Below are 224,059 nucleotides of genomic sequence, written 5' to 3'. Positions count from 1 at the left end.
GTCGCTCGGCTGGTTCGTCGGCCAGGTGATGAAGGCGTCCGGCGGCAAGGCCAACCCGCAGAGCGTCAACGACCTCTTGAAGTCGAAGCTCGGCATCTGACGTCACACGTTCGAACGAGGTGACGGATACGCTTCGTCACCTCGTTTCCGGTTCGCGCTGCGACGCTCGCGCGCACCCTCGGCGGCAAACTCCATCCCGACCGACGGCGATGCGGCGGCCGAATCGCCGCCACGCGATTCGTGCAAAACGGCGGCTTCGACACGCGCTGACGAGCGCTTGCGCCGTTAAGCATGAAAATATTTTCGTTGCCAAAACTCGCGACTCAGAGTCCGCGAAGCGCCCTTGCGCGGCGATCGCGGGATCGACGATGCACATCATCGCATCGCGCATGCGCAATGCGCGCGTGCAGAAAAATACTTGCCATGTAGTGTTTTTCTGCAATCGCATCTCGCGCAAACATCGACGATGCGGGCACTCCCCGCGATCGCAAGCACGCGTCATGCAGTGCGCCCGCATCGCGCTCGCCAAGCGCAGGCGCGTTGTGCCGTCAACACTTCTTTAAGCGAGAAGCTGTTTTTTTCGTCGTGTTGGTGTATTCGGGATGAGTGTGCATTCGATCCCCGACTGCATGCAGCGATTACAGCCATCTCACACATCGGAGGGCAACATGGCCAAGAAAGCGAAGAAGGCGAAGAAGGCGAAGAAGGCGAAGAGCGCAGTGAAGAAGACTGCGAAGAAGACCCGCAAGGTCGCGAAGAAGAAGTAACTTCGCTTCTGAAGTTGCCGGCTCCTAGAGAGCCGGCACGTCATCAGCGCCTTCTAACAGGTTCTGGTCGGCGATAGAGGGTGTCGGCGAGACATCAGGCCAACGGTCGGATCGTTCTCTTTCGCGGGTTCGCTCGCCAAAGTACGGTCCGGCAGAAGAAACAAGTTTTCTTCGTTCGGTGCGGTTCTCCTTCTCAAGGGCTCCGCAATTTCACAAGCGGCCTTCGGGCCAACGTGGAATCTGGTCCTGACGTGTTCGCCGACGCCCTCGTTCTCTTGAGGCCGGGGTATTGCCGGCATTCCCTTTTCCCACATTGCTGATCTGACCGTGACGTGGCCGCGCTGCCTTGGGGCAGGCGAGGGCTGGGGCGAACTGTCGTTTGCCGCGACGTTCGCCGCGCAGGCGCAATGCGAGGCCGGCGCTCCGATTCCTAAAGTCGCGCGCTTCGCGCTGCGCGGCCTGCCGGCCACGGGGTGGCGCCGCCGCGCGAGGCGCCCGTGTGGCCTTGCCAGCGCGCCCCTCCCACAACGCGCCCCTCCCATGAATTGTAACCGCAGGGCGCGCGTCACCGCGCGCGATGGTTATCGTTCTCCCAAAATCCCAGGGTAAACCGAATCTAACGAATCGCAGAAGTGCCTGCAAAGCGGGGACTTCTTGCATTTGTCGCGCGCGCCCCGTGCGGGTGCGTTTACGTCTGCTTCATCGCGATACTTAAACTGCCATTCAAATTTGCCCGCCATCATCGCCTCCAACAAGCCGGCAAACGGCATGGGGATGAGTTGAACAGGTCTTTGGACGGGAGCCGCGCTCGGGGGAACGAGGCGGCAGAAAAAAAGGGGATGCGTTATGTTTCAGGGTACTTTCGATCTGGAGACGGCGACGCCGATCGACGCGAGCGCGCTGTCGGACGTGTTGTTCGAGCGCGGGATCTATTGGGCGAGCGGCCGCTCCGGCCTCGTCGACCTCGTCGCCGCACATAAATGGTTCAACCTCGCCGCGCTGAAGGGCCGCAAGGACGCCGTGGCGCTGCGCCAGGAAGTCGCCGGGCAGATGTCGGACGCCGAGATCTCGGCCGCGCAGCGCGAGGCGAGGGCGTGGGTCTCGGCTCACTGATCCGAGAATCGCATCCACACCCTTGTCTTCACGGGCAGCCCGATTGCGCTCAATCAAGTTCCTTCGTCGAGTCGCCGCATCGACCCGCGCGGCATGACCGAGCCGCCGCCCGACGATTCCGCTCTGGAACCCGGACGGCCGCACAAGACGGGCCTCTTGCCGGGGATATAGAGGTCTTGGGCCTGCCGTCCCGGCGCAGCTCCGGCGTCTGGTTCAATATCTGAGCCGGCGAGGTGGTGCTGAATGCGCCCTGGCAGCGGCGGATCCGGCAATCCCGTGGATGGATGCACACATATATAGAGAGCGCGAATCGGCTGCGCGTGCCGCGCTGATCCATGCGCCAGGCTTTCGCGGTCGTCCGGCGGTCGCTTTCAGGTGAAAGAACGCACAGACCTTGATTCTGCCGCTTGCGGCTCGCCGCCGTGTCGGGCATACCCGGCATATTGGAGACGTGGCCGAGTGGCTGAAGGCGGCGGTTTGCTAAACCGTTATAGGCTTGTAAAGGCCTATCGAGGGTTCGAATCCCTCCGTCTCCGCCAGCCGAGCTGTCCGCTCCGGTCTCAATCATCCCCACCATCGATAAAGAGCCTTCGCAGCGCGCCTTGAGCGTTGCGCGACCATGTCTGCGCCTGGTGGAGAGTCGCGGGAAGACCTGTGTGCCTTCTCCTTGAGTCTCCTTCTGATTCCACGATTCGTGCGCGTCAAAGCCTGTTCAGGCCGGAGTTCCGTCCACAACGCCTCAGGTGGGGAATTTTGACGGCAAACGGAACCGTCCTAGAAAAATAAGCAAAAACAATATGTTGCGAGAGCGCTTCGATCACATCTGCGTGTTATTTGTGCAACACCCTTCGGAAAACAAACGTCATGGGCTCGCTACGGAGCGTTCTCTTGTTGTGTGTGCAAAGACGTTCGGTAATTGTGACTGAGCGACGGAGGGGGGCATCCCGAGGTCGTCCCGTTTTAGGTGGTTCGCTTAAGTCCACCTTCACTACGAGGATGCGTTGATTTCCAACGTTTTTTTCGCGGGTAGTTCAACGGCTTTGTACGAGGAATTGTACGGGGCTTCAACTTGGAGGGTTAACATGAAGTTCAAGGGCCTTTTGCTCGGTTCTGCGGCGGCACTGCTCGCCGTCGGCGGGGCACAAGCGGCTGATCTTCCCGTAAAGGCCAAGGCGGTCGAATACGTGAGGATCTGCTCGCTCTACGGTGCGGGTTTCTACTACATCCCCGGCACTGACACCTGCATCAAGCTGGGTGGTTATCTGCGTGCTGAAGTCGCGATCAACGCTACCGATTTCAACGGTAACTTCAGCAGCGTTAACGGTTCTGCGAACCGTCTGACGAACTACTACGTCACTCGTGCCCGTGAAGACTTCAACGTCGACACGCGCACCGCGACCGAATACGGCGTGGTTCGTACCTTCGCCGACGTGGTGTTCTCGTGGACAACGGATAACTACACGGGCAGCGGCACCGGCGGCACGGTTTACTCGCAGCTCGGTGGCACGGGCGTTGGCGCCCCCAACAATGCCAACGCGGGCGCAATCGCTGGCGGTACGCTCGGTGTATACTACGCTTTCATCCAGTTCGCGGGCTTCACGATGGGTAAAGCTGTTGCCCAGTTCGACGCTCCCTGGACCAACTATCCCGGTAACAACTTCGACGGTCTGACCGGCGGCGGCGGCACGGTCACTGGTGTGAACCAGTTCACCTATACTGCCGACTTCGGTCAGGGCATCACTGCCGCGATTTCGGCGGTGGACCCGACGGCCTACTACCAGAGCAACCTGTACAACACCACCGCCGCTGCCGCCTTTACGGCCGCGAACTTCGGTAACGGTGCTTATGGCCTCAACGCCTTCGGCGGCACGCGGGCTCCTGACATCCAGGGTATGGTCCGTATTGACCAGGCTTGGGGTCTGTTCCAGTTGTCCGCAGCGGCGCATAACAACCACGTCGCATATTTCACCGGGGCGGGTGCGCTCATCGGATCGGAAGCGGCGGGCCATCCTGGCGACAAGTGGGGCTGGGCCGTTCAGGCGGCGTTGTCCATCAAGAACATTCCGACTGGTGCGGGCGACGTGATCAACGTCCAGGCGGTCTACACCGATGGTGCGACCCGCTACAACTTCCAGAGCTTGGCTGCGCAGAACTATGCAATGTTCGGCGGTACCAACCTGGCTGGTGCCTATCAGAGCGTTGGCCTTGCCGTCGCGGCTGATGGCGTGTTCGCCAACGGAACCGGCATCAACACGGTTACGAGCTGGGGTATGCGCGGCGCCTACACCCACAACTGGGATCCTTACTGGAACACCGCAATCTACGGTTCGTACGCTCAGCTGACGTACGGCGCCTCTGGTGCGGCTGCCATTTGCGGTGCTATCGCCAGCTTCGGCGCAGCGACCGCGGGCGTGACTACTTGCAACCCCAACTTCAACATCGGTACGGTCGGCTTGATCACCCGCTGGACCCCGGTGAAGAATTTGACCTTCTCGGCGGACGTGGCTTACACCATGCTCGACCAGAAGTACGCTGGTACGATCACGACGGGAGCCATTGCGTCAGCGGTGGCCAAGCCGGCTGCCACGTACGAGCTGAAGGATCAGAGCACGGTCAGCTTGCTCCTCCGCGCTCAGCGCAACTGGTAAGTTCGGTCTAACGACCTGACCTCCAAGGCCCTCGGTGGGAAACTGCCGAGGGTTTTGTTGTTTCTATCCGCAATCGCGTGGCTTGCACCTGTCGCTTTTTTTGAGGGGTGGGAGGCTGAGCGATCATGGTGCCCATGCCGCCCAAAGGGCACATTGAGGTATTCTGGGGGACTTTTACGTGGCCGTTGCGTCGCTTCAACGTCGGACCGCTCGTATGCGGATGGCCGCGCAGGTCGCTTCGAGCTGCCATTGTATCCAATGGCGCGCGGAGGGACGCTGATTGCTGACGATGGTTAGTGGCGCGCCCGGAACGAGGCGACCGATGCACGGCCTTCACATTGAAATATCAGCACAAATCAGCGTAGCTGCGCGTCTGTTCGTACCGCCCTTTGTGACCACTTGGAAGCATTATCGAACTACGCTGGCGAGGCCCACAAACGCTGTTCTTTTCGTGTGATAACATCCGTCACGAGGGCACGTTCCGGGGGCACAATGAGCTACGAGGTCTTGACCATTATTGTGGTGATAAACGCTATTGCCACGCTTTCGCTATGGCGGTCGGTGGCGAGCAAATCCCACCGAGGCCCTAGGCTAAAGAAGAAGGCAGCCGCCGCGCTCTGGCGCAGCGATCCCATCGTCCCGAAGCACGATCCGCCAAAAGCCGCCGGAGGCGATTTCCCGTCAATGGTTCGCGATGACGACCGGCTCTTCTTTGCTGACTTCATGGAGTTCGCGAACGTCGTAAACCGATGGCTGGCAGATGAGTTCGTCGCCAGCCGCTTTCGCCTGCAAGACTTGCCGGAGGGTTACGTCAGTCTGGGCGTTGATCACTCCGACGGTCCCACGTACGGGCGATGCTTCGCAATTTTCTTCAACCAGACCCGCGTCGGCAGGCTCGAAATTTCACCCCGCTCCAACTACACGGACGCACTCCCCGAAGTGCGCGCGAATGTGGAGATCGATTGGGCGCGCTTCTTGGGCTTCCCCGAACTTGCCGGATTTCTCTCAACCATCGCTTGGTATCTCACCACGGGCGACCCCAACAATGACGACTACAGGAATGCGCAGATGAGCATCAACTCCGCGCTAATGATGACGCTATGGGAAAACTATCGCGTTTCAGAGTTCGACGAAGCGCTTGACCGAACTGACGAATGGGGCGAGTTCAGTTTGGGTTTCAGCGGCACGGCTTCGTGTTATATTCATAGCAGGAACGCCACCGCGCGACGGAGGAGACAGACAGTCTCTGACAAAAACTAACGAGGGACCATGTGTGCGCATAGATACGCCACTTGGAGCCCCCGAAGACAGCACATGCTCCAGAAGACTGCCCCGCCTCTATGCCTGCGTTGCACGCAGCGTTGGAAAGAAAATGGATATGGGGGTCTCAACCGCATCAGGAGCTTCGAGCGCTCGCCTTATGTGGGAGGATATATCCGTTTGATATGTGCAGATGCGCGGCGCGAACGAATAGATATCCGACGTGTCGATGATAACGGTCCTCATCTGGTTGACGTCGAATGGTATCGTGTCGGCCTTCCGAACAATCTGTACGATAGGCAGTCGCATCATGTGGCGAATTGCCAGCTCATAGAAGACGTTTGGATTGTGATAGGACATATCGACAATTACTAGTCGGGCTTTGACCAGAAACTCCATAATCTGCTTCGTGATCATCCCCGGCTTATCTATCTGATCGGCACGCACCAGTGACAACCCAAATGACGCTACGGCTGGTTCGATGAGTGTGCCCATGAACAGGTCGGAGTGCTGGCGGTACTCACTGTCAGCCCCGCCGATAGGACTGATGTAGAAGCAAGTAGCTTCGAATTTGGCGTGGTCTGCTGTGATGATAGCGCCAGCCGCTGGCGGCATTATTGGGGGTGGATTGGATGACAAGGACGTTCCTAGCGTCGTCTGTCCTGCGGGCTGCTGAACAGCATCCACTGCAGCATCTTTCGAGACGAGACGCTCAGCACCGGACAGCATCGCCAACAGGCCAACATATCGCGCATTAAGGATGAATGTTTCAACGGCTTCCGGCGCGGCGTCTTTGCTTTCACCCAGCTCCATAGCCGTATCGATTAGAGCGGTTTTCGCTGGTAAGGACCGGCCCACAAATCGCGCATGGAGCTTCGCGAAAATCTCGATATCCTCTATCGCTAGCTTGATTTTTGCACGTAGCTGATCTCGTGCTGGTATCTGCGGGTCAACAGCACGTACACCGTCTTGCGTCAATTCGAGTGTTTCGCTTGTATAACTGCCTTTGATGAGACCGTACTTGTTCGCGTTGGTCACCAACATGCGGCTCGCGCCGCTGTCTGGCGACTTACCGATATGGTCGAACAGCGAGAGCCTGCGCACGGCTTCACCGCTTCCGAACTCGAACATACTCTTCACAAAATCGATGGCGTCCTCGAATGGAGCGGCCGGGAAGCTGCGAACGGTGCGCTTGCGCCGTGCGACCTCCTTCTCAATCTTGTCGTTTGCGGCTGCGATAGTCTCCGAAGTCGCCCCTGCCTTGCGTGCCATTCCTTGCCCCATATTTGCGGGTTCCCAGATAGCACTCGCGCAAATAGAGACGCAACCGCACTCGCGCCATTGGAGAAAGGTGTTGCATACGCCACAGAGCCTGCCCACGAACCGTCCGTTAGGGTCTACCCTTCCGAGACAGGCGGTTGAGACGCGAAATCTGTCTCAATAGGGTTGACTTCGAGGTTATGAGACGACACTGTCTCGTGGTCCAGAGGCAAACGAGACACCAGAGGCACACATGACCGTCATCGGCTACGCTCGCGTCTCCACCATCGATCAGGAGCTAACCATTCAAGAGACCGCGTTGCGCGCGGCAGGTTGCGACCTGATCCGCTCAGAGAAGCGAACAGGCACCACCACCCACGGCCGTGAGGAGCTGCGCACCGTGCTGGACTTCCTACGCTCCGGTGACGTGCTGATGGTGACACGCATCGACCGTCTCGCGCGCAGCATTGGTGATCTGCAGGACATTGTGCGCGCCGTGAAAGCCCGGGGTGCCTCCCTGCGGGCCACCGAGCAACCGATCGATACGAACACAGCCGCTGGCAAGTGCTTTCTGGATATGCTCGGTGTGTTCGCTGAGTTCGAAACCAACCTTCGCAAGGAGCGGCAGCTTGAGGGCATTGCGGATGCCAAGGCTCGCGGGGTTTACCAAGGTCGCAAGGCCTCTATCGACACCGCCAAAGTGAAGGCGCTCAAGGCTGAAGGCATGGGCGCGTCCGCTATCGCAAAGGCTCTCAAGATTGGCCGCGCGTCGGTCTACCGGGCTCTTCAGGAATGAGGCGGGGCGGCCGATGCTATGCCGTTCCCTCGTCGCAGGCGTCGCGGTCTCATTCGGGGGCATTCTGGCTAGCCGGGCAGGGCGGGTAAGGTCCGTTTCACGGGAGCCGGACGGCAAATGCTGAGTGTCAACAATCAATGCAGCTTCTGACGCAGCTTCCGTAGGATTTCTCGCAGGTCTTCCGCGTATTCCTCGATCATGCGCCGTGCCTCCTCCACCCGCGAAGGCTTGGGCTTGGGCGAAGGCGCATCGTCGGGCCGGTTCATGGTTGGATCGTGAAAGGGGCTGCACGCCGGCCGTTGAGCTAAATCAACAGGTCCGCAGCCGCCAATATGGTAGTAATATCAATTGCTTAGACGATTTACCAGATGGGATCGCGGGGCGCAAACCTTGGAAAAACAGGTAAAAATGAGCCTCCTTTTCACGCAGGGGATCCTTTTTGAATGCGACGCCCACCCCAGCTTCAAAATTCGCCGACTAAAGCGCCAACCGCTTTCAGACTGGCGACTGCAGCATACAAGTCATCCCAAAGGAGCCTCTGGTTTTGAGCCTCTGGCGCCCTACGTGCTTGAGCCTCCCGGGGACCGGAGTTCAGTTGGAGTTCCGCAGGTCCCGGACATGGCCTTAGGGCCACGGAGCTGCCTCCGCTCGGGTGCTAGGGACAGTAGCCCTGACCCTTGAAATCGCACCCAGCGGCGCCGCTGGCTCACCAAAGGGCCCGTTCGGCCTCTCTAGGCTCTCTGCAGACCATTTCTCCGTGTAGATATTAACTATGTGATTTACGTCACACAACGAGGTATGCCGTCGCCTACAAACATTTGTTCCCTGATATGGTAGGTATGTGCGCTGTGGTGACACAGGTCGAGTTGTCATAGTGGATAATCTATATATATATCATACACCTAGATACCTTTGGTATGGGATGAACCCCGTAATACTCAGAACGGCTCAAGCCTACCCACATCGAGCTTGGGCATCACCCCGGTGTGTGCTCGGAATTGTTGCTTGAGGACGTTTTTGGCCACCGCTTCCTTGCTCGCCTGCACAATCAAACTATCGTGGACCGGCATGCTCGGGATGCCCTTGGCCTTCAGCTCCTCCATGGCGCCTATGACAATCTCGCTCTCAACGAACATCAGGTCCGCCCAGTCTCGGACGCGGCCCCTGATTTCTCGACCCCAGCGCTCAAGCAGAGGATGGCGCTGCCAAACTCGCTCCTTGATCAGCCGCATCGGGTAGGCCTTGGGATCGAACGCCGCAGGCGGGATGCCCTTGCGATCCAAGCGGTCCTTGAGGTCCTCTGTCAGGTCCTTGTTCCAGCGGGTCAGCGGCCTACCATTGCCGAACGACACATTGATCCAGAACTTGGCCACCTCCCGGTCAACCTTGGTCGGGCCAAGAATGCCACCATAGGCGTCTGTCTCGGTGTCGAGTTGCTGGTCGCACCAAGCATAGAAAATGCTGAGATAGGACGACGAGATGTCAATCTCGACCACGTCTTCGCCGTCGATCCGCATCTCAAGCCGCGTCTCCTCGCCTAGGTGTTGGTAGCACGCGGTGTTCAGTGGGTAGGAATACAGGCGACCGCCTTTATTCCATCCGAAAGTTTGTAAATTGGTTGCTTGGTGGAATTTCCGCACCCAGCCGAGGTGTTTGATCACCGGGTGTGTGAGGGAGTGTCCGGCGAAGAACGCGTTCAGTTCAGCCATCTGCGTCCGGAGCCGCTGCACCTTTTCGGTGTTCGGTGTCTTGTGCGATGGCGAGGTGAGCTGCACCAGCTCCGATGGCATTACCTCCTCGAAATGGAAATGTTGCCGCACCGTTGCTGGCGTGATGCCGTGGGCCTCGCAGGTAGACAGGAGGGACGGTGTTGCCCTGAAGCGCGACAGCTTGCCATGCGAGGGGCCGGGGTTACCGAACCCGTAAGCACCCGGGTAACCAGGCTGGTGGTCCACTAGGCCCGCCTCGGTCAACGCTTGGCGGACGCCGTTGAACATATGCCACGTGATGTATTGGCCGGTGTAATCGTCCTTCTTCAGCGAACACCGTAGCCAGCCCTCACTGAAGCCTCTTTCAACTGCGTCCAGCAGATCGGCAATGAACGCGGCCATAGCGTTTGTGTAGTCTCTTTTCGTCTTCTTCCGTGCGTATGCCTTGCCCTTTGTGGTGTTCGGTCTCGGATAGCGTGTGGCTAGCTCACTTGCGAGCACATGAGCCTGTACGCTTGCCAATGTTGCGCGCAAGGTCGCCAAGGGCGCCCTATGCAGCACCTTCGCTTCCTCACGTGAAATGCTTGGTGACTGTTCATTAGTTTCCAGTGTTTCAGCTTGGTCAGTCACTTGCGGGTTCCTCTTGCGTAGTTTTGAAATCGGAGGAGCTCAATCGGCGCGAAAGGTGCCCAAGGCGCGGCGCCGCTATGCGTCCTGCAGCGGCTTTGACTTCTGCTCGGCAAGGGCGTCAATCCAGCCTGTATCGCGGGAACTTCTTGAGAGCTTCGGCAAGGTCCTCCGGGAGCGGTTTTGTGTATGCGCGCCCAGTTGATGCCGGTGAATGTCCTGTGATCGCATCGCTGTAAAGCTCTTCAATGCCAACGCGTGCTGCCATCGCCTTGAACGTATGTCGCCATGCGTGATTGGGGCTTATCTCACGGTCGGCAATGCCGAGCGAGCGGACCCAAGTGCCAACCTGAGACCGCATGCGCTCAGCGGGGGTGTGCCGAGGTCCACCCTCGACCTCTCCCTTTGGCGTAGGGTAAAAGAGCGGTCGGCCTTCGGCTCGCTCGACGAAATCGAGAAACCCTTGTGCTATGAGGTGCTCATGAAGCGGCACTGTCCGCGCCTTACGCGTTTTGATCTTACCTGCGGACGGTGTCAGCCTAGCGAAGTGCGATCCATTGCGCTGTTGAATGTCGGCCGCTCGTAGCTGCGTAATCTCGCCAGCTCGGGCACCACTATACGCGCAAACCCAAGGCACCCACCGAAACGCGCGCTCTCGGTACGACTTTGTGTCGTCGCATTTCAGGGCTGCTGCCAAGATAGTCTTAATCTCGTTTTCATCGAAGGCTTTCGTTTCCCGTTCGATGTTCCTTCGAGGGACGCTGATGCGCACCTCGGGAAATGGATTGTTATCGATCATCCTCTCTTGGACGGCCCAGCCAAAGACGGTCTTCAGCGCGGTGCGCCATGCAGCTGCAACGGTGCTGGCCGATCGGTCCTCGTTGACAAGCCCCTTCATCCACGCCCGGGCATTTTCGAAGCTGATGTTCCTGACATCCGGGAAATGTTGATCAGCTTCCTTGAACACGGCGGTCCAACGATAGACCGTTCCTTCCGCAGGTTGGACAGCTTTTGCCCAAGACTGGAACAGCTCCATCGCCTTCACCGGGGTGCTGCCCGTCGCTTCCTCAAACCGAGGGAACACCTGCTGATGGGCGTCTGGGGAGTAGTCACCACGCGCCATCGCTTCTAAACGCTGAAACGCTGGCAAGAGGTTGTCGCTGACTGCGTCGAGAAAGAGATTGGTCGCATCTGGGGTCAAGCTGAGCCCCTGTTCCAGAAGGAAAGCAGCTGTTCGCGCTTCAATAGCAATTGCGGGGCGAACCTCATCCCTGACGTCCGGGTGTACCTGCCAATCCCACCGGGGATCATCCCTCGGGCGCTCCTCGTATTCTTCCGTCGCATGTGGGCGGATCACGTTCCAGACCAAGGTATCGGCCAAGGCTCTCCAATGAGCTGGGGTGCAAAGGTCTTTTTCATGTTGCGCGATGAACCAAGCATACCAGCGACCAGAGAGCGCATAAGCGTTCTGTCGGGTAAGAGGTTGTGGCCCGTTCTTCTTCGCAGCTCTTAGGCTTCCGATGCGGGTCTCGATGTCGGCCAGCCATTCTCCATAGCGGGCTCGGGCTTCATGGGGTGAAGCTCCTCCGTTCAAACGGAACTTCTCTTCCCAAGCGTTGCCGTACTTAGCCGCGTAGGCGTCTCGGATGTCCTTGGGGATCGCCTTCCGGGCAGTGTAGGTCCCAGTCGAAGTCTTGCTCAGTCCAGCCATTAGCAGCGCCATTTTGTACGAAGCCTTGTAGTTACAGGCATCCAAATAGCGTTGGCAATCAGTAAGTTACTGATTTCTTTGGCTCTGGCTCACCGAACAGCCGGATCGCTTAAGTCCCTCGCGTTCAGCGGGTGTGTCCGAAGGCGCGAAGCGACTAAGCGGTGAGTTAAGGGACAAGGGAACCAACCTTAGGGTGTCGTCACCCAGCGGATCCGGAACCTTCCCTATAGAGCAAACTTGGAGGTTTAACATGAAGTTGGTTAAGAGCCTTTTGCTCGGTTCAGCGGCAGGTCTGATTGCCGTTGGCGGAGCACAGGCAGCCGATCTCCCCGTGAAGGCCAAAGCGGTCGAATACGTGAAGATCTGCTCCCTGTACGGTGCCGGATTCTACTACATCCCGGGCACTGACACCTGCATCAAGCTGGGTGGTTACCTGCGTGCTGAAGTCGCGATCAACGCTACCGATTTCAACGGTAACTTCAGCAGTGTTAACGGTTCTGCGAACCGTCTGACGAACTACTACGTCACTCGCGCCCGTGAAGACTTCAACGTCGACACGCGCACCGCGACCGAATACGGCGTGGTTCGTACCTTCGCCGACGTGGTGTTCTCGTGGACGACGGATAACTACTCGGGCAACGGCACCGGCAACGGCTCCACCGTTTACTCGCAGCTCGGCAGCACGGGCGTTGGCGGACCCAACAATGCCACCTCAGGCGCAATCGCCGGCGGTACGCTCGGCGTGTACTACGCCTTCATCCAGTTCGCGGGCTTCACGATGGGTAAAGCTGTTGCCCAGTTCGACGCTCCCTGGACCAACTATCCGGGTAACAACTTCGACGGTCTGACTGGCGGCGGCGGCACGGTCACTGGTGTGAACCAGTTCACCTATACTGCCGACTTCGGTCAGGGCATCACTGCCGCGATTTCGGCGGTGGATCCGACGGCCTACTATCAGAGCAACCTGTACAACACCAGCGCCGGCGTTTCGGTCGCGAATTTTGGTACCGGCGGCTACGGCATCAATGCCTTCGGCGGCACGCGGGCTCCTGACATCCAGGGTATGGTCCGTATTGACCAGGCTTGGGGTCTGTTCCAGTTGTCCGCAGCGGCGCACAACAACCACGTAGCGTACTACGCGACTCCGGGGCTTGTCGGAACCGAAGCGGCCGGTCATCCGGGCGACAAGTGGGGCTGGGCTGTCCAGGCGGCGTTGTCCATCAAGAACATTCCGACTGGTGCGGGCGACGTGATCAACGTCCAGGCGGTCTACACCGATGGTGCGACCCGCTACAACTTCCAGAGCTTGGCTTCGCAGAACTATGCAATGTTCGGCGGTACCAACCTGGCTGGTGCCTATCAGAGCATTGGCCTTGCCGGTGCGGCTGACGGTGTGTTCGCCAACGGAACCGGTATCAACACGGTTACGAGCTGGGGTATGCGCGGCGCCTACACCCACAACTGGGATCCGTACTGGAACACCGCGATCTACGGTTCGTACGCTCAGCTGACGTACAGCAACGGTGGTGCGACTCTCATTTGCAACCAACTCGCTACGTTGGGTGCCGCCACTGCGGGTATCACCTCTTGCAACCCGAACTTCAACCTCGGCACGATCGGTCTGATCACCCGCTGGACGCCGGTGAAGAACCTGACCTTCTCGGCGGACGTGGCTTACACCATGCTCGACCAGAAGTTCGCGGGCACGATCAGCACGCTCGCTGCTGGCCCTGCGGCAGTTGTCGCAAAGCCGGGTGCTGTGTACGAGCTGAAGGATCAGAACACGGTCAGCTTGCTGCTCCGCGCTCAGCGCAACTGGTAAGTTTGGTCTAACGACCTGACAGAGAGCCCCGGCGGGAAACCGCCGGGGCTTTTCTTTTGGCGGCATGGCTGTTCTAACGCCGCGGAATGCTGGCGGAGGGCTGGCGTTGCTCCCATGCTCCATCGTCCGTGACGATCTGGACGAGGCTGTTACGGAGGAGGGGCCTCTGCGCTGCGGGCATCTGCGCGCAATGTTTGCAACGGGCCGCCTGCCGTTGACCGGCATGGCCTTGCAAGCGCCCCACCGTCCTGACGCTGCAGCAGGCGGCGATCGACGCCTTCATGTTCGAGGACGTGGAACGGCGAGCTTGCCGATCGGACTACGACCAGGGAGCGCTCAGGGCTCAGCGTCGAGCAAGGGTCGCCTGAAGATCGCGCGCGAGCTTCAGCTCTTCTTCAGCGGCTCACATCCGGACGACCGACGGCGCTCGCCGCCGACGCTCTCGGCGGTCAATCGGGAGCGCACAGGAGGATGGCTCTATTCCACGCTGCCGGTGCCGCGGCGCAGGTCAGCCTCGATCTGCAACCGTGTGCCGCCGCCGAAGCGGGCGCGGTAGACCTGAAGATTCTCCATGATCCGCTGCACGTAGTTGCGCGTCTCGGAGAACGGAATCAGCTCGACCCAGTCGACCGCGTCGACCTTGGGATCGCGCGGGTCGCCGTAGCGGTCGACCCATTTCTTCACGCTGCCGCGGCCGGCATTGTAGGCGGCAAAGGTCATGATGTAGGAGCCGCGGTAGTCCTCGAGCAGTCCGCCGAGCTCGGCTGAGCCGAGCGTGGCGTTGTAGACCGAATCGTTCTTCAGCCGCCCCAGATCGTAGGTCGCGCCGTGCCGCTTGCAGACGTAACGCGCGGCGTCCGGCGTCACCTGCATCAGGCCGTAAGCCTGCGCCGGCGAGACCACGGAGGGGTTGAACGCGCTTTCCTGCCGCGCGATCGCATAGACGATGCTGCGCTCGACCTCGGGGCCGATCGGCGTGAACTGCGGAATGCCGTTGACGGGATAGGCGTAGAAGTCGAAGGGGAGGCCGCGGTTGAGCGCAGCCTTGCCGAGCAGCAGCATGCCGCGCGCGTCGCTGTAGCGCTGGGTGAGCTCGCCAAGGCCGGCAAGCGCCTCGGGATCGCCGTTCTCGCCCATGTCGGCGAGAACAGGTATCGCCATCTCCCGTTCGTCGAGCTCGTAGAGCAGGTGCGCGGCGCGCACGATCTCCAGCCGTTCGGCGCCACGGCCGCGCGGCTGGCTGTTGAGCTCGATCTGCGGCAGGCCGAGCTTTGCGCGCGCGAGCTGGCCGTAATAGCTGGTGGATTGCTCGGCCGCCCGCGCGTAGGCGTTGCGCGCCTCCTGCTGGCGGCCCGCCGCTTCGGCCGCGCGGCCCTGCCAATAGCCGGCGCGCGCCAGCGTGGTCGGATTGACGCTGCCGACGCCGATGCGGGCGAAATGCTGGGTGGCGGCGGCGGGGTCGTTGAGGAAGCGCAGCGCGATCCAGCCGGCGGTGAACTCCTGCTCGGTCTTGTAGATGTCGCGCGAGGGCAGGGCCGCGTCGCGCGCGATCAGATAGGCGCTGCGGAATTCCTCGGTGTCGATCATCTTGCGCGCCAGCAGGCGCCGCTCGATCCACCATTCATCGAGATTGTAGAGCCGGTTCGGATCCTTCGGCGCCGACAGCATCAGCTGGGCGGCTTCGGCAAACTTCTCCTCGCGGCGCAGGAGCTGGATCTTGCTGAAGATGAAGCCGGGATCGTTGTGCAGCTCGCGCGGCACGGCGTCGAGCAGCGCGCGCGCATTCGGCGCCTTCTTGACGGAGGCGATGCGGGCCTTGGCCAGCGCGACATAGCCGGCGCCGAGGCGTTTTGCGGCGCGGAGCGCGGCTTCGTTCTCGCTGCCGTAGAGCAAGGTGTCCATCCGCGCCTTCTGGTCGCCCGGCGTCAGCAGGGCGCCGAACTGGTCGAGCGCGTTGTTCTCGGTCTCCTCCGACATCGGATCACTGCGCCAGGCCTCGCGCACCAGCCGCTCGGCATTGGCGCGGTCGCCCCGCGCCAGCATCGCCTTGGCGAGCGTGAAGCGGCCCTTGGCGGACACAGGCGATTCATTCTCGAACCACGACCACGCGACCGAATCGTCGCGCCTGTCGTCCCACATCGCGGCCTCCAGGCGCCGGCGCAGGAAGGTCTGCGACGGCCAGCTCGGATTGGCGGAGAGGAAGGCGCGATAGCGTTCCACGGTCGCGCCATTGTCCTCGCTGCGCAGGATGATCCATTCGGCGAGCTTTCGTGCGACGGGATCCGAGATCGAGGAAGCGTAATTGGTGGCGTCGGCCGCCTTGCGCTTGCGCACGAGCTCGATGACGTTCTCGAGCGTGTCCTTGTCGGCTTGCGACGTCGAGGAGGTCGCAGCGACCGCGGCCGGCGTGACTGGCTTGCGCGGCGTGGCGTGCTGGCGGGTCGCCGGCGCAAGCAGAGGAGCTGCGACGGGTTTGGCGACAGGCGCCGGGGCGGCAGGCCTGACGGTAGCCGTCACGGCCGGCGCGGGTGCGGTCTTGGGGGGCGAGCCATTGGCGGCCGGCTGTGATTTTGGCGCGGCGGCTGCGGGCTTGGGCTTGTCCTTGGCGGGTTCCTTGCCGGCGCTCTTGCCTGCATCCTTGGCGGCGTCCTTGCCAGCATCCTTGCCGGGTTTCTTCGCGGCATCCTTGGCCGGGGCGCCAGCCGCTCCCTTGCTCGCGCCCTTCGGTGTTTCCTTGCCGGTTCCCTTCGTTGTTTCTTTGGCTGATCCCTTCGCGGCGTCCTTGGCCGCCGGCTTCGCGGTGTCCTTGGCGCCGTCCGCGGTTGTCTCATTGGACTTGGCCAGGGCGGCGCAGCCGACCGACAGCCCGGCCATGAGGCACACGGCCAGACCGGTGGATCGCCATGCGGAACGAGGAAAGGAGGTCACGGCGTTTGGTCGCCCCGAATCAGTCAGTTGGCTCAAGACCTAGCTGTATTCGCTTGAATATGCGGACAAAATACCAACAGCTGCTTACCTTTGCCCAGTTTGCACCACCACCGCGGCAAAATCGCGGCCTAAACGGTGCGTCACACGGAAGCGGGTCTTTTACCGGCGGGATAGACCCGATATGAATGCAGCTTGCTCAAGAGATAGCCGCGTACGGAGGAAGTCCATGGCAGCCAAGACGAAATTCCGGGGATCGTTCACCGCCTTGGTTACGCCGTTCAAGAACGGCTCGCTGGACGAGGCGGCGTTCCGCTCGCTGGTCAACTGGCAGATCTCGGAAGGCACCAACGGCCTGGTCCCGGTCGGCACCACCGGCGAGAGCCCGACACTCAGCCATGACGAGCACAAGAAGGTCGTCGAATGGTGCATCGCTGAAGCCAAGGGGCGCGTACCCGTGGTCGCGGGTGCCGGCTCCAATTCGACGAAAGAGGCGATCGAGCTCGCGCAGCACGCCGAGAAGGCCGGCGCGGACGCCGTGCTGGTTGTGACGCCCTATTACAACAAGCCGACCCAGGAAGGGATGTACCAGCACTTCAAGGCGATCAATGATGCGATCGGCATCCCGATCATCATCTACAACATTCCGCCGCGCTCGGTGATCGACATGTCGGTCGAGACCATGAAGCGGCTGTGGGAGCTGAAGAACATCGCCGGCGTCAAGGACGCCACCGCCAGCATGGTCCGCGTCTCGCAGCAGCGCGCGGCGATGGGCGAGGATTTCAACCAGCTCTCTGGCGAGGACGCGACCATCCTCGGCTACATGGCGCATGGCGGCCATGGCTGCATCTCGGTGACCTCGAACGTCGCGCCGCGCCTGTGCTCGGAATTCCAGGCCGCCTGGGCGAAGGGCGATACCAAGGCGGCGCTCGCAATCCACGACAAGCTGATGCCGCTGCACAACAACCTCTTCATCGAGAGCAATCCGGCGCCGATCAAGTACGCGATGTCGCTGCTCGGCAAGCTGGACGAGACGCTGCGCCTGCCGATGGTTCCGGTCACCGAGCCGACGCGCGTTGCCGTGCGCAGCGCGATGGTTCATGCTGGGCTGATCAACTGATTTAGCCAACCGGAGAGCCGTTCATGAGCGTCGACGAGAAGGGCAGGAAGATGCTCACGGAGTTCCGCGAGTTCGCCATGAAAGGCAACGTCGTCGACCTCGCCGTCGGCGTCATCATTGGTGCGGCCTTCGGCGCCATCGTCACGTCGCTGGTCGGTGACGTCATCATGCCGATCATCGGCGCCGCGACCGGCGGCCTCGACTTCTCGAACTACTTCGCCCCCTTGTCGAAGGCGGTGACCGCCACCAACTTAGCGGATGCGAAAAAGCAAGGTGCAGTACTTGCTTACGGCAGCTTCCTGACGCTGACGATCAACTTCATCATCGTCGCCTTCGTGTTGTTCCTGGTGATCCGCGCCATGAACACGCTGAAGCGCAAGGAGGAGGCGGCGCCTGCGGCTCCGGCAAAACCGTCGGCCGAGGTCGAACTGCTGACCGAGATCCGCGATCTCCTCAAGAAGTGACGCGCGCGCTTCATCCAAACTGTTAGCTTACGCGCGCATCTCGACCGGAATTGTCTGTTATGGCCGATAAGAACGAACGTCCTATCAAGGTCATGGCGGAAAATCGCAAGGCCCGCTTCAACTATGCGATCGAAGACACGATCGAGGCGGGCATTGCGCTCACCGGCACCGAGGTCAAATCGATCCGCAACGGCAAGAGCACGATCGCGGAGTCCTACGCCGATTCCAAGGACGGCGAGATTTGGCTGATCAACGCCACCATTCCCGAATATCTCCAGGGCAACCGCTTCAATCACGAGCCCAAGCGGCCGCGAAAGCTGCTTCTGCATCGCAAGCAGATCAACAAGCTGATGGGCGCGGTCGACCGCGAAGGCATGACGCTGATCCCGCTCAAGCTCTATTTCAACGAGCGCGGGCGGGCCAAGCTGCAGCTGGCGGTTGCAAAGGGTAAGAAGCTGCACGACAAGCGCGAGTCCGAGAAGAAGCGCGACTGGAGCCGGGAGAAGGGCCGACTGTTGCGGGCGAGGGGATAGCGGCAAGAGGTTGGCGGATGACTCAGAAGAACCTGCTCGAGGTCGATTGGAGCCAGATTCCCGCACCCGCCGACGACGGCGGCGCCGCGCATCTCAAGGGCATGACCTTGCCTCCGGTCAGCCTGCTCGCGACCGACGATACGTCGGTGAATCTGTCAGCGCTCTCCGGCCGGACCGTGGTGTTCGCCTATCCGCGCACCGGCGAGCCCGGCAAGATCGGGCTGGTCGACGATTGGGACATGATCCCGGGCGCGCGCGGTTGCACGCCGCAGACTTGCGCGTTTCGTGATCTGTTTGCCGAGCTGAAAGCTGCCGGCGCCGCGCAGGTGTACGGCCTCTCGACCCAGAGCAACGCGTACCAGACCGAGATGGCGTCGCGGCTGCACCTGCCGTTCCCCGTGCTGTCGGACGAGAAGCTGGCGCTGACGCGCGCCCTCAATCTGCCGACCATGGAGGTCGCTGGCCTGACCTTGATCAAGCGCCTTGCGCTGATCATCGACGACGCCAAGGTCACCCATGTGTTCTATCCGGTGTTTCCGCCCGATCGGAACGCCGGCGACGTCCTGGACTGGCTGAAGGCCAATCCAGCCGAGCCCTAGTCCAGGTCGGCCTTCACCTTCGCGAACACGCTGCGGAACATGTCCGTCGTCAGCACGCCGGTGTTCGTGTTGTAGCGCGAGCAATGATAGCTGTCGTAGAGCCTGAATGCGCCGGCCTGATGCACGGCGCCGTGGCCGAAGGGAGCTTGCGAGGCCTTCAGGTTCAGCGGCTTGAGCACCGTGTCGTGCGCAATCCGTCCGAGCGCGACGATCGCGCGCAGCTTCGGCATCGTCGCGAGGGTAGCCCCGAGGAACTGGCGGCAGGTGTTGATCTCGACCGGCAGCGGCTTGTTTTGTGGCGGAACGCAATGCACGGCATTGGCGATCCGGCAGTCGACCAGCTTCAGGCCGTCGTCGGGCCGCGCCTGATAGGTGCCCTTGGCGAAGCCGTATTCGAGCAGCGTGGCGTAGAGCAGGTCGCCGGCATAGTCGCCGGTGAAGGGGCGGCCGGTGCGGTTGGCGCCCTGCATGCCTGGTGCAAGGCCGACGATCAGCAGGCGCGCCTTGATGTCGCCGAAGGGGGGGACCGGCGCGTTGTGCCACAACGGCTCGCGCGCGCGGTTCGCCTCGCGAAAGGCGACCAGGCGCGGACAAAGCGGACAGTCACGGTCGGGAACGAGGGTGAGAGGCTGGCGGCTTGACCGGGCCGCCTCACTCCTCGAAGTCGTCATCGCCCCTCGGCGCCATCGTGGTCGCGCGCTGGAGGAACTGCGGGGCGTGATGGCGTCCCTCGCCACGCTCGCCGCGGTCACGCGGGGCGGGTCGTTCGGACGGGTCGCGGCCGAGCTTGGATTGCAGCTCGACTAGGTCGGTGAAGACGTCGGCCTGGCGGCGCAGCTCGTCGGCGATCATCGGCGGCTGGCTCGCGATGGTGGAGATCACGGTGACCCGGACACCGCGGCGCTGGACGGCTTCGACCAGGGAGCGGAAGTCGCCGTCACCCGAGAACAGCACCATCTGGTCGATGTGCTCGGCGAGCTCCATGGCGTCCACGGCGAGCTCGATGTCCATGTTGCCCTTGACCTTGCGGCGGCCGGAGGCGTCGATGAACTCCTTGGTCGCCTTGGTGACGACCGTGTAGCCGTTGTAGTCGAGCCAGTCGATCAGCGGGCGGATCGAGGAGTACTCCTGATCCTCGATGATCGCGGTGTAGTAGAACGCCCGCAACAGCGTCCCGCGGCTCTGAAACTCCTTCAGCAGGCGCTTGTAGTCGATGTCGAAGCCCAGAGTTTTCGCCGTCGCGTAGAGATTGGCCCCATCGATGAAGAGCGCGATCTTGTTAGTGGCAGAAGGTGACATTCAGTTTGCTCGCGTAGCGTTCGTGATTGATCGTTTATTGTTGGCGCGGCGACAGCAAGCCGCGCAGGTCTATGGTGCCGCCGAAGCCCGTCGAAACCGCAAATCCGGAGAAGTCGTGGCAATCAAGGTATAGTTATGGCGGACCTCCCGGTGCCACCCTCAATAGCAGCCCGGCAAACCACCCATCCCAGCCCCAATGTGGGGGTAGCAGAGCCGTTTGGCGAGGCCAAATCACAAATTGGCCTTGCGAAATCGCCCTGTCCCCTATAACTAGCCCCAATCATCCACATATTTCGTCCCACCCACAACGGAGCGACAGTCCATGGCTCGCGTCACCGTAGAAGATTGTATCGACAAGGTCGACAACCGGTTTGACCTGGTCCTGCTGGCCGCCCACCGGGCCCGCATGATTTCGTCCGGTTCACAACTAACGGTTGACCGCGATAACGACAAGAACCCCGTTGTGTCTTTACGCGAAATTGCGGACGAAACCATCTCGCCGGAGGACCTCCGCGAGGAGCTGGTCCACTCGCTCCAGAAATTCGTCGAGGTCGACGAGCCCGAGCCCGATACGGTCCCGCTGATCGGTTCCGCCGGTGCCAGCGTCGATGCCGACGATACCGAAGTTGCCGTTGAGCGCATGACCGAAGAGGAGCTCCTGAAGGGCCTCGAGGGCCTCGCGCCGCCGGAAGAACAGCCCGAGGAGGACGAGTAATCGTCCCGTCGCAGTCGTCGATTTCTTGTGATCTTATCAGAGGCCCGAACCCGTGTTCGGGCCTTTGCTTTTGTTGGCGTTTTCGTGGTTACCATAGCGTTGCCGCATCGCGTTGCTTGCCTGTCACCGAATTGATCGGACGCACGCGCGATCGGGGCTAAGATGTATGCAACGGGCAGCTCATGGTCCGTTTGAAGGCAGGATGGCATGGTGTATCGGCGCCGGAGACAAACGCAGATGCTGGCCGCAACCGAATCGGTTGCCGTGGCCCCGACTGCGCCGGTGGGGCGCCCGGCCAAGCCTCGCGCGCGCATGATGCGTCAATATGACCTCGTCGAGCGCGTCAGGTCCTACAATCCCAATACCAACGAAGACCTGCTGAACCGCGCCTATGTCTACGCCATGAAGGCGCACGGCTCGCAGACACGTGCCTCGGGCGATCCGTATTTCTCGCACCCGCTCGAAGTGGCGGCGATTCTCACCGATCTGAAGCTCGACGACGCCACCATCGTGGCTGCCCTGCTGCACGACACGATCGAGGACACCGAGGCGACGCGTGCCGAGATCGACCAGATCTTCGGGCCCGAGATCGGCGCGCTGGTCGAAGGCCTGACCAAGCTGAAGCGGCTGGAGCTGGTGTCGCGCGAGGCCAAGCAGGCCGAGAACCTGCGCAAATTGTTGCTGGCCATTGCCGACGATGTCCGCGTTCTGCTGGTCAAGCTCGCCGACCGCCTGCACAACATGCGTACGCTGGACTTCGTGCCGCCGGAGTCGCGACGGCGCATTGCCGAGGAGACGCTCGACATCTATGCGCCGCTGGCCGGGCGCATGGGCATGCAGGAAATGCGCGAGGAGCTGGAGGATTTGTCCTTCCGCACCCTCGATCCGGAAGCCTATTCGGTGGTGATGCAGCGGCTCGACGCGCTCGCCGAGCGCAACCGCAACCTGATCGGCGAGATCGAGGACCAGCTCTCCAACAATCTGCGCCACCGGGGGCTCGGCGCGCGGGTCTATGGCCGCCGCAAGAAGCCGTTCTCGATCTGGACCAAGATGGAACGCAAGTCGGTCGGCTTCGAGCAATTGTCCGACATCTTCGGCTTCCGCCTCGTAGTCAACGACATCGAGGCCTGCTATCGCGCGCTCGGCATCGTCCACACCAATTGGCCGGTCGTGCCCGGGCGTTTCAAGGACTACATCTCGACGCCGAAGCAGAACGACTACCGCTCGATCCACACCACCGTGATCGGCCCCGGCAACCAGCGCGTCGAGCTGCAGATCCGTACCGAGGCGATGGACCAGATCGCCGAGCGCGGCATCGCCGCACACGTGTTCTACAAGGAAGACGTGGGCTCGCCGACCGAGTTTCTCAAGCGCGAGTCCAATGCGTTCGCCTGGTTGCGCCACACCATCGGCATCCTCTCGGAGAGCGCCAACCCCGAGGAATTCCTCGAGCACACCAAGCTCGAGCTGTTCCACGACCAGGTGTTCTGCTTCACCCCGAAGGGCAAGCTGATCGCGCTGCCGCGCCATGCCAATGTGATCGACTTCGCCTATGCCGTGCACACCGACGTCGGCAACAGCGCCGTCGGCTGCAAGATCAACGGCCAGTTCGCGCCGCTCTCCTCGGAGCTCCAGAACGGCGACGAGGTCGAGGTGCTGACCTCGGAGGCCCAAGCGGCGCCGCCCTCGGCCTGGGAAACGCTCGCGGTCACCGGCAAGGCGCGCGCCGCGATCCGCCGCGCCACCAGGACCGCGGTGCGCGACCAATATGTCGGTCTCGGCCGGCGCATCGTCGAGCGCCTGTTCGAGCGCGCCAAGATCGAATATGCCGACGACAAGCTCAAGGGCGCGCTGCCGCGGCTGGCGCGCACCTCGATCGAGGACGTCATGGCGGCGGTCGGTCGCGGCGAGATCAAGGCCTCCCACGTCGCGCGTGCGATGTATCCCGACTACAAGGAGGAGCGCATCGCGCGCTACGGCGTCAAGAAGGGGCTCGCCGCCAAGCTCAGGGAGAAGTCGTCGGAGCCGCCGCGCAGCCCGGTCGCGATCCCGATCCGCGGCATCAATTCCGACCTGCCGGTGAAGTTCGCGCCAAACGGCGGCGCCGTGCCCGGGGACCGCATCGTCGGCATCGTCACGCCGGGCGAGGGGATAACGATCTACCCGATCCAGGCGCCGGCCCTGAAGGATTTCGAGGAGGAGCCGGAGCGCTGGCTCGACGTGCGCTGGGACATCGAGGATTCCGCGCCGCAGCGCTTCCCGGCCCGTATCAAGGTCGAGAACGTCAACGAGCCCGGCGCGCTGGCACAGATCGCGACCGTGATCGCCGAGCACGACGGTAACATCGACAACATCAGCATGCAGCGCCGCTCGCCCGATTTCACGGAGACGACGATCGACCTCGAGGTCTACGATCTCAAGCATCTGAGCGCGATCCTCGCCCAGTTGCGCGCCAAGGCGGTCGTGGCCCGTGTCGAACGTGTTAATGGATAGACGCCTCTCGCATGCGTCCGTCTCCCCGATTTCGTGAGTCCTGAAATGTCCGCTTCTCCGCTCCGCCTCGGCGTCAATATCGACCACGTCGCAACCGTGCGTAACGCGCGCGGCGGCCGCCATCCCGATCCGGTGCGTGCCGCGCTGCTGGCGATCGAGGCCGGCGCCGACGGCATCACCGCTCACTTGCGCGAGGATCGCCGGCACATCCGCGACGAGGACATGGCGCGGCTGAAGGCCGAGATCTCCAAGCCGCTCAATTTCGAGATGGCGGCGACCGACGACATGATGCGCATCTCGCTCGCCACGAAGCCGCACGCGGTGTGCCTCGTGCCCGAGCGCCGCCAGGAGGTGACGACCGAAGGCGGCCTCGACGTCGTCGGCCAGCACAATGCGCTCGCGCCGTACATCGCACGGCTGAACGATGCGGGCATCCGGGTCTCGCTGTTCATCGCCGCCGATCCCGCGCAGATCGAGATGGCGGCACGGCTGCGTGCGCCCGTGATCGAGATCCACACGGGGGCCTGGTGCGACGCCGTCGTCGACGGGCACACCGCGAAGGCCGAGGCGGAATGGCAGCGGATCGTGGCAGGGGTGAAGCTGGCCAAGGAAGCGGGGCTCGAGGTTCATGCGGGCCATGGGCTCGACTATGCGACGGCGGAGACGATAGCGGCCCTGCCGGAGATCATGGAGCTCAACATCGGCTACTACATGATCGGCGAGGCACTGTTCGTCGGGCTCGCCGAGACGGTACGCAGCATGCGCGCGGCGATGGACCGCGGCCGGAGCCGGGCATGATCATCGGCATCGGCTCCGACCTGATCGACATCACCCGCGTCGGCAAGGTGATCGAGCGCCATGGCGAACGTTTCCTCGACCGCATCTTCACCGCGGCCGAGCGGGCCAAGGCGGAGCGGCGCGCCAAGAGCGAGAAGATGGTGGTTGCAACCTACGCCAAGCGCTTCGCCGCCAAGGAGGCCTGCTCGAAGGCGCTAGGTACCGGCATCCGGAACGGTGTCTGGTGGCGCGACATGGGGGTGGTCAACCTGCCGGGAGGGCGGCCGACCATGCAGTTGACGGGCGGGGCGCTGGCCCGGCTCCAGGCCCTGACGCCCGAGGGGTTCGAGGCGAAAATCGACCTGTCGATCACCGACGACTGGCCGCTGGCGCAGGCCTTCGTCATCATTTCCGCGGTGCCGCTGGCCAAGCCCTGACCGTCGGCGGGCTGTTTTTATAATTCACATTAAAAATCAATGTCTTATGCAGTTTTGATGCGATCCTTGATTGCGTGGCACCCGACAACCGTCTAAAAGTCCGCGAACGCAAATCAGGCTGGGCGAATTCGGCTTTACGCCGGAATTGGCCCTCATTATCAGAATCAGGACAATCTCCTTGGGCCGCGAAGCGATGGGCTGTTCGCGGAAGGAGGGCGCTCTGTGACCGCCGGCCGGAATTGAGAGAGCAATGAGCGTGACTTCGGGAACGAAAACTGAAAGCGGCGTCGGCGAAACGATCCGCGTCGTGATCCACGCTCTCCTGATCGCGCTCGTGATCCGCACGTTCCTGTTCCAGCCGTTCAACATTCCGTCCGGCTCGATGAAGGCGACGCTGCTGGTCGGCGACTATCTGTTCGTCTCAAAATATTCCTACGGCTATAGCCACTACTCGATCCCGTTCTCGCCGCCGCTGTTCTCGGGGCGGATCTGGGGCTCGGACCCGAACCGCGGCGACATCGTCGTGTTCCGCCTGCCGAAGGACGACTCCACCGACTACATCAAGCGCGTCATCGGCCTTCCCGGCGACCGCATCCAGATGAAGGATGGGCTGCTCTACATCAACGACACTCCGGTCGAGCGGCAGCGCATGAGCGAATTTGTCGGCGAGGATCCCTGCGGCTCCGAGGGCGGGGGCATCTCGCGGGTGAAGCGCTGGAAGGAAACGCTGCCGAACGGCGTGTCCTATGAGACGCTGGACTGCGCCGACAACGGCTACATGGACAACACCAACGTCTACAACGTGCCGCCGGGCCATTTCTTCATGATGGGCGACAACCGTGACAACTCCACCGACAGCCGTTTCCTCGGCCAGGTCGGCTACGTGCCGCAGGAGAATTTGATCGGCCGCGCCCAGATGATCTTCTTCTCCATCGCCGAAGGCGAGCATGCCTGGATGTTCTGGCGCTGGCCTTGGGCGGTGCGCTGGAACCGTTTCTTCAAAATCGTCCGATGAAAGACGAAGCCAAGGACATCCCGATCCAATCGACCGAGCCCGCGGCGGGCGCCGACCGCGAAGCGGCGACCAAGACGCTTGCGACCAAGACGCCTGAAACCAAGACACCTGAAACCAAGACACCTGCAAAGAAGAAGCGGGTACGCAGCAGCAAGGCCAAGGCCTCGGATGCGAACGCGGCGCTCGAGGCGCGCATCGGCCACAGCTTTGCCGATCCGAATCTGCTGATGCAGGCGATCACGCATGTCTCGGCGCTGAAGTCGGGGCGCAAGCGCGGCGACAGCTATCAGCGGCTGGAATTCCTGGGCGACCATGTGCTGGGGCTCGTCGTCTCCGACATGCTCTATCACGCCTTCCCGAATGCTGATGAGGGCGAGCTGTCCAAGCGACTTGCCGAACTGGTGCGCAAGGAGAGCTGCGCCGACGTTGCCAAGTCGCTCGGTCTGCTCGACGACGTCAAGCTCGGTTCGGTCGGGCCGAGCGCCGATGCCCGCCTGCGCAAGAGCGTGCTCGGCGACATCTGCGAGGCCGTGATCGGCGCCGTCTTCCTCGACGGTGGCTACGCGGCGGCGGCGGAATTCGTCAGGCGCAACTGGACCGAACGCATGCACAAGCCGCGGCGTCCCTTGCGCGATCCCAAGACCGTGCTGCAGGAATGGGCGCAGGGGAAGGGGCTGCCGACGCCTGTCTACCGCGAGGTCGAGCGCACCGGCCCGCATCACGATCCGCAGTTCCGCGTCGCGGTGGATCTGCCGGGATTGGCGTCGGCCGAAGGCATCGGTGGCAGCAAGCGTGCAGCGGAGAAGGTGGCGGCCTCAGTGATGATCGAACGTGAAGGTGTTGGCGGCGGCAATGACGGCTGAAGCAAGCGGCGAGGCGCCCTCCGCAACGCGCTGCGGCTTCGTTGCGCTGATCGGCGCGCCGAATGTCGGAAAATCCACACTGGTCAATGCGCTGGTCGGGGCCAAGGTCACGATCGTCTCGCGCAAGGTGCAGACCACGCGCGCGCTGATCCGCGGCATCGTCATCGAGGACAACGCGCAGATCATCCTGGTCGACACGCCCGGCATCTTCCTGCCCAAGCGCAGGCTCGACCGCGCCATGGTCTCGACGGCCTGGAGCGGGGCGCACGACGCCGACCTCGTCTGCGTGCTGCTCGACGCCAAGGCCGGGATTGATGAAGAGGCCGAGGCGATCCTCACCAAGGTCGCCAGCGTCAAGCACGAGAAGATCCTGGTCATCAACAAGGTCGATCTGGTCCAGCGCGAGAAGCTGCTGGCGCTGGCGCAGGCCGCCAACGAGCGCATGGCCTTTGCAAAGACCTTCATGATCGCGGCGATCTCGGGCGACGGCGTCGACGACCTCAGGCATACGCTGGCCGAAATCGTGCCGCCGGGCCCGTTCCTCTACCCCGAAGACCAGATGTCGGACGCGCCGATGCGGCAGCTTGCGGCCGAGATCACGCGCGAGAAGATCTATCGCAAGCTGCACCAGGAATTGCCCTACCAATCCACGGTCGAGACCGACAAGTGGGAGGAGCGCAAGGACAAGTCGGTGCGCATCGAGCAGACGATCTTCGTCGAGCGCGAGAGCCAGCGCAAGATCGTGCTGGGCGCAGGCGGCGCCACCATCAAGTCGATCGGCGCGGACTCGCGCAAGGAGATCGGCGAGATCCTGGGCGTGCCGGTGCACCTGTTCCTGTTCGTCAAGGTGCGCGAAAACTGGGGCGACGATCCCGATCGCTATCGCGAGATGGGCCTGGAATTTCCCAAAGAATAACCAAGAAAAGATCGGTCACCGATGAGCGTACCCAGCAACGTCCGGCGCTTCGAAGCGCTGCTCTATGCGTCATTGATGCTGGATGCCCTGTCGGTCGCGGTGCAGGACCGCACGCCCAGTGCCGAGATGACCGAGCCGATGATCATGATGGCGACCATGCTCGCCGGCGGCATGATCCTGCTGCTGGTCTATTTCGTCTGGTTGGCTGCGCGTTGGCGCAAGAACTGGCCGCGCTGGGTGCTGGCGGCGGCCCTCGTGCTGTCCGTGATCTCGCTCGGCCAGATCATCGGCGAGAAGGGCCTGGAGCTCGACAGCGTCATCGAGATCGTCTCCTGCGTGCTGACCGCGATGGGGCTGTATTTCTCGTTCAGCGGCGACGCCCAGGGCTGGTTCAACGCCTAACGTCTTGCGCGATGCCGTAGGGTGGGCAAAGGCGCGCCCTTGCGCGCCGTGCCCAACCTAATCGTGCTGCGGATCAAATTGGTGGGCACGCTTCGCTTTGCCCGTCCTACACTCACCTGAAATGCGATAAGCTCCGTTCCATGGAATGGACCGACGAAGGCATCGTGCTGGGCGTGCGGCGGCATGGCGAGAGCAGCGCCATCGTCGAGCTGCTGACGCGTGCGCACGGCCGGCATCTCGGCCTCGTGCGCGGTGGCGCCGGTTCGCGGATGCGGCCGCTCTTGCAGCCCGGCAACAGCGTCAGTGTGGTGTGGCGGGCGCGGCTCGACGAGCATCTCGGCACCTATGCGATTGAGGGCCTCAAGCTGCGCGCGGCGACGCTGCTGGGATCCTCCCACGGCGTCTATGGCGTCACCCATCTCGCCTCGATTGCGCGGCTGCTGCCGGAGCGCGATCCGCACGAAGACATCTTCGCGATGCTCGAACATTCGCTCGATGATTTCGACGATATCGGCAGTGCCGCCGTGCACCTCATCCATTTCGAGCTGGCGATGCTCGCCGAGCTCGGCTTCGGGCTCGCGCTGGAAAACTGCGCGGTGACCGGCGAGACCGCGGACCTGATCTATGTCTCGCCGAAATCCGGCGGCGCGGTGTCGCGCGGGGCCGGCGAACCGTGGCGCGACCGGCTGTTGCGCCTGCCGCCGTTCCTGCGTCGTGGCGAGGCCGCGAGCGACCTCACCGACCAGGATCTCCAGGATGGCTTCCGGCTCACCGGCCTGTTCCTGCTGCGCCATGTGCTGGAGCCCCGCGGCCAGGGCCATTCCGACGCGCGCGCCGGCTTCATCAATGCGCTGACGCGGCAGCAGGCGAAGGCGGCTATTCCGGCGCCATGACCTGAGGGCGCCTCTGCCTTGCCCGCGGGCATGATATTTCCCCGGAACGAAATCCCCCTGGCTGAATTGGCCCTCGCAGGGTTCCACAACGGGGACAGCCAAAAATGTTGATCAAGGGATTCGCCGTGTCGGCGGCGTTGCTTGCGTTCGCGCCTGACGCCGTGGCTGGCGAGCCGCAACCGGGTGTCTTTCGCCGGGCATCCTGCACCGTGATCCGGTATTACGTGGCGAAATATTCCGCTGCGGCCGCAGAGAGTTGGGCGCGGTCCAAGGGGGCAACGGAGGCCGAAATCGAGGTCGCCCGGCGTTGCCTGACGAATGCGCCGGTCACCGCGCAAGCCAAGACCCAGCAGCCAGTGACCGCCGGCTGGGCAGGGCAATAGCCGCCCACAGGGAACCAATCGATCCTTGCCCGATTCGCTTCCACGGTTTAACCGGGCGGCATGGGAAAACGATTGATTCCGCCGGAGGAACCGGCCGAAATTCACGAGGTGCCGCTGCGTGAGGCGCTGGAAGAGCGCTATCTCGCCTATGCGCTCTCCACCATCATGCACCGTGCGCTGCCGGATGCGCGCGACGGTCTGAAGCCGGTGCACCGGCGCATCCTCTACGGCATGCGCCTGCTCCGGCTCGACCCCGGCACGGCGTTCAAGAAATCCGCCAAGATCGTCGGCGACGTGATGGGCTCGTTCCATCCGCATGGCGACCAGGCGATCTACGACGCCATGGTACGCCTCGCGCAGGATTTCTCCTCGCGCTACCCGCTGGTCGACGGCCAGGGCAATTTCGGCAATATCGACGGCGATAACCCGGCTGCCTACCGCTACACCGAAGCGCGCATGACCGACGTCGCGCGGCTTCTGCTCGAGGGCATCGACGAGGACGGCGTCGAGTTCCGGCCCAACTACGACGGCCAGTCGAAAGAGCCGGTCGTGCTGCCCGGCGGCTTTCCGAACCTGCTTGCCAACGGCGCGCAAGGCATCGCGGTCGGCATGGCGACGTCGATCCCGCCGCACAACGCGGCCGAGCTCTGCGACGCCGCGCTGCACCTGATCGAGAAGCCCGACGCGAAATCCAAGGTGTTGCTGAAGTGGGTGAAGGGCCCGGATTTCCCGACCGGCGGCATCTGCGTCGATTCCAAGCAGGCGATCGCTGAAGCCTATACGACGGGTCGCGGCTCGTTCCGTGTTCGCGCGCGATGGGAGCAGGAAGAGGGTACGCGCGGCACCTGGGTCGTCGTCGTCACCGAGATTCCCTTCCTAGTGCAGAAGTCGCGCCTGATCGAGAAGGTCGCCGAGCTGCTGGACCAGAAGAAGCTGCCGCTGGTCGGCGACATCAGGGACGAGTCGGCCGAAGACGTCCGCATCGTGATCGAGCCGAAGTCGAAGAACGTCGATCCCGCCCTGATGATGGAATCGTTGTTCCGGCTGACCGAGCTCGAAAACAAGATTCCGCTGAACCTCAACGTGCTGATCAAGGGCCGCATCCCCAAGGTGGTGGGGCTCGCGGAGTGCCTGCGCGAATGGCTCGACCATCTGCGCGACGTCCTGATCCGCCGGACCAACTTCCGCAAGGCGCAGATCGAAAACCGGCTTGAAGTTCTGGGCGGTTTGTTGATCGCGTACTTGAACCTCGACGAGGTGATCAGGATCATCCGCACCGTGGACGAGCCGAAGCCGGCGCTGATCAAGGCGTTCAAGCTTACCGAGGTGCAGGCCGAGGCCATCCTCAACATGCGCCTGCGCAGCTTGCGCAAGCTCGAGGAAATGGAGATCCGCACCGAGGAAAAGAACCTCCGCGCCGAGCTCAAGGGCATCAACGCGGTGCTCGCTTCGGAGCCGGAGCAGTGGAAGAAGGTCGGCGAGCAGGTCGGCAAGGTCCGCGACATGTTCGGACCGAAGACGCCGCTCGGCAAGCGCCGCACCACCTTTGCGGATGCGCCCGAGCACGACCTCGCCGCAATGGAAGAAGCCCTCGTCGAGCGCGAGCCGGTGACGGTCGTGGTCTCCGACAAGGGCTGGATCCGCACCATGAAGGGCCATGTCGAGGATCTCTCGGGGCTGGCCTTCAAGCAGGACGACAAGCTCGGTTTTGCCTTCTTCGCGGAGACGACCTCGAAGCTGCTGCTGTTCGCCACCAACGGCAAATTCTACTCGCTCGATGTCGCAAAGCTTCCGGGCGGTCGCGGCCACGGCGAGCCGATCCGTCTGTTCATCGACCTCGAGCAGGAGGCGGCCCCCGTCGCGCTGTTCGTCAACAAGGGCGGACGCAAATTCCTGATCGCGAGCCACGAGGGCCAGGGCTTCGTCGTCAACGAGGACGATTGCGTCGGCACGACCAAGAAGGGCAAGCAAGTCCTCAACGTCGACATGCCGAACGAGGCGCGCACGGTCACCGAGGTGATCGGCGACACCGTCGCGGTCATCGGCGAGAACCGCAAGATGCTGATCTTCCCGCTCGACCAGGTGCCGGAGATGGCCCGCGGTCGCGGCGTGCGGCTGCAGAAGTACAAGGACGGCGGCCTGTCCGACGTCGCCGTGTTCGAGGCCAAGGCGGGCCTGACCTGGAAGGACTCCGCCGGCCGCGAATTCTCCGCGACCATGAAGGAGCTTGCCGAGTGGCAAGGCACCCGTGCGGATGCCGGCCGCATGCCGCCGAAGGGTTTCCCGAAGTCGAACAAGTTCGGCAAGGTGATCGGGTAAGCAGGCTCGTGTCCCGGACGCGCTGCAGCGTGAAACGCTGCTGCGCAGAGCCGGGACCCACAACACAGGTGTCATGCCCCGGCTTGAACGGGGCATCCAGTACGCCGCGGCTTCTCGGTTTCATCACGCCCCTCTCTGGAATACTGGATCGCCCGCCTTCGCGGGCGATGACAGCGAGTGTGGCGCAAACGCTTGGCAGATAGGCGTGAGCGCATAAGTGCCTGCGTTGATCGGGCACGAACATTGCTTTTTCTTTGCCTGCAAATGAACTCTCAAGAAGAAGCAAAAGGCACAATGTTCAAACTGAAGGCTTTCATTCCGGCGCTGTTCGGCCTCGCGCTGGTCGCGGCGCCCGCGCATGCGGCGGGCAATCTCGTTGCGGTGCTCGAGGCGGAGATCGTCACGCTCGATCCGCATTTTTCCACGGCCTACATTTCGCGCACGTTTGGCTACATGGTGTTCGACACGCTCTTTGCGAAAGACTCCAAGGGCGACATCAAGCCGCAGATGGTGCAGGACTGGAAAGTCTCATCCGACGGATTGACCTATACGTTCACGCTGCGCGACGGCCTGAAATGGCATGACGGCCAGCCGGTCACGGCGGCCGATTGCGTGGCGTCGCTGCGCCGCTGGGGCACCCGCAGCGCGCTCGGCCGTCGCATCTTCGCGGTCACGGCCTCGCTCGAGCCGACGGATGCGAAAACCTTCGTGCTGACGCTGAAGGAGCCGTCCGGCCTCGTGATCGATGCGCTCGGCAATCCCGTCAGCCCGGTCGCTTTCATGATGCCCGAGCGCATCGCGAAAACACCCGGCGACCAGCGCATCACGGAGATCATCGGTTCCGGCCCGTTCGTCTACAGCAAGGCCGATCACCGCACCGGCGATCGCATGATCCTGAAGAAATTCGCCGACTATGTGCCGCGCCCCGAGCCCGCCGATTTCCTCGCCGGCGGCAAGCGCGTCGGCATCGACACGCTCGAGATCCGCGTCATCCCGGATGGTGCGACCGCCGCGTCTGCGCTGCAGGCGGGCGAGGTAGACTTCATGCAATTTGCGCCGTTCGATCTGTTGCCGCAGCTGGAAAAGAATTCCCGCGTCAAGCTGGTCAATTTCACCGGCGGCAACATGTTCGCCGGCGCCTATCGTCTCAACGCCGCATCGAAGCCGTTTGATGATCCGGAAATTCGCCGCGTGCTGTGGAAGCTGGTCGACCAGCGCGAGGTGCTGGATGCGCTCGGGCTCGATGCCAAATACGCGGCTCCCTGCGCGACGTTCTTCACCTGCGGCACCACCTATGAGAGCAAGGCGGGCACGGAAGCGGCCGCGAAGACGTCGATTGAAGCCGCGAAAGCCGCGTTGAAGGCGACCAAATATGCCGGCGAGCCCGTGGTCGTCATGGAAGCCAACGACCTCGAAGCCCCGCGCGTCTCGGCGCAGGTGCTGGCCGAGCGGCTGAAGCAGGCCGGGTTCAACGTCGATCTCCAGGTGATGGACTGGGCGAGCGTGCTGGCGCGCCGCGCCAAGAAAGAAGGCTGGAGCGTCTATGGCGTCCACGCCGGCGGTTTTGACCTGGGCTCGCCGCTGACCAACGTCATGGTCGCCTTCAACTGCGCCGACTTCACCGGCTGGCAATGCGATGCGCGCATCACGCCGCTGATGGAAGCCTTCGCCAAGGCACCTGCCGAGGAGGACCGCAAGAAAATCGCCGGCGAGATTCAGAGCGTCATGTACGATCAGGCGCCCGCGATCCCGTGGGGCCAGTTTGCGCAGCCGGCGGCCTATCGCGCCACCCTGCGTGGTCTGATACCGTCCGCCATCCCGGTGTTCTGGAACGTTGAGAAGTAACGCGATGTACGATGTCATTGTTGTCGGCGGCGGCTCTGCCGGCGCCGCTGTTGCGGCACGGCTTTCCGAGGATCCCGCACGGCGTGTCCTGCTGCTCGAGGCGGGGCTGGACTGGCGCGCCGACGAGGCGCCCTGGGAGGTGATGACGCCAAATCCCATCCCGATCATCCACAAGCGCGAGTACCAGGAGAAATGGCAGTGGCCCGATCTTCTGACGCGCCGGGTGGCCGGGCAGGAGCCGCGCTTCTATTGGCGCGGCAAGGGGCTTGGCGGCTCATCGATGATGAACGGCCAGATTGCCATCCGCGGCGTCGCTGACGCGTTCGACGAATGGGCCGCCGATGGCTGCACCGGCTGGTCGGCCAAGGACGTGATGCCACTGTTCTCGGTGATCGAGGATGATTTGGAATTTGGTGACGCCCCGGGCCATGGAAGCGGCGGACCGCTGCCGGTCTATCGCGCTCGGCCCGAGAAGTGGGGTCCGATCGATCGCGGCCTGCGCGATGCGGCGCTGGCGAGCGGCTATCCCTGGTGCGCCGACCTCAACGGTCCTGATGGCGAGGGCGTCGCCTGCTATCCCATCAACAGCCGCGACAGCCGCCGCATCACGACCAACGAGGGCTATCTCGAGCCGGCGCGCGGCCGTGCCAATCTCGAGATTCGCGGGCACGCGCTGGTCGATCGCGTGCTGATCAGCGACGGCCGGGCGACCGGCCTTCGGGTTCACATCGAAGGGCAGGGCACCCACGAGATCAGCGCGCGCCAGATCGTGCTGTGCGCCGGCGCCATCCACAGTCCGGCGATCCTGCTGCGTTCAGGCATCGGACCGGCGGATGAGCTGAAGGCGATCGGGATCGCGGTCGAGCGCGATCTGCCGGTCGGCCGCCACTTCTTCGACCACCCGCTGTTTCGCGCCACGATCCAGCTCCACGAAAACCTGCGGCCGACCGATCCGGACACCCGCCACACCAATTGCTGCGTGACCTATTCCTCCGGCCTCGCCGATGGCGGCAAGCGCGACATGATCCTGATCGCGTTCAACCACCGCGGCATCGGCGTGCCCGGAGCGATCGGCGCCGGCCTGTTCAACGCCTATTCGCGCGGCACGCTCAAGCTGGCTTCGACCGATCCGGCGATCGATCCCATCGTCGAGGAGAACATGCTCGCCGATCCCCGCGACATGCTGCGCATGATGGACGCGGTGAAACGGCTGGCCGTGATCACCTCGCAGCCGGCGCTTTCAGGCATTGCCGATTGGATCAGGCTGACCGACACCGATCTGACGCTTCCGCAAGCTGCGGCCTTGCCGGATCACGAGCTCGATGCGCTGCTGCGGCGAGAGACCGGAGACATCCAGCATGCCGCCGGCAGTTGCCGCATGAGTGGGGCCAACGACCCCGATGGCGTGGTCAACCCCGACGGCACCGTGAAGGGTATCTCGGGCCTACGCGTCGCGGACGCCTCGATCATGCCGTCCGACTGCCGCGCCAACACCCACTTCACGACGGTGGTGATCGGCGAGGCGATTGCACGGATGATGATGCGTTAGCGCTAGAAGTGATAGTTCACGCCTGCGGTCACGGCGTGAATGCGATCCTTCAGGCTGAAGATGTTGACGGTCGTGCCGGCCCCATTGCTCAGGAACGCGCTGTGGTCGCCGAAGTCGTAATAGTCGTATTCGAAAACCGCGGACCAATGCGGTGCGAACGCCCAGTCGACGCCGGTGCCGGCGGTCCAGCCGGTTCGGGTGCTGGCTCCGCTGGGATTGACGGGGACGCCACCAGCGGGCGTGAAGGCCTCGTCAAGCTTTTCACGCGTCCAGGCGCCGCCGCCTCGGACGAACACCAGCCAGCGATCAGCGAACGCGTAGCCGAGCCGCGCGGTGGCCGAGGCCAGGAAGTCGTTGCTCATCGTGAACTGGCTGGGGACGACGACGCCGGTCACGAGGTTTCTGACGGTGCCGGCGTGCGAGTTGCGGAGGCTGCTCCAGGCCGCACGGCCTTCGGCACCCACGACCCATCTGGTCGCAAATTGATAGTCGCAGCCGACCTGTCCGCCCCCAACGAAGCCTGTTGAACTGAAGGAGACAGAGTTTCCAAGCGAGTTGGTGGTCCGGTCGTCGCTGACGACACCGCCGACGTGTGCGCCGACATAGCAACCGGTCCAGGTGAAGGGGATGGGCGCGAGGGGAGGTGCCTTCACCGCCAGATCAGCCGCCAAGGCCGCGCTGGAAAATCCCAATGCCAAAAGCCCGCCCACCCAAGCGACCGCGAAACGCCCCATGTCAGTCCCCATTCCCGCCTGCGACAACTTGGCACATGTCTGCCAGAAATGCCGCTGCTCGGGAAAGTGCAATTCGCATGATGTGCACAATTTGGGGTAGAGCCGTGGCGCAAATGTCACGCTCGGATCCGATGCACGCGGCGAGCATGACGGCTCGTTGACGTCGATGCTGATTTTACCTGGTGCCATCGAAGGTGAACCACTTCACAGCGGTCACAGCGGGGTCGTGCTAGCATTCGACAGTGCTGGCTGACCCAGCACCATGGCCGGAGTTCGGCTCAAATTACGCCATGCCCGATAAGCGCTGGCGGTTCGCATTTTCAGACGCTGTTCCCGCAATGAAGGGAGGTCTGGCAATGAGCGACACTCCAAAACCCGTGCCCGCCGACGAGTCGGCTCAGGCGGACCTTGCAGATTCTGAAGCTCCGGCGCCCGCATCCGGATTCGCCAAACGGCTGGAATCGTTCTTCGAGGTGATTCCATTTCTTGGCGGCGTTTTCATCGTGGTCCTCAGCGTGGAGCCGCTCCGCAATTTCATCTGGGACTCACGCCAGGTGATCATCCCGATCGTGGTGTTCGCCGCTGTCGTCATCCCGACGATCTTGCTGATGCCGATCGGGCAGCGATGGCTGAGAGAGAGCAAGGCGTCCACACGTGCGGGGCTCTTCATATTCTTCATGCTGGTGCTGGTGTCGATCGTGGCCATTGTTGCCTCGCTCGGCAAATTCTACCAGTACACGGTGCTGCGCGGCGTGTTCCTGGCCGTGGTGTGCCTGCTGCCCGGCGCAATGTGGTATCTCTTCGTCGGAACGCGCAAGGCGAGCCTGCTGAACGAATACCTGGTCAATCTCGATCGTCTGGGGCTGTTGCGCCAGGTGCGGAACGAGGATGCGGCGATCCGGGGACGTCGCGTTCAGGGGTATCTTCAGAAGTTCGAAGCCATCTATGGCGAGCTTGCGCCGAACGTCTATGCGGATGTGCTGAGCGGCCGTCTCGGCAAATATTCAAGGGCGGATACCGGCGGCGTGACGACACTCTCGACTGCGACGGTCCCGGTCTTGCTCGCCACGGTGCTGATTTCGCTCGGCTGGTTTGTCACGCTGCCGCCGTATCAGGCCGACGTTGTCTTCACCGTGAGTCCGGGCGTGCAGGCGCTGACGCCGTCGGGCACGCCGGTCCAGCTCGCGTTCCTCGGCGCCTATTTCTTCTCGCTCCAGATGCTGTTTCGCCGCTACGTCCTGGAGGATCTCGGTGGCAGCGCCTATGTCGCGGTGTCGCTGCGCATCATTCTGGCCGTCATCGGGATCTGGACCTTCACGGCTGTGTCTAGCGCGAACGACCATCTGCTTCTGCTCGCCGGCTTCGTCTTCGGCGTATTCCCGCGCGTGCTCTGGCAGGTCGTGGAGCAGATGTTCAAGAAGGCGGCGGGCCTCATCTTGCCGAGCATGGTCTCGCAATTGCCGATCAGCGATCTCGATGGTCTCACCGTCTGGCACGAGGTCAGGCTCGAGGAGGAGGACATCGAGAACGTCCCGAATATGGCGACTGCCGACATCGTCGAGCTCCTGCTCAACACGCGCCTTCCGCCGGAGCGGATCATCGACTGGACCGACCAGGCCATCCTCTACACGCAGCTTGGGCCGCAGCCCAAGCCGAAGGAAGGAGGCAGCGCACGCGAAAAGCTACGCACGCACGGTATCCGCACGGCGAGCTCGCTGCTGTGGGCTTCGTGGCAGGCGCGACTCCAGGGAAGGTCCGAGGAGTTCGATCGGATTTTGCAGGGGGCCGATGGCGCCAGCGCGATGCCGGCGCTGGAGGACTCGCTCCGCACCAATTCGAATCTCGATCTGATCGAGCAGTGGCGCGGCACCTGCGATGCCGCGCAGCGTCCCTCGGCGCAGCCGGGCGCGGAGCAACCGTCGCGCCTGCTCGAGCCGCGCGACGGAGAGTTCGACCCCGGTCGTGCGGCTGCCGCGGCCTAGATCAGGCCCACCAGCCTTAGCACCACGCCCGCGGCGCAGCTGCCGGCGAGCACGGTGAGCATGCCGAGCTTGAAGCGGAAGATCGCGGTCGCGGCCGCGATCGACAGCAGCAGCGCCGGGACGTCAACGCTCGTCAGCACCGGCCTGTCGAAGGACAGCGGGAAGGCGTGCACCGGCACGGTCTCGCGGAACAGCGTGTGCAGCGCGAACCAGATCGAGAGGTTGAGGATCACGCCGACGACGGCGGCGGTGATCGCGCCGAGTGCGCCGGCGAGGCCCCTGTTGCCGCGCAGGCGCTCGATGTAGGGGGCGCCGACGAAGATCCAGAGGAAGCAGGGGGTGAACGTGACCCAGGTCGCAAGCAATCCGCCGAGCGTCGCTGCAAGCATCGGCGACAGGCCGCTTGGATCGCGATAGGCGGCCATGAAGCCAACGAACTGAAGCACCATGATCAACGGGCCTGGCGTGGTCTCGGCCATGCCGAGACCGTCGAGCATCTCGTGCGGCTTCAGCCAGTGATAATGCTCGACCGCCTGCTGCGCAACATACGCCAGCACCGCATAAGCGCCGCCGAACGTGACCAGCGCCATCTTCGAGAAGAACAGCGCGATCTGGCTGAACACGCTGGCTTGACCAAGAATCAAAAGCAGCGCGATCACCGGCACCAGCCAGAGCGCGAGCCATAGCGCACCGACGCGGATCGCGCGCGCGGTATTGGGGCGCACATGCTCGGGAACGGCTTCGCCGAGCATGCTGTCGATCACGGCGGTGCTGCCGCCGGGGCCGTGAGCCGCCGGGGCAAACTCGGGCCGGCCGGCCCGCGCGCCGACATATCCGATCACGCCGGCGGCGATGATGATGATCGGGAAGGGGACCGCGAAGAAGAAGATCGCGACGAAGGCGATTGCGGCGAGTGCAATCATGATGCGGTTCTTCAGCGCGCGCTTGCCGACGCGCACCACGGCTTCGAGGACAATGGTCAGCACGGCCGCCTTCAGCCCGAAGAACAGCGCCTCGACGAAGCTGACATTGCCGTAGGCGGCGTAGATGTAGCTCAGGCCCATGATCGCGATGATGCCGGGCAGGATGAAGAGCCCGCCCGCCATCAGGCCGCCGGCGGTGCGATGCATCAGCCAGCCGACATAGGTAGCCAGCTGCTGCGCCTCCGGTCCGGGCAGGAGCATGCAGTAGTTCAGCGCATGCAGGAATCGGCCTTCGGAGATCCAGTTCTTCTCCTCGACCAAGATGCGATGCATCACCGCGATCTGGCCCGCGGGGCCGCCAAAGCTCAGGCAGGCGACGCGGAGCCAGACGCGGAAGGCTTCACCGAAGCTGATGCCGTGACCGGCATCAGCCCCCGTTTGATTGGCGCGGATGTCCATCACGCCTTCACCTTGTTGGTCGGCCAGTTGTGGGTCTCGGCCGTCGCGTCGCGGCACCAGCGGTAGAAGGCATCGTAGAGCGTCATGCCGGCTTCGAGCTGTTCAAGATCGTCGTCGTACATCCGCGACAGCCCGAGCGAGGCCGCGAGCAGGCCGGGCGCTTCCGGCGCGAGGTCGGGCCGCGCGGTGTCGGCGCCGCGCACCAGCGTGGCGAGCCGCAGCAGCGGTGGCGTGGCAATTCCGAATTCCTCGATCATCACGTCGAAGGTGCAGAGCTCGCCGCGGTGACTCCAGAACACGTTCTCGATGTCGAAGGGCGCCGCGTTGAAACGCTCGCCCACGGCGACGACCTCGGACGGCGCGACATACAGGAACACCGCGTTGGGATCGACGAAGCGGCGGATCAGCCAGGGGCAGGCGATGCGATCGACCTTCGGCCGGGCCCGCGTCACCCAGACGGTGCGTCCCTTCGCGTCGCGTGGCGGCAGCTTGCGGGTGTCGAGCAGCGGCAGCTTTGCCGCCTTCCAGCCCTCGAACCCCCCCTCCAGCGTCTCGGCCGCCACGCCGAGCTGGCGAAGCCAGGCCGCCGTGCCCTGCGCGAGCTTTTCGCCCCGGAAGCACGAGACGATCGCGGAACGGCCCGCGAAGTCGCCGCCCCAGTCCGGAACATTCTCGTGGCTGAGCTTGATCGAACCGGGAATCAGCCGCCGGTCGGCGGCGAAATCCTCGTCCGTGCGCACGTCGATCAGGGCAGGGGCGTTCGCCGTGCCGATCAGCCGTGCCAATTTGTCAGCAGATATCGTTGTGTAGGAAGACATGATGCGCCCTCGTAAAGACAAACGGGACGCGATACTTGGGCTTGTCGCCTCGTGGGGAGATCGCTCAATCCCCATGAGCGTCATTACAACGAAACCGCGCCGGGCTGTCAATCGGCTCGTTGACTTGATTTTGCCCGGACATTCCGCAGGTCTATATTGCGGGTCAACGGACCGGACCTTTCGGAGACTTTTCGATGCATTCTCATTCGACCGAGCAATGGACCCATGACCACGTCTTTCTGGGCGAGAAGCACGATGAGAACGAGCGGCGCACCTGGCTCGTGGTCGTCCTGACGCTGGTGATGATGGTCGGCGAGATCGTCGCCGGCTCGCTGTTCGGCTCGATGGCGCTGCTTGCCGACGGCTGGCACATGGGCACGCATGCGGCCGCGCTTGGCATTGCTGCTTTCGCCTACCGTTTCGCGCGCCGGCACCTGGGGAATGCGCATTTCACCTTCGGCACGGGCAAGTTCGGCGACCTCGCCGCCTTCTCCAGCGCGATCATCCTGGGCCTGATCGCGGTCGAGATCGCCTATGAGAGCGTGCTGCGGCTGTTCACGCCGGTGCCGATCGTCTATGGCGAGGCCATCGCGGTCGCCGCCCTCGGCCTCTGCGTCAACCTCGCCAGCGCGTGGCTGCTGCGCGACAGCCATGATCACCATCATCACGGCCATGACCACGGCCATGACTACGGCCTTGGGCATGCGCATGATGATCACGACGATCACGGTCATCACCACCATCATCACGACAACAATCTTCGTGCGGCCTACGTCCACGTCATGGCCGATGCGGCGACCTCGGTGCTGGCGATCGCAGCGCTGGTGGTCGCGATGTATTCGGGATGGGTCTGGGCCGATCCGGCCGTCGGCCTGATCGGCAGCGCCGTGATCGCGAGCTGGGCGTTCGGCCTGGTCAAGTCCTCAGGCGCGGTGCTGCTCGACGTGCGCGCCGACGAGAAGCTCGAACGCACCATCCGCGCCCGCATGGAGGTCGGAGAGGACCGCGTCACCGACCTGCATCTCTGGCAGGTCGGGCCCGGCCATTGCGCCGTGCTGGTCTCGGTGGTGTCGGACAAGCCGAAGCAGCCGGCCGTCTACAAGAAGCGGCTCGCCGGGCTGAAGGGCCTGAGCCACGTCACGGTCGAGGTCGAGACCTGCCCGCATTGATGTGATCTGCCGAAACGGAATTCGGCGGCGCGGCCGGGGTTGATCCTCGGTCGCAGCCATACAGGGCGCCGCAAGAGGAACCAAGGATGATGCCCAGGATCAAGTTTGCTCTCGCCGTCGCCGCGCTGGCTCTGTCCGGCCACGCGGCCGTCGCGCAGTCCGAGAAATCGGGCGTCGAAAAGCTCTACGTCCTCAATTGCGGGGAGGGCACCGCCGGGGACATCTCGCGCTGGACGCCCGGCCTGAACGAGGGCGAGTCGATGGATTTCGTCGACAGCTGCTATCTCATCAAGCACAGCAGCAAGGGCTGGTTCCTGTGGGACACCGGCATCGCCGATGCTGTCGCCGCCATGCCGAATGGCCTTGTCCCCGCCGATCCCAAGGCCGTCACCTGGCGCCGGCCGAAGACGTTGGCCGCCCCGCTCGAACAGCTCGGCCTTAAGCCGGATGACGTCAAGGCGATGGCGGTGTCGCATACGCATCCGGACCACACCGGCAATGTCGAGCTGTTCCCGCAGGCCATGCTCTACGTGCAGAAGGCCGAATATGACTGGCCCGGCGCCAACAACGAACCGCGCTTCAAGCCCTCGCACCCGGTCGAGTTGCTCGCGGGTGACAAGGACGTGTTCGGCGACGGCAGCGTGACCATCCTGTCGACGCCCGGCCACACGCCGGGACACCAGTCGCTGCTGGTGAAACTGCCGAAAACCGGCGCGGTGGTGCTGTCGGGCGACGCCGTCCACTTCAAGGACAATTGGGATAACCGCCGCGTCCCCAGCATGAACGCCAACAAGGACCAGAGCGCGGCGTCGATGCAGAAGATCGCCGACACGCTGACCAAGGAGAAGGCGCAGCTCTGGATCAACCACGACAAGGCCCAGCGCGACAGCCAGAAGATGGCGCCTGAGTTTTACGACTAGCGTTTGCGCCGAGGCTGCTGCCATGGCGTTGGCAGCAGCAGCGTGCTACGGCCCGCGAAAGGCTCCGCAACAGGAGACGAGCGTGGGAGAGTGGGCCGGGGTCGCGATCGCGCTGGCGTCGAGCAGCCTCGGCGGCACCGCCGCGGCGATCACCCGCTATCTCGTCGGCGGCGCCGATCCGGTTCTGCTGGCGATCCTGCGCTGGGGGATCGGCTTTCTCTGCCTCCTGCCGTGTGCGCTCCTGCTTGGCGTGCGCTGGCCGCAGCGGCCCGACTGGCCGGCGGTGGCGCTGCTCGGCATCTGCTTCTTCGGCCTGTTCTTCATCCTCTACAATATCGCGGTGTCCTACACGACCGCCGCGCGCGCCAGTCTCGCGCTGGCGACGCTGCCGCTCCACACCATGGTGGTCGGTGCAATCCTCGGCGTCGAGCGTCTGACAGCGCGCAAGATCGTCGGCGTCGGCATCGCCGTGCTCGGTGTGGCAGCTGCGCTGGCCGCGGGGCTCGCCCAGAGCCCGCCCGGCGCCTGGCGCGGCGAGTTGATCATGACCGGTGCCGTATTCTGCATGGCGTTCTACAACGTGCTGTCGCGCCCGCTGATGCAGCGCTCCAGCGCGCTTGGCTTTCTCACCGTCGGCATGGGCGCGGGCGCCGCCGTGCTGGTGCTGGCGGGGTTCGTGAAGGGTAGCTTTGCGGCGCTCGATCACTTCACGACGGGGCAGTGGATTGCCGGCATCTATCTCGGCATCGGCGGCGGCGCGCTCGCCTTCATCCTCTGGGTGATGGCGCTGGCGCGGGCGACGTCGACCCGCGTTGCCAATACCATGACGGTCAATCCGATTGCCGCGACCTTGCTGGCGGCGCTGCTCATCGGCGAGCCGATCACGGCAAACCTTCTGATCGGGCTGGTTGCTGTGTTCGCCGGCATCTGGATCGCGACCAGCCAGGCGAAGCCGGCCTAGTTGCGCGGTGCCGTGACCGGGGGCGGGCTGGCGTCCGGTGTCTTCTTCGGCTTGAGCGTGCCGGCGTAGAACGAGAGCAGCCAGACCAGGATGATGGCGAGGAGATAGACGCCCCAGGCCTGTGGCGGCGTGGTTGCCCAGCGCAGCAGGCCTTTGAAGGTGCGGGGCGGGCTGTTGTCTTCGCTCATGGCCCGCTTGTGCGCGAAAGGGGCTGCGCGGTCAATCCGGGCGCCGTTCGGCGCGGATCAGGAACAGCGCGGCCAGCGCCGAGAGGCTGAGCGCGGAGGAGACGATCAGCACCTTGGCGCCCATGACGTCGATGAGCAGGCCGAAGGCCAGCGGCGCCACCGCTTGCGCCATCCGTGCCGGCGCGCCGATGATGCCGAGGCGGTAGCCGAAATCTTTCGGCCCGAAGATCGACAGCGGCAGCGTGCCGCGCGCGATCGTGAGAATGCCGTTGCCTGAGCCGTGGAGCAGTGCAAACGCGCTTGCGGCGGGGGCGCCGAAGATGGCGAGGATTGCGGCGCCGAGCGGGTGGGTGACGCAGGCAAGGCGCGTCGACCACAGCGGATGGAAGCGGCTCAGGAAGCCCGCTTCGAGAATGCGCGCGGCCACCTGTGCCGGGCCGATCAGCGCGCCGGCCGCGATGGCCTCGACATGCGTCGCACCTGTGGCCTCCAGCAGGCGCGGGAAATGGACGGCCATTGCGCCGGTGACGGTCCAGACCGCCGCGAACACGAAGGCGAGCAGCACCATGGTTCGGTCGAGCGGCAAATGCGGCTTCTCGGCCGTCGCCGCGGCCTGCCTGGCGCCCTTGATCGCCGGCAGCATGAAGAAGTTCAGGGGCAGGCCGATCAGGATGTTGGCGGCCGCCCAGGCGAAACAGGTCTCGCGCCAGCCGATATGGGACAGGCCCCAGGCGGTGAGGGGCCAGCCGACGGTGGAGGCGAAGCCTGCCATCAGCGTGATGCCGGTGATAGGCCTGCGCGCCTCGGTGCCGTAGATACGGCTGAGCGCGGCGAAGGCGGCATCGTACAGCCCCATCGCCATGCCGATGCCGAGCACGAGCCAGGCGAACGCCATCACCGCCAATGAGTGCGAGAGGCCGAGCAGGACGAGACCGGCGGCCATCGTCAGGTTCGAGACCGACAGCACCTGCCGGCCTCCGAACAGATCGATCTGCCGCCCGATGCGAGGGCCGAGCATCGCCGAGATCACGAGCGAGGCCGAGAACGCGCCAAAGATCCAGTTGGAGGAGACGCCGAGGTCGCGCGCCATGGGATCGGCGAGCAGCGCCGGCAGGTAGTAGCTGGAAGCCCAGGCCAGGGTCTGCGTGGTGCCGAGCGCCAGGATGATCGGAAGCTGGCGCTGGCTCATCTCGGTGCGATTCTGGTCTCGGTGTGCGGCGGTGTCATCGGTTGCATTTGCGGCCCGCGGCGAGAGTGCGTCAACAGCGTCCGCGACATATTCGATCTGCTGCGGACGGGAGCCTTGGTTGCGCACGGTTCGCGCGTGGCCTTTCGCTCGTCACGAATGCACGCCATAATGGCGCATGCAATTGACCTCGCGCCTCGCGCTGATGAACTGGCTGACCGGCCAAGGGCTGACGGGCTTGCCCGAAAACGAGCTGCTCCGCGGCTTCTGCGAGCGCTGCCGCGCCGAAGGGCTGGAACTCTCGCGCGGGCTCGTCGTGATCGACACGCTGCATCCGATCTATGAGGGCCGCGGCTTCCGCTGGAGCGACCGTCCCAGCAACGAGAGCGACGCATTCGAATACGGCTCGACTGCCGAGGGCGACGCGGCCAAGAGCTGGCGCCGCTCGGTGTTCTTCCACATGCTCGAGCACGGCAACGACGAGATGGTGATTGATCTCGCCGATGCGCCCTCAATGGATTTCTCACAGATCGGCGAGCTCGCGGAAAAAGGCCACAAGCACTATCTCGCCTTCGTGCATCGCTTCGGCGAGAACGGCGCGCTCGGCCTGATGGATTGCCTCTATTCCTGCTGGACCACGCGCCGCGACAGCGGCTTCTCCGAACCCGAGCTCGAAGCTCTGCGCGATCTCGTGCCGGTGCTGGGGCTCGCGATCAAGTCGGCGCAGCAGGTCGACATCGCGCGAACCCTCGGCCGCGTCTATCTCGGCCGCGATGCCTCCGCGCAGGTGCTGGGCGGGCGCATCACACGCGGCGTCACCGAGCGCATCAATGCCGTGCTGTGGTATTCGGATTTGCGCGGCTCGACCGGGATCAGCGAGAGCATCGGCCCCGACGAGATCATCCCGTTCCTCAACGACTATGCCCAGGCCGTGATCGACGCGATCCACGATGCCGGCGGCGACGTCCTGAAGCTGATCGGCGATGGCGTGCTCGCGATGTTCTGGGGGGAGGACATGTCGGACGCGCGGCGCGCTGCGCTACGCGCCGAGCATCTGTTCCGCAAGAAGGTCGCTGCGCTGAACAAGCGGCGGGAGGCCGATGGCCGTCCCACGACGTCGGCCTATATCGGCCTGCATGTCGGCGAGGTCTTTTACGGCAATATCGGCAGCGCGGACCGGCTCGACTTCACCGTCGTCGGCCCCACCGTCAACGAGGTCAGTCGCATCGCCTCGATGAGCCGCTCGGTCGACCGCGAGCTGCTGGCCTCGGCCGAGTTCTACAAGGGCCTGGACGCCACCGGCCGTCGCTACCTCGTCTCCACCGGACGCTACGCGCTGCGCGGCATCGGCCGCGCGCAGGACCTCTACACGCTCGATCCCGAGGTCGATACGAGCGAGCCGATGACCGGGAGCTACGAGCGGTATCTGGCGAATTAGCGGCGGATCGCAGGGGCCGAGACATTGGGCGTTTTCGTTCGATCCTTGGCGGGCCATTGTTCGGAAAGCGGCGGCATCGAAGTCTCCTTGCCGGTCATGCGCTCAATGGCGACGGCGTAGACGGTGATGATGTCGAGCCGCGGGAAGAACCCCTTCGGTCGCGTCGTATCCGGCTTGCCGTATTTGGCCATCAACGTTTCGCAGAACCGCTGCTTGATGCCCGTGTCGCCCACGACCCTGATGCGGCCGAACAGGCATATGCTTCGATAGGCGAGACCGGAATCGCATTCGAACCGGCCATAGTCGAAGACACCTTCGTGCTCATCGATCTCGATGCAGACGCGGGGATCTCGCTCGATGTTTGCGCGCAGATGTCCCCGGGCGGCTGTCGTGTGCAGATACACCTCACCGTCGAGCCAGAGATAGAGGAGCGGGATACAGTAGGGAAAGCCGTCCTCGCTGACTGTCGCAAGATGGCCAGCATATCCGCGTGCCAGCATCTCCAGGATCCGCTCCTGCGACATGGCGCGGTCCTCGCGACGGATTTGCGGTGAACTCATGGTGCAAGACGCTCCGCGCCGCCATCCGAATGAGCGGACATTTCAGGTTTCCTTGTTATCCGAAACAGGATAGAAAAATAGTGGTCTTGAGCAAAGGTCCACTTGGTCCCATTGCGGCATACCACTTCTCGACGTGCGGCTCACCCTGTCGGACGAGGACCCGTGAAGAGCAGGCAGGGCTGGGCAGAACTCTATTCCTTCAGCGTCGACCGTACGGCGGAGGCGCCGGTATTCCGCCAAATCTACCTCGAGCTACGATCGGCAATTCTGTCCGGAGCGCTTCGTCCGGCGGCCAAGTTGCCCTCGACGCGCGACCTTGCGGCGCAGCTCGGCGTCTCGCGTACCGCAGTTGTTTCGGCTTTCGAGCAGCTGCTGGCCGAAGGTTATGCCTTCGGCAGGAAGGGGGCGGGGACCTACGTTGCGTCCGATCTGCCTGAACCGTTTGCCGCGCCTCATGGCCGCAAGACGCGGGCGGCACCGGCCGCGGCAGGCGTGGCCTCCTTTCACGGCCTCGGCGATTTCGTCGATGTGACGACGCAGAATGACGAGCGTCCCTTCAACCTGGGGCGCACGCTGTTGGATGCACGTAGCGCCGAATTGTGGCGCAAACTCACCGCGCGCACGCTGCGATCGTTTGAGCGACATCATCTCGGCTATGGCGATCCGCGTGGCTTGCTGGAGCTGCGCAAGTCGGTTTGCGACTATCTTCGGGCCGCACGCGGCGTGCGCTGCGAGGTCGACCAGATCGTGATCACCGCCGGCACGCAGCAAGCCGTGGACATCGTCGCACGTGTCATGCCCGGGCCGGACAAGGAGGTCTGGATCGAAGACCCCGGCTATACCCTGACCCGTCTTACGCTCACTGCGTCAGGCGCGAAGGTTTGCGCCATCCCGGTTGACCAGCACGGCGTCAACGTCACGGAAGGGATCCGCCGCGCCCCGAAGGCGCGCGCAGTTTTCATAACGGCCTCGCACCAGTTTCCGACAGGCGTTCCCCTCTCGATGGCGCGCCGCCTCGAACTTCTCGCCTGGGCCCGCGAGTCCGGCGCCTGGATCATCGAGGACGATTACGCCAGCGAATTCCGCTACGGCGGCCGTCCGCTCGCTTCGCTTCAGGGCCTGGATGAGGCCGGCCGTGTCATTTACGTCGGAACTCTCAACAAGGCGCTCTTCCCCGGACTGCGGCTTGGCTACGCCGTGCTGCCACACCCGCTGGTGCGGAATTTCGTTGCCGCGCGCTATCTGATCGACCGTCAACCGTCGAGCCTCTGCCAGTCCGTTGCCGCGGCCTTCATGGAAGAGGGGCATTTCGCAACCCACATCCGCAGAATGCGGGAAGTGTACCGCCGCCAGCGCGATACCCTCGTTGCGGCACTGAGGCGGCGCCTGGGCGACCATTTGTCGGTCGAGCCGCCGGACCAGGGAATGCACCTGGTTGCCTACACGCGACGGGGACTTTCCGACGTGAAGATCGAACGGGCCGCTCGCGACCACGGCGTCACCGTTCGCGCGATGAGCCGCCACTATATCGAGGCGCCGGCGCAGTCGGCGCTGATGCTGGGCTTTAGCGGCTACCCGCAGCAGACCATTGCGCCGGCGGTTGCCCGATTGGCGCGGGCCATCGCCGCTGATTGAGTACCGGACTAGCACCGCGCCGGCACTTCGTCCCCCACCATGGCCGGCTGCCGATCCAGCGCCACGGCGGGAGAGAGCCAGATCACCAGCGCCTGAACGCCGAACACGGCGGCGGCGAGATACAGGCAGGCCTCCGCGCTCCAGAAGCCGCCGACGATCGCGCCCAGCGCCGAGCCGAGCGGGCGGGCGCCGTAGCTCATGATGTTGATGGCGGAGACGCGTCCGAGCAGGCGCGGCGGCGTCACGGACTGCCGCAGGGTCGTGGTCGAAATCACCCACAGGATCGGCCCGACGCCGAGCAGGAAGAAGCTCAAGGCCGCGAGCCAGGGCGAGGGGACCAGCACCGTCAGCGCCATCACTATAGCGGCGACGAAACCCGTGACCGGGCCAAGGCCGACCACCGTGCCGAAGGCGATGCGCTTCATCACGCGCGTGGCGAACAACGCACCGATCACCATGCCGACGCCGTACATCGTCAGCACGGTGCCGACGCCTGCGGCCGTCAGGCCGAGATGGCGCACGGCATAGGGCACGAACACGGCGATCTGGAGGAACCAGCCGGTGTTGAAGATGAACTGGGTGATGAACACCGGCCGCAGCAGTGGATGGTGGAACACGAAGGCCGCGCCCTCGCGGATGTCCTGGAACGGATGGCGCCGCGGCGAGGGCGTCCGGGTGGGCTCGTAGATGCCGGAGAGCAGCACGACGGCGATGGCCGAGAGCGCCGCGGCAAAGCCGAAGGCCGGGCTCGCGCCCCACCAGCCGACCAGTGCGCCGCCGACCGCAGGCCCGCTTGCAAAGGCGATGGTGCGGGCGAGCTCGATGCGGGCATTTGCCGACGGCAACAGCTCCGCGCTCACCAGCGAGGGCACCAGGGCCGGCGCTGCCACGCTGTAGACGACCGTGCCGCATACGGCGGCAAAGCCGAGCAGAGCCAGCAGCGGCAAATTGAGCGCGCCAAGTGTGAGCAGCAGCACGATGGCCGCCAGCGCGACCGCGCGCAGCGCTTCGGCACCCGCCATCAGCGAGCGGCGGGAGATGCGGTCGGCGAGCAGGCCGGCCGGAATGGCGAACAGGACGAAGGGCAGGGTGAGGGCGGTCTGGAGCAGGCCGGTCTGGCCTTCCGCAACACCCAGCGTGAGCACGGCGACGATGGGGGCCGCGGCCAGCGCGATCTGCTCGGCCGATTGCGCCGCCAGGTTGGACCAGGCGAGGCGGTTGAAAGTGTCAGGGAGGCGAAGCGGATTTGACATGGCGCATTTCCTGCAAAGTCGAGTTGGCGCCAGTATCCGCTCCCGAGGACGGCCAAACCCACCCGCTTCCCGACAGGGTGGCGAATAACCGCCGCGCCGGGAACTCATGCGGCTAGATGCAGTTGCAAATGAGTTGCAATAAGCTTCGACTTCGGTATTCTGCCGCTATGGATGCCCGCTCACCCGATTTGACCCAAGATGCCGCCGGCTGGCGCACTGATGCGCCGGCTACCAAGAGCCTCGCCGAGGTGAACGCCACGATCGCCATCCCCACGGCAGGGGTGTGGTGGCGGCGATTGCTCGCCTTTGTCGGCCCCGGCTACCTGGTCTCGGTCGGCTACATGGACCCCGGCAACTGGGCGACCGACCTCGCCGGCGGGTCGAAGTTCGGCTACACGCTGCTTTCGGTCATCCTGCTCTCGAATTTGATGGCGATCCTGCTCCAGTCGCTGGCGGCGCGGCTCGGCATCGTCACCGACCGCGACCTCGCGCAGGCCTGCCGCGCGACCTATTCGCCGGCGGTGAACTTCCTGCTCTGGCTCGCCTGCGAGGCGGCGATCATCGCCTGCGATCTCGCCGAAGTCATCGGCACAGCGATTGCGCTCAAACTGCTGTTCGGCATTCCCCTGATCGGCGGCGCGCTGCTTGCCGCGCTCGATGCGTTCCTGCTGCTGCTCCTGATGAACCGCGGCTTTCGCTTCCTCGAAGCGTTCGTCATCGCGATGCTTGTCGTGATCGCGGTCTGCTTCCTGGTCCAGATCGTGGCCGCGGCGCCGCCGATGGCGGAAGTCCTGCACGGCTTCATGCCGAAGACCGAGATCTTCACCAATCCGGAAATGCTCTACATCGCGATCGGCATCATCGGCGCGACCGTGATGCCGCATAATCTCTACCTGCACTCCTCGATCGTGCAGACGCGCGCCTATGAGCGCAACGACACCGGCCGGCGCGAGGCGATCAAATGGGCGACGACGGATTCGACCATCGCCCTGATGCTGGCACTGTTCATCAATGCCGCGATCCTCGTCGTGGCAGCCGCGACCTTCCACAAGAGCGGCCATTCCGACGTCGCCGAAATCGGCCAGGCCTTCGAGCTGTTGTCGCCGCTGCTCGGCCTCGGTATCGCCTCGACGCTGTTTGCGATTGCGCTGCTCGCCTCGGGCCTGAACTCGACGGTGACGGCGACGCTCGCCGGCCAGATCGTGATGGAGGGGTTTCTCGACCTGCGCCTGCCGAGCTGGGCGCGGCGATTGCTGACGCGCGGCATCGCCATCGTTCCGGTGATCGTCGTCACCGCGATCTATGGCGAGCGCGGCACGGCCGATCTGCTGGTGTTCAGCCAGGTCGTGCTGTCGATGCAGCTGCCCTTCGCCGTCATCCCGCTGGTCCGCTTCGTTTCGGATCGGCGCAAGATGGGGAAGTTCGCGATACCCACGTCAGTCGCCGCGCTCGCGTGGATCGTCGCGGGCGTGATCGTGGTTTTGAACGTGAAGTTGTTGGTGGATACACTGTTCGGGTGAGTGTTCGCCCAACACACCGCCGTCGTCGCCCGGCTTGACCGGGCGACCCTGTATTCCAGAGACGGTTGTGATTGAGCCGAGAAGCCGCGGCGTACTCGATGCCCCGGTCAAGCCGGGGCATGACAGCGAGCTAGTCCTGCGGCTCTGACGTCGCGTCACCTTGCGCATCGATGCGCAGCCAGCCTGAGGGTGCGAGGCGCTGCTGCGGCAGGAAGCGGGCCTTGTAGTCCATCTTCTTGGAGCCTTCGATCCAGTAGCCGAGGTAGACGTAGGGCAGGCCCTGACGTCGCGCCCGTGCGATATGGTCGAGGATCATGAAGGTCCCCATCGACCGGCTGACCTGGCTCGGCTCGAAGAACGAATAGACCATCGACAGGCCGTCGCTGAGCACGTCGGTCAGCGCCACCGCGATCAGCTCCTCGCCGCGGCCGGTGATGCCGCTGTCGGGGCCGCGCTTGCGGTACTCGATGATGCGGGTCTCGACATGGCTGTCCTCGACCATCATGGCGTAGTCCAGAACGGTCATGTCGGCCATGCCGCCATGGCGGTGGCGGGAGTCGAGATAGGCGCGGAACACCGAATATTGCTCGGAGGTCGGCACCGCACTGCGCTGCTCGCCGATGATGTCGGCGTTGCGCGCGATGACTTTCCGGAAGTTGCGGGAGGGGCGGAACTCGTTGGCGACCACCCTGACCGAGACGCAGGCGCGGCACTGGTCACAGGCCGGCCGGTAGGCGATCGACTGGCTGCGACGGAACCCGCCATGGGTCAGGAGGTCGTTGAGGTCGCCTGCGCGCTCCCCCACGAGGTGCGTAAACACCTTGCGCTCATGCCGGCCCGGCAGGTACGGGCATGGAGAGGGCGCCGTGAGGTAAAATTGGGGGGTGTCGCGCGAGTGCTGGGTCAAGGGACGTCGTGGGCCTCCAAAGTGGGCATGAGCATCGCGCTACGAAGGCCCTCGGTCAATCGGTCTACTCGGCAGATCAGATAAGGCAGTTTAGTCGGTCCTGGTTGATAGGTTCTTGACCATCAGGTTCTCAGTAGGTTCTTGCGGCCTGGGGCACGGGCGCGCGGACGGAATTGTTGATCACGACCGTTCCCAGCACGAAATCATGCAGCAGGCGCCGGCGGCCGTTGAACAGCCCAACCAGCACCACGAAAGGTGTCAGGAACGAGACCGTCACCCAGAACAGCACGGCATGGGTGGCGCCGAGCACGAAATAGCCGGGCGCGCCGTACCAGGTGCGCAGTTCGAGATCCATCAAGCGCATGCCGATCGTCGCGGACGACGGACCGCCGATGCAGGCACCATAATAGACGATGGCCCAAACAACGGAGGCCGGCCAGGCCAGCCAGAACAGCGCCCAGCCGATGCCGAGCGTGACGATGCCAAACAGCGCGATGAAGATGTAGCCGAGGATCACGGGAACGGAGATCACGACCATGTCGATCAGCAACGCGAACGCCCGCCGCGTCGCCACGCCGCGGAACAATTCCGGGTGCAGATAGGGATCGTAGGCGTGCGGTTGCATAGCGCCGTCATTGCGCCAGGCATTGCCCGAATCCGAATACGACATGGTCCGTTCTCCCAAGGGAAACTCCCGTGGCAGGACATGGGAGCAAGTCATCCCCGTGCCAAGGGCGTGCGGGCGTCAACAAGCCGAAATATTCCGGCAATTCGGGGGCGGGGCTGTTACCGCTGTCGTTCAGGGAGGGCGTCGTAGGGTAGGCAAAGGCGCGTTAGCGCCGTGCCCACCATCGTTCCGCGATCGCTAGCTGGCATTGTGGGCACGCTTCCGCCTTCGCTCTTCGAGCTACGGCGGACAAGCCGCTTGGCCCATCCCGCGATACCTTACGTCTGGCTCCGCAGCTTCTCCGCCACCCTCGGGGCAAAATAGCTGAGCACGCCGTCGGCGCCGGCGCGCTTGAACGCCAACAGGCTCTCCATCATCGCGCGCTCGCCGTCGAGCCAGCCATTGTTGGCGGCCGCGGCGATCATCGCGTATTCGCCGGAGACCTGGTAGGCGAAGGTCGGCATCGCAAAGGTGTCCTTCACGCGCCGGACCACATCGAGATAGGGCATGCCGGGCTTCACCATCACCATGTCGGCACCCTCGGAGATGTCGAGGTCGACTTCGCGCAGCGCCTCGTCGGTGTTGGCGCTGTCCATCTGGTAGGTGCGCTTGTCGCCGGTGAGCGTCTTGGCCGAACCGATGGCGTCGCGGAACGGGCCGTAGAAGGCGGAGGCGTACTTTGCCGCATAGGCCATGATCTGCACGTCGAGCAGGCCTGAGCGGTCAAGCCCCTCGCGGATCGCGGCGACGCGGCCGTCCATCATGTCGGAGGGCGCGATGATGTCGCAGCCGGCTTCGGCCTGGACCAGCGCCTGGCGCACCAGCACCGCGACCGTCTCGTCGTTCAAAATCTTGCCGTCGGAGATCAGGCCGTCATGGCCGTGGCTGGTGAAGGGATCGAGCGCGACGTCGCAGAGGATGCCGATGTCGGGAAACTCCTTCTTGATCGCGCGCACCGCCTGGCAGACCAGGTTGTTCGGATTGGTCGCCTCGGAGCCTTCCTCGTCGCGCAGGGACGGATCGGTGTAGGGAAACAGCGCGAGGCAGGGGATGGTGAGCTTCATGGCGCGCTCGGCCTCGCGCACGGCCTGGTCGACGCTGAGGCGGTCGACGCCCGGCATCGAGGCGATCTGCTCGCGCTTGTTGTCGCCGTCGATCAGGAACAGCGGCCAGATCAAATCGTCGGTGGTGAGCACGTTCTCGCGCACCATGCGCCGGGCCCATTCGGCCTTGCGGTTGCGGCGCGGGCGGACGGTCAGATCGAGGGCAGGGGAGGCACTGGCGCCATCCCGGCGCGAAACCTCGCGCAATTCGATCGGACGTCCGTATTTGATCGCCATCATTCTTCCTCCGGCTGGAATTATTCTTATACCAGCTCGCATGGTTCCCGCCACCGCGGCTTGACCTGCCGCAAGGCAAAATTGAGCTCACTCGGGCAGCCGATTGATTTTGCGGGGCGAAGCAGCCAGAAGGGGACCATGTCCGAAATCTCCACCCGCGATGCGGCCCGCGACGGCGCCAGTGCCAGGGACGCCGCCAGAGACAACGCCAGAGACAACGCGATGTCGGTGGCGGCGATCTCGTCGGAGCGCCCCGAGTCCGACGACAATGTCTGGACGCGCCGGCTCGTGCTGTTCCTGCGCGTGATGGCGCTGCTGTCGATTTTGAAGGGCCTCTATCACTGGGCCCAGGTCACCGGCTTCGTCGGCGGCGAGGACGAGGCATTCGAGAACCAGTCGATGGCCTGGCAGGCCGCCACCGTCTATTTCGCCGTGATCGAGCTCGTTGCCGCGGTCGGCCTCTGGCTCGCGACGCCGTGGGGCGCGGTGGTGTGGCTGACGACCGTCGTGTCGATGGCGGTGATCGAACTGATGTTCCCGGGCATCTACGGCGGCAGCCTGATCGTCGTCGGTGTCGAAGCCTTCATGCTCGCCGCCTATCTCGCGCTCGCCTGGATGGCCGCGCGCGAGCGGCCGCCGTAGCGCGCTTGCGATTTCAACGCACACTCTCTCGTGCCCCGGACGCAGCGCAGCACGCAGTGTTGCGCTGCTGAGCCGGGGCCCAGCTCTCCACGATCTCGGTTGCGGCTTCTGGGTCCCGGCTCTTCGCTCCGCTTCGCTGCGCTTGTCCGGGACACGAGAGCGGCATTTCCGAAGTCGTGGCTTGGTTGACCGATGGTTGCCTAAAATTCGAGGTAACTTTTCATTGACTCCGTGCATTCCGCCACAGCTCTTACGCGCCCGTTTCGAAACGGGGCGGCCCTGTACTGGAATGCGACAGAGGTGGCGGACGGAGGGTGAACAGGACCTTGCGAGGGTCAACAGACGGTTGCGAAAAGCCCTTGTGACACAGGCTTAATCCGCAATTCACTGTCTTAAATTCATGATCTCTTTATTCTCTTATTTAAGCCGATCTTCAAACGCCCCCCTTAAGTTGCACCTATCAGACGGAGCACAAGTTTCGTCGAATGAGTGTCGATAAAAACGACAACAGGGGAAGTGTCATGATGAAAGCCGTCGCAACTGCGGCAGATACCGCAGAGCGCGTCTCCGGCCAGCAGGGTTCGGTGCAGTCGCTCTATCTGGAAGCTTTGACTCTGGTGGAGCGGCTGCATCGCCGGCTCCTCGACGTCATCAAGGATGAATTCGATCGCCGCGGCCGTGCGGACATCAACTCGGTCCAGGCGCTCCTGCTCTACAACATCGGCGACAAGGAGCTGACCGCGGGCGAGCTGCGCACGCGCGGTTACTATCTCGGCTCCAACGTCTCCTACAATCTGAAGAAGCTCGTCGAGCTCGGCTTCCTCGATCATCAGCGCTCGCGCGTCGATCGCCGCTCGGTGCGCATCCGCCTGACCCCGCAGGGCCAGGAAGTCCGCCGCATCGTCGACTCCCTCTACCAGAAGCACGTCAAGACGGTGGAGCAGGTCGGCGGTATCTCGGGCGAGGAGTTCTCGACCCTCAACAAGTCGCTGCACCGCCTCGAGCGGTTCTGGACCGACCAGATCCTGTATCGTCTCTGAGTTCTTTGCGACGGGACTTGGCCAAGCCGGCCCATAACAAGACCGGCAAGCCTCCCGAACGTGCCTGACCTCCCCAAGCGCGCCGGCCCGGCTTTGCCCGGACCGGTGCGTTTTGTCGTTTCGCGACTGCGAAATAATGACCCGGCCGGGCGGAACCAGTTCCCCGCACCGCAGTTGTTACTGCGGATCGGAGGATGCGATGCTGGTCGAGCGCGGGCTTCAGGCAATGAACGTCGAACTCGTGAGCGACGCCTATGCCATCGCCGCGAATTACCTCCGCCGCTCCGGCGCGATTCCCGACACGCTGGTTACCAACGAAAGCCTGCTCGAGATCATCATCAAGCTGCTCCAGCACGGCGAATTGAACAAGATCAGGCTCGCCAACAAGGCCATTGGCCGGTTCGAGGCCCAGTCCGGGGCCCGCGCGGTTGCCTGATCAAAACTCCCAAAATTCGACAGAACCAGAGGGTGACATGGAAGCTGCCATCGACCGCATCATGCAGACCTATGACCTGCTCGCGAACCGCACGTCCGCGGCGAGCGCGGAGGCGCGGGCCAAGGTCACGAACTATCTCAATACGTTGATGGAAGCCGGCGAGAAGGACACCCACAGGTTGACGGTGTGCGGACTGACCTATCTGCGTCAGCTCGACGGCAGCGTCGATCCCGTGAAGGCTGGGTATACCGGGCTGTAGGGGCAGGTCCGGCCCGCACGGATTTTAAGGTCCAAATCGGACCCTTCAGGACTGATCGGGGCGGACGGTTCAAGGAGTCGTCCGCTCGCCCGGCCCCTTCAATCCCCACCATATCTTGCATAAATATCAGGCCCGACCCGCAAATACTTGGCCGGGGGCGGGTGATGTGGTAGATCGCGCTCGCCGCTTCCGATCGCCACACCAGACCGCCCGTAGCCCGCCAAAAGGCTGCGGCGGTGGAGATATTCGCAAGATGACCTCAGCCAGAACCGCCTCCGCGCCCGACTCGTTTTTCACCGCCTCGCTCGACCAGGCCGACCCGGAAATCGCCGCCGCCATCAAGGGCGAGCTCGGCCGGCAGCGCCATGAGGTCGAGCTGATCGCCTCCGAGAACATCGTCAGCCGTGCCGTGCTGGAAGCGCAGGGTTCGGTGATGACCAACAAGTACGCAGAGGGTTATCCGGGCGCGCGCTACTATGGCGGTTGTGAGTGGGTCGACGTCGCCGAGAACCTCGCGATCGATCGCGCCAAGAAGCTGTTCGGCGCCAACTTCGCCAACGTGCAGCCGAACTCCGGCAGCCAGATGAACCAGGCCGTGTTTCTGGCGCTGCTGCAGCCCGGCGACACCTTCATGGGCCTCGACCTCGCGGCCGGCGGCCATCTCACCCACGGCTCGCCCGTCAACATGAGCGGCAAGTGGTTCAAGGCCGCGCACTACACTGTGCGCCGCGAGGACCAGATCATCGACATGGACGCGGTCGCCAAGCAGGCCGAAGAGGTCAAGCCCAAGCTGATCGTCGCCGGCGGCTCGGCCTATTCGCGCGCCTGGGACTTCAAGCGTTTCCGCGAGATTGCGGACAGCGTCGGCGCCTACCTCCTGGTCGACATGGCGCACTTCGCCGGTCTCGTCGCCGGCGGCGTGCATGCCTCGCCCGTGCCGTATGCCCACGTCACCACCACCACCACGCACAAGTCGCTGCGCGGTCCGCGCGGTGGCCTGATCCTCTCGAACGACGAGGCGCTCGCCAAGAAGCTCAATTCGGCGATCTTCCCGGGCCTGCAGGGTGGGCCCCTGATGCATGTGATCGCGGCGAAGGCGGTCGCCTTCGGCGAGGCGCTGCGTCCGGACTTCAAGATCTATGCGAAGAACGTCGTCGAGAACGCCAAGGCGCTGGCCGAGGCGATGAAGAGCCACGGGTTCGATATTGTCTCCGGCGGCACCGATAACCATCTGATGCTGGTCGACCTCAGGCCGAAGGGCCTGAAGGGCAACGTCTCGGAGAAGGCGCTGGTCCGCGCCGCCATCACCTGCAACAAGAACGGCATTCCGTTCGACCCCGAAAAGCCCTTCGTCACCTCGGGCCTGCGTCTCGGCACCCCGGCGGCGACGACCCGCGGTTTCGGCGTCGCCGAATTCCAGCAGGTCGGCGGCATGATCGCCGAGGTCCTGAACGCGATCGCGCAGTCCGACGACGGCAAGGCGCCGCTGGTCGAAGCCGCGATCAAGGAACGGGTCAAGGCGCTCACCGATCGGTTCCCGATCTATCAGTAAAGCCTAGGGTAAACGGATGCGCTGCCCGAACTGCAACAGTCTCGATACGCAGGTAAAGGACTCGCGTCCGACTGAGGATTCTTCCGTGATCCGCAGGCGGCGCGTGTGTGTCGCCTGCAATTTCCGCTTCACCACTTTCGAGCGCGTGCAGTTGCGCGAGCTCACGGTGATCAAGCGCAACGGCCGCCGCGTGCCGTTCGACCGCGACAAGCTGATGCGCTCGGTGTCGATCTCCTTGCGCAAGCGGCAGGTCGAGCCGGAGCGCGTCGAGAAGATGGTCTCCACCATCGTCCGCGAGCTCGAGACCGGTGGCGAGGCCGAGATCTCCTCCGAGGTGATCGGCGAGACCGTGATGGAGCATCTGCGCACGCTCGACGACGTCGCCTATGTGCGCTTTGCCTCGGTCTATCGCAATTTCCGCGAGGCCAAGGATTTCGCCGACGTGCTCGGCGAGCTCTCCGGTGAGGAGGAAGCGCGGCTCGCCGCGATCCGCAAATGATCTTCCGGATCCTGGAGGATCAGTTCGCGCAGAAGGCCCGCGAGTCCAAGGACGCCGATCGCCGCTTCCTGCAGCTTGCGCTGGCGCTGGGCAAGCGCGGGCAGGGGCGCACCTGGCCCAATCCTGCCGTGGGCGCTGTCATCGTCAAAGACGGGGTCATCATCGGCCGTGGCTGGACGCAGCCAGGCGGGCGCCCGCACGGCGAGCCCGAAGCGCTGCGCCGGGCCGGCGAGGCCGCGCGAGGCGCTACGCTCTATGTCACGCTGGAGCCGTGCTCGCATTTCGGCAAGTCGCCGCCTTGCGCAGACACGGTGATTGCCGCCGGCATCACGCGGGTGGTCGCGGCGATCGAGGATCCCAATCCGGAAGTGGCGGGCCAGGGTCATGCGCGTTTGCGCGCCGCCGGCATCACGGTGGATGTGGGTCTGTGCGCGGCGGAGGCCGCGTTCGACCATGCCGGGCATTTCCGCCGCATCCGTGACAAGCGCCCGCACGTGATCCTGAAGCTCGCGGTCTCGCCTGACGGCAAGATCGGTGCGGCTGGCGGCAAGCCGCTTGCGATCACGGGCGAGGCCGTGCGCAATCGCGTGCATCTGCTCCGCGCACAGAGCGACGCCGTCCTGGTCGGCGTGGGCACGGTGCTGGCGGATGATCCGCAGCTCAACTGTCGCCTGCCGGGCATGGAAGCGCGTTCGCCCATACGCGTCGTGCTCGACCAGAATCTGCGCATTTCGGCCGCGAGCCAGCTTGGTCGTTCCGCGCGGGAGACGCCACTCTGGGTGATCGGCTCGGAGCTTGCGGAAGCCGCCGCCGCCACGCGGCTCGGAGCGGCCGGCGCTCAGATCATCCGCGTACCGCCGGGAAACGCTTCCGGGCTTGATCTTTCGGCCGTGTTGCATGTGCTGGCGGAGAAAGGCATCACGCGGCTGATGGTCGAGGGCGGCAGCCGCGTCGCGGCGTCCTTCGTCGCGGCCGACCTCGCCGACGAGATCTGGCTGTTCCGCGGAGCGGAAGAGGTCGGCCCGGGCGGCGTCGATGCGCTCGATGCATTGCCCCTGTCGAAAATCACGCGGTCGCAGGCCTATAAGGTTCATGCTAGCGAGACATTCGGCAAGGATACTCTCACCATCTACGAGCGCGCGTAATGTTCACTGGCATTGTCACCGATATCGGCGAGATCGTCGGCTTCACGCCCACAGCGCAGGGCCAGTTGCACAGGCTGCGCATCGCTTGCCGCTACGATCAGACCACGATCGCCGACGGCGCCTCGATCGCCTGCAACGGCGTCTGCCTGACGGTGGTTGCTTCCGGCGTCGAAGGCGGCAGAACCTGGTTCGACGTCGATGCCGCCGCCGAGACGCTGGCGCTGACGACTGCAAAGCACTGGAAGGTCGGCACGAGGCTCAATCTCGAGCGCGCGCTCAAGATCGGCGACGAGCTCGGCGGCCATATCGTCGCCGGCCATGCCGACGGTGTCGCCACCCTCGTCAGTCGCGAGGACCTGCCTGATATGGCGCGGTTCGAGCTCTCGACCACGCGGGAGCTCGCGCGCTTCATCGCCACCAAGGGCTCGATCACGCTCGACGGCGTCTCGCTGACGGTCAATACGGTGAGAGACGTGACCTTTTCGGTGCTGATCATCCCGCATACTCTGACGGTCACGACGATCGGCGGCTGGAAAGCGGGCGCCGAGGTCAATATCGAGGTCGACCTGATGGCCCGCTATGCCGCGCGGCTGACGGAAATGAAGTGACGGCGGAGCCGTCATTCCGGGATGGTCCGAAGGACCAGACCACAGGTGCGCAATTGCGCACCGGGGAATCTCGAGATTCCGGGCTCGATGCTTCGCATCGCCCCGGAATGACAGTGTCTTTGAACTTGGCTTACATGCGTCCGGCGACTACATAGCGCCGACCTCTGTAGAACGGATTTAGACGATGGCAGACGCGCGACGCGCACCCCTGAAGGACCAGACCGACATTTCCGGCGCACGCGCGCTGATTGTCGAGGCGCGGTTCTATGACGATCTCCAGGATGCGCTTCTGGACGGCGCGGTGACCGAGCTGAAGGCAGCCGGTCTGACGCATGACATCATCACGGTTCCCGGCGCGCTGGAAATCCCGGCGGCGGTCGCCATCGCGATCGATGCCGCGGCGGCGAACGGCAAGCCCTATGACGCGGTGATCGCGCTCGGCTGCGTGATCCGCGGCGATACCATCCATTTCGAGATCGTCTCGCAGGAATCCTCGCGCGCGCTGATGGATCTTGCGGTCTCGCGAAAGCTGCCGCTCGGCAACGGCATCCTCACCGTCAACACCGAGGCGCAGGCCTGGGCGCGGGCGCGCGCCAGCGAGCTCAACAAGGGCGGCGATGCCGCGCGCGCCGCGCTTGCGATGCTGCGCATCAAGCGCCGGCTGGCGCGGGCTTGATCATGGCCGATCACAGCAAAAAGCCGCCGGCTGGCACCGAGAAGAAAGCGAACCGGCGCGGTGCGGCGCGGCTCGCGGCCGTGCAGGCGCTGTATCAGATGGACATCGCCGGCGCCGGCATCAACGACATCTTTGCGGAGTTCGAGAGCCACTGGCTCGGCAACGAGGTCGAGGGCGATACTTACCTGCCGGCGGAAGCCGCGTTTTTCCGGGATGTCGTCTCCGGCGTCGTGCGCGACCAGAAGAAGCTGGATCCCCTGATCGACGAGGCGCTGTCGACGGGGTGGCCGTTGAAGCGCATCGAGGCCATCCTGCGCGCAGTGCTGCGGGCAGGGGCCTATGAGCTCCAGCACCGCAAGGACGTGCCGGGCCGCGTCGTCGTGTCCGAATATGTCGACGTCGCCAATGCCTTCGTCGACCGCGAGGAGACCGGCATGGTCAACGCCGTGCTAGACCAGATCGGCCGCCAGTTCCGCGGCGACGAGTTCGGGCGGGGGTAGTTATCCACGATGGCGGTGAAGAGATGCGATGCGGCTGCCCCATACTCCGCTGTCATCACCCGCGAAGGCGGGTGATCCAGTACGCCGCGGCGGTCGTAATTCATCACTGCCGTCTCGGCATACTGGATCGCCCGGTCAAGCCGGGCGATGACAGTATTGGGTGTGGCTAAGGCCGATGGCAGACTCTCAAAACCCCTCCGCCGAAGACTCCCTCATCGCGCGCTATTTCAAGCCGCTGGCGACCGATCCCGGCGCGTTCGGGCTGGTCGATGATGCCGCGGTCCTGTCCTCGTCCGGCGACGACATCGTCGTCACCACCGACGCCGTCGTCGAGGGCGTGCATTATCTTGCCACCGATCCGCCCGACACCATCGCGCGCAAGGCGCTGCGGGTGAACCTGTCCGATCTTGCCGCCAAGGGCGCGGCGCCCGCCGGCTTCGTGCTGACGCTGGCGTTGCGCAGCCGGGAGGATGCCTGGCTCAGACCGTTCGCGGACGCGCTCGGCGAGGACAGCAGGACCTTCGCGTGCCCGCTGCTCGGCGGCGACACGGTGTCGACGCCGGGGCCGCAGATGATCTCGATCACCGCCTTCGGCCGCGTGCCGAAGGGGCGGATGGTCGGCCGTACCGGCGCGCGGCCGGGCGACCGCATCCTGGTGACGGGAACGATCGGCGATGCCGTGCTCGGCCTCAGCGTGCTCACAGGCGGCGCCGCGGCCGGGGCGTTCGCGTCCGAACCGCAAGCGAGGGAAATGCTGGTCTCGCGCTATCGCATCCCGCAACCGCGCAATGTACTGGCGCAGGCCGTGCGTGACCACGCGACGGCCGCGATGGATGTCTCCGACGGGCTCGCCGGCGATCTGACGAAACTCTGTGCGGCGTCCGGCGTCTCGGCCACGGTGAACGTGGCGAGCATACCCCTGTCACCCGCGGCGGCCGGCCTGATCGCGCGCAACGCTATTTGCGTTGAGACGCTGCTCGCCGGGGGCGACGACTACGAGGTGCTGTGCACGGTGCCGCCGGCGCAAAGTGAGGCGCTGATTGCCGCAGGGCAGGCGGCGGGCGTGGCCGTCACGGCGATCGGCACGATCGTCGCGGGCCGCGAACGGCCGCGCTTTTTGGACGGTCAGGGCCAGGAACTGGCCTTGAAGCGCCTGTCCTACAGCCACTTCTGAATTCGACTCGCCTCAAGCCCGATCTGTCCGGATTTGCCGGTCGCCGCTTGCCGCAACCCCGACGAAAGCAAGTAGATGTATCCGAACCGCTGGTGCGAATGCAGCCAATGGATTTGATTCGATGACGGCGGCCGTTGCGGGTTTGAGCGAGGCGCAGATTGTTCCCGGGAGGGAGTGCGGAAGCTGCACGCTCTGTTGCAAGGTCTACAACGTGGTCGAGCTCGGCAAGACCGCTGGCAAATGGTGCTCGCATTGCAAGCCCGGCCGGGGTTGCACGATCCACGACAATCTGCCGGACGAGTGCGCCGCGTTCAATTGTCTCTGGAAAACCATGCCGTCGATGTCCATGCAATGGAAGCCGGATCAGTCGAAGATGGTGCTCACCTTGCATCCCGGGACTAACAACATCCATGTCGTGGTCGATCCCGGCCTGCCATCGGCCTGGACCCGGGAGCCTTATCACGGCCAGTTGCGCGGGTTGTCGAAGGCCAACATGGCGAAAGGCCATCTTGTCGTGGTGTTGGTCAATGAGCAGGCGACGCTCATCCTGCCCGACCAGGATGTGCCGCTCGGCGTCCTCAAGCCCGAGCAGGCCGTTTCGGTGACGCTGGAGGCTGGCCCCAATGGCAGCGTCTACGACGTCAAGATCTTCAACCGACGCACGACAGCCGACGGGCAGACCCTGGAAATGGCGTCAGCCTCTCGCCATCCCGTGAGGGCGATGGCCTAGGCGTGGCCCAGGCCAAGCCTCGCCCGGTTCTGAGGTCGCCTCCCGTTGCTGCGCCAGGCCGGCGGCCAAGCGCTCGGGATTAGGTCTAAATACTTGCCGAGATCGGCTTTTTCGACCTCATCCGGCGTTGCACCCTCAATTTGATTTTGGCAAGCTTGTGACCGACCAGGGCCACACCTTCGTGCAAGGGGCGGCCCTGTTCAACATAAGGGCGCCAACCGCATGACGGAAAAACAAAAGGCGCCGGGGGTACGTACATCAAGGATCTGAGGCAAAAATCACATGACAGCATTATGGTTGATAGTGCTCTGCGGAGTGCTTTCCATCGTCTACGCGATCTGGGCGACGTCTTCGGTGTTGAGTGCGGATGCGGGGTCACCGCGCATGCAGGAAATTGCAGGCGCAGTCGCTGAAGGCGCACAGGCGTATCTGCGGCGCCAGTATACGACGATCGGTATTGTCGGCGTCGTCATCTTCGTCCTGCTTGTCTATTTCCTTGGTCTCTACGTCGGCATCGGCTTCTTGATCGGCGCCGTCCTGTCGGGGGCGGCCGGCTTCATCGGCATGAACGTCTCGGTTCGCGCCAATGTGCGCACCGCCCAGGCAGCGACCACGTCGCTTGCCGGCGGCCTCGAGCTCGCCTTCAAGGCAGGCGCCATCACGGGCATGCTGGTGGCGGGTCTCGCGCTGCTCGGCGTGACCCTCTATTTCGGCTTCCTGGTGCACTCGCTGAAACTCGCGCCCGATAGCCGTCTCGTGGTCGACGCCCTGGTGGCGCTCGGCTTCGGTGCCTCGCTGATCTCGATCTTCGCCCGTCTCGGCGGCGGCATCTTCACCAAGGGTGCGGACGTCGGCGGCGACCTCGTCGGCAAGGTCGAGGCCGGCATCCCCGAGGACGATCCGCGCAACCCGGCCACCATTGCCGACAACGTCGGTGACAACGTGGGCGACTGCGCCGGCATGGCTGCCGACCTGTTCGAGACCTATGCGGTGACTGCGGTCGCCACCATGGTGCTCGCGGCGATCTTCTTCGCCAAGACGCCGATCCTCATGAACATGATGACGCTGCCGCTCGCCATCGGCGGCATCTGCATCATCACCTCGATCATCGGCACCTTCTTCGTGAAGCTCGGGCCGAGCCAATCGATCATGGGCGCGCTCTACAAGGGCCTGATCGCAACCGGCATCCTGTCGCTGATCGGCATCGCCGGCGTGATCTACTATCTGATCGGCTTCGGCAAGCTCGACGGCGTCGACTACACCGGCATGTCGCTGTTCCAATGCGGCATCGTCGGCCTCGTCGTCACCGCGCTGATCATCTGGATCACCGAATACTACACCGGCACCGACTATCGGCCGGTGAAGTCGATCGCCCAGGCGTCGGTGACCGGTCACGGCACCAACGTGATCCAGGGTCTCGCCGTCTCGATGGAAGCGACCGCGCTGCCCGCGATCGTCATCATCGCCGGCATCCTGGTCACCTACAGCCTGGCGGGCCTGTTCGGCATCGCGATCGCGACGGCCACCATGCTGGCGCTGGCCGGCATGGTCGTCGCCCTCGACGCCTTCGGCCCGGTCACCGACAACGCCGGCGGCATCGCCGAGATGGCGGGCCTGCCGAAGGAGGTGCGCAAGTCGACCGACGCGCTCGATGCGGTCGGCAACACCACCAAGGCGGTGACGAAGGGCTACGCGATCGGTTCCGCCGGTCTCGGTGCCCTCGTGCTGTTCGCGGCCTACAACCAGGACCTCAAGTTCTTCGTTGCGGACTCCGCGCACCATCCGTACTTCGCCGGCGTCAATCCGGACTTCTCGCTCAACAACCCCTACGTGGTTGTCGGCCTGCTGTTCGGCGGCCTCTTGCCGTATCTGTTCGGCGCGATGGGCATGACTGCGGTCGGTCGCGCGGCAAGCGCGATCGTCGAGGAGGTGCGCCGGCAGTTCCGCGAAAAGCCGGGCATCATGCAGGGCACCGACAAGCCGGATTACGGCAAGGCGGTCGACCTGCTGACCAAGGCGGCGATCAAGGAGATGATCATCCCCTCGCTGCTGCCGGTGCTGTCGCCGATCTTCGTCTACTTCGTGATCTATGCGATCGCGGGTGGCGGCCCGGCCGGCAAGTCGGCTGCGTTCTCCGCGGTGGGCGCGATGTTGCTCGGCGTGATCGTGACGGGCCTGTTCGTCGCGATCTCCATGACCTCGGGCGGCGGCGCCTGGGACAACGCCAAGAAGTACATCGAGGACGGTCACTTCGGCGGCAAGGGCAGTGATGCCCACAAGTCGGCCGTCACCGGCGACACCGTCGGCGATCCCTACAAGGATACGGCGGGACCGGCGGTGAACCCGATGATCAAGATCACGAACATCGTGGCCTTGCTGCTGCTGGCGATCCTCGCGCACTGAACGGCGCAAGCGACACACGACAAAACCCCGCGGCGCGAGCCGCGGGGTTTTTGTTTGATGGGCTGGAGGCTCTCACCACGTCATTGCGAGCGTAGCGAAGCAATCCAGAATCTTCCCGCGGCAAAAGTCTGGATTGCTTCGCTGCGCTCGCAATGACGGATGTGGTGCCTACTGCACGTCCATCTGCAGGCCTTCCTTCTGGATGATGCCGGCGAATTTCTTCGTCTCGGCGTCCACGAAATCGGCGAATTGCTGCGGCGTGCCGTAGTCGGCGCGGGCGCCCATGGCGGAGATGTTTTTCTTGATGTCGTCGCGCTCCAGCATCGCCTTGACCTGAAGATTGAGCGCTTCCAGCACGGCGGGCTGCACACCCTTGGGCAGGAACACCGAGAACCACGACGACACGTCGAAATTGGCCAGCTCCGGCGCGCTCTCGCGCATGGTCGGCAGGTTCGGCGCGAGGTCGCTGCGGTCGGTCGTGGTGACGCAGAGGCCGGTGAGGGTGCCGTTCTGCACCTGCGGAAGGCTCGGATAGAGATTGTCGAACAGGATCTGGATGTCGCCGGCCAGCGCGGCCTGGAGCGCGGGGCCCGCACCGCGGAACGGGATGTGCGTCATCTTCAGTCCGGTGAGCTGGAGGAACCAGGCGCCGGTGAGGTGAGGGCTCTGGCCGACGCCGGATGAGGCGTAGCTGAGCTTGTCCGGGTTGGTCTTCAGATATGCGATCAGCTCGGCGACCGACTTGATGCCGGTCTTCGGATGCGCCGAGACGATGTTCGGGATCCGGATCATGTTGGAGACCGGCTGGAGCTGGTCCGGCTTGTAGGTGAGGTTCTTGAAGATGCTGTAGGCGATCGCGTTCGGCCCGGGGTTGCCGATCAGGATGGTGTGGCCGTCAGGCTTGGCGCGGACGGCCTCGGCCGTGCCGATCGTACCGCCGCCGCCGGAGCGGTTCTCCACGACCGCCGACTGGCCCCAGGCGGTCTGCAGATGCGCGGCCAGCAGCCGGCCCATGACGTCGGTCGAGCCGCCGGCCGCAGCCGGCACGATGATGCGGACGTTTTCGGTGGGCTTCCAGTCCGCCAGGCTCGATCGCGGCAGGATCGCTGCGGCCGAGAGGCCGGCAGCACCGGCGAGCACGCGACGGCGGGACAACAAAGTCTTGGGCACGAATCCACTCCCTGCTTCTTGTTTTGCAGGGAGCGTATGGAACCGGGCGCGCAACGGCAAGCCGCACGCGACGGCAAGTGCCGCGCGGAGGGCGGCACGACGCCGCAGGCTGAAGGCTCAGTTAAAGCTGAGCAGGCTTAGTTAAAGCTGAGCAACTTGAAGATCGGCGTGAGGTAGTTCATCTCCTGACCCGACGTCGCCGTGGTCCGGCTGATGAAGTCGAAGATCTTGCCGTCCTGGAGGCCGTAATTCGCCAGCCGGCGCACGCGCCGGTTCTTGTCGAAATAGACCGCGATGACGCGCTGATCGACCACCCTCTGGTTCATGAAGGCGACCATCCGCTCCGAGCGCTGCGAGATGTAGTAAAACACCTCACCGTCGAGGGTTGCGACCGTGGAGGGCGTGCCCATCACGATCAGCACCTGATCCTGGCTCGCGCCGATCGGAATTTGCTCCAGCGCGCCGGGCGGCAGGATGTAACCCTTCTGGAACTGCTCGCCGGTGCAGCCGGCAAGGGCGGCGCCGACCAGGGCGACGGCCGCAAGCATGCGCAAACCGCGCCAGCGTGCATGAAGGCCGCGCGGCTTGTTGGCGCGCAGGCTGGTCTGGTTCGTTATCGTCATCGTGGAACTGATTCCGTCCCCTTGCGTCGCGCGAGGCGCTGAAGTACCGGGCGGAGACTGCAATTGCAACACGCGCACGCCCGCTTGCGGAACCCACAATGGTTTGGCCGTTCAATCACTTCAGGAAACCCCGGCAAGCCCCGCGCGGCACCATTGAAGCCATCTATGGCATGATCGTGACGCAGGCGCGAGAACCCATATTTTACCGCGACTTGGGCGTGCCCGATACGGTTAACGGGCGTTTCGACCTGTTGCTGCTGCATCTCTGGCTGCTGCTGCGACGCCTGCGCACGGTCCAGAGCGTCAACCAAGGCGCCAACCAGGGCCAAGGCGCCACGGAGCTTTCGCAGGCGCTGTTCGACCGTTTCTGCGAGGACATGGACGACAATCTGCGCGAGATGGGGATAGGCGACCAGACCGTGCCGAAGCGGATGCGGGCCTTCGGCGAGGCGTTTTACGGCCGCGTCCAGGCCTATGACCAGGCCATCGAAGGCGGCGGCGAGGCGCTGGCAGCCGCCATCTGCAAGAATATCCTGAATGGGACCGGCATGGACCAGGCTCGGCGGCTCGCGGCCTACGCCCGGGCCACAGAGGCCGATCTCGGCCGGACCGACGAGGCCACGCTGCTGCGCGCGTCTTTCAAGTATCCCCCAGCGCTCACTGAGGACATCACGCGATGAGCCGACCGAACGCCGAATCCAGACCCGATCCCTGGCGGTCCCCCGTCATCGTCGCGCAGATCCCCGACACCGGCCTGCACCGCAAGCTCGAGGCTTCAGCCGCCGAGCTGCAGGCCATCGCCGAGGTCGGCGGCTTGCGGGAGGTGCTCTCCGCCCAGGCTGCTTTCGACGTCGTGCCCAAGAGCGGCGGCCGGATCCAGGTTACGGGGCACGTCCGTGCCCGGATCGGCCAGATCTGCGTCGTCACCCTCGATCCGATCGAGAGCGAGATCGAGGAGGACGTCGATCTGGTGTTCGCCCCCGAAGCCGAGGTTCGGAAGATGGCCGACCTGATCGAGGAGGGGCAGGACGACGCGGAGCCGCCGGAGGTGATCGATCCGCCGGAGGCAATCGTGAACGGCATCATCGATCTCGGCCGGATTGCCACCGATGCGCTGTTCCTGGCGGTCGATCCCTATCCGCGCAAGCCGGGCGTCAAGTTCGAGGCCGAGGTCACCGCGCTGGACCCCGAGGACCATCCGTTCGCGGCGCTGAAGGCGCTCCAGGACAAGAAGAAGGGCAAATAGCTGGGCATTCCCGGTGAGGATCGCTTTGCGGGGTGCGTGAGCCGCTTGTCCGGATGCTTTGAAAGGAGCTTATATCTGTTTGATTTCAATGCGCTTATTGTGAATTTTCGCCGCCGCCCGCGGGTCGCCCCGAATGCAAAAGGCTGGGGGCAAGAGGTTGTTTCGGGATAACAAAACGCTATTGTCGCGCCCCGGTCCGGGCGCCGCGTGGCGCCTGACCGGTCGCCATGTCCATGGCGGACCCATTTTGCGGCACAGCTCGTTCAAGACCGCACCAGACCAGGTTTCCAGGACTTTTATGCCAAGCAAGGTTCGCATCGCGCTTGACGCCATGGGGGGCGACGTCGGCGCCGCCGTGGTCATTCCAGGCGCCGCCATCTCGCTTCACAGGCATCGCGAGATCGAATTCCTGCTGGTCGGGGACCGCGCCAAGATCGAGCCCGAGCTCGAGAAGCATCCCGCCCTCAAGGCCGCTTCGAAGATCATCCATACCGACGTCGCCGTCGCCATGCACGATAAGCCGAGCCAGGCGCTGCGGCGCGGCCGCAAGACCTCCTCGATGTGGCTCGCCATCGACGCGGTGAAGAAGGGCGAGGCGGATGTCGTGATCTCCGCCGGGAATACCGGCGCGCTGATGGCGATGTCGCGCTTCCACCTGCGCACGCTGCCGGGCATCGACCGCCCGGCGATTGCCGGGGTATGGCCGACCAAGCGCGGCGAATCGGTCGTGCTCGACCTCGGTGCCGCCATCGGTGGCGACGCACACCATCTGGTGTCGCTCGCCGTCATGGGCGCCGCGATGGCGAGCGTCCTGTTCGACAAGCCCCGGCCCACGGTCGGCCTGCTCAATATCGGGACCGAGGAGATCAAGGGGCACGAGGAGATCCGCGAGGCCGGGGACAGGCTGCGTGCGGTGAACCTGCCGGAGCTCGATTATCTCGGCTTCGTCGAGGGCGACGGCATCGGCAAGGGGCTGGCCGACGTCATCGTCACCGAAGGCTTCAGCGGCAATATCGCGCTCAAGGCCGCCGAGGGAACCGCACGGCAGATGGCGGAATTACTCCGCAACGAGATGCAGCGGAGCTGGCTGTCCAAGCTCGGCTACCTCTTGGCGCGCAGCGCCTTCAAGGCCCTGCGGGACAAGATGGACCCGAACAAGTCCAACGGCGGCGTGTTCCTTGGATTGAACGGGATCGTGGTCAAGAGCCATGGTGGAATCAGCTCCGAAGGCTTTGCCTATGCGATCGATGTTGGCTATGAGATGGCTCACTACGATCTCCTGAACAAGATCAATCAGATGCTCAACCGCGAGGGTGGTGCACTTAGTTCCGTGCAGACCGCGCAGGAGGCTGTTTCGTGACTCAAATTCGTTCGGTCGTGCTGGGCTGCGGCTCTTATTTGCCGGAGCAGGTGGTGACCAACGCCCAGCTGGCGGCGCGCATCGATACGTCCGACGAATGGATCGTGCAGCGCACCGGCATTCGCGAGCGGCATATCGCGGCCGAGGGCGAGTTCACCTCGCATCTGGCGATCAAGGCGGCGCAGGCTGCGCTCAGCGACGCCGGCGTGGACGCGCAGTCGATCGAGCTGATCGTGCTGGCGACCTCGACGCCTGACAACACCTTCCCCGCAACCGCGGTCGCGGTGCAGCACGCGCTCGGCATCAACCATGGCGCGGCGTTCGATCTCCAGGCGGTGTGCTCGGGCTTCGTGTTCGCGCTCGCCACCGCCGACAATTTCCTGCGCACCGGCGCCTTCAAGCGCGCGCTGGTGATCGGCGCCGAGACCTTCTCGCGCATCCTCGACTGGAACGATCGCGGCACCTGTGTGCTGTTCGGTGACGGTGCCGGCGCGGTGGTGCTGGAGGCACAGGAGCAGCCGGGCAACGCCGCGACCGACCGGGGCGTCGTGACCACTCACCTGCGCTCCGACGGCCGCCACAAGGCAAAGCTGTTCGTCGACGGCGGTCCGTCCTCGACCCAGACCGTCGGCCATCTGCGCATGGAGGGCCGCGAGGTCTTCAAGCACGCGGTCGGCATGATCACCGACGTGATCGTCGACGCCTTCCAGACCACCGGGCTCAATGCCGACAGCATCGACTGGTTTGTGCCGCACCAGGCCAACAAGCGAATCATCGACGCCTCCGCCCACAAGCTCCACATCGCGCCGGAGAAGGTGGTGCTGACGGTGGACCGCCACGGCAACACCTCGGCGGCCTCGATCCCGCTGGCGCTGTCGGTGGCGCGCAAGGACGGCCGCATCAAGCGCGGCGACCTGGTTTTGCTGGAGGCGATGGGCGGCGGGTTCACCTGGGGCTCCGCGCTGGTGCGCTGGTAGCGCCACATTCGATAAAATTTTGCCGGAATTAGCTGCCATTATCGATGCGCCTGCATTGATGAGCGCTGTTGACCGGCGTATCGTAACCTCATAATTTCAGACAACAATTGTTCGCCGTGATGTGGGGCAGGGCGATGACCGACCAAAGCAAAACCGTAACGCGTGTTGATCTCTGCGAGGCCGTCTACCAGAAGGTGGGCCTGTCGCGCACGGAATCGTCTGCGTTCGTGGAACTCGTCCTGAAGGAGATCACCGACTGCCTGGAGAAGGGCGAGACGGTGAAATTGTCCTCTTTCGGCTCCTTCATGGTCCGCAAGAAGGGTCAGCGTATCGGCCGTAACCCGAAGACTGGCACCGAGGTGCCGATCTCGCCGCGCCGCGTCATGGTGTTCAAGCCGTCGGCGATCCTGAAGCAGCGGATCAACACCCAGCATCGCGGCAATGGCGACGCCAGCAAGGCTCAACCCGAGGCGTAACCGCCTGCGCGAAGGATTAGGCATTTGGACAAGGCGCCGGATGCGTTCCGAACCATCAGCGAAGTAGCGCAGGAACTCGACATTCCGCAGCACGTGCTGCGGTTCTGGGAGACCCGATTCTCCCAGATCAAGCCGATGAAGCGCAGCGGCGGCCGCCGCTATTACCGCCCCGACGACGTCGATCTGCTCAAGGGCATCCGCCGCCTGCTCTACGGGGAGGGCTACACCATCCGCGGGGTGCAGCGGATCCTCAAGGAGCACGGCGTCAAGTCGGTGCAGGGCCTCGCCGACGGCGCGGCCGCGGTCTCGTTCGGGGCCATTGAGGATGCCATCGGCGCCAGCCTGATGGAGCCCGACGACGACGACGAGGCGCCCATCAAGGGCGTCACGGATGCCGACGAAGACGACTACCAGGGCGACGAGGAGGAAGGCATCGACTTCCGCTTCACGGAGGTCGACGACGAGGACATCCTCACCACCTTCCGCAAGGGCGGCACTCCCGCCGCACCTGCCGGGCCCAGCGCCATCGACCGGGAGCGGCTCGGACGGGTGCTCGCTGACCTCGTCGCGTGCCGGGAGATGCTGGATCAGGCGCTGAAGGACGGCTAGGGCGCTTTTCGCGAGCTTTGCCGGCAGTTCCGGGGCTGTGGGCACGGACGCCAAAATGCTGCGACCTCGCCTTGCGCAAAGCGGCGATCCTAGCTAATGGAACGACGTTCGGAGCGTGGCGCAGCCCGGTTAGCGCACTAGTCTGGGAGACTAGGGGTCGGAGGTTCAAATCCTCTCGCTCCGACCATTTTTTCCAACTCATCGGTGGATTGACCGTCGGCGTGGAGCCTGCTCCCGCTGCGTGACGCATGCGCGACGACCGGTAGCGGGCGGCTGCTTCTGGGGGCGGAAAATTAAAATGTCGAAAACAACCCCATGCACAGTAGCGAACCCATTGGCGAATTATGTTTTTCCGAATCGATTTGACGCGTCGGGCAAAACAGGAGCATGATGTCACCATGCCAGCCTGTGGGACGGGGGAATATTCACGACAGCTGCTTCAATGCATTGCGTCGCAGGGACTTGGGAGGCGCGACGTCCGGAGCGGAGTTGTCTTCTCCCCGCGCTATGATGTGTAACCTGTCCTGGCGGCAAGCAAGTAGCGTCCGCGCCGCGCGAGTTTCACGGTAGTCAACCTCCCGGTTGCGAAGGCGCTCGGCCTGGTGCTTCCAACGTCCGTTCTGAGCCGCGCAGACGAGGTGATTGAATGACATCTTGCTGATGAAGTTCACCAGACCTCATGTCTTGCGTCGGGGGTTGCTAGGATGGGTAGGTAGTCCGCTGCCCTTGGCGAGGTCGCGGACAGGTTTAAACGGTTTGGTAAGAATGGAGTCTTGATACTGGGACGGGCTTGGGGACTCACGGGGTCCCTTAGATGGAGCGTTCAGCGCGATCCAAACGAAAAGTAAGTCGAAAGCGCTGGGTTGTTTGTTACGGTAATTTTTCTATTGAATGTCGAGACGAAGATGGCGCGAAGAATTTGGCAGCCAAGCTCCGTAAGCGCCGATACCGTGTCACAGCCCGGACAGCCGATGGCGTCTCGCCTTCGTGGCGAGTAGAGCCAGACGAAATCGACGAGTGGATATCTTCACCCACGCGCCCTAGTCGTTCGCCGCGGGTTCGGCCTACGAAGAAACGATGATTTGCGAAACACTCGAGTTGGATCGCGGCTTCAGCACGTTGGTTTCGCCCGCGTCTAGTTCAACTTCGGACACACTCTAGCCCCGATTTGGCTGCTGGAATGCTGGCTCTCGCGACTCATCTGGAGTTGCAGCCAACTTGGGTCGAGATTGGTTCCGCAGGAGGAACGAGCGCTCCTGTAGCTATCCTGCGATCGGTCTTGCGTGTGATCCATCGCAAGGCCTGTGAAGGCCCCGGTCTTCCCCATTGGCTGGGGCCTTCCTTTTGCGCCAGATCACAAAAATATTGGCATCGCGGCGTCTGAGGAACGACTCTCCAAGGGAGAGATTGAAAAATCGGTCTGTGGCGAATCTGGACCTCCTCAAGGTCTCGCCATCCACCCGGAACGGCCCCACCGTCCGACGCGCGTTTGGCGATGGGCCGGTTTTCGTAGGTATTCACTCAACTCCCGCCGGCTCACAAAGTCGGCGGGGTTTTTGAGCTAGCCGTCTTGGCATCGGACTCCGAAGTTGTCGCAGGTGCGAGCGAAGGCATCTGTAGCATTTGCGTCTTCAAAGCAAAAAAGTGTGCCGACGTCGGCACGATCGATCCACCAGTCGACCTTGTTCGCCTTCGCAATGCGGGAAGCCTCTCCGCGCAGTAGGTCGAGCTGTCTTCCGGCGGCATGGACTATCAGGCAATTTTTCTTGGGCATATGTTTTGTCCTCAATAGGAAAGCTGAATTGATCGCCATCAAAAATGGAAAACTCATGGCCATGGGCTCGGCTCAATGCAGCCCGCAGATAAATCAACTGCTTAGCAGGATGCCCGCTCTCCCGCGTAGAGCGGGCATGAGGCGACGTTTTCGCAAACTACCTCAAATATCCCACCACCATCCGCGTTGTCTCGTCCACCAGCGTCCGCACCATCTTCTCCGAGAGCATCTCGGCCTGGTTCAGCACCGTGTTGTGCGCGACCGCCTCGATCGCACTGACGCAGATGAAGGTCGCCAGTCCCGGGTCGATCTTGCGCATCTCCTTGCGGCGGCTTTCGAGATAGGCGCGCACGAGGGTGTGGACCTCGCGGTTGAAGGCTTCGACGTCCTTGAGCTGGCCGGTGCGCGGGATCTGCTCGGCAAGCACCCGATGTAGTTTGGGATCGATACGGTGGGCTTCGATCGCGACGGTGACGAGGCGGCGCACGGCTTTGTCGATCGGCAGGTCGGCGACCTCGGTGAGGGCGGCACGGACGATGCCCATGATCTCCTCGTTGTGACGGTCGATCACGGCGGCGACGAGCGCCTCCTTGCTGGGAAAATACTGATAGAGCGAGCCGACGCTGACGCCGGCGATTTCGGCGATCCGGTTGGTGCTGGCTTTCTCAAAGCCTTCGCGGACCAGAATGCGAGCGGTTGCCTCGACCAGCGCGTCGACGGTGGCGCGCGATCGCGCTTGCAAGGCATTTTTCCGGGGTTTTGTCGGCGGTTTGCGCGCCATGGGCCTGCGATCCGAATGCGAGTAGGAAAAGCGAGCGAATGCTCGCATTATATCCGCATGTGGCGGCGGTCGACACAAGCCTTTTCGTCGCCCATACAGAGAGCCCGGTCTGGAGGAGACCTGACATGAGCGTTGCAAAGATCGCATCGGCCTTCCAGTTCTGTCCGGGCGGCCGGCTGTTGAGGATGCGGCCATCCGGCGATCCCGCGCCGAGCCTGCAGAGTCGTTGCTTCAACGCGCTGTTGCGGCAGCTTCCGTTCAAGAAGCACCTTGCCTCGGCCGAGGCCGTGCAGGCGCATGTGCAGAAACTCGCATTGCAGCCGGCCTCCTACGAGCCGACGGGTTTGGGCCGCGGCGTCGAGGTGACGTTGACCAAGATGGGCGGATGGCCGGTCTATTACACGGCGCCATCATCGGGCCATGAGGGCTGCAACCACGTCATGTTCCTGCACGGCGGTGGCTTCATCAACGAGATCGTGCCGGCGCATTGGCGCTTCGTCGGCCAGATGACGCGCAAGGCGCGCGTCGTCTGCGTCGTGCCGATCTATCCGCTTGCGCCGCATGCCACCGCCAAGGATCTCGTGCCGGCGACGGCCGAACTGTTGCGGATGCTGCTGGAGGATGTCGGGCCCGCAAAGGTCACGGCGGTCGGCAATTCCGCCGGCGCGGGACTGGCGCTCGCTGCCTGCCAGTGGCTGCGCGACCGCGGGCATCGGCAGCCGGGCCGGCTGATGCTGATCTCGCCGGCGGCCGATGCATCGGTCAGCCGTCCGGAGCAGGTCGAGATCGCAGGCCGCGATCCGATCCAGGACATTCCGGGGATCATTGAGGCGGGGCGGCTCTATGCCGGCGAGCTCGATGTCGGCCATCCCTTCGTCAGCCCGCTCAACGGCGCCTTCCGTTCGCTCGCGCCGATGACAATCTTCTCGGGCACGCGCGATCTGCTCTATCCCGATAGCGTCGATCTCGCGGAGCGCGCGAGGGCGGCGGGCGTGCCGGTCGAGCTGCATCTGCTCCGTGACCAGCCGCACAATTTCGCGCTGATGCCGACGCCGGAAGGGCGACAGGCGCGTGCGATCATTCTGCGTGCAGTGGCTTAAAGGGAAGGCGTGATCGTCGTCACAGGGGCGCGCCGCCGCAATGGGGTCTGGCGCTAGCGGTGCCCGCGCGGAGAGACCAGGCTACCTCCGGGGCGTTTCCTCATCCGTAGTCTTGCGGGGCCTTAGGCGTGGCCCTTGATCTCGTAGTGACCCGGCACGCATTTGTAGCGCTCGAGGCGCCAATTGGCGTGATAGATCGGATGCTCGCCCATCCATTTGGCAAGCGGGGCCTGTGCGCCGATCGCGCACTGCATCATCGACATCTCGGGCGTCATGTTGCTGTCGGTCACGATTTCCTCGATGCAACTGCCTGAGCTGGCTGCGCTCAGCCGGCAGAGCACGGCAACCACGGTCACGAACATTCCTGTCACCTCATCGGTAGTTTCAGACCACGAAGAGGATGCAAGCGGAGTGCCAGAGCCTGTGACACAAACAACACGCTGACCTAGCCGACTCGACCCAGCGTCCACCTCCATTTGGTGATTCGGATTGTAAAAAAATTGCCCCTAAACCGAAGCCGGGCAAATACGGGGAATCCCCAAGGAAAAGGGCGAGGAAGGATCGCAGGAATGAGCGATTGTGGGGGGCAGCGCCGCGTGAACCGCCCCTTCACAAGGCCTGCGCAGCCGATAGGCTCGAAAGCGGACGGATACTCGTCAGGAGAGCGGGACCGCCACAGGACCAAAGGAAACGCGAGGGCAGACCATGAAGGCACGACCGACCGGCGTGATCCCGCCGATGACGACGCCGTTCCGGAAGGACGGCGAGATCGACCTTGGGCTCGTGGCGCCCCAGGTCGACTGGATGATCGGCGCCGGCGCGCATGGCGTCGCGGCCGGCGGCTCGACCGGCGAGGGCCACACGCTCGATCACGAGGAATATCGCGACCTGATGGCCGCGACGGTCGAGGCGGTGAAGGGACGCATTCCCGTGATCGCCGGCATCATCGTGGACTCCACGCGCGATGCGATCCGTCGCGGCAAGCTCGTGCGCGACATGAATGTCGCAGCGCTCCAGGTCACGCCGGTGCACTATCTGTTCAAGCCCGACGACGAGGCGATGGTCGCGCACTTCCGCGCCATGGCTGATGAGACCGGCATGCCCATCATCATCTACAACGTGGTGCCGTGGTCCTATCTGTCGCCGGCGCTGCTGGTGCGGATCATGACCGAGGTGCCGCTGGTGGTCGGCGTCAAGCAGAGCGCGGGCGATCTCAAGCTGTTCGCGGATCTCATGATGATGGCGCCGGACAAGCTGATCTACAGCGCGGTCGATGCCCTCATGTATCCGTCCTACACGCTCGGCGCCCATGGCTCGATCGCCGCGATCCTGACCGCGGCGCCGCATGCCTCCGTCGCGCTGTGGGATGCGGTGAAGGCGGGCGACCATCCGCGCGCGCTCGACCTGCACAAGAAGCTGTTGACGCTGTGGAACGCTGTTATCGCCGATAATCTGCCGGCCTGCACGCGTTACGCCCAGACGCTCCAGGGCTTGCCCAGGACCTATCCGCGCGCACCGATGCCGGAGGCCTCGCCGGCGCAGCAGGCCGCCACCCGCAAGGCGCTGGAGGCACTCGGCGCGTTGAACGGGGTGCGTGTCGAAGCGGCCGAATAGTCCGCCGGCCGAAATTATCGATGTCGAATGGCAGCGCCGATCCGCTTTTACCTGCGGATGCGGCGCTGCTACATTTTGCGCGCGCCGCGATGCGCGGCGCCAGCTGTGAAGAAACATACCGACAAGGGGAGGGACCGAAGTCCCATGAAGGATTTTGCAGGAAAGATCGCCGTCATCACCGGCGGCGGCACGGGGATGGGACGCGAGCTCGCGCGGCAGCTCGTCGCCGAGGGCTGCAATGTCGCGATGTGCGACGTCTCGGAGGCCGCGATGGCCGAGACCAAGCGGCTTTGCGAGGTCGAGAAGCTGCCGCAGGGCCTGCGGGTCACGACCCATGTCGCCGACGTCTCGATCGAGGACCATCTCAAGCGGTTTCGCGATGAGCTCGCCGAGCAGCAGAAGACCGACCGGATCCATCTCCTGTTCAACAATGCCGGCATCGGTGGCGGCGGCAGCCTGTTCACCAACACGCGCGAGCAGTGGGAGCGTACCTTCAACATCTGCTGGGGCGGCGTCTATCTCGGCGTGCGCACCTTCCTGCCGATGCTGGTGGCGGCGGACGAGGCCCACATCGTCAACACCGCGAGCGTCAACGGCTTCTGGGCCTCTATCGGCATGAACCAGGCGCACACCGCCTACAGTTCGGCCAAGTTCGCGGTGAAAGGATTTACCGAAGCGCTGATCAACGACCTTCGCCTGCACGCGCCGCACGTCAAATGCTCGGTGGTGATGCCCGGCCATATCGGCACCTCGATCGTCTCCAATTCGCGCAAGGTGCAGAGCGCCGACGGGTCGGAGCGGCTCAATGCCGACGAGGTCGCGCTGACCCGCAAGCGCATGGTCGCGGCTGGCGTGCCGGATGCTGAAAAGATGTCGGACGAGGACATCCAGGCTGCGTTCGCCGAACGCGCCCGCAGCTTCCTCGAGGACGCACCGACGACGGCCGCGCAGGCCGCGAAGATCATCCTCGACGGGGTCAAGGCGGACCGGTGGCGCATTCTTGTGGGCGAAGACGCAAAGCGCCTTGACGAACGCGTGCGCGCAACGCCGGAGCAGGCCTATGACCGCGCCTTCTATGAAAGCTTTACGCAGGAAGTTGGCTGGCGGCTCGGTTGATTCGGTTTGGCTGAGACTGTCAACGAACGTCCGCGTATGTAGGTATGACGATCATCATGGCAAGAGGTGCGGACGTATTATTACACAGGTAATTTACATGTTACGCAGGTAACTTTACGTGCCACCTCTTGCCACTTTTCGACGCCTTATGACGATTTGGAATGTCACGCATGCGACATGCTCCGTCGTTCAAGCAATGTTCAAGCGATGGTGATGTGAAACGGGTCTCATTCGGCGCACGGCAGCTTGGTTGGTGAACCAAAATAGTTTAGTCGATCAGGGGTAACGCCATCATAAAGCGTAGCTCCGATGATACCCGCATGCCTCTCCGACGACTGGATCCTCTGCCCGGAGAGAGAGGATATTTCCGCTGAATTCACGCGGCTCCTCACCGCGGCGCAGGAGGGTGGCGCCACCATCGCAGAATGCCTGATGATCGCGCGGCAGCTCAAGCAGGGCGGCGAGCAGTCCTGGCACCGCGAATGGAAGCGGCTGGCGCAAGCCAACCGGCAGCGTGCCGAGGCGGCGTTCGCGGAAGGCCACATGGCGACCGCGCAGCGCAACTGGCTGCGGGCGATGAACTACTACGGCGCGGCCGCGATGCCGCTGGACCAGGCCGACGAGCGCCGCTGGGTCGCGGTGCTCGCCATGCAGGAATGCGCGCGCCGCTTCCTCACCGCGCGCGGTCCGGCTGGCGAGGTCGTCACGATTCCCTGGGCCGATGACGGACACGTTTTGCAAGGCTATTTCCTGCCTGCGTCCCCGGCCGGCAAGCGGGCTCCGACCGTGATCTGCATCGGCGAGCCCGGACACCGCAAGGAAGAATTCCTGTTCAAGCTCGCGCCGCATGCGCGCGAACGCGGACTGTCGATGCTCGCGCTGGACCTGCTCGGCGACCAGCGTGACGACTATACCGATACGCTCCTGCAGCGCCGCGACCTCGAGAGCTCGATTGCCAGCGTCATGGATTATCTGGAGACGCGCCGCGACGTCGATTTCGATCGCGTCGCCATCGTGGCCGACGGGTGGGGCTCTTCCTTCGTCGCGCGCGCGGTGTTGCAGGAGCCGAGGCTCGCCGCGGCCGTCTGCGACGGCGGTCTGTGGGACCTGCACGAACGATCCTTCTTCGCCAGCCGCTTTGCGATGAGCGACCTCAGCATCGTCCCGGTGCCGTCGGCGCCGTTGATGGCCTCGAGCGCCGACTGTCCGGTGCTGATCACACTCGGCGAGGACGGCTGGCTCAAGGCCGACCGGGCGCGCCAGATCGTGCAGAAGTCGCGACTCGGCAGCTCCGACATCGTGCTGAAGGTGTTCACCGCGCAGGAGACCGGCGCGGCACAGGCCCACGCGGACAATCCCAGCCTTGCCAACGAATACATCTTCGACTGGCTGGAATCGCAACTGGGCGCCACGGGGCGGCGGATCTGAACGCCGCCTGCTGTCCTAAAGCGCGATGAGATTGGGATGAATCGTCATCGCGCTTTAGGTTGTTGCTTGGGCATGATCTTTTCGGAAAACCGCTTCGCACTTTTCCGGATCATGCTTTAGTAGTCGAGGGATATCCTGACGCAGGCCTTTTCGAGCCGGGTCTTCAGCGTCGCGAGCTTGCCGGTGAATTCGGTCAGTTCGTTCTCGTCGAATTCCTGGAAGACGAATTCGCGGATCGTTTTGTACTGCTCGTTGAGGCTTGCGATGTGCTTCTGCGTCTTCTCGACCAGCGACAGCCGCACCACGCGGGCGTCGGTCGGCGAGGGCCGCCGCCGCAGCAGGCCCTTCTTCTCCAGCAGCTTGGACTGGGTGGTGACGAAGGACGGATCGACGTGGAGCAGCTTGGAGACCACGTTGACGGGCACGCCGTCGTCCTTGTCGAGGTCGGAGATCGCCATCAGGATCAGCCATTGCGGACCGCTGATGCCCAGCGTTCTCGCCCAGAACTGACGCAACTCCTCCAGATACATGTTGATCGACGAAATTTCCCAGGTGAAACGCCTGATGATATCGAGATTGCCGATGGAGCGGAGGCGCGCCCCTTCCTTCCTGGTCGCTGACACAGCGTCACTCCCGTGATCTGATTCTTTTCCGGCCGGTGTCTTGCACGGCCATAGTCCACGCAAGTCTGCCCTGACGCAAGTGCAGAGCAGGGTAATTTTGTCACTAAAACTACAAAGATGATCAGCTCAGCATATTCCCTCACTCGCGGTGTTGCGCGCGGGGCACAGGTTTAGTGAAACAACAAAGCTGACTAAATAAACTATTTTGATTAGCGGAACGGCGCAGGCATATTGGCCCGTGACGGTGGGGGGTACTCAATCGTCCCGTTGCAGGTGGTTCGCTCACGTCCCTCGCGTCGATGCGGGTGTGTCCAAAAGCGCGAAGCGGCCGAGCGGATTTGAAAAGACGGGGATCTGGGGGGCCTCACGGTCCGGTCTCCGTAAAATGAGCAACTTGGAGGTTTTATATGAAAGTGGTGAAGAGCCTTTTGCTCGGCACTGCGGCGGGTCTGATCGCCGTCGGCGGAGCACAAGCGGCCGATCTTCCGGTCAAGGCCAAGGCGGTCGAGTACGTCAAGATCTGCTCGCTCTACGGCGCGGGCTTCTACTACATCCCGGGCACCGACACCTGCATCAAGCTCGGCGGCTATCTGCGTGCTGAAGTCGCGCTCAATGCCGGCGGCAACTACAGCGCCGCCTACAACGGTGTTTCCGGCGCGAACAACCGCCTGTCGAACTACTATTTGGCGCGCGCTCGCGAGGACCTCAACATCGATACCCGTACCGCGACTGAGTACGGGGTGGTTCGCACTTACTTTGACGCGGTGTTCACCTGGACGACCGATAACTATACGGGAAGCGGCTCGGCAACAGGCGCGACCGTTTACTCGCAACTCGGAAGCACGGGCGTGTCTGCGCCGAACAACGCAAGCTCGGGCACGATCTCGGGTGGTACGCTCGGCGTCTACTATGCGTTCATCCAGTTCGCCGGCTTCACCATGGGTAAGTCCGTGTCGCAGTTCGACGCGCCCTGGACCAACTATCCCGGCAACAACTTCGACCAGCTCGTCGGTGGCAGCGGCTCCGTGAACGGCGTCGCCCAGTTCACCTACACGGCCGATTTCGGCCAGGGCGTGACCGCGACCGTTTCGGCGCAGGACCAGACCCAGTTCTTCACGACCAACATCTGGAACACCGCCGGCATGTCCACCAGCGGCGTCCTCGGCGGTGCTTACGGCTCGAACGATATCGGCGGCACTAGGTCGCCCGACATCGTCGGCATGGTTCGTGTCGACCAGGCCTGGGGCCTGTTCCAGGCGTCGGTGGCTGCGCACGACAACCACGTCGCCTACTACGGCGCGTCCGAAGTCACCGGTCATCCGGAAGACAAGTGGGGCTGGGCCGTTCAGCTAGCTCTGCAGATCAAGAACATCCCGACCGGTGCTGGCGACGTGATCAACATCTCGGGCGTCTATACCGACGGCGCGAGCCGCTACAACTTCCAGTCGCTGGCGGCGACCAGCTACTCGATGTTCGGCGGTTCGGGCAGCGCGTATCAGAGCATCGGCTTTGCCGGCGTGTCTGACGCGGTGTTCGGTCCCAACGGCCAGCTCGAGCTGACCAAGACCTACGGTTTCCGTGGTGCCTACACCCACAACTGGAACCCGTACTGGAATACGGCGCTCTACGGCGCGTGGGCTGCGGTCAACTACAGCGGCACGGCGAAGGGCCTGATCTGCGGCAGCGCTGCGTTCGCCTCGCTGACCGGCACCTGCAACCCGGACTTCAACATCGGCCAGATCGGCGTCATCACCCGCTGGACGCCGGTCAAGAACCTGACCTTCTCGGCTGACTTCGTCTACAGCCACCTCGACCAGAAGTACTCGGGCGTGATCACCACCCCGGCGCTGGCGTCGGTTGCCAAGCCTGCGGCAACCTACGAGCTGAAGGACCAGGACACCTACAGCCTGCTGCTGCGCGCCCAGCGCAACTGGTAAGCTGAAGACCGTTCCGATCTGATAGAGCCCCGGCGGGAAACCGCCGGGGCTTTTTCATGAAAGCGGCCTTCGGAAAATCCGGCAACACGTTGCAAACGACGAAGACGAGCTATGCGAATCGATCGCCCTCAAACTTATTTACTTACCTGAGTTGATCAGCTATCTTGTTTTCAGCCGATTACGAAAGTCACGGCTCTTAGCTTCATGCTAAGCCTCCAGAAACCTCCGGTGATGCCCCGCCGGAGGTTTTTCGTTTTGGGATTTTCCTTCAGCCGCGCATCACACGGGCGCGCGAGTTCGGCCGGTAGGCGAGGCGGCTGTGGCCGACGCAGTAGGACTGGCCGTCGGGCGCGGTATTGCCGCAGAAGCAGAAGTCGTCTGCGCCCGGCGTCGAGATCGGCCAGCGGCAGCGATTCTCGGCGAGCTCCAGCAGCGAGCAGCGGTTGGCATCGTCGATCGGACCCGCGACCACAGGTGTGTCGGTGTCGCCGTAGATCGTGGCGAGCATCTCATATTGCAGCCGCGGTACGGCTCTCGTCCCGCGCCGCGGCGCGAGGCTCCGCTCGAGCTTGCGCTCGTCGCTCGTCCTGCCGCGCGTGAGATTGAGCCGGGACAGCTTGCCGATCACCGCGTTGCGGCTGACGCCGATGTCGGCAGCGATCTCGCTGCAGGTGAGGCCGGCCTCGAAGTGCTGCTTCAGAAGCTCAATTCGTTCGTTGGTCCAAGTCGGTGAAGAAGCAGTCGGTGAAGAAGTTGGTGAGAGAACAGGCATTGTAACGGTCCCAGGTTGCAGATGTCGGCCATCCGCCTCTCGAGATCCGTCCGCCTCACGTCCGGCGCGCCCTCACGTTCTGCCGTTGTCGCGAATCGACAAAAGGCCGTCCTTGATGGCGAGACGGATGCCTTCCTCGATCAGAGTGCGTGCGACGCCGGGAACGCTGGTGCCGTGGGTGCCCTGTCTCACCAGTTTTTCCAGATAGGTGATGGTCGAGAGCGCCAAGGTTACGGGAATGCGGTCAGTCTCGGCTTTTTCGGTGGCCATGGCCGAACGCTAGCCTCTTACTCGGGTACATAAAAGTAACGATTAAGACTCTATTTAGGTTCAGGGGTGGGAGTCAAATCCGGGCGAGACCGGTGTTTCAGCTCATTGGAATCACTCGGGAAATCAGGCGCAGCGCCACGCGCCGCGCGGGATGCCGAGCGGCGGCGGAGTGGAGACGGGTCCGAGCAGGCGGGTGCGGCTAGCCGTGCACGATCGCCTTTTCGATCATGCAATGGATGCCCTTGCAGCCGTTGACGGTCTGCGTCACCCGCAGGTCGGCGGCTAGGCTGCACAGCGTGTAGGCGTCCTCGCGCGACAGGTTTCGCGTCTCGCCGAGCAGCACGATCATGTCGCGCAGCGCGCGCACCACGCACTGGTCGAGGTCGGGGTCCATGGCCATGGTCATGTAATGCGTCGCCGTCTCCGCGCGGGGATAGTCGAACCTGAGGTCCTTGCGCAGCGTCAGGCGGAAACGGCCCTGAAGCGCGGTCTCGATCGCGGTGACGCAGACCTCGCCGTCGCCCTGCACACCATGGCCGTCGCCGCAGGAGAACATCGCGCCCGGGACGAACACCGGCAAATAGAGCGTCGCACCGGCCCCGAGTTCCTTGTTGTCGAGATTGCCGCCCATTGCGCGCGGCACAAGCGAGGAGATGCGGCCCCAGGCCGATGGTGGCGAGACGCCCATCACGCCGAAGAACGGCTTGAGCGGCAGATCGAGGCCCCAGGGCATGCGGCCGACCATCCGCGACCGGTCGAGCGGGATGTTCAGGATGCGCGTTTCGTGGAAATCGTCGGGCAGGGTGCCGGACAGCGGCTTGATCATGTTCCAGCCCCAATCCTGCCGGAGCTGGACGTCGAGGATCTCGACCGCCAGCACGTCGCCGGGCTCGGCGCCCTCGACTGCGATCGGGCCGGTGAGGATGTGGCCGGGCAGCATGCGCTCGTTTTTGGCGTGAACCTCGAACATCTCCGGCGGAATGTGAAATTTGGTGCGGTCGGGCAGCATGTCGGGCCCGCCGCTGATGGTGTCGACCGTCACCTCATCGCCGCTTTTGACGGTGAGGACCGGTTTGAGCGCGGCTTCGAAGAAGCCCCAATGGCAGGTCTCGGGGCTTGAATGCAGGTGGTGATGGGTCATTGGCCGCGTCCAATCGGTTTCATCAGAACTCGTCATGAGAACCTGTTATGCCCGGGCTTGACCCGGCGATCGATCCTCTTTCAAGAAGATTTCTGAAGATGGACGGGCCGGTCAAGCCCGGCACGATCATTCCAGCGAGGCTCCCCTGTATTTCGTTCTTTCCAAGACCCTCGGCACCGCTCTGCTGCCGATCAATCTCCTGATCGAGCTCGGAATCCTGTCGCTGCTGCTGATGGCGACGCGGTTTGCTGCGGTCGGCCGCAAGCTTGCCGTGACTACGCTGGTGCTGCTTGCGCTGATCGCGTTCTCGCCGATCGGCAATCTTCTGCTCTATCCGCTGGAGTCGCGTTTCCCGGCGTGGGACCCGTCGCGGGGCGCCCCCGACGGCATCATCGTGCTCGGCGGCTCGATCGACACCGATCTGTCGGCGGCGCATCGCACGCCCGTGGTTGCGCACGCGGCCGATCGCATGCTGGCGCCGGCCGACCTCGCGCGGCGCTATCCGAACGCGCGTATCGTCTTCACCGGCGGCTCGGCGAACCTGGTCGCGACGGAGGCGAGGGAGGCCGACTACACCGCGCCGATCCTGGAAAGCCTGGGCATACCGAAGGAGCGCCTGATCCTCGAGCGCGACTCCCGCAACACCTGGGAGAACGCGATCTTCACAAAGCAGCTGGTGACGCCGAAGCCGGGCGAACGCTGGCTTCTGGTCACGTCGGCTTTCCACATGCCGCGCGCGATGGGCATCTTCCGCAAGGCCGGGTTCGATGTCGAAGCCTATCCGGTGGATTGGCGGATGGGCGGGCGCGACGGGCTCTTCGCCTTCACCCGCAATGGGGCCGATGGGCTCGGCAAGACCGATGTCGCCGTGCGCGAATGGATCGGCCTTTTGGCGTATCGCATCATGGGGCGGACCGGCGAGTTGCTTCCGGGACCGGGCAAGGACTAAAACGGGAGCCGCAAAACAAGAACAGAGTACCGGCGCGCGATCGTCGGTCGGGAGGACGCCATGCAACAGCAGAGCGCAGACAGGATCGATCTTGCCGGGCTCGTCGCCGACCTCAACAGCCTGCTGCGGCTGAAGACGACGGTGATCGGCATGAAGCTGTTCGCGCGTGCCGCCGACATGGAGGCGATCCCGAAAATCCGGCGGCCGAACGCGGTCCACACCACCGACCAGATCGTTAGCATGGCTGCACGTCTGGGCTGGACGGTCGGCATTACCGCCGACGATCTTGTCGGTGCGCAGTGTCGCGCCGTGATCGGGCTTGCGCCGCAGGACGAAAAATGGCTCGCCGGCGAAAACTATGTCGGGGTCTGGCACGGCACCGCCGAGGACGCGCGCAAGCGCCAGGAGGCGCTGGACGTGGTTCCATTCGGGCAGTATCAGGCGCTTGCGGTCAGTCCGCTCGCGAGCGGGCGGCTCGATCCGCCCGACATCTGCCTGGTCTATGCGACGCCGGGGCAGATGATCATCCTGATCAACGGGCTGCAATATACCGGCTACAAGAAGTTCGAATGGGGGGTGGTCGGTGAGACCGCCTGCGCGGATTCCTGGGGGCGGGCGCTGAAAACCGGCGAGCCCAGCCTGTCCTTGCCATGCTATGCCGAACGGCGCTATGGCGGCGTGCCGGACGAGGAGATGCTGATGGCCTTGAAGCCCTCGCATCTCGCCAAGGCGATCGAGGGCATGAAGGCGCTGGCCAAGAACGGCCTGCGCTATCCGATTCCGCCTTATGGGATTCAAAGCGACGTCCGCGCCGGCATGGGCGTGAGTTACGCGAAGAAGTAAAGGTCGACCATGAGCTCAGCGAAATTCGACATCGTCGTCTACGGTGCGACCGGTTTCACCGGCCAGCTCGTCGCCGAATATCTGACTCAGCATTACAAGGGCGACCACGCGCTCAAATGGGCGATGGCAGGCCGTAGCCTCGGCAAGCTCAAGTCAGTACGCGATGCGATCGGCGCGCCCGGGAATACGCCGCTGATTGTCGCGGATGCATCGGACGCGGCCTCGCTGAAGGCGATGGCGGAGCAGACGATGTCGGTGATCACCACCGTCGGCCCGTATCAGCTCTATGGCGAGGAGCTGTTAGCTGCCTGCGTTGCTACTGGCACCGATTATTTCGATCTCTGCGGCGAGCCGATCTGGATGCGGCAGATGATCGACAAGTACGAGGCGGCAGCGAAAGAGAGCGGTGCGCGTATCGTGTTTTCATGCGGTTTCGATTCCGTGCCGTTCGAGCTCGGTGCGTTTGTCGTGCAGGAAGAGGCCAAGCGCGTGTTCGGCGCTCCGGCTTCGCGTGTGAAAGGCCGCGTGCGCGACATGCGCGGCACGCTCTCGGGCGGCACCGCGGCGAGCGCGAAGGCGACCTTCGATGCGGTCGCAAAGGACATCAGCCTGATCGCGATCCTGAACGATCCGTTCGCGTTGACGCCAGGCTTCACCGGCCCGAAGCAGCCGAAGGGCAACAGGTCGCTGCTCGAGGAGGACCTGCAATCCTGGGCCGCGCCGTTCATGATGGCACTGATCAACACGCGCAATGTCCACCGCTCCAACATGCTGATGGGCTTTCCCTACGGCCAGGACTTCGTCTACGACGAGATGGTTCTGACGGGTCCCGGCGAGAAGGGCGAAGCCAACGCGCAGCGCGTGGTGGCAGCCAACGCCGAGAAGACCGGTCCGAACGCGCCGAAGCCGGGCGAGGGGCCGTCGAAGGAAGAGCGGGAGACCGGCCGCTTCGACCTGCTCTATGTCGCGATCGCGCCCGACGGCCGCATGGTTCGCGCCGGCGTCACCGGCGACCGCGATCCCGGCTACGGCTCGACCTCGAAGATGATCTCCGAATGCGCGATGTGCCTGTTGCGCGATGTGACAGACGTCCCGGCCGGATTCTGGACGCCGGGCGCGGCGATGCAGCACAAGCTGATCAAGCGGCTGCGGGACAATGCCGGGCTGACGTTCGGAGTGGAAGCATAAGGTCCACGGCTCCCAAGGAAGCGTGATCCGTGTCCACGAAGTTCGACATCGTCGTCTACGGCGCAACGGGATACACCGGCCAGCTCGTCGCCGAATATCTCGCTGCAAGCTACGCCGGTGACGGCGCGCCGACATGGGCGATGGCCGGGCGCAGCAGGGACAAGCTCGCCTCCGTTCGCGATGCGATCGGCGCACCCGCTGATACGCCGCTGATCGTGGCGGACGCAGCTGATCCTGCGTCGTTGCGCGCGATGGTCGATCAGGCGAAGCTGGTGGTCACAACGGTCGGTCCCTACCAGCTCTACGGCTCCGATCTGCTTGCCGCCTGCGTCGCGTCGGGCACCGACTATATGGATCTCTGCGGCGAGCCGATCTGGCTGAAGCAGATGATCGACAAGCATGAGACGGCAGCCAGGGCGAGCGGTGCGCGCATCATGTTCTCCTGCGGCTTCGATTCCATCCCGTTCGAGCTCGGTGCGTTCTTCGTGCAGGAGGAAGCCCGTCGCGTGTTCGGAGCGCCGGCGCCGCGCGTCAAGGGGCGCGTCCGCGACCTCAGCTGGAAGTTCTCCGGCGGCACCTCGGCGAGCGCGAGGGTCACCTTCGAAGCAGTCGCGCAGGATCTCAGCCTGGTGTCGATCCTCAAGGACCCCTTCGCATTCACGCCCGGCTTCGAGGGGCCGAAACAGCCGCGCGGCAACAAGCCCGTTTTCGAGGAAGACCTGCAATCCTGGTCCGCCCCGTTTGCTATGGCGACGCTGAACACGCGCAACGTCCATCGCTCCAACATGCTGATGGGATTCCCGTATGGCCGGGATTTCGTCTACGACGAGATGGTGCTGACGGGGACGGGGGACGAAGGGCAGGCCAACGCGAAGCTCGTCATGGCCGCCAATAGCGAAAAGACTGGCCCCAAAGCGCTCAAGCCCGGCGACGGGCCATCGAAGGAAGAGCGCGACAACGGTCATTACGACGTGCTCTATGTCGCGATCGCGCCCGACGGCCGTCAGGTTCGCGCGGCGGTGAAGGGCGATCTCGATCCCGGCTATGCCTCAACGGCGAAGATGGTTTCCGAATGCGCGATCTGCCTGTTGCGCGACACGCCTGATGTCCCGGCCGGTCTCTGGACGCCGGGCGCAGCGATGCAGCACAAGCTGATCAGGCGGCTGCGGGAGAATGCAGGGCTGAGGTTCGAGGTGGAGGGGTAGGCGGCTTTTGCGTGCTTAAATGACGGTGTCGTCGCCCGGCTTGACCGGGCGACCCAGTATTCCAGAGACAGTGTTGTTGAATCGAGAGGCGGCGGCGTACTGGATCGCCCGCCTTCGCGGGCGATGACAGTGAGATTGCCGCTACGCCGCCCGCGCATCATACGCGTACATGAACTCCATGCTCTTCGATCCCAGCGGCAACAGCCATTTCATCATCTGATTGCGGACCCATGCACCGGTGGCGCTGAACTCGCGCTTGCTGTTGCCGTTGCGGCGCGCCATCGCGACGATCTTTTCGGTGCGCGGGCGCCGCTCGGCCTCGAAGGCCTGGAAGGTGGCGCCGAGCTCCTGGCCCTCCTGCATCAGCCGCGCGAGCCGCATCGCATCCTCGAGTGCGAGCGAAGCGCCCTGGCCCGCGTGGGGGCTGGTCGCATGCGCGGCATCGCCGATCAGCAGCGAGCGCTTGCGCGACCAGGTCGGCAAGGTCGCGACGTCGAGCGTGTCGGTGACCACGATGTTCTCGGCCGCGTCGATGATGTCGGGGATCGGATCGTGCCAGCCGTGATGGAAGCCGCGCAGATGCTGTTTCAGCGTCGCGGGGTCGAGCGCGCGGAACATCGTCGCGTCCATGCCGTGCGCGGGCTGTGTGCTCCACCACATCACGCCGTCGTTCGGATCCGGGCTGCAATAGCCGTAACCGAAGAAGCCGCTCTTGCCGAACGTGGTCTCGACGTGCCGGCCGATCGGCCTTCCATCGAGGACGGCGTGCGGCACGAAGCCGCCGAACCCGATCAGCCCGGTGTCGAACGGTTGCGGACCGTCCGGCACGACCTGGCGGCGCACGACCGAGTGCACGCCGTCGGCGCCGATCAGGAAGTCGCCTTCTGCCGTGGTGCCGTCGGAGAAGTAGGCGATGATCGGCTGGTCGCCGCGGTCCTCGATCTTGATCAGGCGCTTCTCGAAATAGAGCGAGACGCAGGCGCACCAGGCCTTGTCGATCAGGATTTCGTTCAGCGTGGCGCGGCAGACGTTCACTGCCGGCTGGCCGAAGCGCCGCGCCATGTCACGGTTGATCGAGCCGAGCCGTTCGCCGCTCTGCGAATAGAAGTCGAAGGATTCGGCGATCGAGCCGCGGCTGATCAGCTCGTTCGCGAGCCCGATCTCGTCCAGCACATGCATGCCGTTCGGTGCGATCTGGAGGCCGCCGCCGATACCTTTCGAATAAGGCCAGGCCTCGTAGATCGCGGATTCGATGCCAGCGCGGCGCAGCAGGATCGCGGTGACGGGCCCGGCGATACCGGCGCCGATGATCAGGGCCTTGCGGGGACGGTTGGACATGGCTTGCTCCCGACGTTTCCGTGGTGCTAGGAGAAATTACGGTTGCTAAATCTCTTAGTAGCTAAGATATATATCGACTAAGATATGAGGTCGGCCTTGTCAAGGACGAAGGCGCGCGCGGCGCTGTTGCAGGAGCTCGAGGAGGCGATGCGGCGGTCGTCCGCGCAGGGCGTGCTCTATGGCCAAACGGTTGCGAACGTTGCCGGAATTGCCAATTCCGACCTCGAATGCATGGACATTCTCTATCTGGAGGGCCGCGTTACCGCGGGCCGGCTCGCCGAGGTCACGGGGCTGACGACGGGTGCCATCACCGGCGTGGTAGACCGGCTCGAGAAGGCCGGGCTGGTGCGCCGCGAGCGGGACGAGCAAGACCGCCGCAAGGTCTTCATTTCCGTCGTGCCGGAGACTGCGATGAAGATCGGCCAGCTCTATGTGCCGATGCAGCAGGCGATGGAGAAGGTGTTCGGCGCCTATTCCGACGAAGAGCTGCGCCTGCTGCTGCGCTTCGCGACCGAGGGTTACAAGGGCGTGCTCGCGGCAACCGAGGCGCTGAAGGGACTTCTCGATACGCCGCCGGAAAAGCGGCCCGATCTCAAGCTGAAGAAACTTCGTCGCTAGAGCGTTTTCGAGCGAAGTGGATACCGGTTCGCGTCAAGAAAACGCGTCAAAACAGAAAGCCAGACATTACCGTTCCGATTCCATCGGAACGGTAATGTCCTTGATCTTGTAAGCCTGCGCAGCCGCGATCATGCCCCACATCGCGCCCAGCATCATCCAGAAGTGCCGCCAGTGGTCGGTGTCGATCACGAAGCTCTCGCCGACGGTGCCGACGAAGGCGGAGAAGATCGCGAGATAAGCGCGCTGCCAGGGCACACGGACGAAGATGTGCCGGATACCCATGATCACGGTGGTGAAGACCAGCGCGGGATAGCACACGCCGGAGAGCCAGCCGCCGGACATGAAGGCGTTGAGGTAGGAGTTGTGGGTGTCCTCGGGGAAGTAGCGGTGGAATTGCAGGGGGCCGATGCCGAATGGTAGGTCGAGCGCCATCTCCGCGCCGAGGATGTGCCGGCCGAACCGGCCGAAGCGGCCTTCGTCATAGCTCTGGTCGAAGCTTGCGCGCTGCTTGAACATCTCGGCGGTGGAATCGAATGACAGCAGCACCGCGATCAGCGCGAGGCCCAGCACCGCGGCGACGATCGCCATGACGACGATGCGCGAGCGCTGCGCGTTGGTGCGGCTGGTCAGCACCATCAGCGCCAACATGAAGGCGGAGGTCAGCACCAGTCCGCCCCAGGCGGCCCGGGAGAACGCGAGCAGGATCGCCAGCGACATGATGCCGAAGGCGATGACGTTGCGGAACGCCTTGGCAAACTTGTCGGAGACCACGCTCTGGAGCGCGAACAGCGCCGGCAGGATCAGGAAGGCGCCGAGCACGTTCGGATCCTTGAACGTGCCGCGCGCGCGCCCGTAGAGTGTGAGGAGATCGTCTCCGCCGGGAACCAGATGGAAGTAGCCGGCGACCGCCGACAGCGAGGCGACCATCGCGCCGACCACGAGGCCGCGGCGGAGCATGTCGAGCCGGGCCGCGGTGTCTTCCGAGGTGACCATCGCGAAGAACACGACGGTGACCGCCATGTACCAGGAGGTCGCAATCCAGCTCGCCACCTCGGACTGTTCGAACAGCGGGACCGCGCTGATCGTGTAGCCGACATTGAGCAGGACCAGCATCAGGATCAGCGGCATCAGCACGAGCCGCAGGCGCAGGCCGGTCGCGAAGAAGGTGACCGCGGCCAGCAGCGTCACGATCTCGTAGGGGCTCGGCTCGATGAATACGATGGCTCCGGAGGCGCCGGCCAGCCACACCAGCGCGCGCTGGATGGCCAGCACGCCGGGCGCAGCGCGAACCGCTGCATTCATCTCCCCGGCTGTTGCCGCATACGCCATCACACGCTCACGCTATACGCCACAAACAAGCTGTCATCGCCTGGCTTGACCGGGCGATCCAGTATTCCGCGGCGCGCGTTGCAGAAGACGGCCGGCGCTGCGGAATACTGGATGCCCCGGTCGAGCCGGGGCATGACGGAAACTCAATACGCGTTCTCGTTCTTGGTCAGCAGCGAGACCGGCGTCTTCAGGAGAATGACGAGGTCGAACAGCACCGACCAGTTCTCGATGTAGTAGAGGTCGAATTCGACGCGCTTCTGGATCTTCTCTTCATTGTCGATCTCGCCGCGCCAGCCGTTGATCTGGGCCCAGCCGGTGATACCGGGCTTGACGCGGTGACGAGCGAAATAGCCGTCGACGGCTTCGTCGAAAAGGCGGCTCTGGAGCTTGCCCTGCACCGCATGCGGACGCGGGCCGACCAGGGACAAATTGCCTGAGAACACCACGTTGAAGAGCTGCGGCAGCTCGTCGAGGCTGGTCTTGCGGATGAAGCGGCCGACGCGGGTGACGCGTGGATCGTTCTTGGTCACGACCTTGGAGGCGGTCGGGTCGGCCTGATGGTGGTACATCGAGCGGAATTTGTAGACGTCGATACGCTCGTTGTTGAAGCCGAAGCGCTTCTGACGGAACAGCGCTGGGCCGGGGCTGTCGAGCTTCACCGCCAGCGCCACCAGTCCCATCACCGGCAGGGCTGCGAGCAGCGCGAGGCCACCGACGATGCGGTCGAACAGCCACTTCATCACCAGGTCCCAGTCGGTGATCGGCGCCTCGAACACGTCGAGCGTCGGCACCTCGCCGAGGTAGGAATAGGAGCGGGGACGGAAACGCAGCTTGTTGGTGTGCGCGGAGAGCCGGATGTCGACAGGCAGCACCCAGAGCTTCTTCAACATCTCCAGGATGCGCGTCTCCGCCGAGATCGGCAGCGCGAACAGCACGAGATCGACCCGGGTGCGGCGGGCGAATTCGACGATGTCGTCGACCTTGCCGAGCTTGCGCGCGCCGGCGCAGGTGTCGAGCGCGCGACTGTCGTTGCGGTCGTCGAACACGCCGAGCACGTGGATGTCGGAATCCTCCTGGGCATTCAGCGCCTCGACCAGTTGCTCGCCGTTGCTGTCGGAGCCGACGACGATGGTGCGGCGGTCGAGCCGGCCCTGGCGTGCCCAGGCGCGCACCAGCGAGCGCAGCACCAGACGTTGGGAGATGAGCGCGGCGAGCCCGAGGAAGTAGAAGGCGGCAAGCCACAGCCGCGACATTTCGCTGCCGAACTTGGCGAAGAAGGATACGCCGATGAACAGCAGGAAGACGAACGACCAGGAGGAGATCATCCGCGTCATCTGCCGGAGCTGACCGCGGAACAGCTGCACCTGATAGATGTCGGCGGCCTGGAAGCAGACCACGGCGGCGACCGCGACGGCGATGATCTGCGCGGGATAAACCCAGCTGAAGGAACCGGCGAGCGGCATGACATAGCCGACATAGAGCGCGATGCCGACGAGGCTCAGCAGGGCGAAATCGGCCAAGCGGACGAAGCCGGTGATCACGATCGGCGAATAGGCGCGGGCGACCTTCTGGTTGACGACGTCGAGCGCAGCGGGCGAGAGCCGGCGGCGGCGCTCCACAAACGGTTGGTCAGCTGGCTTCGCCGCGGCGCCTGTCGCGGCGTCGAGCATCGAGCGTGCGTTGAGCGGTTCCACGGGCGTCCACGTCCATTCCAAAAAACCCGCAGGTCGCAGCATTGCGCCCCGGGCGAGCATCCCCTGGCACGTCGATTATCGGACAAATCGGAAGATTCTCTAAAGCGGTCTTAAGGATGGTTAATGATTGGCAAATGCGTCGCGATAACCCGCGAGCACGCCGTCAACCATCGCCTGCTGGGAGAAATGCGCGGAGATGCGCTCGCGCAAGGCGACCGCACGCTGCGCGGTTCCTTGCGGATCGTCGAGTGCGGCCGCGATCGCTTCGGCCATGGCCTCGGCGTTGCTCGGCGCAAACAGCGCCGGGCTGTCATGCCCAAAAATCTCGGGGATGCCGCCGACGCGGGCCGCGATCATGGGAATGCCGGCAGCTCCAGCCTCGATCACGACGTACGGCATGGAATCGCCGCGCGAGGGCACGACCAGCAGCCGCCCCTTGGAGAAGCCGTAGCGCGCCTTGACGTGACCGATGAAGCGGATGGCGCTGGAGAGGCCGAGCCTGTCGACCTGCGCCTTCAGCGCCGCCGTCTCCTCGCCGTCGCCGCCGAGCGTGAGCGTGACCTTCTTGCCGCCCTCGTGCAGGCGCGCCACCGCATCGACGAGCAAATCCGCACCCTTGATGTGCCTGAACTCGCCGACATAGGCGAGATCGGTGGCATCGTCGGCGATGCTAACTGGCTCGAATTCTTCCGGTGTCACGCCATTGAAGACGCAATGCACCACGCCCTTGGGCGTGCCGACGATGCGCTGATAGGTGTCGCGCGCAAACGCGCTCTCGAACAGGAACAGGTCCGTCGCGTCCATCAGCGTGCGTTCGAGCCGCGCGTAAAACTCGCCCTTGAAGGTGTTGAGGGGATAGTGCAGCGAGCCGCCATGCGGGGTGTAGATGCGGATGGTGTCGTTGGATCGCCGCCGCATGCGGACGAAGGCGCCGGCCTTGGCTCCGTGGCCGTGCGTGACGTCGGGTTTGAGCGCGGCGATCAGGCGCCGCATCCGCAGCCACACCAGAAAATCGTCAGGCGACGGTTCGCGACGGATCGCCAGCCGGTGCACGCCGAGCTTCAGCCGCGGTGCGAGCTCGGCCAGCGCCTTGTCCGCGCGCTCACCACCGGTGAGGCTGTCGGCGAGAATCCCGACGTGATGACCGCGATCGACCTGACCGTTGGCGAGATCGAGGATGTGGCGGAAGATGCCGCCCACGGGAGCGCGCACGGCGTGCAGGATGCGGAGCGGCCGGTCGGGAGAGGGGGGCATGATCAGAACCAGCGCTCGACGGCGAATGCTCGAACAATTCTCGAAATATCGAGATGGATTAAGAGCCCTCGTGGTTAACAAACGGTGTCGGCGCGGTGCGCGCCGGTCGCGGCAGGGCGCGATTAACCCAGCAGCAACCTTAATGGAGTGTAATCGCCCCGGTTGAGGTAGAGTCGCAGCGTTGCCCTGCGGGAGTGTTCGATGCGTTTAGCGTTCTGGCGTGCCGGCAAGGACAAGGCGGTGGTCGAGCGGGCTATTTCGAAGCCCAAGGCCGAAGCCAAATCGACCGAAGCCGCGCCCAAGATTGAAGCAGAGCTTGCGCCCGTTGCTGCGAAGCAGGCACAAGCCGAATCCGGCGACATCGATTTGCACGCGCTCGGCGCGGTGCTCGCCCGCAAGCGCGGCTGGATCATCGTGCCGACGGTGCTCGCGCTCGTCGCGTCGATCGCCGCCGTCAATCTCGTCACTCCGCGTTACAAGTCGGAATCCCGCATCCTGATCGACGGCCGCGAGAACGTGTTCTTGCGGCCGAGCAGCGACCGCAGCACCGAAGAGCGGCAGTCGCTCGATCCCGAGGCGGTGACCAGCCAGGTGCAACTCGTGCTGTCGCGCGATCTCGCGCGTGAGATCATCAGGAAGAACAAGCTCGCGGAGCGCCCCGAATTCGATCCAGTGCTGCAAGGCATTTCGCCGCTGAAGTCGCTCGCGGCGCTGATCGGCATCGGCCGCGATCCGTTTTCGATGACGCCGGAAGAGCGGGTGCTGGATGCCTATTACGAGCGGCTCCAGGCCTACGCCGTCGACAAGTCGCGCGTGATCGTGGTCGAATTCCAGTCCGCCGATCCCGACCTTGCCGCGCGCGTCGCCAATTCGATCGCCGACGGCTATCTCGTGCTCCAGCAGAATGCGCGCCAGGATCAGGCCCGCAGCGCCAGCCAGTGGCTTTCGGGCGAAATCGAAAATCTGCGCAAGAAAGTCTCCGACGCCGAAGCCAAGGTCGAGGACTTCCGTTCCAAGTCGTCGCTGTTCGTCGGCACCAACAACACCACGCTCTCGAACCAGCAGATGGGCGAGGTCAATACCCAGCTCAACAACGCACGCTCGATGAAGGCGGATGCTGAATCCAGGGCGCGGCTGATCAAAGAGATGCTCCAGAGCGGCAAGCCGATCGAGGCGTCCGAGGTGGTGAACTCCGAACTGATGCGGCGGCTGTCGGAGCAGCGGGTGACGTTGCGGGCGCAGCTTGCCGAACAGTCATCGACGCTGCTCGGCAATCACCCGCGGATCAAGGAGCTGAAGGCGCAGCTTGGCGACCTCGACAACCAGATTCGCGACGAAGCGGCCAAGATCTCGCGCTCGTTCGAAAGCGATGCGCGGATCGCCAGTGGCCGGGTCGACGGCCTGACGGCGAGCCTCGATCAGCTCAAGAAGCAGGCGACCTCGACCAACGGTCAGGACGTCCAGCTCCGCGCGCTCGAGCGCGAAGCCAAGGCCCAGCGCGACCTGCTCGAGACGTATCTTGGGAAGTATCGCGAGGCCAGCACCCGCGAGAGCATCGATACGGCGCCGGCGGAGGGCCGCATCATCTCGCGCGCCATCGTCTCGAATACGCCGGCCTATCCGAAGAAGCTGCCGATCGTGCTGATCGCGACGATCGCGACGCTGCTGCTCTCGTCCGGCGTCGTCGTCACCGGCGAGCTGCTGCGCCAGACCGCGCCGCGTGCGGTGGCCGTGTTCACGCCCGCGCAGACGCAGGCACCGGTGCGCCGAGAGCCGGTGGTCGAGCCGGTAGTCCAGCCGGTGGCCGAGCCGATGCTCGATCCGGTTGTGGAAGACCTTACGCCGCTTCAGCCCGAGATGACGGCCGATGCCGACGTCACTGAATTCGCCGAGATCGAGCATCTGGCCGACAGCCTGCGCGCTGCGGGACCGGCGGCGAAGAAGGTCACGGTGCTCGGCACCGCGGCCGGCGAAGCCATCACGCTGTCGACGCTGACGCTGGCCCGGCACCTGGCGCGCGATGCGCGCGTCGTTGTGGTCGATCTCGCCGCATCCTCGCCGACCATCGCCGCGGTGTCCGTCGATGCTTCGGCTCCCGGCCTCGCCGAGCTGATGCAGGGCGAGGCCTCGTTCGCGCAAATCATCACCCGCGACAAGCTCTCGCGGCTGCACCTGGTCATGGCCGGCCGTCCCGGCTTCGACCGCAGCCTGCTGCAATCGCCGCGGGTGACGCTCGCGATCGATGCGCTGCTCCGCGCCTACGACCACGTGCTGGTGGACGCCGGCAGCGCCTCGGACCTCCCAGCGGAACTCTTGACGGCGCATGCCCGCGCCGTCGTGGTGCCCGATGCCTTGATGGCGCCGGATGCCCGCACGCTGATGTGCGAGCAGCTGAAGGCGGTCGGCTTCAGTGAGGTGACGATGCTGAGCAGGCCGGTGCAGCCGTCGGACGCGGCCGAAGCACCGCGCGTGGTCGCGGCGTGATCTCTCTTCCCTCTCCCCTTGCGGGAGAGGGTGGCTCGTCGCGTAGCGGCGAGACGGGTGAGGGGTATCTCTCCGCGAGTCTCATGGCCGTTTAAATTTGCGGAGACATACCCCTCATCCGGCGCCATAGCCGAAGCTTCGCTTCGGCGTTCCTAAGAACGGCGGCCGAAGGCCGCCTATGCCACCTTCTCCCGCAAGGGGAGAAGGGAAGGGCAGCTCGCAAGTGGCTAGAGATTGAGAGGCTGTGACGCCTACCCGAACGTCTGTCGCAGCCGCCGCGCCAGATCGAACAACACCTGGTTCTGCTTCACCAGCCGTTTGCCGTGGCTCAGCGAGGACATCGCCATCGCCGCGAGTTTTCCGCGCGCGGTCAGGGGCACGAAGCTGTCGAAAATGTCGTCGTCGTCCTTGCAGAACATGCGCTTGTAATCGTCCGAGCCGATGCCGAGATCGAGCGAGCGGTAGCCGCGTTCGGCGTAGCGGTCGATGATGTAGCGCATCAGGATCAGGCCGGGGCTGTAGCGGGCGTGCTCGGACATCGTGTAGGTGTTGAACATCATCGAGAAGCGCTGGCCGTCGGCGACGCCGGCGAAGATCGCGATCACCTCGTCGTCGCACTCGAGCGCATGGGTGTCGATGACGCGGCCTTCGCCGCGCGGCGACAGGCATGCGCTGCGGATGAACGCTTCGACGCCGGGCTCGGCAAAGACGTTGGGCAGTTTCTGTTCGGCCATCCGCGCCGGCTTGACCCGGAAGAACCAGTCGAGCAGGCGGGTGACGTCGGCATCCGTGGTGGCGAGGTTATAACGATAGCCGGCAAGCGCCTGGAGCTTCTTTTCCTTGCTCTTGAGGCGGCGGCGAAAGGAGTTGCTGATCCGCGATGTGGGCGGCCCGCCCGGCTCCATCGCCAGGAGAGGGCAGCCGTTGATCGCGCTCTGCCGCGGCAGCTGCGCGAACGGGTTGTGCTGGTCGTGCCAGCGCAGCGGCTGCTGCGTCAGCGCGAGCACGTCGGCATGCTCGCGCAGCGGCGCAAGCAGCGCGTCGAGATCGGCGATGGCGACCTCGGCGGCGAACTCGGCGTTCCACAGGCCCATGTTGAAGGTGGTGTGCTTGCCGCCCATGAAGCAGGCCGTGCGCACGCCGTGGCCTTGCCGCAGCGAGAGCGGCAGCAGCAGGAGCGGCTGGCGCTCGGCGTCGCGGGCTATTACGATGAAGGGACTGGCGCCTTCGTGGCTGCCGACCAGCCGTTGCCATGGGGTGAGCAGGTCGAAGCGCTGGTAGGGCGTGAAGAGGTGGCCGCTCTCCTCGAACGCGCGCCAGACCGTCTCGGCCTCGGCCAGATCGGTGACGATATCGACATGCGCGATACGGCTCGCTTTCGACCGCGCTGGCGATTCTGCCGTCCGGCTTTGCATCGCCGCAGCCATGGTCATTCACGAAACCTGTCGAGAAACGAAAAATTTGCGTAGTTCGGCCTGTGGCCGACCTTTGCAAAGAAATGTCAACAAAGGGTAATGACAATCAGGCGAACGCGAAGGTGGGATATTGGCATCCGACGACAGATGGCTGGAGCGGTTGCGGCTCGAGCTGGCCTGGTTCACCGGTCAGGCCGTGCTGCGCAGCCGTGGTGCCGGCGCGATCCTGCGGTTTCAGCACGTGCGGCCGCGGCGGCGCGGCGCGTTTCAGCCGCTGCGTGAAAGCGAAATCAGTCCGCAATTCCTCGATCGCGCCATTCATGCGCTGAAGCGGTGGGGGTATGACTTCCTCGGCATGGACGATGTCTGCCGCCGCGCGGTGACGCTGCCGCAGAATCGGCGCTTCGTGGCGCTGACCTTCGACGGCGCCAACAAGGACCTCATCAGCTTCGCCTATCCGGTGCTGGCGCGCCACGCCGTGCCGTTCACGATCTATGTGCCCACTGCGTTTCCCGATGGAGTCGGAGAGGCCTGGTGGCTCGGGCTCGAGCGGATGATCGCGCGCGAGAGCCGCATCAACCTGATGATGGGCGAGAAAGAGCAGCGTTTCACCGTCACAGGCAACGCCGAGAAGCAGGCGCTGTTTTCGTTCGTCGAGAGCTGGCTGCGTTCGTTGCCGCCGGCGGATGTGTCGACTGCGATCGCCGATCTCTGCACGCGCTACCGGGTCGACCTCGCCGCGCTCTCGCGCGAAGCGTCGATGGATTGGGAGGATCTGGCAAAGCTTGCGGCGGATCCGCTGGTCACGGTCGGCAGCGCGACGGTGAACTATCCCATTCTCGCCAACATGAAGGACGCCGCCGCGTTGCGCGAGATGACGATGGGCAAGGCGGTCGCGGAAGCGGCCTTCGACCGCGAGATCAGGCACCTGGCCTTTCCGTTCGGCGATCGCTCGTCTTTCCGGCGCAGCCATGTCGTCATGGCGGAGGAGGCCGGCTTTGCCAGCGCCGTCTCGACCATCCCGGGCATCGTGGACGCGGAGGGGCGCACCAATCTGCACGCACTGCCGCGGATTTCCTGGGACGGCCGGATACAATCACTGCGCATGCTGCGCGTGCTGGTGTCCGGTGTTGCCTTCGCGCCGGTGAAACCGACCGGCAGCGTTACGAATTAAGATTTGACGCGATCCGGGCGCTGCATCCAACTCACGATCGGCATCGCCGGCAGCACCCAGCCCATGCCGACCACCACGTAATAGATCGCCTGCCGCCAGCCGGACTCGGCGATCCACGGCATCTGCGCCAGCGCCATGCCGAGCAGGGCCCAGACAGTGGCCAGCACCAGGAGCAGGATGGCGCCGAGGAACTTGCGGGTGCGGATCGTCATGGCGGAATGCTGCGGCCTTCGCGTAACTTGCGCTGCGGGAGCGGGGGACTATAAGGGGCACGCAGTCCGGTTCAAGTCTCTTTGCAACAAGGCTTGGTTTTGCCCCTGAAATGACGACGATTTTCGCTCCGACCAATCCGCATCGCGCCGTGCGCTGGTGGTTGATTTCCGTGGCCGCCCTCATCGCGCTGATGGTGCTGGTCGGCGGCGCGACGCGGCTGACGGAATCCGGCCTCTCGATCGTCGAATGGAAGCCGGTCACGGGCAGCGTGCCGCCGCTGTCGGAGGCGCAGTGGACCGAGGCCTTCGAGGCCTACAAGAAGATTCCGCAATATCGCGAGCTCAATGCGGGCATGAGCCTGTCCGAGTTCAAGGAGATTTTCTGGTGGGAATGGAGCCACCGCTTTCTCGGCCGTTTCATCGGCGTGGCCTATCTGCTGCCGTTCCTGTTCTTCCTGTGGCGCGGCGGCCTGTCGGGTGAATTGAAACGGCGGTTGTGGCTGCTGTTCGCGCTTGGCGGACTCCAGGGTGCCGTCGGCTGGTGGATGGTGGCCTCGGGCCTCACGGAACGGGTCGAGGTCTCGCAATATCGGCTGGCGACGCATCTGATGCTGGCGCTGCTGATCTTTGCCGGCATCGTCTGGACGGTGCGGCGGCTCGCCGAGCGTCCGCAGATCGTTACGCCCGCGCGGCTGAGATTCACGAGCGTGCTGCTGCTCATCGTGACCTTCGTCCAGATCTATTTCGGCGCGCTGGTCGCGGGTCTGCGCGCCGGGCGCGCCTACAACACCTGGCCGCAGATCGACGGCGCGTTCATTCCCGCCGGCGACCGGCTCTGGTTCGAGACGCCGTGGTGGCGCAACATGTTCGACAACGTGCTGACGGTGCAGTTCGAGCACCGCATGACGGCCTATGCGCTGTTCGTGCTGGCGGCGCTGCATGCGCTCGATGCGGTGCGCTCGCGCACGGCGGCCGGCGGGGCGCTCTGGCTGTTCGCCGCGGTCAGCCTGCAGGCTGTGCTCGGGATCCTCACGCTGCTCAACCAGGTGCCGATCGACCTCGCGCTTTCGCATCAGGCGGTTGCGATCGTCGTGCTCACGCTTGCAGTGATGCAGGTGGAGCGGCTGGCCTCGCGACAATCTGCACAGGCGCAGCCGCGCGCGGTTCCGGTCGGTCAGGCCGGCTGATCAGGTCAGCAATAGCCGTAGACGCCGCACGCGTAGGGCAGGCGCCAGAAATAGCCGACCTGCGGTCCGCCGTAGTACGGGCCCTGATAATCGTAGCTCCAGGGCCGGCCATAATAGCCCGGCAAGGTGCTGGAGCCGGGCAGGAGCGGCGTGCCCGGCAGGTTGCGGATGTAGCTGCCGATGCCATAGGCCGGCGAGATCAGCGCATCCGGATCGGTCTCGACATAGACCTGTGGCGGGTCCTGCGGCGGCACGGCAGCGCGCCGTCTCGCTGTGGCCGGCAGATCGGCGGCAACGGCAGCTGAGACCGTCAGCATGGCGGCAAGGGCAGGTACCATCCAGCGCAGCATCGTCGGCTCCGAATCAAAGGGGCGATCCAAGGACGATGTATGCGGCAGATATGGTTAATGACTGTTAACTGACTGCGGCCAAAACGGCCGCGGTCATTCCGGGGCGGTCCGGCAGGGGCCGAACTCAGGTGCGCAATTGCGCACCTGAGAATCTCGAGATTCCGGGTCTGGTCCTTCGGACCATCCCGGAATGACGATGGCAATTACGCCCCCAGCGCCTGCTCCAGATCGGCGATCAGATCTTCCTTGTCTTCGATGCCGATCGAGAGCCGCACCACGTCGGGGCCGGCGCCGGACTTCACCTTGGCGGCGTCGTCGAGCTGGCTGTGCGTCGTCGAGGCCGGGTGGATGACCAGCGAGCGGGTGTCGCCGACATTGGCCAGGTGCGAGAACAGCTGCAGCTTCGACACCAGGCTGACGCCGGCGTCATAGCCGCCCTTCAGGCTGAACGTGAACACGGCGCCTGCGCCCTTCGGCGCGTATTTGCGTGCAAGCTGGTTGTACTTGTCGCTTGCCAAGCCCGCATAGCTCACCGAGGCCACCGCCGGATGGCCGGCGAGGAATTCTGCAACGGCCTTGGCGTTGTCGCAGTGCTTCTGCATACGCAGCGGCAGCGTCTCGATGCCGGTCAGGATCATGAAGGCGTTGAACGGCGACAGCGCGGGTCCGAGATCGCGCAGGCCCAGCACGCGGCAGGCGATCGCGAAAGCGAAATTGCCAAAGGTCTCCTGGAGGCGGATGCCGTGATATTCGGGCCGCGGCTCCGACAGCATCGGATATTTGCCGCCCGTGGACCAGTCGAACGTGCCGGCGTCGACGATGATGCCGCCGAGCGAATTGCCGTGGCCGCCCAGGAATTTCGTCAGCGAGTGCACGACGATGTCGGCGCCATGGTCGATCGGGCGGATCAGGTAGGGCGAGGCCAGCGTGTTGTCGACGATCAGCGGCACGCCCGCCTTGCGCGCCACCGTCGAGATCGCCTCGATGTCGGTGATGCTGCCGCCGGGATTGGCGATCGACTCGATGAAGATCGCCTTCGTGCGCGGCGTCACCGCGCGCTCGAAGCTTGCGATGTCGTCGGAATCGGCCCACACCACGTTCCAGCCGAAGCTCTTGAACGCATGCGAGAACTGGTTGATCGAGCCGCCATAGAGCTTGCGCGCGGCGATGAACTCGTCGCCGGGCTGGAGCAATTGCTGCAGCACCACGACCTGTGCGGCGTGGCCCGAGGCGACCGCAAGCGCGGCGGTGCCGCCTTCGAGTGCGGCAACACGCTCTTCCAGCACCGCGTTGGTGGGATTGCCGATGCGGGTATAGATGTTGCCGAATGCCTGCAGGCCGAATAGCGAGGCGGCGTGGTCGGCGTCGTTGAAGACGAAAGAGGTGGTTTGATAAATCGGGGTCGCGCGCGCACCGGTGGTGGGATCGGGTTGTGCACCGGCATGCACGGCGAGGGTTGAAAATCCCGGAAGGCGATCGCTCATTGAGGGCGTCCTGTTCTTGTGATCTGAAATCGCGCGGCATGCTGATCGGCGACGCGCCCGCCGTCAAGGCGCCGCTTCACATCGGAGCGATCGTGCTACGCGTTGTCGCGTGAGCGAAATGAATCCTTCGCGATTGCGTCAGCTTTGTTCGCTCTTGTTTTTGGCGGCGCGATCCGATGCCGCGGTGTCGCCGCCGCCGACACTCATCCGATTGAGGGATAGCCGCATGCCTTGCGTCGGCACCGGCGGCCGTTTGGAGCTCAGGGTGCGCGAATTGACGCCCATCCAGGAAATCTCGGACGACAAGCGGCCGTATTCGATCTTGGGGCAGCGGTTCATCACGACCTTGATCCCGGCCGCCTCGGCCTTCGCCGCGGCTGCGTCGTCGCGCGCGCCAAGCTGCATCCAGATCACCTTCGGCAGCGGATCGAGCGTGAGCGCTTCTTCGACCACCGGCATGATGTGGCTGGAGTTGCGAAAGATGTCGATCATGTCGACGGGGCGGCCGATGTCGGAGAGCGAGGCGACAAACGGCTTTCCGAGCAGATCCTTGCCGACATGGCCGGGATTGACCGGGATCATGTCATAGCCGCGCTGCGCCAGATATTTGAACGCAAAATAGCTCGGCCGCACATTGACGGGCGAGGCGCCGACCATAGCGATCGACTTCACGCTGTTGAGGATGCCGCGGATGTAGTTGTCGGGATAGGCGTCGTGGTTCATCTTTTTCTTTCTCTGACCCTCATGGTGAGGAGCGCGGCACGCGCGTCTCGAACCATGAGGCCACAGTCGGGCCTCCATCCTTCGAGACGCCGCGTTCCGCGGCTCCTCAGGATGAGGAGTTGACTATTCATCCCGCCATGTTGGCGTGCGCTTCTCGATGAAGGCGCCGATGCCTTCCTCGGCGTCGCGCGCCATCATGTTCTCGGTCATCACCTCTGCCGCATAGCGATAGGCGTCCGCAAGGCTCATCTCGGCCTGGCGATAGAACGCCTCCTTGCCGAGCTTGACGGTGTAGGCCGACTTCAGCGCGACCTGTTCGGCGAGGGCAATTGCGGCCTCGCGCTCGGTGCCGGCCGCGACCACGCGGTTGATGAGCCCGATCTCGCGGGCGCGCGTGGCCGGGATCGGCTCGCCGGTCAGCAGCATTTCCATCGCCTGCTTGCGCGGCACGTTCCGCGACAACGCCACCATCGGCGTCGAGCAAAACAGCCCGATATCGACTCCCGGCGTGGCGAAGCTCGCCGCTTCCGAGGCGATCGCGAGATCGCAGCTTGCCACGAGCTGGCAGCCGGCCGCGGTCGCGATGCCCTGGACGGCCGCCACCACAGGCTTCGGCAAATGCACAACCGCCTGCATCATCGCGCTGCAGGCGGTCATCATCTCGGCAAAGAAGGCGCGGCCGCGATCCGGGTCAGTGCGGCGCGCCGTCAGCTCCTTCATGTCGTGGCCGGCGGAGAAGGCGGGGCCGTTGGCTGCGATCACGACGCCGCGGACCGCCTTGTCGTCGCGGATCTCGTTGAGCTCGGCATGCAGGCTTGCGATCATCGCCTGCGACAGACTGTTGCGGGCGGCCGGGCGGTTCAGCGTCAGGACCGCGATGGGCCCTATGGTCTCGCGCAGCAGGCTCGACGGTTGCGGGGAGGGGGCGCGGGCGGCCTGGGCGGACATCGAAGCGTTTCCGGTTGGATTCTTGCAATTGGATGACGCAGATAACTTAATGTAACAGGGGATGCGAAGCGAGGGTGAGGCGAAGCATGGCGTTAGCGAAAATGAGCGTGGCGGAGGTCGAGCAGTTTCTCCGTGACGAGTTTCCCCAGGCCTTCAGCGGCGATGACATCACGATCGAGAGCGCCGACGGCCAGACCTGCCTTTTGCGCCAGCGCTACAGCGAAAGGATGCTGCGGCCGGGTGGAACCGTGTCCGGCCCGACGCTGATGGCACTGGCCGATTTCGCGATGTACGTGGTGCTGCTGTCCGCGATCGGGCCGATCGGGCTCGCGGTCACCACCAATCTCAACATCAACTTCCTGCGCAAGGGCCAGCCCGGCCAGGACGTGCTGGCGGAGGCGCGGCTGCTCAAGCTCGGCAAGCGCCTAGCGGTCGGCGAGGTGAAGCTGCTGTCCGGCACGTCGCCCGATCCGATCGCTCATGTCACCTCGACCTATTCCATTCCAAATGTTTGAGCTTTTCGCAGGTAATATAGCACCATAATTTTAAGATATTGATTTTGCTATTGTAATTCCCGCTCTGGGGCATTGACCGTTGCGCGTCTCTTCTCTAGAAAACCGCCCAGTCCGGCGCGGTGTTCGCGCCGATATCTCCCGTCCACGGAAACTCCGATATGAAAACCTTTTCGGCAAAGCCGGCTGAGGTGACGAAGAAGTGGGTACTGATCGACGCCAAGGGTCTGGTCGTCGGCCGTCTCGCCACCATCGTCGCCATGCGCCTGCGCGGCAAGCACCTCCCGACCTACACCCCGCACGTTGATTGCGGCGACAACGTCATCATCATCAACGCGCAGCATGCGGTCCTCACCGGTCGCAAGCGCGAGCAGAAGACCTACTACAAGCACACCGGTTACGTCGGCCACGTCAAGGAGCGCACCGCGCGCCAGATCCTTGAAGGCAAGCATCCCGAGCGCGTGCTCGAGAAGGCCGTCGAGCGCATGATCCCGCGTGGTCCGCTCGGTCGCGTCCAGATGGGCAACCTCCGCGTCTATGGCGGCGCCGATCATCCGCACGAGGCCCAGACGCCCGAGAAGATCGACATCGCCAAGTTGAACCGCAAGAACACGAGGGCCGCATAACATGGCCGAATCCATCCAGTCGCTCGACCAGCTCTCGCAGCTCAAGACGGCGGCGGCGCCCGACGCGCCCAAGCACGAGAAGAAGGTCGACAAGTTCAACCGCGCCTACGCCACCGGCAAGCGCAAGGACGCGGTCGCCCGCGTCTGGATCAAGCCGGGCGCCGGCAAGGTCACGGTCAATTCGCGCGAGGTCGAGGTCTATTTCGCCCGTCCCGTGCTGCGCATGATGATCGAGCAGCCGTTCTCGGTGGCCGCGCGTTCCGGCCAGTACGACGTGATCTGCACGGTTGCCGGCGGTGGTCTGTCCGGCCAGGCCGGTGCCGTCCGTCACGGCATCTCCAAGGCGCTCACCTATTTCGAGCCGGAGCTGCGTACCGTCCTCAAGAAGGGCGGCTTCCTGACCCGCGACTCCCGCGTGGTGGAGCGCAAGAAGTACGGCAAGGCCAAGGCCCGCCGGTCCTTCCAGTTCTCGAAGCGTTAATCGCTTCGGTCACATTCGCCGCGAAAGCGGCTTCAATGAGATGCAAAAGGGCGCTGATTTCGGCGCCCTTTTTGTTGTTCGTTTGTATGCAAATTGATGACGTGTTTCCCGAAAACTTGGCCCCGCATGAAAACCTGAATGGAACTCGCGGGACATAGCGTCGCATCTGGAAGGGCGCGCAAGTCGGCTGGGCCGATCGCGTAACTTGCTATGTCTAGAAGGGGGCCGACATGATGTCGCTCGATAGCATCACGCTCTATTTGGTCGCCACCATGGTTGCCGCACTGCTCGGCGCCATGATGGTGTTTTTCGGCACGCAGGAGAACAGCCCCGCGCTGAAATGGTGGGGCACCGCGTATCTCCTCGGCGCAGCGTCCGTTGCGCTGTGGACCGCGGCTGGCGACAAGCTCGGCCCGCATCTTTACCTTGCGCTGAACGCGGTCGGCTTCGTCGCCTGCGGCATGGTGTGGAATGCGGCGCGCGTCTTCCATGGCCGCAAGCCGAATTGGCCGGGTCTCCTCGTCGGCGCGCTGGCCTGGGCCGCCGCCGCTTCGCTGCTTGATCCCGCCGCGTCCATGCTGCGCATGATCGTCGGCGCCGGCATCGTCTCGGTCTATGCGGCGCTGACCGCGAGCGAGCTCTGGGTCGAGCGGCGCAAGAGCCTGCAACGGCGCTGGCCGGCCTTCGTGGTGCCGGTGATGCACGGCTGCGTGCTGATGCTGCCGATCGTGCTCGGCAGCTTCCTGCGTCCGAACGATGCCGGCTTCTCCGGCAGCATCTGGGTCACCGTGTTTGCGGTCGAGCTCATCCTCTATGCCGTCGGCACCGTGTTCGTGATCTTCATGCTGGTGTCGGAGCGCACGGTGACTGCGCACCGGACCGCCGCGTCCACCGATCCCCTGACCGGCATGCTCAACCGCCGCGGCTTCTCGGAAGCCTGCGGGCGCGTGATCGAGCGCGAGGCCAAGGCCGGCCGTCCCGTGACCGTGATGATCTTCGACATCGATCATTTCAAGTCGATCAACGACCGCTTCGGCCATCCCGCCGGCGACGAGATGCTGAAACTGTTCTCGACCGTCGTCGTCAGCAACCTGCGCATGACCGACATGTCGGGCCGCATCGGCGGCGAGGAGTTCGCGGCGTTGCTGCCGTGTTCGCTGGAGGAGGGTGTCCTGGTTGCCGAGCGCGTGCGCGAGGCGTTCGAGACCTCCGGCGTCGTGGTCGACGAAGGCCCGGTCGACACCACCGTCAGCATCGGCGTCGCCGGCGGTCCGGCCGGCACCGAGCTCGAGGTGCTGCTGGCCTCGGCCGACACCGCGCTCTATCAGGCCAAGCGCGGTGGCCGTAACCGGGTCGAGGCGGCGGAGGAGCTGCCGCTGTCGCTGGAGAACTGGCGCCGCCAGAGCGCGGCGCGGGTCGGTGCGCCGCAGGCGCGTCCGGCCACCGCCTGAAGCCAAGAGGCGCCTCAAGAGGCGCCTTCGGTAATCCGCTGTTTACCATTCGATCCCTACCATTGCGGTCATGGAATCGATCCGTCGACAGAACCCGCAGACTGCCCTGATGTCGCTCGAAGCCGCTGCGGCCTCGGCACGCGGCGGCTTCGCTTGCGTGTTCTCCACCGCGGATGAATACGAGCGCGCGCTGATCACCGAGCGCCGCGCCCAGGGGCGCTACACGCAAAGCCGTAGCTACTGGCCGCTCGCGCTGTTCATCGGTCGCGCGCTCATCGTGGCAGGCACCGCTCTGCTGTTCGCCTGAGAGCACGCATTTTTGACCGGTCAGGGCGCCGATTCGGTGCCTTTTTCTTCGTTGCGGTCTACGGTAGACACACCCATCAAACAAACAGGGTGGAAACCGATGATCACCGAGATTGCGCAAATCGACGTCAAGCCGGGCAGCGAGAACGATTTTGAGGCGGCCGTCGCCAAGGCCAAGGCAGCCTTCGGCGGTTCCAAGGGCTTTCACGGCTTCGAGCTGCACAAGTCGATCGAGAAGCCGCAGCGCTACCGGCTGATGGTGAAGTGGGCGACGCTGGAGAACCACACCGTCGATTTCCGCGGCTCGGAGAATTTCACCGAATGGCGCGGCCTCGTCGGCCAGTACTTTGCTTCGCCCCCGGAGGTCGAGCACACCGAGACCGTGCTGACGACCTGAGCGACTTCACGACGCCTTACGCCGCCTCGTCGCCTGAGCATGATCTTTTCGGAAAACCGCTGCGCACTTTTCCGGATCATGCTGCCAGGGGCGGCGCCTCATACGTCTTGAAATGGTCGATCATGACCTTGGCGATGGCGACCAGTGGCAGCGCCAGCGCCAGGCCCCAGATGCCGAACACGACGCCGAGCAGGATCTGGAACGCGAACAGCGTGGCCGGCGGGATGTCGAGCGCCTGCCGCTGCAGGATCGGCGTCAGCACATAGCTCTCCATCGCGTGCACGCCCATGAAGAGAAGGAAGGCCGACAGCGCCGGAATCCAGCCCGAGGCGAGGCTCGCGAGCACCACGACGACGCCGGCAATGATGGCGCCGACGGTCGGAATGAAGGCGAGCAGGCCCGCCTGAATCCCTAGGATGAACGAGCCCGGGATGCCGATGATGGCAAGCCCGATCCAGGTCACGATGCCAACCGCAATCATCACGACGATCTGCGCGATCAGCCAGCGTTCCAGCGTCTCGCTGATGCCGTCGATGATCAGGGTGACGCGGGTGCGATGCCTCGCCGGCGCCAGGAACAACAGGCCGTCGTGATAGACGCCGGGCTGGGCGGCGAAGGACAGCCCCAGGAACAGCACGATGAAGATGTTTCCCACGCCGTGGATGGTGCCGAGCAGGAGCTTGAAGGTCTGGCTCACGATCGCGCCACCGCTGGAGGCCAGCGCGCCGGCGCCGGGCAAGGAACCGCGCGGGGGGGCTGCTGGCGAGGGTGTCGAGTCCGATGGTGGATTGGCCGAAGTGTCGGACGCAGCGTTGCCGAGATCGAAGAAGCTGGTGTCGATCCCGTGGTTGTCCAGGAAGGTCTTCACGTTGCCGATCTGCGACTTGATGGTCTTGCTCAGCAGCGAGGCCTGCTCGGCGATGGTGGCGCCGCCGAGATAGGCGACGCCCGCGAGCAGCACCGCAAGCACGACGCAGACGATCGCGAGCCGGACCGGATGCGGCAGGTGCACGCGGCGGCCGAGCGCGTTGGTCAGTGCGTTGAGGCCGACGCCGAGCAGCATGCCGGTGAAGATCAGCAGCAGCGTGGTCGCAAAATACCAGGTGAAGACCAGCATCGCCGTGAACAGCACGACGCCGATGCCGCCGACCGAAATTGCCCAAGCCAGATCGGTGCGGGTCGTGGGGCGTTGGTCTGCGAGGATGGTCACATCATGTCCTTTTCGGCGGCTGCGGGCGGGGCACTCTTTCGACAAACGCGCTTCCGATCAAGACCGCGTCAACGCGCTGGTTTGACGCTGTCGCGCGAACGGTGCAGAGCGATGAGGAGAAAACAGGTGGGGGGCGCTTGAGTTTCATCAGCAAATGGGCCGGTCTGCTCGGGCTTCTGGCCGTGATCGTGATCGGCGACCAGATCCGGATCAACCGGCCCGGCCACAAATACCGCCTCACGGTCGAGGTGACGACGCCTGACGGGATCAAGACGGGGTCCGGTGTTCTCGCCGTGGTGCCTGACCGCAACTATAACCGCGGCGGCCGCACCACGATGCGCGGGGAGGCCGTGTTCGTCGATCTCGGCCAAGACGGCGGCAAAGGCAAGAACCTGGTGGCATTGCTGGCGCATCAGCAGGGCGGCAAGCTTGACCTCGACGACATCAACTATGTCGCGCTCCGTGCCTATGGCGCCGCGCGCGGCAACCGCGTCTCGTTCAACGATATCAGCCGGCAGGCCGGCATGGTCCCGGTGCAGGGGGAGCTGATCCCCGTGCTCGTGAGCTTTGGCGATCCCAAAGACCCCAAGACCGCGCGCCTTGTCGCCGGCGACCATGCGGATGCGGTTCTGGGCGACGGCTACGCCGTCCGTGCCCTCACCGCCGAGGTGGTGCCCAACGGGTTTTGGCCGATCGATTTCGGCGGGGTGCTCGGGGAGCCCGTGACGCGCGGAATCGAGGCGAAATTGCCCTGGCTGGCCACGCCGGACGATCCGGCGGCAACCGCGCTGAAGGCCGCCGGCCTGCCCGTCGTGGGGACAACCGAGGCCCGGGAGGCATTTGCGCGAAAATAGCATTGCCGTCCCGCGATCCCTTCTGTTGAATTTGTTCCATCCCAAGGGCATGTTTGGAGAATCTTCTTACGCGGGAGGTCGGAACGGGAGATGAGAAAGCCGGTCGTCGGCGTGATCGGGAACGCCCATCGCGTCGAAAATCGATTTCAGGTCCAGATGGTCGGCGAGCGCAATTTGCGCGCTGTGGCCGAGGTTTCCGGCGGCCTGCCGATGATGTTTGCGGGAGCGCCCGACATCACCGATATCGGCGCGCTGCTCGATGTGGTCGACGGGATCGTGCTCACCGGCGCCCGCGCCAACGTCCATCCGACCCGTTTCAATGTCGATCCGTGCGAGCGGCACGAGCCCTACGACATCCACCGCGACGAGGTGGCGCTGGCGCTCTCGGTCGCTTGCGTGTCCCGCGGCATTCCGCTGTTCGGCATCTGCCGGGGCCTGCAGGAGATGAACGTCGCCTTCGGCGGCTCGCTGCATCCGGAGATCCGCGAAATCCCCGGCCGCATGAACCACCGCATGCCCAGGCTCGAGAACGGCGAGATTCATCCCGATCCGACCGTGGTGTTCGCCGACCGTCACGACGTCGACCTCACGCCCGGAGGCGCCTTCGCGCGGCTGCTCGGCTGCGAGAAGATCAGGGTCAATTCGCTGCATGGCCAGGGTATTCTCGATCCCGGCAAGCGCGTGCTGATCGAGGGCGTCGCCGAGGACGGCACCATCGAGGCGATCCGCATCGCGGAAGCCCCGACCTTCGCGCTCGGCGTACAATGGCACGCCGAATACGACCCGCAGCGCAATCCGATCAACCGCAAGCTGTTCGAGGCGTTCGGCGAGGCGATGGTCGTACGCCAGCGTGCGGTGGCGTAACAAGAAGCTCGCTCGCAGCTCTCCACTGAGCGACGCTTGGTTTCGCAGTTTACGCCGTCTGCACCATCCGTCTCGCGCGATAGGCCTGGGGCGACATCAGGGTCAGCTTGCGGAACGCCTTGCGAAAGCTGCTCTCGTCCTCATAGCCGGCCGTGCGTGCGATGGTCTTGATCGGCTGCGCCGTCGTCTCCAGCAGCGTGCGCGCGTGCTCGACGCGGCGGCGCATGATGAAGGCTTGCGGCGGCTCGCGCGTGAGCTCCTGGAACTTCCGGTTCAGCGTGCGCTCGCTGAGGCCGAGCGCATCGGCGAGGCGCTTGACCGTCATCGGGCTCTTGCCGGTGCGGCGAACCAGCAGGTCGGCCCGGGTCAGCAGCGGGTCCTGCGACAGCAAATAGCCGACGGGCATGAAGATCGACTGGGTGCGTTGCGCGGTGTCGATGACGACGTAGTCCGCACAGAGCTTTGCAATCGCCTTGCCGTCGACCATCTCGATCAGCCTGAGCAGGAGGTTAACCCACGACATCGGTCCGGCCGCGCAGACGATGCGGTCCGCGACCGTGATGACGGCGTCGGCGGCGAGGTCGATGGTGGGATGGCGCTGCCGCAGCTCGCCTTGCAGCCACCAGGTGATGGTGGCGCGACGGTGGTCGAGCAGGCCGCTGCCTGCAAGCAGGAACACGCCGCTGCAGAATGCGCCGATCAGCCGGCCGCTCGCATGCTGCTGCCGAAGCCAGGCGCCGGCGCGGGCATATAGCGGTTGCAGGCGTTCCGCCGTGACGTGATCGACGAGGTTGCCGGGGACGAGGATCGCGTCGAAGCGACCGCGTTTGCCGACCGCGCTATCGACGGCGACCATCTGGCCGCCGCCGGCACGCACCGGCTTGCCGTCGAGCGAAAGCACCTCCCAGGCGAAGCGCGTTTTCGCACCGCTCTGCTGCATCACGTGATTGGCAAGCGACAGGATGTCGGCGATCCCGGCGATCGCCGAATGCATGCAGCCTTCCAGCGCCAGAATTGCGAGCTTCATGAGACCTCCAGGACAGGCGCGGCGATCCTAGCCGATCGGCGCAGGGCTGTGTGGCGGAAATTGCCCGATCTCTGTCTTATCCGCCACTGCCTTGCCGGCGCTGTCAGGTCCAGTCTCGTGCCGTCGTCACACGACATCATTGGAGAGAGACATGCCTTACGTCACCATTTCCACCGTCCGCGGCATCCTGGATGCCGGGCAAAAGAAGACCCTGCTCGAGCGCGTCACCGATCTCCTGGTCGAGGTCGAAGGGCAGGGCAACCCGGATTTCCGCCGCAACGTCTGGGTCAGGATCGAGGAGCAGGAGCCGGCGCACTGGTCGCTCGGCGGCATGCAGCCGACGCCTGAGATCATCGCCGGCATGTTCGGCACGATCGGCGCGGATGGCGTGCGGGTCCGACGGCCGTAGCAGCGCAGCGTGCGCGGGCGGACCAGCCCAAGGCATGGTTCGCCACCGCCCTGTGCTCAATCGATCTGCGGGACGTTTTTCCATTGCATCGCACAATCACAATCACGACCATGGCCCGCACGCGGCCGCATTGAGGTTCGCAAGACGCGCACCATATGCTCTGCAAGGGAGCCCTGCCGTGCAGACCATGAAGGCGGCCCTCGTTGCGGCGATTGGCGTCGTGGCTTTGATCTGCTGCCTCCTTCCCAGCTCAGCGGAGGAGAACGGCCGTCTTGCATTGATCGTTTCGATCGACGGAGCCATCGGCCCTGCGTCCGCCAGCTACGTCAAGGAGGCTTTGGCCAAGGCAAGCGAACGGCGTGCCGAGGTCGTGCTTCTGAGACTGAACACGCCCGGCGGCCTCAATTCCAGCATGCGCGAGATCATCGCGGATGTGCTGGCCTCGCCGATCCCTGTGGTCGGTTACGTCGCGCCCTCCGGCGCCCACGCGGCGAGCGCGGGGACCTATATCCTTTATGCGACCCACATCGCGGCGATGGCGCCGGGCACCAATATTGGCGCCGCGACGCCGGTGCAGATCGGCGGGCCGCTGCCGGGTCTTCCGAGCGGACCGGCGGACAAGGGCGGCAAGGACAAGAAGGACGGTGACCAGCAGAGCGAGTCCAAGGATCAGCCCAAGGATGCGATGACGGCAAAGGCGACCAATGATGCGGTTGCCTTCATCCGCAGCCTTGCGGAGCTGCGCAACCGCAATGTGGACTGGGCGGAGAAGGCGGTCCGTGAGGCTGCCACGCTCTCTGCCAACGCCGCGCTAGAGGCTCATGCCATCGATCTCGTCGCGCGCGATCAGGCCGAATTGCTGAGGCAGATCGATGGTCGCGTGGTCGAGGTCGCAGGCGGCAAGACGCAACGCCTGGTGACAAAGGATGCCGTCGTTGAAGCCATCGATCCCGGACCGATATCCCGCTTCCTGGCGGTCATCACCGATCCGAACGTGGCGTTCATTCTCCTGATGGTCGGCATCTACGGCTTGATCTTCGAGTTCATGTCTCCTGGAGCCGTCGCCCCCGGAGTCGTCGGCGCGATCTGCCTGCTGATCGGCCTCTATGCGCTCAATCTGCTGCCGATCAATTATGCCGGCCTCGCCCTGATGCTGGTTGGACTCGTGCTTCTCACCATCGAAGCCTTCAACCCGACCGTGGTGATCGGGCTCGGAGGGATCATCGCTTTCGTGCTGGGAGCGCTGATGCTTTTCAGGGGCGAGGCGCCGGGCTACCACCTGTCGTGGTGGGTGATCGGCATCACTGCGGCAGTGTTCGCCGGCTTTGCGCTCGTCGTGCTCGGTTCGCTTCGGCGCGTCGGCAGGGCCCCTGCATTGGTCGGCGCGCAGGCCATGCGAGGCTTGCCCGCCGAGGTTCTCGACTGGAATGGGAACGAAGGTCATGTCTTTGCCCATGGTGAGCGCTGGCAGGCGCGCGGCGCCGAAACGTTCAAGCCCGGAGAGACGGTCGAAGTCGCCAACATCGTCGACCTGACGCTGCTGATTCGGCGCGCACCAACAGGCGAGGGAGGTACATCATGATGCTGGAATATCTGACCTATGCGGCGCTCGCGTTGCTTGTCATCATGTTCCTGTCCCAGGCTATTCGAATCCTGCGCGAATACGAGCGTGGCGTCATCTTTACGCTCGGCCGCTTTACCGGCGTGAAGGGCCCGGGCCTCATCATCCTCATTCCGATCGTGCAGCAACTGGTGAAGGTGGATCTGCGGGTGATGGTGCAGGTCGTGCCGCCGCAGGACGTGATTTCGCGGGACAACGTCTCCGTCAAGGTCAACGCCGTTCTGTACTTCCGCATCGTCGACCCCGAACGGGCCATCATCAAGGTCGGCGATTACATGGCCGCCACCAGCCAGCTCGCCCAGACCACCTTGCGCTCGGTGCTCGGCAAGCACGAGCTCGACGAGATGCTGGCCGAGCGCGACAGGTTGAACGCGGACATCCAGGAGATCCTCGACAAGCAGACCGACGTCTGGGGCATCAAGGTCACCGGCATCGAGATCAAGGACGTCGATCTCAATGAAACCATGGTGCGCGCGATTGCCAAACAGGCCGAGGCGGAGCGGTTGCGGCGGGCCAAGGTGATCAATGCGATGGGCGAGCAGCAGGCTGCCGAAAAGCTCGTCGAAGCCGGCCGGATTCTCGCGCAGGAGCCTCAGGCGATGCAGCTACGTTATTTCGCGGCCCTGCACGACATCGCGGGCGAACGGTCGTCGACCATCGTCTTTCCGCTGCCGACGGGCCTGCTCGACCATTTTGTGCCGCGGCGCGACAACCCGTAGCCATCAGCGGCAGGATGACCCATCTTCGGCCCAAATGGAGGTGTCGAATATTGCTCCCAACTTAAACGGGAGGAAAATTCGATGACGAAGCACGCCGCCAGACCAGCAAGCCGCCGCCGAAATCGGACATTGATGCTCACCGTCCCGCTGGTCGCCCTCGCACTTTGGTCGTGGGGGATCGATGCGGCGCAGGCCGCAGAGCCGGGCAAGGACGCGACGGCGGCGAGCCTGCCGCGCATTCTCGTGCTTGCGACGGGAGGCACCATCGCAGGCCAGGCCGACGCGCGCGCGACTGGCGCGTACAAATCCGGCCAGATCACCGGCGAACAGTTGATGCAGTCGGTGCCGGGCCTGGACAAGCTCGCGAAGCTGAACGCTGAGCAGATTTCGTCGATCGGATCCCAGGACATGAACGACAAGGTCTGGTTTGCCCTGGCCCGCCGCATCCAGGACGCCTTCGACAAGAATGAAGCCGATGGAATCCTCATCACCCACGGCACGGATACGCTCGAGGAGACCGCGTTCTTTCTCGACAATGTCGTGCGCGGCGACAAGCCGGTGGTGATCGTCGGTTCGATGCGTCCGGCCACGGCGGTGAGTGCGGACGGCCCCGGCAATCTGTACGAAGCGGTGCAGGTGGCGGCCGATCCGCGCTCTCGCGGCCGTGGCGTGATGGCCGTGCTGAACGACAAGATCCAAAGCGCCCGCTCGATCACCAAGACCAACACCACGAGCATCGAGACGTTCAGCTCCCCCAATGACGGCCCGATCGGCTATGTCGACACCGCCGGCGGCATCCGTTTCATGACCCAGGCCGCCGGCTTCAAGCGCACGACCTATCCGCTCCCGGCAGGCGAGCAATTGCCGCGCGTCGAGATCGTCTACTCGCATGCCAACATGGACGCCGTTCCGATCGAGGATGCCATTTCCCACGGCGCCAAGGGCATCGTGCTGGCCGGCGTCGGCGACGGCAACACGTCGAAGCAGGCTCTCGATGCGCTCGAAGCGGCGGCGAAGAAGGGCATCGTCGTCGTCCGCTCGACGCGGGTTCGATCCGGCTTTGTCACCAGGAATGTCGAGGTTGACGACGACAAGAACGGGTTCGTCGTGTCCGAGGACCTCAATCCGCAGAAGGCCCGTGTTCTCACTCAATTGCTGATCGCGGGCGGGGTGACGGTTCCGGCCGAGCTCCAGCGCGCCTTCACTGCAACGTGGTGATTGGGCGCGTCGTGTCCTGCCGGGTGGGTTAGCGTAATCCACCCTGCGACTCCCCAAAACGAAAAGGCGCTCCTCGCGGAGCGCCTTTTGCTTGTCGCAGAGAGTTTGGGCCGCTTAGCCCGAATAGTACATGTCGAACTCGACCGGGTGCGGGGTCATTTCGAAGCGCTCGACCTCGGTCATCTTCAGCTCGATGTAGCTGTCGATGAAGTCGTCGTCGAACACGCCGCCGTTCTTGAGGAAGCCGCGGTCCTTGTCGAGGTTTTCGAGCGCCTCGCGGAGCGAGCCGCACACCGTCGGGATCTGCTTCAGCTCTTCCTTCGGCAGGTCGTAGAGGTCCTTGTCCATCGCCGGACCCGGATCGATCTTGTTCTTGATGCCGTCGAGGCCGGCCATCAGCATCGCGGCGAAGCCGAGATAGGGATTGGCGAGCGGATCGGGGAAGCGCACCTCGACACGCTTGGCCTTCGGCGAAGCGGTGTAGGGGATGCGGCAGGAGGCCGAGCGGTTGCGCGCGGAGTAGGCGAGCAGCACGGGGGCCTCATAGCCCGGGACCAGGCGCTTGTAGGAGTTGGTCGACGGGTTGGTGAAGGCGTTGATCGCCTTGGCGTGCTTGATGATGCCGCCGATGTAGTGAAGGCAGGTCTCCGACAGGTCGGCGTACTTGTTGCCGGCGAACACCGGCTTGCCGTCCTTCCAGATCGACTGGTGCACGTGCATGCCCGAGCCGTTGTCGCCATAGACCGGCTTCGGCATGAAGGTGGCGGTCTTGCCGTAGATGTGCGCGACCTGGTGGATGCAGTACTTGTAGATCTGCATGTGGTCGGCCATCAGCGTCAGCGTGTCGAACTTCATGCCGAGCTCGTGCTGGGCGGACGCGACTTCGTGGTGATGCTTCTCGACCTTGACGCCCATCTTGGCCATGGCGCCGAGCATTTCGGAGCGCATGTCCTGCACGGAGTCCTGCGGCGGCACCGGGAAGTAGCCGCCCTTGGTGCGGACGCGGTGGCCGAGATTGCCGCCTTCATATTCGGTGTCGGAGTTGGTCGGCAGCTCCGAGGAGTCGAGACGGAAGCCGGTGTTGTAGGGGTTGGCGGAGAAGCGCACGTCGTCGAACACGAAGAACTCGGCTTCGGGGCCGACGAACACGCTGTCGCCCACGCCCATCGACTTCACCATGGCCTCGGCCTTCTTGGCGATGCCGCGGGGGTCGCGGTTGTAGGGCTCGCCGGTGGTCGGCTCGAGCACGTCGCAGGTGATGACCATGGTGGTCTCGGCGAAGAACGGGTCGATCGTCGCGGTCACCGGATCCGGCATCAGGCACATGTCGGACTCGTTGATCGCCTTCCAGCCGGCGATCGAGGAGCCGTCGAACATCGTCCCTTCGGCGAAAATGTCCTCATCGATCATGCTGATGTCGAACGTCACGTGCTGCCACTTGCCGCGCGGATCGGTGAAGCGCAGGTCGACGTATTTGACGTCGTTGTCCTTGATCGATTTCAGGACGTCTTTGGCGGTCTTCATGCATACCCCTTTTGGCTCTGCGGGTCGGTTTCCAGGTGAGCAAGATTGTTCTCGCTTTTGGCGAGTTCGCGCGCGAGCGCACAAACAAAATCAGGCCGCCGAAGCAGCCTTTTTCTTGTCGGAGTGTCGCAAAATGCGGGATAGCACCCGGCTCAGATAGCGTCCAGCCCGGATTCGCCGGTCCGGATGCGGATCGCCTCTTCGATATTGGAGACGAAAATCTTGCCGTCGCCGATGCGCCCGGTCTGCGCGGCGCGGCGGATCGCGTCGATGGCGCGCTCGACCAGATCGTCGCCGATCACGATCTCGATCTTCACCTTGGGGAGGAAATCGACGATGTATTCTGCGCCGCGGTAAAGCTCGGCGTGGCCCTTCTGGCGGCCAAAGCCCTTGGCCTCGGTCACGGTGATGCCTTGCAGGCCGACTTCCTGAAGCGCTTCCTTCACCTCGTCGAGCTTGAATGGCTTGATGATGGCTTCGATTTTCTTCACTGCGCGCCTCCCGGCCTTTCGATCAAATAGCAACGTCTTCGTCAGGATGCGCATTTCTTAACGCACGATCTTGTCTTCGCTATGCCGGGATGCCTGACCAGCCCGGCAACAACGGCCGGCCACACCCTGATAGATTGCCAGTGAGCACGACGAACCGAAGCGGCTTCCTCGAAAGCAGGGTCTATGCCAAGTTGCAAATGCCCTGATTATTGGAGCGTTATCAGCCTTTTAACGCGCATCTCTGATAGGTGGAGCCGACTGGCTCAAAATACCGCAGACTACGAAATAGGCAATCGGTTCAATATCTGTGCAAATCGTTGTTCTGCCGGGTGGGCCTTACGGAACGTGCCTGTTGAAAAGGCGTTTGGACCAGGGAAGTGGCATGGAAGTTCTGACCAACGCTGAAATGCAGCGTGCCGACCAGCTCAGTATTGCGGCAGGCACGCCCGGCTTCAAGCTGATGCTTAGCGCGGGGCAGGCGGTCGCGGAGGCCGCCAATGCGCTGGTGGAGGAGGGGCCGATCCTGATCGTGGCCGGTCCCGGCAACAATGGCGGCGACGGTTTTGTCGCAGCCGCTGAGCTCGCCGCGCAAGGGCGCGACGTCTCGGTGATCCTGATGTGCGAGCGCGACCAGCTCCAGGGTGACGCGGCCTCCGCGGCGCGCGGCTGGAAGCACCCGGTGCTGCCGTTCAATCCGCAGGCGATCGGCAAGCCCGCGCTGATCATCGATGCGCTGTTCGGCGCGGGCCTCAGTCGCCCGGTCGACGGCGAGGCGCATGCGATGATCGAAGCGATCAACGCCAACGGCGCCCCGGTGCTCGCGGTCGACCTGCCGAGCGGCATCAACGGCACCAGCGCAGCTGTGATGGGTGCGGCGGTGAACGCCACCGAGACCGTCACCTTCTTCCGCAAGAAGCCGGCGCATTTGCTGCTGCCCGGCCGGATGCATTGCGGCCACGTGCGCGTCGCCGACATCGGCATCGACGCACAGGTGCTGGACGAGATCGCGCCGCGGACCTTCGAGAACGATCCGGATTTCTGGGGCACCGCCTTTCCGGTGCCGCGCATCGACGGCCATAAATACGCACGGGGCCACGTGCTGGCGGTCTCGGGCGATGCCGCCGCGACCGGCGCGGCGCGGCTCGCCGCCCGTGGGGCTTTGCGGGCCGGAGCGGGCCTCGTGACACTGGCGACCCCGCGCGATGCGCTCGCGATCAATGCCAGCGCGCTCACCGCGGTGATGGTTCGCGCCTGCGACACAGCGGTCGAATTCGGCGCGTTGCTCGGCGACAAACGCTACAATACCTGCCTGATCGGACCCGGCGCGGGCGTCGGCGATCGCACCTGCGATCTGGTCCACACGGCGCTTCACGCGCAGCGGCATCTGGTGCTGGACGCGGATGCGCTGACGAGCTTTGCCGCAAACCCCGAGCGGCTGTTTGAATCGATCAAGTCCTCTGAGGACAGTGCGGTCGTGCTGACGCCGCACGAGGGTGAATTTCCGCGCCTGTTCTCCGACCTCAGCAACAAACATCCGGGCCGCTCGAAGCTGGAGCGCGTCCGCGCCGCCGCCGAGCGCTGTGGTGCGGTCGTGCTGCTGAAGGGGCCGGATACCACCATCGCCGCGCCCGACGGGCGCGCCACCATCGCCGCCAACGCGCCGCCCTGGCTCGCCACCGCCGGCGCCGGAGACGTGCTCGCCGGCATCATTGCGGGCCTTCTCGCCCAAGGTGTGCCGGCCTTCGAGGCCGCCAGCATCGGCGTCTGGATGCATGGCGAGGCGGGAAGCGAGGCGGGGCCCGGCCTGATCGCGGAGGACCTGACCGAGACGCTGCCGGCCGTGCACCGGCGGATCTATAATGCGCTCGGGGTGGAGTACTAGTGCTCAGGCAGCTCGCGCTCACCGACATGGGCGCGGCCGCGCAGGTCCATCGGATAGCGTTCGACCAGGCGATGCCGTGGCTCGTTGGGCTGCACACGCCCGATGAGGACCGCTGGTTCTACCGCGAGCGCGTATTCACGACGTGCCGTGTGTGGGGGCGGTTCGATGATGACGTCCTGAGCGGGATCATCGCCTTCCACGAAGGTTGGGTTGAGCAGCTCTATGTACTGCCCGTCGCACGGGGGCGCGGCGTCGGCACAGAACTCCTTGATGTCGCCAAGCGGGCCAGCGACCGGCTGGAGCTCTGGACCTTCCAGCGCAACGCGCCGGCGCGGCGCTTCTATGAGACGCGCGGGTTCGCACTGGTTGAACAAACCGACGGGGCGCGGAACGAGGAGCGGGAGCCTGACGCTCGCTACCTCTGGACGCGGCGGTAGTCGCTCACTCCACCCCATACCAGCGCACCAGCCGTGGCGCGGCCCAGTCGGTCACGACGGATTCGATCAGCCAGGGTCCGGGTGAGGTCGCCGCGAACGCGACGCGCTGGGTTTGGCCGGGCTCGATTGCGAGCGTGTCGAGCCAGTAGGGCTTCCAGCCGTCGTCGAGCTTGTCGAGCAGGCGGAAATGATGGCCGTGCAGGTGAAACACGGTCGTGGCCGGTCCGGGGTTCTTGAGGGCCAGCACGACGGTGCGGCCGGCCCTGGCGCGGAAGACGGGATTGGAGGAGACGGAGAAGCTTGCAGGCCGTGCCCAGCCGGCGTCGGGCGCGCCGAGCGCGACATCGAACCGCAGGGCGCCTTTGAGGTCGAGCTTCTCGGGGAGGTCGTTCAGGGGGAGCGGCTGTGGCGGCAACAGCGGCGCGCGCCGCTCGAGCTTGCCTGATATCGTGAGGCTCCCGACCTGGCGCGCCTCCTTGCCGTCATGCAACAGGAATGGGGCCGATGTGGCTGCATCCACGAAGGCGTCGGCGCGTGCGCCGGGGGCGAGCACCAGGGCGCCGTTGCGCGCCGGGAATGGCTCGGCCGGCTGTCCGTCCAGGGCCATCACCTGGACCTCGTGGCCTTCCAATTTGATCGCCAGAACAGAACGTTGCGAGCCGTTGATAAAGCGCAGCCGCAGCCGCTCGCCGGCTGCGGCTGAGAGTTCGAATGAAGTCCGGCCATTGAGGGTAAAGAGCGGTGTCGTGTCCCCAGGGGCGCGGCCGGGCGGAAGCGCGGTCCCATCTGGCCGCAGCCGCCATTCCTCGATCAACAAGACCTCGTCGCGGTCGACGGCGACGCGATTTGTCTCGCCGGCGATGATCGGAAGCGGACGCGCGGGCAGCTTCAGACCGTCTTCGAAGAGGCGGAAGTCGGCTGCCAGAGTTCCTGCATTTGGTATTGAAACAATTGAGGTTTCAGTCACATCCGGCGCAGTCGGCGTACGCCCTCGCAACGGGTCGGCCGCGGCCGGGCCATTCAGGCCGTACCAGACTGGCGCAAGCGGGACAGGCAGGTCGTTCCGGAAGACTACCTCGCAGCGGTCGCCTCGCTTGAGACGGACGTTCCCGATGTGGCTTACGGCGGCCAGCTCCCAGATCGGTGTCGCCGGCTGGCCCGGCTTGAGCGCCAGGGTTGCCGGCCTTGCCTGCAGGGCGAGTTGGGCGGTGACAGCGGGGGCCGCGCCGCCGGCGATCAACCCGGCTGCGGAGGCTCCAAGTCCGGCTCCAAGTCCAGCTCCAAGTCCGGCCAAAACCTCGCGCCGGGTCGGGTCAGAGATCCGCGTTTTCATGGCTCGATGCGGACCATGAAGCGCTGGATAAGTCCAGCCGTCGCGCCTACTTAAAGCCTGCCGCTATCGGGCCATTTTTTTGCTGCGAACAGTCAGGCACATGCTATAAGCCCGGCCGCCCGCGGCATCGCGGCCGGTCTTGATGCAAATTCACGCGGGCGTGGCGGAACTGGTAGACGCGCTGGATTTAGGTTCCAGTGACGAAAGTTGTGGGGGTTCGAGTCCCTCCGCCCGCACCAAGCGCTTTCAGCGTTTGCACGGATTACCGAAGGGCTGCTTCCTCACGGAGTGTTTCCGGCGGAAGTGGTCCGATGAACCACCGGCGTTGAGGCGTCTTGCCTCGCGCCGGTTCGATTAATGACAGCGTCCCGACGCATGCGTGCCGGGGCCGAGCGAGAAGAAGATTGGACGCCATGCAGGTCACAGAAACCCTCTCGGAAGGTTTGAAGCACGAGTTCAAGATCAGCGTTCCCGCGTCTGATCTCGACGCCAAGGCTGGTGCCAAACTCGTCGATCTCAAGGACAAGGTCCGCATCAACGGCTTCCGCCCCGGCAAGGTGCCGGTCGCTCACCTGAAGAAGGTCTATGGCCGCTCGGTGATGGCCGAGACCATCGACCAGACCATCCGCGACACCAACACGCAGCTGTTCTCCGACCGCGGTTTCCGCCTTGCGACCGAGCCGAAGATCACCATGCCGACCGAGCAGGCCGAGGTCGAGGAGCTGCTCAACGGCAAGACCGATCTGACCTACACGGTCGCGATCGAAGTGGTGCCCGCGATTGCGCTCGCCGACTTCAAGAGCTTCCAGGTCGAGAAGCCTGTCGCCGACGTGTCCGACACCGATGTCGACGAAGCCATCAAGCGCATCGCCGACAGCAACCGCGGCTATGCGGCCAAGGCCGAGGGCGCCAAGGCCGAGTCGGGCGACCGCGTCACCATCAACTTCAAGGGCACCATCAACGGCGAAGTCTTCGAGGGCGGCACCGGCGAGGGCATCCAGGTCGCGATCGGTTCCAATACTTTCATCCCCGGCTTCGAGGAGCAGCTCACCGGCATCGGCGCGGGCGAGACGCGCACGCTGAAAGTGTCGTTCCCCAAGAACTACATGAACGACAAGCTCGCCGGCCAGCCGGCCGAGTTCGAGACCACCGCGACCTCGATCGAGGCGCCGCAGGACGTCGCGATCGATGACGAGTTCGCCAAGACGCTGGGCCTCGAATCGCTGGACAAGCTGAAGGAAGCCGCGCGCGAGCGTCTGGCTGCCGAGTTCGCCGGCGCGACGCGCCAGCGCGTCAAGCGTGCGCTGCTCGACCGCCTCGACGAGGCGCATCGCTTCGAAGCGCCGCCGTCGCTCGTCGACGAGGAGTTCAATCTGATGTGGAACTCGGTCAAGGCCGAGATGGATTCGGCCGGCAAGACCTTCGCGGACGAGGATACCACCGAAGACAAGGCCAAGGACGAGTACCGCAAGATCGCAGACCGCCGTGTGCGGCTCGGCCTCGTGCTGTCCGAGATCGGCGAGAAGAACAAGATCACCGTGACCGACGACGAGGTCGGCCGCGCCGTGATCGAGCGCGCTCGCTCGATGCCGGGCCGCGAGAAGGAAGTCTGGGACTATTACCGCAGCAACGCCCAGGCGTTGGCCCAGCTTCGTGCACCGATCTACGAGGACAAGGTCGTCGACTTCATCCTCGAACTCGCCAACGTGACCGAGAAGAAGGTCTCGCGCGAGGACCTGTACAAGGACGAGGACGCGGAAAAGACCGCAGCCTGAAGGCTCTAGAGCGTTTTCGAGCGAAGTGGATACCGGTTCGCGTAAAGAAAACGCGTCAAACTTAGAATCTAGAGCCCCGTTCCAATTCCATCGGAACGGGGCTCAAGAACAGCCTTCCATTAAGGATGATCATCAAAGGGGCCCGGCTAGCCAACTGGCTGGCTGGGCCTATTTGCGAGAATCAGCTTCAAGTGCCCCGTGGATTAAGCCTTAATTCGCTCCGCACTTGTCTGGCGCGAATTGGGCTATATCTGTCGGTACGCCCTGTACCAAGTCTTATACCAAGCGTTCTACCTCTACCCACTTCCTGCATCACTGGCGTCCATCGGCCTTCCGGCAAATCCAGCTAAACTGGCAGCCAAGACTGGCAATGTCCGCCTCCTAAAACCCTAGGTGACTCATGCGCGATCCGGTTGAAACCTACATGAACCTCGTGCCCATGGTGGTCGAGCAGACCAACCGTGGCGAGCGCGCCTACGACATCTTCTCGCGCCTGTTGAAGGAGCGCATCATTTTCCTGACCGGGCCGGTCGAAGACGGCATGTCGACGCTGGTGGTCGCGCAGCTCCTGTTCCTTGAAGCGGAAAATCCGAAGAAAGAAATCTCGATGTACATCAACTCGCCGGGCGGCGTGGTGACGTCGGGCCTCGCGATCTACGACACCATGCAGTTCATCCGCCCGCCGGTCTCGACGCTGTGCACGGGCCAGGCCGCCTCGATGGGCTCGCTGCTGCTCTGCGCCGGCGAAAAGGATATGCGCTTCTCGCTGCCGAACGCGCGCATCATGGTGCATCAGCCCTCCGGCGGCTTCCAGGGCCAGGCCACCGACATCATGCTGCACGCGCAGGAAATCCTGAACCTGAAGAAGCGGCTCAACGAGATCTACGTGAAGCACACCGGTCAGACCTACAAGACGATCGAGGACGCGCTGGAACGCGACAAGTTCCTGACCGCGAACGACGCCAAGGAGTTCGGCCTGGTCGACAGGGTCATCGACAAGCGCGCCGAAGAGCCGGCGGCGAAACCGCAGTAACGCGAACGGGGCTGCAACATCGATCCCTGGAATACCTATGGGGATTTCTCGGGATCGTCAGGGCGACGTTCACGTTAACGGCGCACTACGCGGCGGCGCAAAAAACAGTGTTGCGCCCCGCGACAGGCAGAAAGTTCCGCTTTCGTGCTTGTTTTTCGTGGCAATCCAGCAACTCCGGGGCGATTTCGATCACTTCGTCCGTGCCAAGACGTGAAATCACGGTATTGTCACGGGTAGCCAGCGCCCCCTCGATTAGCGAATTCTTGATAGTCGGGTGACAGCATGGTTGGCTACGATTGATCGGCTATGATCGCGGAGAATCGAGTGACCGTGATTCGCACGGGATGTAACGCGTAGGGTCTTTTTTGGTACGGAATTTGCTCTATTTGAACTTCATACGGCATGCGTGCCGGAATGGAGCGATCGAGCGGAGCGGGATCGAACCGCGGACGGAGACATGAATGAGTAAGGTCGGCACGAGCGACTCCAAGAACACACTGTATTGCTCGTTCTGCGGCAAGAGCCAGCACGAAGTCCGCAAACTGATCGCGGGTCCCACGGTCTTCATCTGCGACGAGTGCGTTGAGCTCTGCATGGACATCATCCGCGAGGAAAACAAATCCTCGCTCGTGAAGTCGCGCGACGGCATTCCGACGCCGAAGGAAATCTGCAAGGTCCTGGACGATTACGTCATCGGCCAGAGCCATGCGAAGAAGGTCCTGTCAGTCGCGGTGCACAATCACTACAAGCGCCTCAACCACCAGACCAAGCACAACGACGTTGAGCTCGCGAAGTCGAACATCCTGCTGATCGGTCCGACCGGTTCGGGCAAGACGCTGCTCGCGCAGACGCTCGCCCGCATCCTGGACGTGCCGTTCACGATGGCCGATGCCACGACGCTGACCGAAGCCGGCTATGTCGGCGAGGACGTCGAGAACATCATCCTGAAGCTGCTCCAGGCCGCCGACTACAATGTCGAGCGCGCCCAGCGCGGCATCGTCTACATCGACGAAATCGACAAGATCAGCCGCAAGTCCGACAATCCCTCGATCACGCGCGACGTGTCGGGTGAGGGCGTGCAGCAGGCGCTGCTGAAGATCATGGAAGGCACGGTGGCTTCGGTCCCGCCGCAGGGCGGCCGCAAGCATCCGCAGCAGGAGTTCCTGCAGGTGGATACCACCAACATCCTGTTCATCTGCGGCGGTGCGTTCGCCGGCCTCGAGAAGATCATCTCGGCGCGCGGGCGGTCGACCTCGATCGGCTTCGCCGCCCAGGTGCTCGCGCCGGAGGATCGCCGTACCGGCGAGATCTTCCGCCACGTCGAGCCTGAGGACCTCCTGAAGTACGGTCTCATCCCCGAATTCGTCGGCCGTCTGCCGGTCGTGGCGACGCTCGAGGATCTGGACGAGACCTCGCTGAAGAAGATTCTCACCGAGCCGAAGAACGCGCTGGTGAAACAGTACCAGCGGCTGTTCGAGATGGAGAACATCGAGCTGACCTTCGCCGACGAGGCGCTTGGCGCGGTCGCCCGCAAGGCGATCGAGCGCAAGACCGGCGCGCGTGGTCTGCGTTCGATCCTCGAGGCGATCCTGCTCGAGACCATGTTCGACCTGCCGGGCCTGGAAGGTGTGGAAGAAGTCGTGATTTCGCGCGAAGTCGTGGAAGGTACGGCCCGTCCGCTCTACATCTACGCCGATCGGTCCGATCGCGCCGTCGAGAACGCCAGCGCCTGATTTGCGGCGCTGGGACGCTCCAATCGTCTTTGATAGTAGCGGCTGCGGAATGGTTCTCCGCAGCCGATGTTGCGTCGCTTATACGCGTGCGTAAGCGCCTGATGGCGCGCGTCTTTCAATGACTTGACACCCCCCCGGTCGATAGCCACCTAATGTCGACGGCGAGCGAAAATTCTCTTCAAGATTCGCCTCAGTTCCGATCCGGCAAGCCCGGTCCAACCTTAGAATGGTAGGCCGGTTTTGTGGATCACCTCGGCACCTTGTGGCGGTTGCGCATGAGCATGGCGGGCTGCGTGCAAGGGGGCAAAGCAAAAGGAAAAGGCCATGACTAATCCAAAACCCCGGCCAACCATCGTCCATGGCGAAACGCACGCCTATCCCGTGCTGCCGCTGCGCGATATCGTCGTCTTCCCGCACATGATCGTTCCGCTCTTCGTCGGTCGCGAGAAGTCGATCCGCGCGCTCGAAGAGGTGATGAAGAACGACGCGCTGATCATGCTCGCGACGCAGAAGAACGCGTCCGACGATGATCCGGCGCCCGACGCCATTTACGAGACCGGTACGCTCGCCAGCGTGCTTCAGCTCTTGAAGCTTCCCGACGGCACCGTGAAGGTGCTGGTCGAAGGGCTCGAGCGTGCGCGCGTGCAGAAATACACTGATCGCAGCGAGTACTACGAAGCGACCGCGATTGCGCTCGCCGACACCGATGCGAAATCGGTCGAGGCGGAGGCACTGTCGCGCTCGGTCGTGTCCGACTTCGAGAGCTATGTGAAGCTCAACAAGAAGATCTCGGCCGAGGTCGTCGGCGTCGTGCAAGCGATCACCGATTTCGCCAAGCTCGCCGACACCGTTGCCTCGCATCTCGCCGTCAAGATTGCGGATCGCCAGCAAATCCTGGAGACGCTGTCGGTCACCACGCGCCTCGAGAAGGTGCTGGGCCTGATGGAGAGCGAGATCTCGGTGCTGCAGGTCGAGAAGCGCATCCGCTCGCGCGTCAAGCGCCAGATGGAGAAGACCCAGCGCGAGTATTATCTCAACGAGCAGATGAAGGCGATCCAGAAGGAGCTCGGCGACGACGACGGTCGCGACGAACTCGCCGATCTCGAAGAGAAGATCTCCAAGACCAAGCTCTCCAAGGAAGCGCGCGAGAAGGCGCAGCATGAATTGAAGAAGCTGCGCCAGATGTCGCCGATGTCCGCGGAAGCGACCGTCGTGCGCAACTATCTGGATTGGCTGCTGTCGATCCCGTGGAACAAGAAGTCCAAGGTGAAGAAGGATCTGGAATCGGCGCAGGCGGTTCTGGATGCCGATCACTACGGGCTGGAGAAGGTCAAGGACCGTATCGTCGAGTATCTCGCGGTGCAGTCGCGCGCCAACAAGCTGACCGGACCGATCCTCTGCCTCGTCGGCCCCCCCGGCGTCGGCAAGACCTCGCTCGGCAAGTCGATCGCGAAGGCGACGGGGCGCGAATTCGTGCGCGTCTCGCTCGGTGGCGTGCGCGATGAGGCCGAGATCCGCGGTCACCGCCGCACCTATATCGGTTCGATGCCCGGCAAGATCATCCAGTCGATGCGGAAGGCGAAGTCGTCCAATCCGCTGTTCCTGCTGGACGAGATCGACAAGATGGGCGCCGATTTCCGCGGCGATCCGTCTTCGGCGCTGCTCGAGGTCCTGGACCCCGAGCAGAACGGGACCTTCAACGACCACTACCTCGAGGTCGACTACGATCTGTCCAACGTGATGTTCATCACGACCGCGAATACGCTCAATATTCCGGGGCCGCTGATGGACCGCATGGAGATCATCCGGATCGCGGGCTACACCGAGAACGAGAAGGTCGAGATCGCGCGCAAGCATCTGATCCCGAACGCGGTGTCCAAGCACGGCCTGGACTCCAAGGAGTTCTCGATCGACGACGACGCGCTGCTGCTGTTGATCCGCCGCTACACCCGCGAAGCGGGCGTGCGTAATCTGGAGCGTGAGCTCTCCACACTCGCCCGCAAGGCGGTGAAGGAGCTGATGATCTCCAAGAAGAAGTCGGTCAAGGTCACCGAGAAGACTCTGGAAGAGTTGCTCGGCGTGCCGAAGTACCGCTTCGGCGAGATCGAGAGCGAGCCGCAGGTCGGTATCGTCACGGGCCTTGCCTGGACCGATGTCGGCGGCGAGCTGTTGACGATCGAAGGCGTCATGATGCCCGGCAAGGGCAAGATGACGGTCACGGGCAATCTGCGCGACGTGATGAAGGAGTCGATCTCGGCAGCGGCGTCCTACGTGCGCTCGCGTGCGATCGTCTACGGCATCGAGCCGCCGCTGTTCGACCGGCGCGACATCCACGTGCACGTGCCGGAAGGCGCGACGCCGAAGGACGGTCCGTCGGCGGGTGTGGCGATGGCCACCGCGATCATCTCGGTCATGACCGGCATTCCGGTCCGCCACGATGTCGCGATGACCGGCGAGATCACGCTGCGCGGCCGTGTGCTGCCGATCGGCGGCCTGAAGGAGAAGCTGCTGGCCGCTGCCCGCGGCGGCATCAAGACGGTGCTGATCCCCGAGGACAACGCCAAGGATCTCACGGAGATTTCCGATGCGATCAAGGGCGGCATGGAGATCATCCCGGTGTCGCGTTTGGACGACGTCGTCGCCAAAGCGCTGGTGAAGAAGCCGGTGCCGATCGTCTGGGAAGAGGACACCAAGGTGACGGTGAAGCCGGACGGGGACGAGGCCGCCGGCGGACTGACCGCTCACTGAGGTTCAGCGAAAGATGATAAAACGGCGCCTTCGGGCGCCGTTTTTGTTTTTGGGGGCAGGGATCAGGGCGATGCAGATCGACGGGCAGTGCCATTGCGGGCAGATCACCTTCGAGGCCGAGATCGATCCCGAGACGGTGTCGGTCTGCCATTGCCGGGATTGTCAGACCCTGACGGGATCGCCGTTCCGGGTGACCGCGATCTGTAGCAAGGCCGACGTCAGGCTGACCAGCGGCACGCCAAAAGTCTACGGCAAGCGCGGCGACAACGGCCGGATGCGCTTCCAGCACTTCTGCGCCGACTGCGGTTCCCCGCTGTTCACCAGCGGCGAGGGCGACCAGGCTGACGATTGGGGCATCCGCTGGGGCTCAATCCGCCAGCGCGACAAATTGCGGCCCGTCAGGCAGATCTGGTGCCAGTCGGCGGCGGTGTGGATCGACGCGGTGCCGTTGCTGCCGGGGAGGCCGGGGGATTAGGCTGGCTTGCCAAGCCGAAGCTCGCCGCAAAAAGCCCGCCTTCGCCCGTTGGGATTCGGCGTGGCAGCCTGCGTCGCTGCGCGAGCGCAGGCTGGTGGGCGGTCACGGATTCGAACCGCGGACCCTCTCGGTGTAAACGAGATGCTCTAACCAGCTGAGCTAACCGCCCCAAGGCGCCTCTTTAGCCCTCCCGCGGGTGTTCGAGCAAGGCCCGAACGCATCGCAAACAGGGCTCGAGCAAGACCGCCTTTGTGATGATTGTCACAGGTGTCCGCCCGCGAGTCGGCCAATGTCCACCGCAATTCACGATGGAGGGGTGGCCAATGTGTGCCCTGCTGGACCTCATCTACCGACATTGTTGCCGGGCGTGTTTGCGCGAAGTGCGACGCATGAGCCGCCGCGGCTCGATCATTCCAATTTGGTAGTTCCGGCTGACGGCGCGCCGATTTGGCCGCTGGCGGCTGTCCTGGCTCGTTGCGCCTGGCATCGGACGCCCACGAGCCGCCCTCCAAGGGTCCAAAATTGCCCTTTTTCGGTCATCTTTTTGATCGCCATCCGAACCAACGTTACGGCTCCCTGTGGCAGCGTGGAGTATCGCCGTGATGAGTGATCTTCGCATCAAGCTGGAAAGGTACGAGTCGAAAGCCGCCCACTGCATGAAAGCGGCTCAAGAAGCTCCTGATGAGGCCGGTCGGGCCTTCTACGAGGAGCTTGCCAACTATTACGACGAGCTGGCAGCCGACTTTCGCCGCGTCCTCGCCAAGCGAACCGGAGTTTCGCTCGCGGCCGAATGATCCGGCGTAGCGCAGGTCGGCAGTTGAAGACCTCGGCGGTCCGTCAACCTCTGACGCCGTGTCGTGCGGCGTGAACGCAAGAACGTCTCGCTGACAGGTGGACCGAACAGGCCGCCTCAGTTGACGGCGTCCTTGCTTTTCGGCATCGGGGTCTTTCGACCAAGCTGCCGGAGGGGATCCATGGAACAGCCAAGCGGACACGCAGAGAATGCCGACCAGATCGCCTATTGGAACGGTCCGAGCGGGCAGCGCTGGGCCGATCGGCACGCTGCCCAGGAAAGCTTGCTCGGACCCATCGCCGACGTGCTGATCGACCGCGCCAGGCCGAAGCCGGGCGAGCGCGTGCTCGATGTCGGCTGCGGCTCCGGTGCGACGACGTTCGCGTTCGCGAAGGCTGTCGCGTCCGATGGCTTCGCGCTCGGCCTCGACGTCTCCGACCCGATGCTGTCGCAGGCGCGCGCGTTTGCGCCAAAAGGCCTGCCGCTCGATTTCGTGCTGGCGGATGCGACGGTGCATCCGTTCGAGCCGGCGAGTTTTGACCTGTTGGCGTCGCGCTTCGGCGTCATGTTCTTCGCCGATCCCATTGCGTCCTTCACCAATTTGCGGCGCGCGCTGAAGCCGACCGGACGGCTCGCCTTCGCCTGCTGGCGCGAGCCGAAGGAAAATCCGTGGATGATGGCGCCGCTGATGGCGGTCTACAAACATGTCCCGAAGATGCCGCCGGTCGGGCCGGAAGAGCCGGGCCCGTTCGCCTTTGCTTCTGAAGAGCGCGTGATGCGTATCCTGAAGGGCGCCGGATTCGCGGACGTGGCGATGCAGCCGCACAATCTCGCGATGGATGTCGCGATCGGCGGCGGGCTCGATGCCGCCGTGGACGGCGCGCTCCAGATCGGCCCGGCCAGCCGCGCGCTGCAGGGCCATCCGCCGGAGACGTACGAGGCCGCAAAAGCCTCGATCCGCGAGATGCTGGCGCCGTTCCTGAAGGGACAAAGCGTAGCGCTGCAGGGCGCGATCTGGATCGTGACGGCGAAGGCGGCGTAAGACGCCGCTCTCTCTCCACGTCGTCATTGCGAGGAGCGAAGCGACGAAGCAATCCAGACTGCCTCGTCGGAGACAGTCTGGATTGCTTCGCTTCGCTCGCAATGACGATGGGGAGGCGTTGTGCCCATTACACCACATCATCCGGCGCCAGTGCGCACCCGTTATCCGGATGCGTCTCGATCTGAAGCGTTGTGTGGCCGATGCGGAACGACACCCTCAGCTGCTGCGCCGTCTCCATCAGGAATGCATCGCCGGCCCCGGCGGGCATGACGAGGTGGCACGTCAGCGCCGTCTCGGTGGTCGAGATCGGCCAGACGTGGAGGTCGTGGATTCCCGAGACGCCGGGCCGCTCCAGCAGAAAGATCCTGATAGCGGCGATGTCGGTGCCCTTGGGCGCCGCCGCCATCGACATGTCGATAGAGCCGCGCAGCAGGCTGGTGGTGCTCCAGAGGATGGTGGCGCAGATGACGAGGCTGGTGACGGGATCGAGCCAGAGCCAGCCGGTCCAGATGATCAGCGCCGCCGAGATCACGACGCCAAGCGAGACCGCGGCGTCGGCCGCCATGTGCAGATAGGCGCCCTCGATGTTGATGTCGTCCTTGCGTCCGCGCGCGAACAGCATGGCGGTAAAACCATTGATGAGGATGCCGATGCCGGCGACCACCATCACGGTGACGCCCGCGACCGGCTCCGGCTCGCGCAGCCGCAAGATTGCCTCCCAGCCGATCGCCCCTGTTGCGACCAGCAGGAACACCGCATTTGCGAGCGCCGCCAGGATGGTGGAGGCGCGAAAACCGTAGGTGAAGCGGCCGCTCGGCGCGCGCCTTGCCGCAATCGACGCGCACCAGGCCACAACCAGGCCGAGCACGTCGCTGAGGTTATGGCCGGCGTCGGCGAGCAGGGCGGTGGAGTTGCCGATATAGCCGTAGATCGCCTCGGCCACGACCAGCGCGGTGTTGAGCGAAATGCCGATCGCGAACGCCGTGCCGAAATTGGCGGGCGCATGGACATGCGGGTGGCCAGAACCGTGGTTATGCCCGTGATCATGCCCGTGGCCGGCATGATCATGGTGGTGATGACCGTGATGGTCGTGGCTGCCCAAATCTAGCGCTCCCCGGACGCCGCCAAATCAGGCGCCATTGTAGGCGTTTCGGCAGCCCCGTCACGCCGGAACAGCGCATAGAGCGCCGGCAGCACCAGCAGCGTCAGCACGGTCGAGGAGATGATGCCGCCGATCACCACGGTCGCCAGCGGACGCTGCACCTCGGCGCCGGCGCCGGTGGCGAGCGCCATCGGCACGAAGCCGAGGGAGGCGACCAGCGCGGTCATCAGCACTGGGCGCAGCCGCGTCAGCGCACCTTCGCGTACCGCGTCGGCCACGGGGCGCCCCTCGCTGCGCAGCCGCTCGATGAAGGCGATGATGACGAGACCATTGAGAACAGCCACGCCCGACAATGCGATGAAGCCGACACCGGCGCTGATCGACAGCGGAATGCCGCGCAGCAGCAGCGCGGCAACGCCGCCCGTCAACGCCAGCGGCACGCCGGAGAACACCAAAGCCGCATCCGCCGCCGATCCCATGCCCATGAACAGCAGCAGGAACACCAGCAGGAGCGCCACCGGTACCACGATCATCAGCCGCTTGGTCGCCGAGACCAGCTGCTCGAACTGGCCGCCCCAGCCGATCCAATAGCCGGGCGGCAGCTTGACCTTCTCGGCGACGGCGGCTTCCGCCTCGCTCACGAAGGAACCGAGATCGCGCGCGCGGACATTGGCGGTGACGACGATGCGCCGCTTGCCGTTCTCACGGCTGATCTGGTTCGGGCCGGGCGTCGCATCGACAGTTGCGACCGACGACAGCGGAACATAGCGCATCTGGGCAAGGGGAGAGGCGGTCAGCGCCGTTCGAACGGCGGTGCCGCTTGCTGCTTCCTCGCTCGGCGGCAGCGGGATCGGGATGGCCCGGATCGCGTCGAGATTGCCGCGCAGATGTTCCGGCAGGCGCACGACGATATCGAAACGGCGGTCGCCCTCGAACAGCTTGCCTGCCGACTTGCCACCGACCGCGATCTCGACGATCCCCTGCACCTCACCGATGCTGAGCCCGTAGCGGGCGAGCGCCTGGCGGTCGAGCCGGACGGTGAGGATCGGCAGGCCCGAGACCTGCTCGATCTTGACGTCGCTGGCGCCGCGGATGCCGCGGATTGCGGCCTCGACCTGCTTTGCGGCGCCCTGGAGGATGTCGAGGTCGTCGCCGAAGACCTTGATGCCGACGTCGCTGCGCACGCCGGAGATCAGCTCGTTGACACGGAACTGGATCGGCTGGGAGATTTCATAGGCGCTGCCGGGAATGTCGTCGGCAGCGTGGTCGATAGCCTCGATCACCTCCGATTTCGGCTTGTCCGGATCGGGCCATTCCGCGCGCGGCTTCAGCATGATGTAGCCGTCTGTCTGCGCCGGCGACATCGGGTCGGTCGCGATTTCGGCGGTGCCGATGCGGGTGAAGAATTCCTTCACCTCGGGAATCTCCTTGATGCGCTTTTCCAGCGCCTTTTGCAGATCCAGCGACTGCGTGAGGCTGGTGCCGGGAATCCGGATCGAGGCCAGCGCGACGTCGCCTTCGTCCAGGCTCGGGATGAACTCGCCGCCCATGCGTGCGGCGGCAATGCCGCTTGCGACCACGATGATGGCGGCCATGACGGTGACCGCGACCCGATTGTCGATCGCGAGGCGGAGCAGGGGGAGATAAATGCGCTTCGCCACCCGCATGAACAGGTTTTCGTGTTCGGACACCTTGCCGGTGACGAAGATGGCAACCGCCGCCGGCACGAAGGTGATGGAGAACAGCACCGCGGCGCCCAGCGCCATCAGCACGGTCAGCGCCATCGGCGTGAACATCTTGCCCTCGACGCCGGTCAGCGTCAGTACGGGCAGGTAGACAACCGCGATGATCAGCGTTCCGAACAGGCTCGGCTTGATGACCTCGCGCGACCCGCGCAGGATCGCGCGCAGCCGTTCGGGGGTGGAGAGCAGCCCGCCTTTCTGGCGCTGCGCCTCGGCCAGCATGCGCAGGCAGTTCTCGACGATGATCACGGCGCCGTCGACGATGATGCCGAAATCGATCGCCCCCAGGCTCATCAGGTTCGCGCTGACTTTTGTTTCGACCATGCCGGTGATCGTCATGGCCATGGAGAGCGGAATGACGCAGGCCACCACGAGCGCGGCGCGGATGTTTCCGAGGATCAGGAACAGCACGGCCACGACCAGCGCCGCACCTTCCAGGAGGTTGTTTTCGACCGTGCGGATGGTGGCCTCGACCAGATGGGTGCGGTCGTAGACGGTCCGCGTCACGACGCCGTCGGGCAGCGATTTGGCGATCTCGTCGAGACGGGCTGCGACGCGGCGCGCCACGCTGCGGCTGTTCTCGCCGATCAGCAGCATGGCGGTGCCGAGCACGGTCTCCTCGCCGTCGCGCGTCGCCGCTCCCGTGCGGAGGTCGCGGCCTTCCTTGACGGTGGCGACATCCCTGATCCTGACGGGATTGCCGCCGCGCGAGCCGATCACGATGTCCTGGATCTCGCTGATGTTGCCGACCTGGCCCGGGGAGCGCACGAGATACTGCTCGCCGTTGCGTTCGATATAGCCGGCGCCGACATTGGCGTTGTTGGCGGCGAGCGCCGTCATGACGTCGCGAAAGCCGAGCCGGTAGGCCATCAGCTTGCCGGGGTCCGGCAGCACGTGGAACTGCCGCTCGAAGCCGCCGATGGTGTTGACTTCGATCACCCCGGGCACGTTGCGAAGCTGCGGCCGGATGATCCAGTCCTGCACGGTGCGCAGATCGGTCAGCGAATAGTCGTGACCGCCTTGCGTCTTCGCGCCCGCCTTGGCCTCGACGGTGTACATGAAGATTTCGCCCAGGCCGGTCGAGACCGGGCCCATCGCGACCTCGACGCCCGCCGGAAGCTGGTCCTTCACCTGCTGGATGCGCTCGCCCACGAGCTGGCGGGCAAAATAGATGTCGGTGCCGTCCTTGAACACGACCGTCACCTGGCTCAGGCCGTAGCGCGACAGCGAGCGGGTGTAATCGAGCTTCGGCAGGCCGCCCATCGCGGTCTCGACGGGGAAGGTGATGCGCTGCTCGGTTTCGAGTGGCGAGTAGCCGGGCGCGCGGGTGTTGATCTGGACCTGGACGTTGGTGATATCGGGGACGGCGTCGATCGGCAGGCGCTGGAAATTCCACCCTCCGAAAGCGACGGCGCCGAGCGCGAGCAGGAGGACCAGCCAGCGCTGCTGAAGCGAGACGGCGGTGAGACGCTCAATCATGCTCGGCCTCGCCCTTGCCCATCTCCGCCTTCACGACAAAGCTGTTCTCGGCGACGTAATGCTCGCCGGCCGAAAGACCCGCCTTGATCTCGACATGGCGCGGATCGGAGTCTCCAAGCTCCACCGGACGCGCCTCGATCTTGTCGCCGTCCTCGCGGACGAACACGATGGTCCTGTTCTCCAGCGTCTGGATCGCACTTCGGCGTACGGCGACCGCGACGTTGCGGGCGGCGAGGATCAGCCGCGCCGTGACGAACAGGCCGGGACGCAGGCGCCCGTCCGGATTTGGCAGCACCACGCGGGCGAGCGCGGTCTGGGTCTCGCTACTGCCGATCGGCGCCATGTAGGAGATCGTGCCCTTGATCTCGCCGCGGCCATCGTCGGGATCGATCAGCACCTCGTCGTTGAGGCGGACGCGCCGGAGGTCCTGCCGGTAGATCGACAGGTCGACCCAGATCGTCGAGAGGTCGGCGACCACAAAGGCCGGCTTCTGCTCGGAGGCGTATTCGCCGAGCGAGATCTGCCGCTCGATGATGGTGCCGGCGATCGGCGCCTTCAGCTCGTAGACGGTGAGGCTCTGGTTGCTCTCGATCGCGGCGAGCAGATCGTCCTTGCCGACCCTGTCGCCGATGCGCTTCTGGATCGATTTGGCGACCCCCGGAAAGCGCGGCGTCACCTGCACGACGGCTTCCTGATTGGCGCGCAAGATGCCGTTGAAGGACAGCGTATCGGTCAGCGTCGCACTCCCGGCCTCCGCCAGCGTGACACCGGCGGCCGCCAGCTTGACGTCGGAGATGCGGATACGGTCGGCGCCGTGCTCGTCCTGCTCGACATGGTCGTTCGGCTTCTCCGGCTTCTTGTCCGCGGCATGCTCGGTGTGCGCGACCCCGGCAGGCGCGAGCAGGGAATAGCCGTAAGCGCCAAGTGCTGCGGCAACGATGGCAACGACGATGGTGGAGGATGTCTTCATCGCGCGCTCTCCCGGGCCAGCGCAAAGGGATTGCCGACGAGGCCTTCGATGGTCGCAACGCCGGCATGGAAGTTCTGCAGCGCCTCCTGCTCGCGCAGCCGCGCTTGGGTGACGCTCGCCTGAGCGTCGAGCACTTCGAGCAGCGAGAAGCGGCCCTGGCCGTAGCCCTGCGCGATCGCCTCCGAGGCTTCCGTGGCTTTCGGAATCGCGGTCTCGCGCAGCACCGCGAGCTCGCGCAGCGAGCCCTGGAGCGAGTCGTAGGCGCGGCCGGCGACCACGATCAGCGTGTTGCGGTTGGCCTCGCGCTCGGCCCTGGTCTTGGCGAGGCTTTCCTGCGCCGAGAGGATATTGCCCTGGTTCTGGTCGAACACGGGAATCGGCACCGAGACGGTAAGGCGCACCGCGTCGTCATTGGTCTCGTTGAAATGGCGCCAGCCGGCGGCGATGCGCACGTCGGGATAGGGCCTTAAGCGCGCCATCAACAGCTCGGCGTTGCGCTGGGCATAGACCGCGGTCCAGCGCACCAGCTGCGGATTGGCATCGATGGCGGCGACCACCGACTGGAACGTCGGCGTCTTTCCCGTGGTGTCGAGCCGGCCGGAGACGTCGCCGAATTTTGCCGCGGGATCCCCCATCAGCACCGCAAGCTCGCGCCGGGCGCTCGCCAGCGTTGCCTTGAAGCGTTCGCGGTCGGCCTTCACCAGGGCGGACGCGACCTCGGCGCGGCCGGTCTCGGCCGGTGAGGAGGCGCCGGCCTCGACGCGGCGGCGCAGCAGCGGCGTCAGCCGGTCGATCGCGGCGATCTGCTCGTCGAGGATCTGGATGCGCCGCTGCGCGCCGAGCACGCTGAGGAAGGCGATCGCAGTCTCCGACAGCACCTCCAGCCTGACGGCCTTGCGCTGGATCGCGGCCACCTCGATGCCGGCGGCGCCCGCGGCGATCCGCGCATCACGCTTGCCGAACAGCTCGAAGGCCTGGCTGATCTGGAGCGTGGTCTCGGCCGATCTCGTGCCGCGATAGATGCCCGACCCGAACGAATTGTCCTGTTCATAGGACAGCTCCGGATTGAGCAGCGCGCCGGCCTGGATGCGCTGCCCCGTGGCGATGCCGACGTCGCGCTCCGCCGCGGTGAGCCGCGGGCTCGCGGTCAGCGCGCGCGACAGCGCGCTCCGCATCGTAAGCGTCTGGGCGTGCGTGTGTTGCGTCAGCCAGGGGCTGACGAAAATCGCCATCGCGCACGCCAGGCGCGCGGCAGTCCGTCTGCAAGACATGAAGGTGACCTGTGAACAATAGCATCGTAGGCGCACGGGCGCCCGGCCGATCAGTTCAGGTCAGATGTTTGGGGGGCGGAGAGTCGGTGTCGGGCACGACGCCTGCAAGCACAGTCAGCCGAGGCGGATTTGACGCGGCCACCAGCTCCGACATTGCGTCAGGCAGCAGCAGTTGCGCGAAGACGACCGAGAAACAGCCATGACAGTGATGGGCCGCCAGCGTCTTGCTATCCGTATCTCCGGAATCGGGTCCCGGCGACGCAGCGATTTCCAGCTGGCCGAACGGATTGGTCACGTCCAGGCATTGGCACGTATGCAACACGCCCGACAGCAGATAGCTGATTGCGAGACACGCAGCCAACAGCCCGCGCCAGTTGCGCAGGCGAAACAATCTGATCGGGCGGCGGATCGCAGTCACGAAGTCACTCTGGTTACGTCCGGGTTCGTAGCATGGCGACCGGAACAGTGTCGACCCGCAATAATGTTACGTGTGCGGAACTGAACGTCGCACCCGCATGTGTCCACGCGATTGCAAGCAGCGTCGTTCGTTCATCGCCATCGTTACGGTCCGATGGTAAGATAGAAACGACGAGAGGGAGCTCGGAATGCCCGAAGAGTCTTGCTGCTCGCACGATGCGTGCTGCGGGGAAGCCGCCAAAGCCCGTGTGGAGGAAGTCGCCGCGTCAGGCTGCGCCGACTGCTGCTCGGCGGGCGTTCCGGTCTTCGACGGGCTCGATCCGCGATACAAGCGCGTGCTGTGGACCGTCATCGCCATCAACGCGGCGATGTTCGTGAGCGAAATGGCGGCGGGCCATTTGGCCGGCTCCCAGGCTCTCAAGGCCGACGCTCTCGACTTCCTCGCCGACACGGTCACCTACGGCCTGAGCCTTTCGGTGATCGGCGCGAGCATCAAGACGCGTGCCACCGCCGCGTTGTTCAAGGGGTTGTCGCTCAGTGCCATGGCCGCCTGGGTGTTCGGGTCAACGCTCTATCAGACCTTGGTCCTGGGGCTCCCGCGTGCGGAGCTGATGGGAGCGATGAGCCTGGCCGCGCTGGCGGCGATCCTCACCTCGGTTCTCCTGCTCGCGCGCTACAAGGACGGCGATGCCAACGTGCGCTCGGTTTGGCTCTGCTCGCGCAATGACGCGATCGGCAACGTCATCGTGATGGTCGCTGCCATCGGTGTATTTGGAACCGCGACGGCATGGCCCGATTTGGCTGTCGCTGCGGTAATGGCTGGAATCTTCCTGACCTCGTCGCTGCAAATTCTGCGGCAAGCATGGGCAGAGTATCGCGGCGGGCAAGCTGCCGTGACTGCCTGACGGGGGGGGCGCGATCCAAACGCGGAAAGGCCTCAGCCCGGGGCTGACCGGCTGAGGCCTTTTGTGCTCACATTCTCATCCTTGGGACTTGAAGCGCTAACGCGCCCTGTACTGGATCGTTCCGCAGGGCTCGGAATTATTTTGCCCTGCTGCCGGGAGGTGCGGCGTTCCTACGCCTTCTCCTCCCAGATCATCGCGAGATGCACGATCGTCTGCACCGCCTTTTCCATGTCCTGCCGGCTGACCCATTCGAGCCGCGAATGAAACGCGTGCTCGCCGGCAAAGATGTTGGGGCAGGGCAGGCCCATGAAGGACAGGCGCGAGCCGTCGGTGCCGCCGCGGATCGCGGTGCGCATCGGGCGCAGGCCGGCACGGCGGATCGCCTCGATGGCGTATTCGAGGATGTGCGGGTGACGGTCGATCACCTGCTTCATGTTGCGGTACTGCTCCCTGACCTCGAACTTGTAGGTCGAGCGCGGATAGTCCTTCATCACGTCCTTGACGATGTTCTCGAGCAGAACTTCCTTCTCCTTCAGCCCTTCCTCGGTGAAGTCGCGCACGATGAAGGAGAGCGTCGCCTGCTCCAGCGCGCCGTCGATGCCGATCGGATGCAGAAAGCCCTGCTTGCCTGACGTCGTCTCGGGCGAGCAGCCTTCCTTCGGCAGCCGCTCGACGATGGCGGCTGCGATCTTGATCGCGTGCTCCATCTTGCCCTTGGCGTAGCCGGGATGGGCGCTGACGCCGTTGATGGTGATGGTGGCGCCGTCGGCCGAGAAGGTCTCGTCCTCGACGCTGCCGGCGCTCTCGCCGTCCATGGTGTAGCCGAAATCGGCGCCGAGCTTCTTCAGGTCGACGTTGTCGACGCCGCGGCCGATCTCCTCGTCCGGCGTGAACAGGATCTTGATGGTGCCGTGCTTCACATCGGGGTTGTTGATGAAGAAATGCGCGGCATCCATGATCTCGGCGACGCCGGCCTTGTTGTCGGCGCCCAAGAGCGTGGTGCCGTCGGTGGTGATGATGTCGTTGCCGATCTGGTTCTTCAGCGCGGGATGTTCAGTGAAGCGGATCACCTGGCTGGTATCGCCCGGCAGGGTGATATCGCCGCCGCGATAGTCCTTCACCAGCTGCGGCTTGACGTCCTTGCCGGTCACGTCGGGCGAGGTGTCCATGTGCGAGCAGAAGCAGATCACCGGCACCTTTTTGTCGGTGTTGGCCGGGATCGTTCCGTAGACGTAGCCGAAGTCGTCGAGATGCGCGTCGGCGACGCCCATGGCCTTCAGCTCGGCGGCGAGCACGCGGCCGAGATCTTTCTGTTTCTCGGTCGAGGGCGAGGCCGGGGATTCCGGATCGGACTGGGTGTCGATGGTGACGTAGCGCAGGAAGCGTTCGGTCACGGTGTGCGAAAAGGAGAGGGAGGACATTTCTGGTCAAACCGCCGGGTCTTGGGGAAGCAAGGCTTGGGGGAAGCAGGCGGTATATCAGAAAAGCGGGCCGTGATGCGGCCGGAACGAAGCGGATCAGGCTTAACGAAACGTAGCTGCTAGATCGCTTCCTTGAGCTCCTTGACCGGGCGGAAGGCGACCTTCTTGCTGGCCTTGATGTGGATCGCCTCGCCGGTGGTGGGGTTGCGGCCGGTGCGGGCGGCGCGCTTGCGGACCTGGAGGATGCCGAGCCCGACGATGCGGACGCGGTCGCCCTTCTTGAGGTGCTTGGCGATCAGATCGACCATGTCGGTCAGGACGGCCTCGGTGTGCTTTTTCGAGAGGTCCTGGCTCTCCGCGATGTCAGCGGCGAGGTGCTTGAGCGTGATGGTGGCGGGAGCGGCTGCCTTCTTCGCCGAATCCTTCTTGGCCGAATCCTTCTTAGCCATGTCTGGCCTCCTCAATGACAGGGAAGCCCCGGAAAAGCCGGTCAAGCGTGGGGATCCCTCCAAGTCCTGGAAGGCGTAGACGATTCGGGCGCGGGCTGACTATGCCACGAGTTCCCGGCAGACGCCGGCAATGCCGCGAAAGGCATCGGGAAGTTCGGGCTAAGACTATGAAGGGATTGCCAAAATGGCGCGAGAGACGGGGCTCGAACCCGCGACCTCCGGCGTGACAGGCCGGCGCTCTAACCAACTGAGCTACTCCCGCGTGGTTCGCTGAAAGCGCGCGGAACGAGGGGGGACTTAAAGGCGGGGCTGGGTGAAGTCAAGGACGTTGCGCTTTGTCAGGACGCATCGGCTAAGCATTGCTCTGGAAAACGAAAAAGGCCGCCAGGCGGCGGCCTCGGTCAGCCCGAAACAGGGCGTGTCAGCGAATCTCCGACGTGCCTGCGCTGGTCACGGCCACCGGCTTGCCGGCCTTGATCACGTGAGCCGATTGGGCGGTCTGGCTGGTATCGACGTTGGTGCGGGCTGCGATGCCGAAGCCGGCGACCAGAATACCGGCAACCAGCGCCACCACCACGATCTTCAGGTGGGTGCCACGATCAGCCGAGTGAATAGAGTGGTTCATATGGGCCTCCCGACGGGCTTAGCCGCCGTCTATGGGCTCATGTCTTAAGGACCATCTGTTTCCGGATGGTTTCGCGGGTTCCGCAAAATGGTTTCATTAATGCGCCCGCTCGGTTTCGCCGGGCTGGCGGCCGGAACAGGTCTCAGGCCGCCGCCCGGCCGATATCGCCCCGGATCGAACGGGCCGCCCAGACGAACAGCAGGGCGCCCAGTGTGGTCGTGACCGCCGCCGAGAGCAGGGAATAGCGCACGGCGTCCGCGCCATAAGTGCCCTTGAGGGCGTCGTTGACCATGCCGACGGCAAGCGGGCCGACGCCCTGGCCGAAGCAGGTGGCGGTGAGCGCGATCAGGGCGGAGGCGAGCGCCCGCATGCTCGGCTTGGCCACCGTCTGCGCGATCGCGAAGATCGGTCCGAGATGAAAGCCGACCAGGAACGAGGTCAGCGCCAGCATCGCGACCATCATCGAGAAATCCTGCGTCAGCATGCACAGCGCGAACACCGGGCCGGCCAGCCCTGAGGTGATCGCCGGCGCCCACAGCTTCCAGCGGTCGTCGCGGCGGCTGATCTGCGCCACCACGAAGCCGCCGAGCAATGTGCCGGCCATGCCGGCGAGCCCCTTGAAGGTGCCGGCATAGGTGCCGATCTCGGAGCTCGACAGATGGTGCACGCGGGCCAGGAACGGCGGGATCCAGGCCGCCGTTGCGTAGTTCGTGTAGGTGGTGAGGCAGAAGCCGATCAGCACGATGATGAAGCTCTGCTGCGAGGCCAGGAAGCGCAGTGTCGGCCCGAGCGGCTCCGGCACGAAACTCTCCTGCATGGCGCCGCGCTTCGGCTCGGAGATCGTCAGCCACAGAATCAATGCGAGCAGGATGCCGGGCAGGCCGGCGACGTAGAACGCCATCCGCCAGCCATAGTGCTGGTTGACGTAGCCGCCGATGAAATAGCCGAGGAAGACGCCGAGATAGGTGCCGATGGCGTAGATGCCGAGCGCGCGCGGGCGCTCGTTCTTGGTGAAGAGATCGGCGACGATCGATTGCGAGGCGGGCGAGCCCGCGGATTCGCCGATGCCGACGCCGATGCGCGCCAGCGCCAGCGAGGTCACGCTCGAGGCCGCCCCGCACAACGCCGTCATCGCACTCCAGAACGCAAGGGCCACCGCGACGATGTTGCGCCGGTTGAGCCGGTCGGCGACGCGCGCGATGGGAATGCCGAGCAGGGAATAGAACAGCGCGAAGCCGAAGCCCGCGAGCAGCCCCATCATGGTATCGCTGAGCTGAAACTCCTTCTTGATCGGCTCGATCAGGACGTTGAAGATCGTGCGGTCGAGGAAGTTCAGCGCGTAGATGATGGTGAGCAGGCCCAGCACGTAATAGCGCCGCGCCGGGGGCTTTGCCGCCGCAGTCGTCTGCACCGACATCTGTGACGTCACATCGACCATCGCATCCCCCCAATTTGTCTTTGTTATCGTTGCCGGTCCAGCCCTTCGTGAGGCTGGTCGAGAGCGTTTTCGAGCGAAGTCGATACCGGTTCGCGTGAAGAAAACGCGCCAAAAAAACTCAGCCTTCGCGGATGTAATTCCCCGCTTCGAACTCGACCGGCGCAGCACTTGTATCGAACGACACGCCGATCGGATCGCGGTCTGCCTCCATCGCCTCCAGTTGCTCGCTCAGCATGCGCCGGATCATCAGGATGCCGCGGTCGCTCTGGCCGAAATGCTCCTCGGAGTGGATGGTCTGCGGGCCCTGGCCAACCTGGGCCTCGTAATCGCCCGGGAATTGCTGGTGCTCGGCTTCCGTCATGTCCCACCAGAATTTGCCGTTGAACTTCGAGCGCATGCGGCCGATGTCGCCGGAAGCCTTGACGCGGCCGGCGACGTAGATGCGGAACGAGGTGTCGTCGATCGGCAACGTCCAGCCGATCGACTCGACGCGGGCGAATTGTGCCACGCGCGGGTTCGGCACGACGCGCAAGGTGGGAAGGGCCGCTTCGGTGACGCGATAAAACACCTTGCCGTCGTCCTGCTTGCGGATCGAGCGCACGGCGATGCCGCGCGGCGTCTTGTCGAACTTCACCTCCGGCATCGAGGCCATCATGTTGGTGAATTGCGGCCCCGAGAACGAGCCGTGCAGCACTGGCACGTGATAGGGATCGACCACGTTCTCGAAATGCTGCAGCCAGTTGCAGGGGATGATCGCGGGGCCGCCGCCGCCGATCGAGGAATCGTCGGCCTCGACGAACTCGCCTTCGTCCATGTTTTCCAGGCATTCGTAAGCCGGCAGCACCGGGCGTTTCTCGGCCGGGCCCATATAGGCGAAGATCAGCCCGTAGCGCTCCTCGACCGGGTACCAGGGCTGGCGCACCTTGTCCTTGAACTGGCCGCCGTCGGGCTCGCAGGGCTGCTCGAGGCAATGGCCTTCGGCGTCGAACTTCCAGCCGTGATAGCAGCAGCGGATACCGTCTTCCTCGACCTTGCCATAGTAGAGCGTGGTGCCGCGATGGCAGCAGCGCGCGTGCAACAGGCCGGCGCGGCCGTGCTTGTCGCGGAACAGCACCAGATCCTCGCCGAGCGCGCGCACCTTCTTCGGCGTGTCGGTGGCATCGCTGACCAGCCCGACCGGATGCCAGTAGCGGCGGAGCAGCTCGCCCATCGGCGTGCCGCGCGCGACCGAGGTGAGTTCGGTGCGCGTGTGCGCCGGCTTCATCGCATAGGCGGTGCCGAGATCGCGATCCCGCTGGGTCATCGTCATGCTGTTCCTCCCGCCGCTGGCCTTGGGTGGCCGGGTCGTTTTGATGCGGTGACCCAGTGAAAAATAATTCGATGACAATGTCAACGATATTCCAGAATGCCTCTTAATCGCATTTGGAATCAGGTTGGGGAGGTTGCGCTACCAGCGCTTGGCACGCCCCGGCTTTCTTGGCAGAGGTGGATCATGAGCCAGACATCGAGCAGGGACGGGCACGCATCGCCCGATGCGGACGAAAGCCACTCGCCGGCGCCGATCACCGTGATGCTGTCGTCACGGCTGATGGTGCTCGCCAATTTGCTCAAGCGCGGCGCGATCCTGCGCTACAAGCGCCTCGCCGGATTGTCCTCGGTCGAGTTCGGTCTGGTCGCCTCGCTCGGTCGCCGTCCGCCGATGAGCGTGGCGCGGCTCGCCGAAGCCGTCGGCCAGGACAAGGGCCAGATCAGCCGCGCGCTCGCGGAGCTCGTCTCGCGCAAGCTGATCGCGAAGTCGGCGAACCCGAAGGACAGCCGCGAGGTGCTGGTCGCGCTGACCGCGGCAGGGCTCGCCGCGCACGATGCGATCGTCGAAGGCGCGCAGGAGCGCAATCGGCAATTGCTGGAGCAGTTGAGCAAGGACGAGTTCGAGACGCTGCTGGCGCAGATCGACCGTCTCACGGCGACAGCCGAGAAGATGCTCGAAGCCGAGAAAGTTTCACGCTGATCTCTCGGAAATCTCCGGGAATGTTGGATCATTTCTAAGAACCCTTCTAAGAGGTTTTCAATTAGGGAATTCGCGCGCGCTCACCTAAGCGTCACTGCAAGCGCCTGCCGTTAGGGGAACGACGGCATGACGCAAGCAAACAGACATGTTGGGGTGCGCGTTGAACAGCCTTCGTATGCTGCGGTCGGTCGTCTTGGCGACCGCGTCTGCTTTCGCAGTGGTACCGCAGGCATCGCTTGCGCAGTCCTCGGCGCAAGGCGGTGCGCAAAACCTGCCGTCGGTCACCGTCAACGCGCCGGAAGCACGACGCCGCGCACCTGCTGCGGCCGCCCGCCGCGTGGCGCGGCCGTCGGTAGAGACCGCCGCCAGCCGCAGACCGCTTCAGCAGCGCAATGTCGGCTTCGTCGAGACGCCGCGCGGTCCGGTGAACGGCTACGTCGCCAACCGCAGCTCGTCGGGCACTAAGACCAACACGCCGATCATGGAGACGCCGCAATCGGTGTCGGTGATCGGCGCGGACCAGATCCGCGACCAGAAGGCGACCAAGCTCGACGAGGTTCTGCGCTACACCGCCGGCGTGCGGGCTGGCACCTTCGGTGCGGACACGCGCAACGATTGGTGGCTGATCCGCGGCTTCAAGTCCGACGACATCGGACTGTTTCTCGACGGCACGCAGCTGTTCTACACGGCCTATGCGAGCTGGCGGCTTCCGCCGTCCAATATGGAACGAGTCGAGGTGTTACGCGGCCCGTCGGCGGTGCTCTATGGTGGATCGAGCCCGAGCGGCATCGTCAACGTCATCAGCAAGATGCCGCCGACCGAGCCGATCCGCTACATCGAGACCGGCGTCAACAATTTCGGCAACGCCTATGTCGGCTTCGATGTCGGCGGGCCCGTTGCAACGCAGCCCCAGGACGGCAAGCTGTTCTACCGCGTCGTCGGCGAGATCAGGAACGGCGACACGCAGGTCAACTTCACGCCGGACAACAACTACTTCATTGCGCCGTCCTTCACCTGGAAGCCGGATGCTGATACGACTTTCACGGTTCTGGCGTCGGCATCGAAGACCGACACCCGCGGCATCAACTTCCTGCCTTACCAGGGCACGGTGACCAACGCGCCGTTCGGCAAGATCCCGACCAGCTTCTTCGCCGGCGATCCCAGCGTCGACAAGTTCACGCGCGAGCAGGAGATGCTCGGCTATCAGTTCGAGCGCAATGTCACCGACGATCTAACGTTCCGGCAGAATGCGCGATTTGCGCATATCGACCTGACCTATCGCGGTTACATCGGCAACGGCTGGGACAATATCAATGCGGCCTCTCTCGGTCGCTACAATTGGTATGCGAAGGATACCGCCAACCAGGCCGATCTCGACAACCAGCTGGAATATCGCTTCAACACCGGTCCTGTCAGGCACACGATGCTGTTCGGTGTCGATCTGAAGGGCTATCAGATCGACGACTATCAGGCCTTCAACTTCGGCACCGTTCCTCCGATCAATGTGCTCAATCCGGTCTACGGCATTAACATCCCGCTCACAGGCCCGCCGTTCCGTAACTTCCTGATCACGCAGAAGCAGGCCGGCACCTACCTCCAGGACCAGATGAAGCTCGGTAACTTCACGCTGGTGCTGAGCGGCCGCAACGACTGGGTCGAGACGACGCAGGCCGCCCGTGACACTGGGGCGACGCTCGCCAGCAACAATGACAGCCAGTTCAGCGGTCGCGCAGGCTTGATCTACAATTTCGACAACGGCATCGCGCCCTACATCTCCTACGCGACGAGTTTCAACCCGATTATCGGGCTCAACGCGCAAAATCAGCTGTTCCAGCCGGAGACCGGCCAGCAGGCCGAAATCGGCGTCAAGGTCGCCCCCAAGGGATTTGATGGCTACTTCACTGCCTCGGTGTTCAACCTGAAGCGCCAGAATGTACCCACTACCGATCCGATCATCACCACGCTGCAGAACCAAACCGGCGAGGTGACCTCGCGCGGCATCGAGCTCGAAGCGGTCGCAAATGCGACGAAGGAGTTAAAGTTCATCGGCGCCTTCACGGCCTATCATCTCTTCACCAGCAGGGACCTGAACCCGGCGCTGGTCGGCAAGACGCCGACCAACACGCCTGAGCTCCTGGTCTCGGGCTGGGCCGACTACACATTCAAGGACGGACCGCTTGCGGGATTCGGCTTCGGCGGCGGCGTGCGCTATGTCGGCGCCTCCTGGGCGGACGCCGCCAACACCCTCGAGGTTCCCGCGGTCGTGCTCGGCGACCTCGCGGTCCACTACGAGTGGCAGAACTGGCGCACGGCAATCAACGTGATCAACCTGACCGACAAGATCTATGTCGCAAGCTGCGCGGCGGCCTCGTCATGCTTCTACGGCGACCGCCGGCGCGTCACCGCCAGCGTCTCCTACAAGTGGTAGGCACCGGCGAGGGGAGGGCCTCGTGAAGGCGCGCACGGTCAGGCTCTGGTCCGTGGTCCACACCTGGACCAGCCTGATCTCGACCGTCTTCCTGCTGCTGCTCTGCCTGACCGGCCTGCCGCTGATCTTCCATCACGAGATCGATGAGCTCCTGGGCTATGCCCCCCAGCCCGAAGCTCATGCGGGCGCGGCGCGTGCGACGACGCAAGCCGTCGCCGACGCCGCGCTCGCCGCCGATCCCGGCCGGGTGCTGCAATATATCGCCTGGGACAAGGACGAGCCCGGGATCGTGACCGCGTTCACCAACAGCGCCGTCAACGGGCTGCCCGACAACACGACCGTGCGCGCGTTCGATGCGATGTCGACCAAGCTGCTCGGACCGGTCGGCATCGGGCCGATGCTGATCATGCTCAAGCTGCATACCGACATGTTTGCCGGCCAGCCCGGAAAACTGTTCCTCGGCGGGATGGGCCTGCTGTTCGCAATCGCCATCATCTCCGGCGTGGTGCTGTACTGGCCGTTCACCCGCCGGCTGCGCTTTGCCACCATTCGCGGCCACGCCTCGCGCCGCGTGCGCTGGCTCGACTGGCACAATCTGATCGGCGTGGTGACGGTGGCCTGGGCGCTGGTGGTTGGCCTCACCGGCGTCGTCAACACCTGGGCCGAACTGATGCTCAACCAGTGGAAGGCCACGGAACTCGCCAGCATGGTCGCGCCCTATGCCGGCAAGCCGCCGCCGTCGCATCTGGCTTCGCTCGACGACGTCGTGGCGCGCGCGAGGCAGACGGCGCCCGGGATGGAGGTTGCCTTCATCGCGTTTCCGGGAACGCCGTTCACGTCCTCGCACCACTTCGCCGCCTTCATGCGCGGCGACACGGCGCTGACAGCGCGGCTGCTCAAGCCGGTCCTGCTCGACGGCGAAACAGGGGAGGTCGCCGACAGCCGGGCGCTGCCGGTCTATCTCCAGGCGCTCCTGATCTCGCAGCCGCTGCATTTCGGCGATTATGGCGGCTTGCCGCTCAAGGTGATCTGGGCCGTGCTCGACATTCTCACGATCGTTGTGATCGGCAGTGGCCTCTATCTCTGGCTGGCACGGCGGCGCAAGCGCGCGCCCGCCCAGACCGACGCATTCGCCAGACGAACCCCGGTCCGGTCGTGATGCATGGCTCCTCTGACCGCTCGGGCCTGTGGATACGTGTCTTTGCTGCACCCATCCTGCTCGCGGCTGCGACCATCACCGGCCTGCTGGCTGCGCTACTCTGCGGAACGGTCGGCCAGTATGTCGCCTGGGTGACGGTGGGAGCGCCGGTGCTGGTCATTGCCTGGGTCTGGGTGCGCTGCCGCACCCGGAAAACCGGGCAATTATCGCGGACGACACGCGGCAAATAGCTGCCTCGGCCCGTGTGCCGCAATCCTCGAACGGCTGCCCTGCAAAACTGTGGCCGCCCTTGCTGGGATTGGCGATCTGCTCCATACCAGCCGCGGGGCGATTCCGGGATTTCTATCGTTCTGGGGGCGGTAAAGGGCCTAAAAAGAGCGTGTCTTGCGCCCATTGGTGCACTGCGCTAAGGCTCAGAACAATTCCAAACTGGACGAATCCGTGGCTGTCCCGAGGCTGCGGGAAAAAGGGCTCGTCAATGAGCGGCATTCTGCAGAACTATCTTCCACTCGTCGTCTTTATAGGGGTAGCGGGCCTCATCGGCCTCGTGCTGCTGATCGCGCCCTTCATCGTGGCGTTCCAGCAGCCGGACCCGGAAAAGCTGTCGGCGTATGAGTGCGGTTTCAACGCCTTCGACGACGCTCGCATGAAGTTCGACGTCCGCTTCTATCTGGTCGCCATCCTCTTCATCATCTTCGACCTCGAGGTGGCGTTCCTGTTTCCCTGGGCGGTGGCGTTCGGCAAGCTTGGCGCGACCGGCTTCTGGTCCATGGTGGTGTTCCTCGGCGTGCTGACGGTCGGGTTCGCCTATGAATGGAAGAAGGGAGCACTGGAATGGGATTGAACCCTGCAACGTCCTCTGGCCCGGTCGTCGCGCCGGCCCCCAAGGGCATCCTTGATCCGTCGACCGGCAGGCCGGTTGGCGCCAACGATCCGTTTTTCCTCGAGGTCAACTCCGAGCTGTCCGACAAGGGCTTCTTCGTGGCCGCGACCGACGACCTCATCACCTGGGCCCGTACCGGCTCGCTGATGTGGATGACCTTCGGTCTCGCCTGCTGCGCGGTCGAGATGATGCAGGTCTCGATGCCGCGCTACGACGTCGAGCGCTTCGGCTTCGCGCCGCGTGCCTCGCCGCGCCAGTCCGACGTGATGATCGTCGCCGGCACGCTGACCAACAAGATGGCGCCTGCGCTGCGCAAGGTCTACGACCAGATGCCGGAGCCGCGCTACGTCATCTCGATGGGCTCCTGCGCCAATGGCGGCGGCTACTACCACTACTCCTACTCGGTCGTGCGCGGCTGCGACCGCATCGTGCCGATCGACATCTACGTGCCGGGCTGCCCGCCCACGGCGGAAGCGCTGCTCTACGGCGTGCTGCTGCTGCAGAAGAAGATCCGCCGCACCGGCACCATCGAACGCTAAGGTTTTACGTCATGGACGACGCCAAGCTCGACGCCCTGGGGCAGACGATCGTTAGCGCGCTTCCGGGCGCCGCCATCGGTCATTCGGTTGCCTTCAACCAGCTCGCGGTGGATGTCGAGGTCAGCAAGATCGTCGAGGTGGTCAAGTACCTCCGCGACGATCCGAAATGCCGGTTCATCAACTTCACCGACATCACGGCCGCAGACTATCCGTCGCGCGAAAAACGCTTCGACGTGATCTATCACTTCCTGTCTCCGACCCTGAACACGCGGATCCGGCTCAAGGCCCAGGCCGATGAGACCACGCAGGTGCCGTCGCTGATCGATGTGTTCCCCGGCGCCGACTGGTTCGAGCGCGAGGCCTACGACCTCTATGGCGTGTTCTTCGTCGGTCACCCCGACATGCGCCGCCTGCTGACCGATTACGGTTTCGAGGGCCATCCGCTGCGCAAGGATTTCCCGACCACCGGTTTCGTCGAGGTTCGCTACGACGACCAGGAGAAGCGGGTGGTGTACGAGCCCGTCAGGCTCAACCAGGAATTCCGCAAGTTCGATTTCCTCTCGCCGTGGGAAGGGGCGGACTATCCGCTTCCCGGTGACGAGAAGGCGGGACCGAAGGTCTGATCATGAACGAGCAACCCGAACAGCTTCGCAATTTCACCATCAACTTCGGGCCCCAGCATCCGGCTGCGCACGGCGTGCTGCGTCTGGTCCTGGAGCTTGACGGCGAAATCGTCGCCCGTGTCGATCCCCATATCGGCCTGCTTCACCGCGGCACCGAGAAGCTGATCGAGCAGAAGACCTATCTGCAGGCGATCCCGTATTTCGACCGGCTCGACTACGTCGCGCCGATGAACCAGGAGCACGCCTTCTGCATGGCGGCCGAGAAGCTGCTCGGCATCGAGGTGCCGCGCCGCGGCCAGCTGATCCGCGTGCTTTATTGCGAGATCGGCCGCATCCTGTCGCATCTGCTCAACGTCACCACGCAGGCGATGGACGTCGGCGCGCTGACCCCGCCGCTGTGGGGCTTTGAAGAGCGCGAAAAGCTGATGGTGTTCTACGAGCGCGCCTCCGGCAGCCGTATGCACGCAGCCTTCTTCCGCGTCGGCGGCGTGCATCAGGATCTGCCGCAGAAGCTGGTCGACGACATCGAGGCCTGGTGCGATCCATTCCTGAAGGTCGTGGACGATCTTGACCGTCTTCTCACCGCCAACCGCATCTTCAAGCAGCGCAACGTCGATATCGGCGTGGTGCCGCTGAAGGAAGCCTGGGAATGGGGCTTCTCGGGCGTCATGGTGCGCGGCTCGGGCGCGGCTTGGGACCTGCGCAAGTCGCAGCCCTATGAATGCTACGCCGAGATGGATTTCGACATCCCGATCGGCAAGAACGGCGACTGCTACGATCGCTACCTGATCCGCATGGAAGAGATGCGCCAGTCCGTGCGCATTATGAAGCAGTGCATCCAGAAGCTGAACGCTGCCGACGGGAAGGGGCCTGTCGTCGTCGAAGACAACAAGGTCGCGCCACCGCGCCGCGGCGAGATGAAGCGCTCGATGGAAGCGCTGATCCATCACTTCAAGCTCTACACCGAAGGCGTCCACGTGCCGGCCGGTGAGGTCTACGCCGCGGTCGAGGCGCCGAAGGGCGAGTTCGGCGTCTATCTGATCTCCGACGGCACCAACAAGCCCTACAAGTGCAAGATCCGCGCGCCGGGCTTTGCGCATCTGCAGGCGATGGACCACATCTGCCGCGGCCATCTGCTCGCCGACGTCTCGGCGATCCTCGGCTCGCTCGACATCGTGTTCGGAGAGGTCGATCGGTGATGGCGCAGGCGCCAATCCAGTTTGACCGTGCCTCGGGGGCCCTTGAAGGGGCCAACCTGTGGGAGCGGACGGCTGCCTTGGCGCTGGTGACGGGATCGAAGATCTCCTCGCATTTCTCGCACATGGGCTACATCGCCTGCGCAAACCTGCTGCGGAAGACGCTGCCCGAGCGCAACATCGCGATCAGGCTCAATCCCGATGCCGTGTTCGAATTCCCCTACGGCGACGGCTATTGGAGCAAGCTGCTCAACCGCTCCTACAATTACGAGGACGAGCTGGAGGTCCTGTTCGCCGACTCCATCGACGTCGACTACACGCTGCTCGATTGCGGTGCCAATTACGGCTACTGGTCGGTGCTGGTGTCGAGCAGGCCGTTCGGATCGCACAAGGCGATCGCGATCGAGCCGTCGGGGCAGAACTATCCGAAGCTTGCCAACAACGCCCGCGTCAACGGCAACCGCTTCGAGACGCTGAAATGCGCCATCGGCGCGGCGCGCGGTACCGCGCGGCTGTCAGGCACCAAGCATGAGGCCTTCAGCATCGCCGGCGCACCGTCGGCGGGCGGCGAGGACGTGCCGGTTCTCGCGCTCGACAATCTCATCGACGACGGCAAGGTGGCGGCCCACGGCAAGTACCTGATCAAGCTCGACGTCGAGGGTGTCGAGATCGAGGCGATCAAGGGCGGCGCCCGGCTGCTTGAGACCGACAGCGTCATCATGTGCGAGGAGCACGGCAGCGACCGCTCTCATGCGGTGTCGCGCTTTATCCTCGAACAGACGCCGCTGAAGCTGATCGTGTTCGATCCGCGCAGCAACCGGATGGAGACCGTGACCGAGCTGTCGATCCTCGACCGCATCAAGGTCTCGACCCACGTCGGCTACAACGTTTTCGGCACCGCAAGCGCATTCTGGCAGGACAGGATCGATGCCCTGAATGCGAAAACCGCGCGCCGCATGCAGTGAGAGATAAGAGATGTCCGTTCGCCGATTAGCACCGAAGGAAGTCCAGCCCGCGAGCTTTGCGTTCACGGAGGAGAACCTCGCGTTCGCCAAGCAGCAGATCGCGAAATATCCGGCCGGCCGGCAAGCCTCCGCTGTCATCGCCATCCTCTGGCGCGTCCAGGAACAGCACGACGGCTGGGTGTCGGAAGCCGCGATCCGCGCCGTCGCCGATCTGCTCGACATGCCCTATATCCGCGTGCTCGAAGTTGCGACCTTCTACACGATGTTCCAGCTCGCCCCCGTCGGCAAGAAGGCCCACGTCCAGGTCTGCGGCACCACGCCGTGCCGCCTGCGCGGCGCCGAGGATCTCATCCACGTCTGCGAGCACCGCATCCACCACGAGCCGTTCCATCTGTCCAAGGACGGCAATTTCAGCTGGGAAGAGGTGGAGTGCCTCGGTGCCTGCGTGAATGCGCCGATGGTGCTGATCGGCAAGGACACCTATGAGGATTTGACCAAGGAAACCTTTGGCAAGGTGCTCGACGGCTTCGCCTCGGGCAATCCGCCGAAGCCCGGTCCGCAGAACGGCCGCCAGTTCTCGGCGCCGACGGGTGGGCCGACCACGCTGAAGGAGATCACCTGATGCGTGATCTCCCCGCAATTGGAGGGAACGAGGCCGTGAACAAGTGGGGCTTCGTCGCCATGCACGCCGCGGTCGCGGCCGCCTTCATGTTCCTGCTGCAGCGCTTCGTGATGAACGCGACGCAGGAGAGCAGCCTACTCTGGGCGCTGACCTTCGCCGTCTGCGCCGCCGGACTCGCCTACAAGCAGTCCAATCGTTGATCGGAAAGCACTGAAATGCTCGAGGACAAGGACCGCATCTTCAAGAACCTCTACGGCCTCCACGACTGGGGGCTCGAGGGCGCGCGGCGCCGCGGCGCCTGGGATGGTACGAAGAATATCATCGACAAGGGCCGTGACTGGATCATCAACGAGATGAAGGCGTCGGGCCTGCGCGGGCGTGGTGGCGCCGGCTTCCCGACCGGCCTGAAATGGTCGTTCATGCCGAAGGAATCGACCGACGGCCGGCCGAGTTATCTCGTCGTCAACGCCGACGAATCCGAGCCCGGCACCTGCAAGGATCGCGAGATCATGCGGCACGATCCGCATCTCCTGATCGAAGGTTGCCTGATCGCGAGCTGCGCGATGAACGCGCATGCCTGCTACATCTATGTCCGCGGCGAGTTCATCCGCGAGCGCGAGCATCTCCAGGCCGCGATCGACCAGGCCTATGAGGCGAAGCTCGTCGGCAAGGACAATGTCAACGGCTGGCCGTTCGACATCTACGTCGCGCACGGCGCCGGCGCCTATATCTGCGGCGAGGAGACCGCGCTGCTCGAAAGCCTCGAAGGCAAGAAGGGCCAGCCGCGCCTGAAGCCGCCGTTCCCGGCCAATGTCGGCCTGTTCGGCTGCCCGACCACCGTCAACAACGTCGAGTCGATCGCGGTTGCGCCCGACATCCTGCGCCGCGGTGCGGCCTGGTTCGCCGGCATCGGCCGTCCGAACAATGTCGGCACCAAGCTGTTCTGCATCTCCGGTCATGTCGAGCGGCCCTGCAACGTCGAAGAGGCCATGGGCATTCCGTTCCGTGAGCTGATCGAGAAGCATTGCGGCGGCATCCGCGGCGGCTGGGACAACCTCAAGGCCGTGATCCCCGGCGGCTCGTCGGTGCGCATGGTGCCGGCCGAGCAGATCATCGACACGCCGATGGATTTCGACAGCTTGAGCAAGCTGCGCTCGGGTCTCGGCACCGCGGCCGTGATCGTGATGGACAAGTCGACCGATTTGATCCGCTCCATCGCCCGCATCTCCTATTTCTACAAGCACGAGAGCTGCGGCCAGTGCACGCCGTGCCGCGAAGGCACCGGCTGGATGTGGCGCGTCTTGACCCGCATGGCCGACGGTCGCGCCCACAAGCGCGAAATCGATATGCTGCTGGAGGTGACGAAACAGGTCGAAGGCCACACCATCTGCGCGCTCGGCGACGCAGCCGCCTGGCCGATCCAGGGCCTGATCGCGCATTTCCGTCACGAGATCGAAGCGCGCATCGACCAGTATTCGCACAAGGCTGACATCGACGATATCGGCGTCCGCGATCCCGTGAACATGGTCGCGGCGGAGTAAGAGACATGACCAAGCTCATCATCGACGGCAAAGAGATCGATGTCCCCGCCGAGTACACGCTGCTCCAGGCGTGCGAAGCCGCGGGCGCCGAGATTCCGCGCTTCTGCTATCACGAGCGGCTGTCGATCGCCGGCAATTGCCGGATGTGCCTCGTCGAAGTGAAGGGCGGCCCGAAGCCGGTCGCAAGCTGCGCCTGGGGCGTGCGCGATTGCCGTCCGGGCCCCAAGGGCGAGCCGCCGGAAATCTCCACGCGTTCGCCGATGGTGAAGAAGGCGCGCGAAGGCGTGATGGAATTCCTTCTCATCAACCATCCGTTGGATTGCCCGATCTGCGACCAGGGCGGCGAGTGCGACCTTCAGGACCAGGCGATGGGCTATGGTGTCGACACCAGCCGCTTCGCCGAGAACAAGCGCGCGGTCGAGGACAAGTACCTCGGCGCGCTGGTCAAGACCTCGATGAACCGCTGCATCCAGTGCACGCGCTGCGTCCGCTTCTCGGCGGAAGTCGCCGGCGCGCCCGAGATGGGCGCCACCGGCCGCGGCGAGGACATGGAGATCACGACCTATCTCGAGCACGCGCTGACGTCCGAATTGCAGGGCAATCTCGTCGACATCTGCCCGGTCGGCGCGCTGACCTCGAAGCCCTATGCTTTTGCGGCGCGCCCGTGGGAGCTCGGCAAGACCCAGTCGATCGACGTCATGGACGGCATCGGCTCGGCGATCCGCGTCGACACCCGTGGCCGTGAGGTGATGCGCGTGCTGCCGCGCATCAACGAGGCCGTGAACGAGGAGTGGATCTCCGACAAGACCCGCCATGTCGTCGACGGCCTGCGAACGCAGCGTCTCGACCGGCCCTATATCCGCGAAGCCGGCAAGCTGCGGGCGGCGAGCTGGCCGGAAGCCTTTGCCGCGATCGCCGCGAAAGCGGCGCGCACCGACGGCAAGCGCATCGGCGCGATCGCCGGCGACCTCGCCGGCGTCGAAGAGATGTTCGCGCTGAAGGACCTGCTCGCCAAGTACGGCTCGGGCAATCTGGCGGTGCAGGGCGGCGACGCCTTCGATCCCGCGCTGGGCCGCGGCTCCTACATCTTCAATCCGACGCTGGTCGGCGTCGAGCAGGCCGACGCGTTGCTCATCGTCGGCGCCAATCCGCGCAAGGAAGCGGCCGTGTTCAACGCCCGCATCCGCAAGCGCTGGCGCGCCGGCGGCTTCAAGGTCGGCGTGATCGGCGCCAAGGTCGACCTGACCTACGACTATGATCATCTGGGTGCAGGCACCGAGACGCTCGGCGAGCTCGCGGCCGGGAAGCACTCCTTCATGGACGTGCTGAAGAACGCCAAGAACCCGATCATCCTGGTCGGCGCGGGCGCGGCCTCGCGTCACGACGGCGCCGCCATTCTCGCCGCCGCCGCCAAGCTCGCGCTCGATGTCGGCGCGGTGAAGGATGGCTGGAACGGCTTTGGCGTGCTGCACGAGACCGCCTCGCGCGTCGGTGCGCTCGATATCGGCTTCTCCGCCACGGCAGGTGGCCTGAACGCGGCGCAAATGACGACCTTCGGCACGCTGGACCTGCTGTTCCTGCTCGGCGCCGACGAGATCAAGCCGTCGGACGGCACCTTCGTCGTCTATATCGGCACCCATGGCGACCGCGGCGCGCATCGCGCCGACGTCATCCTGCCGTCGGCTGCCTACACCGAGAAGTCCGCGATCTACGTCAACACCGAAGGCCGCGTGCAGATGACCGGCCGCGCTGCGTTCCCGCCGGGCGAAGCCCGCGAGGACTGGGCGATCGTGCGCGCCCTTTCGGAGGCGCTCGGCAAGAAGCTCGGCTACGACTCGCTGTCGGCGCTGCGCCAGGCGATCTTCAAGGCCGTGCCGCATCTGATCCGTCTCGACCAGATCGAGGCCGGCGCCGCCGACCAGATCAAGAAGCTGGCGGGGAAGGGCGGCTCGCCGGAGAAGGCGCCGTTCAGGCCGGCGATCGAGGACTTCTATTTGACCAACCCAATCGCGCGTGCGTCCGCCGTGATGGCGGAATGCTCGCGGCTTGCCTCCGGGCAGATGCTGACCGCAGCGGAGTGAGCCGATGGAATTCTTCGAAAGCGCATTCTGGACCGGTTTCCTCTGGCCGCTGATCATCATGGTCGCGGAGAGCGTCCTGGTGCTCGTCGTCCTGCTGGTCGCGATCGCCTACATCCTGCTCGCCGACCGCAAGATCTGGGCGGCGGTGCAGATCCGCCGCGGCCCGAACGTGGTCGGCCCCTGGGGCCTGCTGCAGTCCTTCGCGGACCTGCTGAAGTTCGTGCTGAAGGAGCCGATCATCCCGTCCGGCGCCAACAAGGGCGTGTTTCTCCTTGCTCCCTTGGTCTCATGCGTGCTCGCGCTCGCGGCCTGGGCGGTGATCCCGACCAATCTCGGCTGGGTGATCTCCGACATCAATGTCGGCGTGCTCTTCATCTTCGCGATCTCGTCGCTGTCGATCTACGGCATCATCATGGCCGGCTGGTCGTCGAACTCGAAATACCCGTTCCTGGCGGCGCTGCGCTCGGCGGCGCAGATGGTGTCCTACGAGGTCTCGATCGGCTTCGTGATCATCACCGTGCTGCTCTGCGCCGGCACGCTGAACCTGTCGGCCGTGGTCGAGGCCCAGCATGCCCGCGGCCTCGCCAGCCTGATCGGGTTGCCGCAGCTCACCATCCTGAACTGGTATGTGTGGCCGCTGTTCCCGATGTTCGTCATCTTCTACGTCTCGGCGTTGGCGGAAACCAACCGTCCGCCGTTCGACCTCGTCGAAGCTGAATCAGAGCTCGTCGCCGGCTTCATGGTCGAGTACGGCTCGACGCCGTATCTGCTGTTCATGCTCGGCGAATATGTCGCGATCGTCACGATGTGCGCGCTGGCGACGATCCTGTTCCTCGGAGGCTGGCTGCCGCCGGTGGATCTGCCGCCCTTCAACTGGGTGCCGGGGATCATCTGGTTCTCGCTCAAAGTGTTCTTCATGTTCTTCCTGTTCGCGATGGCAAAGGCGATCGTGCCGCGCTACCGCTACGACCAATTGATGCGCCTTGGCTGGAAGGTGTTCCTGCCGCTGTCGCTGGCGATGGTGGTCGTGGTGGCCGGTGTGCTGCATTTCGCCGGCATCGCGCCGAAGTGAGGGCCGTCATGGGTATCAACATCAACGCCACTGCACGCTCGCTCCTGCTGTCGGAATTCGTCTCGGCGTTCTTCCTCGCCATGCGCTATTTCTTCCAGCCGAAGCCGACGCTGAACTATCCCTTCGAGAAGGGCCCGATCTCGCCGCGCTTCCGCGGCGAGCATGCGCTGCGCCGCTATCCGAACGGCGAAGAGCGCTGCATCGCCTGCAAGCTGTGCGAAGCCATTTGCCCGGCGCAGGCCATCACCATCGAGGCCGGCCCGCGCCGCAACGACGGCACCCGCCGCACCGTGCGCTACGACATCGACATGGTGAAGTGCATCTATTGCGGCCTCTGCCAGGAGGCCTGTCCGGTCGACGCCATCGTCGAAGGTCCGAACTTCGAATTCGCGACCGAGACCCGCGAGGAACTGTTCTATGACAAGGCCAAGCTGCTCGCCAATGGCGACCGCTGGGAACGCGAGATCGCGAAGGCGATCGAGCTCGACGCGCCGTACCGGTGAGATGAGAGCATGATCCTTCCCGCGCTGTTCTTCTATCTCTTCGCCGGCGTCTGCGTCGCCTCGGCGGTGATGGTGATTGTCTCGCGCAATCCCGTGCACTCCGTGCTGTACCTGATCCTGGCCTTCGTCAACGCCTCCGGCCTGTTCGTGCTCATGGGCGCCGAATTCCTCGCGATGATCCTGATCGTCGTCTATGTCGGCGCCGTCGCGGTGCTGTTCCTATTCGTGATCATGATGCTCGACGTCGACTTCCTCGAGCTGCGCGAGGGCTTCATCGAGTACCTGCCGGTGGGCCTCGTGATCGGCGGCATCTTCCTGTTCGAGCTGCTGCTCACCGTCGGCTTCTGGGTCATCAACCCCGGCGTCTCCAAGACGATCACGGCGGCGATCCCGACCAATGTCAGCAACACCGAGGCGCTCGGGCTCGTGCTCTATACGAAGTACATCCACTACTTCCAGCTCGCGGGCATGGTGCTGCTGGTCGCCATGATCGGCGCCATCGTGCTGACGCTGCGCCACAAGGCGAACGTGAAGCGGCAGGACATCAACGTTCAGAATGCACGCACGCCCGAGATGGCGATGGCGATGCGCAAGGTGGCGTCGGGGCAGGGGCTCCAGGACAGCGACGCGGCGGAGTGGGTGAAATGACGATCGGGCTCGGACATTATCTGGCGGTCGGCGCGATCCTGTTCACGCTCGGGATCCTCGGCATCTTCCTGAACCGCAAGAACATCATCGTCATCCTGATGTCGATCGAGCTGATCCTGCTCTCGGTCAACATCAACCTCGTGGCATTCTCGACCTTCCTCGGCGACATCGTCGGCCAGGTCTTCGCATTGCTGGTGCTGACGGTTGCGGCTGCGGAAGCCGCGATCGGTCTCGCCATCCTGGTGGTCTATTTCCGCAACCGCGGCTCGATCGCGGTTGAGGACGTCAATCTGATGAAGGGCTGAGCTCAGTCATGGTTCAGGCGATTGTCTTTCTGCCTCTGCTGGGCGCCATCCTTGCTGGCGTGATCGCGCTGTTCGGCGCGCATGCCCGCAACCCCTCGGGTGACGAGGTCGAGCATCACGGCGATCATGGCCACGGCGACGCCCACGCGGCGGTCGCCCATGATGATCATGGCCACGACGATCACGCGCATGACGACCATGGCCCGGTCGAGCCGCCGGCCGCGGGCTCGCGCGGCGCCGAGCTGATCACGACCGCGCTGCTGTTCGTCTCGGCGGCGCTGTCCTGGATGACGCTGGTCGATGTCGGCTTCATGCACCACGACATGCGCATTCCGCTGTTGCCCTGGATCATGTCTGGCGACCTCCAGGTCTACTGGACGCTGCGGGTCGACACGCTCACCGCCGTGATGCTGGTGGTGGTGACGACCGTGTCCTCGCTCGTGCACCTCTATTCCATCGGCTACATGGACGAGGATCCGTACCGGCCGCGCTTCTTCGGCTATCTCTCGCTGTTCACCTTCGCCATGCTGATGCTGGTGACGGCCGACAACCTCGTGCAGCTGTTCTTCGGCTGGGAAGGCGTGGGTCTCGCCAGCTATCTCCTGATCGGCTTCTGGTACCAGAAGCCGTCGGCGAACGCGGCGGCGATCAAGGCCTTCGTGGTCAACCGCGTCGGCGATTTCGGCTTCGCGCTCGGCATTTTCGCGATCTTCATGCTGACGAGCTCGACCGATTTCGAGACCATCTTCCATGCAGCTCCGAGCCTGACCGGCAAGACCATCGACTTCCTCGGCTGGCACGCCGACGCGCTGACCCTGACCTGCCTCCTGCTGTTCATGGGCGCGATGGGCAAGTCGGCGCAGTTCCTGCTGCACACCTGGTTGCCGGACGCGATGGAAGGCCCGACCCCGGTCTCCGCGCTGATCCACGCCGCGACCATGGTCACCGCCGGCGTGTTCATGGTGGCGCGCCTGTCGCCGCTGTTCGAACTCGCCCCGAACGCGCAGGCCGTCGTGATGTTCTTCGGCGCCACCACGGCGTTCTTCGCCGCGACCATCGGCCTCGTCCAGAACGACATCAAGCGCATCGTCGCGTACTCGACCTGTTCGCAGCTCGGCTACATGTTCGTGGCGATGGGAGCAGGGGCCTATTCGGTCGGCATGTTCCACCTGTTCACGCACGCCTTCTTCAAGGCGCTGCTGTTCTTGGGTTCCGGCTCGGTGATCTACGCGATGCACCACGAGCAGGACATCCGCAACATGGGCGGCCTCTGGCGCAAGATCCCCTACACCTATGCGGTGATGGTGATCGGCACGCTGGCGCTCACGGGCTTCCCGCTCACGGCGGGCTATTTCTCCAAGGACGCCATCATCGAGTCCGCCTACGCCTCGCATAATCCGTTCGCGATGTACGGCTTCCTGATGACGGTCGTCGCCGCCGGCCTGACCTCGTTCTACTCCTGGCGCCTGATCTTCAAGACCTTCCACGGCGAGCCCCATGACGAGCATCACTACGAGGCCGCGCATGAGGCTCCGCTCTGGATACTGATCCCGATCGGCGTTCTCGCGGTCGGTTCGATCGTCGCGGGCTTCCCGTTCAAGGAGCTGTTCGCCGGTCACGGCGTCGAGGAGTTCTTCCGCGAGTCCGTGAAGATGAACCCGCGCATCATCGAGGAGATGCACCACATCCCCGAGACCATCGCCATCCTGCCGACGGTGATGATGGTGCTGGGCTTCCTGGTGTCGTACCTGTTCTACATCCGCCGGCCGTATCTGCCGGTCGAGCTCGCGAACACGCAGCCGATGCTGTACCAGTTCCTGCTCAACAAATGGTACTTCGACGAGCTCTACGAGGTCATCTTCGTCCGCCCGGCGAAGTGGATCGGCTATCAGCTCTGGAAGAAGGGCGATGGCTTCATCATCGACGGCCTCGGCCCCGACGGTATCTCGGCCCGCGTGCTGGACGTCACCCGCAACGTGGTGAAGATCCAGACCGGCTATCTCTATCACTACGCGTTCGCCATGCTGATCGGCGCCGCCGGCCTGATCACCTGGTTCATGTTCGGCTTTGGAGGCCAGTAAATGACAACCTGGCCAATCCTTTCGGTCACGACGTTCCTGCCGCTGGTTGGCGCGCTGATCGTCTATCTCAGCCGAGGCGATGACGAGGCGGCCCGGCGCAATGCGCGCTGGATCGCGCTGTGGACCACGCTGATCACCTTCGCGGTGTCGGTGATCCTGGTGATGCGCTTCGATCCGTCGAGCGCCGACTTCCAGTTCGTCGAGAAGGCGAACTGGCTCGCCACCGGCATCACCTACCACATGGGCGTCGACGGCATCTCGCTGCCGCTGGTGATCCTGACCACCGCCATCATGCCGTTCTGCATCATCGCGAGCTGGAAGGCGATCACCAACCGCGTCCGCGAATACATGATGGCGTTCCTGATCCTGGAAACGCTGATGATCGGCACCTTCTCGGCGCTCGATCTCGTGCTGTTCTACCTGTTCTTCGAGGGCGGCCTGATCCCGATGTTCCTGATCATCGGCGTCTGGGGCGGTCCGCGCCGGGTCTACGCGTCGTTCAAGTTCTTCCTCTACACGCTGCTCGGCTCGGTGCTGATGCTGCTCGCCATCATGGCGCTGTACTGGAACGGCGGCACCACCGACATCCCGACCCTGATGCACACCGCCGTGCCGCGATCGCTGCAGACCTGGGCGTGGCTCGCCTTCTTCGCGTCGTTCGCGGTGAAGATGCCGATGTGGCCGGTGCACACCTGGCTCCCCGACGCCCACGTCGAGGCGCCGACCGCGGGCTCGGTGGTTCTGGCCGCGATCCTGCTGAAGATGGGCGGCTATGGCTTCCTGCGCTTCTCGCTGCCGATGTTCCCCCTGGCCTCGCACGACTTCGCGCCGCTGATCTTCACGCTCTCCGCGATTGCGATCATCTACACCTCGCTGGTGGCGCTGATGCAGGAGGACATGAAGAAGCTGATCGCGTACTCGTCAGTGGCGCATATGGGCTTCGTCACCATGGGCATCTTCGCCGGCACCATGCAGGGCGTCGCCGGCGGTATGTTCCAGATGATCTCGCACGGCATCGTCTCCGGCGCGCTGTTCCTCTGCGTCGGCATCGTCTACGACCGCATGCACACCCGCGAGATCGCGGCCTATGGCGGCCTCGTCAACCGGATGCCGCTCTACGCGCTGACCTTCATGATCTTCACCATGGCCAATGTCGGTCTGCCCGGCACCTCCGGCTTCGTCGGCGAGTTCATGACGCTGCTCGGCACCTTCAAGGTCTCGATCCCGACCGCGTTCTTCGCCACCTTCGGCGTGATCCTGTCGGCCTGCTACGCGCTGTGGCTGTACCGCAAGGTCGTGTTCGGGGCGCTGGTCAAGCCGTCGCTGGCGAGCATGAAGGATCTCACTTTCCGCGAGTGCGTGACGCTGTTCCCGCTGATCGCGCTGACGATCCTGTTCGGCGTCTATCCGAAGCCGGTGCTCGACATGTCGGCCGTCTCGGTCCAGCAACTCGTCAATAATTACAACACCGCTGTGACGGCCGTGAAGGCCGCCGCACTGCTCCAGTGATCGGGCAGGTCAGGATATCGCCATGAGCTTTGAGACTGCAGGTTATCAACTGGCGCCGGTGCTGCCCGAGATTGTGCTCGCGGTCGGCGCCATGGCACTCTTGATGCTGGGGGCCTATCGCGGGCAGGAGACCACCAGGACCGTCACGACGCTTTCGGTCCTGCTGCTGGTCGTGGTCGGCGTGCTCGTCTACGCACAGCCTGCGGGCAAGCACGTCACCTTCGGCGGCAGCTTCATCGTCGACGATTTTGCCCGCTTCATGAAGATCCTGGCCCTGATCGGCTCGGCGGTGACGCTGGTGCTGTCGACCGAGTTCCTGTCGGACCCGTCGCGCCGGATCTTCGAATACGCGATCCTGGTGCTGCTCTCGACGCTCGGCATGATGGTGCTGATCTCGGCCGGCGACTTGATCTCGCTCTATCTCGGCCTCGAGCTGATGTCGCTCGCGCTCTATGTCGTGGCGGCCTCGAACCGCGACAACGCCAAGTCGACCGAAGCCGGCCTGAAGTACTTCGTGCTCGGCGCGCTGTCCTCGGGCATGCTGCTCTACGGTTCCTCGCTGGTCTACGGCTTCACCGGCACGGTCAGCTTCACCGGCATCGCGGCGGCCGCGACGGTCTCGAATATCGGCCTGGTGTTCGGCCTGGTCTTCCTGCTCGCCGGCCTCTGCTTCAAGGTCTCGGCCGTGCCGTTCCACATGTGGACGCCTGACGTCTACGAGGGCGCGCCGACGCCGGTCACCGCCTTCTTCGCCTCGGCGCCGAAGGTGGCCGCGCTCGCCGTTTTCACGCGCGTCACGCTGACCGCGTTCCCCGGCATCGTCTCGCAGTGGCAGCAGATCCTGGTGTTCGTGGCGATCGCCTCGATGGCGCTCGGCTCTTTCGCCGCGATCGGCCAGTCCAACATCAAGCGCCTGATGGCTTATTCCTCGATCGGCCACATGGGCTTTGCCCTGGTCGGCCTCGCCTCCGGCACGGTCGAAGGCGCGCAGGGCGTCCTGATGTACATCGTGATCTATGTCGCGATGACGCTCGGCTCGTTCTCGGTCATTCTGGCGATGAAGCGCAAGGGCCAGGCCGTCGAGAAGATCAGCGATTTCGCCGGTCTGTCGCGGACCAATCCGCTGCTCGCCTTCATGTTCGCGATGCTGCTGTTTTCGCTCGCCGGAATCCCGCCGCTCGCCGGCTTCTTCGCCAAATGGTACGTCTTCGTCGCCGCCATCAAGGCGAACCTGTTCACGCTCGCCGTCATCGGCGTGTTGACCAGCGTCGTGGGCGCCTACTACTACCTGACCATCGTCAAGACGATGTACTTCGACGAGCCGGCCGGTCAGGTCGATCCGGTGCGCGTCGAGGTGAAGACGGTGCTGGCTGTCTTTGGCCTGTTCAACATCCTCTTCGCGCTGTTCGCGGGCCCGGTGGTGAGCGTCGCCTCCGCCGCGGCAAAGTCGCTGTTTTAGGATGGGGTTCGCGCTCGGTCCTCGCGCACTCTCGGCGGGCTACAAGCTCGCAGCTTTCGAACGGACCGGCTCGACCAACACCGACGCCATCGAGCACGCGCGGGCCGGCGAATGCGGCCCGATGTGGTTCGTCACCTCCGACCAGACCGCCGGTCGTGGCCGGCGCCAGCGCGCCTGGATCGCGCCAAAGGGCAATCTCGCCGCGAGCGTCCTCGAGGTGCTGGATATTGCGCCTGCGGTTGCCGCCACCATCGGGTTTGCGGCGGGGCTTGCGGAAGAGGCTGCCCTGGAGAAGGTCAGCCTCGAGGCCGCGCTCCGGCTTGGTCCTGACAGGCCCAGATACGCCCTGAAATGGCCGAATGACGTCCTCGCGGGCGGCAAGAAGCTGGTCGGCATTGGGCTCGAAGCCGAGGCCATCGGCGATCGTCTCGCCGTCGTGGTCGGCATCGGCACCAACGTCGTGGCGGCGCCGGAGGGTACGCCGACGCCAGCCGTGTCGTTGGCCGCGCTCGGCGTCCAGATCAGCGCGGAAGAGCTGTTCTCGGCGCTGTCGGACGCCTGGGTCGAGTTCCTCGGCATCTGGGACAATGGCCGCGGCTTTGCGGAGATCCGCAAGCTGTGGCTGGAGCGCGCCTGCGGCCTCGGCGAACGGGTCGCGATCAACACGGGGACGATGACGCTGGAAGGCATTTTCGACACCATCGACGACACCGGCTGCCTGATCGTCCGCACCGTTGACGGCCGACGCCTGCCGGTGGCGGCCGGCGAGGTGTTCTTCGGCTCGGCCGCCTCCGTGGGAGCTGCGTGATGGCGAAGCCTGACGAACTGGTATTTGCGCCGCTCGGCGGCGTCGGCGAGATCGGCATGAATTTGTCGATCTACGGCCTCGGCAACCGCCAGCAGCGCGCCTGGTTGGCGGTCGATCTCGGCGTCTCCTTCGGCGACGAGGAGCATCTGCCGGGCATCGACCTGATCATGCCCGACATCAGCTTCCTGGAGAAGGAACGCAAGAACCTGATGGGTCTCGTGCTGACCCACGCCCATGAGGACCATTTCGGCGCCATCATCGACCTCTGGCCGAAGCTGAAATGCCCGATCTATGCCACGCAGTTCAGCGCGGCGCTGTTCGAGGCCAAATGTGCCGCCGAGCGCAATGCGCCGAAAATCCCGGTGACGGTGGTGCCGTCGGGCGGCCGCGTCGATATCGGCCCGTTCAACGTCGAGTTCATTCCCGTCGCGCATTCGATCCCGGAAGCGCACGCGCTGGCGATCCACACCGAGGTCGGCACGGTGCTGCACACCGGCGACTGGAAGATCGACCCGACCCCGACGCTCGGGAGCCCGACCGACGAGAAGCGGTTGCGCGAACTGGGCGAGGAGGGCGTGCTCGCCCTGATCGGCGATTCCACCAACGCCGTGCGTGACGGCCGCTCGCCCTCGGAAGCCGAGGTCGCGCGAACCATCATCGACCTGGTCAAGGCCGCCAAGGGCCGCGTCGCGGTGACGACCTTCGCCTCCAACGTCGCGCGCATCAAGGCCGTCGCCGCCGCGGCCAGGGCTGCCGATCGCGAGGTCGTCGTGGTCGGCCGCGCCATGGAGCGCGTGGTGCAGGTCGCGCGCGAGACCGGCTATCTCGACGGCGTGCAGAATTTCCGCTCGCCCGAGGTCTACGGCCATCTTCCGCAGGACAAGGTGCTGGCGCTGTGCACCGGCAGCCAGGGCGAACCGCGCGCGGCACTGGCGCGCATCGCCAATGACGACCATCCCGAGATCACGCTCAACCGCGGCGACAGCGTGATCTTCTCCTCGCGCACCATCCCGGGCAACGAGAAGGCCGTCGGCTCGATCATCAACAATCTGGTGCTGCAGGGCGTCGAGGTCCTCACCGACCGCGACCATCTGGTCCACGTCTCCGGCCATCCCCGCCGCGACGAATTGCGCGACATGATCGCCTGGACCAAGCCGCAGCTCCTGATCCCCGTCCATGGCGAGGCGCTGCACCTGAACGAGCATGCCAAGCTCGCGCGCGCCGCCGGCGTGCCGCGCGTCCTGGTCGTTCGCAACGGCGACCTGATCAAGCTCGGCCCGGGTGATCCCGGCATCATCGGCGAGGTGCCCTCCGGCCGGATCTACAAGGACGGCACGATCTTGGAGGACTCCAAGTCCCGCGCCGTGGTCGAGCGTCGCCGCATGGCTTTCTCCGGCTGCGCCTTCGTCGCGGTCGCGATGACGGAGCAGGGCGAGCTTGCCGACGATCCCGAGGTCGATCTCGTCGGCATTCCCGAGAAGAACCGGGACGGCGAGCCCTTCGACGACCTCGTCTTCGATGCCGTGGTCTCCACCATCGAGGGCCTGCCGAAGGCGCGCCGCCGCGATGCGGATGCCCTGGCTGAGTCGGTGCGACGCGCCGTCCGGGCCGTCATCAACGAACATTGGGGCAAAAAGCCCCCCTGTCTGGTACACGTCCTGACGGTGTAGTTGAGCATGGTCTTCGGATCATGCGCTGAGGGAGAAGAAACATGCTGGGTCGCCTCAACCACGTCGCGATCGCGACCAAGGACGCCGTCAAGTCCGCGAAGATCTATGGCGCGGCGTTCGGGGCGCAGATCTCGGAGGCGGTCGCGCTGCCCGAGCATGGTGTCACCACCGTGTTCGCGACGCTGCCCAATACCAAGATCGAGTTCATCGAGCCGCTCGGCGAGGCCTCGCCGATCGCGAAGTTCCTCGAGCGCAATGCCGACGGCGGCATCCATCACATCTGCTACGAGGTCGTCGACATCATCGCCTCGCGCGACACGCTGGTGAAGGAGGGCGCGCGGGTGCTCGGCGACGGCGTGCCGAAGATCGGCGCCCACGGCAAGCCGGTGCTGTTCCTGCACCCGAAGGACTTTTCCGGGGCACTGGTCGAAATCGAGCAGGCGTAGGGCGCCGGATCATGGCCATCCAGATATCGACCGCGCTTGCGATCTACTTCGTCATCTGGTGGATCGCGCTGTTTCTGACGCTGCCGTTCGGCGTGCGCAGCCAGCACGAGGACGGCGTCGGCGCGCCCGGCACCGACCCCGGCGCACCGGTCCTGACGCGGATGAGAGGCAAGCTGATCTGGACCACGATCATCTCGGCGATCATCTACGGGATCGGCATCGCGGCCTATCATGCCGGCTATCTTTCGATCGAGCGCTTGTCCAGATTGATGGGAATGCCGTTCTAGACGTTTTTGCCGACAATATTGCTTTGGGGGAAACGAATGACTTTTCAGCGGATCGTCATCGCGCTTCTGGTGCTGATCGTCGCCGGCCTTGGCGCCATCGGCTATTTCGAATGGAAGATGGCCGTGCAGGTCCGAACGCTGAAGGCGTTCGTCGAGGGCACTGTCTTCAACGAAGCCGTGATGGCCTGCGAGCAGGCCAAGAGCTCGACGCCGTTCAAGTGGAACGGGGGCAAGAGCACCTCGGTGATCGGGCTTAACTCGGTCAAGCTGGACAAATACACCGTCAGCGCCAGCTACACGCTGGTGGCGGACAGCGTCTATTGTGATTACGATCCCATCAAAAGAAAGGCCGAGATCGGCTCGAGCTTCCTGGAACGGGAGTAACGATCCGGCCTTGCCAAGAGCATGATCCGGAAAAGTGCGAAGCGGTTTTCCGATAAGATCATGCTCAAATACCATGGGGTGGGATCGTCATGGCCGACGCGGGGGACTACCGGATTCTGCATGAGGCGGCCTTGCGGGACTATCTCGCGGGCATTCCCGACCTGAAGGCACTGCTCGGCGGCGAGCCGGCCGCCTGGGGCATCACCGAGGTCGGCGACGGCAATCTCAATCTCGTCTTCATCGTCAAGGGCGCGCGCGGCGGCGTCGCCGTGAAGCAGGCGCTGCCCTACGTCCGCCTCGTCGGCGAGAGCTGGCCGCTGCCGCTGTCGCGGGCCCATTACGAATATCTCGCCTTGTCGAAGCAGGCCCAGCTCGCGCCCGGTCTCGTGCCGGCCCTGCTGCACCACAACGAGACGCTGGCGCTGACGGTAATGGAGCTGCTCGAGCCCCACATCATCATGCGCAAGGGGATGGTCGCCGCAACGCAATATCCCGGTTTCGTGGACGACATCACCACCTTCATGGCGCGCACCCTGTTCTTCACCTCCGACCTCGCGCTGTCGGCGGCCGAGAAGAAGCAGGGCATCGCCGCCTTTGCCGGCAACCACGCGCTCTGCAAGATCACCGAGGATCTGATCTTCACCGATCCCTACCGCATTGCCGAGCAGAACCGCTGGACCGCGCCTTATCTCGACGGCCTGGCCGCAGAGCTGCGCGATGACATGGAGCTGCATGTCGCGATCTCTCGGCTGAAGCTGAAGTTCATGGCAAGCCCCGAGGCGCTGCTCCACGGCGATCTCCACACCGGCTCGATCATGGTGACGGAGAGCCAGACGCGCGTGATCGATCCCGAATTCGCATTCTACGGCCCAATGGGATTCGACGTCGGCGCCGTGCTCGCGAACCTCCTGATGGCCTATTTCGCCTCCGCCGGCCACGAGCGTACGCCGGGCGAGCGGCAGGCGTTCGAAAGCTGGGTACTGGAGACGGTCGAGCAGGTCTGGAGCGAGTTCGCCCGCAAGTTCCTCGATCTCTGGCGCGCTGGCGCCACCGGCGACGCCTATCCGGCATCGCTCTTTGCCGGCGAGAAGGGCGCTGCATGCCTGGAAGCCGAGCGGCAGGCTTACATGCAGCGGCTATTCACTGACACCGTCGGCTTCGCCGCCGCCAAAACCCTCCGCCGCATCTTCGGCCTGGCCCACAACATCGACTTCGAGCTGATCGAGGACCCGCGGAGGCGGGCGATCAGCGAGGCTCGTGCCGTGCGGCTGGCGAGAGCGATGATGGTGGAGACGGGAGCATTTCCGAACATCTCGGACGTCACCGGCGCAGCGCGAAAACTGCGCGATTGGCAGCCGGAGTTTGCGAACGGCTAGGGGGCGATGCGCTTCAATAAAGCCGCATCGGCAGCAGGACGCCGTCTGTGCCTGCCAGCAGGCCCCAGGTCTCGTTGGCCGCGACCTCGAACTCCCGGATCTGGACCGTGCCGCCCTCGATCTTGAGGGTGACCTTGTACTTGCCGGGCGGCAGATCGATCTTTTGGCTGTCAGGTATTTCGGCTGCGGCGGAGTCGGAGTGCGCCAGTTTCTCGCCGGCGTGCGCCGCCAGCTTGATGGTCTAGTCGGCGACCGTGATGACCGCCCCCTCGTCCGACTTGTTGCCGAGCATCAGCTTTGCCTGCCTCGGCCTCGGCAGGAGGCCGGCATCCGCGATACCCGGCTTGCGCAGCGAAAGTTCGGCGATTGTCCTGTCGTCCTGACGGGAAAGCCGGACCAGGACCGGTCCACGGGCCGTCGTGAAGGTGATCACGGCCCGGTCCGGTTCGACCACCGTCTCGATCCAGCCACGCTTGCCGAGCTCGGCGCGATAGAAGCCGAGCACAGCCGTGAGATCGCGCGGGGTCTCGGCGTAGACTGACGCGATGAACGGCGAATTCTTCGCCGTAGCGATGCTCCAGCTCTCGGGCAGTGGCAGACCGGTGCCCTGGGAAACTCTGGCTTCGAAACCCGCACCTGCGCCCCGTGCGACCGCTCTGACGGGGATGCTCAGCAGTCGTTCGACGAAGTTATCCGGAGTGTCATGGCCCCGGACCGCCCACCACGTTTCGTCAAGATAGTCGTTCACGCCGGTGGTGCGACTCCAGCTGAACCGGATGCTGTCCGCCTCGCTGTACCGGCCGAGGCTGGCCGCGACCGGGCTTGCCAGCACGGCCGTGGCGGCGAGCAGTCCGCCCGCGAGCAAGATACCTAGCGTTCGGCGATTCATTTTTTCCGCAATCCCTGGGGCTCAGATAATGATCCTGAGCTTGGTCGCGTTGATCACGAAAAATGTTCACTGCTCTTGGTCGCTCATGATGCACCGCAATCGGCGGCTTGCACCGCTTGGGACGCAACCTGGCCTCCGAGGGTCTCGCGAGCGCCGCGTTCCGGAACCCGTCGCCATCAAAACGAAGCTTGCGTTCGACGGGCTACGAATGATCAAATCCCTGATCGAAATAGCTGCGTTGTTGGGGGACACATGATGTTCAGGATGATCGCGATCGTCGCTGGTTTGGGGCTGGCGCTCGCCACCTCGGCGGAGGCCCAGGCGCCGCGCAAGGGCGGAACCATCCGCATGACGGCGCCCTACGGTTCGAGTTTCACGAGCCTGGACATTCACACCACGCAGCGCGCCCAGGACGAGATCTACGCCAAGGCGCTGCACCGGTCGCTCTACATCTGGAACTCCGCGGAGGGCAAGCCGGTTCTGGAGCTCGCCAAGGAGGACGTGGTCTCGGGCGGCGGTCTCGTTCATACCTTCAAGCTGCGCGACGACGCCTATTTCCACAACGGCCGCAAGATGACGGCCGACGACGTCATCTGGTCCTACAACCGCATCATGGACGGCACCAAGGCCTATCCCGGCGCGCGCTTTGTCCGCATGATCGAGGGCGCGGCCGCGGTCGAGAAGGGCCAGGCCAAGGAGATCTCCGGCCTGAAGAAGATCGACGACTTCACCCTCGAAATGAAGCTGACCGAGAAAGTCGATCCGGGCTTCTACTTCTTCACCGCGCTGACCTCGATCTATCCCGCCGACGAGGCCGCCAAGGAGAGCTTCATCCAGAAGCCGATCGGTCTCGGGCCATTCAAATTCGTCGAGCACGTGCCGGGATCGCGCATCGTTCTGGAGCGGTGGGACCGGTTCTACAAGCCCGGCAAGCCCTACGCCGACAAGGTCATCGTGTCGATCATGGGCGAGGCCGCGGCGCGCGATGTCGCCTTCCGCAACAAGGAGATCGACACCTCGGTGCTCGGGCCTGCGCAATACGTCGCCTATCAGTCCGACGCCGACCTCAAGGGCACCATCGTCGAAGTCGCCGAGGTCTTCACGCGCTATATGGGCATGAATCCGTCGTTCAAGCCGTTCACCGACAAGCGCGTCCGGCAGGCGATCAACTACGCGATCGATACCGACCTGATCATCAACAAGCTGGTCAAGGGCAAGGCCTATCGCGCCACCAGCTGGCTGCCGTTGACATCTCCAGCCTACGACAAGGCGATGAAGCCGTACCCCTACGATCCCGCCAAGGCCAAGCAGCTGCTCGCGGAGGCCGGCTATCCGCAGGGCTTCGAGTTCGAATGGACCACCAGCCAGAATGAAAGCTGGGGCCTGCCGATCGTCTCGGCCGTGATCCCGATGCTGGACAAGGTCGGCATCAAGGCGAAGGTCAAGCAGGTCGAGACCGCGGTGCTGGCGGAGGTGGTGCGCAGCGGCGACTATCAGGCCTTCATCTATTCGCAGGCGACCGGCCCGGATCCCCAGGCCGCGCTCAAATGCTTCCACTCTTCGACGCCGCAGCCGGCCTGCAACTACATGAACTACAAGAATGCCGACTTCGACAAGCTGATCGATGCGGCAGGGCAGGCCGACGATCCCGCAAAGCGCACCGAGCTGCTGCAAAAGGCCAATGCGCTGCTCTATGAGGAAGCGCCGGTCTGGTTCTTCAACTACAACAAGGCGGTCATGGCGGTGCAGCCGTGGCTCAAGGGAGTTCAGCTCAATGCGACGGAGCTGACCCATCAGAACGTCGAAGACCTCTGGGTCGACGAGACCTCGCCCGCGAAGTGACACGCGCTCTCGCGCTCCCTCCATCGCGACGAGCGGTGGGGGGAGAGAGGAAAAGCCTGGATGCTCTCGTTCCTGCTCCGCCGTCTTCTGCAAACCATTCCGACCGTGCTCGCTGTCGTGCTGCTGGTCTTCGTGCTGTTCAGCGTCGTTCCCGGCAGCATTGTCTCGAGCATGAGCGACGACAGCGATCCCCAGGTCGAGCTGCGCATGAAGAAGCAGCTCGGCCTCGACGATCCCCTCTATTGGCGTTTCGGCGCCTACATCGCCAAGCTCGCGACCGGTGACTTCGGCACCTCGTTCCGGACCCGCGAGCCTGTCACGACCATGATCGCCAAACGGGCCTGGCCGACGCTGCAGCTCATCTTCACGGCCATGACGTTTGCGATTTTGATCGGTGTTCCCCTTGGTTTCATCGCAGCGCTGAAACCCGGGGGCATCGTCGATACGCTCGCCATGGTGCTGGCGGTGTCGGGCCTTTCCATTGCCAAATTCTGGCTCGGATTGGTGCTGATGTATCTGTTTGCGTTGAAGCTCGGCTGGCTGCCGAGCTTCGGCTATGGCGATGGAGGGCTGAAATATCTGCTTCTGCCGGCCGTGACGCTCGGCGTCTCGCCGATGGCGCTGTTTGCCCGCACGACGCGCGCCGCGGTCCTCGAGATCATGACCGCTGATTTCGTCCGCACCGCGCGCTCGAAGGGCATGAGCGAGACGCGTGTCGTGAAGTGGCATGTGATGCGCAACGCGCTCGTCATCATTCTCACCACCGTCGGCCTTCAGTTCGGCGGGTTGATGGGGCAGGCGGTCGTGGTCGAGAAACTGTTCTCCTGGCCGGGCATCGGTTCCCTGCTGGTCGATAGCGTTCTCCAGCGCGACATTCCCGCCGTTCAGGGCTCCATTCTCGTGGTGGTGCTGGCCTTTCTCGCGATCAATCTGCTGATCGATGTGCTCTACGGCGTGATCGATCCCAGGATCAGATACGCATGAAGCTCCGCGCCAATCTCATCATCGGTGGCGCGCTGTTCGCGCTCGCGATCCTGGTCGGCCTGCTCGCACCCTGGCTGGCGCACACCGATCCCGTCCTGGACGCCAACCTCATGAACGCGGAGGAGCCTCCGAGCTGGACCTGGTGGTTCGGCACCGACGACCAGGGCCGCGACATCTATTCCCGCGTCGTCTACGGCGCCCGCGTCTCGCTGACCGTCGGCATCGTCTCGCAGCTCATCAACAGCGTCATCGGTGTCGCGCTCGGCTTGAGCGCGGGCTATTGGGGCGGCTGGTGGGACGATTTCGTCAACGGCCTGACCAATCTGATGCTCGCGATCCCCTCGCTGATCTTCGCGCTCGCCATCATGGCGGTGCTTGGCCCTGGCCTCACGAGCCTGCTGATCGCGCTCGGCCTGACCAACTGGTCCTTTACCTGCCGGATCGCACGGGCCTCGGCGCTGTCGCTGAGGAGCCAGGGCTATGTGCAGGCGGCGACCGTGCTCGGCTACGGCGATCTGCGGATCATGGTCACGCAGCTCTTGCCGAACATGTTAGGGCCGATCGTCGTCATCGGCACGCTCGGCATGGGCAGCGCGGTCCTGTCGGAAGCCGCATTGTCGTTCCTCGGCCTCGGCGTCCGTCCGCCGTTTCCGAGCTGGGGCAGCATGTTGTCGGACGCCCGCGACCAGATCACGACGGCGCCGTGGCTCTCGGTGTTTCCGGGCCTTGCCATCTTCCTGACGGTGCTTGGCCTCAACCTGCTCGGCGATGGCCTGCGCGACATTCTCGATCCACAATCGCGGAGCCGGCGGACATGACCGGCGCGCCGCTGATCGAAGTCGAGGATCTGCACATCGATCTCGACGATGGATCGAGGCGCGTTGCGGCGGCCGAGGGCATTTCATTTCGCATTGATCGCGGCGAGACGTTCGGCCTTGTCGGCGAATCCGGCTGCGGCAAGAGCATCACGGCGCTCGCCCTGATCGGCCTGTTGCGGCAACCTTTGTCGATCGGTGGCGGCATCATCCGGTTTGAGGGACGGGAGATCCAGCACCTTTCGGCGGCCAAACAGCGGGAGCTGCGCGGCAATCGCATCGCCATGATCTTCCAGGAGCCGATGACGGCGCTGAACCCGGTCTCGCCGGTGGGCCGGCAGATCGCCGAGATGTTCGTGCTGCACAAGGGCAAGCGCTGGCGGGACGCCAACCAGCTCGCGGTCGAGGCGCTGGCGAGCGTCCGCGTCCCCGCACCGGAGCGGCGCGTCAACGACTACCCGCACCAGCTGTCCGGCGGCATGCGTCAGCGCGTCATGATCGCCATTGCGCTCGCATGCGGTCCGGACCTCCTGATCGCCGACGAGCCGACCACCGCGCTCGACGTGACCGTGCAGGCCGAAATCATCGAGCTGATGCGCAACCTGTGCGCGGAGAGGGGAACGGCGATCCTGATGATCAGCCACGATCTCGGCCTCGTCGCCAACGTCTGCCGCCGCGTTGCCGTCATGTATGCCGGCCGCATCGTCGAGGAGCGCGGCTCCGCCGATATTTTCCGGGCGCCTTCGCATCCCTATACGCAGGGCCTGGTCGCCTCGCTGCCGCGGCTGGGCAGTCGGGCCGAGCTCGGCCGCACCAGGCTCAAGGAGATCGCGGGCGTGGTTCCAGCCATCACGAATTTCCCGGATGGCTGCCGGTTCAATCCGCGCTGTACGCAGGCCACCGAGATCTGCCGAACAGTGGCGCCGGAGACGGATTTGCTGGGGGCCGGCGGTCTGGTGAGGTGTCACCACCATGCATGAGCCACAGGGGAGGCCGGACGACGATCTCATCCTCAGCGTCGAGGACCTCGCGGTTCATTTTCCGATGGGCGGCGGTATGCTGGGCCGGGGACGACGGGTGCTCCGTGCCGTCGACGGCGTCGATCTCAGGCTGAGACGAGGCGAATGCCTCGGCCTTGTCGGCGAGTCCGGCTCGGGCAAGTCGACGGTCGCATTGTCGATCCTGGGTCTGTTGACGCCGACGCGCGGCCGCATCGTGCTGGACGGGCAGGTGGTGACGAACAGGCAAGCCGGCGACCGAAAGTCGCTGGCCCGCACCGTGCAGATCGTCTTTCAGGATCCCTACGCCTCGCTCAATCCGCGCCAGACCGTCCGCCGCACGCTGGAAGATCCCCTGCGTGTGCATGGCGTGACCGCAAAAAGTGAGATCGAGGACCGTGTTGCGGCGATGCTGCGGCACGTCGGCCTGCGGCCGGAACAGGCCGACCGCTATCCGCATGAATTCTCCGGCGGCCAGCGCCAGCGCATCGGGATTGCGCGCGCCCTGATCCTCAATCCCAGGATCGTCATCTGCGACGAGCCCGTGTCGGCGCTCGACGTCTCGATCCGCGCCCAGATCATCAATTTGCTGCTGGAATTGAAGGACACGCTCGGTCTTTCCTACATCATGATCAGCCACGACCTCGGCGTCGTCGAGCACATGAGCGACCGCGTCGCCGTCATGTATCTCGGCCGCATCGTCGAGAACGGCCACTGGCGCGAAATCTTCGAGCGGCCGGCGCACCCCTATACGCAAGCCCTGATCGCGGCCATCCCCGATCCGCTGCGTCATGCGCCGTTAGCGACGACAGGGGGCGACCTTCCGAACCCGCTCAATCCGCCGAACGGATGCGCCTTCAGCCCGCGTTGCCGGTACGCGGAGGCCGTGTGTCGCCACGAGCCCGGTCCGGTGCTGGAAACGCGCGCCGATGGACATGAGGTGAGGTGCTGGCGGGCTGACGAGATTGCGGGGCAGGCGGCATTGGCCTCGACCGGAGGCGGGCATCCCTAGGGATGGGAGGCTCGTCCGTCGCGGTCAAAAGCGTCGCTCTAGTGGGCCGCTAGTCACGTCCAGTCTGTCCTGACAGGCGGACGATTTTTGGGATCCGCCCATGGGCCATCGCGTGGGGTTGATCCTTGGCGCGGTCCAATCGCGTACCGCCCTATTTTCATGTGTGCTACATGGTTGGGTAGCAAAATGTAGCAGGAAAGGCAGATCATGACTGACGATCAGGTCAATCTCGTCGTTCAGCACCTTTGCGAGCAATTGCACTTGGCGCTCCGGTTGAAGGGCAGCGAAGCACATCCACCAAACGCCAAGGATATTGGATTCGATCCGGCCTCTGTGAGAACCGTATTGCTGACCGGCTTGCGTTCGGCGGGTGTCACGACCCACCACGAGGCGGTCGGGAAGAGCGAAGAGCCGCCATGGTCCTAAACACAAAACGCGGGACAGAAGCCCCGCGCCGATGTCTCAGCTGGGTCAGCAGCAGACAAATCCACGACAGCGTCCATAGGTCCGTTAAGGGCCAACAACCGACGTTCGATATATCGTCCGTTCGCATCTCGGAACCGCGTCGCGGACGCCGTAGTTAACTGCTCGATTGTATTCGCTTGACAAACGGCGGTCTCCACTGACCATCGAGGATGTTGCTCCCGCCCAGCAGACGCGGATGTAGAGCGAGAACTGGCCACTCGCAGGCAGCCAGTTGCTCTCTTTGTCTACTTGTCTACGCTCGGTGATTTTGGCACCAGCGCGCAGCGTCAACGAACCGTCCCGACATTGAACGTTCGCTTCGCAGGGAACGTTGGCGGCATCTTGCCGCTCGCCTCAGCGCCAGGTTGCCGGTTCGCAGGGAGGCTTATTGAACGGACCTCCGGCATAACTGCCAACGTCTGGAGCCCGGACACAGTGAACGACGTTGGAGGTGGGGACGACTGCACCGCTTTTGTCGCGCCACGCCGACCTACGCCAGGTTGCCGGTTCGCAGGGAGGCTTATTGAACGGCCCTCCGGCAAAACTGCCAACGTCTGGCGCCCGGATGCAGTGAACGACGCGGGACGGATGGACGGCTCCGCCGTTTTGGTCGTACCACGCGGCCATGGCCGGATTAGCGAACATGGCCGCGGCGATCAGTCCTACCGAAGCAAGCTTCCTCATTTGCGCGTCTCCTTATGTGTCAATGATTGAACGACTGACTATCCTTTGCGGCTCATTCCTACCGAAGAGACTGCAAGCAACATTTTGCGGTATCGACTATGCACATCATCAAGGTTGATCTATATCAACTTCGCCCGAATACGGCTGCTGATGACCGCTCTGGGTCAAACTACGAAAAACTCAACCTGAGCAAATTCAGTCCGCTGTGCCCTATTGATCGGACCTCAATGGGGCGTGCCGCCACTTCGCTGATGGGCCCAATTGCAGACAAGCTTTGTTGAGGAGCCTTCGGGAAGCTCATCAAAAATCAGCGCCGAGGTCATGCGCTACGGCAGCTACCGACCGCCTCGCCACGCAGTTGGGCGCGGGATCCAACGCGGCACATTGATGCAGAACGCTTCGTATTCCGCGCCGAATGACCTTTTTAGCGTCGGCTCTTCGTAGCCCACGACAAAAAGGTGGAAGGCGAGCCAGACGACTGCGCCGTAGGCGAACAGCCCCCAATCGCCGAACAGGAGCGCCTGGCCGAAAATGACGGCGGCGACCGCCACGTAGATTGGATTGCGCACATAGCGATAGAGGCCGGTAACGACGAGATGTTGGGTCGGGGCGATCGGCGCCGGTGTGCCGAGCCCCTGCAGTGCGAAACGCGCGAATGAATCCACGAGCCCGGCTAAGCCGGCAAGAATTAGCGCGGCGCCGACGAAGCGCGTGAGCTCGACGCCGAGAAACGGCAACCTGAACTCCCAGCGTGAAATCCACCATGGGACCACCCCAGCCACCACGCAGGGCGCGAACAGGAAGAAGATGGCGGTGCCGATGACGGCAGCAGTTCTTGGCATAGACACGATCCGTTCCCTGCTATTTTAACACACCGCACCGGGAGCGCGTCAGGTCCGCCTTGGGTCATGAACGACAAAGCTTGAACTGAGCGCAATAGGTCTGCTTTCGGGCAAATTGCCACCAACCCGCGCTCGTTGTCCTGACAATGAGTGCAGCTAGCGCGCTACGGCGCGGAAGGCCCGGCGCGGACAACACCGGTGTTTCTGCTATAGTGCGACGTTCGAACTTGCGGGGCGGCTGCTTCAAGGGTTGAAATCATGCACAGAGCATCTGGATCATTACTACTTGCCTTCGTTTTTATTCTATTTGCTCCGCAAGTGCGGGCGCAGCAGATTCCGGCCGAAACCGTTCAGGGAATGCTTGCGGCCCAGATACGCACGCAAGGCTTCACTTGCGAAAAGCCACTCGGCGCAAAGAAGAACACGAAGGCGTCTCGACCTGATCGCGACGTTTGGGTTCTTAGATGCAGCAACGCCATGTACAAGATCACGCGCGTTCCCGATATGGCGGCGAAGGTCGAACCGCTGCCGTGAGCTCGGTGGTCTCTATGGGACCAGCGCCATGATGGACTTGTGCCGGTGTTTTGCCCGACGTCTCAAACGTCCTGGCGGCGAGGGCTCAAGCCATGCCTCACGGTCGCCTTAGCTTCCGCTGATGCCGACCAGACGCGGGCGGCGGTTTGCGAGCGGGTTCTCGGCTGGCAGGGCGCGCAGCCAGTCGCGGAAGCTGACGATCTCGGGGCAATCCGCGGTGCCTTCAGCCGCGATCAGCCAATCACCGAGGCCTGATCCCTCATTGACCCGGTCGCAGCGATAGCCCGGATAGCGGCCGAGACCGCGGGCGATCAGCAGGTCGACCTTGCCCTCGACCAATTCGTGCAGGCCGGCCGGCTGCAGCACCCGCAAACCGATCTCCGCATGGGCGCTGCGAAACTCCGCCAATTCGAGCCGGCGCAGGTCGAAGCTGCCATGGACCCCCAACTGCAGCAGCACCGCGCCCGCCGGCTTCAACTGCGAGGTCGCCTCCGCAATGTGACGAAAACCTTCGGAGACCCCGGGCAGATAGGCCTGACCGGCCGCGGTGAGAATGAGCTGCTTATGCAGCCGCTCGAACAGCTGCACGCCGAGGCGTGCCTCCAGCGCCTTCACCTGCTGTCCCACGGCGGCAGGTGTCACGTGCAGCTCGTGCGCGGCCAGCTTGAAGCTGAGATGCCGGGCGGCGGCCTCAAAAGCGCGGAGCGCGTTGAGCGGGGGAAGGGCGTAGGTCATCGCAGCGCAGTTTGACACCGATGGGCCTTGGCCTTGCAATAGATTTTCTTGCGCTGAACCGCAGCAACAATGCTTTGATCGGCGCCGTCATCGCCGGATACGGTCGGCCCGCAATCCGGAGACCCCCATGCCGCGCCGAATCGATCATCTCGTCATTTGCGTCCACGATCTGGAGCAGGCTGCGCTGGATTGGCAGAGGCTGGGCTTCAACCTCACACCGACCGGTGTGCATCCGTTCGGAACCAGCAACCGCCTGGCGCAGTTCGCCGACAATTTTCTGGAGTTGCTGGCCGTCACCGACAATGCGTTGGTGCCGCCAGCCACGCCGGGCCATTTCAGCTTCGCGGCCCACAACCGCGATTTTCTTGAGACCGCCGAGGGGATGTCGATGCTGGTCTTGCACAGCACCGACGCCCACGCCGATGCCGCGCGTTTCAGGGCCGACCGCATCGGCGATTATGCGCCGTTCGATTTCGGCCGCGACGCGGTGCTCCCTGGCGGCGGCACGGCGCGCGTCGCGTTTTCGCTGGCCTTTGCCACCGATCCCGCCATGCCCGGGATCGCGTTCTTCACCTGCCAGCAGCGTCACCCGCCGGAACTGTTCTGGAAGGCGCAGTATCAGCGTCATCCCAACGGCGCCCTCCGCGTGGTCGAGGTGGTGATGTCGGCGGCGGAGCCGGCGGCGCATCGCGATTTCCTCGAGCGCCTCACGGAAGGCACGGCCGAGCTTGCGCCGGGGCGGCTGACGATTGGTGAGCGCGGCAATCATATCACCTTGCTTGGCCCGTCCGAGCTGGCGCGCCGGTTACCGGGCCTCGCGAACAGCGCTTCGCCGCGCTTTTGCGCGGCGCGTCTGGCGGTCGCTGATCTGGATGCGACAGGGCGAACACTGAAACACAACGGCGTCGGCTTCGCGATGACCGGTGCCGTGCTGTTGGTGCCACCCGCCACCGCGCATGGTCTGGCGCTCGAATTCGTCGAACAGGAGGCAAACTGACATGGCTCACATCGTCAACCACAATCCCGCAACGGTCCATCCTCCCGCCGGCGGTTACAGCATGGGACTTGAATTGACGCAGCATCGCCGCCTGTTGTTCGTCAGCGGCCAGGTGCCCGAGAAAACCGACGGCACCGTGCCCGAAGGTTTCGAGGCGCAATGCGCGCAGGCCTGGCGCAACGTGATCGCGGTGCTCGCCGCCGCGGGCCTTGGCGTCGAGCATCTGGTCAAGGTCACCACGTTCCTGACTGACCGGACTCAAGTCGTTACCAATCGCACCATTCGCAGCAAGGTGCTCGGCGAACATCGGCCGGCGCTGACGGTCGTGGTCGTCGAGACCGTTGACAGCAAATGGCTGCTGGAGATCGAGGCGATCGCCGCGGAATGAAGCCGGCTTCGCCAACCCTGCAATGAGCCCTCAGGTGTCCAATGGCTGAGAACATCCATCCCTTCTACGAGACGCATCGGAGCGCCATGGAGACCGCCATGCGCGATCGGCTCGACCTTGCCGAAGCGATGTTGCGCGAGCGCACGCATGTCACCGACATCGACGGGATCAGGCGGGAGGTGATGGACGAATTCGAGATTGTCCTCACCCAGATGCCCTACGTCGGCGGCGCGGCAAGCCGCATGAGCGATTTCTTCATGGGCCTGATGGGGTTCATGGCCATCAGCCGGGTGCTGCGACGACACGGCGTGCCGGTGCCTGTGATTGGCGAGATCGAGCGAGACACCTACAAGGCGCAATTGCTGACCGTATCAGAAGCGGAGCGTCTCGCCTCGGGGCGACAATTCGTGTCGCCGGAGAACCAGGCCTTGCTGCGCGAGCAGGCGGCAAGGAGCGTTACAAAAGCGCATCAGGAAGAGTTTCCGGAAGACTTCGTCTACGATTTCGTAGAGCCGGGTCCGCAAGACAGCTTCGAATTCGGCATCAACTACAAGGCCTGCGGCTTTTGCAAGCTCGCAGCGCGCCACGGGGACAAGGACATCCTGCCGAACATCTGCGGCCTCGATTTCGTCGCCTACGCAGCGCGTGGCATCCGCCTGGAGCGCACACAAACATTGGCGGGCGGCGCGAGCCACTGCAATTTCCGCTTCTCGCGGCTACCGCCGGATGAGGCCGTGAACCCATAAATCGGCCGCGCTCACGGCTCGCGAAAGTCCGCTATGCCCCGGTGGCGATCAAATTGCGCATCGCGTGCCTTGAGCCAGATCAAGGTAGAACTTCAGGCCGGCCATATCCTCAGTGCTTGCCGACGTGGCGATGCAAAGTCGTTGCGGTAGTGTGCCGGTCCTTGCGCTGGATCACGACATTGCAGGGAGACCGCCGATGATGGAGCCGCGCAATCGAGTTGTTCAAGTCAGCCTCTTCGGTGATCCCGAGAGGCTGGAGGTGGTCGACGCTCCCTTGCCGACCGCCAGCCGGGGCGAGATGCGGGTCCGTGTACTTGCGTCGAGCCTCAACTACACCGAGGTGTTGATCAGGCGCCATCTATACCCGCAAACGATGGGCCTCCGGCCGCCGTTCGTAATGGGCTACGACGTGGTCGGGGCAATCGATCAGCTCGGTGAAGGCGTGCACGACTTTCAGATTGGCGACCGCGTGGCCGACATGACGGTGGTCGGGTCAAACGCCGACTATCGCACGCTTCGAGCGAACGACGTGGCCCGCGTGCCGGAGGGCGTAGACGCGGCGGAGGCGGCCACACTGATCTTGAGCTGGACGACCGCGTACCAGCTTCTGCACCGCGCGGCCCGGGTCCAGCGAGGCCAGCGCGTGCTCGTGCACGGCGCCGCCGGCGCCGTCGGCCAGGCGCTGCTCATGCTCGGGAGATTGGCCGGCATCGAGCTGTGGGGCACCGCGCGCGGCGAGCACATGGCGCTCGTCCGAGAGCTAGGGGCAACGCCGATCGACTACCAGCATGAGGACTTCACGCGGGTCCTGCCGGGCGGGTTCGACGTTATCGTCGACGGCGTTGGCGAAGACGGCTATCGCCGCTCATACGCGGCGCTCAAGCCAGGCGGCCTGCTCTGTGCCATCGGTTTCTCGGCGAGCGTGCAAGCGCAGCGTCGCATGCTCCCTATCGTGATGGAGATCGCGCGCCTTTACCTGTGGAGATTGTTGCCCGGCGGCAAGCGGGCCCGGTTTTACTCGGTAAATGCCATGCGGGCGCGACATCCCACCTGGTTCAAGGAGGACTTGGAGCGTCTGTTCGGGCTTTTGGCAACTGGTGCCATCCGGCCGCGCATCGCCGAGCGGATCTCCTTCGACGAGGTCGCCGATGCTCACCGTCGCCTCGAGACTGGGGGCCTCGAGGGCAAGCTCGTGCTGTGCCCGGATCTCTCGTCGCGACACAACCAGCGCGCCGCCTGAAACGGCGCTCCAGACATGTATCCGCGGATAGATTCCTGGATTGCTTCGCTGCGCTCGCAATGACGGAGTTTGGGTCGCGGTCCTGAGCCCATCGACCTTAAAGGCACGGCGCCATGATGACGTTGTGCTCCTGTTTTGCCCGACGTGTCAAACGTCGTTGCGGCGGGGGCTCAAGCCACCTCGCGCCAAATTCTTCAATGATTTGTACTGTGCATGGGGTTGTTTTCGCGTTTTTTGTTTTGAGGGCCTATCTACTCCGCTGCTTTTTCCCTCAGCCGCTGCGCGTAGACGTTGATGACCAGCGCCGCGAGCAGGATCAGGCCGCGGATCAGGATCTTCAGGAAGCTGTCGATGTTGACGTGGTCGAGGCCGTTATTCAGGACACCGAGAACGAACAGCCCGACGATGGTGTTGCCGATGCCGCCGCGGCCGCCGAACAGGCTGGTGCCGCCGACGACGACGGCGGCGATGGAGTCGAGCAAATAGGTGTCGAACTCGTTCTGCTGCGCGCTGCCGAAATGGGCGACGCCGAGCATGCCGCCGATGCCCGAGCAGACCGCCGAGATCACCATGACGGCGCCGAGGATGAGCTTGACGTTGAGGCCGGAATATTCGGCCGCCTCGCGGTTGCCGCCGACCATGTAGACGTAGCGGCCGAAGCGCGTGTAGGTCAGCACCAGATGGCCGCCGAGCAGCATGATCGCCGCGACGATGACGATCCAGGGGATGCCGCCGATCGAGCCCGAGCCGAGCGTGGTGATCAGGCCGGGCACCTTGTAGGCGATCTGGCCGCGCACCAGCAGCGCCGAGACGCCGGCCGCGATCTGCATCATGGCCAGCGTCATGATGAAGGAGGGGATGCCGATCACGGTCAGGCCGAGCGCGTTGACGAGGCCGAGCAGCGCGCAGAGCAGGATCGACAGGATGATCGCGACCGCGCCGGGCAGGGGGATGTTGGCGATGTTGACGTAGGATTCCTGCAGCGTGAAGTAGGCGACCGCGATGCCGGTGACGTTGGCGATGCTGGCGATCGAGAGGTCGATCTCGGCGCAGAGGATCACGAAGGTGAGGCCGACCGCGATGATGCCGGTCACCGACACCTGCGTCAGGATGTTGCCGAGGTTGTCCAGCGTCGCGAAGGAGGGGCTGGCAAGGGCGAAGAAGGCGGAGAGGAAGATCAGGGTGAGGAACGGCGCGATGTTGCGCATCTGCGAGCGCAGGAAGGGCGCAACGCCGCGCGGCCGCTGACCCGCCGCCAAAGCCGTCTCACTGCTCGCCATGGTGCTTCTCCGTCACGCCGCTTCCAGCAGGCGGTCCTTGCTGACCGGCTCGTTCTTGAATTCCCGCACCAATGCGCCGCGCTTGAGCACGAGGATGCGGTCGGCCAGCGACAGCACCGTTTCCGGCTCGGTCGACAGCACGATGACCGCGAGCCCCTTGGCGCGGAGATCGCGGACGATGTTGATGACGTCGTTCTTGGCGCCGACATCCATGCCCCGGGTCGGCTCGCACAGCACCAGCAGCTTCGGCGGATAGGTCAGCCATTTTGCCAGCGCCACCTTCTGCTGGTTGCCGCCGGAGAGCATGCCGAGGTCGAGACCGACCACCGGCGGCCTGATCTGCAACTGTTCGACCTGGCGCTTGGCGATGTCGCGCTCCTGCGCCGGCTTGAGCAACAGCGACGAGATGCGGTCGAGAATGCTGATCGAGATGTTCTTGTAGACCGGCTCCTGGTGAAACAGCATGGCGCGCCGGCTCTCCGGCACCAGCGCCACGCCGGCGCGCCGCGCCGCCGCCGTGCTGGCGAAGGTTTTTGGCTTGCCCTCGACGGCGAGCGTGCCGCCGTCCGGCTTCAGCTTGCCGAACAGGATGCGCGACAGCTCCTGCTGGCCGCAGCCCATGAATCCGTAGATGCCGAGCACCTCGCCGGCGCGCGCCTCGAAGGAGATGTCCTTCAGGCTGCGGGCCAGCGACAATTGGTCGACCTTCAGGACCACGGAGCTGTCGCTCGGCCGTGGCAGCATGAGGTCATCGGTGTAGCTGTGCTCGAGCGCTTCGCCGCCGCGGCCGATCATGGCCTCGATCAGCGCGCCCTTGCTGGTCGCAGCCGCGGCCGTCTCGGCGACCTTCCGCCCGTTGCGGAACACGGTCACCGTGTCGGACACGAGCAGGATGTCCTCGATGAAATGCGAGATGAAGACGATTGCAGTGCCTTCCTCGCGCAGCCGCCGGAGCGTCGCGAACAGCCGCTCGACCTCGGGCGGGGAGAGGGCGGAGGTCGGCTCGTCCAGGATGACGATGCGGGCGCCGGAGAACAGCACCCGGGCGATCTCGATCAGCTGCTGCAGCCCGATCGGGAGGTCGCCGAGCCTGGACATCGGATCGACGTCGATGCCGAAGCGGGCGAGCTGCTCGCCGGCCTCGCGCGCCATGCGCCGCCATTGCACGAGGCCGAACCGGTTGGTCGGCTGGTTGCCCAGGAACACGTTCTCGGCGACCGTGAGATCGGGCGCGACGCTCAGCTCCTGATGCACCATGGCGATACCGGCCGCGTGCGCATCGCGGGCGGAGCGGAAATGCGTCTCCTTCCCGTCGATCAGGAAGCGGCCGGAGAATTCGCTGTGCACGCCGGCGATGATCTTCATCAGCGTGCTTTTGCCGGCGCCGTTCTCGCCGACGAGACCATGGATCTCGCCGGGTGAGAGCGCGAAATCAACACCACGAAGCGCTTCGACGCCGCCGAAGCTCTTCGTGATGCCTTGCAGTTCCAGGATGGGCGAACGAACCTCAGGCATGGAGGCTCAGATCAGGAAGTGATCTTCCATCCATTGCATGCCGGCGGCGTTGGCCTTGGTCACGACCGGGCCGTCGGTGATGACGTGCTTGGGAATGCCCTGTCCGCTCTTCTCGCCGCCGACCACGGCGGAAACGCCCGCGATGATCGCGCCGCCATGGATGCGGCAGGACGGATTGCGCACTGTCGCGAACATGCGGCCCTCGCTCACCGCCTGGATCGCCGGCGGCATCGCATCGACGCCGCCGATCAGGATGTTGGTGCGATTGCGCGCCTTCATGATGTTGGCGGCGGCCAGCGCCATGTCGTCATTGTGGAAGAACGCCGCGTCGATCTGCGGATATTTGGTCAGGTAGGTTTCCCAGAGGCGCGCGGTTTTCGACACGTCCCAGTCGGCAGGCTGGGTGTCGAGCACCTCGATGTTCGGGAACTGCTTGACGACGGTGTTGAAGCCCTTCGCCCGGCCTTGCGCGCCGGTATGGCCGAGCGCGCCCTGCGTCATGATGATCTTGCCTTTGCCGCCCATGGCGTTGCACAGCGCCTGCGTCACCGAGGCGCCCATGAACTCGTTGTCGGGGGCAAGGAAAGAGTGGACGTTGATCTGGTCGAGCGGGGCAATCAGCGTGTCCATGTCGATCACCGGCGTGCCGGCATCGATCATCTTCTGTACGGGCTGGGTGAGGGTGCCGATACCGAAGGCCTGGATCGCGACGAAGTCCCACTTTTGCGAGGCCATGTTGTCGATCGCCGCGCGCTGCTTCACCGCATCGAGCTGGCCGTCGAACCAGGTCACCTCGACATTGAACAGCTTGCCCCAGAATTCCGCCGCCTGCTTGCCCTGGGCGCACCAGGTGGCCTGGAGGCCCGCATTGGAGAAGGCCGCCTTCAGCGGCTTCTCGGATCGTCCGACCTCGGCTGCAAGGGCGGGGTTTATGCCCATGCTGCCGAGAAGGGCAGTCGCGGCGCCGGCGGTCGCCGCCGCCTGAAGAAGATCGCGCCTCGTCGTCGAGAAATCTTTCGTCCCGGACATCGCTCGCTCCCATAAAATTTTCGTCGGCGCGTCATTGATTGCGCGACCGATGTCCGAAAGTCTCTCACAAGAGTTCCCGCCACTCAATCTGCAATCGATCGCGAGATCGCCGCAGCCCGTGTTGGTGCAGCGCAAAGCGTCAGGCCGGAATAGTGGCGAAGGCGTCGATCTCGACGAGCAGCTGGTCCCAGGCCTGTGCGATTTCCGGCGACCATTCGTCGCCGAGGAGGTCGCGCAGCGTATCCCTGATGACGGCGAAGAACGCGATGAACAGCTCGCGCGGGGTGCCGTAGCCATCGTGCGAGGCGACCTCGCAGGCGATCAGCCTGAAATGGCCCTGACGCTCACCGGCGAAGTCGAGGATCGCCTCGATCGTCAGCGCAAGCATTGATCCCATCACCAGCTCGCTGCCCTGCGAGCGGAACATGGTCTGCGTTTCGGGATGCTGTTCGAACAGCCGTTGGTAGACGAGTGGCGTGAGATCCGCGCAACGCGAGGCTGCGAGTTCGAAGCTGCTTTCGATTGGATTAGAGGGAGCGCTCATCGGCATCGAAGCCATGCGGGCAAAAGAAGCCTTGCGGGCAAAAAAAGAGCGGGGCCCTAGCCCCGCTCGAAAATTGTGTCGACCCTATTATCCCCGATTCTAAGATTTGCTCTTGATTGACGGGGCGACGCTGCGTTTTGCGCGCCAGGGGCTCCTCCCGAGACTTGGACCACCAGACTTCGACCTCGCGGCCAGCCTGAGCAAGAGGGATGCTAGATCAACTTTTCTCACTTGTCATCATTTTCGGCAACGATTGTTCAAAATTAGAGCAGCTGACGAAATGATCGGGCTGTTTGCCCCGTAAGCATATGACAAATATAAGAAATCTGTGGACGGGGCGGGTTGCCGGACTGCCTCAAATGCCGGACGTCCCATCCCGTGGGGCGGCAGGAGCACAGTTTTCGAGAAATTTGCGCTGGGCCAAGAAGCCGGCGGAACTGACCTCGACTCAGGTCTCGGCGAGGTGTTTAGTTCGTAGGCGAACGAATGGCTCGGCGGATGCGCGCACGGCTGCAAAAATTCCTACCCCTGGTCCTGCTCGCTTTGGCGATGCAGGTGCTGGCGCCGATTGCCGCCTGTCTGGCGGCCGGCCAGGCCGTGGCCGATCCGTTGTCTGCCGGCGTCATCTGCCACAGCGCCAGCGAGCAGGGCGGTCTGGACGACCAGACCGGCGCGCCGACCGCACATGGCGCCGCGTGCGCGCTGTGCTGCCTGGCGCAGGCAGGCGCATCGCTCGATTCGCCGCCGCACGTTGCGCTCGCCATTCCCTTCCGCCACGCCGCGCGCGTGGTGTTGCATGCGGCGGATGTATCCGCCGTGGCGATCCATAAGGGCACAAGCGCCCAGGCGCGCGCACCACCTCAATTTTCCTGACGACCCTCGTGATTGCCGCGGTCCGTCCGCTGGCGATCGATGCTGTCGAAGGGCCGGAGAGAAAGCCGGCGTCAGGAATGCCCCATGTTACGTTGTCATGCCCGCCGTGGCGTGAGCGCCGTCGCGGTCCAGGCCGCGCTGCTTGCGTCGTCGAGCGGAGTCTTTGCCCAAAGCACGAACACGGAGCTGCCGGCGGTGACCGTTGAGGCGCCGCAGACTGCCCGTGCCAAACCAGTCACCCGGCCTTCGCAACCGCGATCCGCTTCGGCCGGCCGCGCAGCGAGGCCCGTTACGCCGAGTGCGAGCGTCGGCGCGTCGACCCCAAACCGGGCCGTGACGGCCAGCGCGGCGCGAGACGGTCTCAATCAGGCGCCAACCGGCCAGACCGAGACGACCATCTATCGCAGCCAGTTCGACAACCGGCCGGCGGTTACCGTGGCCGACGTGCTGCGCGAGAGCCCCGGCATATCGGTGAAGCAGGGCAACGGACCCCGCGATATCGGCATCTCGATCCGCGGCTCCAACGCCCGCAACGGCTTCGGCATCCGCAATCTCGTGATCTTCGACGACGGCTTCCCGGTCACGCAACCGGACGGCCTGTCGCGCAGTGACCTGATCGATCCGCGGGCCTACAGTGCGATCGATGTGATCCGCGGCCCGTCGTCGGCGCTCTACGGCAACTATGCCACCGGCGGCGCGCTCAATTTCCGGACACGGCCGGGCGGCACGATCGACGGCGTCGAATATGGCGTCGACGGCGGCAGCTACGGCTATCTCAACAATTACCTCGCGGCCGGCAAGAAAGTCGGGAACTTCGAGGGCTCGCTGTTCGCAAGCGACACGCGAGGCGACGGCTATATCGGCAATAGCTGGTTCAATACGCAGACCGTCAACTTCCTCGGCACGCTCAAGGCGACGCCGGACGATCGTTTCACGGTCAAGATCATCAACAACGACCTCAGCACGCGGCTGCCGATCCGGCAGTCGCTGAACCAGTACTATCAAAACCCTTTCCAGCAGGGCTGTGCGACCGGCGTCTCGGCCGCCGCCGGATGCGGCACGGTCACACTGTTCAACAACGGCTTCAATGCAACCGCTGGAACCGACAAGGAGACGGCCGTGCAGGCCGGGCTCGGCCGCAACGACCGCCGCACCATCGTCGGCGGCCGCTGGGAGCACGATTTCGACAACACCACGACCTGGCGCAACCAGTTCGTGTTCGACGACAGGAACATCAATCAGCCGACCGGCACGACCAGCGCGATCGGCGATTTTCCCTCGTACAATTTCATGAGCGACGTCACCAAGCGGGGCGAGATTCTCGGCCTGGAATCGACCACGTTCTTCGGTGCCTTCTACAACACCCTGACGGCCTCGAGCGACACGCGGAACGTCATGCCGGGGGGCAATGCCACACTCGGCAGTCTGTCGAGCAATCTTTATAGCCAGACGACCAATTACGGCGTTCGCGCGCGGGAAGAGCTCAAGCTGACGACATCCTTGACGGCTGTCGCAGGCATCGGCTGGGAAACTACCGTTCTCAAGGGGATCAACACTGCGTATGCGTACGCTGGCCCCACTGGCATTACCACGACGACGCTGACGACCGCGGACAGGCAATTCCAGAACACCGCGCCTGAACTAGCCTTGCTTTATACGGTGAACAACGAGTGGGTGCTCAGGGGGCGGGTTGCTACGGGGTACGGCACTCCGCAGGTTTCGAACCTGTTTGTCCTGCCGAGTGGGCTGTCGGGCAACAATACCCAGCTCCAGGCTCAGAAAAATCTGGGCTACGACCTCGGTTTCGACTGGACACCGAACAACACGCTCAAAGTCAGCGCGACGGGCTTCTACGAGTTCTTTCGCGACGAACTTGTATCGCAGGCAACACCTGTCAATTCACCTAACCCGAGCTACACGTTCAATGCGCCGCGCTCGGAGCATCGCGGCATCGAGCTTGCGGCCGATTGGAAGTTCTATCCGGGCTGGCGGTTCATGGCGGCGTACACCTACCTCGACGAGGTCTACACGGAGTATGTCGAGAACATCACCAATGGCGCGGTGTTCAGCTTCAACCGGGCAGGCAACAAGATACCGGGCATCTCGCCCAACGAGTTGACGGCGCGGGTTGGCTACGACGAGCTTGCCGGGCCGCTGGCAGGCCTCGGAGGCTTCGTCGAGGTCCAGTGGAAGGACTCCTTCTACATGGACAATGCAAATCTGTTGAAGGCGCCGGGTTATGAGCTGGTCAATTTGAACGTCCACTACAAGACCGATCTCGTGTCCGACACTTTCAGATCCCTGAACCTGTTCCTCGAAGTCAGGAACGTTTTCGACCGTACCTACGTCGCGTCGGCAAACAACATCGCCAATACGGTGACGGCGGCCGGCCTTCAAAATCCTGCGAGCGTGCTCGCAAACACGACGGGATCGATCTACGCGGGCTCGCCGCGCCTGTTCGTTGCGGGTATGAAGGTGGCATTCAGATGATCCGGGCTCTCGAAGGGAATAGGGCCATGGTCCGAAGTGGCTTGCTTGGGATAATCGCTCTTGCATTCCTGCAAGGTGCGGCGCTCGCGCAAATGCACGGTCAGCATGCCTCCGAAGCGGCGTGTGAGGAGCCGACGTTGCGCTGCGCAACCAAGGTGACGCCCGCATTCGGACCGGACGGAACGCTGTGGCTGGTCTGGATGGCGGGCGGGCAGGTGTCGGTTGCGAACTCGCCGGATGCGGGGCGCAGCTTCTCGGTGCCCACCCAGGTCACGACGAAGCGGCTGAACCTTGATTGGGGGCCGGATGCGCGGCCCAAGATCGTGGTCGATCGCAAGGGCGGCATCGCGCTCGCATTCTCGATCTTCAGGGATGAGGCCTTCAACGGCCAGGTGCTCTTCACACGCTCAGCCGACGGCGGGAAGAGCTTTGCGGAGCTGAGGCCCATCACCGCCAACAACGAGAGCCAGCGCTTTGAGGCGCTGGCGCTCGATCAGGACGGAACGGTCTTTGCGGCATGGCTGGACAAGCGCAATCGCGTTCCCGCGAAGGAGGCAGGACGGAAGTACGAGGGAGCGGGGCTGTTCTTCGCCTCGTCGCGCGATGGCAGCGCCACCTACGCGGAGGCGAAGCTTGCGCGTGACAACACCTGCGAATGCTGCCGGTTGGGGCTGACATTCGCGGCGCCCGGGCGTCCGGCCGTGATCTTCAGAAATATCTTCGAGGGCGGCGTGCGCGATCACGCGGTCATGACCTTCGCCGACGTCTCGACGCCGGGGGAAATCCATCGGGTCAGCAATGACGACTGGCAGATCAACGCCTGCCCGCATCACGGACCGAGCCTCACCGTTGCGCCGAACGGGACCTATCACGTCGCCTGGTACACGAACGGCAAGGCGCGCAAGGGACTGTTCTACGCCCACTCGCGCGACGAAGGCCGCACCTTCTCTGCGCCCATGGCGCTAGGGCAGCCGGGCCGCAATCCGACGCGTCCTTACGTGCTCGCAAGTGCTGTGGGAACGGTGATGGTCTGGAAGGAGTTCGACGGCGAGAAGACCTCGGTCCAGATGATGATGTCCCGCGACGATGGCGAGAGCTGGTCGCCGCCGAAGACGATATCGAGCACGACCGACACATCCGATCATCCCTTGCTCGTCTCCAATGGCCGACAGGTCTATTTGTCATGGATGACGAAAGCGGATGGCTATCGGCTCACAGCAATCGAGGACCAGCCATGAGACGTCGATTTGCGGGCATTCTGGGTCTGGGTATCGTGGTCGCGTCAACGGCTACGCTGGGAGCAGCGCCGGCCCTGAAACCGTTCGAGCGCGGCACCTGGCAAGGCGTCCTTAGGGGGCATGCGGGTCGCCCGACGCTCGTGCATTTCTGGGGCGTGACCTGCGGCCCCTGCAAGGTCGAGCTGCCGTTGCTCGGGCAGTTTGCGAAGGACCATCCCGGGATCGACGTGGTCACGATCAGCGCCGATCTCGTGCCGAACTTGCCGGCGGCAACGCAGTCGATGCTTGACAAGGCGGGGCTGTCGTCGACCGAGAACTTCATCTTCAACGACGGTTTTGTCGAGCGTTTGAGGTTCGAGATCGACCCCGCCTGGCAGGGCGACATTCCCCGGACCATGCTCATCTCCCGGGACGGGACAATCACGACGATCGAAGGCTCGGCCGAGATGGCCGATCTCGAAAAATGGTCGGGCCAACAGCTCGCCACACACTGAAATTCAATCTGCAAACGGGAATACCGATATGAAGACCATGTTGAAAGATGTGCTGCTCGCAGCGTTCGCTCTCGCGCTCTGTGCAGCACCAGCGGCGGCCGAGGACGTCAAGGCCGGCGATCTCGTCATCTCGCAGGCCTGGAGCCGGGCGACGCCGGGCGGCGCCAAGGTCGCCGGCGGCTATCTCACCATCGAGAACAAGGGGACAACGGCGGACAGGCTGGTCAGCGTTTCCGCCGACATCGCGGGGAAGACTGAGGTCCATGAGATGGCGATGGACAACGGTGTGATGAAGATGCGTCCGCTCGACAAGGGGCTCGTGATCGATGCCGGCAAGACGGTGAAGCTCGCGCCCGGCGGCAATCATCTGATGCTCCAGGAGCTGAAGGGGCCGTTCAAGCAGGGTGACAAGGTACCGGTGACGCTGGAGTTCGAGAAGGCCGGCAAGGTCGCCGTCTCCCTCGACGTCCAGGGCGTCGGTGCGCAGGCGCCCGGCGACGGCGGGCACATGATGAAGAAAATGCCGGATCATTCGGGAATGAAGATGTGATGAAACAGATCAAGTCTCCGATGACCTCGCCTCGAAATTTCGCGGGCCTTGCGCTCGCGATGGCTGCCTTGCTGTCGGTTGCCGCGACACCGCTTGCGGCGGCGACGGACGACGACAGCTTCTTCACGCACCTGCACACCGAGAAGGCGATGGCCAACGTCACGGTCTCGCCGGGGCGCGCCGGCCCGGTCGAGATCGCCATCCAGCTCGAAACCACGGACGAGACGCCGCTCGCGGCGAGAGCCGTGTCGGTGACGCTCGTGGACACGCAGTCCGGCCGGAAGCTCGCGCCGGTCGAGGCTTCGCGCGACGGCGAGGACAGCTGGCACGTGAAGGTCGCGCAATTGACACCCGGACGCTGGATGCTGGGTCTCGGAATTTCGATCTCCGAGGCCGATCATGTCAGCGTGGAATCACCGATCCTGATCAAATGACGTTGTCGAAGGGGCCAAACATGTCGAAGAAATCCTGCCTGTTCCTGATCGCCGCGCTGGCCGCGTCGCCTGCATCGGCGCATATCACGCTCGAGACCAAGCAGGCGACGGTTGGTTCCTACTATAAGGCCGTCTTCGCCGTGCCGCACGGCTGCGCGGGTTCGCCCACGGTGAAGATCAGGGTGCAGATTCCGGAAGGCGTGATTGCGGTGAAGCCGATGCCGAAGGCGGGCTGGAGCGTCGATGTCTTCGAAGGCAAGTACGCCAATGAATACGACTATCACGGCAACAAGCTTGCCTCCGGCGTCAGGGAGGTGGCCTGGTCCGGCGGCAAGCTGCCGGATCACAATTACGACGAGTTCGTCATCAGCAGCTTCCTGACCAACAGTCTGAAGCCGAACACGACGCTGTATTTCCCCGTCGTCCAGGAGTGCGAGACCGGCGTCAGCCGCTGGATCGAGATCCCGGTGGACGGGGCAGGGCATTCGCACGAGGGCAAGTCGCCGGCGCCAGGCGTGAAGCTCCTGTCAAAGCCCTGATGCGCCTGCTCGCCGCGCTCGCTACGCTCCTCTGCGTTGTCGGCTTCACGACCGGCGCGTCCGCACATGCGGCGCTCGTCGCGGTCGAGCCGGCGAGCGGCAGTATGCTTGCGAGCGCGCCGGTGGCGGTGGAGCTGCGCTTCAACGAGGCGGTAACGCCGGGCGCAATCCAATTGATCGACGGCGCCGGCAGGGCGCGGGACGATGCGCGCGTCAGCGCGTCGGGCGAAACGATCTCGGTCGCAATGCCGCCCGACCTGCCGCAGGGCACCGCGGTCGTCAGCTATCGCGTGATCTCGCAGGACGGCCATCCCGTCGCGGGATCGGTGATCTTTTCGATCGGCATGCCGACGGGGACGCAACCTCCTGCCAATGCTGATCGCGGGTTGAGCGTGCTGATCTGGCTGGCGCGCGTCGGTCTCTATCTCGGGCTGTTCGTCGGTGTCGGAGGCGTGTTCTTTGCGCGCTGGGTTGCGTGGTCGACGACGGGCATGACCGTTCCACGCGTGGCGCTCGCCATCGGCATTCCGAGCGCCGCTGTCTCTCTCGGGGTGTTAGGCCTGGATCTTCTCGGGCTGCCGCCAGCGGCTCTCGCGACGGCCGCCCCCTGGAAAGTCGCGTTCGCGACCAGTGCCGGCCCCGCGCTGCTGGTTGCGATTGCTGCGATGCTGTTCGCGTTGATGGCGCTGCGCAGCGCATGGTACGCGCGCGCTCTTGCGATCATCGCGCTGGTCGGCGTCGGCCTGTCGCTTGCCATGACCGGGCACGCCGCAACGGCCCCGCCGGAGGCTTTGACCCGGCCGGCGATCTTTCTCCACGGCCTCGGCGTCACCATCTGGATCGGTGCTCTCGCGCCGCTGGTCGCGCTGGTGTCGGAGCCGACGACTGCGACGCTCCCCGTCGTGAACCGCTTTTCCCGCATCGCTGCGCTGGCGGTCGGCGTGCTGGCCTTGACCGGCCTCGCACTCGCGATCGTTCAGCTCGAAAAGCCGGTCGCGCTGGTCGAGACCCGCTACGGACTCATCCTCTCGATCAAGCTTGCATTGGTCACGGGATTGCTGGCGCTTGCCGCGCTCAATCGGTTCAGGCTGACACCGGCCCTGGCCCTGGCCCGGAACGAGACAGGGACGCCCGCGCTCAAGCGCTCGATCATGCTGGAAGGCGCGATCGCACTCGCCATCCTTGCCGTCGTCGCCGGCTGGCGCTTCACCCCGCCACCGCGGACGATCATTCCCGAGACGCCCTTGGCGATCCACATCCACAGCGACAAGGCGATGTTCCAGGTGCTGGTCTCGCCGGGCAAGGCCGGGCTCGACGATTTCGTGCTTCAGCTCATGACCGGCGAGGCCACGCCGCTGATCGCGAAGGAGGTGACGCTGACCCTGAGCCTGCCGGAGCGCGGCATCGAGCCGATGGAGCGGGGCGCATCGCTTGGGCCGGACGGCTACTGGCACGTGCGCAAGGTCGAGCTCCCCTTCGCCGGCCGCTGGCATGTGCGGATCGACGCGCTGGTGACCGATTTCGAGAAGGTCACGCTGGAGGACGAGCTCGATCTGGGGCTGCCTTAAAGCGCGCCGGTGCGGTTCATGCTGAACCTGAAGGCAACGGAAAAATGACAGGAATTCCGCCGCCTTAGCGGCTTTTCCTCATTCCCGGTCTTGTGTTTTCGCTCCCAATCCGCTTTCACTGCAGGCGATCACTGATTCCCAGAGTATTGCCATGCGGTTGTCGCGATTCTTTCTGCCCATCCTGAAGGAAAATCCGAAAGAGGCGGAGATCGTCTCGCATCGGCTGATGCTGCGCGCCGGCATGATCAGGCAGGAGGCGGCCGGCATCTATGCCTGGCTGCCGCTCGGCTTCCGCGTGCTGAAGAAGATCGAGCAGATCGTGCGCGAGGAGCAGGACCGCTCCGGCGCGCTGGAACTCTTGATGCCGACGCTCCAGCTGGCCGACCTCTGGCGCGAGAGCGGCCGTTACGACGCCTATGGCCCGGAAATGCTGCGCATCGCCGACCGCCACAAGCGCGAGCTGCTGTATGGGCCGACCAACGAGGAAATGATCACCGAGATCTTCCGCGCCTACGTCAAGTCCTACAAGAACCTGCCGCTGAACCTCTATCATATCCAATGGAAATTCCGCGACGAGCAGCGTCCGCGTTTCGGCGTGATGCGCGGCCGCGAGTTCCTGATGAAGGACGCCTATTCCTTCGACCTCAACGAGGCCGCAGCGCGCGTCTCCTACAACAAGATGTTCGTCGCCTATTTGCGCACCTTCGCGCGGATGGGGCTGAAGGCGATCCCGATGCGCGCCGAGACCGGCCCGATCGGCGGCGATCTCAGCCACGAGTTCATCGTGCTTGCGGAGACTGGCGAATCCGGCGTTTTCATCAATCGCGACGTGCTGGACCTGCCGGTGCCGGGCGAGGACGTCGACTATGACAGCGACCTGACGCCGATCATCAAGCAATGGACCTCGGTCTATGCGGCGACGGAAGACGTGCACGACGCCGCGCGCTTCGAGCAGGAAGTGCCTGCGGACAAGCGGGTGAACACCCGCGGCATCGAGGTCGGGCAGATCTTCTATTTCGGCACGAAGTATTCCGATGCGATGAAGGCACTGGTTGCGGGCCCCGACGGTGTCGATGTGCCGATCCATGGCGGCTCCTACGGCGTCGGCGTCTCGCGCCTGCTGGGCGCCATCATCGAGGCCTGCCATGACGATGCCGGCATCAAATGGCCGGAGGCGGTGGCCCCGTTCCGCGCGTCGATTCTCAACCTCAAGCAGGGCGATGCCGCGGTCGATGCGGCCTGCGAGAAGCTCTACGCCGAGCTCACCGCCAAGGGCGTCGACGTGCTCTACGACGACACCGATCAGCGGGCCGGCGCCAAATTCGCCGCCGCCGACCTGATCGGCATCCCCTGGCAGATCATGATCGGGCCGAAGGGCCTCGCCGAGGGCAAGGTCGAGATCAAGAAGCGCAGTGACGGCTCTCGCGAGACGATGTCGCCTGCGGACGCGGTCGCCCGGCTGGTCGGCTGAATATTGTTCATCGCGCGATATCGCGGCCGCCAATCCGGCCACAATTGACCCCGAATCATGGGATTATCGAGCGATGGATGAGACCATGACCGAGACCAAGCAAACCGCGCCTTTTGCGCCATTCGAGTGGATGCTGTCGGCGCGCTATCTGCGGGCGCGCCGCAAGGAGGGATTCATCTCGGTCATCGCCGGGTTCTCCTTCCTCGGCATCATGCTCGGCGTGGCGACGCTGATCATCGTCATGGCTGTCATGAACGGCTTCCGCAAGGAGCTGCTCGACAAGATTTTGGGCCTCAACGGCCACATCCTGGTGCAGCCGCTGGAATCGCCGCTGACCGACTGGAAGGACGTCGCCGACCGCCTCAGCCAGGTCCAGGGCATCCGGCTCGCAGCGCCCGTGGTCGACGGCCAGGCGCTGGCGTCCTCGCCGTGGAACGCCTCGGGCGTCCTGGTGCGCGGCATCCGCTCCGACGACCTCAACAACCTCACCTCGATCGCCAAGAACATCAAGCAGGGCTCGCTCGAGGGCTTTGACGACGGGCAGGGGGTCGCGATCGGCCGCCGCCTCGCCGACCAGCTGTCGTTGCATGCCGGTGACAGCGTGACGTTGGTGGCGCCGAAGGGCGCAGTCACCCCGATGGGCACGACGCCGCGCATCAAGCCCTACAAGATCGTCGCGGTGTTCGAGATCGGCATGTCCGAATACGATCTCGGCTTCGTGTTCATGCCACTGGCTGAAGCTCAGGCCTATTTCAACCGCAGCAACGACGTCACCTCGATCGAGGTGTTCACCACCAACCCCGACAAGATCGACGCCTTCCGCAAGGCGGTGACGGAGGCCGCGGGCCGGCCGGTGTTCCTAGTCGACTGGCGGCAGCGCAACTCGACCTTCTTCAACGCGCTCCAGGTCGAGCGCAATGTGATGTTCCTGATCCTGACCATGATCGTGCTGGTCGCCGCGCTCAACATCGTCTCCGGCCTGATCATGCTGGTGAAGGACAAGGGCAGCGACATCGCGATCCTGCGCACGATGGGCGCCTCGCAAGGCTCGATCATGCGCGTCTTCCTGATCACGGGCGCCTCGATCGGCGTGGTCGGGACGCTGGTCGGCTTCTTCGTCGGCCTCGTGATCTGCCTCAACATCGAGTCCATCAGGCAATTCCTGTCCTGGCTGACCAGCACCGAGCTGTTCTCGCCGGAGCTCTACTTCCTGTCGAAGCTGCCCGCCGAGATCGACGTCGGCGAGACCACGGCGGTCGTCATCATGGCGCTGACGCTGTCGTTCCTTGCGACGCTGTACCCGTCGTGGCGCGCCGCGCGCCTCGATCCCGTCGAAGCGCTGCGGTACGAGTGAGGGGCTGATGGAGAGCCAGCAGGGGGCGGAAGATGTACCGGTCATTTATCTCCACGAGATAAAGCGGCAGTACTTGCAGGGCGAGGTGCCGCTGACGATCCTCGACAACGCCAAGCTCGCGCTGTGGGCCGGGCAATCGGTGGCGCTGGTCGCGCCGTCGGGCTCGGGCAAATCGACGTTGCTGCACATCGCAGGGCTGCTTGAAGCACCCGATTCCGGCGAGGTCTACGTCAACGGCGCGCCGACCTCGCAGCTGCCCGACATCGAGCGTACCCAGCTCCGCCGCACCGATATCGGCTTCGTCTATCAGTCGCACCGGCTGCTGCCGGAGTTCTCGGCGCTCGAGAACGTGATGATGCCGCAGATGATCCGTGGTCTGAAGAAATCGGAGAGCGTCAAGCGCGCCAAGGAGATCCTTGGCTATCTCGGCCTCGGCGACCGCATCACCCATCGGCCCGCGGAATTGTCGGGCGGTGAGCAACAGCGCGTCGCGATCGCGCGCGCGGTCGCCAACGCGCCGCGTGTGCTGTTCGCGGACGAGCCGACCGGCAACCTCGATCCGCACACGGCCGATCACGTCTTCCAGGCGTTGATGCAGCTGGTCAAGGCGACCAAGGTCTCCATGCTCATCGCGACCCACAACATGGAGCTCGCCGGCCGCATGGACCGGCGCGTGTCGCTGTCGAACGGCCAGGTCGTCGAGCTCGAATAATAAAAACTGCGAAAACAACCCCATGCGCAGTAGCCGGCCTTGGCCGGCTACGATCGGGGTGACGCCTTCCAGCCATTTGACATGTCAGGCCTTTCGGCTGCGACGGCGCATCGCCGCAGCGGTGGGGCCGTTACGGCCTGATCACCGTCAATTTGAACGGTCCGCCATTCGCCGCGGCGTGTTCCACCGCCTCGTTGGCGTGGTCGAGGTCGAACGCCGTCGCCTCGTATTCGTCCAGCCGTAACAATCCCGCGCGCACCAGGGCGATCAGGCGGCTTGCCGCATCCGGCGGATACATCCAGACGCCGTGGATGCTGATGCAGTTGCGCATGATCCAGGGGTAGGGCAGATCGAGGCCTGCGCCGCCCGCCATGCCGACGCCGCCCATCAGCACGACGCGGCCGTAAGCGCGCACCGTCATGATCGCCGCGCGTACGACGGTCGTGCTGACCGAGGGTGGCATGATGTCGAACACGCAGTCGATCGGTCCCGGTGCGGCGCGCTTCATGCTTTCGCAGTCGTCGCTCTCGTTGCCGGTGAGTTTCACCGGCTTCACCCGATCGCCGAAGCGGCGGACGAGGTCGGCCAAAATCCTGTCGTTGCGACCCGGCGCGACCACGCAGGCCGCGCCCATCGCGAGCGCGACGGAGACGGCGGCGCTGCCGAAATTGCCGGTGGCGCCGCTCACCAGCACGGTCTCGCCGGGTTGAAGGTTGGCGGCGAGGAAGCCGCCATAGGGCACCAGCGCCGTCCCCAGCGCGCACCATTGCGAGGCTTCCGCGGACGTGATCGCGCCAAGCCGCTTCACATTCTCGGTCGGCACGCGCATCCGCTCGGCATAGGAGCCGTGGCGAAAATGCCGTTGCAGGCGCATACCGCCGGGGCCGGCGGCCGTGAGCCCTTGCAGGGCGATATCGGGCGCCACGATGTCATCGCGCGAACGCACCGTCGGGTCGCAGAACACCCAGTCGCCAACGGCGAGCTTGGTCGCGTCCGGGCCGATCGCGCGCACCCGGCCGATGCCGCCGGGACCCGGGATGATCGGCAGGTCGAGCGCGTAGTTTCGTTCGCCGCTGAAGACCTCGTTCATGTAGGACAGGACGCGCGTGGCGACGACGTCGACGATGACCTCGCCGGTGCCGAGCACCGGCTCCGGCACATTCTCGATCACCAGCGGCGATCCGAAGGATTTGAGTACGGCAGCTTTCATGATGTTCACCTCAAAGTCGGGTGAAAAGGCATATGCGCCGCCTTGGAAAGGTCAGCAAGGCCTGGTATTATCCTAGTATTACGAAGGCCCTCCATCGGAGCTCAACATCATGGCCGACCCGCGCCGCATCGAATTCGGCGACTTCCTGCGGTCCCGCCGCGAAAAGCTGACGCCGAAGACGGTCGGTCTTCCCGCGGGCAGCCGCCGGCGCACCGCGGGCCTGCGCCGCGAGGAGGTCGCCCAGCTCGCCGGCATCGGTGTCGACTGGTACATCCGTCTCGAGCAGGGGCGCACCGTCAGCCCGTCGGTCACCACCGTCGATGCGCTCGCCCGTGCGCTGCGGCTGAGCAAGACCGAGCATGCGCATCTCAAGGCGCTGGCGCGCGACGGCGACAAGCGGGCGTTCACGCGCGAGATCGTGCCGCCGCCGATCCTGCGGCTGATCGAGAGCCTGCCGCATCCGGCCTATATCACCGGGCGGCGCTGGGACGTGCTGGCCTGGAACGAAGCCGCCGAGCAGGTTTTTGCGTTCGGCCGGTTACCGGAGGAGGATCGCAACACGATGCTCCTGATGATGACCAACAAGCAGACGCGCAAGGCTTACGGCGCGGGCTGGGCGGAGGTCGCCAAGCGCATGGTCGCGATGTTTCGCGCCACCCACGACGTCTGGGCCGGCGATCCCGCCTTTGCGGAGTTGCTGACGCGGCTGCGGCAGGGCAGCCCGGAATTCGTCAAATGGTGGGAAGCCCACGAGATCCGCAGCACCGCCTCGGGCCTCAAGACGATGTCTCATCCAACTCTGGGCGTGCTGCATTTCGAGCACACGAGTTTTCAGGCCAACGACGATCCCGCGCTGAAGCTCGTGATCTATACGCCGGTCGGGGCGTAGAACGCCGTCATCAGATCGGGAAGGCCACCGGCATATGTCCGGCGGCCTCCGCGCTTATTGTGGTTTGCGGGGCGGCGCCCCGACTAGAGATCGATGCTGACGGCGATATTGCGGCCCTGCAGTTCGGCAATCTTCATTCCATCAGCCTGCAGCTGCGCGAACTCCGGGTCCTTTGCCACGGCCTCCTGCACCTTGCCGTAGACTTCCCAATTGGAGTAGCGCGTCGTAACCAGCAACTCTCCTGCCCAGTGACCGGTGTGGAAACGGGAGAGCCGAAGAAACTCGGCACCGTGTTTTTCAAAGATTTTCTTCGCCTGCCGGATGATCTGGACCGTTTCCTCGACCTTGTCGGTTTTGAAGCGAGTAAATTGAACGATCGGCATGGGCTACCTCCATAGCTGTGTAAACTGTCCAAGAGGCATGTATCGAGCGACGTTTGAGGAGCGAACCTCCCGTTCGATCTCGATGAAGGTTCGTCTTCGGCGGCGTGATCCTGGTTCAGGCTTCGCGAGCGGAATCAACTCTCCCCTTTCTCGGGCGCTTTAAATGCGCCGCGCGTGCCTTGCCCAGCCGGGCTCCCTTGGCATTGTCATTGCTGCCGGCCAACGGTTTCACTATCGACCCGCTTGATGGCGGGTGGATTCCACACGCCGGTCAATGCCTCCGACTTTGGCGCATAAAGACGCATGGTGAGGTTGAACGGGCTTGTGGGCGCGGGCAGCCAGTTGGCTTCGCGATCGCCGCCCGGATTGTCATTCTGGACGTAGAGCGTGAGCGATCCGTCGGCGTCGCGCTTGAACGGCATCCAGCTGCTCACCGCAAAGCGATTGAGTGGATTGGCAACCTGGAAGCCTTCATCGTCATACAGGGTGATTGACCAGAATGCCTCGACCGGCGGCACCGCGTCCTTGGCAAAGCGGACGATGTATTTGTTTGCGCCGTCGAGCGGCTTGCCGTTTTCATCGCCAACACTGTTCGGGTAGATCGCGTCCTCCGGCAGATTAGCGCCGAGTCCGAGCTGCGCGACGATCGCGCGCTTCAAGTAGTAGTTCCCGTAAACGCCCATCGTGTCCGTGTTCATGGACCAGTGATTTGCGACGCGCGCCAGCGTTGGGATTTTCCATGCCATCAGTTTTTGCGCCTGAGCCGGCGCATCCTCGATAGCTTTCCGTACCGTGGAATCGGCTTTGGTCATATCGAACGTCTTGCCCGGTTCGAGCCCTATCCGCGCCATGCGCGCGATGATCGGCTCATCTGTGATGTGTGGCGGGTGGACCTTGGATAGCTCCGCCGCATAGGCAAAAAACTTATCGCCTGCCATCGTGTCGACTTGCAGCTTCGGCGGCGTCTTGACGTCAACGTTGGGATCGATGGTCTGTGTCACGGCGACCGGGGGCTTACCCCATCCAGATAGCGGTGTGATCTTGTACCCCTTCTGCACCTCGTGAACCGGAGCATAGTCGGCAGGACCATCGGTCTTGGTGCGGCCGATGATCCAGACATAAGGCGTCGGCGCGTCGATACGTGCGAAGCCCGCCGGCACGTTTCCGTTCCAGCCCGGCGGCGCGACCAGGAAATTCGCTGCCTTGGTGCCTGTCGTACGCCATCCCGGCGACGCGAACACATCGGTCCACATGTCGAGCATCGGCAGCAGGTAGTAGCGGCCACCGGTATCAGGAACCGAAACGACCATGGGTTCGCGGGTCAGGTCGAGCCAGGCGCTCGAATACAGCGTGTCGAAATTGGGCCGCACCACCGCCTTCATGTCTGCGGTCGGGTAGGCCTGGATATTGTCGAACGTGTTCGGAGGACCGCCTATTGCCGCAGTTTTGGGATCGGAATTGATGAGCTGCTTGCGCGTCAGGTCCATCGTCACGAGCGGATAGAAGTAAACATAGGCCTCCGCAGCGATCGCTTGTGCCTCTTCCGCAGAAATCGATTGAGCGGCGCTCGGGGTCGATGTCGACACGACGAGACTCAAACCCGACAGGATCGCAGCAAGCGACAACAGATGCTTTTGCATAAGGGTTCTCCAGAAATTCGCTGCATTGGCCGAGTGGGGCGATGTAGTGCCGCCACTGCGGGCGTTTTCCTATTCCCTCCAACTCAGGCAAAGGAGGATGAGCCAGCTAAGCGGCGAAGCGCCGCGTTCTGGTTGATCTAGATCAAGGGACGTCCGCCGACGGGTCACGAGCGGCGTTGCTCTGACGGATCGCTGCGCTCCGCTTGGCCCTCAAAAGCTGACGCCAGGCGATCGTGAGCCGACGCCCGAGACCGGCGTTTAGATGACGAGCTTCAGCACCGGATCGTCATTGGATTGCAACCTCGTGTGCTCGAAATGGAGCAGCCCTTCATCCGATGATTCATCGTCTTGAGGTCGGACGCTGACGATGTGAGCCCATCTGCCGAGAATAGCTCGATGAATACTCCGGCGTCTGCGCGCGGCCGATTGTGATAGGCACAGGGATCGTCACGTTGCCCGGTGAAATACGGAGTGGCGATGCGGGCGAGGGCGCGGCCGACGGACGCGCGGCGGCGCGATCGGGCGATTGTCGCCGATGAGCTTGCGGCGAACAGTCGCGGCTTGTGACCTATGACAAACGTCTGCGGCCTCAGAGTGGTGTTCGCGGCGAAGCGCGATCGAGTGATCGCAATGCACGCTGGTGGGCGGAGTTGCTGATTGTACCGAGGGACTCGTGGTGCTACGTTTGAGTACGTCATTCCGTTTCGGTTTGATGCGGCGGGCGATCGGGCTTACGGACCGCCGCCCGTTCATTTGAAGTTGGAATAGTTGAGCCAATCGTGTCCCGCCTCCGGCCCCCCTTTTGAGTGCGGTCGGACGATGTTTTTCATTGGCCTCCGTTCTTCCCATTGACTCGGAGGCGGGCTTCTTTCAGTTGAACTTTGCAGCAAGTCGATCTTCGACATGTGCATACTGGCAAACCACGCGGATCGTGCCGCACCACATCACCATCTGAACGCGAGGTGGGGCAGCCATTGCTTGATGGTTGCATTGCTCTGTGCCGCTTCCTTGTTTCAGTTCGCGCCCAGGGCGTGGGGACAATGCTCGGCGCGCGACGTGTTACAGAATCAACTGAAACTCGGCAAAGTTCGTGCAGTTGATTTGCCGCAAAAACTCATCGGGTCCGCCCGCGACGTTCCGACTTGGAAGACGATTGCGGTCGGCACTTTTGGCAACTCCTTCGCGTTGCGCAATGCATTGGATGCCGTGGGTTGCAATATCGGCGGGTTGGCCGCGGAAGTTCTCGCTCGACCGGCCTTTACCGTCAGTTCTAACAAGATGGACGTGGAGCTTTTGGCGGTATCCGCGGTCCAGCTCGGCTTTAAAACCGATAGCGTGCCTCTGGCCGTCATTTACGCGCGGGCCCGACAACTCGGCTTTGAACTTGCTGCAGCGGAGGTCGGTCCGCAATTGCGCCTTCAATATCTTGATCAGCCCATGGGCGAATTCCTCATCGTGGGAATGCAGCCGATCAAGACGTGGAGCGGAGAGCCCGTGGTTCTCAACGTGGCAAATGGCGGAGCCGGATTGATCCTGATCGGCCAGAACGGCCGAGATGACGCTGAAATACCGGCGACCTCCCGTTTTCTTTTCGTGCGGCCGCCTGACCTTAGCGGCGGAATCGCGGCCGCTCTGCTGCCACCATGAAGACGAACAACCAAGTTTCGAGCAGCGCTGACTGCGGAGAAAATTCCTTGCGTCAGATCAAGGGAGACTTCCTGTCCATGGAGAACAACGAGGCTGCCGGCTCAAGTGCAGCGGCGTCGGGAGTTCACGGGGATGGAGGCAGGCATCTCGTCTGGAGCGGCGTCAACAGTAGGGAGTGACATCATGCGCGGATTCGGAGTTGTATGTATCTCGCTGTTACTATCGGCAATTCCTGCGACTGCGTCAGATCAAAATCTCAAGGAAGAACTTGGAAAGATAGGTTCAGCATACGAGCAGTACTTCAGCAACAAGGACGCTGCCGGGATTACTTCGCTTTACACCAAGAACTATATGCGTGTGACGGAAGACGGCGTCGTGGACAATGCCAGATATTATGAGAACGCTTTCAAGGCGGGAGTTAGTCGCCTCGAGGTCAAGACGACCGAGGTTCAGTCATTGTCAGAAAGCATGGCTCTGGTCACCGGCGAATCTCGCATTACCGGCAACAGCGAGACAGGCGCTCCTATAGACTTCACCGTTGTTTGGACCGCTCTCGATGTTCGTGAAGACGGGCAATGGAAGATTCGCATGCTCACGTCGGTCCCCAAACCGCCGCCGCCCCAGCCGCAGCAGGCCGCAAAGTAACTCAAGGCATAGCCTTCTCTGCCCGCAATCGTTCTCTGCACCACATCAAAGGGAGCTAACGATGGCCATTTTGCACGCAAACCTCGCGTTGCTTTCAGTCGCATCAGTGCTGGCAACGACGAGTGTCCAGGCTCAGAGCATGCCGCCGGAGGGCCCCGTCTCGGTCATATTCACCGCGACGCCGATTCCTGCTCCCAAGCCGATGGCGATCGGCGGCGGCAGAGAATTTGCTGTCATGAACCAAGCCATGGCAGCCTCAAACGAGGCGGGAAATCCCGTACTCAACAACATGGGTGGACGTTGTCAGCTCAGCCGCCTGACGGATCCGTCGGCGAAGACCGCCGAGATTCACGGGTTCTGTACTTACGTCGACAAGGACGGCGACCAGTTGTTCGAGCAATGCGACTGGATGCCCGCATCCCCCAATAATTGCAACATAACGGGTGGGACCGGAAAATTCGAAGGTCTCCAGGCCGCGCTCGTCGTCACCATCGACCCTCTCAAGAGCAACTTCGATGGCATCAGTCAGGTCATTGGCCACAAGAAGGGGACGTACAAGTTCGTCAAGACGAACTAGGTTCGTCCGCTGATTTCCAGCAGCCGCGAACGGCCTCGATTGCTGCAGTTCGGGATGCCGAAGGCAGCAAGGTCTTCTGAACGGTGTGCCCCGGCGCTCACGTCCGCTACCACGCTCTAGCGACGTGGTTCCGTCGTCTGCTGAACGGGCGGCCGGTGTCCCGGTGAAGTACGAGGCACGCCGCTCGTCCGCATGTTCGGTGACCGGCGGCGTTGCGAGTTCTTTGGGTGTGAATGGGTTCACAACGACGTGGCCAGGCGAATGCTATGTTCCAGCCATTCAATTGCCGACTGATTTTTTGAAGAGTGTCTTTTTCGGACAGCCTCTGAGGAGAGGGTCATGTTCAAGCAATTCCTCTTGGTCGCGGCGATAGCCTCCCTGACGTTAGCCACATCCTCTAAAGCCGATTGCGAATATGCTTTGGAGCGCGGCGCGTCCGCCGAGTCGCGTTCGGTTTCGTTGCATCCTGATGCAGCTCAACTTGCGGAAGCCCTGTTGGATGACATTGTGACTTGGCTCTCATCGAATTTCGACCTGCCTGCCATCAAGCAGCGTCCCGTCATTGAATTTGCGTCGAAGATGGAGCTTGCGAGGTTGCGTGCAAGGGACCGTACTTCTTCGCAAGGCTTCATGGAAAGCGATGGACAACTAGCTCAGCGCGAGGTTGTCGCACTTTACGACAACGAGACGAGAACGATCCTGCTTCCTGATGATTGGGGTGGCACTTCGCCGACCGATCAATCGGTCCTGGTACACGAAATGGTCCATCACCTTCAGAATGTTGGAGGGCTCAAATTTGTTTGCCCACAGGCGCGAGAGAAGTTGGCCTACCTGGCTCAGGATAAATGGCTGGAGCGGTTCGGACTTAGCTTGGAGAACGAGTTCGACGTCGACATGTTCACGGTGCTGATTACTTCAGCATGCATGTATTGAGTGTGACCGGTCGATCCAAGTCGCTGTCGAACGATTGCCTTTCCAAAGGAGCGCAGAGCCAAGATCATCTCGTACGTACCAGCGATCTTCAGCGGATTTGATTGATGGCCAGACTCTTGGCGGTCCTCGCAATTGCATTGGCGATCCTGGCGATGGCTCCGGGGCACCAGAATCAGTTTGTACCGCTGCCAACGGGACTAATGCCAGCGGTGCTTGTTCCCTGAGTTCTGCTGAGGTGACGGGTTCATCCATTCAGCCGATGGCGCACAGATCCGCTCGTGGCCCCACGGCGATCTGCAAGGCGGACGAGCGCCGGCACCCGCACGCTATTCAGGCGTCAGCCCCAATGCCTTCACAGCAGCCACCAAGGGAGGCGTTTCGCTGTCGTACAGCCTTCTGAACGCGATATGTCCCTGAGCGGACTCATCGATGCCGTACGCGTCGAGCAGCTTCTGGATCTTGTCGGTCTTGCCTGCCTCCACCATCAGGCCGGAAACACGCTCCACGATGTCCTGCGGCATGCCGATGGGACCGGCGAGAAAGACGTAACCGGTCATAGCAAAGAGCTCGGACTCGGCACCCTGCTCGAAAAATGTGGGAACGTCGGGAAGCTTTCTGCTCCGCGTCCTCGTCTGCACGGCGATTGCCCTCCCAACTCCGGATTCCAGCGCGTTGACGGCATTGGCGTAGCTCCCCATCGCCGCCTGGAGCACGCCGGCCGCGAGGTCCTGCCACATCGGCGCTTCGCCGCGGTAGTGCACGGCTTTCATCTGCAGCCCGTACTGCTTGTTGAGCTCTGCAACGACGATATGAGGGTAGGAGCCTGCGCCGAAGGTCCCGACGTTGGTCACGTTCCTGCGGGCGTATTCGACGAACTCCTTTAAATTGGTGGCGTTGGTCGCCTTATAGGCGACCAACGGCAGATATCCTGCCGACATGCTGGAAATGAGCGCGAAGTCCTTGTCGGCGTCGTATGGCAAAGTCTTAAATAGCACGCGGCTTTGCACCAGAGTTGCGGTGATGGCGAGGAGTAACGTGTAACCGTCCGGTGGCGATTGCTTCACGGCTGCTGCAGCGATCGAACCGCTGGCACCCGCCTTATTCTCAACTATCACCGGCTGGCCGAGCTTCTGGGAGAGGTATTCGCCGTAGACGCGCGCGAGGGTGTCCGCAAGTCCGCCGGCGGGATAGGCGCAAACAATCTTGATCGGCCGGGAGGGCCAGGTCTGCGTCCACCCGCTATCATGATACGACAAAGCGATGGTGGCTGCGCCGGTTGCGATGAAGGCGCGGCGCGTGATCTTCAATGCCATCACGGTCTCCATCATATTTGTATTCCGAGGACGCACGTCGTGGGCGTTGCTGCCGGTCCTTCAAATGGACGGCCTTACGCTAAATCCTGAGTCTCTGCTCGGGGCACCGCTGCGCGGTACGGCAAGCCGTTGGTCGTGCTCATGGATTGCTTCCTGAGCAAATTGTGCCGTCCCGAGGATGGTAGCAGGCCATGGGCGGGCGCTCTTGACATTCTGCTTACATTCTCTTCACCGCCGGCTTATTCTTGCGGTGCAACCGGCGCGAGAGACCGACGGGGGAAAGTCACCCAGGGAATTGCCAGCTTGCGGTATCTCTTCGACGAGTACGCATTCGACACCGACCTTCGCGAGCTTTACCGCGGGGCGCACGTGGTCTCCGTTGCGCCGCAGGTGTTCGACCTGCTCGATTACCTGATCCGCAACAGGGAACGGGTCGTAAGCAAGGACGACCTCATCAAGACCATCTGGAACGGCCGTGTCGTGTCCGATGCGGCACTGACGACGCGGCTGAACGTCGCTCGGAGTGTGATTGGCGATTCCGGCGAAAAACAGCGTCTCATCAAAACCCTGCAGCGCAAGGGCTTCCGTTTCGTTGGAACGGTGCAGGAAGTGCAGAGGCCCGCAGACGCGGCGCCCACAGCCGATTCTGGTGAACAGTTTCAGGGTACCGCTGATCCAGATCGGTCCGATGCCGCGACAGTTGCGATGTCGATTCCTGCGCCACGCCTTTCCATCGTCGTACTGCCGTTCGCGAACTTCGGAGGCGATCCCGAGCAGGACTATTTCGTTGATGGCGTGACCGATAGCCTGACCACGGACCTTTCGCGCATCAGTGGCTCATTCGTGATCGCGCGTAACACCGCTTTCACCTTCAAAGGCAAAGCCGTCGATGTAAAGCAAGTCGGACGCGAGTTGAACGTCCGCTATGTGCTCGAAGGTTCCGTGCAACGAGGCGGCAATCGGCTTCGGGTGAATGTTCAGCTGATCGATGCCGAAACCGGCAATCACCTATGGGCCGAGAGGTTCGAGAAACCCGTCGCCGACCTGTTCAACATGCAGGACGAGATCGTATCGCGGCTCGCAAACACGCTAAATGCCCAGCTCATTCAGGTTGAAGCGCGGCGAGCGGAACGTTCAACCCATCCCGATGCAATGGACCTGTATTTCCAGGGCTGGGCTTACGAGAACAATGGGACGACCCCGCAATACATGACGCAAGCGCAGGCCTTTTTCGACCGCGCCCTGGCACTCGATGCCGACAATATCGAGGCGCTGGTCGGCTCGGCGCGGGTTGAAGCGGCGCTTGGGGCCAATCTTGTCACCGACGACTGGAAAGCGCACTTGGCGGCGGCCGAGGCAGCCTCAACCAAGGCTCTGTCCCTTGCGCCAAACCATGCTCGGGCCCGTAGCATCCTGGGTCTGGTCCAATCATTTAGCAACCCGGCCCGAGCCATCGCTGAATGCGAGCGGGCGTTGGCACTGGATCACAATTTGGCCGACGCTCATGCCTTCATCGGTCTCGCCAAGTTTTTTCTCGGTCGCAGTAGCGAGACCGAGGCCCATATCCGCGAGGCGCTTCGCCTCTCTCCTCGCGATTCCTACGCCTACCGGTGGTTTATGTTTGTCGGTCTCGCCAAATTGTTTCTCGGCGCCGACGTGGAAGCGGTTGCCTGGCTGCGCCGGAGCATCGAGGCCAACCGAAATCATCCCCTCCCGCATTACTATCTCGCCGCTGCGCTGTCGCTACTCGGCTCACCGGACGAGGCGCGGGCCGCCGCACAGGCCGGCCTTGTGCTCAATCCGACCTTCACTCTCCGCCGCTACCGGGCCCGCGTGACGAGCGACCATCCGGCTTATCTCGCCGGGCGCGAGCGTGTGTATGAGGGCATGCGCATGGCCGGGGTGCCGGAGGGATGAACGGCGGGAGGTTGCCGGTGCGCGCCCAACAAGGATCGGGCGCTCCTGCGCTTACGGCGACGGCACGGCCGAGGGCGGCGCGGTGACGTTCGGCAGCGGAGTTGCTGGCCAAGGGCTTGCCGGCCAGGGACCTTTCGGCTTGGCGTCGACCGACGAGCACGCCGACGCAAGCTGCGTCCGCATCGACGCCAGGCCCGTCAGGTCGATGTCGAATGTCGCGACGTCCACCTTTTCGTCCGGCATCGGCGTGGTCCGCCGGACATGGAGGGAGCGGGACGCCATGATCGCCTTGACCATGTCAGGGTCGATGCTGCCGCTCCACATCTCGTACTTCGCGGCTCGCACCGGAAAACCTCCGGCCTCCTGGTCCTTGTCGGCGTCCGCCGTCATCATGATCGTACTTTTGCCGACGCTCGCCTCGTCGATCTCGCCGGCGAACAGCAGCGGCACGCGATTCCTGGTTTCGCAAAACATGCGCCATTCCATCGTCCGGAACGAGGAGCCGCTTTCCTTCTTCACCACCGCGATCTTGCTGATGAACGGCCGCGTTGCCTTTTCCAGCCTCCACATCCCCTCGGCAAACGGTCGCGTGTCGATTCCGAAACGATAGAGCTCGGCTCGCGTCAGCATATGCAGGCTTTCGAACTTCACGGTACGGATGAGACCGTCGAGCGCGCGGCTGATCCCCATCGTCGCGATGAACGCAGCGCGGTCGCGGTCGGCGTTCGCGATCCGGCGCTGCCTGTATTCCGCGACCGCCTGCGGCGCCGGATGCCCGTGAAAGACGAGGACCAGCCTGGAGTTATGGACCGCCAGGGCGGCGTCGGGAGCGACCTCGCGTGATGTCGCCCCGAGAAACAGGTAACCGCAGGCCGAGTTGCACATCGCATGGTAGGTCGTGAGCTCCGCCTCGACCTCGCCGCCGGCGGCCTTGGTCCTCAGGCAGGCGGCGTCCACCTGTGTGCCGGCGGCGCACGCCGTCGCGATCGTCCGGCCGACCCGCGCGACCGCCTTGCGACTGCGCAGCAGCCGGCCGATGACGTAGGACTGCCCCACGTTCCCGCCGGGCGAGTGAAGGTAGATCGGACGCTGCGTGTCCTTGACGCCAGCCAGGAAGCGGCGAATGCGCGGTGTGGCGTCCCCATCGATCTCGCCCTCGATGGCGATCCAGCGGTCGCAGCCCGGCCCGCACGCGTCCGGTGCCCCCTTGGCAAGATAGATCGTCAGCCTGTGCGCAAATCCCGGATTCTCGGCCGGCGTTTCCTCGGCATGCAGCGCGCATGGAAGCAGCACGGCCGCGAGAAACAAAATACGGGCAAGCATGTAACGACTGGGCCACGCGCGGTGAAGATAGACGCCGACGTTACATGATGATCGGCGCGCTTACAACTTTCGGTGGCATGTAGGCCCGCGTTTGTTGAGCCGGGAGCGCATCGTGCTTTCTCGAAATACAGCGTTCGTCATGTCAGACGATCGATGATTTCAAAGAGCCTGTCGCAGGAAGCTTCGATCCGCTTTTGCGGAGATGTGGCGATACCCAGCAACAGACCGGGGCGCGCCGAAGCCGTGGACGCATACCACAGCGACAGCGGAGTAGGCGCCAGTCCGAACGATGCTGCTTCCCTGGCGATGGCGAGATCGGGCGCTCCATCCGGCAGCCGCAGGACCGCTGCCAATCCGGCAAGCGCAACGTTGGCGGTGCGCGTCCGAAGCTGTTTCAGCAATGCATCGCCTTGCGCGGCGTAGACCCGCTTCGTGCGCCGGAGATGCCGCAGATAATGGCCCTCGCGTATGAAATCGGCGGTCGCGAGCTGCACCGCGGGCCCGGGCGCTGGCGCGAGGCAAGCTGCGGCTTCGGCAAATCGCGACGCCAGAGCCGCCGGCGCAACGACAAAGCCCAGTCGTAGGGCAGGGGTCACGGTCTTGCTGAAGGAGCCGATGTGGATGACGCGGCCCGCGCGATCGAGCGAGGCAAGTGCCGGCGTGGCCCGGCCCTTGAGCTGCAGCTCGCTGAGATAGTCATCCTCGATCACCCACGCCTTGCGCCGGGTGGCCCAGTCGAGCAGGCGCGAACGCCTCGCCAGCGACAATGTGGATCCGAGTGGCGCCTGCTGTCCGGGCGTCACGACAACCAGCGCCGCGTCGGGAGCATGTTTCAGGCCATATTCGACATCGATGCCGTCGGCATCGACCGGGATCGGCGCGATCGACAGTCTTGCAAGCGCGAGACCGTGCCGCGTGAAGGGAAAGCCCGGATTCTCCATCCAGACCTTCGTCTTTGACTCGAGGCCGAGGACACGGAGCGCCAATCCGAGGCCGCCGCTGAAACCGCTGGTGATGATGATCAGCGACGGCGTGCACGCGATCCCGCGCGCCAGCGCAAGGTAGGCTGCGATCTCGCGTCGCAAGTCGAGCTCGCCGCGCGGATCCGGATAGATCGCCGGCGCGCTCATTTCGACGCGAACCGCCTGCGCGCGCATCCTGGCGAGCAGCGTCGCAGGAAAGGTCTCCTGCGCCGGCACGCCCATCTGGAAGATCGCCGGCCCCGCCGTGAGCTCCTGGTACATCTCCATGAACGAGCCGGGAGCCGGGGCTTTGTCCTTGCGAACGGGAAAGGACGGCCGATCCGCGACATGCGTGCCGGTCGCGCGTGACGCGACGATCAATTGGGCAGAGGACAGCTTTTCATAGGCCGCGCGCACGGTGCCCCGCGCGACGCCAAGCTGGGCTGCCAGGTCCTGCCAGGAGGGCAGGCGCGCTCCGGGTGCGAGCACGCCGTTCGCGATGGCGGCCCTGATGCCCCCATGGATCTGCTCGGCCAGCGGCGTCTTCGCAGATCGATCCAGTTCCAGCCGGAGCGGTTTGGTCATGCCCCTTGGTACACGATTTTCGTGCGTTCTTGGTGCTTTTTTATGGACCAGGGCAGGGGCATTTAAGGGGGAGACAAGGGCCGGGCATCGATCATCAAGGAGCAGGACAATGACAGGGCGTCTCGACTACGACCGTATCGCGCCGGCGGGTGTGAAAGCCTTGGGCGGTGTCTACGGCTACATCATGCAGAGCAATCTTCCGGCGGCGCTGATCAACCTCGTCTATCTGCGCGTATCCCAGATCAACAACTGCGCCTACTGCCTCGACATGCATATGCGCGATCTGCTCAAGAGCGGGGTGAAGATCGAAAAGCTCGCTCTGCTGCAGGCGTGGGAGGAAGCCGGCAATCTGTTCGACGCGCGCGAGCGCGCCGCCCTCGCATGGGCCGAAACGGTGACCCGCGTCGCGGATACCGGCGTGCCGGATCAGGCCTATGAAGCCGCGCGCGGGGTCTTCGAGGAGCGCGAGCTCGTCGATCTCACCATCGCGATCGGCCTGATGAACACGTATAATCGTATGGCGATCAGCTTCCGTAAGACGCCGCAGGCCGCCGTCGAGAAGACAGCCTGACGGGCCACGAACGGCATCGGCCGACGTCAATGCAAGGCAGGAGTTAGAAAATGACGAGCGTGATTTCCGGCGTGAAAATTCCCGACAGCAAGCTGGCGCGCGAGGCCGCCGAGCTGGTGCGCAGCTACGAAGACGAGATGCTGTTCAACCATTCGGTCCGCGTCTACGTGTTCGGCGCGATGAAGGGGCTGCGTCAGAAGCTGAAATTCGATTCCGAGTTGCTTTATGTCGCGGCGCTGTTTCACGACCTCGGCCTGGTCGATCACTACCACACCGAAACAAAGCGATTTGAGGTCGACGGTGCCGACGCCGCGCGGGACTTTCTCCGGGCACGCGGCATCGCCGAGCCGCAGGCCAATCTGGTCTGGGAGGCGATTGCGCTGCACACCACACCCGGCATTCCGGAATATATGAGACCGGAAATCGCCCTCACGAGGGCAGGAGTTGTGGTGGACGTCGGGGCCGTTGGATATGACGAGTACACGCCGGAGCAGCGCGATCAGGTGATCGCTGCGTTCCCGCGCGGCGATTTCAAGAACGAGTTTTTGAAGGTGCAGACCTGCTCAGCGCTGAAGAAGCCGCAGACGACATTCGGGACCGTCAATTTCGACTATATCCAGGATCACGATCCCAGCTTCCACAAGCCGAACGTGTGTACGCGCATCCGCAACACACCCTGGCAAAGCTGAGCTGCCGCTAAGCCACCGGATCCCTGACGGCATCCGAACGGCTTCGGTCATCCGGCGCCAGCGGTGGCGCCGGTCTTGCGGGAGCGTTCTTCAGCAGGGCGGCGTCGCTCGAGGCGTCCTCGACCGGCGCGGCTCGGGCCTCGCGCGCGGCGACGATCCAGATCAGGAAGCCAAGAAGCGCGAGCGCGGCTCCGACGGGACCGGTGGAGGTCCAGCCCAGCCCCTCGCGAATGGCAAGGCCGCCCAGGAACGGGCCGAGCGCATTGGCGGTGTTGAACGCCGAATGATTGAGCGCAGCAGCGAGCGCTTGTGCGTCTCCCGCGACGTCCATCAGCCGCGTCTGCAGGATGGCGCCGAGCGAGACGCTGGCGCCGATCGCGAAGACGTCGGCCGCAAGCAGCCAGGGATTGCCGGCGGCAAGCGGAAACACCAGCAGCGCGACCGCAGCAAACAGCAGGATCACGCCCGCCGTCGGCATCAAGGCACGGTCGGCAAAGCGCGGCACGAACAGATTACCGAGCGTGGCGCCGATGCCGAACACGGCGAGGAAGAACGGGATGACCGCGGTGCTGACCTTGGTGACCTCGATCAGCGTCGTCGCGAGATATGTATAGACGGCGAACATGCCGCCAAAGCCGATGGCGCCGATCGCCAGCGTGATCCAGATGCGGCCGTTTCGGAGCGCACCGAGCTCGCGCAGCGGGTCGGACCGGCCGGCCGCATCGCGCGGCGCGAACAGCGCGCACAGCACGACCGTGATCAACGCCAGCACCGACACGAAGCCAAAACTCGCGCGCCAGCCGACCGCCTGGCCGATCAGATTGGCCAGGGGCACGCCGATGATCGTGGCAGTGGTCAGGCCGAGCATCACTTGGCCGATCGCCTGCGAACGGCGGTGTTGCGGAACGAGCGAGGCCGCGACCAGCGCGGCGATGCCGAAATAGGCGCCATGCGGCAATCCCGACAGAAATCGAGCCGCGATCATCCAGCCGAAGCCCGGCGCCAGCGCGGTGAGGGCGTTGCCGAGCGCGAACACCAACATCAGGGCCAGCAACTGGGTGCGCCGGGCGAACCGCGCGCCAAGCACGGCGATCAGCGGCGCGCCCAGCACCACGCCGAGCGCGTAGGCGCTGATCGCGTGTCCCGCGGTCGGCTCATCGATCCCGAGGTCGGCAGCGAAGAACGGCAGCAAGCTCATCGATGCGAATTCGGTGGTTCCGATCGCAAAGCCACCCATCGCGAGCGAGAACAGGACGATGGCTAGGTGAGGGGGCGCTGAGGCGCGGGGCGAGGTCGCGTGAGGCGAGGTCGTCATGTGTCCTGCATTGGTGGCGTCAACGGGAACCAGCCCAGCAAACGTCGCCACCCCTGCAAGATTTGTTGTCGTACTTAAACCCGCACCAGCCCGCGTCAACATCGGAGGCGCGATGCAAGGCATGCCGCATATCAGCGTCCCGATTTAAGTGTGGCGCCATCCAGACGCGTCGCGCACCAGCCTGTGGCCTCATCGGTGCGCTTCGGCCTTCCCGCGACTTTCGCTATCCACTCTACAGACGGGGTCGACACGCCTGAGGGCAAAGCAGTTGCAGATCTGTAGCAAAGCGTATTGGAGGTTGAAGCGGTCGGCGCGACCTTTTGCCATCGCGCCCGGCGCGAGGGCTTCCACTTCGGGGCCCGGTGCGAGTGGGAATTCGCGCATGCTGTCGAAATTCAAAAGGAATTCATAAGGAATTCAAAAGGAATTCGAAAGGTAGAGTGCGTTGATTGGGCGCCTTATTCCAGCGCGAGCCGCTCATCACCAAGATGAGGTAATCCGGAGAACCCATTTTACTCTCCGCCGCCACTTGTTGTGGCGCTGCCGCTCCGAGCCATTCGGGTGATTTTGGTAGCGCCTCAACCGAATTGCGTTTAGCGTGTTGCAGATTGGTTCAACGACGAGACTCTGCTCGGCAAGAGGCTTTATTCGCCGCTGAGGGATCAATGAAGTCGGAGCCTACGAGCGTCCCCCCGTCGTCGCCGAACACCGCCAACGACAGTGGTGCGAGGTTGGTTGGTGCTGCCGAACAGGACTTTAATTCCCAAGTCGGTACGATCCTCGAATTCGAAAGACCTTTCCGCGCCGTCCTGGTGGCGGACGTCGTCAGCTATACCAGACTTATGGAAGCTGCTGAGGTCGAGACGCATAGTCGCTATCGGGCTCTTCGCGTGAGCGTCATCGATCCTGCCTTGATCGGTCGACGAGGCGAGATTGTGAAGAACACCGGCGACGGCTTCGTCGCGGTGTTCGAGAGCCCGCTCGATGCCCTTCGCTGTGCCTCCGAGTTGCAGCGTGAAGTCACCGGGCTTGAGACCCTGCAACCTCCCGAGCGCCGCATAGCCTTTCGCATCGGCGTCCATTGGGAGCCGGTCATCTTTGATCTGAACGATGTCTACGGCCATGGCGTCAATATCGCAGCACGCTTGCAATCTGTCGCTCCTGCGGGCGGCGTTGTGGTGTCGTCGGCCCTTTTGCTCGTAACCGCCGATCTGAGCGAATTCAAGTTTGACGACCTGGGTGAGCTTCATCTCAAGAACCTGTCGCGGCCGGTTCATGCCTTTCTCCTGCTCTCGCCGGGAGTGGACCGCCGCACGGTGATCGGCGCTTCCACCAAATCCTCGAGACGAACCAAGCTGCCCTCGATCGCCGTTATTCCGTTCGCGAACAGCTCTTCGGAGGTTGACGACAGCTATTTTGCCGAAGGCTTCGTCGAAGACATCATCGTCAGCCTGAGTAATATTCAGGAGCTCCTGGTGGTGTCTCGCGGGTCGACGATGCCGTTTCGTCAGCGCGAGCTCGATCCCGTCGAAATCGGCGAGAAGCTCGGCGTTCGCTATTACGTCAGCGGTCACGTTCGCCGATCGGGCAAGCGAGTCCGGTTTTCGGTCGAGTTGGTCGATGTTGCGACTGGCTCCGTGGTGTGGGCCGAGAAATACGACACGGACCTTGCGGACGTTTTCGAAGTCCAGGACGAGATAGCCATTGGTGTCGTTGAGAAGATCGCCGCATATGTGCGTCGCGCAGAGATCAAGCGGGCGTTGCGAAAGCCACCCAAGAGCCTCAATGCGTATGACTATCTCCTGCGGGCGCTTGAGCTGCTCTACAAGTTCGATTTCGCGAGCTTCTCGCGCGCCAAAGGGCTGCTCGAGAAAGCCAGTGAGGAAGACCGCGAGTATGCGGCGCCGTACGCGTTCGCTGCGAAGTGGCACAATTTCAAGATCGCGGAGGGGTGGTCGTCGGATTTCGATGCGGATTCGGCCGACGTGATCCGGCTGTCCAATTGTGCCATCGAAAGAGACCCGCAAAATGCTCTCGCGCTCGCGATACAGGGGCACGGCAAGAGCATGTTCTTTCGTGACTACGACAGCGGATTGGACCTGTGTGAGCGGGCTCTTGCCATATCCCCAAGCAATTCGTGGGCATGGGTGTTCGGGAGCGGGACCCCCGGGTTCGTCGGCGATGCTTCAACAGGAATTGCCCGTGCGGAGCGCGCCATCCGGCTTTCACCACTTGGCCAACAGGCCTTTTTCAATTTCTGCCTGCTCGGCCAAAATCATTATCTGAACGGAACGTTTGACGATGCCATTCGCTGGTCGAAGAAGTCTTTGACTCTCAGCCCGCGTTTTGGAAACGCCGCGCGCGTCCTCGCCGCAAGCCTCGTCGCTGTTGGTCGCCTGGAGGAAGCGCGGCAGGTTTCGCAGCACCATAAGAACATCCTGCCCGGCTTCAGGGTATCGGACTATGCGCGCCGTTGTCCGTTCAAGGAGCCCCAGGGGTCTTTGTATGTCGAGCGATTAGGAGCAGCTGGGTTGCCGGATTGATGGGGCCAGGAGCCCGGTTCAAATTATTAGCCCCTCGATGGAGAGCACAATGCCTGGTGTTGCAGGAGGAGGCGGTGGTGGTGGTGGCGGCGGTGGCGGCGGCGGCGGAGGCGGCGGAGGCGGCGGCGGCGGCGGCGGTGGTGGCGGAAACGGCGCAGTCAGCGGCGGTTACGTTGGTGGTGGAATTCCCCCGCGTCCTTTCCCGATCTTCGAGAGTTTCGTCGGAGTCCTGCCCGGTAGCTTGAATTACGGGGCGACATTCCCGCTGTCTGCCTGGCGCCCTGACTTTTTTGCCCAGATCGCATTGCTCGAATTTGCCAAGACCGATTGGCAAACCATCACTGTCGCCGGCCCGCCAACGGATCACGATGTGATTTTCGGCGAGATCGATGAACTGCTTGGGGCGTCGATGGATCGTCGCAAGAGGTTGGCAGATGAGATCGTCGATCAGGACGTGAGGCTTGTCGGCTATTTTGCGCAGGTCCTCATGCTTTCGCCGTCTGCGCATCCAAATACGATCAAGATTCTGGAGATGGCCGATCATGTTGGGCTGATGGTCGCCGTCTACTACAAGCTCAGGTTCAATCGCGGGCGGCCGCAACAGGTGTGTCCGGCGCTTTTCCCAATGGTCGCGTCGCCCTGGCACGCCTCCTATCCGAGCGGACATTCGCTGGAGAGTCATCTGATGGCACTGGCGCTGGGAGAGATTATCCCCGGTGCCAAGAGTGCACTGAGGGCGCTGGCCGCGCGGATCGGGAAGAATCGCGAGATCGCTGGCGTCCACTACCCGAGTGACACGGCTGCCGGGAAGGCCATTGCTGAAGCCGTGTTTCCGTACCTCCAGCAATGCAGCACCTTCCATGCGGTGACCGAGGCGGCAAAACAAGAGCATTAGAACAGTGCCTAATGCCGCAGCCGAGATCGCATCCTTGGATTTTGCAAGGATGCGCTCCGCACGGCCACAAGGAATTGAAGTTGGACCAATCGATCTCAACCACGAGGTATTGCAATGGGTGTGGAAGAAATTTCCGTCATCGAAAGGACACGGATTCAGTTGGCGCCAGATTTCACGATGCAACATCAGTGTCACATCAATTGGTGCTGGGCAGCCGTCGCTTCCAGCATCTCGCGCTATTACGACGAGACCAGTACTTTCACGCAGTGCCGCATCGCCGACCTTGAATTGAACCGGCATGATTGCTGTGATTTCCCTTGCGGCACGCCGGGCCTGGAATTCGATGTGACGCATTCTCTCGGATCACCGCTCAACCGAGTCCGCTGTCTCGCCGTGTTGGCCCTCGACCAACGAGCGACACGAATGGAGGTGCAGCAGGAGATCAGTGCAGGGCGACCCATTTGTGTTCGCACGGTCTGGTCGGGAGACGAAGATGAGGAGGGACCGGCGCACTTCGTCGCGATCGTCGGATATCTGGAGGATACCGACAGCCTGGTCATCGAGGATCCCCTTTTCGGCCTAACACCGGAGATCCAGTTTGATCGATTTTGCTCAAACTATCAGGACGCCAAAGGTGTCTGGACGGACACTTACTTCACCAAGGCCCCGGTCTAGAACCTCGCCACCGTGAAAGGAGAGAAAAGATGGCAATTCATCCCAGCGATCCTCCGGCGGCTGCGGTCGTAGCTGTGAAGCGAGCGGTGGCCAGCCGGGTGGGCAACCCGAAATTCCCGCGATCAAGGCTTTCCACTGCCAACCGCGACGCGGTCTTCATTTCCCTGCCGCATCGCATTGCCTATCTGGCTTTTGGCAAGATCCGTCGCGCAGACAAACTCAGAGCGGCTGCGAAGCTAGGCAATTGGAGATTTCTTGTGATTGAAGCGAGGCGGCGCACCGCCGCTGATGATGGGGGAGGAGGGGAGGAACAGGAGCCGATCGCTGCTGCGACAATCGTGAAGTCGGCAGCGACGATGTATGAGACGACGTATGAACTGGGTGACCTGAACGAAGGGCCGTTTGTGGCGGCGACGTCGGAGGCGATCCGTCGTGCCGAGAAGCTTCCTGAAGTTCGGGAAGGACGCTTCGAGGCTTTCCTGCTCACCGTGCCGGCGGTCCATGTGACGGCGCTCTGGCTGCAAGATTATCAAGATTGTCATGGCGATGCGGACCTGCTGCTGACGTTACCGCCCTCGGACCAGGCCTTGGAGCCGTATCGGCCGATGGCGTCGGCTGCGTTCTTGGCTGTCGTGCAAGACCTCGCTCGGAAAGTAACTTCCGAATACGCGACGAGAGGGTGAGCGGGCAATGTCGGCGCGATGGAAAAGCTCGCAAGTGCGTTAAGCTCGCAAGGGCGTCAAAGTTGGCAAGTCCCGGCATGGGAGCACGCCTAGTCGGCCTGCTTCGGCCGCCGGGGAGCCTTTGACCTCTTCTGCGGAAAGTAGGGGTTCACGGCGCAGCTCGCGGAGCGGCCGACGGCGAGAAATCTGCACTGTTCGAGCGAAGTGTAGCGGCAGTCGAAATAGCCGACCGGGCCGTAGATCTGCATGCAGACGGGATAGCTGGGATCGTAGGTCTGCGCGTGCGCCGGCACGCCCGAGAAGAGCAGGCCGGTGGCGACGAGCGCGAAGCGGGCGCGGCGCATCTCAGCGCGGTGGGTAGTAGCCGGGTGAATAGCCCGGTGTCTGGGCGCGCGGACGATTCTGATAGGCGTAGGGATCGTCGCTCTGGCCAGTGAAATACGGATTCGCGATGCAGGTCAGCGCGCGGCCCGACGAGCTTGCCTGACACTGTGCGTAACTGTCGAACGTGCAATTGCTCAGCCCCGGCCATTCCTGGCCGGTCAGGCAGAACGCGTGATGCGTGCCGAATGCGCGTGCGGGCGTGCTTGCACTCAGCGTGAGCGCGAATGTGGCGATTGCGAGCGAAAATGTGGCGACAATGGGGAGGGCAATCTGTCTGCGCATCTCAATCTCCAATCACACAATCGTGCGTGCATCAGGTGTCCAGGCACAGATGCAACATACGTCGTGTAGTCGACATTGGAACTCATGAAAACCCTTGTTTCAAAGGGTTTCCCGCGCGCGCTGCTAAACATTCATTAACGCAGCACAGCCCTTTGGCCCCGACTGTTGCGTCGGGGTTACAGCAATTCCGTCGAGCGCTGATATGACGGCCCTACGGCCCGGGGGCCTAACGACGAAACTGGAACGGGAATCAAATGAACAAGAATCTGTTGCTTGCTGCTGTGAGCCTTGTCGCGCTGAGCGCGACTGCGCCGGCGCTGGCTGCTGACCTCGCTGCGCGGCCTTACACCAAGGCGCCCGCGATGATCGCGACCGTCTATGACTGGAGCGGCTTCTACATCGGCATCAACGGCGGCGGCGGTTCGTCGCACGCGAGCTGGGATTTCGTTGGCGTGGGCCGCGAAGGCTCGCACGATGCGACCGGCGGCACGGTCGGTGGTCAGATCGGCTATCGCTGGCAGTCCGGCCAGTGGGTGTTCGGTGTGGAAGGCCAGGGCAACTGGGCTGACTTCTCGGGCGACAACACCAGCGCGCTGTTCGCCACCCGCAACCGCACCAAGATCGATGCGTTCGGTCTGATCACCGGTCAGGTTGGCTACGCCTGGAACAACGTCCTGGTCTACGTCAAGGGCGGTGCGGCTGTGGTCAGCAACAAGTACGAGATCTCCAGCACGGCGGGCGCGCTGCTCTCCTCGTCCAGCGACAGCCGCTGGGGTGGCACGGTCGGTGCCGGCCTCGAGTACGGCTTCGCGCCGAACTGGTCGGTTGGCGTCGAGTACAACCACATCTTCCTGTCCGACAAGGACGTGACCTTCGCTGGCTTCGCCGGCTCGGAGCGCATCCGCCAGGACGTCGACATGGGTCTCGTCCGCCTGAACTACAAGTTCGGCGGCCCGATGATCGGTCGCTACTGAGACTGGTCGCTCATTTCGAGCGATCGTCGAAAAGCCCCGGCCTTGCGCCGGGGCTTTTTTGTTGCGTGAATTCAGCGAGTTAACCATCACTTTTCGAGAGAGCTCGCACGGCTTGACTCTCAAGAACGAAATGAGAACAATGTTCTTCATACGTTCTGGTGATGGAGCAAGCCATGTTCAGGATTTTCGTGGAAGAAGCCGCCGCACTCGCCTCGATCTCGCTGTTCGTCGGGATGATCGCAATCTGGGCGCAGGTGATTCCGCAGCTCTAGGCCGCGGCTGGCCAGAGCCCTTGGTCATGCCCTTGGGGAAAAGCGGGACGACGCGGCCGTTTCGTGGCTCCGGCGTGGACTCTGAAGCGGTGACGCCCCACCATTGTGAGGCGAGTCGGCTGGGTGGGCGGAAGATGTCCTCATGATCCCCCTGGAGCCGGCGACCGCTCCATCTCACTGCAAGAGGCCGTCACGCGACCATGCCGAGCGCCGGATTTGTCCACCTTCACGTTCACTCGGCCTATTCGCTGCTCAAGGGCTCGATCAAGATCGCCAAGCTCGCCGAGCTTGCGAAGAAAGACCACCAGCCCGCACTGGCGCTGACTGACACCGACAACATGTTCGGCGCGCTGGAGTTCTCCGACAAGATGGCGGGCTCCGGCATCCAGCCGATCGTCGGCTGCGAGCTCGCGATCGATTTCGGCGACCAGGATCCCAACGCGCGCAACGCGCTGCTGCCGTCGCGTGTGGTGCTGCTGGCGGCCCAGGAGCGCGGCTATCGCAGCCTGATGCGGCTGAACTCGCGCGCGTTCCTCGAATCGCCTGACAGCCACGCGCCGTTCATCAAGTTCGATTGGTTCGACGGTGAGACCGAAGGCTTGATCGCACTCACGGGCGGCCCTGACGGGCCGATCTCGCTCGCGCTTGCCAGCGGGCAGGCCGAAATTGCGGCGACGCGCTGCGAGCGTCTCGCCGGCCTGTTCGGCGATCGCCTCTATGTCGAATTGCAGCGCCACAACATCGACAAGGAGCGCCGCGTCGAAAGCGGGCTGATCGACATCGCCTACGCAAAAGGCCTGCCGCTGGTTGCGACCAACGAGCCGTATTTCGCTTCGAACGACGATTACGAGGCGCACGATGCGCTGCTCTGCATTGCCGGCGGGCGGCTGATCGCCGAGACCGATCGCGTTCAGCTCACACCCGATCACCGCTTCAAGACCCGCGCCGAGATGGCAGTGCTGTTCGCCGACATTCCGGAGGCGCTGGCCTCGACGGTGGAGATCGCCGAGCGCTGCTCGTTCCGCCCGATGACGCGCAAGCCGATCCTGCCGTTCTTCACCGTCGGCGCCGCCGCAAGCTCCGACGCCGCGTCGGTCGAGGCGGCCGAGCTGAAGCGCCAG

213 protein-coding genes and 5 tRNA genes (2 of these 218 running past the window's edge) are annotated in these 224,059 nt (G+C 63.9%); 149 read left to right on the top strand and 69 right to left on the bottom strand.

Annotated features, from left to right (window positions below; all coding sequences use genetic code 11):
• The 5 genes from gatB to AB7245_RS26030 all read left to right on the top strand — a co-directional run.
• Positions 1-100, top strand: partial view of an Asp-tRNA(Asn)/Glu-tRNA(Gln) amidotransferase subunit GatB gene (gene gatB / locus AB7245_RS26050; protein ID WP_085398478.1) — the 3' end only. Its footprint begins 1,379 nt before the window's first position; 100 of the gene's 1,479 nt are visible here — the last part of the coding sequence; its start codon lies beyond the left edge, outside the window; it ends in the stop codon at positions 98-100.
• 1,513 nt (positions 101-1,613) lie between these two features.
• Positions 1,614-1,880: a hypothetical protein gene (locus AB7245_RS26045; protein WP_014494734.1), complete on the top strand. Its 267-nt coding sequence runs from the start codon at positions 1,614-1,616 to the stop codon at positions 1,878-1,880.
• A 445-nt stretch (positions 1,881-2,325) separates the two neighbouring features.
• Positions 2,326-2,419, top strand: a tRNA-Ser gene (locus AB7245_RS26040).
• 543 nt (positions 2,420-2,962) lie between these two features.
• Positions 2,963-4,528, top strand: coding sequence for a porin (locus tag AB7245_RS26035; protein WP_439035067.1), 1,566 nt, complete (start codon positions 2,963-2,965; stop codon positions 4,526-4,528).
• 492 nt (positions 4,529-5,020) lie between these two features.
• Positions 5,021-5,788, top strand: coding sequence for a hypothetical protein (locus AB7245_RS26030; RefSeq protein ID WP_439035066.1), 768 nt, complete (start codon positions 5,021-5,023; stop codon positions 5,786-5,788).
• Between the two features lie 78 nt (positions 5,789-5,866).
• On the opposite strand, the gene AB7245_RS26025 is transcribed toward AB7245_RS26030, so the two are convergent.
• Positions 5,867-7,060, bottom strand: a complete 1,194-nt coding sequence (locus AB7245_RS26025) for a hypothetical protein (RefSeq protein ID WP_439035065.1) — start codon at positions 7,058-7,060, stop codon at positions 5,867-5,869.
• Between the two features lie 241 nt (positions 7,061-7,301).
• Here AB7245_RS26025 and AB7245_RS26020 point away from each other — a divergent pair, with 241 nt between their 5' ends.
• On the top strand, positions 7,302-7,844 hold the full coding sequence (locus tag AB7245_RS26020; RefSeq protein WP_439035064.1) for a recombinase family protein: 543 nt from the start codon (positions 7,302-7,304) through the stop codon (positions 7,842-7,844).
• A gap of 134 nt (positions 7,845-7,978) precedes the next feature.
• On the opposite strand, the gene AB7245_RS26015 is transcribed toward AB7245_RS26020, so the two are convergent.
• The 3 genes from AB7245_RS26015 to AB7245_RS26005 form a co-directional block, all read right to left on the bottom strand.
• Positions 7,979-8,110: a hypothetical protein gene (locus AB7245_RS26015; RefSeq protein ID WP_439035063.1), complete on the bottom strand. Its 132-nt coding sequence runs from the start codon at positions 8,108-8,110 to the stop codon at positions 7,979-7,981.
• Between the two features lie 672 nt (positions 8,111-8,782).
• Positions 8,783-10,183 carry a hypothetical protein gene (locus tag AB7245_RS26010; RefSeq protein WP_439035062.1) on the bottom strand — a complete coding sequence of 467 codons (1,401 nt, stop codon included), beginning with the start codon at positions 10,181-10,183 and terminating at the stop codon, positions 8,783-8,785.
• Positions 10,184-10,301: 118 nt separating this feature from the next.
• Positions 10,302-11,891, bottom strand: a complete 1,590-nt coding sequence (locus AB7245_RS26005; protein WP_439035061.1) for a tyrosine-type recombinase/integrase — start codon at positions 11,889-11,891, stop codon at positions 10,302-10,304.
• 250 nt (positions 11,892-12,141) lie between these two features.
• On the opposite strand from AB7245_RS26005, the gene AB7245_RS26000 reads away from it, so the two are divergent.
• Positions 12,142-13,713 (top strand): porin, encoded by a 1,572-nt coding sequence (locus AB7245_RS26000; RefSeq protein WP_166097085.1) that lies wholly within the window; start codon positions 12,142-12,144, stop codon positions 13,711-13,713.
• A gap of 477 nt (positions 13,714-14,190) precedes the next feature.
• On the opposite strand, the gene AB7245_RS25995 is transcribed toward AB7245_RS26000, so the two are convergent.
• A complete protein-coding gene (locus AB7245_RS25995) occupies positions 14,191-16,587 on the bottom strand; it encodes a lytic transglycosylase domain-containing protein (protein WP_439035060.1) in 2,397 nt (798 codons plus the stop codon).
• Positions 16,588-16,867: 280 nt separating this feature from the next.
• On the opposite strand from AB7245_RS25995, the gene dapA reads away from it, so the two are divergent.
• Genes dapA through AB7245_RS25975 form a run of 4 tightly spaced genes read left to right on the top strand, consistent with a single transcriptional unit; the run spans position 16,868 to position 19,354 of the window.
• The gene (gene dapA, locus AB7245_RS25990) at positions 16,868-17,758 is read left to right on the top strand and encodes a 4-hydroxy-tetrahydrodipicolinate synthase (RefSeq protein WP_085399882.1); all 891 of its coding nucleotides are present in this window, start codon (positions 16,868-16,870) and stop codon (positions 17,756-17,758) included.
• Between the two features lie 50 nt (positions 17,759-17,808).
• Positions 17,809-18,222 (top strand): large conductance mechanosensitive channel protein MscL, encoded by a 414-nt coding sequence (gene mscL, locus AB7245_RS25985; RefSeq protein ID WP_063986320.1) that lies wholly within the window; start codon positions 17,809-17,811, stop codon positions 18,220-18,222.
• Positions 18,223-18,281: 59 nt separating this feature from the next.
• Positions 18,282-18,755, top strand: a complete 474-nt coding sequence (gene smpB, locus AB7245_RS25980) for an SsrA-binding protein SmpB (protein WP_008133025.1) — start codon at positions 18,282-18,284, stop codon at positions 18,753-18,755.
• Positions 18,756-18,772: 17 nt separating this feature from the next.
• Positions 18,773-19,354: a peroxiredoxin gene (locus AB7245_RS25975; protein ID WP_063982831.1), complete on the top strand. Its 582-nt coding sequence runs from the start codon at positions 18,773-18,775 to the stop codon at positions 19,352-19,354.
• Here AB7245_RS25975 and AB7245_RS25970 read toward each other — a convergent pair.
• Entirely contained in the window at positions 19,351-20,025 is a 675-nt protein-coding gene (locus AB7245_RS25970; RefSeq protein ID WP_085399881.1) for a uracil-DNA glycosylase, read from the bottom strand. The genes AB7245_RS25975 and AB7245_RS25970 overlap by 4 nt on opposite strands.
• On the bottom strand, positions 20,006-20,653 hold the full coding sequence (locus tag AB7245_RS25965; RefSeq protein WP_014494741.1) for a LabA-like NYN domain-containing protein: 648 nt from the start codon (positions 20,651-20,653) through the stop codon (positions 20,006-20,008). The genes AB7245_RS25970 and AB7245_RS25965 overlap by 20 nt, the downstream gene beginning before the upstream one ends.
• A gap of 322 nt (positions 20,654-20,975) precedes the next feature.
• Between AB7245_RS25965 and rpoZ the strand changes: the two genes are divergently transcribed.
• The 13 genes from rpoZ (at position 20,976) to AB7245_RS25900 (ending at position 35,260) form a co-directional block, all read left to right on the top strand.
• Complete coding sequence (gene rpoZ / locus AB7245_RS25960) at positions 20,976-21,368, top strand: DNA-directed RNA polymerase subunit omega (protein WP_014494742.1); 393 nt, start codon at positions 20,976-20,978, stop codon at positions 21,366-21,368.
• Positions 21,369-21,575: 207 nt separating this feature from the next.
• Positions 21,576-23,861: a RelA/SpoT family protein gene (locus tag AB7245_RS25955; protein WP_071913178.1), complete on the top strand. Its 2,286-nt coding sequence runs from the start codon at positions 21,576-21,578 to the stop codon at positions 23,859-23,861.
• Between the two features lie 45 nt (positions 23,862-23,906).
• Positions 23,907-24,659, top strand: coding sequence for a pyridoxine 5'-phosphate synthase (locus AB7245_RS25950; protein WP_085399879.1), 753 nt, complete (start codon positions 23,907-23,909; stop codon positions 24,657-24,659).
• Complete coding sequence (gene acpS, locus AB7245_RS25945) at positions 24,656-25,075, top strand: holo-ACP synthase (RefSeq protein WP_014494745.1); 420 nt, start codon at positions 24,656-24,658, stop codon at positions 25,073-25,075. Before AB7245_RS25950 ends, acpS begins: the two co-directional genes overlap by 4 nt.
• 250 nt (positions 25,076-25,325) lie before the next feature.
• Positions 25,326-26,090 carry a signal peptidase I gene (gene lepB, locus AB7245_RS25940; RefSeq protein ID WP_014494746.1) on the top strand — a complete coding sequence of 255 codons (765 nt, stop codon included), beginning with the start codon at positions 25,326-25,328 and terminating at the stop codon, positions 26,088-26,090.
• Positions 26,087-26,953, top strand: coding sequence for a ribonuclease III (rnc, locus tag AB7245_RS25935; protein ID WP_085399878.1), 867 nt, complete (start codon positions 26,087-26,089; stop codon positions 26,951-26,953). The genes lepB and rnc overlap by 4 nt, the downstream gene beginning before the upstream one ends.
• On the top strand, positions 26,943-27,869 hold the full coding sequence (era, locus tag AB7245_RS25930) for a GTPase Era (RefSeq protein WP_085399877.1): 927 nt from the start codon (positions 26,943-26,945) through the stop codon (positions 27,867-27,869). Before rnc ends, era begins: the two co-directional genes overlap by 11 nt.
• 21 nt (positions 27,870-27,890) lie before the next feature.
• Positions 27,891-28,271 (top strand): hypothetical protein, encoded by a 381-nt coding sequence (locus tag AB7245_RS25925; protein WP_085399876.1) that lies wholly within the window; start codon positions 27,891-27,893, stop codon positions 28,269-28,271.
• Positions 28,272-28,411: 140 nt separating this feature from the next.
• Positions 28,412-29,164: a DNA repair protein RecO gene (gene recO / locus AB7245_RS25920; RefSeq protein ID WP_085399875.1), complete on the top strand. Its 753-nt coding sequence runs from the start codon at positions 28,412-28,414 to the stop codon at positions 29,162-29,164.
• A gap of 104 nt (positions 29,165-29,268) precedes the next feature.
• Positions 29,269-29,547 (top strand): hypothetical protein, encoded by a 279-nt coding sequence (locus AB7245_RS25915; RefSeq protein ID WP_071913189.1) that lies wholly within the window; start codon positions 29,269-29,271, stop codon positions 29,545-29,547.
• A 60-nt stretch (positions 29,548-29,607) separates the two neighbouring features.
• Complete coding sequence (gene parC / locus AB7245_RS25910; RefSeq protein WP_085399874.1) at positions 29,608-31,866, top strand: DNA topoisomerase IV subunit A; 2,259 nt, start codon at positions 29,608-29,610, stop codon at positions 31,864-31,866.
• Positions 31,867-32,160: 294 nt separating this feature from the next.
• Entirely contained in the window at positions 32,161-33,711 is a 1,551-nt protein-coding gene (locus AB7245_RS25905) for an ABC transporter substrate-binding protein (protein WP_439035059.1), read from the top strand.
• A 4-nt stretch (positions 33,712-33,715) separates the two neighbouring features.
• Complete coding sequence (locus AB7245_RS25900) at positions 33,716-35,260, top strand: GMC family oxidoreductase (RefSeq protein WP_085399872.1); 1,545 nt, start codon at positions 33,716-33,718, stop codon at positions 35,258-35,260.
• Between the two features lie 2 nt (positions 35,261-35,262).
• Here AB7245_RS25900 and AB7245_RS25895 read toward each other — a convergent pair whose 3' ends face one another.
• On the bottom strand, positions 35,263-35,994 hold the full coding sequence (locus AB7245_RS25895) for an outer membrane protein (RefSeq protein WP_085399888.1): 732 nt from the start codon (positions 35,992-35,994) through the stop codon (positions 35,263-35,265).
• A 356-nt stretch (positions 35,995-36,350) separates the two neighbouring features.
• Here AB7245_RS25895 and AB7245_RS25890 point away from each other — a divergent pair, with 356 nt between their 5' ends.
• Complete coding sequence (locus AB7245_RS25890; protein ID WP_144030670.1) at positions 36,351-37,976, top strand: hypothetical protein; 1,626 nt, start codon at positions 36,351-36,353, stop codon at positions 37,974-37,976.
• On the opposite strand, the gene chrA is transcribed toward AB7245_RS25890, so the two are convergent.
• Together chrA and AB7245_RS25880 are read right to left on the bottom strand one after the other, a co-directional pair.
• Positions 37,973-39,358 carry a chromate efflux transporter gene (gene chrA, locus AB7245_RS25885; protein WP_085399870.1) on the bottom strand — a complete coding sequence of 462 codons (1,386 nt, stop codon included), beginning with the start codon at positions 39,356-39,358 and terminating at the stop codon, positions 37,973-37,975. The genes AB7245_RS25890 and chrA overlap by 4 nt on opposite strands.
• Positions 39,358-40,176, bottom strand: a complete 819-nt coding sequence (locus tag AB7245_RS25880; protein WP_085399869.1) for a chromate resistance protein ChrB domain-containing protein — start codon at positions 40,174-40,176, stop codon at positions 39,358-39,360. Before AB7245_RS25880 ends, chrA begins: the two co-directional genes overlap by 1 nt.
• Positions 40,177-40,370: 194 nt before the next feature.
• Between AB7245_RS25880 and dmeF the strand changes: the two genes are divergently transcribed.
• From dmeF to AB7245_RS25865, 3 genes are all read left to right on the top strand, one after another.
• Positions 40,371-41,345, top strand: coding sequence for a CDF family Co(II)/Ni(II) efflux transporter DmeF (gene dmeF / locus AB7245_RS25875; RefSeq protein ID WP_085399868.1), 975 nt, complete (start codon positions 40,371-40,373; stop codon positions 41,343-41,345).
• An 86-nt stretch (positions 41,346-41,431) separates the two neighbouring features.
• Positions 41,432-42,265 carry an N-acyl homoserine lactonase family protein gene (locus tag AB7245_RS25870; protein WP_439035058.1) on the top strand — a complete coding sequence of 278 codons (834 nt, stop codon included), beginning with the start codon at positions 41,432-41,434 and terminating at the stop codon, positions 42,263-42,265.
• Positions 42,266-42,347: 82 nt separating this feature from the next.
• Positions 42,348-43,226: a DMT family transporter gene (locus AB7245_RS25865; protein ID WP_439035057.1), complete on the top strand. Its 879-nt coding sequence runs from the start codon at positions 42,348-42,350 to the stop codon at positions 43,224-43,226.
• Here the strand turns inward: AB7245_RS25865 and AB7245_RS25860 are convergent.
• Positions 43,223-43,414, bottom strand: a complete 192-nt coding sequence (locus tag AB7245_RS25860) for a hypothetical protein (RefSeq protein ID WP_071913207.1) — start codon at positions 43,412-43,414, stop codon at positions 43,223-43,225. The two genes, AB7245_RS25865 and AB7245_RS25860, sit on opposite strands and share 4 nt — an antisense overlap.
• A gap of 31 nt (positions 43,415-43,445) precedes the next feature.
• Positions 43,446-44,603, bottom strand: a complete 1,158-nt coding sequence (locus AB7245_RS25855) for an MFS transporter (protein WP_085399886.1) — start codon at positions 44,601-44,603, stop codon at positions 43,446-43,448.
• 175 nt (positions 44,604-44,778) lie between these two features.
• Between AB7245_RS25855 and AB7245_RS25850 the strand changes: the two genes are divergently transcribed.
• On the top strand, positions 44,779-46,038 hold the full coding sequence (locus tag AB7245_RS25850; RefSeq protein ID WP_439035056.1) for an adenylate/guanylate cyclase domain-containing protein: 1,260 nt from the start codon (positions 44,779-44,781) through the stop codon (positions 46,036-46,038).
• On the opposite strand, the gene AB7245_RS25845 is transcribed toward AB7245_RS25850, so the two are convergent.
• Entirely contained in the window at positions 46,035-46,598 is a 564-nt protein-coding gene (locus AB7245_RS25845; RefSeq protein ID WP_063982847.1) for a pyridoxamine 5'-phosphate oxidase family protein, read from the bottom strand. The two genes, AB7245_RS25850 and AB7245_RS25845, sit on opposite strands and share 4 nt — an antisense overlap.
• Positions 46,599-46,760: 162 nt before the next feature.
• Between AB7245_RS25845 and AB7245_RS25840 the strand changes: the two genes are divergently transcribed.
• Positions 46,761-48,233 (top strand): PLP-dependent aminotransferase family protein, encoded by a 1,473-nt coding sequence (locus tag AB7245_RS25840; RefSeq protein WP_161495785.1) that lies wholly within the window; start codon positions 46,761-46,763, stop codon positions 48,231-48,233.
• An 8-nt stretch (positions 48,234-48,241) separates the two neighbouring features.
• On the opposite strand, the gene AB7245_RS25835 is transcribed toward AB7245_RS25840, so the two are convergent.
• The gene (locus AB7245_RS25835; RefSeq protein WP_085399864.1) at positions 48,242-49,486 is read right to left on the bottom strand and encodes an MFS transporter; all 1,245 of its coding nucleotides are present in this window, start codon (positions 49,484-49,486) and stop codon (positions 48,242-48,244) included.
• Positions 49,487-49,653: 167 nt separating this feature from the next.
• Here AB7245_RS25835 and AB7245_RS25830 point away from each other — a divergent pair, with 167 nt between their 5' ends.
• The gene (locus AB7245_RS25830; RefSeq protein WP_085399863.1) at positions 49,654-51,006 is read left to right on the top strand and encodes an Nramp family divalent metal transporter; all 1,353 of its coding nucleotides are present in this window, start codon (positions 49,654-49,656) and stop codon (positions 51,004-51,006) included.
• A gap of 130 nt (positions 51,007-51,136) precedes the next feature.
• Here AB7245_RS25830 and AB7245_RS25825 read toward each other — a convergent pair whose 3' ends face one another.
• The 3 genes from AB7245_RS25825 to hemB all read right to left on the bottom strand — a co-directional run bounded on the left by AB7245_RS25825 (position 51,137) and on the right by hemB (position 53,920).
• On the bottom strand, positions 51,137-51,913 hold the full coding sequence (locus tag AB7245_RS25825; RefSeq protein WP_014494765.1) for an arginyltransferase: 777 nt from the start codon (positions 51,911-51,913) through the stop codon (positions 51,137-51,139).
• Between the two features lie 130 nt (positions 51,914-52,043).
• Positions 52,044-52,583 carry an RDD family protein gene (locus AB7245_RS25820; protein ID WP_085399862.1) on the bottom strand — a complete coding sequence of 180 codons (540 nt, stop codon included), beginning with the start codon at positions 52,581-52,583 and terminating at the stop codon, positions 52,044-52,046.
• Positions 52,584-52,858: 275 nt separating this feature from the next.
• Positions 52,859-53,920 (bottom strand): porphobilinogen synthase, encoded by a 1,062-nt coding sequence (gene hemB / locus AB7245_RS25815; protein WP_085399885.1) that lies wholly within the window; start codon positions 53,918-53,920, stop codon positions 52,859-52,861.
• Between the two features lie 138 nt (positions 53,921-54,058).
• Between hemB and AB7245_RS25810 the strand changes: the two genes are divergently transcribed.
• From AB7245_RS25810 to AB7245_RS25750, 13 genes are all read left to right on the top strand, one after another.
• On the top strand, positions 54,059-54,562 hold the full coding sequence (locus AB7245_RS25810; RefSeq protein ID WP_028155097.1) for a DUF6163 family protein: 504 nt from the start codon (positions 54,059-54,061) through the stop codon (positions 54,560-54,562).
• A 521-nt stretch (positions 54,563-55,083) separates the two neighbouring features.
• On the top strand, positions 55,084-55,602 hold the full coding sequence (gene ldtR, locus AB7245_RS25805) for a transcriptional regulator LdtR (RefSeq protein ID WP_011087797.1): 519 nt from the start codon (positions 55,084-55,086) through the stop codon (positions 55,600-55,602).
• A gap of 199 nt (positions 55,603-55,801) precedes the next feature.
• Positions 55,802-56,038 (top strand): hypothetical protein, encoded by a 237-nt coding sequence (locus AB7245_RS25800; RefSeq protein ID WP_028152498.1) that lies wholly within the window; start codon positions 55,802-55,804, stop codon positions 56,036-56,038.
• A 37-nt stretch (positions 56,039-56,075) separates the two neighbouring features.
• Positions 56,076-56,297 carry a hypothetical protein gene (locus AB7245_RS25795; protein ID WP_008131709.1) on the top strand — a complete coding sequence of 74 codons (222 nt, stop codon included), beginning with the start codon at positions 56,076-56,078 and terminating at the stop codon, positions 56,295-56,297.
• 253 nt (positions 56,298-56,550) lie between these two features.
• On the top strand, positions 56,551-57,849 hold the full coding sequence (gene glyA / locus AB7245_RS25790; protein ID WP_028152497.1) for a serine hydroxymethyltransferase: 1,299 nt from the start codon (positions 56,551-56,553) through the stop codon (positions 57,847-57,849).
• 16 nt (positions 57,850-57,865) lie between these two features.
• A complete protein-coding gene (nrdR, locus tag AB7245_RS25785) occupies positions 57,866-58,348 on the top strand; it encodes a transcriptional regulator NrdR (RefSeq protein ID WP_007603426.1) in 483 nt (160 codons plus the stop codon).
• Positions 58,345-59,493, top strand: a complete 1,149-nt coding sequence (ribD, locus tag AB7245_RS25780; protein ID WP_085399861.1) for a bifunctional diaminohydroxyphosphoribosylaminopyrimidine deaminase/5-amino-6-(5-phosphoribosylamino)uracil reductase RibD — start codon at positions 58,345-58,347, stop codon at positions 59,491-59,493. The genes nrdR and ribD overlap by 4 nt, the downstream gene beginning before the upstream one ends.
• Positions 59,493-60,101, top strand: coding sequence for a riboflavin synthase (locus AB7245_RS25775; protein ID WP_085399860.1), 609 nt, complete (start codon positions 59,493-59,495; stop codon positions 60,099-60,101). Before ribD ends, AB7245_RS25775 begins: the two co-directional genes overlap by 1 nt.
• A 184-nt stretch (positions 60,102-60,285) precedes the next feature.
• Positions 60,286-60,777 (top strand): 6,7-dimethyl-8-ribityllumazine synthase, encoded by a 492-nt coding sequence (ribH, locus tag AB7245_RS25770; RefSeq protein WP_085399859.1) that lies wholly within the window; start codon positions 60,286-60,288, stop codon positions 60,775-60,777.
• 2 nt (positions 60,778-60,779) lie between these two features.
• Positions 60,780-61,277 (top strand): transcription antitermination factor NusB, encoded by a 498-nt coding sequence (gene nusB, locus AB7245_RS25765; RefSeq protein ID WP_085399858.1) that lies wholly within the window; start codon positions 60,780-60,782, stop codon positions 61,275-61,277.
• 175 nt (positions 61,278-61,452) lie between these two features.
• A complete protein-coding gene (thiL, locus tag AB7245_RS25760) occupies positions 61,453-62,451 on the top strand; it encodes a thiamine-phosphate kinase (RefSeq protein ID WP_085399857.1) in 999 nt (332 codons plus the stop codon).
• Positions 62,452-62,572: 121 nt separating this feature from the next.
• Positions 62,573-63,181, top strand: coding sequence for a hypothetical protein (locus AB7245_RS25755; protein WP_085399856.1), 609 nt, complete (start codon positions 62,573-62,575; stop codon positions 63,179-63,181).
• A 282-nt stretch (positions 63,182-63,463) separates the two neighbouring features.
• Positions 63,464-65,584 (top strand): sodium-translocating pyrophosphatase, encoded by a 2,121-nt coding sequence (locus tag AB7245_RS25750; protein WP_071913231.1) that lies wholly within the window; start codon positions 63,464-63,466, stop codon positions 65,582-65,584.
• 168 nt (positions 65,585-65,752) lie between these two features.
• Here the strand turns inward: AB7245_RS25750 and AB7245_RS25745 are convergent, their stop codons facing one another.
• Positions 65,753-66,754: a Bug family tripartite tricarboxylate transporter substrate binding protein gene (locus AB7245_RS25745; RefSeq protein WP_071913233.1), complete on the bottom strand. Its 1,002-nt coding sequence runs from the start codon at positions 66,752-66,754 to the stop codon at positions 65,753-65,755.
• A 137-nt stretch (positions 66,755-66,891) separates the two neighbouring features.
• Entirely contained in the window at positions 66,892-67,377 is a 486-nt protein-coding gene (locus AB7245_RS25740) for an outer membrane protein assembly factor BamE (RefSeq protein ID WP_085399855.1), read from the bottom strand.
• A 98-nt stretch (positions 67,378-67,475) separates the two neighbouring features.
• Here AB7245_RS25740 and AB7245_RS25735 point away from each other — a divergent pair, with 98 nt between their 5' ends.
• From AB7245_RS25735 to AB7245_RS25705, 7 genes are all read left to right on the top strand, one after another.
• Positions 67,476-68,057 carry a ubiquinol-cytochrome C chaperone family protein gene (locus tag AB7245_RS25735; protein ID WP_085399854.1) on the top strand — a complete coding sequence of 194 codons (582 nt, stop codon included), beginning with the start codon at positions 67,476-67,478 and terminating at the stop codon, positions 68,055-68,057.
• Positions 68,054-68,623, top strand: coding sequence for a YceD family protein (locus AB7245_RS25730; protein ID WP_085399853.1), 570 nt, complete (start codon positions 68,054-68,056; stop codon positions 68,621-68,623). The genes AB7245_RS25735 and AB7245_RS25730 overlap by 4 nt, the downstream gene beginning before the upstream one ends.
• 298 nt (positions 68,624-68,921) lie before the next feature.
• Positions 68,922-69,983 (top strand): phosphate acyltransferase PlsX, encoded by a 1,062-nt coding sequence (gene plsX, locus AB7245_RS25725; protein WP_063982863.1) that lies wholly within the window; start codon positions 68,922-68,924, stop codon positions 69,981-69,983.
• Positions 69,980-70,960, top strand: coding sequence for a beta-ketoacyl-ACP synthase III (locus tag AB7245_RS25720; RefSeq protein WP_071913243.1), 981 nt, complete (start codon positions 69,980-69,982; stop codon positions 70,958-70,960). Before plsX ends, AB7245_RS25720 begins: the two co-directional genes overlap by 4 nt.
• Before the next feature lie 134 nt (positions 70,961-71,094).
• Positions 71,095-71,436, top strand: coding sequence for an integration host factor subunit alpha (locus AB7245_RS25715; RefSeq protein ID WP_028152484.1), 342 nt, complete (start codon positions 71,095-71,097; stop codon positions 71,434-71,436).
• Positions 71,437-71,460: 24 nt separating this feature from the next.
• Positions 71,461-72,045: a MerR family transcriptional regulator gene (locus tag AB7245_RS25710; protein WP_071913245.1), complete on the top strand. Its 585-nt coding sequence runs from the start codon at positions 71,461-71,463 to the stop codon at positions 72,043-72,045.
• Positions 72,046-72,154: 109 nt separating this feature from the next.
• Positions 72,155-72,232 (top strand) — tRNA-Pro (locus AB7245_RS25705).
• A 1,374-nt stretch (positions 72,233-73,606) separates the two neighbouring features.
• On the opposite strand, the gene AB7245_RS25700 is transcribed toward AB7245_RS25705, so the two are convergent.
• Positions 73,607-73,882, bottom strand: coding sequence for a hypothetical protein (locus tag AB7245_RS25700; protein ID WP_223154006.1), 276 nt, complete (start codon positions 73,880-73,882; stop codon positions 73,607-73,609).
• 94 nt (positions 73,883-73,976) lie between these two features.
• Positions 73,977-74,561 carry a TetR/AcrR family transcriptional regulator gene (locus AB7245_RS25695; protein WP_223154007.1) on the bottom strand — a complete coding sequence of 195 codons (585 nt, stop codon included), beginning with the start codon at positions 74,559-74,561 and terminating at the stop codon, positions 73,977-73,979.
• A 164-nt stretch (positions 74,562-74,725) separates the two neighbouring features.
• Here AB7245_RS25695 and AB7245_RS25690 point away from each other — a divergent pair, with 164 nt between their 5' ends.
• A complete protein-coding gene (locus tag AB7245_RS25690) occupies positions 74,726-75,700 on the top strand; it encodes an alpha/beta hydrolase fold domain-containing protein (RefSeq protein ID WP_085400759.1) in 975 nt (324 codons plus the stop codon).
• Positions 75,701-75,822: 122 nt separating this feature from the next.
• On the opposite strand, the gene AB7245_RS25685 is transcribed toward AB7245_RS25690, so the two are convergent.
• Positions 75,823-76,062 carry a hypothetical protein gene (locus AB7245_RS25685; RefSeq protein ID WP_028152628.1) on the bottom strand — a complete coding sequence of 80 codons (240 nt, stop codon included), beginning with the start codon at positions 76,060-76,062 and terminating at the stop codon, positions 75,823-75,825.
• Positions 76,063-76,405: 343 nt separating this feature from the next.
• On the opposite strand from AB7245_RS25685, the gene AB7245_RS25680 reads away from it, so the two are divergent.
• From AB7245_RS25680 to AB7245_RS25670, 3 genes are all read left to right on the top strand, one after another.
• Positions 76,406-77,314: a dihydrodipicolinate synthase family protein gene (locus AB7245_RS25680; protein ID WP_028152627.1), complete on the top strand. Its 909-nt coding sequence runs from the start codon at positions 76,406-76,408 to the stop codon at positions 77,312-77,314.
• A 144-nt stretch (positions 77,315-77,458) separates the two neighbouring features.
• A complete protein-coding gene (locus AB7245_RS25675; RefSeq protein ID WP_085400777.1) occupies positions 77,459-78,430 on the top strand; it encodes an SDR family NAD(P)-dependent oxidoreductase in 972 nt (323 codons plus the stop codon).
• A 309-nt stretch (positions 78,431-78,739) separates the two neighbouring features.
• Entirely contained in the window at positions 78,740-79,858 is a 1,119-nt protein-coding gene (locus tag AB7245_RS25670; protein ID WP_085400757.1) for an alpha/beta hydrolase family protein, read from the top strand.
• Between the two features lie 116 nt (positions 79,859-79,974).
• Here AB7245_RS25670 and AB7245_RS25665 read toward each other — a convergent pair whose 3' ends face one another.
• Positions 79,975-80,481 (bottom strand): MarR family winged helix-turn-helix transcriptional regulator, encoded by a 507-nt coding sequence (locus tag AB7245_RS25665; protein WP_028152624.1) that lies wholly within the window; start codon positions 80,479-80,481, stop codon positions 79,975-79,977.
• A gap of 407 nt (positions 80,482-80,888) precedes the next feature.
• Between AB7245_RS25665 and AB7245_RS25660 the strand changes: the two genes are divergently transcribed.
• Positions 80,889-82,418, top strand: a complete 1,530-nt coding sequence (locus AB7245_RS25660) for a porin (RefSeq protein ID WP_063982925.1) — start codon at positions 80,889-80,891, stop codon at positions 82,416-82,418.
• 268 nt (positions 82,419-82,686) lie between these two features.
• Here the strand turns inward: AB7245_RS25660 and AB7245_RS25655 are convergent, their stop codons facing one another.
• The 3 genes from AB7245_RS25655 to AB7245_RS25645 form a co-directional block, all read right to left on the bottom strand.
• Positions 82,687-83,190, bottom strand: a complete 504-nt coding sequence (locus AB7245_RS25655; protein WP_063982926.1) for a GcrA family cell cycle regulator — start codon at positions 83,188-83,190, stop codon at positions 82,687-82,689.
• A gap of 72 nt (positions 83,191-83,262) precedes the next feature.
• A complete protein-coding gene (locus tag AB7245_RS25650; protein ID WP_007603456.1) occupies positions 83,263-83,460 on the bottom strand; it encodes a hypothetical protein in 198 nt (65 codons plus the stop codon).
• A gap of 199 nt (positions 83,461-83,659) precedes the next feature.
• Positions 83,660-84,601 carry an acetamidase/formamidase family protein gene (locus AB7245_RS25645; protein WP_085400755.1) on the bottom strand — a complete coding sequence of 314 codons (942 nt, stop codon included), beginning with the start codon at positions 84,599-84,601 and terminating at the stop codon, positions 83,660-83,662.
• A gap of 232 nt (positions 84,602-84,833) precedes the next feature.
• Between AB7245_RS25645 and AB7245_RS25640 the strand changes: the two genes are divergently transcribed.
• Genes AB7245_RS25640 through AB7245_RS25625 form a run of 4 tightly spaced genes read left to right on the top strand, consistent with a single transcriptional unit; the run spans position 84,834 to position 88,786 of the window.
• Positions 84,834-85,550, top strand: coding sequence for a YdcF family protein (locus AB7245_RS25640; protein WP_245344054.1), 717 nt, complete (start codon positions 84,834-84,836; stop codon positions 85,548-85,550).
• A 60-nt stretch (positions 85,551-85,610) separates the two neighbouring features.
• Positions 85,611-86,393: a DUF169 domain-containing protein gene (locus tag AB7245_RS25635; RefSeq protein WP_028152619.1), complete on the top strand. Its 783-nt coding sequence runs from the start codon at positions 85,611-85,613 to the stop codon at positions 86,391-86,393.
• 9 nt (positions 86,394-86,402) lie between these two features.
• Positions 86,403-87,581 (top strand): saccharopine dehydrogenase family protein, encoded by a 1,179-nt coding sequence (locus AB7245_RS25630; protein ID WP_354116193.1) that lies wholly within the window; start codon positions 86,403-86,405, stop codon positions 87,579-87,581.
• Between the two features lie 29 nt (positions 87,582-87,610).
• On the top strand, positions 87,611-88,786 hold the full coding sequence (locus AB7245_RS25625) for a saccharopine dehydrogenase family protein (RefSeq protein ID WP_085400750.1): 1,176 nt from the start codon (positions 87,611-87,613) through the stop codon (positions 88,784-88,786).
• A gap of 141 nt (positions 88,787-88,927) precedes the next feature.
• On the opposite strand, the gene AB7245_RS25620 is transcribed toward AB7245_RS25625, so the two are convergent.
• Positions 88,928-90,124 (bottom strand): FAD-dependent monooxygenase, encoded by a 1,197-nt coding sequence (locus AB7245_RS25620; protein ID WP_354116194.1) that lies wholly within the window; start codon positions 90,122-90,124, stop codon positions 88,928-88,930.
• 147 nt (positions 90,125-90,271) lie between these two features.
• On the opposite strand from AB7245_RS25620, the gene AB7245_RS25615 reads away from it, so the two are divergent.
• Positions 90,272-90,742 carry a MarR family transcriptional regulator gene (locus AB7245_RS25615; RefSeq protein WP_063986329.1) on the top strand — a complete coding sequence of 157 codons (471 nt, stop codon included), beginning with the start codon at positions 90,272-90,274 and terminating at the stop codon, positions 90,740-90,742.
• 66 nt (positions 90,743-90,808) lie between these two features.
• Here the strand turns inward: AB7245_RS25615 and AB7245_RS25610 are convergent, their stop codons facing one another.
• The 3 genes from AB7245_RS25610 to AB7245_RS25600 form a co-directional block, all read right to left on the bottom strand.
• On the bottom strand, positions 90,809-92,071 hold the full coding sequence (locus AB7245_RS25610) for an O-antigen ligase family protein (RefSeq protein ID WP_085400747.1): 1,263 nt from the start codon (positions 92,069-92,071) through the stop codon (positions 90,809-90,811).
• A 143-nt stretch (positions 92,072-92,214) separates the two neighbouring features.
• A complete protein-coding gene (locus AB7245_RS25605; protein ID WP_063982934.1) occupies positions 92,215-93,765 on the bottom strand; it encodes an undecaprenyl-phosphate glucose phosphotransferase in 1,551 nt (516 codons plus the stop codon).
• A 120-nt stretch (positions 93,766-93,885) separates the two neighbouring features.
• A complete protein-coding gene (locus AB7245_RS25600; RefSeq protein ID WP_085400745.1) occupies positions 93,886-95,019 on the bottom strand; it encodes a glycosyltransferase family 4 protein in 1,134 nt (377 codons plus the stop codon).
• Between the two features lie 201 nt (positions 95,020-95,220).
• Here AB7245_RS25600 and AB7245_RS25595 point away from each other — a divergent pair, with 201 nt between their 5' ends.
• Entirely contained in the window at positions 95,221-97,503 is a 2,283-nt protein-coding gene (locus AB7245_RS25595) for a GumC family protein (RefSeq protein WP_354116195.1), read from the top strand.
• 251 nt (positions 97,504-97,754) lie between these two features.
• Here AB7245_RS25595 and AB7245_RS25590 read toward each other — a convergent pair whose 3' ends face one another.
• Complete coding sequence (locus tag AB7245_RS25590) at positions 97,755-98,936, bottom strand: GNAT family N-acetyltransferase (protein WP_439035055.1); 1,182 nt, start codon at positions 98,934-98,936, stop codon at positions 97,755-97,757.
• A 112-nt stretch (positions 98,937-99,048) separates the two neighbouring features.
• Here AB7245_RS25590 and AB7245_RS25585 point away from each other — a divergent pair, with 112 nt between their 5' ends.
• Positions 99,049-100,092 (top strand): polysaccharide deacetylase family protein, encoded by a 1,044-nt coding sequence (locus AB7245_RS25585; protein ID WP_085400740.1) that lies wholly within the window; start codon positions 99,049-99,051, stop codon positions 100,090-100,092.
• On the opposite strand, the gene AB7245_RS25580 is transcribed toward AB7245_RS25585, so the two are convergent.
• A complete protein-coding gene (locus tag AB7245_RS25580) occupies positions 100,089-100,304 on the bottom strand; it encodes a DUF2842 domain-containing protein (RefSeq protein ID WP_014494810.1) in 216 nt (71 codons plus the stop codon). The genes AB7245_RS25585 and AB7245_RS25580 overlap by 4 nt on opposite strands.
• A 110-nt stretch (positions 100,305-100,414) precedes the next feature.
• Between AB7245_RS25580 and AB7245_RS25575 the strand changes: the two genes are divergently transcribed.
• Entirely contained in the window at positions 100,415-101,491 is a 1,077-nt protein-coding gene (locus AB7245_RS25575; protein ID WP_085400738.1) for a COX15/CtaA family protein, read from the top strand.
• A 5-nt stretch (positions 101,492-101,496) separates the two neighbouring features.
• Here AB7245_RS25575 and AB7245_RS25570 read toward each other — a convergent pair whose 3' ends face one another.
• The 4 genes from AB7245_RS25570 to AB7245_RS25555 all read right to left on the bottom strand — a co-directional run bounded on the left by AB7245_RS25570 (position 101,497) and on the right by AB7245_RS25555 (position 104,996).
• On the bottom strand, positions 101,497-101,841 hold the full coding sequence (locus AB7245_RS25570) for a hypothetical protein (protein ID WP_063982941.1): 345 nt from the start codon (positions 101,839-101,841) through the stop codon (positions 101,497-101,499).
• A gap of 203 nt (positions 101,842-102,044) precedes the next feature.
• Entirely contained in the window at positions 102,045-103,325 is a 1,281-nt protein-coding gene (locus tag AB7245_RS25565; RefSeq protein WP_028149015.1) for an O-acetylhomoserine aminocarboxypropyltransferase, read from the bottom strand.
• Positions 103,326-103,463: 138 nt separating this feature from the next.
• A complete protein-coding gene (locus AB7245_RS25560) occupies positions 103,464-104,048 on the bottom strand; it encodes a CoA-binding protein (RefSeq protein WP_085400736.1) in 585 nt (194 codons plus the stop codon).
• Positions 104,049-104,171: 123 nt separating this feature from the next.
• Complete coding sequence (locus AB7245_RS25555) at positions 104,172-104,996, bottom strand: enoyl-CoA hydratase (RefSeq protein WP_063982943.1); 825 nt, start codon at positions 104,994-104,996, stop codon at positions 104,172-104,174.
• An 86-nt stretch (positions 104,997-105,082) separates the two neighbouring features.
• Here AB7245_RS25555 and AB7245_RS25550 point away from each other — a divergent pair, with 86 nt between their 5' ends.
• The 6 genes from AB7245_RS25550 to AB7245_RS25525 all read left to right on the top strand — a co-directional run bounded on the left by AB7245_RS25550 (position 105,083) and on the right by AB7245_RS25525 (position 108,769).
• Positions 105,083-105,511: a PaaI family thioesterase gene (locus tag AB7245_RS25550; protein ID WP_039147848.1), complete on the top strand. Its 429-nt coding sequence runs from the start codon at positions 105,083-105,085 to the stop codon at positions 105,509-105,511.
• Between the two features lie 158 nt (positions 105,512-105,669).
• The gene (rplM, locus tag AB7245_RS25545) at positions 105,670-106,134 is read left to right on the top strand and encodes a 50S ribosomal protein L13 (protein WP_008137961.1); all 465 of its coding nucleotides are present in this window, start codon (positions 105,670-105,672) and stop codon (positions 106,132-106,134) included.
• A gap of 1 nt (position 106,135) precedes the next feature.
• On the top strand, positions 106,136-106,615 hold the full coding sequence (gene rpsI, locus AB7245_RS25540; RefSeq protein ID WP_007611021.1) for a 30S ribosomal protein S9: 480 nt from the start codon (positions 106,136-106,138) through the stop codon (positions 106,613-106,615).
• 230 nt (positions 106,616-106,845) lie between these two features.
• Entirely contained in the window at positions 106,846-108,066 is a 1,221-nt protein-coding gene (locus AB7245_RS25535) for a GGDEF domain-containing protein (RefSeq protein WP_085400734.1), read from the top strand.
• 70 nt (positions 108,067-108,136) lie between these two features.
• Positions 108,137-108,373 carry a hypothetical protein gene (locus AB7245_RS25530; RefSeq protein ID WP_085400732.1) on the top strand — a complete coding sequence of 79 codons (237 nt, stop codon included), beginning with the start codon at positions 108,137-108,139 and terminating at the stop codon, positions 108,371-108,373.
• A 99-nt stretch (positions 108,374-108,472) separates the two neighbouring features.
• Entirely contained in the window at positions 108,473-108,769 is a 297-nt protein-coding gene (locus AB7245_RS25525) for an antibiotic biosynthesis monooxygenase family protein (RefSeq protein ID WP_085400731.1), read from the top strand.
• Positions 108,770-108,845: 76 nt separating this feature from the next.
• Here AB7245_RS25525 and AB7245_RS25520 read toward each other — a convergent pair whose 3' ends face one another.
• Positions 108,846-109,979, bottom strand: coding sequence for an AI-2E family transporter (locus AB7245_RS25520; protein ID WP_085400729.1), 1,134 nt, complete (start codon positions 109,977-109,979; stop codon positions 108,846-108,848).
• A gap of 137 nt (positions 109,980-110,116) precedes the next feature.
• Between AB7245_RS25520 and AB7245_RS25515 the strand changes: the two genes are divergently transcribed.
• Positions 110,117-110,833, top strand: coding sequence for a hypothetical protein (locus AB7245_RS25515; protein WP_085400727.1), 717 nt, complete (start codon positions 110,117-110,119; stop codon positions 110,831-110,833).
• A 90-nt stretch (positions 110,834-110,923) separates the two neighbouring features.
• Complete coding sequence (locus AB7245_RS25510) at positions 110,924-111,697, top strand: gamma-glutamyl-gamma-aminobutyrate hydrolase family protein (RefSeq protein ID WP_085400725.1); 774 nt, start codon at positions 110,924-110,926, stop codon at positions 111,695-111,697.
• 49 nt (positions 111,698-111,746) lie between these two features.
• Here the strand turns inward: AB7245_RS25510 and AB7245_RS25505 are convergent, their stop codons facing one another.
• Complete coding sequence (locus tag AB7245_RS25505; protein ID WP_439035054.1) at positions 111,747-112,724, bottom strand: GlxA family transcriptional regulator; 978 nt, start codon at positions 112,722-112,724, stop codon at positions 111,747-111,749.
• Positions 112,725-112,875: 151 nt separating this feature from the next.
• On the opposite strand from AB7245_RS25505, the gene AB7245_RS25500 reads away from it, so the two are divergent.
• From AB7245_RS25500 to AB7245_RS25485, 4 genes are all read left to right on the top strand, one after another.
• Positions 112,876-113,133, top strand: coding sequence for a tautomerase family protein (locus AB7245_RS25500; protein WP_071913326.1), 258 nt, complete (start codon positions 112,876-112,878; stop codon positions 113,131-113,133).
• A 178-nt stretch (positions 113,134-113,311) separates the two neighbouring features.
• Entirely contained in the window at positions 113,312-114,715 is a 1,404-nt protein-coding gene (locus AB7245_RS25495; RefSeq protein WP_085400722.1) for an NfeD family protein, read from the top strand.
• Entirely contained in the window at positions 114,712-115,473 is a 762-nt protein-coding gene (locus tag AB7245_RS25490; RefSeq protein ID WP_063982951.1) for a slipin family protein, read from the top strand. Before AB7245_RS25495 ends, AB7245_RS25490 begins: the two co-directional genes overlap by 4 nt.
• Positions 115,474-115,554: 81 nt before the next feature.
• A complete protein-coding gene (locus AB7245_RS25485; protein WP_085400721.1) occupies positions 115,555-116,691 on the top strand; it encodes an asparaginase in 1,137 nt (378 codons plus the stop codon).
• Between the two features lie 114 nt (positions 116,692-116,805).
• On the opposite strand, the gene glnA is transcribed toward AB7245_RS25485, so the two are convergent.
• Together glnA and AB7245_RS25475 are read right to left on the bottom strand one after the other, a co-directional pair.
• Positions 116,806-118,215 (bottom strand): type I glutamate--ammonia ligase, encoded by a 1,410-nt coding sequence (gene glnA, locus AB7245_RS25480; protein WP_063982953.1) that lies wholly within the window; start codon positions 118,213-118,215, stop codon positions 116,806-116,808.
• A 152-nt stretch (positions 118,216-118,367) separates the two neighbouring features.
• A complete protein-coding gene (locus tag AB7245_RS25475; protein WP_007603495.1) occupies positions 118,368-118,706 on the bottom strand; it encodes a P-II family nitrogen regulator in 339 nt (112 codons plus the stop codon).
• Between the two features lie 382 nt (positions 118,707-119,088).
• On the opposite strand from AB7245_RS25475, the gene AB7245_RS25470 reads away from it, so the two are divergent.
• Together AB7245_RS25470 and AB7245_RS25465 are read left to right on the top strand one after the other, a co-directional pair.
• The gene (locus AB7245_RS25470; RefSeq protein ID WP_063982954.1) at positions 119,089-120,588 is read left to right on the top strand and encodes a bifunctional ADP-dependent NAD(P)H-hydrate dehydratase/NAD(P)H-hydrate epimerase; all 1,500 of its coding nucleotides are present in this window, start codon (positions 119,089-119,091) and stop codon (positions 120,586-120,588) included.
• Positions 120,588-121,025, top strand: a complete 438-nt coding sequence (locus tag AB7245_RS25465; protein ID WP_085400719.1) for a GNAT family N-acetyltransferase — start codon at positions 120,588-120,590, stop codon at positions 121,023-121,025. The genes AB7245_RS25470 and AB7245_RS25465 overlap by 1 nt, the downstream gene beginning before the upstream one ends.
• 4 nt (positions 121,026-121,029) lie before the next feature.
• Here AB7245_RS25465 and AB7245_RS25460 read toward each other — a convergent pair whose 3' ends face one another.
• Positions 121,030-122,358 (bottom strand): multicopper oxidase family protein, encoded by a 1,329-nt coding sequence (locus AB7245_RS25460; RefSeq protein ID WP_085400718.1) that lies wholly within the window; start codon positions 122,356-122,358, stop codon positions 121,030-121,032.
• Positions 122,359-122,512: 154 nt separating this feature from the next.
• Between AB7245_RS25460 and AB7245_RS25455 the strand changes: the two genes are divergently transcribed.
• The 6 genes from AB7245_RS25455 (at position 122,513) to AB7245_RS25430 (ending at position 130,122) form a co-directional block, all read left to right on the top strand.
• A tRNA-Leu gene (locus tag AB7245_RS25455) sits at positions 122,513-122,597 on the top strand.
• A 174-nt stretch (positions 122,598-122,771) separates the two neighbouring features.
• Positions 122,772-124,133, top strand: a complete 1,362-nt coding sequence (gene tig / locus AB7245_RS25450; protein ID WP_085400716.1) for a trigger factor — start codon at positions 122,772-122,774, stop codon at positions 124,131-124,133.
• A gap of 400 nt (positions 124,134-124,533) precedes the next feature.
• The gene (locus AB7245_RS25445) at positions 124,534-125,166 is read left to right on the top strand and encodes an ATP-dependent Clp protease proteolytic subunit (protein ID WP_063982958.1); all 633 of its coding nucleotides are present in this window, start codon (positions 124,534-124,536) and stop codon (positions 125,164-125,166) included.
• A 461-nt stretch (positions 125,167-125,627) separates the two neighbouring features.
• Positions 125,628-126,899, top strand: coding sequence for an ATP-dependent Clp protease ATP-binding subunit ClpX (clpX, locus tag AB7245_RS25440; RefSeq protein WP_014494834.1), 1,272 nt, complete (start codon positions 125,628-125,630; stop codon positions 126,897-126,899).
• Positions 126,900-127,223: 324 nt separating this feature from the next.
• Entirely contained in the window at positions 127,224-129,647 is a 2,424-nt protein-coding gene (gene lon, locus AB7245_RS25435; RefSeq protein WP_028149034.1) for an endopeptidase La, read from the top strand.
• A gap of 70 nt (positions 129,648-129,717) precedes the next feature.
• Positions 129,718-130,122 carry a GFA family protein gene (locus AB7245_RS25430; protein ID WP_085400713.1) on the top strand — a complete coding sequence of 135 codons (405 nt, stop codon included), beginning with the start codon at positions 129,718-129,720 and terminating at the stop codon, positions 130,120-130,122.
• Between the two features lie 92 nt (positions 130,123-130,214).
• Here the strand turns inward: AB7245_RS25430 and AB7245_RS25425 are convergent.
• Positions 130,215-130,291: transfer RNA gene (locus tag AB7245_RS25425), tRNA-Val, on the bottom strand.
• Between the two features lie 433 nt (positions 130,292-130,724).
• Here AB7245_RS25425 and AB7245_RS25420 point away from each other — a divergent pair.
• Both AB7245_RS25420 and AB7245_RS25415 read left to right on the top strand, forming a co-directional pair.
• Positions 130,725-130,916 carry a hypothetical protein gene (locus AB7245_RS25420; RefSeq protein WP_014494837.1) on the top strand — a complete coding sequence of 64 codons (192 nt, stop codon included), beginning with the start codon at positions 130,725-130,727 and terminating at the stop codon, positions 130,914-130,916.
• 180 nt (positions 130,917-131,096) lie between these two features.
• Complete coding sequence (locus AB7245_RS25415) at positions 131,097-131,957, top strand: class I SAM-dependent methyltransferase (protein WP_085400712.1); 861 nt, start codon at positions 131,097-131,099, stop codon at positions 131,955-131,957.
• Positions 131,958-132,084: 127 nt separating this feature from the next.
• On the opposite strand, the gene AB7245_RS25410 is transcribed toward AB7245_RS25415, so the two are convergent.
• From AB7245_RS25410 to AB7245_RS25390, 5 genes are read right to left on the bottom strand one after another with little or no spacing between them, the layout of a single operon-like run.
• The gene (locus AB7245_RS25410; RefSeq protein ID WP_085400710.1) at positions 132,085-133,059 is read right to left on the bottom strand and encodes a cation diffusion facilitator family transporter; all 975 of its coding nucleotides are present in this window, start codon (positions 133,057-133,059) and stop codon (positions 132,085-132,087) included.
• A gap of 2 nt (positions 133,060-133,061) precedes the next feature.
• Positions 133,062-136,280, bottom strand: coding sequence for an efflux RND transporter permease subunit (locus AB7245_RS25405; protein ID WP_354116198.1), 3,219 nt, complete (start codon positions 136,278-136,280; stop codon positions 133,062-133,064).
• Entirely contained in the window at positions 136,273-137,250 is a 978-nt protein-coding gene (gene ihpB, locus AB7245_RS25400; protein ID WP_085400707.1) for a divalent metal ion exporter adaptor subunit IhpB, read from the bottom strand. The genes AB7245_RS25405 and ihpB overlap by 8 nt, the downstream gene beginning before the upstream one ends.
• Positions 137,247-138,521 carry a divalent metal ion exporter subunit IhpA gene (ihpA, locus tag AB7245_RS25395; RefSeq protein ID WP_085400705.1) on the bottom strand — a complete coding sequence of 425 codons (1,275 nt, stop codon included), beginning with the start codon at positions 138,519-138,521 and terminating at the stop codon, positions 137,247-137,249. The genes ihpB and ihpA overlap by 4 nt, the downstream gene beginning before the upstream one ends.
• 55 nt (positions 138,522-138,576) lie before the next feature.
• Positions 138,577-138,939 carry a hypothetical protein gene (locus tag AB7245_RS25390; RefSeq protein WP_071913346.1) on the bottom strand — a complete coding sequence of 121 codons (363 nt, stop codon included), beginning with the start codon at positions 138,937-138,939 and terminating at the stop codon, positions 138,577-138,579.
• 187 nt (positions 138,940-139,126) lie between these two features.
• Between AB7245_RS25390 and AB7245_RS25385 the strand changes: the two genes are divergently transcribed.
• A complete protein-coding gene (locus AB7245_RS25385) occupies positions 139,127-139,843 on the top strand; it encodes a cation transporter (RefSeq protein ID WP_085400703.1) in 717 nt (238 codons plus the stop codon).
• 170 nt (positions 139,844-140,013) lie between these two features.
• Here the strand turns inward: AB7245_RS25385 and pepT are convergent, their stop codons facing one another.
• The 6 genes from pepT to AB7245_RS25355 all read right to left on the bottom strand — a co-directional run bounded on the left by pepT (position 140,014) and on the right by AB7245_RS25355 (position 145,085).
• On the bottom strand, positions 140,014-141,264 hold the full coding sequence (gene pepT / locus AB7245_RS25380) for a peptidase T (protein WP_085400702.1): 1,251 nt from the start codon (positions 141,262-141,264) through the stop codon (positions 140,014-140,016).
• 119 nt (positions 141,265-141,383) lie between these two features.
• Positions 141,384-141,713 carry an HU family DNA-binding protein gene (locus AB7245_RS25375; RefSeq protein ID WP_085400700.1) on the bottom strand — a complete coding sequence of 110 codons (330 nt, stop codon included), beginning with the start codon at positions 141,711-141,713 and terminating at the stop codon, positions 141,384-141,386.
• A gap of 185 nt (positions 141,714-141,898) precedes the next feature.
• Positions 141,899-141,975 (bottom strand) — tRNA-Asp (locus tag AB7245_RS25370).
• A 159-nt stretch (positions 141,976-142,134) separates the two neighbouring features.
• Positions 142,135-142,338, bottom strand: a complete 204-nt coding sequence (locus tag AB7245_RS25365; protein ID WP_071913352.1) for a hypothetical protein — start codon at positions 142,336-142,338, stop codon at positions 142,135-142,137.
• A 142-nt stretch (positions 142,339-142,480) separates the two neighbouring features.
• Positions 142,481-143,776: a spinster family MFS transporter gene (locus AB7245_RS25360; RefSeq protein WP_085400374.1), complete on the bottom strand. Its 1,296-nt coding sequence runs from the start codon at positions 143,774-143,776 to the stop codon at positions 142,481-142,483.
• 118 nt (positions 143,777-143,894) lie between these two features.
• A complete protein-coding gene (locus tag AB7245_RS25355) occupies positions 143,895-145,085 on the bottom strand; it encodes an aromatic ring-hydroxylating dioxygenase subunit alpha (protein ID WP_085400371.1) in 1,191 nt (396 codons plus the stop codon).
• Positions 145,086-145,268: 183 nt separating this feature from the next.
• Between AB7245_RS25355 and AB7245_RS25350 the strand changes: the two genes are divergently transcribed.
• The 26 genes from AB7245_RS25350 to mtnK all read left to right on the top strand — a co-directional run bounded on the left by AB7245_RS25350 (position 145,269) and on the right by mtnK (position 170,369).
• Complete coding sequence (locus tag AB7245_RS25350; RefSeq protein ID WP_038943030.1) at positions 145,269-145,784, top strand: MarR family winged helix-turn-helix transcriptional regulator; 516 nt, start codon at positions 145,269-145,271, stop codon at positions 145,782-145,784.
• A 175-nt stretch (positions 145,785-145,959) separates the two neighbouring features.
• Positions 145,960-148,212: a TonB-dependent siderophore receptor gene (locus AB7245_RS25345; protein ID WP_208089450.1), complete on the top strand. Its 2,253-nt coding sequence runs from the start codon at positions 145,960-145,962 to the stop codon at positions 148,210-148,212.
• 22 nt (positions 148,213-148,234) lie between these two features.
• Complete coding sequence (locus tag AB7245_RS25340; RefSeq protein WP_085400366.1) at positions 148,235-149,371, top strand: PepSY-associated TM helix domain-containing protein; 1,137 nt, start codon at positions 148,235-148,237, stop codon at positions 149,369-149,371.
• Positions 149,371-149,601, top strand: coding sequence for a hypothetical protein (locus tag AB7245_RS25335; RefSeq protein WP_085400365.1), 231 nt, complete (start codon positions 149,371-149,373; stop codon positions 149,599-149,601). Before AB7245_RS25340 ends, AB7245_RS25335 begins: the two co-directional genes overlap by 1 nt.
• Before the next feature lie 248 nt (positions 149,602-149,849).
• A complete protein-coding gene (locus AB7245_RS25330) occupies positions 149,850-150,215 on the top strand; it encodes an NADH-quinone oxidoreductase subunit A (protein ID WP_007603535.1) in 366 nt (121 codons plus the stop codon).
• Complete coding sequence (locus AB7245_RS25325) at positions 150,206-150,793, top strand: NuoB/complex I 20 kDa subunit family protein (protein WP_014494855.1); 588 nt, start codon at positions 150,206-150,208, stop codon at positions 150,791-150,793. Before AB7245_RS25330 ends, AB7245_RS25325 begins: the two co-directional genes overlap by 10 nt.
• 11 nt (positions 150,794-150,804) lie before the next feature.
• Positions 150,805-151,416 carry an NADH-quinone oxidoreductase subunit C gene (locus tag AB7245_RS25320; RefSeq protein ID WP_085400362.1) on the top strand — a complete coding sequence of 204 codons (612 nt, stop codon included), beginning with the start codon at positions 150,805-150,807 and terminating at the stop codon, positions 151,414-151,416.
• A 2-nt stretch (positions 151,417-151,418) separates the two neighbouring features.
• On the top strand, positions 151,419-152,615 hold the full coding sequence (locus AB7245_RS25315; RefSeq protein WP_063982978.1) for an NADH-quinone oxidoreductase subunit D: 1,197 nt from the start codon (positions 151,419-151,421) through the stop codon (positions 152,613-152,615).
• Positions 152,615-153,577 (top strand): FkbM family methyltransferase, encoded by a 963-nt coding sequence (locus tag AB7245_RS25310; RefSeq protein ID WP_071913372.1) that lies wholly within the window; start codon positions 152,615-152,617, stop codon positions 153,575-153,577. The genes AB7245_RS25315 and AB7245_RS25310 overlap by 1 nt, the downstream gene beginning before the upstream one ends.
• A gap of 10 nt (positions 153,578-153,587) precedes the next feature.
• On the top strand, positions 153,588-154,199 hold the full coding sequence (gene nuoE / locus AB7245_RS25305) for an NADH-quinone oxidoreductase subunit NuoE (RefSeq protein WP_028149052.1): 612 nt from the start codon (positions 153,588-153,590) through the stop codon (positions 154,197-154,199).
• A complete protein-coding gene (locus tag AB7245_RS25300; RefSeq protein WP_028149053.1) occupies positions 154,199-154,399 on the top strand; it encodes a hypothetical protein in 201 nt (66 codons plus the stop codon). Before nuoE ends, AB7245_RS25300 begins: the two co-directional genes overlap by 1 nt.
• A gap of 15 nt (positions 154,400-154,414) precedes the next feature.
• The gene (gene nuoF / locus AB7245_RS25295; RefSeq protein ID WP_014494861.1) at positions 154,415-155,740 is read left to right on the top strand and encodes an NADH-quinone oxidoreductase subunit NuoF; all 1,326 of its coding nucleotides are present in this window, start codon (positions 154,415-154,417) and stop codon (positions 155,738-155,740) included.
• Between the two features lie 5 nt (positions 155,741-155,745).
• Positions 155,746-157,821, top strand: a complete 2,076-nt coding sequence (gene nuoG / locus AB7245_RS25290) for an NADH-quinone oxidoreductase subunit NuoG (RefSeq protein ID WP_085400361.1) — start codon at positions 155,746-155,748, stop codon at positions 157,819-157,821.
• Between the two features lie 4 nt (positions 157,822-157,825).
• A complete protein-coding gene (nuoH, locus tag AB7245_RS25285; protein WP_063982981.1) occupies positions 157,826-158,893 on the top strand; it encodes an NADH-quinone oxidoreductase subunit NuoH in 1,068 nt (355 codons plus the stop codon).
• Between the two features lie 14 nt (positions 158,894-158,907).
• Positions 158,908-159,396: an NADH-quinone oxidoreductase subunit NuoI gene (nuoI, locus tag AB7245_RS25280; RefSeq protein ID WP_027529879.1), complete on the top strand. Its 489-nt coding sequence runs from the start codon at positions 158,908-158,910 to the stop codon at positions 159,394-159,396.
• A gap of 9 nt (positions 159,397-159,405) precedes the next feature.
• Complete coding sequence (locus AB7245_RS25275; protein ID WP_028149057.1) at positions 159,406-160,044, top strand: NADH-quinone oxidoreductase subunit J; 639 nt, start codon at positions 159,406-159,408, stop codon at positions 160,042-160,044.
• Positions 160,041-160,349 (top strand): NADH-quinone oxidoreductase subunit NuoK, encoded by a 309-nt coding sequence (gene nuoK, locus AB7245_RS25270; protein WP_008547737.1) that lies wholly within the window; start codon positions 160,041-160,043, stop codon positions 160,347-160,349. The genes AB7245_RS25275 and nuoK overlap by 4 nt, the downstream gene beginning before the upstream one ends.
• Positions 160,350-160,357: 8 nt before the next feature.
• On the top strand, positions 160,358-162,430 hold the full coding sequence (gene nuoL / locus AB7245_RS25265) for an NADH-quinone oxidoreductase subunit L (RefSeq protein ID WP_085400358.1): 2,073 nt from the start codon (positions 160,358-160,360) through the stop codon (positions 162,428-162,430).
• The gene (locus AB7245_RS25260; RefSeq protein WP_071913375.1) at positions 162,431-163,939 is read left to right on the top strand and encodes an NADH-quinone oxidoreductase subunit M; all 1,509 of its coding nucleotides are present in this window, start codon (positions 162,431-162,433) and stop codon (positions 163,937-163,939) included.
• Between the two features lie 22 nt (positions 163,940-163,961).
• A complete protein-coding gene (nuoN, locus tag AB7245_RS25255) occupies positions 163,962-165,398 on the top strand; it encodes an NADH-quinone oxidoreductase subunit NuoN (RefSeq protein WP_439035053.1) in 1,437 nt (478 codons plus the stop codon).
• 1 nt (position 165,399) lies between these two features.
• Positions 165,400-166,206: a biotin--[acetyl-CoA-carboxylase] ligase gene (locus AB7245_RS25250; protein WP_085400354.1), complete on the top strand. Its 807-nt coding sequence runs from the start codon at positions 165,400-165,402 to the stop codon at positions 166,204-166,206.
• Positions 166,206-167,876, top strand: a complete 1,671-nt coding sequence (locus tag AB7245_RS25245) for a ribonuclease J (RefSeq protein WP_085400352.1) — start codon at positions 166,206-166,208, stop codon at positions 167,874-167,876. Before AB7245_RS25250 ends, AB7245_RS25245 begins: the two co-directional genes overlap by 1 nt.
• 41 nt (positions 167,877-167,917) lie before the next feature.
• Positions 167,918-168,322 (top strand): methylmalonyl-CoA epimerase, encoded by a 405-nt coding sequence (gene mce, locus AB7245_RS25240; protein WP_028149063.1) that lies wholly within the window; start codon positions 167,918-167,920, stop codon positions 168,320-168,322.
• Positions 168,323-168,333: 11 nt separating this feature from the next.
• Complete coding sequence (locus AB7245_RS25235) at positions 168,334-168,609, top strand: DUF1467 family protein (RefSeq protein ID WP_063982987.1); 276 nt, start codon at positions 168,334-168,336, stop codon at positions 168,607-168,609.
• A 36-nt stretch (positions 168,610-168,645) separates the two neighbouring features.
• Positions 168,646-168,993, top strand: a complete 348-nt coding sequence (locus AB7245_RS25230; protein ID WP_085400349.1) for a hypothetical protein — start codon at positions 168,646-168,648, stop codon at positions 168,991-168,993.
• A gap of 89 nt (positions 168,994-169,082) precedes the next feature.
• Positions 169,083-170,369, top strand: a complete 1,287-nt coding sequence (gene mtnK / locus AB7245_RS25225) for an S-methyl-5-thioribose kinase (RefSeq protein WP_085400347.1) — start codon at positions 169,083-169,085, stop codon at positions 170,367-170,369.
• Positions 170,370-170,610: 241 nt separating this feature from the next.
• Here the strand turns inward: mtnK and AB7245_RS25220 are convergent, their stop codons facing one another.
• On the bottom strand, positions 170,611-171,258 hold the full coding sequence (locus AB7245_RS25220) for a hypothetical protein (protein ID WP_245344043.1): 648 nt from the start codon (positions 171,256-171,258) through the stop codon (positions 170,611-170,613).
• A 252-nt stretch (positions 171,259-171,510) separates the two neighbouring features.
• Between AB7245_RS25220 and AB7245_RS25215 the strand changes: the two genes are divergently transcribed.
• From AB7245_RS25215 to AB7245_RS25190, 6 genes are all read left to right on the top strand, one after another.
• Positions 171,511-173,100, top strand: a complete 1,590-nt coding sequence (locus AB7245_RS25215; protein ID WP_094184000.1) for an ABC transporter substrate-binding protein — start codon at positions 171,511-171,513, stop codon at positions 173,098-173,100.
• Positions 173,101-173,160: 60 nt separating this feature from the next.
• The gene (locus AB7245_RS25210; RefSeq protein WP_063982990.1) at positions 173,161-174,084 is read left to right on the top strand and encodes an ABC transporter permease; all 924 of its coding nucleotides are present in this window, start codon (positions 173,161-173,163) and stop codon (positions 174,082-174,084) included.
• Positions 174,081-174,902, top strand: a complete 822-nt coding sequence (locus tag AB7245_RS25205) for an ABC transporter permease (RefSeq protein ID WP_085400342.1) — start codon at positions 174,081-174,083, stop codon at positions 174,900-174,902. The genes AB7245_RS25210 and AB7245_RS25205 overlap by 4 nt, the downstream gene beginning before the upstream one ends.
• Positions 174,899-175,879 carry an ABC transporter ATP-binding protein gene (locus AB7245_RS25200; protein WP_439035052.1) on the top strand — a complete coding sequence of 327 codons (981 nt, stop codon included), beginning with the start codon at positions 174,899-174,901 and terminating at the stop codon, positions 175,877-175,879. Before AB7245_RS25205 ends, AB7245_RS25200 begins: the two co-directional genes overlap by 4 nt.
• A complete protein-coding gene (locus AB7245_RS25195) occupies positions 175,872-176,909 on the top strand; it encodes an ABC transporter ATP-binding protein (RefSeq protein WP_085400338.1) in 1,038 nt (345 codons plus the stop codon). Before AB7245_RS25200 ends, AB7245_RS25195 begins: the two co-directional genes overlap by 8 nt.
• A 207-nt stretch (positions 176,910-177,116) precedes the next feature.
• Positions 177,117-177,335, top strand: coding sequence for a hypothetical protein (locus AB7245_RS25190; protein WP_063982993.1), 219 nt, complete (start codon positions 177,117-177,119; stop codon positions 177,333-177,335).
• Between the two features lie 1,058 nt (positions 177,336-178,393).
• Here the strand turns inward: AB7245_RS25190 and AB7245_RS25185 are convergent.
• The gene (locus tag AB7245_RS25185) at positions 178,394-178,900 is read right to left on the bottom strand and encodes a methyltransferase family protein (RefSeq protein WP_085400336.1); all 507 of its coding nucleotides are present in this window, start codon (positions 178,898-178,900) and stop codon (positions 178,394-178,396) included.
• A 258-nt stretch (positions 178,901-179,158) separates the two neighbouring features.
• On the opposite strand from AB7245_RS25185, the gene AB7245_RS25180 reads away from it, so the two are divergent.
• A complete protein-coding gene (locus AB7245_RS25180) occupies positions 179,159-179,434 on the top strand; it encodes a hypothetical protein (RefSeq protein WP_167767920.1) in 276 nt (91 codons plus the stop codon).
• 108 nt (positions 179,435-179,542) lie between these two features.
• Here the strand turns inward: AB7245_RS25180 and AB7245_RS25175 are convergent, their stop codons facing one another.
• The gene (locus tag AB7245_RS25175; RefSeq protein WP_085400332.1) at positions 179,543-180,169 is read right to left on the bottom strand and encodes a LysR family transcriptional regulator; all 627 of its coding nucleotides are present in this window, start codon (positions 180,167-180,169) and stop codon (positions 179,543-179,545) included.
• Between the two features lie 127 nt (positions 180,170-180,296).
• Between AB7245_RS25175 and AB7245_RS25170 the strand changes: the two genes are divergently transcribed.
• From AB7245_RS25170 to AB7245_RS25155, 4 genes are all read left to right on the top strand, one after another.
• The gene (locus AB7245_RS25170) at positions 180,297-181,166 is read left to right on the top strand and encodes a VOC family protein (RefSeq protein ID WP_085400329.1); all 870 of its coding nucleotides are present in this window, start codon (positions 180,297-180,299) and stop codon (positions 181,164-181,166) included.
• A 1-nt stretch (position 181,167) separates the two neighbouring features.
• Positions 181,168-181,554 (top strand): RidA family protein, encoded by a 387-nt coding sequence (locus AB7245_RS25165; protein ID WP_085400327.1) that lies wholly within the window; start codon positions 181,168-181,170, stop codon positions 181,552-181,554.
• 41 nt (positions 181,555-181,595) lie between these two features.
• Complete coding sequence (locus AB7245_RS25160; protein ID WP_085400324.1) at positions 181,596-182,300, top strand: L-2-amino-thiazoline-4-carboxylic acid hydrolase; 705 nt, start codon at positions 181,596-181,598, stop codon at positions 182,298-182,300.
• Positions 182,301-182,496: 196 nt separating this feature from the next.
• Positions 182,497-183,540 (top strand): medium chain dehydrogenase/reductase family protein, encoded by a 1,044-nt coding sequence (locus tag AB7245_RS25155; protein WP_085400323.1) that lies wholly within the window; start codon positions 182,497-182,499, stop codon positions 183,538-183,540.
• Between the two features lie 251 nt (positions 183,541-183,791).
• On the opposite strand, the gene AB7245_RS25150 is transcribed toward AB7245_RS25155, so the two are convergent.
• The 4 genes from AB7245_RS25150 to AB7245_RS25135 form a co-directional block, all read right to left on the bottom strand.
• Positions 183,792-184,820, bottom strand: coding sequence for an ABC transporter permease (locus AB7245_RS25150; RefSeq protein ID WP_071913403.1), 1,029 nt, complete (start codon positions 184,818-184,820; stop codon positions 183,792-183,794).
• Positions 184,821-184,832: 12 nt separating this feature from the next.
• Positions 184,833-186,335 carry a sugar ABC transporter ATP-binding protein gene (locus AB7245_RS25145; protein WP_071913405.1) on the bottom strand — a complete coding sequence of 501 codons (1,503 nt, stop codon included), beginning with the start codon at positions 186,333-186,335 and terminating at the stop codon, positions 184,833-184,835.
• Between the two features lie 6 nt (positions 186,336-186,341).
• A complete protein-coding gene (locus tag AB7245_RS25140; protein ID WP_063983001.1) occupies positions 186,342-187,364 on the bottom strand; it encodes a sugar ABC transporter substrate-binding protein in 1,023 nt (340 codons plus the stop codon).
• Between the two features lie 139 nt (positions 187,365-187,503).
• Positions 187,504-187,908, bottom strand: coding sequence for a globin (locus AB7245_RS25135; protein WP_085400390.1), 405 nt, complete (start codon positions 187,906-187,908; stop codon positions 187,504-187,506).
• 498 nt (positions 187,909-188,406) lie between these two features.
• Here AB7245_RS25135 and AB7245_RS25130 point away from each other — a divergent pair, with 498 nt between their 5' ends.
• The 11 genes from AB7245_RS25130 to AB7245_RS25080 all read left to right on the top strand — a co-directional run bounded on the left by AB7245_RS25130 (position 188,407) and on the right by AB7245_RS25080 (position 199,631).
• A complete protein-coding gene (locus AB7245_RS25130; RefSeq protein WP_201266158.1) occupies positions 188,407-188,781 on the top strand; it encodes a DUF2946 domain-containing protein in 375 nt (124 codons plus the stop codon).
• A gap of 84 nt (positions 188,782-188,865) precedes the next feature.
• Positions 188,866-191,271 (top strand): TonB-dependent receptor family protein, encoded by a 2,406-nt coding sequence (locus AB7245_RS25125; protein WP_354077664.1) that lies wholly within the window; start codon positions 188,866-188,868, stop codon positions 191,269-191,271.
• A 26-nt stretch (positions 191,272-191,297) separates the two neighbouring features.
• Positions 191,298-192,509 (top strand): sialidase family protein, encoded by a 1,212-nt coding sequence (locus tag AB7245_RS25120; protein WP_085400315.1) that lies wholly within the window; start codon positions 191,298-191,300, stop codon positions 192,507-192,509.
• Positions 192,506-193,003, top strand: a complete 498-nt coding sequence (locus tag AB7245_RS25115) for a TlpA family protein disulfide reductase (protein ID WP_085400314.1) — start codon at positions 192,506-192,508, stop codon at positions 193,001-193,003. Before AB7245_RS25120 ends, AB7245_RS25115 begins: the two co-directional genes overlap by 4 nt.
• 28 nt (positions 193,004-193,031) lie before the next feature.
• A complete protein-coding gene (locus tag AB7245_RS25110) occupies positions 193,032-193,553 on the top strand; it encodes a copper chaperone PCu(A)C (protein WP_063983006.1) in 522 nt (173 codons plus the stop codon).
• The gene (locus tag AB7245_RS25105; RefSeq protein ID WP_071913414.1) at positions 193,553-193,987 is read left to right on the top strand and encodes a hypothetical protein; all 435 of its coding nucleotides are present in this window, start codon (positions 193,553-193,555) and stop codon (positions 193,985-193,987) included. The genes AB7245_RS25110 and AB7245_RS25105 overlap by 1 nt, the downstream gene beginning before the upstream one ends.
• Positions 193,988-194,007: 20 nt before the next feature.
• Complete coding sequence (locus AB7245_RS25100) at positions 194,008-194,526, top strand: YcnI family copper-binding membrane protein (protein ID WP_085400388.1); 519 nt, start codon at positions 194,008-194,010, stop codon at positions 194,524-194,526.
• Complete coding sequence (locus AB7245_RS25095; protein ID WP_085400309.1) at positions 194,526-196,094, top strand: copper resistance CopC/CopD family protein; 1,569 nt, start codon at positions 194,526-194,528, stop codon at positions 196,092-196,094. Before AB7245_RS25100 ends, AB7245_RS25095 begins: the two co-directional genes overlap by 1 nt.
• 151 nt (positions 196,095-196,245) lie before the next feature.
• Positions 196,246-197,565, top strand: coding sequence for a proline--tRNA ligase (gene proS, locus AB7245_RS25090; RefSeq protein ID WP_085400306.1), 1,320 nt, complete (start codon positions 196,246-196,248; stop codon positions 197,563-197,565).
• 73 nt (positions 197,566-197,638) lie between these two features.
• Positions 197,639-198,919: a lipoprotein-releasing ABC transporter permease subunit gene (locus tag AB7245_RS25085; protein ID WP_014494909.1), complete on the top strand. Its 1,281-nt coding sequence runs from the start codon at positions 197,639-197,641 to the stop codon at positions 198,917-198,919.
• A gap of 7 nt (positions 198,920-198,926) precedes the next feature.
• Positions 198,927-199,631, top strand: a complete 705-nt coding sequence (locus AB7245_RS25080) for an ABC transporter ATP-binding protein (protein ID WP_028153958.1) — start codon at positions 198,927-198,929, stop codon at positions 199,629-199,631.
• Between the two features lie 130 nt (positions 199,632-199,761).
• Here AB7245_RS25080 and AB7245_RS25075 read toward each other — a convergent pair whose 3' ends face one another.
• Positions 199,762-200,841 (bottom strand): alcohol dehydrogenase catalytic domain-containing protein, encoded by a 1,080-nt coding sequence (locus tag AB7245_RS25075; RefSeq protein WP_085400387.1) that lies wholly within the window; start codon positions 200,839-200,841, stop codon positions 199,762-199,764.
• 109 nt (positions 200,842-200,950) lie between these two features.
• Here AB7245_RS25075 and AB7245_RS25070 point away from each other — a divergent pair, with 109 nt between their 5' ends.
• Entirely contained in the window at positions 200,951-201,730 is a 780-nt protein-coding gene (locus AB7245_RS25070; protein ID WP_085400303.1) for a helix-turn-helix transcriptional regulator, read from the top strand.
• An 83-nt stretch (positions 201,731-201,813) separates the two neighbouring features.
• Here the strand turns inward: AB7245_RS25070 and AB7245_RS25065 are convergent, their stop codons facing one another.
• On the bottom strand, positions 201,814-202,113 hold the full coding sequence (locus AB7245_RS25065; protein WP_063983013.1) for a hypothetical protein: 300 nt from the start codon (positions 202,111-202,113) through the stop codon (positions 201,814-201,816).
• A 206-nt stretch (positions 202,114-202,319) separates the two neighbouring features.
• Positions 202,320-203,753 (bottom strand): DUF1254 domain-containing protein, encoded by a 1,434-nt coding sequence (locus AB7245_RS25060; protein ID WP_354077674.1) that lies wholly within the window; start codon positions 203,751-203,753, stop codon positions 202,320-202,322.
• Between the two features lie 981 nt (positions 203,754-204,734).
• On the opposite strand from AB7245_RS25060, the gene AB7245_RS25055 reads away from it, so the two are divergent.
• From AB7245_RS25055 to AB7245_RS25040, 4 genes are all read left to right on the top strand, one after another.
• Complete coding sequence (locus tag AB7245_RS25055; RefSeq protein ID WP_245344045.1) at positions 204,735-205,400, top strand: hypothetical protein; 666 nt, start codon at positions 204,735-204,737, stop codon at positions 205,398-205,400.
• Between the two features lie 183 nt (positions 205,401-205,583).
• The gene (locus tag AB7245_RS25050) at positions 205,584-206,045 is read left to right on the top strand and encodes a YybH family protein (protein WP_085400298.1); all 462 of its coding nucleotides are present in this window, start codon (positions 205,584-205,586) and stop codon (positions 206,043-206,045) included.
• Positions 206,046-206,106: 61 nt separating this feature from the next.
• On the top strand, positions 206,107-206,622 hold the full coding sequence (locus AB7245_RS25045; protein WP_085400297.1) for a hypothetical protein: 516 nt from the start codon (positions 206,107-206,109) through the stop codon (positions 206,620-206,622).
• Positions 206,623-206,961: 339 nt separating this feature from the next.
• Positions 206,962-207,555 (top strand): DUF6647 family protein, encoded by a 594-nt coding sequence (locus AB7245_RS25040; RefSeq protein ID WP_085400294.1) that lies wholly within the window; start codon positions 206,962-206,964, stop codon positions 207,553-207,555.
• 326 nt (positions 207,556-207,881) lie between these two features.
• Here the strand turns inward: AB7245_RS25040 and AB7245_RS25035 are convergent, their stop codons facing one another.
• Positions 207,882-208,868, bottom strand: coding sequence for a Bug family tripartite tricarboxylate transporter substrate binding protein (locus AB7245_RS25035; protein ID WP_094184005.1), 987 nt, complete (start codon positions 208,866-208,868; stop codon positions 207,882-207,884).
• A gap of 303 nt (positions 208,869-209,171) precedes the next feature.
• Here AB7245_RS25035 and AB7245_RS25030 point away from each other — a divergent pair, with 303 nt between their 5' ends.
• Entirely contained in the window at positions 209,172-210,785 is a 1,614-nt protein-coding gene (locus AB7245_RS25030) for a winged helix-turn-helix domain-containing tetratricopeptide repeat protein (protein WP_354116176.1), read from the top strand.
• A gap of 51 nt (positions 210,786-210,836) precedes the next feature.
• On the opposite strand, the gene AB7245_RS25025 is transcribed toward AB7245_RS25030, so the two are convergent.
• Positions 210,837-212,108: a hypothetical protein gene (locus AB7245_RS25025; RefSeq protein ID WP_085400291.1), complete on the bottom strand. Its 1,272-nt coding sequence runs from the start codon at positions 212,106-212,108 to the stop codon at positions 210,837-210,839.
• Positions 212,109-212,245: 137 nt separating this feature from the next.
• Entirely contained in the window at positions 212,246-213,655 is a 1,410-nt protein-coding gene (locus tag AB7245_RS25020) for a PLP-dependent aminotransferase family protein (RefSeq protein ID WP_085400289.1), read from the bottom strand.
• A 109-nt stretch (positions 213,656-213,764) separates the two neighbouring features.
• Here AB7245_RS25020 and AB7245_RS25015 point away from each other — a divergent pair, with 109 nt between their 5' ends.
• Positions 213,765-214,226: a carboxymuconolactone decarboxylase family protein gene (locus tag AB7245_RS25015; RefSeq protein WP_071913439.1), complete on the top strand. Its 462-nt coding sequence runs from the start codon at positions 213,765-213,767 to the stop codon at positions 214,224-214,226.
• A 50-nt stretch (positions 214,227-214,276) separates the two neighbouring features.
• Positions 214,277-214,915 carry an HD domain-containing protein gene (locus AB7245_RS25010; RefSeq protein WP_085400287.1) on the top strand — a complete coding sequence of 213 codons (639 nt, stop codon included), beginning with the start codon at positions 214,277-214,279 and terminating at the stop codon, positions 214,913-214,915.
• A gap of 7 nt (positions 214,916-214,922) precedes the next feature.
• Here AB7245_RS25010 and AB7245_RS25005 read toward each other — a convergent pair whose 3' ends face one another.
• Entirely contained in the window at positions 214,923-216,230 is a 1,308-nt protein-coding gene (locus AB7245_RS25005; protein ID WP_085400284.1) for an MFS transporter, read from the bottom strand.
• A 665-nt stretch (positions 216,231-216,895) separates the two neighbouring features.
• Here AB7245_RS25005 and AB7245_RS25000 point away from each other — a divergent pair.
• The 4 genes from AB7245_RS25000 (at position 216,896) to AB7245_RS24985 (ending at position 221,026) form a co-directional block, all read left to right on the top strand.
• The gene (locus tag AB7245_RS25000) at positions 216,896-218,773 is read left to right on the top strand and encodes an adenylate/guanylate cyclase domain-containing protein (protein WP_085400279.1); all 1,878 of its coding nucleotides are present in this window, start codon (positions 216,896-216,898) and stop codon (positions 218,771-218,773) included.
• A 49-nt stretch (positions 218,774-218,822) separates the two neighbouring features.
• The gene (locus tag AB7245_RS24995; RefSeq protein WP_354133719.1) at positions 218,823-219,668 is read left to right on the top strand and encodes a phosphatase PAP2 family protein; all 846 of its coding nucleotides are present in this window, start codon (positions 218,823-218,825) and stop codon (positions 219,666-219,668) included.
• Between the two features lie 114 nt (positions 219,669-219,782).
• A complete protein-coding gene (locus tag AB7245_RS24990; protein WP_071913450.1) occupies positions 219,783-220,343 on the top strand; it encodes a papain-like cysteine protease family protein in 561 nt (186 codons plus the stop codon).
• Between the two features lie 29 nt (positions 220,344-220,372).
• Positions 220,373-221,026, top strand: a complete 654-nt coding sequence (locus AB7245_RS24985) for a hypothetical protein (RefSeq protein ID WP_144030844.1) — start codon at positions 220,373-220,375, stop codon at positions 221,024-221,026.
• Between the two features lie 89 nt (positions 221,027-221,115).
• Here the strand turns inward: AB7245_RS24985 and AB7245_RS24980 are convergent, their stop codons facing one another.
• Entirely contained in the window at positions 221,116-221,370 is a 255-nt protein-coding gene (locus AB7245_RS24980) for a DUF3551 domain-containing protein (RefSeq protein WP_071913454.1), read from the bottom strand.
• Position 221,371: 1 nt separating this feature from the next.
• On the bottom strand, positions 221,372-221,692 hold the full coding sequence (locus AB7245_RS24975) for a DUF3551 domain-containing protein (RefSeq protein ID WP_063986338.1): 321 nt from the start codon (positions 221,690-221,692) through the stop codon (positions 221,372-221,374).
• A 254-nt stretch (positions 221,693-221,946) separates the two neighbouring features.
• On the opposite strand from AB7245_RS24975, the gene AB7245_RS24970 reads away from it, so the two are divergent.
• Positions 221,947-222,666 (top strand): outer membrane protein, encoded by a 720-nt coding sequence (locus AB7245_RS24970; protein ID WP_085404567.1) that lies wholly within the window; start codon positions 221,947-221,949, stop codon positions 222,664-222,666.
• Between the two features lie 472 nt (positions 222,667-223,138).
• On the top strand, positions 223,139-224,059 hold the beginning of the coding sequence (gene dnaE, locus AB7245_RS24965) for a DNA polymerase III subunit alpha (RefSeq protein WP_085404568.1). It continues 2,583 nt past the right edge of the window; only the first 921 of its 3,504 coding nucleotides appear in the window; the start codon lies at positions 223,139-223,141; its stop codon lies off the right edge, out of view.

This window comes from Bradyrhizobium sp. 604_D8_N2_3, assembly GCF_051810765.1.
GTDB classification, from domain to species: Bacteria; Pseudomonadota; Alphaproteobacteria; order Rhizobiales; family Xanthobacteraceae; genus Bradyrhizobium; species Bradyrhizobium barranii.
This window is presented reverse-complemented; position numbering and strand designations above follow the sequence as displayed.

What these genes read in the sequence shown, in the direction of transcription:
- AB7245_RS25775 (WP_085399860.1), top strand. Translation starts at nt 59,493, where the DNA reads ATGTTCACTGGCATTGTCACCGATATCGGCGAGATCGTCGGCTTCACG.
- AB7245_RS26045 (WP_014494734.1), top strand. Translation starts at nt 1,614, where the DNA reads ATGTTTCAGGGTACTTTCGATCTGGAGACGGCGACGCCGATCGACGCG.
- AB7245_RS25020 (WP_085400289.1), bottom strand. Translation starts at nt 213,655, where the DNA reads ATGACCAAACCGCTCCGGCTGGAACTGGATCGATCTGCGAAGACGCCG.
- AB7245_RS25150 (WP_071913403.1), bottom strand. Translation starts at nt 184,820, where the DNA reads ATGGCGAGCAGTGAGACGGCTTTGGCGGCGGGTCAGCGGCCGCGCGGC.
- AB7245_RS25050 (WP_085400298.1), top strand. Translation starts at nt 205,584, where the DNA reads ATGCGCGGATTCGGAGTTGTATGTATCTCGCTGTTACTATCGGCAATT.
- parC (WP_085399874.1), top strand. Translation starts at nt 29,608, where the DNA reads ATGGGAAAACGATTGATTCCGCCGGAGGAACCGGCCGAAATTCACGAG.
- AB7245_RS25675 (WP_085400777.1), top strand. Translation starts at nt 77,459, where the DNA reads ATGAAGGATTTTGCAGGAAAGATCGCCGTCATCACCGGCGGCGGCACG.
- AB7245_RS25965 (WP_014494741.1), bottom strand. Translation starts at nt 20,653, where the DNA reads ATGTCACCTTCTGCCACTAACAAGATCGCGCTCTTCATCGATGGGGCC.
- AB7245_RS25490 (WP_063982951.1), top strand. Translation starts at nt 114,712, where the DNA reads ATGATGCTGGAATATCTGACCTATGCGGCGCTCGCGTTGCTTGTCATC.
- AB7245_RS25485 (WP_085400721.1), top strand. Translation starts at nt 115,555, where the DNA reads ATGACGAAGCACGCCGCCAGACCAGCAAGCCGCCGCCGAAATCGGACA.
- nuoG (WP_085400361.1), top strand. Translation starts at nt 155,746, where the DNA reads ATGACCAAGCTCATCATCGACGGCAAAGAGATCGATGTCCCCGCCGAG.
- AB7245_RS25415 (WP_085400712.1), top strand. Translation starts at nt 131,097, where the DNA reads ATGGAACAGCCAAGCGGACACGCAGAGAATGCCGACCAGATCGCCTAT.
- AB7245_RS24975 (WP_063986338.1), bottom strand. Translation starts at nt 221,692, where the DNA reads ATGCGCAGACAGATTGCCCTCCCCATTGTCGCCACATTTTCGCTCGCA.
- AB7245_RS25740 (WP_085399855.1), bottom strand. Translation starts at nt 67,377, where the DNA reads ATGACGATAACGAACCAGACCAGCCTGCGCGCCAACAAGCCGCGCGGC.
- AB7245_RS25555 (WP_063982943.1), bottom strand. Translation starts at nt 104,996, where the DNA reads ATGTCCGCCCAGGCCGCCCGCGCCCCCTCCCCGCAACCGTCGAGCCTG.
- AB7245_RS25810 (WP_028155097.1), top strand. Translation starts at nt 54,059, where the DNA reads ATGTCCGAAATCTCCACCCGCGATGCGGCCCGCGACGGCGCCAGTGCC.
- AB7245_RS25715 (WP_028152484.1), top strand. Translation starts at nt 71,095, where the DNA reads ATGACCGACCAAAGCAAAACCGTAACGCGTGTTGATCTCTGCGAGGCC.
- AB7245_RS25200 (WP_439035052.1), top strand. Translation starts at nt 174,899, where the DNA reads ATGACCGGCGCGCCGCTGATCGAAGTCGAGGATCTGCACATCGATCTC.
- AB7245_RS25650 (WP_007603456.1), bottom strand. Translation starts at nt 83,460, where the DNA reads ATGGCCACCGAAAAAGCCGAGACTGACCGCATTCCCGTAACCTTGGCG.
- AB7245_RS25925 (WP_085399876.1), top strand. Translation starts at nt 27,891, where the DNA reads ATGAGCGTACCCAGCAACGTCCGGCGCTTCGAAGCGCTGCTCTATGCG.
- AB7245_RS26020 (WP_439035064.1), top strand. Translation starts at nt 7,302, where the DNA reads ATGACCGTCATCGGCTACGCTCGCGTCTCCACCATCGATCAGGAGCTA.
- tig (WP_085400716.1), top strand. Translation starts at nt 122,772, where the DNA reads ATGCAGGTCACAGAAACCCTCTCGGAAGGTTTGAAGCACGAGTTCAAG.
- recO (WP_085399875.1), top strand. Translation starts at nt 28,412, where the DNA reads ATGGAATGGACCGACGAAGGCATCGTGCTGGGCGTGCGGCGGCATGGC.
- AB7245_RS25735 (WP_085399854.1), top strand. Translation starts at nt 67,476, where the DNA reads ATGGTTTGGCCGTTCAATCACTTCAGGAAACCCCGGCAAGCCCCGCGC.
- AB7245_RS25035 (WP_094184005.1), bottom strand. Translation starts at nt 208,868, where the DNA reads ATGGCATTGAAGATCACGCGCCGCGCCTTCATCGCAACCGGCGCAGCC.
- AB7245_RS25130 (WP_201266158.1), top strand. Translation starts at nt 188,407, where the DNA reads ATGCGCGCACGGCTGCAAAAATTCCTACCCCTGGTCCTGCTCGCTTTG.
- acpS (WP_014494745.1), top strand. Translation starts at nt 24,656, where the DNA reads ATGATCATCGGCATCGGCTCCGACCTGATCGACATCACCCGCGTCGGC.
- ldtR (WP_011087797.1), top strand. Translation starts at nt 55,084, where the DNA reads ATGATGAAAGCCGTCGCAACTGCGGCAGATACCGCAGAGCGCGTCTCC.
- AB7245_RS25325 (WP_014494855.1), top strand. Translation starts at nt 150,206, where the DNA reads ATGGGATTGAACCCTGCAACGTCCTCTGGCCCGGTCGTCGCGCCGGCC.
- AB7245_RS25085 (WP_014494909.1), top strand. Translation starts at nt 197,639, where the DNA reads ATGGATGAGACCATGACCGAGACCAAGCAAACCGCGCCTTTTGCGCCA.
- AB7245_RS25300 (WP_028149053.1), top strand. Translation starts at nt 154,199, where the DNA reads ATGCGTGATCTCCCCGCAATTGGAGGGAACGAGGCCGTGAACAAGTGG.
- AB7245_RS25310 (WP_071913372.1), top strand. Translation starts at nt 152,615, where the DNA reads ATGGCGCAGGCGCCAATCCAGTTTGACCGTGCCTCGGGGGCCCTTGAA.
- mtnK (WP_085400347.1), top strand. Translation starts at nt 169,083, where the DNA reads ATGGCCGACGCGGGGGACTACCGGATTCTGCATGAGGCGGCCTTGCGG.
- AB7245_RS25890 (WP_144030670.1), top strand. Translation starts at nt 36,351, where the DNA reads ATGAGCGACACTCCAAAACCCGTGCCCGCCGACGAGTCGGCTCAGGCG.
- AB7245_RS25845 (WP_063982847.1), bottom strand. Translation starts at nt 46,598, where the DNA reads ATGAGTTCACCGCAAATCCGTCGCGAGGACCGCGCCATGTCGCAGGAG.
- AB7245_RS25835 (WP_085399864.1), bottom strand. Translation starts at nt 49,486, where the DNA reads ATGTCAAATCCGCTTCGCCTCCCTGACACTTTCAACCGCCTCGCCTGG.
- AB7245_RS25145 (WP_071913405.1), bottom strand. Translation starts at nt 186,335, where the DNA reads ATGCCTGAGGTTCGTTCGCCCATCCTGGAACTGCAAGGCATCACGAAG.
- AB7245_RS26035 (WP_439035067.1), top strand. Translation starts at nt 2,963, where the DNA reads ATGAAGTTCAAGGGCCTTTTGCTCGGTTCTGCGGCGGCACTGCTCGCC.
- AB7245_RS25365 (WP_071913352.1), bottom strand. Translation starts at nt 142,338, where the DNA reads ATGAACCACTCTATTCACTCGGCTGATCGTGGCACCCACCTGAAGATC.
- AB7245_RS25190 (WP_063982993.1), top strand. Translation starts at nt 177,117, where the DNA reads ATGACTGACGATCAGGTCAATCTCGTCGTTCAGCACCTTTGCGAGCAA.
- AB7245_RS25125 (WP_354077664.1), top strand. Translation starts at nt 188,866, where the DNA reads ATGTTACGTTGTCATGCCCGCCGTGGCGTGAGCGCCGTCGCGGTCCAG.
- pepT (WP_085400702.1), bottom strand. Translation starts at nt 141,264, where the DNA reads ATGTCCTCCCTCTCCTTTTCGCACACCGTGACCGAACGCTTCCTGCGC.
- mce (WP_028149063.1), top strand. Translation starts at nt 167,918, where the DNA reads ATGCTGGGTCGCCTCAACCACGTCGCGATCGCGACCAAGGACGCCGTC.
- AB7245_RS24970 (WP_085404567.1), top strand. Translation starts at nt 221,947, where the DNA reads ATGAACAAGAATCTGTTGCTTGCTGCTGTGAGCCTTGTCGCGCTGAGC.
- AB7245_RS25040 (WP_085400294.1), top strand. Translation starts at nt 206,962, where the DNA reads ATGTTCAAGCAATTCCTCTTGGTCGCGGCGATAGCCTCCCTGACGTTA.
- ihpB (WP_085400707.1), bottom strand. Translation starts at nt 137,250, where the DNA reads ATGAAGACATCCTCCACCATCGTCGTTGCCATCGTTGCCGCAGCACTT.
- AB7245_RS25800 (WP_028152498.1), top strand. Translation starts at nt 55,802, where the DNA reads ATGCTGGTCGAGCGCGGGCTTCAGGCAATGAACGTCGAACTCGTGAGC.
- AB7245_RS25570 (WP_063982941.1), bottom strand. Translation starts at nt 101,841, where the DNA reads ATGCTGCGCTGGATGGTACCTGCCCTTGCCGCCATGCTGACGGTCTCA.
- AB7245_RS25620 (WP_354116194.1), bottom strand. Translation starts at nt 90,124, where the DNA reads ATGTCCAACCGTCCCCGCAAGGCCCTGATCATCGGCGCCGGTATCGCC.
- thiL (WP_085399857.1), top strand. Translation starts at nt 61,453, where the DNA reads ATGGCAGACTCTCAAAACCCCTCCGCCGAAGACTCCCTCATCGCGCGC.
- lepB (WP_014494746.1), top strand. Translation starts at nt 25,326, where the DNA reads ATGAGCGTGACTTCGGGAACGAAAACTGAAAGCGGCGTCGGCGAAACG.
- AB7245_RS25595 (WP_354116195.1), top strand. Translation starts at nt 95,221, where the DNA reads ATGCGTTTAGCGTTCTGGCGTGCCGGCAAGGACAAGGCGGTGGTCGAG.
- AB7245_RS24995 (WP_354133719.1), top strand. Translation starts at nt 218,823, where the DNA reads ATGCCTGGTGTTGCAGGAGGAGGCGGTGGTGGTGGTGGCGGCGGTGGC.
- AB7245_RS26030 (WP_439035066.1), top strand. Translation starts at nt 5,021, where the DNA reads ATGAGCTACGAGGTCTTGACCATTATTGTGGTGATAAACGCTATTGCC.
- AB7245_RS25405 (WP_354116198.1), bottom strand. Translation starts at nt 136,280, where the DNA reads ATGATTGAGCGTCTCACCGCCGTCTCGCTTCAGCAGCGCTGGCTGGTC.
- AB7245_RS25755 (WP_085399856.1), top strand. Translation starts at nt 62,573, where the DNA reads ATGACGGCGGCCGTTGCGGGTTTGAGCGAGGCGCAGATTGTTCCCGGG.
- AB7245_RS25660 (WP_063982925.1), top strand. Translation starts at nt 80,889, where the DNA reads ATGAAAGTGGTGAAGAGCCTTTTGCTCGGCACTGCGGCGGGTCTGATC.
- dmeF (WP_085399868.1), top strand. Translation starts at nt 40,371, where the DNA reads ATGCATTCTCATTCGACCGAGCAATGGACCCATGACCACGTCTTTCTG.
- AB7245_RS25505 (WP_439035054.1), bottom strand. Translation starts at nt 112,724, where the DNA reads ATGAAGCTCGCAATTCTGGCGCTGGAAGGCTGCATGCATTCGGCGATC.
- AB7245_RS25250 (WP_085400354.1), top strand. Translation starts at nt 165,400, where the DNA reads ATGGGGTTCGCGCTCGGTCCTCGCGCACTCTCGGCGGGCTACAAGCTC.
- AB7245_RS25095 (WP_085400309.1), top strand. Translation starts at nt 194,526, where the DNA reads ATGCGCCTGCTCGCCGCGCTCGCTACGCTCCTCTGCGTTGTCGGCTTC.
- AB7245_RS25000 (WP_085400279.1), top strand. Translation starts at nt 216,896, where the DNA reads ATGAAGTCGGAGCCTACGAGCGTCCCCCCGTCGTCGCCGAACACCGCC.
- AB7245_RS25600 (WP_085400745.1), bottom strand. Translation starts at nt 95,019, where the DNA reads ATGCCCCCCTCTCCCGACCGGCCGCTCCGCATCCTGCACGCCGTGCGC.
- proS (WP_085400306.1), top strand. Translation starts at nt 196,246, where the DNA reads ATGCGGTTGTCGCGATTCTTTCTGCCCATCCTGAAGGAAAATCCGAAA.
- ribH (WP_085399859.1), top strand. Translation starts at nt 60,286, where the DNA reads ATGGCAGACGCGCGACGCGCACCCCTGAAGGACCAGACCGACATTTCC.
- nusB (WP_085399858.1), top strand. Translation starts at nt 60,780, where the DNA reads ATGGCCGATCACAGCAAAAAGCCGCCGGCTGGCACCGAGAAGAAAGCG.
- nuoE (WP_028149052.1), top strand. Translation starts at nt 153,588, where the DNA reads ATGTCCGTTCGCCGATTAGCACCGAAGGAAGTCCAGCCCGCGAGCTTT.
- AB7245_RS25615 (WP_063986329.1), top strand. Translation starts at nt 90,272, where the DNA reads ATGCGGCGGTCGTCCGCGCAGGGCGTGCTCTATGGCCAAACGGTTGCG.
- era (WP_085399877.1), top strand. Translation starts at nt 26,943, where the DNA reads ATGACGGCTGAAGCAAGCGGCGAGGCGCCCTCCGCAACGCGCTGCGGC.
- AB7245_RS25420 (WP_014494837.1), top strand. Translation starts at nt 130,725, where the DNA reads ATGAGTGATCTTCGCATCAAGCTGGAAAGGTACGAGTCGAAAGCCGCC.
- AB7245_RS25880 (WP_085399869.1), bottom strand. Translation starts at nt 40,176, where the DNA reads ATGTCTTCCTACACAACGATATCTGCTGACAAATTGGCACGGCTGATC.
- AB7245_RS25460 (WP_085400718.1), bottom strand. Translation starts at nt 122,358, where the DNA reads ATGAAAACGCGGATCTCTGACCCGACCCGGCGCGAGGTTTTGGCCGGA.
- AB7245_RS26005 (WP_439035061.1), bottom strand. Translation starts at nt 11,891, where the DNA reads ATGGCTGGACTGAGCAAGACTTCGACTGGGACCTACACTGCCCGGAAG.
- AB7245_RS25165 (WP_085400327.1), top strand. Translation starts at nt 181,168, where the DNA reads ATGGCTCACATCGTCAACCACAATCCCGCAACGGTCCATCCTCCCGCC.
- mscL (WP_063986320.1), top strand. Translation starts at nt 17,809, where the DNA reads ATGCTCACGGAGTTCCGCGAGTTCGCCATGAAAGGCAACGTCGTCGAC.
- AB7245_RS25345 (WP_208089450.1), top strand. Translation starts at nt 145,960, where the DNA reads ATGCTGCGGTCGGTCGTCTTGGCGACCGCGTCTGCTTTCGCAGTGGTA.
- smpB (WP_008133025.1), top strand. Translation starts at nt 18,282, where the DNA reads ATGGCCGATAAGAACGAACGTCCTATCAAGGTCATGGCGGAAAATCGC.
- AB7245_RS25375 (WP_085400700.1), bottom strand. Translation starts at nt 141,713, where the DNA reads ATGGCTAAGAAGGATTCGGCCAAGAAGGATTCGGCGAAGAAGGCAGCC.
- AB7245_RS25230 (WP_085400349.1), top strand. Translation starts at nt 168,646, where the DNA reads ATGACTTTTCAGCGGATCGTCATCGCGCTTCTGGTGCTGATCGTCGCC.
- AB7245_RS25525 (WP_085400731.1), top strand. Translation starts at nt 108,473, where the DNA reads ATGATCACCGAGATTGCGCAAATCGACGTCAAGCCGGGCAGCGAGAAC.
- AB7245_RS25215 (WP_094184000.1), top strand. Translation starts at nt 171,511, where the DNA reads ATGATGTTCAGGATGATCGCGATCGTCGCTGGTTTGGGGCTGGCGCTC.
- AB7245_RS25045 (WP_085400297.1), top strand. Translation starts at nt 206,107, where the DNA reads ATGGCCATTTTGCACGCAAACCTCGCGTTGCTTTCAGTCGCATCAGTG.
- AB7245_RS25350 (WP_038943030.1), top strand. Translation starts at nt 145,269, where the DNA reads ATGAGCCAGACATCGAGCAGGGACGGGCACGCATCGCCCGATGCGGAC.
- AB7245_RS25610 (WP_085400747.1), bottom strand. Translation starts at nt 92,071, where the DNA reads ATGGCGTATGCGGCAACAGCCGGGGAGATGAATGCAGCGGTTCGCGCT.
- AB7245_RS25135 (WP_085400390.1), bottom strand. Translation starts at nt 187,908, where the DNA reads ATGAGCGCTCCCTCTAATCCAATCGAAAGCAGCTTCGAACTCGCAGCC.
- AB7245_RS25355 (WP_085400371.1), bottom strand. Translation starts at nt 145,085, where the DNA reads ATGACGATGACCCAGCGGGATCGCGATCTCGGCACCGCCTATGCGATG.
- AB7245_RS25750 (WP_071913231.1), top strand. Translation starts at nt 63,464, where the DNA reads ATGACAGCATTATGGTTGATAGTGCTCTGCGGAGTGCTTTCCATCGTC.
- rpoZ (WP_014494742.1), top strand. Translation starts at nt 20,976, where the DNA reads ATGGCTCGCGTCACCGTAGAAGATTGTATCGACAAGGTCGACAACCGG.
- AB7245_RS25530 (WP_085400732.1), top strand. Translation starts at nt 108,137, where the DNA reads ATGGAATCGATCCGTCGACAGAACCCGCAGACTGCCCTGATGTCGCTC.
- AB7245_RS25690 (WP_085400759.1), top strand. Translation starts at nt 74,726, where the DNA reads ATGAGCGTTGCAAAGATCGCATCGGCCTTCCAGTTCTGTCCGGGCGGC.
- AB7245_RS25670 (WP_085400757.1), top strand. Translation starts at nt 78,740, where the DNA reads ATGATACCCGCATGCCTCTCCGACGACTGGATCCTCTGCCCGGAGAGA.
- AB7245_RS25575 (WP_085400738.1), top strand. Translation starts at nt 100,415, where the DNA reads ATGACGACGATTTTCGCTCCGACCAATCCGCATCGCGCCGTGCGCTGG.
- AB7245_RS25025 (WP_085400291.1), bottom strand. Translation starts at nt 212,108, where the DNA reads ATGCTTGCCCGTATTTTGTTTCTCGCGGCCGTGCTGCTTCCATGCGCG.
- AB7245_RS25210 (WP_063982990.1), top strand. Translation starts at nt 173,161, where the DNA reads ATGCTCTCGTTCCTGCTCCGCCGTCTTCTGCAAACCATTCCGACCGTG.
- nuoN (WP_439035053.1), top strand. Translation starts at nt 163,962, where the DNA reads ATGAGCTTTGAGACTGCAGGTTATCAACTGGCGCCGGTGCTGCCCGAG.
- AB7245_RS25185 (WP_085400336.1), bottom strand. Translation starts at nt 178,900, where the DNA reads ATGCCAAGAACTGCTGCCGTCATCGGCACCGCCATCTTCTTCCTGTTC.
- AB7245_RS26025 (WP_439035065.1), bottom strand. Translation starts at nt 7,060, where the DNA reads ATGGCACGCAAGGCAGGGGCGACTTCGGAGACTATCGCAGCCGCAAAC.
- AB7245_RS25905 (WP_439035059.1), top strand. Translation starts at nt 32,161, where the DNA reads ATGTTCAAACTGAAGGCTTTCATTCCGGCGCTGTTCGGCCTCGCGCTG.
- AB7245_RS24990 (WP_071913450.1), top strand. Translation starts at nt 219,783, where the DNA reads ATGGGTGTGGAAGAAATTTCCGTCATCGAAAGGACACGGATTCAGTTG.
- AB7245_RS25010 (WP_085400287.1), top strand. Translation starts at nt 214,277, where the DNA reads ATGACGAGCGTGATTTCCGGCGTGAAAATTCCCGACAGCAAGCTGGCG.
- AB7245_RS25220 (WP_245344043.1), bottom strand. Translation starts at nt 171,258, where the DNA reads ATGAATCGCCGAACGCTAGGTATCTTGCTCGCGGGCGGACTGCTCGCC.
- AB7245_RS25175 (WP_085400332.1), bottom strand. Translation starts at nt 180,169, where the DNA reads ATGACCTACGCCCTTCCCCCGCTCAACGCGCTCCGCGCTTTTGAGGCC.
- AB7245_RS25630 (WP_354116193.1), top strand. Translation starts at nt 86,403, where the DNA reads ATGAGCTCAGCGAAATTCGACATCGTCGTCTACGGTGCGACCGGTTTC.
- AB7245_RS25360 (WP_085400374.1), bottom strand. Translation starts at nt 143,776, where the DNA reads ATGGTCGATGTGACGTCACAGATGTCGGTGCAGACGACTGCGGCGGCA.
- AB7245_RS25080 (WP_028153958.1), top strand. Translation starts at nt 198,927, where the DNA reads ATGGAGAGCCAGCAGGGGGCGGAAGATGTACCGGTCATTTATCTCCAC.
- AB7245_RS25970 (WP_085399881.1), bottom strand. Translation starts at nt 20,025, where the DNA reads ATGACGACTTCGAGGAGTGAGGCGGCCCGGTCAAGCCGCCAGCCTCTC.
- AB7245_RS25065 (WP_063983013.1), bottom strand. Translation starts at nt 202,113, where the DNA reads ATGCCGATCGTTCAATTTACTCGCTTCAAAACCGACAAGGTCGAGGAA.
- AB7245_RS25955 (WP_071913178.1), top strand. Translation starts at nt 21,576, where the DNA reads ATGGTGTATCGGCGCCGGAGACAAACGCAGATGCTGGCCGCAACCGAA.
- rnc (WP_085399878.1), top strand. Translation starts at nt 26,087, where the DNA reads ATGAAAGACGAAGCCAAGGACATCCCGATCCAATCGACCGAGCCCGCG.
- AB7245_RS25245 (WP_085400352.1), top strand. Translation starts at nt 166,206, where the DNA reads ATGGCGAAGCCTGACGAACTGGTATTTGCGCCGCTCGGCGGCGTCGGC.
- AB7245_RS25700 (WP_223154006.1), bottom strand. Translation starts at nt 73,882, where the DNA reads ATGGCCATGAGTTTTCCATTTTTGATGGCGATCAATTCAGCTTTCCTA.
- AB7245_RS25820 (WP_085399862.1), bottom strand. Translation starts at nt 52,583, where the DNA reads ATGTCGTATTCGGATTCGGGCAATGCCTGGCGCAATGACGGCGCTATG.
- glyA (WP_028152497.1), top strand. Translation starts at nt 56,551, where the DNA reads ATGACCTCAGCCAGAACCGCCTCCGCGCCCGACTCGTTTTTCACCGCC.
- rpsI (WP_007611021.1), top strand. Translation starts at nt 106,136, where the DNA reads ATGGCCGAATCCATCCAGTCGCTCGACCAGCTCTCGCAGCTCAAGACG.
- AB7245_RS25115 (WP_085400314.1), top strand. Translation starts at nt 192,506, where the DNA reads ATGAGACGTCGATTTGCGGGCATTCTGGGTCTGGGTATCGTGGTCGCG.
- AB7245_RS25140 (WP_063983001.1), bottom strand. Translation starts at nt 187,364, where the DNA reads ATGTCCGGGACGAAAGATTTCTCGACGACGAGGCGCGATCTTCTTCAG.
- AB7245_RS25195 (WP_085400338.1), top strand. Translation starts at nt 175,872, where the DNA reads ATGCATGAGCCACAGGGGAGGCCGGACGACGATCTCATCCTCAGCGTC.
- AB7245_RS25510 (WP_085400725.1), top strand. Translation starts at nt 110,924, where the DNA reads ATGAGAAAGCCGGTCGTCGGCGTGATCGGGAACGCCCATCGCGTCGAA.
- nuoH (WP_063982981.1), top strand. Translation starts at nt 157,826, where the DNA reads ATGGAATTCTTCGAAAGCGCATTCTGGACCGGTTTCCTCTGGCCGCTG.
- AB7245_RS25070 (WP_085400303.1), top strand. Translation starts at nt 200,951, where the DNA reads ATGGCCGACCCGCGCCGCATCGAATTCGGCGACTTCCTGCGGTCCCGC.
- AB7245_RS25105 (WP_071913414.1), top strand. Translation starts at nt 193,553, where the DNA reads ATGAAACAGATCAAGTCTCCGATGACCTCGCCTCGAAATTTCGCGGGC.
- nrdR (WP_007603426.1), top strand. Translation starts at nt 57,866, where the DNA reads ATGCGCTGCCCGAACTGCAACAGTCTCGATACGCAGGTAAAGGACTCG.
- AB7245_RS24980 (WP_071913454.1), bottom strand. Translation starts at nt 221,370, where the DNA reads ATGCGCCGCGCCCGCTTCGCGCTCGTCGCCACCGGCCTGCTCTTCTCG.
- AB7245_RS25060 (WP_354077674.1), bottom strand. Translation starts at nt 203,753, where the DNA reads ATGCAAAAGCATCTGTTGTCGCTTGCTGCGATCCTGTCGGGTTTGAGT.
- AB7245_RS25335 (WP_085400365.1), top strand. Translation starts at nt 149,371, where the DNA reads ATGCATGGCTCCTCTGACCGCTCGGGCCTGTGGATACGTGTCTTTGCT.
- AB7245_RS25655 (WP_063982926.1), bottom strand. Translation starts at nt 83,190, where the DNA reads ATGCCTGTTCTCTCACCAACTTCTTCACCGACTGCTTCTTCACCGACT.
- AB7245_RS25565 (WP_028149015.1), bottom strand. Translation starts at nt 103,325, where the DNA reads ATGAGCGATCGCCTTCCGGGATTTTCAACCCTCGCCGTGCATGCCGGT.
- clpX (WP_014494834.1), top strand. Translation starts at nt 125,628, where the DNA reads ATGAGTAAGGTCGGCACGAGCGACTCCAAGAACACACTGTATTGCTCG.
- AB7245_RS25830 (WP_085399863.1), top strand. Translation starts at nt 49,654, where the DNA reads ATGGATGCCCGCTCACCCGATTTGACCCAAGATGCCGCCGGCTGGCGC.
- AB7245_RS25535 (WP_085400734.1), top strand. Translation starts at nt 106,846, where the DNA reads ATGATGTCGCTCGATAGCATCACGCTCTATTTGGTCGCCACCATGGTT.
- AB7245_RS25120 (WP_085400315.1), top strand. Translation starts at nt 191,298, where the DNA reads ATGGTCCGAAGTGGCTTGCTTGGGATAATCGCTCTTGCATTCCTGCAA.
- AB7245_RS26000 (WP_166097085.1), top strand. Translation starts at nt 12,142, where the DNA reads ATGAAGTTGGTTAAGAGCCTTTTGCTCGGTTCAGCGGCAGGTCTGATT.
- AB7245_RS25685 (WP_028152628.1), bottom strand. Translation starts at nt 76,062, where the DNA reads ATGTTCGTGACCGTGGTTGCCGTGCTCTGCCGGCTGAGCGCAGCCAGC.
- AB7245_RS25855 (WP_085399886.1), bottom strand. Translation starts at nt 44,603, where the DNA reads ATGAGCCAGCGCCAGCTTCCGATCATCCTGGCGCTCGGCACCACGCAG.
- lon (WP_028149034.1), top strand. Translation starts at nt 127,224, where the DNA reads ATGACTAATCCAAAACCCCGGCCAACCATCGTCCATGGCGAAACGCAC.
- AB7245_RS25580 (WP_014494810.1), bottom strand. Translation starts at nt 100,304, where the DNA reads ATGACGATCCGCACCCGCAAGTTCCTCGGCGCCATCCTGCTCCTGGTG.
- AB7245_RS25900 (WP_085399872.1), top strand. Translation starts at nt 33,716, where the DNA reads ATGTACGATGTCATTGTTGTCGGCGGCGGCTCTGCCGGCGCCGCTGTT.
- AB7245_RS25430 (WP_085400713.1), top strand. Translation starts at nt 129,718, where the DNA reads ATGCAGATCGACGGGCAGTGCCATTGCGGGCAGATCACCTTCGAGGCC.
- AB7245_RS25110 (WP_063983006.1), top strand. Translation starts at nt 193,032, where the DNA reads ATGAAGACCATGTTGAAAGATGTGCTGCTCGCAGCGTTCGCTCTCGCG.
- AB7245_RS25795 (WP_008131709.1), top strand. Translation starts at nt 56,076, where the DNA reads ATGGAAGCTGCCATCGACCGCATCATGCAGACCTATGACCTGCTCGCG.
- AB7245_RS25160 (WP_085400324.1), top strand. Translation starts at nt 181,596, where the DNA reads ATGGCTGAGAACATCCATCCCTTCTACGAGACGCATCGGAGCGCCATG.
- AB7245_RS24985 (WP_144030844.1), top strand. Translation starts at nt 220,373, where the DNA reads ATGGCAATTCATCCCAGCGATCCTCCGGCGGCTGCGGTCGTAGCTGTG.
- AB7245_RS25730 (WP_085399853.1), top strand. Translation starts at nt 68,054, where the DNA reads ATGAGCCGACCGAACGCCGAATCCAGACCCGATCCCTGGCGGTCCCCC.
- AB7245_RS25950 (WP_085399879.1), top strand. Translation starts at nt 23,907, where the DNA reads ATGTCCGCTTCTCCGCTCCGCCTCGGCGTCAATATCGACCACGTCGCA.
- AB7245_RS25330 (WP_007603535.1), top strand. Translation starts at nt 149,850, where the DNA reads ATGAGCGGCATTCTGCAGAACTATCTTCCACTCGTCGTCTTTATAGGG.
- AB7245_RS25235 (WP_063982987.1), top strand. Translation starts at nt 168,334, where the DNA reads ATGGCCATCCAGATATCGACCGCGCTTGCGATCTACTTCGTCATCTGG.
- AB7245_RS25635 (WP_028152619.1), top strand. Translation starts at nt 85,611, where the DNA reads ATGCAACAGCAGAGCGCAGACAGGATCGATCTTGCCGGGCTCGTCGCC.
- chrA (WP_085399870.1), bottom strand. Translation starts at nt 39,358, where the DNA reads ATGGACATCCGCGCCAATCAAACGGGGGCTGATGCCGGTCACGGCATC.
- AB7245_RS25385 (WP_085400703.1), top strand. Translation starts at nt 139,127, where the DNA reads ATGCCCGAAGAGTCTTGCTGCTCGCACGATGCGTGCTGCGGGGAAGCC.
- AB7245_RS25470 (WP_063982954.1), top strand. Translation starts at nt 119,089, where the DNA reads ATGGAAGTTCTGACCAACGCTGAAATGCAGCGTGCCGACCAGCTCAGT.
- AB7245_RS25680 (WP_028152627.1), top strand. Translation starts at nt 76,406, where the DNA reads ATGAAGGCACGACCGACCGGCGTGATCCCGCCGATGACGACGCCGTTC.
- AB7245_RS25895 (WP_085399888.1), bottom strand. Translation starts at nt 35,994, where the DNA reads ATGGGGCGTTTCGCGGTCGCTTGGGTGGGCGGGCTTTTGGCATTGGGA.
- AB7245_RS25260 (WP_071913375.1), top strand. Translation starts at nt 162,431, where the DNA reads ATGACAACCTGGCCAATCCTTTCGGTCACGACGTTCCTGCCGCTGGTT.
- AB7245_RS25100 (WP_085400388.1), top strand. Translation starts at nt 194,008, where the DNA reads ATGTCGAAGAAATCCTGCCTGTTCCTGATCGCCGCGCTGGCCGCGTCG.
- AB7245_RS25055 (WP_245344045.1), top strand. Translation starts at nt 204,735, where the DNA reads ATGGTTGCATTGCTCTGTGCCGCTTCCTTGTTTCAGTTCGCGCCCAGG.
- AB7245_RS25205 (WP_085400342.1), top strand. Translation starts at nt 174,081, where the DNA reads ATGAAGCTCCGCGCCAATCTCATCATCGGTGGCGCGCTGTTCGCGCTC.
- AB7245_RS25975 (WP_063982831.1), top strand. Translation starts at nt 18,773, where the DNA reads ATGACTCAGAAGAACCTGCTCGAGGTCGATTGGAGCCAGATTCCCGCA.
- AB7245_RS25445 (WP_063982958.1), top strand. Translation starts at nt 124,534, where the DNA reads ATGCGCGATCCGGTTGAAACCTACATGAACCTCGTGCCCATGGTGGTC.
- ribD (WP_085399861.1), top strand. Translation starts at nt 58,345, where the DNA reads ATGATCTTCCGGATCCTGGAGGATCAGTTCGCGCAGAAGGCCCGCGAG.
- AB7245_RS25560 (WP_085400736.1), bottom strand. Translation starts at nt 104,048, where the DNA reads ATGAACCACGACGCCTATCCCGACAACTACATCCGCGGCATCCTCAAC.
- AB7245_RS25180 (WP_167767920.1), top strand. Translation starts at nt 179,159, where the DNA reads ATGCACAGAGCATCTGGATCATTACTACTTGCCTTCGTTTTTATTCTA.
- rplM (WP_008137961.1), top strand. Translation starts at nt 105,670, where the DNA reads ATGAAAACCTTTTCGGCAAAGCCGGCTGAGGTGACGAAGAAGTGGGTA.
- AB7245_RS25995 (WP_439035060.1), bottom strand. Translation starts at nt 16,587, where the DNA reads ATGGCCGGGCTGTCGGTCGGCTGCGCCGCCCTGGCCAAGTCCAATGAG.
- AB7245_RS25870 (WP_439035058.1), top strand. Translation starts at nt 41,432, where the DNA reads ATGATGCCCAGGATCAAGTTTGCTCTCGCCGTCGCCGCGCTGGCTCTG.
- AB7245_RS25315 (WP_063982978.1), top strand. Translation starts at nt 151,419, where the DNA reads ATGAACGAGCAACCCGAACAGCTTCGCAATTTCACCATCAACTTCGGG.
- AB7245_RS25500 (WP_071913326.1), top strand. Translation starts at nt 112,876, where the DNA reads ATGCCTTACGTCACCATTTCCACCGTCCGCGGCATCCTGGATGCCGGG.
- AB7245_RS25550 (WP_039147848.1), top strand. Translation starts at nt 105,083, where the DNA reads ATGGCGTTAGCGAAAATGAGCGTGGCGGAGGTCGAGCAGTTTCTCCGT.
- AB7245_RS25005 (WP_085400284.1), bottom strand. Translation starts at nt 216,230, where the DNA reads ATGACGACCTCGCCTCACGCGACCTCGCCCCGCGCCTCAGCGCCCCCT.
- glnA (WP_063982953.1), bottom strand. Translation starts at nt 118,215, where the DNA reads ATGAAGACCGCCAAAGACGTCCTGAAATCGATCAAGGACAACGACGTC.
- ihpA (WP_085400705.1), bottom strand. Translation starts at nt 138,521, where the DNA reads ATGTCTTGCAGACGGACTGCCGCGCGCCTGGCGTGCGCGATGGCGATT.
- AB7245_RS25590 (WP_439035055.1), bottom strand. Translation starts at nt 98,936, where the DNA reads ATGACCATGGCTGCGGCGATGCAAAGCCGGACGGCAGAATCGCCAGCG.
- AB7245_RS25275 (WP_028149057.1), top strand. Translation starts at nt 159,406, where the DNA reads ATGATCCTTCCCGCGCTGTTCTTCTATCTCTTCGCCGGCGTCTGCGTC.
- AB7245_RS26015 (WP_439035063.1), bottom strand. Translation starts at nt 8,110, where the DNA reads ATGAACCGGCCCGACGATGCGCCTTCGCCCAAGCCCAAGCCTTCGCGG.
- AB7245_RS25170 (WP_085400329.1), top strand. Translation starts at nt 180,297, where the DNA reads ATGCCGCGCCGAATCGATCATCTCGTCATTTGCGTCCACGATCTGGAG.
- nuoK (WP_008547737.1), top strand. Translation starts at nt 160,041, where the DNA reads ATGACGATCGGGCTCGGACATTATCTGGCGGTCGGCGCGATCCTGTTC.
- AB7245_RS25015 (WP_071913439.1), top strand. Translation starts at nt 213,765, where the DNA reads ATGACAGGGCGTCTCGACTACGACCGTATCGCGCCGGCGGGTGTGAAA.
- AB7245_RS25860 (WP_071913207.1), bottom strand. Translation starts at nt 43,414, where the DNA reads ATGAGCGAAGACAACAGCCCGCCCCGCACCTTCAAAGGCCTGCTGCGC.
- AB7245_RS25640 (WP_245344054.1), top strand. Translation starts at nt 84,834, where the DNA reads ATGGCGACGCGGTTTGCTGCGGTCGGCCGCAAGCTTGCCGTGACTACG.
- nuoF (WP_014494861.1), top strand. Translation starts at nt 154,415, where the DNA reads ATGCTCGAGGACAAGGACCGCATCTTCAAGAACCTCTACGGCCTCCAC.
- AB7245_RS25915 (WP_071913189.1), top strand. Translation starts at nt 29,269, where the DNA reads ATGTTGATCAAGGGATTCGCCGTGTCGGCGGCGTTGCTTGCGTTCGCG.
- AB7245_RS25645 (WP_085400755.1), bottom strand. Translation starts at nt 84,601, where the DNA reads ATGACCCATCACCACCTGCATTCAAGCCCCGAGACCTGCCATTGGGGC.
- AB7245_RS25320 (WP_085400362.1), top strand. Translation starts at nt 150,805, where the DNA reads ATGGACGACGCCAAGCTCGACGCCCTGGGGCAGACGATCGTTAGCGCG.
- AB7245_RS25155 (WP_085400323.1), top strand. Translation starts at nt 182,497, where the DNA reads ATGATGGAGCCGCGCAATCGAGTTGTTCAAGTCAGCCTCTTCGGTGAT.
- dapA (WP_085399882.1), top strand. Translation starts at nt 16,868, where the DNA reads ATGGCAGCCAAGACGAAATTCCGGGGATCGTTCACCGCCTTGGTTACG.
- AB7245_RS25075 (WP_085400387.1), bottom strand. Translation starts at nt 200,841, where the DNA reads ATGAAAGCTGCCGTACTCAAATCCTTCGGATCGCCGCTGGTGATCGAG.
- plsX (WP_063982863.1), top strand. Translation starts at nt 68,922, where the DNA reads ATGCCAAGCAAGGTTCGCATCGCGCTTGACGCCATGGGGGGCGACGTC.
- AB7245_RS25850 (WP_439035056.1), top strand. Translation starts at nt 44,779, where the DNA reads ATGCAATTGACCTCGCGCCTCGCGCTGATGAACTGGCTGACCGGCCAA.
- nuoL (WP_085400358.1), top strand. Translation starts at nt 160,358, where the DNA reads ATGGTTCAGGCGATTGTCTTTCTGCCTCTGCTGGGCGCCATCCTTGCT.
- hemB (WP_085399885.1), bottom strand. Translation starts at nt 53,920, where the DNA reads ATGGCGATCAAATACGGACGTCCGATCGAATTGCGCGAGGTTTCGCGC.